222 protein-coding genes, 1 tRNA gene, 1 other RNA gene, 5 pseudogenes and 1 riboswitch (2 of these 230 cut by a window edge) are annotated in these 222,587 nt (G+C 68.2%); of the genes and pseudogenes, 117 read left to right on the top strand and 112 right to left on the bottom strand.

Features of this window, described 5'->3' with window-relative positions; all coding sequences use genetic code 11:
- Positions 1-177, top strand: partial view of a class I adenylate-forming enzyme family protein gene (locus OQ968_RS15070; protein ID WP_324679144.1) — the 3' portion only. Its footprint begins 1,383 nt before the window's first position; only the last 177 of its 1,560 coding nucleotides appear in the window; the start codon falls outside the window, past its left edge; the stop codon is at positions 175-177.
- A 4-nt stretch (positions 178-181) separates the two neighbouring features.
- Here the strand turns inward: OQ968_RS15070 and OQ968_RS15065 are convergent, their stop codons facing one another.
- On the bottom strand, positions 182-571 hold the full coding sequence (locus tag OQ968_RS15065; protein WP_324679142.1) for a MauE/DoxX family redox-associated membrane protein: 390 nt from the start codon (positions 569-571) through the stop codon (positions 182-184).
- Between the two features lie 94 nt (positions 572-665).
- Between OQ968_RS15065 and OQ968_RS15060 the strand changes: the two genes are divergently transcribed.
- Positions 666-1,841, top strand: a complete 1,176-nt coding sequence (locus tag OQ968_RS15060) for a thiolase family protein (protein ID WP_324679140.1) — start codon at positions 666-668, stop codon at positions 1,839-1,841.
- 6 nt (positions 1,842-1,847) lie between these two features.
- Here OQ968_RS15060 and OQ968_RS15055 read toward each other — a convergent pair whose 3' ends face one another.
- Positions 1,848-2,351, bottom strand: a complete 504-nt coding sequence (locus tag OQ968_RS15055) for a hypothetical protein (protein ID WP_420715921.1) — start codon at positions 2,349-2,351, stop codon at positions 1,848-1,850.
- A 236-nt stretch (positions 2,352-2,587) separates the two neighbouring features.
- Between OQ968_RS15055 and OQ968_RS15050 the strand changes: the two genes are divergently transcribed.
- Complete coding sequence (locus OQ968_RS15050; RefSeq protein ID WP_324679138.1) at positions 2,588-3,316, top strand: 3'(2'),5'-bisphosphate nucleotidase CysQ; 729 nt, start codon at positions 2,588-2,590, stop codon at positions 3,314-3,316.
- Positions 3,317-3,322: 6 nt separating this feature from the next.
- On the top strand, positions 3,323-4,351 hold the full coding sequence (locus OQ968_RS15045; RefSeq protein WP_324679136.1) for an amidohydrolase family protein: 1,029 nt from the start codon (positions 3,323-3,325) through the stop codon (positions 4,349-4,351).
- Positions 4,352-4,356: 5 nt separating this feature from the next.
- On the opposite strand, the gene OQ968_RS15040 is transcribed toward OQ968_RS15045, so the two are convergent.
- Positions 4,357-5,262, bottom strand: a complete 906-nt coding sequence (locus OQ968_RS15040) for a haloalkane dehalogenase (RefSeq protein ID WP_324679134.1) — start codon at positions 5,260-5,262, stop codon at positions 4,357-4,359.
- Between the two features lie 114 nt (positions 5,263-5,376).
- On the opposite strand from OQ968_RS15040, the gene OQ968_RS15035 reads away from it, so the two are divergent.
- The gene (locus OQ968_RS15035; RefSeq protein WP_324679132.1) at positions 5,377-6,102 is read left to right on the top strand and encodes a DUF2652 domain-containing protein; all 726 of its coding nucleotides are present in this window, start codon (positions 5,377-5,379) and stop codon (positions 6,100-6,102) included.
- 57 nt (positions 6,103-6,159) lie between these two features.
- Here OQ968_RS15035 and OQ968_RS15030 read toward each other — a convergent pair whose 3' ends face one another.
- Entirely contained in the window at positions 6,160-7,311 is a 1,152-nt protein-coding gene (locus OQ968_RS15030; RefSeq protein WP_420715920.1) for a MalY/PatB family protein, read from the bottom strand.
- 66 nt (positions 7,312-7,377) lie between these two features.
- The gene (locus OQ968_RS15025) at positions 7,378-8,475 is read right to left on the bottom strand and encodes a dihydrodipicolinate reductase (RefSeq protein WP_324679128.1); all 1,098 of its coding nucleotides are present in this window, start codon (positions 8,473-8,475) and stop codon (positions 7,378-7,380) included.
- Between the two features lie 66 nt (positions 8,476-8,541).
- Between OQ968_RS15025 and OQ968_RS15020 the strand changes: the two genes are divergently transcribed.
- From OQ968_RS15020 to OQ968_RS15005, 4 genes are read left to right on the top strand one after another with little or no spacing between them, the layout of a single operon-like run.
- Complete coding sequence (locus OQ968_RS15020) at positions 8,542-9,507, top strand: LLM class flavin-dependent oxidoreductase (protein ID WP_324679126.1); 966 nt, start codon at positions 8,542-8,544, stop codon at positions 9,505-9,507.
- Positions 9,508-9,530: 23 nt separating this feature from the next.
- Positions 9,531-10,622: a dihydrodipicolinate reductase gene (locus tag OQ968_RS15015; RefSeq protein ID WP_324679124.1), complete on the top strand. Its 1,092-nt coding sequence runs from the start codon at positions 9,531-9,533 to the stop codon at positions 10,620-10,622.
- A 38-nt stretch (positions 10,623-10,660) separates the two neighbouring features.
- Entirely contained in the window at positions 10,661-11,653 is a 993-nt protein-coding gene (locus tag OQ968_RS15010) for an LLM class flavin-dependent oxidoreductase (RefSeq protein WP_324679121.1), read from the top strand.
- Entirely contained in the window at positions 11,650-12,840 is a 1,191-nt protein-coding gene (locus OQ968_RS15005) for a cytochrome P450 (RefSeq protein WP_324679119.1), read from the top strand. Before OQ968_RS15010 ends, OQ968_RS15005 begins: the two co-directional genes overlap by 4 nt.
- On the opposite strand, the gene OQ968_RS15000 is transcribed toward OQ968_RS15005, so the two are convergent.
- Positions 12,837-13,622, bottom strand: coding sequence for a spirocyclase AveC family protein (locus tag OQ968_RS15000; protein WP_324679117.1), 786 nt, complete (start codon positions 13,620-13,622; stop codon positions 12,837-12,839). The two genes, OQ968_RS15005 and OQ968_RS15000, sit on opposite strands and share 4 nt — an antisense overlap.
- Before the next feature lie 160 nt (positions 13,623-13,782).
- Here OQ968_RS15000 and OQ968_RS14995 point away from each other — a divergent pair, with 160 nt between their 5' ends.
- Positions 13,783-14,415 carry a helix-turn-helix domain-containing protein gene (locus tag OQ968_RS14995; RefSeq protein ID WP_324679115.1) on the top strand — a complete coding sequence of 211 codons (633 nt, stop codon included), beginning with the start codon at positions 13,783-13,785 and terminating at the stop codon, positions 14,413-14,415.
- A 34-nt stretch (positions 14,416-14,449) separates the two neighbouring features.
- Here OQ968_RS14995 and OQ968_RS14990 read toward each other — a convergent pair whose 3' ends face one another.
- From OQ968_RS14990 to OQ968_RS14955, 8 genes are all read right to left on the bottom strand, one after another.
- Positions 14,450-15,439 carry an alpha/beta hydrolase gene (locus tag OQ968_RS14990; protein ID WP_324679113.1) on the bottom strand — a complete coding sequence of 330 codons (990 nt, stop codon included), beginning with the start codon at positions 15,437-15,439 and terminating at the stop codon, positions 14,450-14,452.
- 105 nt (positions 15,440-15,544) lie between these two features.
- Positions 15,545-15,916, bottom strand: coding sequence for a DUF86 domain-containing protein (locus OQ968_RS14985; RefSeq protein WP_324679111.1), 372 nt, complete (start codon positions 15,914-15,916; stop codon positions 15,545-15,547).
- A complete protein-coding gene (locus OQ968_RS14980) occupies positions 15,916-16,368 on the bottom strand; it encodes a helix-turn-helix domain-containing protein (RefSeq protein ID WP_324679109.1) in 453 nt (150 codons plus the stop codon). The genes OQ968_RS14985 and OQ968_RS14980 overlap by 1 nt, the downstream gene beginning before the upstream one ends.
- 43 nt (positions 16,369-16,411) lie before the next feature.
- Positions 16,412-16,855 carry a lipoprotein LpqH gene (locus tag OQ968_RS14975; protein WP_324679248.1) on the bottom strand — a complete coding sequence of 148 codons (444 nt, stop codon included), beginning with the start codon at positions 16,853-16,855 and terminating at the stop codon, positions 16,412-16,414.
- 53 nt (positions 16,856-16,908) lie between these two features.
- On the bottom strand, positions 16,909-17,637 hold the full coding sequence (locus tag OQ968_RS14970; protein ID WP_324679106.1) for a hypothetical protein: 729 nt from the start codon (positions 17,635-17,637) through the stop codon (positions 16,909-16,911).
- Positions 17,634-18,506, bottom strand: coding sequence for a TIGR03619 family F420-dependent LLM class oxidoreductase (locus OQ968_RS14965; RefSeq protein ID WP_324679104.1), 873 nt, complete (start codon positions 18,504-18,506; stop codon positions 17,634-17,636). Before OQ968_RS14965 ends, OQ968_RS14970 begins: the two co-directional genes overlap by 4 nt.
- On the bottom strand, positions 18,503-19,285 hold the full coding sequence (locus OQ968_RS14960) for an SDR family oxidoreductase (RefSeq protein ID WP_324679101.1): 783 nt from the start codon (positions 19,283-19,285) through the stop codon (positions 18,503-18,505). The genes OQ968_RS14965 and OQ968_RS14960 overlap by 4 nt, the downstream gene beginning before the upstream one ends.
- Positions 19,286-19,321: 36 nt before the next feature.
- A complete protein-coding gene (locus OQ968_RS14955; protein ID WP_324679099.1) occupies positions 19,322-20,119 on the bottom strand; it encodes an alpha/beta hydrolase in 798 nt (265 codons plus the stop codon).
- Between the two features lie 49 nt (positions 20,120-20,168).
- Here OQ968_RS14955 and OQ968_RS14950 point away from each other — a divergent pair, with 49 nt between their 5' ends.
- Positions 20,169-21,053 (top strand): hypothetical protein, encoded by an 885-nt coding sequence (locus tag OQ968_RS14950; RefSeq protein WP_324679097.1) that lies wholly within the window; start codon positions 20,169-20,171, stop codon positions 21,051-21,053.
- Positions 21,054-21,090: 37 nt separating this feature from the next.
- Here the strand turns inward: OQ968_RS14950 and OQ968_RS14945 are convergent, their stop codons facing one another.
- The gene (locus OQ968_RS14945) at positions 21,091-22,275 is read right to left on the bottom strand and encodes an FAD-binding domain (RefSeq protein ID WP_324679095.1); all 1,185 of its coding nucleotides are present in this window, start codon (positions 22,273-22,275) and stop codon (positions 21,091-21,093) included.
- Between the two features lie 240 nt (positions 22,276-22,515).
- Complete coding sequence (locus OQ968_RS14940; protein ID WP_324679246.1) at positions 22,516-23,370, bottom strand: sulfurtransferase; 855 nt, start codon at positions 23,368-23,370, stop codon at positions 22,516-22,518.
- 199 nt (positions 23,371-23,569) lie between these two features.
- Between OQ968_RS14940 and OQ968_RS14935 the strand changes: the two genes are divergently transcribed.
- Together OQ968_RS14935 and OQ968_RS14930 are read left to right on the top strand one after the other, a co-directional pair.
- Positions 23,570-23,884 carry a hypothetical protein gene (locus OQ968_RS14935; protein WP_324679093.1) on the top strand — a complete coding sequence of 105 codons (315 nt, stop codon included), beginning with the start codon at positions 23,570-23,572 and terminating at the stop codon, positions 23,882-23,884.
- A gap of 37 nt (positions 23,885-23,921) precedes the next feature.
- The gene (locus OQ968_RS14930) at positions 23,922-24,353 is read left to right on the top strand and encodes a hypothetical protein (RefSeq protein ID WP_324679091.1); all 432 of its coding nucleotides are present in this window, start codon (positions 23,922-23,924) and stop codon (positions 24,351-24,353) included.
- Here OQ968_RS14930 and OQ968_RS14925 read toward each other — a convergent pair.
- On the bottom strand, positions 24,350-25,453 hold the full coding sequence (locus OQ968_RS14925; protein WP_324679089.1) for a glycosyltransferase: 1,104 nt from the start codon (positions 25,451-25,453) through the stop codon (positions 24,350-24,352). The genes OQ968_RS14930 and OQ968_RS14925 overlap by 4 nt on opposite strands.
- 95 nt (positions 25,454-25,548) lie before the next feature.
- On the bottom strand, positions 25,549-27,141 hold the full coding sequence (locus tag OQ968_RS14920; protein WP_324679087.1) for a Na+/H+ antiporter: 1,593 nt from the start codon (positions 27,139-27,141) through the stop codon (positions 25,549-25,551).
- A 55-nt stretch (positions 27,142-27,196) separates the two neighbouring features.
- Here OQ968_RS14920 and OQ968_RS14915 point away from each other — a divergent pair, with 55 nt between their 5' ends.
- From OQ968_RS14915 to OQ968_RS14890, 6 genes are read left to right on the top strand one after another with little or no spacing between them, the layout of a single operon-like run.
- Positions 27,197-28,108: an RNA polymerase sigma-70 factor gene (locus OQ968_RS14915; protein WP_324679085.1), complete on the top strand. Its 912-nt coding sequence runs from the start codon at positions 27,197-27,199 to the stop codon at positions 28,106-28,108.
- Between the two features lie 4 nt (positions 28,109-28,112).
- Complete coding sequence (locus tag OQ968_RS14910; protein WP_324679083.1) at positions 28,113-28,910, top strand: SDR family oxidoreductase; 798 nt, start codon at positions 28,113-28,115, stop codon at positions 28,908-28,910.
- Positions 28,911-28,951: 41 nt separating this feature from the next.
- Positions 28,952-29,440 (top strand): hypothetical protein, encoded by a 489-nt coding sequence (locus OQ968_RS14905; RefSeq protein ID WP_324679256.1) that lies wholly within the window; start codon positions 28,952-28,954, stop codon positions 29,438-29,440.
- Positions 29,325-29,759: a protease inhibitor I42 family protein gene (locus OQ968_RS14900; RefSeq protein ID WP_324679244.1), complete on the top strand. Its 435-nt coding sequence runs from the start codon at positions 29,325-29,327 to the stop codon at positions 29,757-29,759. Before OQ968_RS14905 ends, OQ968_RS14900 begins: the two co-directional genes overlap by 116 nt.
- Positions 29,760-29,785: 26 nt before the next feature.
- On the top strand, positions 29,786-30,265 hold the full coding sequence (locus tag OQ968_RS14895) for a hypothetical protein (RefSeq protein ID WP_324679081.1): 480 nt from the start codon (positions 29,786-29,788) through the stop codon (positions 30,263-30,265).
- Positions 30,266-30,314: 49 nt separating this feature from the next.
- On the top strand, positions 30,315-31,130 hold the full coding sequence (locus tag OQ968_RS14890; RefSeq protein ID WP_324679079.1) for a lysophospholipid acyltransferase family protein: 816 nt from the start codon (positions 30,315-30,317) through the stop codon (positions 31,128-31,130).
- Between the two features lie 13 nt (positions 31,131-31,143).
- Here the strand turns inward: OQ968_RS14890 and OQ968_RS14885 are convergent, their stop codons facing one another.
- The 3 genes from OQ968_RS14885 to OQ968_RS14870 all read right to left on the bottom strand — a co-directional run bounded on the left by OQ968_RS14885 (position 31,144) and on the right by OQ968_RS14870 (position 34,717).
- Complete coding sequence (locus OQ968_RS14885; RefSeq protein WP_324679077.1) at positions 31,144-32,286, bottom strand: PPE family protein; 1,143 nt, start codon at positions 32,284-32,286, stop codon at positions 31,144-31,146.
- Between the two features lie 28 nt (positions 32,287-32,314).
- Positions 32,315-33,157, bottom strand: coding sequence for a PPE family protein, SVP subgroup (locus OQ968_RS14880; protein ID WP_324679075.1), 843 nt, complete (start codon positions 33,155-33,157; stop codon positions 32,315-32,317).
- 285 nt (positions 33,158-33,442) lie between these two features.
- Entirely contained in the window at positions 33,443-34,717 is a 1,275-nt protein-coding gene (locus OQ968_RS14870) for an alpha/beta hydrolase (protein ID WP_324679073.1), read from the bottom strand.
- Positions 34,718-34,754: 37 nt separating this feature from the next.
- Here OQ968_RS14870 and OQ968_RS14865 point away from each other — a divergent pair, with 37 nt between their 5' ends.
- On the top strand, positions 34,755-35,399 hold the full coding sequence (locus tag OQ968_RS14865) for a TIGR03085 family metal-binding protein (protein WP_324679071.1): 645 nt from the start codon (positions 34,755-34,757) through the stop codon (positions 35,397-35,399).
- Positions 35,400-35,774: 375 nt separating this feature from the next.
- Positions 35,775-35,831 (top strand): annotated as a pseudogene (locus OQ968_RS24915) (hypothetical protein); the annotation flags it as partial.
- 24 nt (positions 35,832-35,855) lie between these two features.
- Here OQ968_RS24915 and OQ968_RS14860 read toward each other — a convergent pair.
- From OQ968_RS14860 to OQ968_RS14845, 4 genes are all read right to left on the bottom strand, one after another.
- Positions 35,856-36,059, bottom strand: a complete 204-nt coding sequence (locus tag OQ968_RS14860) for a hypothetical protein (protein ID WP_324679069.1) — start codon at positions 36,057-36,059, stop codon at positions 35,856-35,858.
- Positions 36,060-36,082: 23 nt separating this feature from the next.
- Entirely contained in the window at positions 36,083-37,462 is a 1,380-nt protein-coding gene (locus OQ968_RS14855) for an FAD-binding oxidoreductase (RefSeq protein WP_324679067.1), read from the bottom strand.
- Complete coding sequence (locus tag OQ968_RS14850) at positions 37,459-38,313, bottom strand: phytanoyl-CoA dioxygenase family protein (RefSeq protein ID WP_324679065.1); 855 nt, start codon at positions 38,311-38,313, stop codon at positions 37,459-37,461. The genes OQ968_RS14855 and OQ968_RS14850 overlap by 4 nt, the downstream gene beginning before the upstream one ends.
- Positions 38,314-38,383: 70 nt before the next feature.
- On the bottom strand, positions 38,384-38,683 hold the full coding sequence (locus OQ968_RS14845) for a type II toxin-antitoxin system VapC family toxin (RefSeq protein WP_324679063.1): 300 nt from the start codon (positions 38,681-38,683) through the stop codon (positions 38,384-38,386).
- Positions 38,684-38,956: 273 nt separating this feature from the next.
- Here OQ968_RS14845 and OQ968_RS14840 point away from each other — a divergent pair, with 273 nt between their 5' ends.
- The 3 genes from OQ968_RS14840 to OQ968_RS14830 all read left to right on the top strand — a co-directional run bounded on the left by OQ968_RS14840 (position 38,957) and on the right by OQ968_RS14830 (position 42,029).
- Positions 38,957-39,166, top strand: coding sequence for a helix-turn-helix domain-containing protein (locus OQ968_RS14840; protein WP_324679061.1), 210 nt, complete (start codon positions 38,957-38,959; stop codon positions 39,164-39,166).
- Positions 39,163-40,389, top strand: coding sequence for a type II toxin-antitoxin system HipA family toxin (locus OQ968_RS14835; RefSeq protein ID WP_324679059.1), 1,227 nt, complete (start codon positions 39,163-39,165; stop codon positions 40,387-40,389). Before OQ968_RS14840 ends, OQ968_RS14835 begins: the two co-directional genes overlap by 4 nt.
- A 191-nt stretch (positions 40,390-40,580) precedes the next feature.
- Positions 40,581-42,029 (top strand): serine/threonine-protein kinase, encoded by a 1,449-nt coding sequence (locus OQ968_RS14830; protein ID WP_324679057.1) that lies wholly within the window; start codon positions 40,581-40,583, stop codon positions 42,027-42,029.
- A 101-nt stretch (positions 42,030-42,130) separates the two neighbouring features.
- Here OQ968_RS14830 and OQ968_RS14825 read toward each other — a convergent pair whose 3' ends face one another.
- From OQ968_RS14825 to OQ968_RS14810, 4 genes are all read right to left on the bottom strand, one after another.
- Positions 42,131-42,520, bottom strand: coding sequence for a type II toxin-antitoxin system VapC family toxin (locus OQ968_RS14825; RefSeq protein ID WP_324679055.1), 390 nt, complete (start codon positions 42,518-42,520; stop codon positions 42,131-42,133).
- Entirely contained in the window at positions 42,517-42,744 is a 228-nt protein-coding gene (locus OQ968_RS14820) for a FitA-like ribbon-helix-helix domain-containing protein (protein WP_324679054.1), read from the bottom strand. Before OQ968_RS14820 ends, OQ968_RS14825 begins: the two co-directional genes overlap by 4 nt.
- Before the next feature lie 474 nt (positions 42,745-43,218).
- The gene (locus OQ968_RS14815; RefSeq protein WP_324679052.1) at positions 43,219-43,476 is read right to left on the bottom strand and encodes a hypothetical protein; all 258 of its coding nucleotides are present in this window, start codon (positions 43,474-43,476) and stop codon (positions 43,219-43,221) included.
- 39 nt (positions 43,477-43,515) lie between these two features.
- Entirely contained in the window at positions 43,516-43,656 is a 141-nt protein-coding gene (locus OQ968_RS14810; protein ID WP_324679050.1) for a hypothetical protein, read from the bottom strand.
- A 27-nt stretch (positions 43,657-43,683) separates the two neighbouring features.
- Here OQ968_RS14810 and OQ968_RS14805 point away from each other — a divergent pair, with 27 nt between their 5' ends.
- Positions 43,684-44,004 (top strand): FitA-like ribbon-helix-helix domain-containing protein, encoded by a 321-nt coding sequence (locus OQ968_RS14805; protein WP_324679048.1) that lies wholly within the window; start codon positions 43,684-43,686, stop codon positions 44,002-44,004.
- A gap of 138 nt (positions 44,005-44,142) precedes the next feature.
- Here the strand turns inward: OQ968_RS14805 and OQ968_RS14800 are convergent, their stop codons facing one another.
- Both OQ968_RS14800 and OQ968_RS14795 read right to left on the bottom strand, forming a co-directional pair.
- Entirely contained in the window at positions 44,143-44,676 is a 534-nt protein-coding gene (locus tag OQ968_RS14800) for an IS1096 element passenger TnpR family protein (protein ID WP_324679046.1), read from the bottom strand.
- A 31-nt stretch (positions 44,677-44,707) separates the two neighbouring features.
- Positions 44,708-45,976 (bottom strand): cytochrome P450, encoded by a 1,269-nt coding sequence (locus tag OQ968_RS14795; protein ID WP_324679044.1) that lies wholly within the window; start codon positions 45,974-45,976, stop codon positions 44,708-44,710.
- A gap of 87 nt (positions 45,977-46,063) precedes the next feature.
- On the opposite strand from OQ968_RS14795, the gene OQ968_RS14790 reads away from it, so the two are divergent.
- Positions 46,064-46,522 carry a VOC family protein gene (locus OQ968_RS14790; protein ID WP_324679042.1) on the top strand — a complete coding sequence of 153 codons (459 nt, stop codon included), beginning with the start codon at positions 46,064-46,066 and terminating at the stop codon, positions 46,520-46,522.
- A 261-nt stretch (positions 46,523-46,783) separates the two neighbouring features.
- On the opposite strand, the gene OQ968_RS14785 is transcribed toward OQ968_RS14790, so the two are convergent.
- From OQ968_RS14785 to OQ968_RS14775, 3 genes are read right to left on the bottom strand one after another with little or no spacing between them, the layout of a single operon-like run.
- Entirely contained in the window at positions 46,784-47,839 is a 1,056-nt protein-coding gene (locus OQ968_RS14785) for a PD-(D/E)XK nuclease family protein (protein WP_324679040.1), read from the bottom strand.
- A complete protein-coding gene (locus OQ968_RS14780; RefSeq protein ID WP_324679038.1) occupies positions 47,832-53,102 on the bottom strand; it encodes a DEAD/DEAH box helicase in 5,271 nt (1,756 codons plus the stop codon). The genes OQ968_RS14785 and OQ968_RS14780 overlap by 8 nt, the downstream gene beginning before the upstream one ends.
- A 10-nt stretch (positions 53,103-53,112) precedes the next feature.
- Positions 53,113-56,163: a hypothetical protein gene (locus OQ968_RS14775; RefSeq protein ID WP_324679036.1), complete on the bottom strand. Its 3,051-nt coding sequence runs from the start codon at positions 56,161-56,163 to the stop codon at positions 53,113-53,115.
- Between the two features lie 374 nt (positions 56,164-56,537).
- On the opposite strand from OQ968_RS14775, the gene OQ968_RS14770 reads away from it, so the two are divergent.
- The 8 genes from OQ968_RS14770 to OQ968_RS14735 all read left to right on the top strand — a co-directional run bounded on the left by OQ968_RS14770 (position 56,538) and on the right by OQ968_RS14735 (position 65,875).
- Entirely contained in the window at positions 56,538-57,476 is a 939-nt protein-coding gene (locus OQ968_RS14770; RefSeq protein WP_324679034.1) for an HNH endonuclease signature motif containing protein, read from the top strand.
- 102 nt (positions 57,477-57,578) lie between these two features.
- The gene (locus OQ968_RS14765) at positions 57,579-58,493 is read left to right on the top strand and encodes a GIY-YIG nuclease family protein (protein ID WP_324679032.1); all 915 of its coding nucleotides are present in this window, start codon (positions 57,579-57,581) and stop codon (positions 58,491-58,493) included.
- A 54-nt stretch (positions 58,494-58,547) separates the two neighbouring features.
- Positions 58,548-59,801, top strand: a complete 1,254-nt coding sequence (locus OQ968_RS14760) for a DNA cytosine methyltransferase (protein ID WP_324679030.1) — start codon at positions 58,548-58,550, stop codon at positions 59,799-59,801.
- Between the two features lie 100 nt (positions 59,802-59,901).
- Positions 59,902-60,360, top strand: a complete 459-nt coding sequence (locus OQ968_RS14755) for a very short patch repair endonuclease (RefSeq protein ID WP_324679242.1) — start codon at positions 59,902-59,904, stop codon at positions 60,358-60,360.
- A gap of 722 nt (positions 60,361-61,082) precedes the next feature.
- Positions 61,083-63,521 (top strand): AAA family ATPase, encoded by a 2,439-nt coding sequence (locus OQ968_RS14750; RefSeq protein ID WP_324679028.1) that lies wholly within the window; start codon positions 61,083-61,085, stop codon positions 63,519-63,521.
- Complete coding sequence (locus OQ968_RS14745; protein ID WP_324679026.1) at positions 63,518-63,940, top strand: hypothetical protein; 423 nt, start codon at positions 63,518-63,520, stop codon at positions 63,938-63,940. The genes OQ968_RS14750 and OQ968_RS14745 overlap by 4 nt, the downstream gene beginning before the upstream one ends.
- A gap of 99 nt (positions 63,941-64,039) precedes the next feature.
- Entirely contained in the window at positions 64,040-65,044 is a 1,005-nt protein-coding gene (locus OQ968_RS14740; RefSeq protein WP_324679024.1) for a metallophosphoesterase, read from the top strand.
- A gap of 237 nt (positions 65,045-65,281) precedes the next feature.
- Positions 65,282-65,875, top strand: coding sequence for a hypothetical protein (locus OQ968_RS14735; RefSeq protein WP_324679022.1), 594 nt, complete (start codon positions 65,282-65,284; stop codon positions 65,873-65,875).
- A 300-nt stretch (positions 65,876-66,175) separates the two neighbouring features.
- Here OQ968_RS14735 and OQ968_RS14730 read toward each other — a convergent pair whose 3' ends face one another.
- The 3 genes from OQ968_RS14730 to OQ968_RS14720 all read right to left on the bottom strand — a co-directional run bounded on the left by OQ968_RS14730 (position 66,176) and on the right by OQ968_RS14720 (position 68,425).
- Positions 66,176-66,790 (bottom strand): hypothetical protein, encoded by a 615-nt coding sequence (locus OQ968_RS14730; protein ID WP_324679020.1) that lies wholly within the window; start codon positions 66,788-66,790, stop codon positions 66,176-66,178.
- 12 nt (positions 66,791-66,802) lie between these two features.
- Positions 66,803-66,914, bottom strand: a riboswitch (SAM riboswitch).
- A gap of 204 nt (positions 66,915-67,118) precedes the next feature.
- On the bottom strand, positions 67,119-67,859 hold the full coding sequence (locus tag OQ968_RS14725) for an ATP-binding protein (RefSeq protein ID WP_324679018.1): 741 nt from the start codon (positions 67,857-67,859) through the stop codon (positions 67,119-67,121).
- A complete protein-coding gene (locus OQ968_RS14720) occupies positions 67,856-68,425 on the bottom strand; it encodes a hypothetical protein (RefSeq protein WP_324679016.1) in 570 nt (189 codons plus the stop codon). Before OQ968_RS14720 ends, OQ968_RS14725 begins: the two co-directional genes overlap by 4 nt.
- Before the next feature lie 277 nt (positions 68,426-68,702).
- Between OQ968_RS14720 and OQ968_RS14715 the strand changes: the two genes are divergently transcribed.
- Positions 68,703-68,975: a hypothetical protein gene (locus OQ968_RS14715; RefSeq protein WP_324679014.1), complete on the top strand. Its 273-nt coding sequence runs from the start codon at positions 68,703-68,705 to the stop codon at positions 68,973-68,975.
- A gap of 101 nt (positions 68,976-69,076) precedes the next feature.
- Here the strand turns inward: OQ968_RS14715 and OQ968_RS14710 are convergent, their stop codons facing one another.
- The 3 genes and pseudogenes from OQ968_RS14710 to OQ968_RS24905 all read right to left on the bottom strand — a co-directional run.
- Positions 69,077-70,240 carry an FIST signal transduction protein gene (locus OQ968_RS14710; protein WP_324679012.1) on the bottom strand — a complete coding sequence of 388 codons (1,164 nt, stop codon included), beginning with the start codon at positions 70,238-70,240 and terminating at the stop codon, positions 69,077-69,079.
- 30 nt (positions 70,241-70,270) lie between these two features.
- Positions 70,271-71,194 (bottom strand): N-acetylmuramic acid 6-phosphate etherase, encoded by a 924-nt coding sequence (murQ, locus tag OQ968_RS24910; RefSeq protein WP_420715919.1) that lies wholly within the window; start codon positions 71,192-71,194, stop codon positions 70,271-70,273.
- A gap of 66 nt (positions 71,195-71,260) precedes the next feature.
- Positions 71,261-71,989, bottom strand: a pseudogene (locus OQ968_RS24905) (BadF/BadG/BcrA/BcrD ATPase family protein); the annotation flags it as partial.
- Between the two features lie 207 nt (positions 71,990-72,196).
- Here OQ968_RS24905 and OQ968_RS14700 point away from each other — a divergent pair.
- Positions 72,197-73,072: an SMP-30/gluconolactonase/LRE family protein gene (locus tag OQ968_RS14700; protein ID WP_324679007.1), complete on the top strand. Its 876-nt coding sequence runs from the start codon at positions 72,197-72,199 to the stop codon at positions 73,070-73,072.
- On the opposite strand, the gene OQ968_RS14695 is transcribed toward OQ968_RS14700, so the two are convergent.
- Positions 73,069-73,908 (bottom strand): SDR family NAD(P)-dependent oxidoreductase, encoded by an 840-nt coding sequence (locus OQ968_RS14695; RefSeq protein WP_324679240.1) that lies wholly within the window; start codon positions 73,906-73,908, stop codon positions 73,069-73,071. The genes OQ968_RS14700 and OQ968_RS14695 overlap by 4 nt on opposite strands.
- A gap of 170 nt (positions 73,909-74,078) precedes the next feature.
- Between OQ968_RS14695 and OQ968_RS14690 the strand changes: the two genes are divergently transcribed.
- Genes OQ968_RS14690 through OQ968_RS14675 form a run of 4 tightly spaced genes read left to right on the top strand, consistent with a single transcriptional unit; the run spans position 74,079 to position 75,445 of the window.
- Positions 74,079-74,324 (top strand): type II toxin-antitoxin system VapB family antitoxin, encoded by a 246-nt coding sequence (locus tag OQ968_RS14690; protein WP_324679005.1) that lies wholly within the window; start codon positions 74,079-74,081, stop codon positions 74,322-74,324.
- Positions 74,321-74,761: a type II toxin-antitoxin system VapC family toxin gene (locus tag OQ968_RS14685; RefSeq protein WP_324679003.1), complete on the top strand. Its 441-nt coding sequence runs from the start codon at positions 74,321-74,323 to the stop codon at positions 74,759-74,761. Before OQ968_RS14690 ends, OQ968_RS14685 begins: the two co-directional genes overlap by 4 nt.
- Before the next feature lie 13 nt (positions 74,762-74,774).
- Positions 74,775-75,047 carry a type II toxin-antitoxin system prevent-host-death family antitoxin gene (locus tag OQ968_RS14680; protein WP_324679001.1) on the top strand — a complete coding sequence of 91 codons (273 nt, stop codon included), beginning with the start codon at positions 74,775-74,777 and terminating at the stop codon, positions 75,045-75,047.
- Complete coding sequence (locus OQ968_RS14675) at positions 75,047-75,445, top strand: type II toxin-antitoxin system VapC family toxin (RefSeq protein ID WP_324678999.1); 399 nt, start codon at positions 75,047-75,049, stop codon at positions 75,443-75,445. Before OQ968_RS14680 ends, OQ968_RS14675 begins: the two co-directional genes overlap by 1 nt.
- A 247-nt stretch (positions 75,446-75,692) precedes the next feature.
- Here OQ968_RS14675 and OQ968_RS14670 read toward each other — a convergent pair whose 3' ends face one another.
- Positions 75,693-77,246: a serine/threonine-protein kinase gene (locus OQ968_RS14670; RefSeq protein WP_324678997.1), complete on the bottom strand. Its 1,554-nt coding sequence runs from the start codon at positions 77,244-77,246 to the stop codon at positions 75,693-75,695.
- Between the two features lie 620 nt (positions 77,247-77,866).
- Between OQ968_RS14670 and OQ968_RS14665 the strand changes: the two genes are divergently transcribed.
- The 6 genes from OQ968_RS14665 (at position 77,867) to OQ968_RS14640 (ending at position 82,184) form a co-directional block, all read left to right on the top strand.
- A complete protein-coding gene (locus OQ968_RS14665) occupies positions 77,867-78,199 on the top strand; it encodes a type II toxin-antitoxin system RelE/ParE family toxin (protein WP_324678995.1) in 333 nt (110 codons plus the stop codon).
- The gene (locus OQ968_RS14660) at positions 78,192-78,539 is read left to right on the top strand and encodes a helix-turn-helix domain-containing protein (RefSeq protein WP_420715912.1); all 348 of its coding nucleotides are present in this window, start codon (positions 78,192-78,194) and stop codon (positions 78,537-78,539) included. Before OQ968_RS14665 ends, OQ968_RS14660 begins: the two co-directional genes overlap by 8 nt.
- Positions 78,540-78,650: 111 nt before the next feature.
- Complete coding sequence (locus tag OQ968_RS14655; protein WP_324678993.1) at positions 78,651-79,388, top strand: DUF3060 domain-containing protein; 738 nt, start codon at positions 78,651-78,653, stop codon at positions 79,386-79,388.
- Between the two features lie 53 nt (positions 79,389-79,441).
- Positions 79,442-80,950: an MFS transporter gene (locus OQ968_RS14650; protein WP_324678991.1), complete on the top strand. Its 1,509-nt coding sequence runs from the start codon at positions 79,442-79,444 to the stop codon at positions 80,948-80,950.
- A 49-nt stretch (positions 80,951-80,999) separates the two neighbouring features.
- On the top strand, positions 81,000-81,548 hold the full coding sequence (locus OQ968_RS14645) for a TetR/AcrR family transcriptional regulator (RefSeq protein ID WP_324679238.1): 549 nt from the start codon (positions 81,000-81,002) through the stop codon (positions 81,546-81,548).
- A gap of 177 nt (positions 81,549-81,725) precedes the next feature.
- Entirely contained in the window at positions 81,726-82,184 is a 459-nt protein-coding gene (locus tag OQ968_RS14640) for a DUF5994 family protein (protein ID WP_324678989.1), read from the top strand.
- Between the two features lies 1 nt (position 82,185).
- Here the strand turns inward: OQ968_RS14640 and OQ968_RS14635 are convergent, their stop codons facing one another.
- Positions 82,186-83,349, bottom strand: coding sequence for an acyl-CoA dehydrogenase (locus OQ968_RS14635; RefSeq protein WP_324678987.1), 1,164 nt, complete (start codon positions 83,347-83,349; stop codon positions 82,186-82,188).
- A gap of 53 nt (positions 83,350-83,402) precedes the next feature.
- Entirely contained in the window at positions 83,403-84,164 is a 762-nt protein-coding gene (locus OQ968_RS14630; RefSeq protein WP_324678984.1) for a cutinase family protein, read from the bottom strand.
- Positions 84,165-84,437: 273 nt separating this feature from the next.
- Here OQ968_RS14630 and OQ968_RS14625 point away from each other — a divergent pair, with 273 nt between their 5' ends.
- Positions 84,438-85,199: an Rv3717 family N-acetylmuramoyl-L-alanine amidase gene (locus OQ968_RS14625; RefSeq protein ID WP_324678982.1), complete on the top strand. Its 762-nt coding sequence runs from the start codon at positions 84,438-84,440 to the stop codon at positions 85,197-85,199.
- Between the two features lie 6 nt (positions 85,200-85,205).
- On the opposite strand, the gene OQ968_RS14620 is transcribed toward OQ968_RS14625, so the two are convergent.
- A complete protein-coding gene (locus OQ968_RS14620; protein ID WP_324678980.1) occupies positions 85,206-85,532 on the bottom strand; it encodes a DUF202 domain-containing protein in 327 nt (108 codons plus the stop codon).
- The gene (locus OQ968_RS14615) at positions 85,529-85,918 is read right to left on the bottom strand and encodes a YidH family protein (protein WP_324678978.1); all 390 of its coding nucleotides are present in this window, start codon (positions 85,916-85,918) and stop codon (positions 85,529-85,531) included. Before OQ968_RS14615 ends, OQ968_RS14620 begins: the two co-directional genes overlap by 4 nt.
- A 6-nt stretch (positions 85,919-85,924) precedes the next feature.
- On the opposite strand from OQ968_RS14615, the gene OQ968_RS14610 reads away from it, so the two are divergent.
- The 3 genes from OQ968_RS14610 (at position 85,925) to OQ968_RS14600 (ending at position 88,080) form a co-directional block, all read left to right on the top strand.
- Positions 85,925-86,638: a haloacid dehalogenase type II gene (locus OQ968_RS14610; protein WP_324678976.1), complete on the top strand. Its 714-nt coding sequence runs from the start codon at positions 85,925-85,927 to the stop codon at positions 86,636-86,638.
- 87 nt (positions 86,639-86,725) lie between these two features.
- Positions 86,726-87,385 (top strand): helix-turn-helix domain-containing protein, encoded by a 660-nt coding sequence (locus OQ968_RS14605; protein ID WP_324678974.1) that lies wholly within the window; start codon positions 86,726-86,728, stop codon positions 87,383-87,385.
- Entirely contained in the window at positions 87,379-88,080 is a 702-nt protein-coding gene (locus OQ968_RS14600) for an RES family NAD+ phosphorylase (RefSeq protein WP_324678971.1), read from the top strand. The genes OQ968_RS14605 and OQ968_RS14600 overlap by 7 nt, the downstream gene beginning before the upstream one ends.
- A 7-nt stretch (positions 88,081-88,087) precedes the next feature.
- On the opposite strand, the gene OQ968_RS14595 is transcribed toward OQ968_RS14600, so the two are convergent.
- From OQ968_RS14595 to OQ968_RS14580, 4 genes are all read right to left on the bottom strand, one after another.
- Positions 88,088-88,555 (bottom strand): hypothetical protein, encoded by a 468-nt coding sequence (locus tag OQ968_RS14595; RefSeq protein ID WP_324678969.1) that lies wholly within the window; start codon positions 88,553-88,555, stop codon positions 88,088-88,090.
- A gap of 9 nt (positions 88,556-88,564) precedes the next feature.
- Complete coding sequence (locus tag OQ968_RS14590) at positions 88,565-89,104, bottom strand: ester cyclase (protein WP_324678967.1); 540 nt, start codon at positions 89,102-89,104, stop codon at positions 88,565-88,567.
- A gap of 94 nt (positions 89,105-89,198) precedes the next feature.
- Positions 89,199-90,512: a cytochrome P450 gene (locus OQ968_RS14585; RefSeq protein ID WP_324678966.1), complete on the bottom strand. Its 1,314-nt coding sequence runs from the start codon at positions 90,510-90,512 to the stop codon at positions 89,199-89,201.
- 52 nt (positions 90,513-90,564) lie between these two features.
- Positions 90,565-90,912, bottom strand: a complete 348-nt coding sequence (locus OQ968_RS14580) for an MmpS family transport accessory protein (protein WP_324678964.1) — start codon at positions 90,910-90,912, stop codon at positions 90,565-90,567.
- 72 nt (positions 90,913-90,984) lie between these two features.
- Here OQ968_RS14580 and OQ968_RS14575 point away from each other — a divergent pair, with 72 nt between their 5' ends.
- On the top strand, positions 90,985-92,070 hold the full coding sequence (locus tag OQ968_RS14575; protein ID WP_324678962.1) for a dihydrodipicolinate reductase: 1,086 nt from the start codon (positions 90,985-90,987) through the stop codon (positions 92,068-92,070).
- An 8-nt stretch (positions 92,071-92,078) separates the two neighbouring features.
- Positions 92,079-93,062, top strand: a pseudogene (locus tag OQ968_RS14570) (Hsp70 family protein); the annotation flags it as partial.
- 10 nt (positions 93,063-93,072) lie between these two features.
- Here the strand turns inward: OQ968_RS14570 and OQ968_RS14565 are convergent.
- Both OQ968_RS14565 and OQ968_RS14560 read right to left on the bottom strand, forming a co-directional pair.
- Positions 93,073-93,423: a hypothetical protein gene (locus tag OQ968_RS14565; RefSeq protein ID WP_324678960.1), complete on the bottom strand. Its 351-nt coding sequence runs from the start codon at positions 93,421-93,423 to the stop codon at positions 93,073-93,075.
- A gap of 161 nt (positions 93,424-93,584) precedes the next feature.
- Positions 93,585-94,541: an SDR family oxidoreductase gene (locus tag OQ968_RS14560; protein ID WP_324678958.1), complete on the bottom strand. Its 957-nt coding sequence runs from the start codon at positions 94,539-94,541 to the stop codon at positions 93,585-93,587.
- 95 nt (positions 94,542-94,636) lie between these two features.
- Here OQ968_RS14560 and lnt point away from each other — a divergent pair, with 95 nt between their 5' ends.
- Together lnt and OQ968_RS14550 are read left to right on the top strand one after the other, a co-directional pair.
- Complete coding sequence (lnt, locus tag OQ968_RS14555) at positions 94,637-96,079, top strand: apolipoprotein N-acyltransferase (RefSeq protein WP_324679236.1); 1,443 nt, start codon at positions 94,637-94,639, stop codon at positions 96,077-96,079.
- Complete coding sequence (locus OQ968_RS14550) at positions 96,079-96,666, top strand: SHOCT domain-containing protein (protein WP_324678956.1); 588 nt, start codon at positions 96,079-96,081, stop codon at positions 96,664-96,666. The genes lnt and OQ968_RS14550 overlap by 1 nt, the downstream gene beginning before the upstream one ends.
- A gap of 1 nt (position 96,667) precedes the next feature.
- On the opposite strand, the gene OQ968_RS14545 is transcribed toward OQ968_RS14550, so the two are convergent.
- Positions 96,668-97,507, bottom strand: a complete 840-nt coding sequence (locus tag OQ968_RS14545; protein ID WP_324678954.1) for a TetR/AcrR family transcriptional regulator — start codon at positions 97,505-97,507, stop codon at positions 96,668-96,670.
- Positions 97,508-97,610: 103 nt separating this feature from the next.
- Here OQ968_RS14545 and OQ968_RS14540 point away from each other — a divergent pair, with 103 nt between their 5' ends.
- On the top strand, positions 97,611-98,177 hold the full coding sequence (locus OQ968_RS14540) for an isoprenylcysteine carboxylmethyltransferase family protein (RefSeq protein WP_324678952.1): 567 nt from the start codon (positions 97,611-97,613) through the stop codon (positions 98,175-98,177).
- A 76-nt stretch (positions 98,178-98,253) separates the two neighbouring features.
- On the opposite strand, the gene OQ968_RS14535 is transcribed toward OQ968_RS14540, so the two are convergent.
- Both OQ968_RS14535 and OQ968_RS14530 read right to left on the bottom strand, forming a co-directional pair.
- The gene (locus OQ968_RS14535; RefSeq protein ID WP_324678950.1) at positions 98,254-98,877 is read right to left on the bottom strand and encodes an MBL fold metallo-hydrolase; all 624 of its coding nucleotides are present in this window, start codon (positions 98,875-98,877) and stop codon (positions 98,254-98,256) included.
- On the bottom strand, positions 98,877-99,962 hold the full coding sequence (locus OQ968_RS14530) for an S-(hydroxymethyl)mycothiol dehydrogenase (RefSeq protein WP_324678948.1): 1,086 nt from the start codon (positions 99,960-99,962) through the stop codon (positions 98,877-98,879). The genes OQ968_RS14535 and OQ968_RS14530 overlap by 1 nt, the downstream gene beginning before the upstream one ends.
- 32 nt (positions 99,963-99,994) lie before the next feature.
- On the opposite strand from OQ968_RS14530, the gene OQ968_RS14525 reads away from it, so the two are divergent.
- The 3 genes from OQ968_RS14525 to OQ968_RS14515 all read left to right on the top strand — a co-directional run bounded on the left by OQ968_RS14525 (position 99,995) and on the right by OQ968_RS14515 (position 102,523).
- Positions 99,995-101,053 (top strand): class I SAM-dependent methyltransferase, encoded by a 1,059-nt coding sequence (locus tag OQ968_RS14525; RefSeq protein ID WP_324678946.1) that lies wholly within the window; start codon positions 99,995-99,997, stop codon positions 101,051-101,053.
- Entirely contained in the window at positions 101,053-101,877 is an 825-nt protein-coding gene (locus OQ968_RS14520; RefSeq protein ID WP_324678944.1) for a serine hydrolase domain-containing protein, read from the top strand. Before OQ968_RS14525 ends, OQ968_RS14520 begins: the two co-directional genes overlap by 1 nt.
- 133 nt (positions 101,878-102,010) lie before the next feature.
- Positions 102,011-102,523 carry a DUF3145 domain-containing protein gene (locus tag OQ968_RS14515; RefSeq protein ID WP_324678942.1) on the top strand — a complete coding sequence of 171 codons (513 nt, stop codon included), beginning with the start codon at positions 102,011-102,013 and terminating at the stop codon, positions 102,521-102,523.
- A gap of 77 nt (positions 102,524-102,600) precedes the next feature.
- Here OQ968_RS14515 and OQ968_RS14510 read toward each other — a convergent pair whose 3' ends face one another.
- The 3 genes from OQ968_RS14510 to OQ968_RS14500 form a co-directional block, all read right to left on the bottom strand.
- Positions 102,601-103,119 carry a hypothetical protein gene (locus tag OQ968_RS14510; RefSeq protein WP_324678941.1) on the bottom strand — a complete coding sequence of 173 codons (519 nt, stop codon included), beginning with the start codon at positions 103,117-103,119 and terminating at the stop codon, positions 102,601-102,603.
- Between the two features lie 84 nt (positions 103,120-103,203).
- Positions 103,204-104,124, bottom strand: a complete 921-nt coding sequence (locus tag OQ968_RS14505) for a diacylglycerol kinase (protein ID WP_324678938.1) — start codon at positions 104,122-104,124, stop codon at positions 103,204-103,206.
- Positions 104,121-105,701, bottom strand: coding sequence for an FAD-binding oxidoreductase (locus OQ968_RS14500; RefSeq protein WP_420715918.1), 1,581 nt, complete (start codon positions 105,699-105,701; stop codon positions 104,121-104,123). The genes OQ968_RS14505 and OQ968_RS14500 overlap by 4 nt, the downstream gene beginning before the upstream one ends.
- Before the next feature lie 47 nt (positions 105,702-105,748).
- On the opposite strand from OQ968_RS14500, the gene OQ968_RS14495 reads away from it, so the two are divergent.
- Positions 105,749-106,318 carry a TetR/AcrR family transcriptional regulator gene (locus OQ968_RS14495; RefSeq protein WP_324678934.1) on the top strand — a complete coding sequence of 190 codons (570 nt, stop codon included), beginning with the start codon at positions 105,749-105,751 and terminating at the stop codon, positions 106,316-106,318.
- A gap of 14 nt (positions 106,319-106,332) precedes the next feature.
- Positions 106,333-107,862: a glycerol-3-phosphate dehydrogenase/oxidase gene (locus OQ968_RS14490; RefSeq protein WP_324679234.1), complete on the top strand. Its 1,530-nt coding sequence runs from the start codon at positions 106,333-106,335 to the stop codon at positions 107,860-107,862.
- Here the strand turns inward: OQ968_RS14490 and OQ968_RS14485 are convergent.
- Positions 107,859-108,290 carry a nucleoside deaminase gene (locus OQ968_RS14485; protein ID WP_324679232.1) on the bottom strand — a complete coding sequence of 144 codons (432 nt, stop codon included), beginning with the start codon at positions 108,288-108,290 and terminating at the stop codon, positions 107,859-107,861. The two genes, OQ968_RS14490 and OQ968_RS14485, sit on opposite strands and share 4 nt — an antisense overlap.
- 88 nt (positions 108,291-108,378) lie before the next feature.
- On the opposite strand from OQ968_RS14485, the gene OQ968_RS14480 reads away from it, so the two are divergent.
- Both OQ968_RS14480 and OQ968_RS14475 read left to right on the top strand, forming a co-directional pair.
- Positions 108,379-109,950, top strand: coding sequence for an FAD-dependent monooxygenase (locus OQ968_RS14480; RefSeq protein WP_324678932.1), 1,572 nt, complete (start codon positions 108,379-108,381; stop codon positions 109,948-109,950).
- Positions 109,951-110,602: 652 nt separating this feature from the next.
- Positions 110,603-111,886 carry a PPE family protein gene (locus tag OQ968_RS14475; RefSeq protein WP_324678929.1) on the top strand — a complete coding sequence of 428 codons (1,284 nt, stop codon included), beginning with the start codon at positions 110,603-110,605 and terminating at the stop codon, positions 111,884-111,886.
- An 11-nt stretch (positions 111,887-111,897) separates the two neighbouring features.
- Here OQ968_RS14475 and OQ968_RS14470 read toward each other — a convergent pair whose 3' ends face one another.
- The 7 genes from OQ968_RS14470 to aceE all read right to left on the bottom strand — a co-directional run bounded on the left by OQ968_RS14470 (position 111,898) and on the right by aceE (position 121,581).
- The gene (locus OQ968_RS14470) at positions 111,898-113,319 is read right to left on the bottom strand and encodes an acyl-CoA carboxylase subunit beta (RefSeq protein WP_324678928.1); all 1,422 of its coding nucleotides are present in this window, start codon (positions 113,317-113,319) and stop codon (positions 111,898-111,900) included.
- 45 nt (positions 113,320-113,364) lie between these two features.
- Complete coding sequence (gene kasB / locus OQ968_RS14465) at positions 113,365-114,618, bottom strand: 3-oxoacyl-ACP synthase KasB (RefSeq protein WP_324678926.1); 1,254 nt, start codon at positions 114,616-114,618, stop codon at positions 113,365-113,367.
- Positions 114,619-114,645: 27 nt separating this feature from the next.
- Positions 114,646-115,896: a 3-oxoacyl-ACP synthase KasA gene (gene kasA / locus OQ968_RS14460; protein WP_324678924.1), complete on the bottom strand. Its 1,251-nt coding sequence runs from the start codon at positions 115,894-115,896 to the stop codon at positions 114,646-114,648.
- Positions 115,893-116,240, bottom strand: coding sequence for a meromycolate extension acyl carrier protein AcpM (gene acpM, locus OQ968_RS14455; protein WP_068108932.1), 348 nt, complete (start codon positions 116,238-116,240; stop codon positions 115,893-115,895). Before acpM ends, kasA begins: the two co-directional genes overlap by 4 nt.
- 77 nt (positions 116,241-116,317) lie before the next feature.
- Positions 116,318-117,226 carry an ACP S-malonyltransferase gene (locus OQ968_RS14450; RefSeq protein ID WP_324678920.1) on the bottom strand — a complete coding sequence of 303 codons (909 nt, stop codon included), beginning with the start codon at positions 117,224-117,226 and terminating at the stop codon, positions 116,318-116,320.
- Positions 117,227-117,366: 140 nt separating this feature from the next.
- Positions 117,367-118,692, bottom strand: coding sequence for a PucR family transcriptional regulator (locus OQ968_RS14445; protein ID WP_324678918.1), 1,326 nt, complete (start codon positions 118,690-118,692; stop codon positions 117,367-117,369).
- A gap of 99 nt (positions 118,693-118,791) precedes the next feature.
- Positions 118,792-121,581 (bottom strand): pyruvate dehydrogenase (acetyl-transferring), homodimeric type, encoded by a 2,790-nt coding sequence (aceE, locus tag OQ968_RS14440; protein WP_324678916.1) that lies wholly within the window; start codon positions 121,579-121,581, stop codon positions 118,792-118,794.
- 141 nt (positions 121,582-121,722) lie between these two features.
- On the opposite strand from aceE, the gene OQ968_RS14435 reads away from it, so the two are divergent.
- From OQ968_RS14435 to OQ968_RS14420, 4 genes are all read left to right on the top strand, one after another.
- Entirely contained in the window at positions 121,723-122,304 is a 582-nt protein-coding gene (locus OQ968_RS14435; RefSeq protein ID WP_324678914.1) for a hypothetical protein, read from the top strand.
- A 128-nt stretch (positions 122,305-122,432) separates the two neighbouring features.
- Positions 122,433-122,855, top strand: coding sequence for a DUF3052 domain-containing protein (locus tag OQ968_RS14430; protein WP_324678913.1), 423 nt, complete (start codon positions 122,433-122,435; stop codon positions 122,853-122,855).
- The gene (locus tag OQ968_RS14425; protein WP_324678911.1) at positions 122,855-123,316 is read left to right on the top strand and encodes a peroxiredoxin; all 462 of its coding nucleotides are present in this window, start codon (positions 122,855-122,857) and stop codon (positions 123,314-123,316) included. The genes OQ968_RS14430 and OQ968_RS14425 overlap by 1 nt, the downstream gene beginning before the upstream one ends.
- A 49-nt stretch (positions 123,317-123,365) precedes the next feature.
- Positions 123,366-123,437, top strand: a tRNA-Val gene (locus OQ968_RS14420).
- Positions 123,438-123,543: 106 nt separating this feature from the next.
- On the opposite strand, the gene OQ968_RS14415 is transcribed toward OQ968_RS14420, so the two are convergent.
- The gene (locus OQ968_RS14415) at positions 123,544-123,852 is read right to left on the bottom strand and encodes a hemophore-related protein (RefSeq protein WP_420715911.1); all 309 of its coding nucleotides are present in this window, start codon (positions 123,850-123,852) and stop codon (positions 123,544-123,546) included.
- Between the two features lie 284 nt (positions 123,853-124,136).
- Here OQ968_RS14415 and OQ968_RS14410 point away from each other — a divergent pair, with 284 nt between their 5' ends.
- Entirely contained in the window at positions 124,137-125,255 is a 1,119-nt protein-coding gene (locus tag OQ968_RS14410; protein ID WP_324678908.1) for an epoxide hydrolase, read from the top strand.
- A gap of 21 nt (positions 125,256-125,276) precedes the next feature.
- On the opposite strand, the gene OQ968_RS14405 is transcribed toward OQ968_RS14410, so the two are convergent.
- Entirely contained in the window at positions 125,277-126,092 is an 816-nt protein-coding gene (locus OQ968_RS14405; protein WP_324678906.1) for an oxygenase MpaB family protein, read from the bottom strand.
- A 52-nt stretch (positions 126,093-126,144) separates the two neighbouring features.
- Between OQ968_RS14405 and OQ968_RS14400 the strand changes: the two genes are divergently transcribed.
- Positions 126,145-127,089, top strand: coding sequence for a cobalamin biosynthesis protein (locus OQ968_RS14400; protein WP_324678904.1), 945 nt, complete (start codon positions 126,145-126,147; stop codon positions 127,087-127,089).
- Here the strand turns inward: OQ968_RS14400 and OQ968_RS14395 are convergent.
- From OQ968_RS14395 to OQ968_RS14385, 3 genes are read right to left on the bottom strand one after another with little or no spacing between them, the layout of a single operon-like run.
- The gene (locus OQ968_RS14395; protein ID WP_324678902.1) at positions 127,071-127,886 is read right to left on the bottom strand and encodes an SURF1 family protein; all 816 of its coding nucleotides are present in this window, start codon (positions 127,884-127,886) and stop codon (positions 127,071-127,073) included. The two genes, OQ968_RS14400 and OQ968_RS14395, sit on opposite strands and share 19 nt — an antisense overlap.
- On the bottom strand, positions 127,886-128,377 hold the full coding sequence (locus tag OQ968_RS14390; RefSeq protein WP_324678900.1) for a low molecular weight protein-tyrosine-phosphatase: 492 nt from the start codon (positions 128,375-128,377) through the stop codon (positions 127,886-127,888). The genes OQ968_RS14395 and OQ968_RS14390 overlap by 1 nt, the downstream gene beginning before the upstream one ends.
- Entirely contained in the window at positions 128,370-129,032 is a 663-nt protein-coding gene (locus OQ968_RS14385) for an HAD-IA family hydrolase (protein WP_324679230.1), read from the bottom strand. The genes OQ968_RS14390 and OQ968_RS14385 overlap by 8 nt, the downstream gene beginning before the upstream one ends.
- Positions 129,033-129,127: 95 nt before the next feature.
- Here OQ968_RS14385 and OQ968_RS14380 point away from each other — a divergent pair, with 95 nt between their 5' ends.
- The 7 genes from OQ968_RS14380 to OQ968_RS14350 are packed head-to-tail and all read left to right on the top strand — an operon-like array spanning position 129,128 to position 134,351.
- Positions 129,128-129,349: an antitoxin gene (locus tag OQ968_RS14380; protein WP_324678898.1), complete on the top strand. Its 222-nt coding sequence runs from the start codon at positions 129,128-129,130 to the stop codon at positions 129,347-129,349.
- Positions 129,346-129,729, top strand: a complete 384-nt coding sequence (locus tag OQ968_RS14375) for a type II toxin-antitoxin system VapC family toxin (protein ID WP_324678896.1) — start codon at positions 129,346-129,348, stop codon at positions 129,727-129,729. Before OQ968_RS14380 ends, OQ968_RS14375 begins: the two co-directional genes overlap by 4 nt.
- Positions 129,730-129,751: 22 nt before the next feature.
- Positions 129,752-130,783 (top strand): Rv2231c family pyridoxal phosphate-dependent protein CobC, encoded by a 1,032-nt coding sequence (gene cobC / locus OQ968_RS14370; RefSeq protein WP_324678894.1) that lies wholly within the window; start codon positions 129,752-129,754, stop codon positions 130,781-130,783.
- Positions 130,780-131,898, top strand: a complete 1,119-nt coding sequence (locus tag OQ968_RS14365; protein ID WP_324678891.1) for a Nif3-like dinuclear metal center hexameric protein — start codon at positions 130,780-130,782, stop codon at positions 131,896-131,898. The genes cobC and OQ968_RS14365 overlap by 4 nt, the downstream gene beginning before the upstream one ends.
- A 10-nt stretch (positions 131,899-131,908) precedes the next feature.
- Positions 131,909-132,646, top strand: coding sequence for a zinc ribbon domain-containing protein (locus OQ968_RS14360; RefSeq protein ID WP_324678889.1), 738 nt, complete (start codon positions 131,909-131,911; stop codon positions 132,644-132,646).
- Complete coding sequence (locus OQ968_RS14355) at positions 132,643-133,749, top strand: bifunctional RNase H/acid phosphatase (RefSeq protein WP_324678887.1); 1,107 nt, start codon at positions 132,643-132,645, stop codon at positions 133,747-133,749. The genes OQ968_RS14360 and OQ968_RS14355 overlap by 4 nt, the downstream gene beginning before the upstream one ends.
- 20 nt (positions 133,750-133,769) lie before the next feature.
- Complete coding sequence (locus OQ968_RS14350) at positions 133,770-134,351, top strand: TetR-like C-terminal domain-containing protein (RefSeq protein ID WP_324678885.1); 582 nt, start codon at positions 133,770-133,772, stop codon at positions 134,349-134,351.
- Between the two features lie 12 nt (positions 134,352-134,363).
- On the opposite strand, the gene OQ968_RS14345 is transcribed toward OQ968_RS14350, so the two are convergent.
- The 4 genes and pseudogenes from OQ968_RS14345 to OQ968_RS14330 all read right to left on the bottom strand — a co-directional run.
- Positions 134,364-135,581 (bottom strand): cytochrome P450, encoded by a 1,218-nt coding sequence (locus OQ968_RS14345; protein WP_324678883.1) that lies wholly within the window; start codon positions 135,579-135,581, stop codon positions 134,364-134,366.
- Positions 135,574-137,298: an N-acyl-D-amino-acid deacylase family protein gene (locus tag OQ968_RS14340; RefSeq protein WP_324678881.1), complete on the bottom strand. Its 1,725-nt coding sequence runs from the start codon at positions 137,296-137,298 to the stop codon at positions 135,574-135,576. Before OQ968_RS14340 ends, OQ968_RS14345 begins: the two co-directional genes overlap by 8 nt.
- Positions 137,292-138,479 (bottom strand): amidohydrolase family protein, encoded by a 1,188-nt coding sequence (locus OQ968_RS14335; RefSeq protein ID WP_324678879.1) that lies wholly within the window; start codon positions 138,477-138,479, stop codon positions 137,292-137,294. The genes OQ968_RS14340 and OQ968_RS14335 overlap by 7 nt, the downstream gene beginning before the upstream one ends.
- 287 nt (positions 138,480-138,766) lie before the next feature.
- A pseudogene (locus tag OQ968_RS14330) lies at positions 138,767-138,949 on the bottom strand (hypothetical protein); the annotation flags it as partial.
- A gap of 157 nt (positions 138,950-139,106) precedes the next feature.
- Between OQ968_RS14330 and OQ968_RS14325 the strand changes: the two are divergent.
- The 3 genes from OQ968_RS14325 to OQ968_RS14315 all read left to right on the top strand — a co-directional run bounded on the left by OQ968_RS14325 (position 139,107) and on the right by OQ968_RS14315 (position 143,256).
- A complete protein-coding gene (locus tag OQ968_RS14325; protein WP_324679228.1) occupies positions 139,107-142,280 on the top strand; it encodes an AAA family ATPase in 3,174 nt (1,057 codons plus the stop codon).
- A 69-nt stretch (positions 142,281-142,349) separates the two neighbouring features.
- The gene (locus OQ968_RS14320) at positions 142,350-142,607 is read left to right on the top strand and encodes a hypothetical protein (protein WP_324678875.1); all 258 of its coding nucleotides are present in this window, start codon (positions 142,350-142,352) and stop codon (positions 142,605-142,607) included.
- A 25-nt stretch (positions 142,608-142,632) separates the two neighbouring features.
- Positions 142,633-143,256, top strand: coding sequence for an FHA domain-containing protein (locus tag OQ968_RS14315; RefSeq protein ID WP_324678873.1), 624 nt, complete (start codon positions 142,633-142,635; stop codon positions 143,254-143,256).
- A gap of 3 nt (positions 143,257-143,259) precedes the next feature.
- Here OQ968_RS14315 and OQ968_RS14310 read toward each other — a convergent pair whose 3' ends face one another.
- On the bottom strand, positions 143,260-144,021 hold the full coding sequence (locus OQ968_RS14310; protein ID WP_324678870.1) for a sigma-70 family RNA polymerase sigma factor: 762 nt from the start codon (positions 144,019-144,021) through the stop codon (positions 143,260-143,262).
- Positions 144,022-144,216: 195 nt separating this feature from the next.
- On the opposite strand from OQ968_RS14310, the gene OQ968_RS14305 reads away from it, so the two are divergent.
- The 3 genes from OQ968_RS14305 to OQ968_RS14295 are packed head-to-tail and all read left to right on the top strand — an operon-like array spanning position 144,217 to position 147,661.
- Positions 144,217-146,829 (top strand): flavin-containing monooxygenase, encoded by a 2,613-nt coding sequence (locus tag OQ968_RS14305; protein WP_324678868.1) that lies wholly within the window; start codon positions 144,217-144,219, stop codon positions 146,827-146,829.
- A gap of 32 nt (positions 146,830-146,861) precedes the next feature.
- On the top strand, positions 146,862-147,422 hold the full coding sequence (locus OQ968_RS14300) for a nuclear transport factor 2 family protein (RefSeq protein ID WP_324678866.1): 561 nt from the start codon (positions 146,862-146,864) through the stop codon (positions 147,420-147,422).
- 38 nt (positions 147,423-147,460) lie between these two features.
- Entirely contained in the window at positions 147,461-147,661 is a 201-nt protein-coding gene (locus tag OQ968_RS14295; RefSeq protein WP_324678864.1) for a hypothetical protein, read from the top strand.
- 4 nt (positions 147,662-147,665) lie between these two features.
- Here the strand turns inward: OQ968_RS14295 and OQ968_RS14290 are convergent, their stop codons facing one another.
- The 3 genes from OQ968_RS14290 to OQ968_RS14280 all read right to left on the bottom strand — a co-directional run bounded on the left by OQ968_RS14290 (position 147,666) and on the right by OQ968_RS14280 (position 152,370).
- Complete coding sequence (locus OQ968_RS14290; RefSeq protein WP_324678862.1) at positions 147,666-149,186, bottom strand: molybdopterin-dependent oxidoreductase; 1,521 nt, start codon at positions 149,184-149,186, stop codon at positions 147,666-147,668.
- Positions 149,187-149,230: 44 nt separating this feature from the next.
- Complete coding sequence (locus tag OQ968_RS14285) at positions 149,231-150,802, bottom strand: LCP family protein (protein WP_324678859.1); 1,572 nt, start codon at positions 150,800-150,802, stop codon at positions 149,231-149,233.
- Positions 150,803-150,870: 68 nt separating this feature from the next.
- Entirely contained in the window at positions 150,871-152,370 is a 1,500-nt protein-coding gene (locus tag OQ968_RS14280) for an aldehyde dehydrogenase family protein (RefSeq protein ID WP_324678856.1), read from the bottom strand.
- A gap of 86 nt (positions 152,371-152,456) precedes the next feature.
- Between OQ968_RS14280 and OQ968_RS14275 the strand changes: the two genes are divergently transcribed.
- The gene (locus OQ968_RS14275; RefSeq protein WP_324678854.1) at positions 152,457-153,539 is read left to right on the top strand and encodes a Zn-dependent alcohol dehydrogenase; all 1,083 of its coding nucleotides are present in this window, start codon (positions 152,457-152,459) and stop codon (positions 153,537-153,539) included.
- Between the two features lie 3 nt (positions 153,540-153,542).
- Here OQ968_RS14275 and OQ968_RS14270 read toward each other — a convergent pair whose 3' ends face one another.
- Together OQ968_RS14270 and OQ968_RS14265 are read right to left on the bottom strand one after the other, a co-directional pair.
- Complete coding sequence (locus OQ968_RS14270) at positions 153,543-153,737, bottom strand: ferredoxin (protein ID WP_324678852.1); 195 nt, start codon at positions 153,735-153,737, stop codon at positions 153,543-153,545.
- Entirely contained in the window at positions 153,734-154,903 is a 1,170-nt protein-coding gene (locus tag OQ968_RS14265) for a cytochrome P450 (protein ID WP_324678850.1), read from the bottom strand. Before OQ968_RS14265 ends, OQ968_RS14270 begins: the two co-directional genes overlap by 4 nt.
- 111 nt (positions 154,904-155,014) lie before the next feature.
- Between OQ968_RS14265 and rnpB the strand changes: the two genes are divergently transcribed.
- Positions 155,015-155,427, top strand: an RNA gene (gene rnpB, locus OQ968_RS14260) — RNase P RNA component class A.
- Between the two features lie 79 nt (positions 155,428-155,506).
- Here the strand turns inward: rnpB and OQ968_RS14255 are convergent.
- Positions 155,507-157,039, bottom strand: coding sequence for a CYTH and CHAD domain-containing protein (locus OQ968_RS14255; protein ID WP_324678847.1), 1,533 nt, complete (start codon positions 157,037-157,039; stop codon positions 155,507-155,509).
- Between the two features lie 193 nt (positions 157,040-157,232).
- Here OQ968_RS14255 and OQ968_RS14250 point away from each other — a divergent pair, with 193 nt between their 5' ends.
- Together OQ968_RS14250 and OQ968_RS14245 are read left to right on the top strand one after the other, a co-directional pair.
- Positions 157,233-157,622, top strand: a complete 390-nt coding sequence (locus tag OQ968_RS14250) for a heme-binding protein (RefSeq protein WP_324679226.1) — start codon at positions 157,233-157,235, stop codon at positions 157,620-157,622.
- A gap of 16 nt (positions 157,623-157,638) precedes the next feature.
- Positions 157,639-157,941: a hypothetical protein gene (locus OQ968_RS14245; RefSeq protein ID WP_420715910.1), complete on the top strand. Its 303-nt coding sequence runs from the start codon at positions 157,639-157,641 to the stop codon at positions 157,939-157,941.
- A 63-nt stretch (positions 157,942-158,004) separates the two neighbouring features.
- Here OQ968_RS14245 and OQ968_RS14240 read toward each other — a convergent pair whose 3' ends face one another.
- Positions 158,005-159,195: a cellulase family glycosylhydrolase gene (locus OQ968_RS14240; protein WP_324679222.1), complete on the bottom strand. Its 1,191-nt coding sequence runs from the start codon at positions 159,193-159,195 to the stop codon at positions 158,005-158,007.
- Positions 159,196-159,366: 171 nt separating this feature from the next.
- Positions 159,367-160,212: a 3-methyl-2-oxobutanoate hydroxymethyltransferase gene (panB, locus tag OQ968_RS14235; RefSeq protein ID WP_324678845.1), complete on the bottom strand. Its 846-nt coding sequence runs from the start codon at positions 160,210-160,212 to the stop codon at positions 159,367-159,369.
- 219 nt (positions 160,213-160,431) lie between these two features.
- Here panB and OQ968_RS14230 point away from each other — a divergent pair, with 219 nt between their 5' ends.
- The 6 genes from OQ968_RS14230 (at position 160,432) to OQ968_RS14205 (ending at position 169,666) form a co-directional block, all read left to right on the top strand.
- The gene (locus OQ968_RS14230) at positions 160,432-161,997 is read left to right on the top strand and encodes an alpha/beta hydrolase (protein ID WP_324678843.1); all 1,566 of its coding nucleotides are present in this window, start codon (positions 160,432-160,434) and stop codon (positions 161,995-161,997) included.
- Positions 161,998-162,132: 135 nt separating this feature from the next.
- Positions 162,133-163,692, top strand: a complete 1,560-nt coding sequence (locus OQ968_RS14225; RefSeq protein WP_324678841.1) for an alpha/beta hydrolase — start codon at positions 162,133-162,135, stop codon at positions 163,690-163,692.
- A 69-nt stretch (positions 163,693-163,761) separates the two neighbouring features.
- Positions 163,762-165,102, top strand: a complete 1,341-nt coding sequence (glnA, locus tag OQ968_RS14220) for a type I glutamate--ammonia ligase (RefSeq protein ID WP_324678839.1) — start codon at positions 163,762-163,764, stop codon at positions 165,100-165,102.
- A 51-nt stretch (positions 165,103-165,153) separates the two neighbouring features.
- Complete coding sequence (locus tag OQ968_RS14215; protein ID WP_324678837.1) at positions 165,154-168,156, top strand: bifunctional [glutamine synthetase] adenylyltransferase/[glutamine synthetase]-adenylyl-L-tyrosine phosphorylase; 3,003 nt, start codon at positions 165,154-165,156, stop codon at positions 168,154-168,156.
- Positions 168,157-168,194: 38 nt separating this feature from the next.
- Positions 168,195-168,809 carry a PaaI family thioesterase gene (locus OQ968_RS14210; RefSeq protein WP_324679220.1) on the top strand — a complete coding sequence of 205 codons (615 nt, stop codon included), beginning with the start codon at positions 168,195-168,197 and terminating at the stop codon, positions 168,807-168,809.
- The gene (locus OQ968_RS14205; RefSeq protein WP_324679218.1) at positions 168,806-169,666 is read left to right on the top strand and encodes a TIGR03619 family F420-dependent LLM class oxidoreductase; all 861 of its coding nucleotides are present in this window, start codon (positions 168,806-168,808) and stop codon (positions 169,664-169,666) included. The genes OQ968_RS14210 and OQ968_RS14205 overlap by 4 nt, the downstream gene beginning before the upstream one ends.
- A gap of 17 nt (positions 169,667-169,683) precedes the next feature.
- Here the strand turns inward: OQ968_RS14205 and OQ968_RS14200 are convergent, their stop codons facing one another.
- The 4 genes from OQ968_RS14200 to glnA (OQ968_RS14185) form a co-directional block, all read right to left on the bottom strand.
- Entirely contained in the window at positions 169,684-170,019 is a 336-nt protein-coding gene (locus OQ968_RS14200; protein ID WP_324678835.1) for a DUF732 domain-containing protein, read from the bottom strand.
- Between the two features lie 206 nt (positions 170,020-170,225).
- Positions 170,226-170,753 (bottom strand): GNAT family N-acetyltransferase, encoded by a 528-nt coding sequence (locus OQ968_RS14195; protein ID WP_324678833.1) that lies wholly within the window; start codon positions 170,751-170,753, stop codon positions 170,226-170,228.
- A 12-nt stretch (positions 170,754-170,765) separates the two neighbouring features.
- Positions 170,766-171,041 (bottom strand): DUF1778 domain-containing protein, encoded by a 276-nt coding sequence (locus OQ968_RS14190; protein ID WP_324678831.1) that lies wholly within the window; start codon positions 171,039-171,041, stop codon positions 170,766-170,768.
- A gap of 57 nt (positions 171,042-171,098) precedes the next feature.
- Positions 171,099-172,535: a type I glutamate--ammonia ligase gene (gene glnA / locus OQ968_RS14185; RefSeq protein ID WP_324678829.1), complete on the bottom strand. Its 1,437-nt coding sequence runs from the start codon at positions 172,533-172,535 to the stop codon at positions 171,099-171,101.
- Positions 172,536-172,776: 241 nt separating this feature from the next.
- Between glnA (OQ968_RS14185) and OQ968_RS14180 the strand changes: the two genes are divergently transcribed.
- Positions 172,777-173,202, top strand: a complete 426-nt coding sequence (locus OQ968_RS14180) for an RDD family protein (RefSeq protein ID WP_324678827.1) — start codon at positions 172,777-172,779, stop codon at positions 173,200-173,202.
- A 22-nt stretch (positions 173,203-173,224) separates the two neighbouring features.
- Here the strand turns inward: OQ968_RS14180 and OQ968_RS14175 are convergent, their stop codons facing one another.
- From OQ968_RS14175 to sucB, 5 genes are read right to left on the bottom strand one after another with little or no spacing between them, the layout of a single operon-like run.
- Positions 173,225-173,977, bottom strand: coding sequence for a DUF4191 domain-containing protein (locus tag OQ968_RS14175; protein WP_324678825.1), 753 nt, complete (start codon positions 173,975-173,977; stop codon positions 173,225-173,227).
- 25 nt (positions 173,978-174,002) lie between these two features.
- Entirely contained in the window at positions 174,003-174,935 is a 933-nt protein-coding gene (lipA, locus tag OQ968_RS14170; protein ID WP_324678823.1) for a lipoyl synthase, read from the bottom strand.
- Positions 174,932-175,651 (bottom strand): lipoyl(octanoyl) transferase LipB, encoded by a 720-nt coding sequence (gene lipB / locus OQ968_RS14165; RefSeq protein ID WP_324679216.1) that lies wholly within the window; start codon positions 175,649-175,651, stop codon positions 174,932-174,934. Before lipB ends, lipA begins: the two co-directional genes overlap by 4 nt.
- Positions 175,652-175,711: 60 nt before the next feature.
- Positions 175,712-176,635 carry a TIGR01777 family oxidoreductase gene (locus tag OQ968_RS14160; RefSeq protein ID WP_324678821.1) on the bottom strand — a complete coding sequence of 308 codons (924 nt, stop codon included), beginning with the start codon at positions 176,633-176,635 and terminating at the stop codon, positions 175,712-175,714.
- A gap of 4 nt (positions 176,636-176,639) precedes the next feature.
- On the bottom strand, positions 176,640-178,415 hold the full coding sequence (sucB, locus tag OQ968_RS14155; RefSeq protein ID WP_324678820.1) for a 2-oxoglutarate dehydrogenase, E2 component, dihydrolipoamide succinyltransferase: 1,776 nt from the start codon (positions 178,413-178,415) through the stop codon (positions 176,640-176,642).
- 206 nt (positions 178,416-178,621) lie between these two features.
- Between sucB and OQ968_RS14150 the strand changes: the two genes are divergently transcribed.
- Complete coding sequence (locus OQ968_RS14150) at positions 178,622-180,397, top strand: SDR family oxidoreductase (protein WP_324678819.1); 1,776 nt, start codon at positions 178,622-178,624, stop codon at positions 180,395-180,397.
- Between the two features lie 3 nt (positions 180,398-180,400).
- Here the strand turns inward: OQ968_RS14150 and OQ968_RS14145 are convergent, their stop codons facing one another.
- The 3 genes from OQ968_RS14145 to OQ968_RS14135 all read right to left on the bottom strand — a co-directional run bounded on the left by OQ968_RS14145 (position 180,401) and on the right by OQ968_RS14135 (position 183,580).
- Positions 180,401-180,751: an aminopeptidase gene (locus OQ968_RS14145; protein WP_324678817.1), complete on the bottom strand. Its 351-nt coding sequence runs from the start codon at positions 180,749-180,751 to the stop codon at positions 180,401-180,403.
- Between the two features lie 169 nt (positions 180,752-180,920).
- Complete coding sequence (locus OQ968_RS14140) at positions 180,921-182,477, bottom strand: leucyl aminopeptidase (RefSeq protein WP_324678815.1); 1,557 nt, start codon at positions 182,475-182,477, stop codon at positions 180,921-180,923.
- 11 nt (positions 182,478-182,488) lie between these two features.
- The gene (locus OQ968_RS14135; protein WP_324678813.1) at positions 182,489-183,580 is read right to left on the bottom strand and encodes an adenylate/guanylate cyclase domain-containing protein; all 1,092 of its coding nucleotides are present in this window, start codon (positions 183,578-183,580) and stop codon (positions 182,489-182,491) included.
- Positions 183,581-183,625: 45 nt separating this feature from the next.
- Between OQ968_RS14135 and gcvT the strand changes: the two genes are divergently transcribed.
- Entirely contained in the window at positions 183,626-184,723 is a 1,098-nt protein-coding gene (gcvT, locus tag OQ968_RS14130) for a glycine cleavage system aminomethyltransferase GcvT (RefSeq protein WP_324678811.1), read from the top strand.
- A gap of 57 nt (positions 184,724-184,780) precedes the next feature.
- Positions 184,781-185,887 (top strand): branched-chain amino acid aminotransferase, encoded by a 1,107-nt coding sequence (locus OQ968_RS14125; protein ID WP_324678809.1) that lies wholly within the window; start codon positions 184,781-184,783, stop codon positions 185,885-185,887.
- A gap of 5 nt (positions 185,888-185,892) precedes the next feature.
- On the opposite strand, the gene OQ968_RS14120 is transcribed toward OQ968_RS14125, so the two are convergent.
- Genes OQ968_RS14120 through OQ968_RS14105 form a run of 4 tightly spaced genes read right to left on the bottom strand, consistent with a single transcriptional unit; the run spans position 185,893 to position 188,950 of the window.
- Entirely contained in the window at positions 185,893-186,633 is a 741-nt protein-coding gene (locus OQ968_RS14120; protein WP_324678807.1) for an adenosylcobinamide-GDP ribazoletransferase, read from the bottom strand.
- On the bottom strand, positions 186,630-187,685 hold the full coding sequence (gene cobT / locus OQ968_RS14115; RefSeq protein ID WP_420715917.1) for a nicotinate-nucleotide--dimethylbenzimidazole phosphoribosyltransferase: 1,056 nt from the start codon (positions 187,683-187,685) through the stop codon (positions 186,630-186,632). Before cobT ends, OQ968_RS14120 begins: the two co-directional genes overlap by 4 nt.
- Entirely contained in the window at positions 187,685-188,236 is a 552-nt protein-coding gene (locus tag OQ968_RS14110) for a bifunctional adenosylcobinamide kinase/adenosylcobinamide-phosphate guanylyltransferase (protein WP_324678803.1), read from the bottom strand. The genes cobT and OQ968_RS14110 overlap by 1 nt, the downstream gene beginning before the upstream one ends.
- Positions 188,237-188,263: 27 nt before the next feature.
- Positions 188,264-188,950, bottom strand: a complete 687-nt coding sequence (locus tag OQ968_RS14105) for a DUF3043 domain-containing protein (RefSeq protein ID WP_324678801.1) — start codon at positions 188,948-188,950, stop codon at positions 188,264-188,266.
- Between the two features lie 183 nt (positions 188,951-189,133).
- Here OQ968_RS14105 and OQ968_RS14100 point away from each other — a divergent pair, with 183 nt between their 5' ends.
- Positions 189,134-190,210 (top strand): glycerate kinase, encoded by a 1,077-nt coding sequence (locus tag OQ968_RS14100; protein WP_324679214.1) that lies wholly within the window; start codon positions 189,134-189,136, stop codon positions 190,208-190,210.
- 73 nt (positions 190,211-190,283) lie between these two features.
- Positions 190,284-190,640 carry an iron-sulfur cluster assembly accessory protein gene (locus OQ968_RS14095; protein ID WP_324678800.1) on the top strand — a complete coding sequence of 119 codons (357 nt, stop codon included), beginning with the start codon at positions 190,284-190,286 and terminating at the stop codon, positions 190,638-190,640.
- Between the two features lie 8 nt (positions 190,641-190,648).
- Here the strand turns inward: OQ968_RS14095 and OQ968_RS14090 are convergent, their stop codons facing one another.
- Positions 190,649-191,284, bottom strand: coding sequence for a hypothetical protein (locus OQ968_RS14090; RefSeq protein WP_324678798.1), 636 nt, complete (start codon positions 191,282-191,284; stop codon positions 190,649-190,651).
- Between the two features lie 182 nt (positions 191,285-191,466).
- Between OQ968_RS14090 and OQ968_RS14085 the strand changes: the two genes are divergently transcribed.
- Positions 191,467-192,441: a carbohydrate kinase family protein gene (locus OQ968_RS14085; protein ID WP_324678796.1), complete on the top strand. Its 975-nt coding sequence runs from the start codon at positions 191,467-191,469 to the stop codon at positions 192,439-192,441.
- A gap of 67 nt (positions 192,442-192,508) precedes the next feature.
- Here OQ968_RS14085 and asnB read toward each other — a convergent pair whose 3' ends face one another.
- Positions 192,509-194,452 (bottom strand): asparagine synthase (glutamine-hydrolyzing), encoded by a 1,944-nt coding sequence (asnB, locus tag OQ968_RS14080; RefSeq protein ID WP_324678794.1) that lies wholly within the window; start codon positions 194,450-194,452, stop codon positions 192,509-192,511.
- A gap of 132 nt (positions 194,453-194,584) precedes the next feature.
- Here asnB and OQ968_RS14075 point away from each other — a divergent pair, with 132 nt between their 5' ends.
- The 4 genes from OQ968_RS14075 to OQ968_RS14060 all read left to right on the top strand — a co-directional run bounded on the left by OQ968_RS14075 (position 194,585) and on the right by OQ968_RS14060 (position 197,811).
- Complete coding sequence (locus OQ968_RS14075; protein WP_324678792.1) at positions 194,585-195,646, top strand: cytochrome c oxidase subunit II; 1,062 nt, start codon at positions 194,585-194,587, stop codon at positions 195,644-195,646.
- Positions 195,647-195,659: 13 nt separating this feature from the next.
- A complete protein-coding gene (locus OQ968_RS14070; protein ID WP_324678790.1) occupies positions 195,660-196,079 on the top strand; it encodes a cytochrome c oxidase subunit 4 in 420 nt (139 codons plus the stop codon).
- A 182-nt stretch (positions 196,080-196,261) separates the two neighbouring features.
- Positions 196,262-197,188 (top strand): MmpS family transport accessory protein, encoded by a 927-nt coding sequence (locus OQ968_RS14065; protein ID WP_324678788.1) that lies wholly within the window; start codon positions 196,262-196,264, stop codon positions 197,186-197,188.
- Positions 197,188-197,811, top strand: a complete 624-nt coding sequence (locus OQ968_RS14060; protein WP_324678786.1) for a DUF2561 family protein — start codon at positions 197,188-197,190, stop codon at positions 197,809-197,811. Before OQ968_RS14065 ends, OQ968_RS14060 begins: the two co-directional genes overlap by 1 nt.
- A gap of 4 nt (positions 197,812-197,815) precedes the next feature.
- Here OQ968_RS14060 and OQ968_RS14055 read toward each other — a convergent pair whose 3' ends face one another.
- From OQ968_RS14055 to OQ968_RS14040, 4 genes are read right to left on the bottom strand one after another with little or no spacing between them, the layout of a single operon-like run.
- Positions 197,816-199,471 (bottom strand): cytochrome bc complex cytochrome b subunit, encoded by a 1,656-nt coding sequence (locus OQ968_RS14055; RefSeq protein WP_324678784.1) that lies wholly within the window; start codon positions 199,469-199,471, stop codon positions 197,816-197,818.
- Entirely contained in the window at positions 199,468-200,676 is a 1,209-nt protein-coding gene (locus OQ968_RS14050; RefSeq protein WP_324678783.1) for a ubiquinol-cytochrome c reductase iron-sulfur subunit, read from the bottom strand. The genes OQ968_RS14055 and OQ968_RS14050 overlap by 4 nt, the downstream gene beginning before the upstream one ends.
- Complete coding sequence (locus OQ968_RS14045; protein ID WP_420715909.1) at positions 200,673-201,530, bottom strand: c-type cytochrome; 858 nt, start codon at positions 201,528-201,530, stop codon at positions 200,673-200,675. Before OQ968_RS14045 ends, OQ968_RS14050 begins: the two co-directional genes overlap by 4 nt.
- Positions 201,531-201,577: 47 nt before the next feature.
- Positions 201,578-202,189, bottom strand: a complete 612-nt coding sequence (locus OQ968_RS14040; RefSeq protein ID WP_324678781.1) for a heme-copper oxidase subunit III — start codon at positions 202,187-202,189, stop codon at positions 201,578-201,580.
- A 114-nt stretch (positions 202,190-202,303) separates the two neighbouring features.
- On the opposite strand from OQ968_RS14040, the gene trpD reads away from it, so the two are divergent.
- Positions 202,304-203,398, top strand: a complete 1,095-nt coding sequence (trpD, locus tag OQ968_RS14035; RefSeq protein WP_324678779.1) for an anthranilate phosphoribosyltransferase — start codon at positions 202,304-202,306, stop codon at positions 203,396-203,398.
- Here trpD and OQ968_RS14030 read toward each other — a convergent pair.
- Positions 203,336-205,165 (bottom strand): annotated as a pseudogene (locus tag OQ968_RS14030) (DEDD exonuclease domain-containing protein); the annotation flags it as partial. The gene trpD and the pseudogene OQ968_RS14030 overlap by 63 nt on opposite strands.
- Positions 205,166-205,295: 130 nt before the next feature.
- Here OQ968_RS14030 and OQ968_RS14025 point away from each other — a divergent pair.
- The 4 genes from OQ968_RS14025 to pimB all read left to right on the top strand — a co-directional run bounded on the left by OQ968_RS14025 (position 205,296) and on the right by pimB (position 208,854).
- Positions 205,296-205,550 (top strand): hypothetical protein, encoded by a 255-nt coding sequence (locus tag OQ968_RS14025; protein WP_324678777.1) that lies wholly within the window; start codon positions 205,296-205,298, stop codon positions 205,548-205,550.
- 243 nt (positions 205,551-205,793) lie between these two features.
- A complete protein-coding gene (gene ripC / locus OQ968_RS14020) occupies positions 205,794-206,888 on the top strand; it encodes a peptidoglycan hydrolase RipC (RefSeq protein ID WP_324679210.1) in 1,095 nt (364 codons plus the stop codon).
- A 25-nt stretch (positions 206,889-206,913) separates the two neighbouring features.
- A complete protein-coding gene (locus OQ968_RS14015; protein ID WP_420715916.1) occupies positions 206,914-207,702 on the top strand; it encodes a hypothetical protein in 789 nt (262 codons plus the stop codon).
- 9 nt (positions 207,703-207,711) lie between these two features.
- Positions 207,712-208,854 (top strand): GDP-mannose-dependent alpha-(1-6)-phosphatidylinositol monomannoside mannosyltransferase, encoded by a 1,143-nt coding sequence (gene pimB, locus OQ968_RS14010; protein ID WP_324678775.1) that lies wholly within the window; start codon positions 207,712-207,714, stop codon positions 208,852-208,854.
- A 67-nt stretch (positions 208,855-208,921) separates the two neighbouring features.
- Here pimB and OQ968_RS14005 read toward each other — a convergent pair whose 3' ends face one another.
- Positions 208,922-210,724, bottom strand: a complete 1,803-nt coding sequence (locus OQ968_RS14005) for a long-chain fatty acid--CoA ligase (protein ID WP_324678773.1) — start codon at positions 210,722-210,724, stop codon at positions 208,922-208,924.
- 147 nt (positions 210,725-210,871) lie between these two features.
- On the opposite strand from OQ968_RS14005, the gene OQ968_RS14000 reads away from it, so the two are divergent.
- The 5 genes from OQ968_RS14000 to OQ968_RS13980 all read left to right on the top strand — a co-directional run bounded on the left by OQ968_RS14000 (position 210,872) and on the right by OQ968_RS13980 (position 214,243).
- Complete coding sequence (locus tag OQ968_RS14000) at positions 210,872-211,261, top strand: polyketide cyclase / dehydrase and lipid transport (protein WP_324678771.1); 390 nt, start codon at positions 210,872-210,874, stop codon at positions 211,259-211,261.
- Between the two features lie 60 nt (positions 211,262-211,321).
- Positions 211,322-211,759 carry an SRPBCC family protein gene (locus OQ968_RS13995; RefSeq protein WP_324678769.1) on the top strand — a complete coding sequence of 146 codons (438 nt, stop codon included), beginning with the start codon at positions 211,322-211,324 and terminating at the stop codon, positions 211,757-211,759.
- Positions 211,752-213,026 (top strand): ArsA family ATPase, encoded by a 1,275-nt coding sequence (locus tag OQ968_RS13990; protein WP_324679206.1) that lies wholly within the window; start codon positions 211,752-211,754, stop codon positions 213,024-213,026. Before OQ968_RS13995 ends, OQ968_RS13990 begins: the two co-directional genes overlap by 8 nt.
- The gene (locus OQ968_RS13985; protein WP_324678767.1) at positions 213,023-213,424 is read left to right on the top strand and encodes a hypothetical protein; all 402 of its coding nucleotides are present in this window, start codon (positions 213,023-213,025) and stop codon (positions 213,422-213,424) included. The genes OQ968_RS13990 and OQ968_RS13985 overlap by 4 nt, the downstream gene beginning before the upstream one ends.
- 87 nt (positions 213,425-213,511) lie before the next feature.
- Positions 213,512-214,243, top strand: a complete 732-nt coding sequence (locus OQ968_RS13980) for a lysophospholipid acyltransferase family protein (protein ID WP_324678765.1) — start codon at positions 213,512-213,514, stop codon at positions 214,241-214,243.
- A gap of 11 nt (positions 214,244-214,254) precedes the next feature.
- Here OQ968_RS13980 and OQ968_RS13975 read toward each other — a convergent pair whose 3' ends face one another.
- Entirely contained in the window at positions 214,255-215,562 is a 1,308-nt protein-coding gene (locus OQ968_RS13975; RefSeq protein WP_324678763.1) for a glycosyltransferase 87 family protein, read from the bottom strand.
- A gap of 113 nt (positions 215,563-215,675) precedes the next feature.
- Between OQ968_RS13975 and OQ968_RS13970 the strand changes: the two genes are divergently transcribed.
- The 4 genes from OQ968_RS13970 to OQ968_RS13955 all read left to right on the top strand — a co-directional run bounded on the left by OQ968_RS13970 (position 215,676) and on the right by OQ968_RS13955 (position 219,984).
- A complete protein-coding gene (locus OQ968_RS13970) occupies positions 215,676-216,542 on the top strand; it encodes a hypothetical protein (protein ID WP_420715915.1) in 867 nt (288 codons plus the stop codon).
- A 9-nt stretch (positions 216,543-216,551) separates the two neighbouring features.
- Positions 216,552-217,052 (top strand): polyadenylate-specific 3'-exoribonuclease AS, encoded by a 501-nt coding sequence (locus OQ968_RS13965; RefSeq protein ID WP_324678761.1) that lies wholly within the window; start codon positions 216,552-216,554, stop codon positions 217,050-217,052.
- A 34-nt stretch (positions 217,053-217,086) separates the two neighbouring features.
- The gene (locus OQ968_RS13960; RefSeq protein WP_324678759.1) at positions 217,087-218,472 is read left to right on the top strand and encodes a class II 3-deoxy-7-phosphoheptulonate synthase; all 1,386 of its coding nucleotides are present in this window, start codon (positions 217,087-217,089) and stop codon (positions 218,470-218,472) included.
- 426 nt (positions 218,473-218,898) lie between these two features.
- Positions 218,899-219,984 carry a methyltransferase gene (locus OQ968_RS13955; RefSeq protein WP_324678757.1) on the top strand — a complete coding sequence of 362 codons (1,086 nt, stop codon included), beginning with the start codon at positions 218,899-218,901 and terminating at the stop codon, positions 219,982-219,984.
- Between the two features lie 96 nt (positions 219,985-220,080).
- Here OQ968_RS13955 and OQ968_RS13950 read toward each other — a convergent pair whose 3' ends face one another.
- Together OQ968_RS13950 and OQ968_RS13945 are read right to left on the bottom strand one after the other, a co-directional pair.
- A complete protein-coding gene (locus OQ968_RS13950; protein ID WP_324678755.1) occupies positions 220,081-220,716 on the bottom strand; it encodes a TetR family transcriptional regulator in 636 nt (211 codons plus the stop codon).
- A 66-nt stretch (positions 220,717-220,782) separates the two neighbouring features.
- The gene (locus OQ968_RS13945) at positions 220,783-222,015 is read right to left on the bottom strand and encodes a protein kinase domain-containing protein (RefSeq protein ID WP_420715914.1); all 1,233 of its coding nucleotides are present in this window, start codon (positions 222,013-222,015) and stop codon (positions 220,783-220,785) included.
- 48 nt (positions 222,016-222,063) lie between these two features.
- Here OQ968_RS13945 and OQ968_RS13940 point away from each other — a divergent pair, with 48 nt between their 5' ends.
- Positions 222,064-222,468 (top strand): Rv2175c family DNA-binding protein, encoded by a 405-nt coding sequence (locus tag OQ968_RS13940; protein ID WP_324678751.1) that lies wholly within the window; start codon positions 222,064-222,066, stop codon positions 222,466-222,468.
- Here the strand turns inward: OQ968_RS13940 and OQ968_RS13935 are convergent.
- Positions 222,455-222,587: the 3' end of an alpha-(1->6)-mannopyranosyltransferase A gene (locus tag OQ968_RS13935; RefSeq protein ID WP_324678749.1), read on the bottom strand. 1,403 nt of this gene lie beyond the right edge of the window; the window shows 133 of its 1,536 coding nt (coding positions 1,404-1,536); its start codon lies off the right edge, out of view; it ends in the stop codon at positions 222,455-222,457. The genes OQ968_RS13940 and OQ968_RS13935 overlap by 14 nt on opposite strands.

Below are 222,587 nucleotides of genomic sequence, written 5' to 3'. Positions count from 1 at the left end.
GCCGTGGTGGTACCTGTGTCAACCGGCGGTGTGTCGCTGGAATCCCTTGTGCAGCACTGCCGTTCGCGTGGGCTGAGCCGTTACAAGCACCCTGAGCGGCTCGTGGTCGTCGATGCGCTGCCGCGCAACCAGTTCGGCAAGGTGATCAAGAAAGAGCTTCGCGACGCCTTCGGGTGAAACCTCAGCTGTTGCGCCGGATCTTCAGCACGGTCGTGATCATCGGGATCTGCAGCGGCAGCCGCGCCAGGGCGGCGATGCGCATCGGCCAGGGCTTGCCCCACCACAACCGGACCATGTTGACGTTGGCCGGGAAAACCGCGACGAACAGCAGGGCGGCCGCCAGCGCCGCGAAGCGCCGGGTGCGTCGCGGCAGCAGCAGCGCACCGATGGAGATCTCCGCGACGCCCGATGCGTAGGTGTACAGTCGCGCGTCTCCGGGCAGCTCGGCGGGGACGATCGTGTCAAACGGTTTGGGCGCGAGGAAGTGCACGGTGCCGACGCCCATCAGCATCGCGCCGACGCGGTACGCGGCCGTCTGGGTGGCGTCGCGCTGAGCTACGGGTGTGGTCATGGCTGTCAGCCTAAACTCAGGCCATTACTATTGCCCATACGGTATCTGATACGATTCGCCGCGTCCGACCGCCCACCGCAATGAGGTTGAAACCATGGCCACACCCGTCATCGTCGGCGCAGTCAGGACGGCGATCGGGCGCTCCTTCAAGGGGACGCTCGTCAACACGCCGCCCGAGACGCTGGTCACCACGGTGCTTCCCGAGATCGTGCGCAGATCCGGCGTCGACCCGTCCGCCATCGACGACATCATCTTCGCCGAATCACATTACGGCGGAGGCGATTTGGCGCGGTACGCCGCTGCCGCAACCGGCCTGGAGGACATTCCCGGCCAGGCCGTGAACCGGCACTGCGCGGGCAGCCTCACCGCCATCGGCAACGCCGCGGCCCAGATCGGCTCCGGGATGGAGCGCGTGCTGATCGCCGGTGGCGTGCAGTCACTGTCGATGACGCCGCTGATGAACCAGCGGATTCCCGGCCCGGAGCTGAAGTTCGAGGAGCGCTGGCTGCCGCCCACCCACGTCGAGACGCCGGACGCGCCCACCAAGGACATGTCGATCACGGTCGGCTGGAACACCGCGCAGGCCGTCGGCATCAGCCGCGAGGAAATGGACGCCTGGGCCGCCCGGTCGCATCAGCGCGCCATCGCGGCCATGGACGCGGGCAAGTTCGTCGACGAGATCGTGCCCCTGAAGATCACCCAGCCCGACGGTTCGGTGACCGGGTTCTCGGTCGACGAGCACCCCCGTCGCGACACCACCGTCGAGAAACTGGCCGCGCTCAAGGTCCTGCACCCCGAGATCGAGGGATTCTCCATCACGGCGGGAAACAGCAGCGGCACCAACGACGCCGCCGCGGCGGTCGCGCTCGTCGACCGCGACTACGCCAACGCCGAAAAGCTCGACGTGATGGGCACGGTCAGGGCGTGGGCCGCGGTGGGTGTGCCGCCCAAAGACACCGGCCTGGGCGCCGTGAAGGTGATCGGCAAGGTGCTGCAGCGGGCCGGGCTGTCGGTCAACGACGTGGCGCTATGGGAGATCAACGAGGCATTCGCCTCCGTGCCGATCGCGGCGTGCCGCGAGTACGGCATCGACGAGGAACTCGTCAACTTCTCCGGCAGCGGCTGCAGCCTCGGCCATCCCATCGCGGCCTCGGGCGCGCGCATGGTCACCACGCTGACCTACGAGTTGGCCCGCCGCGGCGGTGGCATCGGGGTCGCCGCCATGTGCGCGGGCGGCGGCCAGGGCGGTGCCGTCGTCGTCGAGGTGTGAGCGGCGTTAGTTGCAGAACGTGTAGCCGATGAATTGCGTGTCGCGGCCGTTGCCGACGGAGTAGTTCACGTAGTGCACCGCCGGCATCCCGTTGTACTGGGTGGTCATCTTCTGCGCGGTCGGCGGGGGGACACCCTTCGGGAAGGCCAGGATCATGTCGGCGAAGATCCTGAGCCCCACCTGGCAGATGGCGTCCGGGCGCGGCGGCTGCGGATTCCATGCGTGCACCACGACGGGATCCGTGAGCTGATAGCCGGTTGCGCAGTTGGGATCGCACATCTTGAAGACGGCGGTGCCCGTCCCGTCGGCGCCCTGCGGCCCCCACGAGCTCCAGGACATGTCCTGCAGCGCAACGGCTACGCTCGCGCATCCCAAGACATTGAGCTTCTTTGGGCGCTCGACGGGTTGAACCGACGGGTTGTAGCAGCCCGGAATGGCCAAGCTGGTCGGCGGCGCCGCCAGGGGCGTGGTCGGACGCGCGGCGCCGCCCTGGTGCTGGGTCAGCCTCACCGCGACGAAGCCGAGCGCGACGATCAGCAGGACGGCCAGGGCGACACCGATCACGGTCCGGCGCCCCCGCGGAATGCGCCGCAGCCGGCTCGATGAAGAGACGTTGCCGCTCACGTTCACCAGGTTATGGCAGAAACGGCAACGCCGGGGCGGCGACCGCCGCGACGATCCCGGCACGGTAAGTTTGGTCAGTCCTACCAACATTTTGAGGATGGCCATGATCTCCGGAGCAACCGATGAATGACCACGCACTGGCCGCGCGGCTGGCCACCGAGGCGGGCCGGCTGCTGCTCGGGGTGCGCGACGAGTTCGCCGACGCCGATGCGAGCGAGCGGAAAGCCGCGGGGGACAAGCGATCCCACGACTTCCTCATGGAAGCACTCGCCGGTGAGCGGCCCGACGACGCGGTGCTGTCCGAGGAGGGCGCCGACGACCCCGTGCGCCTGCGCTCGGAGCGGGTCTGGATTGTCGACCCGCTCGACGGCACGCGGGAGTTCTCCGAGCTCGGGCGCGACGACTGGGCGGTGCACGTCGCCCTCTGGCAGGGCGGTGAGCTCGTCGCCGGTGCGGTGGCGCTACCGGCGCAGGGCACCACCCTGGCCACACCCGACGTCGCCGCACCCCCCGCCGCGCCGGGCAGGCCGCGCATCGTGGTGTCTCGCACCCGGCCACCGGCGATCGCTCTGGCCGTTCGCGACGCCCTGGACGGCATCTTGGTCGAGATGGGTTCCGCCGGCGCCAAGGTGGCATCGATCGTGCAGGGATTGTCCGACGTGTACGTCCACGCCGGCGGCCAGTTCGAGTGGGACTCGGCCGCCCCGGTCGCGGTCGCCCGCGCCGCGGGATTGCACACGTCCCGCATCGACGGGTCGCCGCTGGCGTACAACCAGCCGGACCCCAAGCTGCCGGACCTCGTGGTCTGCCGTCCCGAGCTCGCCGCGGCCGTGCTCGCCGTCACCGGCTGAGGTCCGATGCGGATAGACACCCACCACCACGCCATCCCGTCCTTTTACCGAGACTCATTGCGCAAGGCCGGGATTGACGCGGCCGGCGGTCGCGACCTTCCACAGTGGAGCCCGGAAGCGTCGCTACAGACGATGGGGGAACTCGGTGTCGCGACCGCGATCCTGTCGGTGTCCACGCCGGGCACCACGTTCCTGCCGAACCCGGCCGACGCAGCCTCGCTCGCGCGCGACGTCAACGACTACCTCGCCGAACTCGTCAAGGCCCAACCCGGCCGGTTCGGATTCTTCGCCACCGTGCCGATGCCACACGTCGACGAGTCCGTCGCCGAGGCCGTCAGATCGCTCGACGAGCTGGGCGCCGACGGCGTGGTGCTGCTCGCCAACAGCGCGGGCAGCTACCTGGGCCAGGACGGCCAGGGGGAGCTGTTCGCCGCCCTCGACGCGCGCTCGGCCGTGGTCTTCGTCCATCCCGCAGAACTGCCCGGCCCAGCGGTGGACGGCGTCCCGCCGTTCGCGGCCGACTTCCTGCTCGACACCACCCGCGCGGCGTATCTGCTTGTCCGCAACGGGATTTGCCGCGGGCACCCGAACATCAAGTTCATCCTCAGCCATGCCGGCGGATTCGTGCCCTACGCCTCGCACCGAATGGCGGTCGCCATCATGGGCGACACCGGGCGCAGCGTGGCCGACACCCTCGACGACTTCGCGGGCTTCTACTTCGACACCGCGCTGTCCTCGAGCGCCGCGGCACTGCCGAGCCTGCTCGCCTTCGCCAAACCCGGACACGTCACGTTCGGCTCCGACTGGCCGTTCGCACCCGTCGCGGCGGGCAAGCTGTTCGCCGCCGGCCTGGAAACCTATCCCGGGCTCGACGCCGACGCCCGGACGGCGATCGAGCGCACCAACGCGTTGCGACTGTTCCCCCGGCTCGGGACGGCGCCGCCGCCAAGCGCCGGGTCGCCGCTCGACCGGGTGCGCCACACGCTGAGCAGGGCGGTCATGCGCGGCGTCGCGCGACTGATCAACGCGGGATAACGCGCTCAGCGCACCGCCTGCTGCCAGGACACAATCCGGTCCGCGAGTTCGGGGCCGCTGTCCTCCTGGATGAAATGGCCGGCATTGATGCGGGCGTGCGGCTGGCCCGCCGCGCCCGGTATGTGCTTGATCAGCGGGCGATCCGCGCGGCCGAGGATCGGGTCGCGATACCCGAAGATCGCCAGGCAGGGTTTGTCCCACTCGCCCAGGGCTTTCCACGCGGCAAGGTTGGCCGGAATCGCCGGGTCTCCCGGCGACGTCGGCACCAGCTGCGGGAACGCGCGGACCCCGGCCTGATAGGTCTTGTCGGGGAAGGGCGCGTCGTAGCCGGCCCGCACCTTGGGGGGAACCCTGCGCACGGTGCCGGCGGCCACCAGGAGACCCGCCGGCAGCACGGGGGAGTAGCGGGCGAAGGCCCGCCACACGTAGAAGGCGGGCGGGGCCGGCCGCTGGGCGGTGGGGAGAAATCCGTTGGCCACCACCAACCGCGATATCCGGTCACCCTGCTCGGCGGCGATGCGCAAACCGATCAACGCGCCCCAGTCCTGGACGAACAGCGTGACATCCCTCAGGTTGAGCCGCTCGATCCACGACGTCACCCACTCGACGTGCCGCAGGTAGGTGTAATCCTCGATCCGGCTGGGCTTGTCGGAGCGGCCGAAGCCGATCAGGTCGGGCGCGAGCACCCGGTTTCCGGCGTCGGCCAGCGGCGGAATCATCGTGCGGTACAGATAGCTCCAGGTGGGCTCGCCGTGCAGCAGCACGATCGGCGGGCCATCCGCCGGGCCCTCGTCGAGAAAGTGCATCCGCAGCGGCTGGGTGTCGCCGGCCGCCACATCGAGGTAATTCGCTACGAACGGATAGTCCTCCAGGTTTTCGAATCGGGAGTCCGGGGTTCGCAGCACATGCACATTCAGCTCCTCGCGGTGAGTGGCATCTCTGCAAGCCTCTCTCTCCGAACACCTCTTCGTCCAGTGCGAGATTTCTTTGAGGTGGGCACGGCCGGGCACTAGACTGCAAAATTCATGGCCATCCGGCGTGCCGTCCTGCTGATCGCCGACATCAGCGGATACACGGACTACATGCATTGGAACCGGACGCACCTGGCACACGCGCAGCAGACGGTGGCCGGCTTGCTGGAATCGGTCATCGACGCCGGCAAGGGGCTGAAGCTGGCGAAACTCGAGGGCGACGCGGCGTTCTTCTGGGAGCCGGACGGCAACGCCAAAGTGCTGGTGTGCGACCGGTTGTCACGGATGCGCCGGTCGTTCCTGGCGAAGCGGGAGCGCTTCAAAACGGACATCTCCTGCGAGTGCGCCAGCTGCGCACAGCTGGACAAACTGTCGCTGAAGTTCGTCGTCCACCAGGGCGAGGTGGCCGAGCAGCGGGTCAAACGCCACGTCGAGCTCGCCGGTGTGGACGTCATCCTGGTGCACAGGATGCTGAAAAACATGGTGCCCGTGGTCGAATACGTGCTGATGACCGATCCGGTCGCCGAGTGCCTCGACGAGCCGACGCGCGGCCTGTGCAAGCCGCTGATCCACGACTTCGAGGGCATCGGAGAGACGTCGACGTACTACATCGACCTGGCCACGTCCGAGGTCGTACCGGCCGCTCCGCCGCGCGGCTTCCTCGGCCGGCTGGGAAAGACGGCGAAGTTCGAACTGAACACGCTGCCGTTCCTGCTCGGTATCAAGAAGCCCGCCGAGGGTTTCCGAAACCTGGGCCGCGGCGAGGAGATTCCCGCGTAGCTCTCCGCCTTTCGTCGAGATCGACGCCGGCGCGAACTTTTGCGAGTGAGCTACACGCTAGCGTCGATCTCGCTGCCCGAGCGCCCGGCCCATCCGCGACACGGCCTCGGTCAGAATCGCTTGCGACGTAGCGAAGTTCAACCGCACGTGCCCGGTTCCGCCGGTCCCGAACACGTGGCCGGAACTCAGCGCGACCCGGGCGTGGTCAAGAAACCAGCGGGCGGGCCCGGCCAGGTCGGCGACCACCGCGAGGCCGTCGCCGACCTCTCCTTCGTCGAAGCCGAGCCGTCGGCAATCCAGCCACGCCAGGTAAGTGCCCTGCGGCCGTGGGTATTTCACCCCCGGTAAGTGTTCCTCGATGAGATCGCCCAGCACGGCCCGGTTATGGTCCAGGCCCGGCAGCAGCGCGTCGAGCCAGTCGCCGCCGGTCCTGAACGCCTCGGCGTGGGCGATGATGCCGAGGTGGCTGGGACCGTGGCTGACCTCCTCCGGCATCCGGCGCAGGTCCGCGGCTGCCTCTGGACCGGCGATGGCCAGGGCCGCCTTCAGCCCGGACAGGTTCCAGGCCTTCGAAGCCGACGTCAGGGCGAACGCGTTCTCGGCGCCGGGAACGCTCAGGTACGGGACGAACCGTGCGCCCGGCAGGATGACGGGCGCCCAAATCTCGTCCGACACCACCCGGACCCCGAACCGGCGGGCCAGTTCGGCAACGCCGCGCAGTTCGTCGAACGTGTGCACCGCCCCCGTCGGGTTGTGCGGATTGCACAACAGGTAGGCGACCCTGCCGCCCGACGCGCAGGCGTGCGCGAACGCTTCCTCCAAGGCGCCCAAATCGATTCGGCCGTCGGCGTTTAGCGGCGCCTCGACCACGCGGCGGCCGTCGTGCGAGACGAAGGCGTAGAACGGGGCGTACACCGGTGGGTTGACGACGACGGCGTCGTCGCGGTCGGTGATCAGACGCAGCGTCTCGACCGCACCGAGCATGACGTCGGGGACGATCCGCGTGCGGCTCACCGCCAGGCCTTCCCATTGCCAACGGCGCGAGGCGAATTCGCCGACCGCCTCGGCGAGCGTGTGACCGGCGGGGTAGCCGGTGTCGCCGTTGTCGATCGCCGTGCGCAGGGCGTCGGCCACCGTCGGCGCGAGCATGACGTCCATCTCCGCGACCCACAGCGGCAACACGTCGGCGGGATGCGCGCGCCATTTCATGCTGGTGCGCAGCCGCAGCCGTGGCAGCGTGAGCTCCTCGAGCGGATTAAACGTCACTCGGGCAGATTAAGCCATGGCGAACGCGTGCTTTGGAATCGTCAACGGCAGGTCGACCGAGCTCAGCAGCCCGGGTTCCGCGGCAACGACATACGGCACGGCGTTGACGACGCGCATCGCGGTGGCGACCATTGCGCCCGCGCCCGAGGTCATTCCGCCGACCCCCGCCTTGCGGGGATCCTTCAGCGTCGCCGCCATGGTGCAGTCGATGTCGGGGTCGCCGGTGATCATGACGCGGTAGGACAGGTCGCCGATGCCGGTCGGCCAGTCGGGGGCGACGTCGTGCGCGAGCCGGGTGACGTGCTCGATGACGATGGCTTCGCGGCCGTCGACCACCCCGATCGCCTTCATGCGCAGCGCGCCGCACGTCCCGACCTCGACGGTTCCCATCGCGACCTCGAGCGTGCGGTTCGTGACGGCGCGATCGAAACCCTCACGGACTTCCTGGATTTCGACGCCGAGCGCGTCCGCGATCAACCGGATCTGCCCCTGCCACTCGCCGGCGATGGCGCCCAGGTAGCCGATCCACGGCTGGTAGTCCAACGGACGCCCGAAACCCAGCGCGTCGCTCATGATGTCGGGAACCCCGTAGTCGTCGTAGAGGCCGATTTCGAACGAATGAATCTTCTCGATGGACGACGACTGCGTGGACAGCACCAACGGCAGATAGTCCGCGGCGAAGCCGGGCTCGATGCCCGACGCGTACAACGACACTCGGCCCTGCTTGGCCGCGGCCAGCAACTGGTCGCGCCACTCGGCCGGCTCGTAGGCGTGCGGATTGACCAGCCGGGTGGTGCTGGTGGTGACGACGTTGATACCGGATTCGAGCAGCCTGACGTAATCCGGGATGGCCAAGGCATCGCGTTCCGGGCCGCTGGCCGCGTAGATCACGCAGTCGGGTTTCAGGGCGATCAGCGCGTCCGCATCGTTGGTCGCGGCGAGGCCGATGGGCTCCCCGTTGGCGAGTTCGCCGGCGTCCTTGCCGACCTTCTCATCGGAGTGCACCCACACGCCGACCAGATCCAGGTCGGGGCGTCGGTGGATGGTGCGGATCGCGATCGACCCGATACCACCGGTCGCCCACACGACCACCCGCTGAGCCGCCATCCTGTTCCTCCTGTTAAGAGAGTGCGCACTATCCTAACGAACAAATCTTAGGTTACTCTGCGGGTAATGTTCACGCTCAGGTTCGACATGCGCGCGCCCGACTGGACCGGGCCGGCCGCCGACCTCTACGCCGCGGCGATCGACATGTGCGCGTGGGCGGAGACCCGGGGCGCGGTGCTCGCGGTCCTCTCCGAGCACCACTGCGCCGACGACGGGCATCTGCCCGCACCGCTCATGTTGGCGTCGGCCATCGCGGCCCGGACCCGCAACCTGGCGATATTGCTGGCCGCGGTTCCGATTCCGCTGTGGGATCCCGTCCGGCTCGCCGAGGAGATCAGCGTCCTGGACCTGATCAGCAAAGGACGGGTGTCCTACGCGTTCGGTGTGGGCCATCGGAGTGAGGAATACGAACACTTCGGCATCGACATGGCTACGCGCGGCCGGGTGGCCGACGAGATCCTGGACGTCCTGGGCCCGCTGCTGCGCGGCGAGCCCGTCGAATACCGCGGCCGCACGGTCCGCGTCACGCCGCCGTGCGGATCGGCCAACGGACCGATGATGCTGATCGCCGGCGGCAGCAAGTCCGCGGCCCGGCGCGCGGGCCGTCTCGGGCTCGGGTTCGTTTCCCAGACCGACCTGCCGGGCCTGAAGGAGTTCTACGAAGAACAGTGCCGCGCCCACGGGCACGAACCCGGAATCGTTCAGTTCCCCGAACCGGGCGCCCCGACAACGGTTTTCGTCGCCGACGACGTCGACGAGGCATGGAACACCCTGGGGCCGCACCTGTTGCACGACGCGGTGACGGCGGCGTCGTACCGGCCCCACGAAGACTCGGTGGCCAGCATCACCCGCGCCGACAGCGTGGCCGCGCTTCGAGCCGACGGCGGCCCCTATCGGATCTTCACCCCCGGCGAGGCGGCCGACTACGTGCGCGGCGGCCGCGTTCTCCCGCTGCACCCGCTCTGCGGCGGGGTACCACCCGACGTGGCGTGGCCGTATCTCGAACGCGCCGCGGCGGCCGTCCATGAGTAGACACGAGTAGAGAGGAACGCTCCATGCGCACCGTCGTGTGGTCGACCGGGGGAGTCGGGGCGATCGCGATCGATGCGATCAGCCGTCGACCGGACCTGGAACTCGTTGGGGTATGGGTCCATTCGCCCGACAAGGTCGGTAGGGACGCCGGCGAGCTGGCCGGCATCGAGCCGCTGGGCGTCGCGGCCACCGACGATGCTGACGCGTTGATCGGTCTGGCGCCCGACGCGGTGGTGTACGCCGCGAGCGGCCCCGAACGCGACGGCGCCGCCGTGCCCGACTATGTGCGGCTGCTGCAGGCGGGCATCAACGTCGTGTCGACGTCGTCGACGAGCCTGGTGCATCCGCCGTCGTATTTCGCCCCGGACTGGCGGGACCGGCTCGAAGCGGCGGCGAAATCCGGCGGCGCGTCGTTGTACGTCTCGGGCATCTTTCCGGGGTTCGCCTCCGATCAGCTCGCGCTGCTGATGACGACGCAGTCGAAGGGCATCCGCACCATCACGGCCAGCGAGGTCGCCCTCAACGATCATTACCCCGTGGCCGACGTGATGATGGACGGGCTGGGATTCGGGCGTCCCCTGGATTTCGAGCCGATGATGAAGACGCCGGGCTTCATCGAAATGGCTTGGAAGGCACCGATATGCCTGATCGCCGACGGCCTCGGGGCCGAGCTGGACGGGGTGCGCGGAACCTTCGACCGCGAGTTGACCCATCGCGACATCGAGGTGGCATTCGGCACCGTCAAGGCGGGCACCTGCGGCGCCGTGCGAACCCGGGCGGCGGGCGTGGTGAACGGCCGCGAGGCGATCGTCATCGAGCATGTCATCCGGATGGCCCGCGACGTCGCCCCCGACTGGCCGGCTTCGGACTGCGACGCGACCTATCGCGTCGACATCGAGGGCGACCCCGACATTCATTGCGTGCTGACGGTCGGGGCGGCCGAGGGGCACGGCGCGGGGCGCGCCGCCATGACGGCCACGGCGATGCGGGTGGTCAACGCGATTCCGTACGTGGTCGAGGCGCCGCCCGGGCTGCTCAGTTCGCTGGACATCCCGACGACGCTGCCGCGGCACGTATTTGATGGAACGTTGACGCCGATTGCGGGCCCGTCGTAGCGTACGGGGACAAAGATTAGGTCATCTAGGAGTCGCCCTTGTACACGTTGCGTTTCGACATGCGTGCCCCCGCGTGGGGGGCGCCGCCGGCGGCGCTGTACGCCGCGGTGCCCGAGATGTGTGCCTGGGCCGAGGAGCACGGTGGCCTCGCCGCCGTGCTGTGCGAGCACCACGGATCCGAGGACGGCTACCTGCCGTCGCCGTTGATCCTGGCGCCGGCCATCGCGGCGCGCACCCAACGCCTCGCGATGAACCTGATCCTGATCCTGCCGTTCTACGACGCGGTCCGGCTGGCCGAGGACATGGCGGTCCTCGACCTCGTCAGCGGGGGGCGGGTGTCCTACACCCTGGCCCTTGGGTACCGGCCCGAGGAGTTCGAGCACTTCGGCGTGGAAATGAGCAAGCGCGGCCGGATCGCCGACGAAAAGCTCGGCCTGTTGCGCCGGTTGCTCGCCGAAGAATTCGTTGACGACGACGGGCGTCGCATCACGGTGACACCCCGGCCGCTGACCGCGGGCGGCCCGCCGATGATGTGGGGAGGCGGAACGCTGGCCGCGGCCCGTCGGGCCGGCAGGTATGGCCTGGGCATGCTCGGCAACGCCAACGTCCCCGGCATGCAGGAGGCCTACGAGGAGGCCTGCCGCAAGCACGGTCACACGCCCGGCCCGACGATGTTCCCCAGCCGCGACACCCCCTCGGTCGTTTTCGTCGCCGACGACGTGGACCGGGCGTGGCAGGAGATCGGCGAGCACCTGCTGCACGACGTGCGGATGTATGCGTCATGGAATCCCGGGGACGAGACGACGGCCGGCTTCTCGCACGTGCAGACCGTCGACGAGCTGCGCGCCACGCCGTCGTCGCACGTGATTATCTCTGTGCCGGAAGCGATCTCGCGTGTCCGCGACGGCCAGATGCTCAACCTTTCGCCGCTGTGCGGCGGGCTGCCGCCCGAAGTGGCGTGGCCCTACCTCAAGCGGGTGGGCGAGGTCGTCTTGCCCGAGGCCCTGTCGGAGAGAAAGGCGTCGCTATGACCAGTGCGACCGACGTGTACTACGACCCGTTCGATTTCGCCATCGACGACGACCCGTACCCGATCTGGAAGAGGCTGCGCGACGAGGCCCCGCTGTATTACAACGAGAAGTACAACTTCTACGCGCTGAGCCGCTACGAGGACGTCTCCCGCGAGCTGATGAACTTCGACACCTTCCGGTCCGGGCGCGGCACCACCATGGACATCATCATGAGTGGCATCGAGGTCCCGCCCGGAATCATCCTGTTCGAGGATCCACCCATTCACGATCTGCATCGCCGTTTGCTCTCAAGGGTTTTCACGCCGCGGCGAATGGAGGCGATCGAGCCGCTGACCCGCGACTTCTGCGTTCGTGCGCTCGACCCGCTGGTGGGCACGGGCAGGTTCGACTTCATCGAGAATCTCGGCGCGATGGTGCCGATGCGCACGATCGGCTATCTGCTGGGCATCCCCGAGGACGGTCAGGAGTCGATCCGCGACCGCGGCGGCCGGCAACTCACGTTGAAAGAGGGCACGTTCCGGCCCGCGACGAAGGAGTTTTTCGAGCAGAGCTATCAGATGTTCGCCGACTACATCGATTGGCGGGTCGACCATCCCTCCGACGACCTGATGACGCAGTTGCTCAACGCCGAGGTCGAGGAGGACGGCGAGGTGCGGCGGCTGACGCGGATCGAGGTGCTGCAGTACACCAGCATGATCGCCGGTGCGGGCAACGAGACCACCACGCGCCTGATCGGATTCATCGGCCAACTGCTGGCCGAACACCCCGACCAGCGGCGGCAGATCGTGGCCGATCCGTCGCTGATCCCGATGGCCATCGAGGAGGTGTTGCGCTACGAGGCGCCGTCGCCGGTGCAGGCGCGCTATGTCGCCCGCGATGTCGAGTGTTGCGGCACAACGGTTCCCGAGGGTTCGGTCATGCTGTTGCTCAACGGGTCGGCCAACCGGGACGAACGCAGGTATCCCGAGGGTGAGAAGTTCGACATCCATCGCGGCGACACCCATCTCAGCTTCGGGCACGGGCTGCACTTCTGTCTCGGGTCGGCGCTGGCGCGCATGCAGGCTCGGGTCGCGCTCGAGGAGGTCATCAAGCGCTGGCCGGACTGGGAGGTCGACTACGCCAACGCCAGCAAGGCCCACACGTCGAGCGTGCGGGGATGGGCGAAGCTGCCCGTCTTCACGGGTTAACGAGGTTGGTTCGGTACGCCCGGGAACAACTGGCCCGTCGGCCCCGCGGTCACCCAGCCGCCCAGCTTGGTCACGAGGTGCGGCGCGAAAACGGCGCCGTAGAGAAGGTTTCCGATGACGACGACGGCGACGATCGACAGCACCGACGATTGCAGACGGGTCTTTGATTGCTTGTCGGCCCACGCCTCGACGACGTTTCGGCCCTCAGCGTCGGTGCGCCCCAGCAGATAGGTGAACACCATCATCTGTATGCCCATCGCGAGGGAGTCGTAGAGCGGGTATTGGTGCGGGGTCCCCTCGCGTATCGCGAGCCCCGGAATCACGCGGCCGTAGTAGAAGACACCGAGCTTGGCACCGAGGAACCCGTTGAAGAGCAGCGCCCAGCAGAAGCCCACGACGAGCCCGACGATCAGGAGCGTGGTTGGCCTGCGCCACTGAAACTTTGCGCTCAACCGGCGTCCGATCGCCGCGCCCGTCACGGCCGGCAGCACGAAGTAGGAGATGTAGCCGATCGGAACGAACAACGGCAATCCGCCCCACGTCATGTTCAGCGGCCACCACGACGGCATGCGGGGGATGGCGGGCGGGAACTGCGCGTACATGGCCCAGTCGTAGGGCGCTTCGATCCACGAGAACGAGATCGCCGAGATGCACAGCAGCAGAAGGGGATGCAGCCGGCGCCGGCGAAAGCTCAGATACACGCCGATCGCGGTGAAGGCGATGCCCCCGACGATGGCGAAGCCGCTGGCCGCCTGCATCACCGGCGTCATCTCGGTGTTCATCGCTCGTGACCTCGACGCGCCTCGGGATCGAAGCGAAGCACCAAGCCGAATATCAGGACGATCAGCCCGAACAGCGTGCCCAGCATGATGACAGCACCCACGTCCGCACCCCTTTCGCGACGGGTCGACCCTCAAGATAGTGCATGCTATCTTAAATGTCATGTCGCGAAGACCGCCCACGGCGACCCGCCGGCCTCGCGGGGCGCCGCGCAAACTGCTGCTCGATGCGGCCCGAGATCTCTTCGCGCGTCGGGACTATCGGGGCACCACCACGCGGGAAATCGCCCAGGCCGCGGGTGTGACCGAGCACTTGCTGTTCCGCCACTTCGGCTCGAAGGCGGCGCTGTTCCGGGAGGCCCTCGTCTTACCCTTCACCAGCTTCGTCGACGAGTTCGGCCGCGCGTGGCAGTCGGTCGTGCCCGAGGAGACCAAGGAGGAGGAGCTGGCGAGCCATTTCGTCGGGCAGCTCTACGACGTGTTCGTGGAACACCAGGGTCTGCTCCTGACGCTGATGGCATCGGAGTCCCTCAGCGACGAGGAGAAGGTCGACGCCGGTATCGATGACGTGCGGCGGGCCCTCACGGTGCTCGGCCAGATCAGTGCGGAGGGCATGCACTTGCGGGGGTTGCGCTCGGATCATCCTGACCTGCCGGCGCATTCGACGGTGGCGATGATTGCCGGCATGGCCGCGCTGCGTGCGACCTACTTCGGGGCCAGGCAGCCGTCGCGGGCGGTGATCGTCGAGGAGCTCGTCCAGGCGATCCTGCACGGCTTCCTGCACCGGAACGATTGAGGGGCCGGGAAATGAGGCGCCGGATTCGCCGCGGCTACGAGCCGCTTTGGTCCACCAGGACGGCGCAGTCGGGCTGGTTCCCGAGTGTCTGAAGCGCAATGTCCTCGCCTTGGGTGGTGAGGCGGACGATCTCGGCCAGCTGTCCGGGGGCGTCGCACTGCAGGTAGTGGTCGCCGCCCGGCACCACCCAGTAGCGGTTCCGGCCGGGCTTGTCCTTCAGATACGCCTGCCACACGTGGTTGGGCACGCGCAGCGGCGCGATGTTGTCGTGCAGGCCCCACACCACCGTGGTGTTGATCTCGCTGCTGGAAAGCGTCTCGAGCCAACCGGTTTCACCGGCCGCGCGCTCGTTCAGATACTGGATGGTGTCGGGCAGCACCCGGATTCCGTCATTGTGGGCAAAGCATTTCGCCAACGCGGCGATCTCCGGATCCTCCAGCGTGCGCCGCGGCATGAAGGTGCTGGCGCCCAGGCCGGCCGCGAGTAGCTCCGGCGTCGTGGCCGCCGCGGTGGCGCGCCCGGTGGCGGGGTCGAGCAGCGCGGTCTGGAACGCGGTCAGGTTCGACAGCGGCAGGTAGATGTTTGCGTTGGTCAGGATCAGGTCGACGGGCAGGGCCGGTGGATCGTGGGCCGCCAGCATCTGCAGCGCGATCATGCCGACGCTGCTTCCGCGATCGTGGGTGAGCATGCGGTATTGGCTGAGGTTCCACACCTGGGTGATCGCGTGGACGAGCAGGCGCGCGTCGTCGTACAACGAATAGACGTACGGCTCAGGAGGTTTGTCGGACAGCCCGTAGCCGGGAAAGTCCAGCAGGTACATGTCGAACTCGGAGCCCAGTTCACCGGATAGGGCGAAGTAGTCGATGCTGGACGTCGGAAAGCCGTGCACCAGCACCAGTGCCGGCGCCCCGGGTGTGCCGCAGCGGCGGCTGAACACCGTGACGTCCCGCGCGTCGTTGGCGGCGGTGGTCGACCGCCAACGAAGTTCGGTGCCGCCCTTTTGCCACTCCGCGAAGATGTCCAAGCTGCCAGCATCCCAGAGGAGATCGCGGTTGGACAACAGGCGTCACAAGAGTTTGGGAACCCTACTGAGACGCACGCGGTGTGAACCAGCTGTGCGACGAGGACATCAAGGGCAGCCCAGTATCTCCTCGACATAGCGCTTTAACTCCGCAGCCTGGGTGAGAGAGATCCAGACCTGGTTGTAGTCGAGGGCCCGGTACTTGTGATCGGTGATGATCCTTACGCCGATGATCTGTTGCCAAGGCTGAGCGGGATACTCTTCACGAAACTCGGAAGGCAGATGGGACGCGGTCTCGCCGATGCGGCCGAGAACGGCCTCTGCAGCCCGTTGCTGACGCCAGTTCGTCAACAAGCACTCCCGGCCGTCAGCCACCAATTCAGCTGCCTCCCCGCAGGATTCGCGTAGATCATCGAGTCGGTCAACGAGACGATCGCCATATTTGTCCACAAGGTAATCGCGGCCGGTGCGCGGCGGCATCAGACGGGCACCGCGTCTGCCGCGACTCGGTGACCGAACCGCCCCTGCAGGGCGCCCTCGCTGACGACTTCGACCGGCACGCCGAGCAGTTCGCGCAAATCATCCTGCAGGAGCGCAACATCACCCAGCGATGCACCGGGTCGAAACCTCACCACCAGGTCGATGTCACTATCGGGAGTGTCCGTTCCACGCGCGACCGAGCCGAACACCCTCGGGTTGTCTGCACCGTACCTGCGGACAAGGGCCCGGATCTCGTCGCGGTGCCTACGCACCAGTTCCGATGGGCGCACTCGTGTCGCCTCCTCGATCATGTCCAAGACTCGCGGGGTCACCTTCCGTGCTCCGCTTTCGTAGGCGGACAGGTGCGGTTGCGCGATGCCGGTGGCGTCGGCGAGTTGCGCCTGGGTCATGGCGGCCCGTTCACGAAGGGCCCGAATACGGTCGGCGCTCATGGAATTGAATATACCATCTGTGGTATGTCGGCGGATGCGGTGCTCACGGGCACGTCACGTGAATACCGAATGTCACCTGACGCGTGCCGCTTTGGCCGGGCGCGCTCCCTTGGCCCGCGCCGGTCACCGTGTAGCTCTTGCCCTCCTTGCTCGCCTGGACCTGGGTCGGCGACTGCACCGCCTGATAGGGCAGCTGGTATTGGCCGTTTCCCACCTTGAGCGAGATGGCGAAGCCGTCGACGCTCGGCGGGACCTCATCCGACACGGCCAGCGATATCGACGCCGAATCGTCGTACGCGGTGATGCGGGTGGTCAGGTCTCCCGACTCCGCAGGCGTCGCACTCGGTTTCGCCGCCGAGCTGTTGCACTCGACCTGGCCGTAGATCGTGTGCGTGTGCTGGTCCAGCATGACGGTAGTGGCGGAGGCGGCCGGGCTCGAGGTCGCTGGAGAAGCGGGTCGGCCGGTCTTCGTGGAACACGCCGACATGCCGGCGGCTAGGACGACGAGACCGACGGCGATTAGCCGTGCGACCGCCACGCTCACAACCACGCTTCCCAAGCGACCATGGTCCGCAGCGGCCCCGCGAATACCGGCCGCACGGCCGTCGATCGCCACCGCTCCTCGACCAGCGGGGCCAGCGCGCCCGTGACGGCGAGCGGGTCGTCGTCGAGGTACACGACGGTGATGTATTGGTGGTCCGTCCGCCAGCCGCGCGGAATCCGCCACGCGACGGTCGAACCGAACGTCCAGGCGCCCGCCGTGCCGGGCACGCCGAGCAGCGCCGGACAGTGTTCGGCGTGCAACCATTGCAACCACCCGTCGGGGCGGCCGTCGGTGGGTTCCTCGACGATCAGCAGGATCCCGCGGTGCGGCCGAAACGGCACGACCTCAGCGGAAACCAGTGCGCGCGGCGCGGATCGCCATTGCAGCAGGCGTAACCCCGCCACTTGCAGGGACGGCCGGGTGACTGGGAAGCGGCCGTTGTCGCGCAGCGCGCGACCGAGCGCGACGAAGTCGTCGAACGTTTCCTCCACGGGGTCGCCGACCAGATAGTGCACGGCGTTGCCGACCTCGCCGAGCGGCCCGTCGGCCGCCAGGCGGTGGTCGGGGTAGTCGCCGTCGGCGATCCAGCGCAGCCCGTGCACGATGCCCGGCAGTTGGTATTGCTCCGGCATGTGATCGAGCAGGTGCCAGCGCAGGTAGCCGCCGTCGTCGTCGGGTGGTGCCGCGCCGGTGAGGCTGAAAATGCCTGCCCTGACCCGGTTCACGTCACACCTGCGGGGGGATGCAACTCCGCGAGCGCGTGCAGCTGCTCGAGGTAGTGCCGCGGCGATGTGTGGGTGAACATGGCGCTGACGATGGTGGCGCCGTGCGCGGCGGCGTCGGCGAGGACGTCTCGGGTGCGGTCCGGCTCTCTGAGAGGGTCCAGGAGCGCCGCGGGCGGCAACACGACCTCGAACCCGGGCCGAAGTTCGAAGCGGCCCAACCAGTCTCGGACCTGCCGCGGGCTCACGTTGAACGGTGCCCAGCCGTCGGCGAGAGTCGCGGCCCGGCGCAGCGAGCGCAGCGTGCGCCCACCGATCCAGATGGGGACGCGCTCCTGGACGGCGCAGGGGTCGACGACCATGCCGCCGAACGAATAGAACTCGCCGTGGTAGGCCGGTTCGTCGACCGACAGCGAGGCGCGCAGCGCCCGCAGCGCGTCGTCGCCGCGCGGTCCGCGGCTCTCGAAGGGCGCCCCGATGAGGTCGAACTCCTCTTTGAGGCTGCCCACGCCGAGCCCGAGGATGAGCCGGCCGTTGCTGACCTTGTCCAGGGTTCCGTAGCGCTTGGCGATCTCGAGCGGATGGTGATAGCCGAGCACCAGCACGTGGGTGGCCAACCGGATTCGCCGGGTGCGCGCGGCCAGGTAGCCCAGGGTGGCCAGCGGATCCCAGTAGCGGGTGCCGCGGCGACCCCGTTCGGCCGCGGGCAGCGCGATGTGCTCGCTGCAGGTCAGGTGGTGGTAGCCGAGTTGATCTGCGGCCTCGGCGATCTGGGCCAGGCCCTCGATCGACCCGGTCTTCTCCCAGTCGCCGCTGGCCCCGGGCAGCATCGTCACGATCGGCGTTGCCACCGACAGCCTCACGGTGCTCATCCCTGCATGTATCCTCCGGCGTCGACGGGAATCGATTGTCCCGTGATGGTCCGGCTTTCGTCACCGGCCAGGAACAGCGCCAGGTTGGCGACGTCCTCGGGTGTGGAAATGTCTTGTAAGGCCACACCTTTGAGCGACCTGGCGCGCTGGGTTGCGATGTCGATGTCTTGCTCGTCGGCCGTGCGCTTGAGCCAGTTGCGCCACAGCTCCGTGTCGATGGCGCCCGGCACGATGCAGTTGCACCGGATTCCGTATGGACCCACTTCCAGCGCAACGGCTTTGGTGAACGCGCGAAGCGACGCTTTCGCGGCGACGTAGTGGGTCTTGCGGACCATGCCGGTGTAGCTTGCCGTCGAGGAGAAGTTCAGGATGACGCCGCGACGGCGCTGCAGCATCGACTGGTTGAGCACCTCGCGGGTGCACAGCATCGCCGCGGTGCTGTCGATGGCGATCGTGGCGTTCCAGTTTTCCAGCGTCTGCTCCCAGATCCAGCGGTCTTGTCCGGGCGCGGCGGCGTTGTTGCACAGGATGTCGACCTGACCGAACTCGTCGACCGCCCGCGCCACCATGGCGGCGACGTCACGCTCGTCGGTCACGTCGGCCCGCATCGCGACGGCACCGGCACCCGCGGCGTCCGCGGCCTGACGCACCAGTTCTTCGCGTCGCGCGGCGAGCAGGACCCGCGCGCCCTCGCGGACGAACAACGACCCCAACACCGGTCCCAGCCCGGTGCTTGCCCCGGTGATGATGGCGACTTTCCCGTCCAGCCGGCCCGTCATTGGGCAGAGCTTACCGAGCGGGCGGCCTTGCTCCCGTTACCGTGCCAGGTCACGTGTTTCGAGCCATTCGTGAATGCGCTCGGCCACGGCCTCCCAGCCGGGTTCGAGCATCATGTCGTGGCCCATCTTGGGAAAGAATTCCGCTTCCACGCGATACGCGCGCGCGGTCGCGCGGATTTCCCGCTGCGTGAAACAGCCGTCGTTCTCGGCGCCGATCACCAACAGCGGGGCGGTGATGCGATCGGGGCGCGGCAGGCCCAGCGCCAACATGTCCAGCACGTGTTTGCCCAGATACTCTTCCCCGAGCCGCGCGGTGTAGCGCACCAGGTCGGCATGCGGAGTCGAGTCCGAGAAGAAGGCCTCGCGGGCCAATTCGGGTGTTGCGCCGATGCTGCGGAGCGATTTGGTTTTCGCCAGCTCCGACGCGGTCAGCCACGGGTGGCGCCTGAACCTGCGCAGCAGGAATCCGGCGACCCCGGTCACGGGCGCGGGGGCGAGCAGCACGCCGGCCGGAGCGTCGTGCGATTCCAGGTACTTCTGCACCACGAAGCCACCCATGGAATGGCCGATCATCACCGGCCGTCGGGGCAGGCTCCCGGCGACCGAGTCGGCGTCGTCGACGAGATCCGCCATCGAACAGAACTGCATGCGCCGCGGGGCGGGGCTTTCGCCGTGGCCGCGAAGGCTGACGGCCAGCGACCGATGGCCCTTTTCCGCGAAGAAGCCGAGGAAGTGCTCGTCCCAGCACCAGGCGCCGTGCCAGGCGCCATGGACGAAGAGCAGTGGCGCCTTGCCGGATTCGCGGGACGGCCGCCTTTCGATCACCTCGAGCACGCCGCTGAGATTAGCCTTCGGCCACCGGCGGAGGAGCGGAAATTACAATGTGAGCGCCGCCGAGCCCGAGGGAGTGCCCACCGTGACGCCGGATTCACGCGAACAGCGCACGCTGGTGTTGGCCGCGTTCCCCGCGGAGGCCGACGCGGTGTTGTCCCACACCACGTTGGACCCCGACCCGGTGGTGGTCGCCGACCGGCGGCACTTCTATCTCGGGTCGGTCGGCGGCAAGAGGGTGATCGTGGCGATGACCGGCATCGGCATGGTGAACGCCACGGACACCACCGAGGCCGCCCTCGCCCGCCTGACCGATCGTTACACCATTGCGGCAGTGCTGTTTTCGGGGGTCGCCGGCGGCGCCGGGCGCACCAGCATCGCGGACGTCGCGGTGCCGGCGCGGTGGACGCTGGACGGCGGCGCGACGTTTCAACCGGTCGACCCCGGCATGCTGGCGACGGCCGAGAAGCTGTCCGTCGGATTGACGCACGTCAACCTGCAGCGCCAACCGCAGGTGGTCGTCGGCGGCGACGGGTGCAGCTTCGACAACAACAACGGCGTGGCGTTCCCGTGTATCCCCAACGGCGGCAGCGTGTTCGGCTGCCAACCCGGCAACGCGCCCGACCGGTCGCGTCTGCACACCGGCAACTTCTTCCAGGCGGCGGGGCCCTGGCTGAGGAAGGCGCTGCTGAGCAACCTGAGGATCAGATCGACGGCCGACCCGGCCTTCGACGCGACCGACATGGAGACCGCGGCCGCCCAGGCCGTCGCCGACGCACACGGCGTCCCGTTCCTGGGCATCCGCGGGATTTCGGACGGGCCCGGCGACCCACTTCACCTGCCGGGCTTTCCATTCCAGTTCTTCCACTACAAGACGATCGCGGCGGGCAACGCCGCCCGGGTGACCGAGGCGTTCCTAAAGAATTGGCGCATCTGAATCGCATGCCGCACCGGGTATTTCCGGGCGGCTGGCGCTACGCGGCATATTCGGGTAACGCGATGTCGTCGCGGAATTCACGCCCGACGGCCCAGTCGGCCACCAGCGGGATGTTCAACAGTTTGGACGCCTGATTGCGCGTCCACACCCCGAGCGACGTCTTCGGGGCGAACATTGAGGCGAATCCGCGCGCCGACCGCTGCCTGGCCTCAACGATCGGCCGCAGCCGGCGCTCATAGCGACGAAACGCTTCGCGGTGATCGACACCCGTGCGGCTGAGCTCGCCGGCCAGCACGTAGGCCTGCACCATCGCCAGACCAGCTCCCTCGCCCGCCAGCAGGGACACGGCGGCCGCGGCATCACCGATGAGCGCTACTCGACCGTTCGACCAGTGATCCATGACGATTTGGCTCGCGCGGTCGAAGTACACCTCGGAGGACGCGTCGAGATTGCGTAGGATCTCAGGGCATTCCCAGCCGGCGTGGCCGAACACTTGACGCAGTGTGGTCTTGATCTCCGATGAGTCCCGCGGGTCGGGGCCGCTCATGTGGTCGGTGGCAAAAACGAAGAGAAACAAGGTCTTTTCGTAACGCATCGCGAATCGCGCGATCATTCGCCCGGGCAAGCTGTACGCGAGATAGACGAGTTCGTCGCGCGGCTGATAGCCATCGGCTTCGAAAGCGGCCACTCGGTAGCCGAGGTCGGTCTCGAATCTAGACTCCGGGCCGAACACCAAACCGCGCACGGGCGAATGGATGCCGCCGGCGCCGATGACCAAGTCGAACAGTCGTGGCCGGCCGTGCTCGAGTGCGACCTCGACACCCGAGTCACCTTGTGTGATGGCCGAAACGCTTTCGCCGAACAGGGTCTCGACGTCGTCGCCGATCGCCCGGTAGATCATGGCCGCGAGATCACCGCGCGGCACGGTGACGAACCGGCCACCAACGTTCCGTCGGAACAGATCTGCCGAAAAGCCGCCCACCTTCCGCGAGTGCCGGTCCACGAGTCGCACGTCATGAACCACGTACCCCGCGTCGTGCAATTCGGCGGCGAGTCCCATGCGTTCGGCGACGGTATATCCGCCACCCCAGAAGTCGACGACATAACCGCCGGTGCGGAGCCGTGGCGCCTTTTCGATCAGCGTCGGCTCATGGCCGTAACGCCACAGCCAGTACGCGAGCGTTGGGCCGGCGATGCCAGCGCCGACAATGGCGACCTTCATGTGCGTACCTCTTCCGCAGCAGGGATCGTAATTACTATAGCACTATGCAATAGTTGCAGTAGGCAAATTTGTTCAGGCCTTGCAAGCTATCGGGACGGTGCGCGTGTATGACGACGACGAATGCGATGACGCAGTCGCATGGCTGACCTCGCTCCCGGCCGGCGGTGATGTGTCCGCCCGTGACATGGCCAAGGCCTACATCGGTGGAGTGGGCGCCGATCTTGGGCGCTTGCAAGCTGATTAAACGAGACCGCGGCTCACGGGGTGGCTCGGATCCGAGCACCACTCGGACCACGACCCGGGAAACAGGGCCGCCTCGCGGCCCGTCGCCGCGAGCGCCGCGATCGTGACGGTGGCGGTGACCCCCGAGCCGCAGTAGGCGCCCACCGGGCCGTCACGGTCGATGCCGCGGTCGGACAGCAGCCGGGCCAGTGCCTGGTCGCCGACGAACGTGCCGTCGGTGGCCAGCAGCGCCGTGCTCGGCAGGTTCTTGGCGCCGGGGATGTGCCCGGCGACGGGGTCGAGGGGTTCGACGTCGCCGCGAAAGCGTTCCGGCGCGCGGGCGTCGAGCAACGTCACACCGCCGGCCGCGGCCTGGTGGGCGGTCAGCGTGGGTCGGGCTCCGGCGTACAAATCACGTTGCGGCACAGCCACATTCCCCGGGTGCGGCTCGACCGGACCGGCCTCGAGAGCGTGTCCGGCGGAGCGCCACGCGGACAGGCCGCCGTCCAGGATCCGCACATTCGGCAGCCCCGCCGCCGTCAACACCCACCACGCGCGCGCGGAGCCGGCGCGATTCCAGTCGTCGTAGACCACGACCGACGAGTCTCGCCGGATTCCCCAGCGGCGCGCGGCGGTCTGCAGATCGCGCCCCGACGGTAGCGGGTGGCGGCCGCGGCCCGCGATCGTGTGATCGCTGAGTTCGTCCTCGAGCGAGACGTACACCGCGCCCGGGATGTGGCCCTCCAGGTAGGCCCGTCGCCCGTCGGGCTCGTCGAGCCGCCAACGCACGTCCAGCACGGTCAGCGGGTCGCCCGCCCGGATCAGGTCGGCCAACTCCGCCGCGGTGATCAGCACCCGGTTGCGCGCTTCCACCGTTCCAACCTCCTTCTCCCGGAAAAAGCGTAGCGTCACGCGAGTGGGTTATGTACGGGCATTCACCAGGTGCCTCGCGGTCGGCGTCGCGTTGGCTATATCGACAGCGGCCCCGGCCGGGGCAGCGCCAAACACCCAGTGCGCCTTGGTAACCCCCGTTCAAGAAGTGCACAGCGTATCCCAGCTTCCGCCCGAACTCGTGGAGATCCTGCCGCCCATCGCCGACATCGGCGCGCCGTTCAATGCGACCGACTCGGTCAGCGATCCAACGCTGCCGTTCCGCCGCCTGATTCGCGCCGGCCATCGCGGCACCGACTGGTTCGTCTGGTACGAGCACGGCGGCGTCGGCTATTCGTGGCAGGCGGTCGTCGCGCGGATCGTGCCCGGCAGCGCCGCACAGGTGTTGGCGAACGCGGGAACGATCTCGGACACGCTGTGCACACTCACCGATGGCGTCTTTGCCGGCCAGGTGCCGCCCTACCCACCCGGTTCGTGGGCCGTCGCCGATTTCTAACGACGGATCCGACCGCCAGACAACGGAGGTACGAGAAATGAGCGCATCACAGCAGTCGCAGATCCGGACCCGCATGTTCGCCCGCGTATTGGGGCCGTTCTTCACGATCGTCCCCACCACGGTCGCCGTGCGCGGCTCCTACATGCAGACCCTGTTCAACGAGTTCAAGGCAAATCCCATGTGGCCGTGGCTGTATGGCGCCATCCTGCTGATGTTCGGCTTGGTGATCATCGCGTTTCACCAGTATTGGCGCAGCCTGGCGGCGGTCATCGTGTCGGTGGTCGGCTGGTTTCTGGCCATCCGCGGCGTGTTGTTGCTGACCGTTCCCCGGGCCTACGACGCCGCCGGCAACGCCATCTACAGCTCGGGCGCGACCGTGGCGATCTGGGTGCTGTTCGGCTGCCTGGCCGCGGCCGGCCTGTACATGACCTACGTCGGCTGGAAGCCCGAACGGTCGACGGGCGGTTAGGTTCCCAGCGACGCCAGCATTCCCGCCGCGGCCCGCTGCCAGGTGAAGTCCTCCGCGCGGCGCCGAGCGGAGCTGCGCCGGTATGGCTCGGGGCGGTTGACGATCGCGCCGACGGCCCGCGCGATGGCGAAGGGGTCGTTGTCGGCCAGGGCGCCGCTGTCGGGGGTGACGATCTCGGTCAGCGCCGACGTGCGCGACACCACTGCGGGCGTTCCGCATGCCAGCGACTCCAGCGCGGCGAGGCCGAAGGTCTCGTGCGGGCCGGGCGCCAGCGTCACGTCGGCCGTGGCGAGCAGGCCCGCGACGGCGTGGCGGTCGTCGATGAAGCCGGTGAAGTCGATGGGCAGCCGGGCGGCCTGCCGTTGCAGCCGGGCCCGCAACGGGCCCTCGCCGGCGACGACCAACCGGGCATCGACGCCGGCGTGGCACAGGGCGCCCAGTGCGTCGATGCTGCGGTCGACCCGCTTTTCCACCGACAGCCGGCCGCAGTGCACCAGCAGGATCTGTTCAGGCGCGGCCCATCGCCGCCGCACCAGGTGTGAGTGCCGGCGCGGGTGGAAGGTGTGCAGGTCCACGCCCAGCGGCACGGTGACGGTGTTCGTGGCGCCGATCCGGTCGAATTCCTCGCGGGCGAAACCCGTGGTGCACACCACGGTGTCGTAATTGGCGGCGGTGCGCCGGTTGGCGAAGTCGGCGAACCTCTCCGCGGGCCGATGCGGAAGTATCTGCCCCACAAGGCGATCGAGGCGCTCATGGGAGATCATCACCGTGTTGGCGCCGTGTTCGCGGCCCCACGGCCCCAGTGACCGCAGCGTGAGCCGGTCGGAGACCTCCAACGCGTCGGGCTTCAGCGACTCCAACACTCGCTTGACCGGCCACGGCCGCACCGCCCGGTAGCCGCCCGTGAACGGAATCAGCCTGGCGGGCAACGTGATTCGTACGACGCCCGTCGGCAGCCGGATGCACTCGGCGCGCGCGCCGGGAACGATCAGGAACACCTCGTGCCCGGCGGCGCAGTATTCCGCGCCCAGGCGATCCACCGCGGTGCGAAGGCCGCCGGAGCGGGGGCCGTAGAAGTTGGCGACCTGTGCCACGCGCATACCGTGAGGACAGCCGCCGCGCGTGTGCGGGCAACGATGTGGAATCGACGCGCGCCTGAACAGTCCGTGAATTCCCACAAGCGGCTATACCTCGTCTATTCGGAGTCGGCGTCGCCGAGCAGTTGCACTTCCTCCAGGTCCATTTCGTTCTGCAACTCGCGCAGCACGATGTCGTCGATCAGGTTCTGGTTTCGCAGCGCGGTGATTTCCCGGCGCTTGTGCTCGAGCACACCCAGGCGCACCCGTCGTACCTTCTCCTTGCCCTTGAGCAGGCGGTGATTCGGTGAGCCGTCCTCGGTGGCCAGCACCAGCGCGGCCTTTTCCTCGTATTCCTTTTGCAGCCGTCGCCGAAGGTCGTCGCTGATGCCGACCTCGTCGGCCACCGTCGGCAGCGCGTCGAGCGCCGCCTGAGCGCCGCGCCTGCGGGCCAGTTGCAGTTCCTCCCCGTGGGCGACGTCTTCGGGCATCTTGGCCCAGCGCACCACGGCCGGTAGCGTGCTGCCCTGGACCAGGACCGTCACCAGGATGACGACAACGACGATGAAGATGAGCAGGCTGCGGTCGGGGAACGGCGCACCGCTGAGCGTGGTCGTCGGGACGGCCAGCGCCGCGGCCAGCGACACTGCCCCGCGGAATCCCGCCCACGCGGTGACGAAACGCTGCCGCCAGGGGATGCGACGTTCGCGCTGCGCTTGGCGACGGTCCAGGAGGCGGATCAGCGCGGTGGTGGCCTCCCCCCAGATGATGCGGGACACGATGACGACACCGGTGATGGCAAGCGCCAGATACAGCGCGTGGCGAAGCCCGCCCTCGACGCCGGAAATGCCGCGCAGCGCACCCGGGATCTGGACCCCGACGAACACCCACAGCGAGCCGTTGAGCAGGAAGGTCGCGGAGTCCCAGAACGCGTAGGACTGCAGCCGGGAACGGGCCCGGATCACCACCGGCCCGGAGTAGGCCAGCACCAGTGCCGACACCAGGACCGCGACCACGCCGCTGCACTCGAATGCCTGGGCCAGCAGGAACGCCGCGAACGGTGTCAGCAGGCTCAGGGCGCCTTCCTCTTGCGGGGCGTCCATGCGTTTGCGCGCGACGGTCGCCAATCCGCCGACGAGCAGCCCGGCGGCGATACCGCCGAGGTAGGACACCACGAACCGGGCGGCCACCTCCGGCGGGCTGATCGCCGAGCCGCCGATCGCGATGTGCACGCTCAGGACGAACAAGACCAGCGCGGTGCCGTCGTTGATCAGGCTCTCGGCCTTGAGCACAGTGAGCGACCGGCGCGGCAGCTTTCGCGCGAGGCCGGCCACCGCCGCCGCGTCGGTGGGGGACAGCACGGCGCCGAGGACGCCGGCGGCGTGGGAGTCCATGCCCAGCGCCCGCGCCGTCCACGACACCGCCGCCGCGGTGGCGATCACCAGGACGACGCTGAGGAAGACGATGATGCGCACGTTCGTGCGCATCTCGCGAAAGCTGGTGTTCAGGCCCTCCCAATAGAGGATCGCGGGCAGGAACAGCAACAGCACGATCTCGCCGTTGATGTGAAAGTGACCGAATTGCGGGATCAGACCCAGCAGGGCGCCCAGCAGGATGAGCAACACCGGGGGACCCACCCGATAGCGCCGGCCGATGACCGTCCCGACGATGACGGTGGACACCAGCGCGACGATCAGGACGAGGCCAAACACCAGCCCCATCCTGCCGGACCTGGCCGGTTTGCGCGTGACGGGGCAGGCTGGCAGTGTGACCGACCTCGTCGAGGATTTCGAGGCGCAGCGGCCGCGCCTGTTCTGGTTGGCGTACCGACTGCTGGGGTCGGCGAGCGAGGCGGAAGACGCGGTGCAGGACGCGTACCTGCGGCTGCACGGCGCCGACCAGGCGCTCATCGAATCGCTGCCGGCCTGGCTCACCAAGGCCGTCACGAACCTGTGCCTCAACCGGCTCACGTCGGCGCGCGCCCGACGGGAGGTCTACCCCGGGCCGTGGCTTCCGGAGCCGGTCCGCACCGACGACCGGACGCTCGGCCCGCTGGAAACCGCCGAGCAACGCGAGTCGGTGTCCATCGCGCTGCTGACCCTGTTGGAGCGGCTCAAACCCAACGAGCGGGCGGCGTTCGTGCTCCGAGAGGCGTTCGCGTACAGCCACTTCGAGGTCGCCGAGATCCTGCAGACGTCGGAGGCCAACGCCCGGCAGCTGTACCGGCGCGCGCGGCAACGACTGGGTGAGCCCCGCCGGCCGGCGCAGCGACCGGATCGGGCGCAGTGGCGGCGGCTGGTGGACCGGTTCTTCATCGCCGCCGGCGCCGGCGACGTGGCCGGACTCGTCGACATCCTGACCGCCGACGTGACGTCGACGGCCGACGGCGGCGGCAAGGTGGCGGCCGCGCGGCGCCCGATCTTCGGCCGCGACCGGATGGCGACGTACGCGGCGCGGGTGTTCAGCAGGAACCTGGCGGCGCCGCGGGTGCGGTTGGAGGTCGCCGAGGTCAACGGCGAGCCCGCGATGCTGGCCTTCGACGGCGACACGCTGTCCGGCGTCCTGTGCTTCGAGATCACCGACGAGCGGATCGCGGCCCTGCGGATCCTGGCCAATCCCGACAAGTTGAGGTTCCTCGCCGGGCAGCTGTCACATCCGGCCGACCTGCCCGGTTCATAAGGGTATGGCGAACCGAGTACTGGTCACCGGCGGCACCGGCACCGTCGGCCGCGTCGTCGTCGACAACCTGGTGGCCGCGGGCATCCCGGTCCGCGTCCTGAGCCGGGGACGACGGGTCCATCAGCGCGCCGACGTCGAGCACGTCGTCGGCGACGTGCGATCCGGTGACGGGCTCGAGGCGGCGATGGGCGGCGTCGACACGATCGTGCACTGCATCTATCCCACCGAGCGCCTGGTCGCCGCGGCGAAGCGGGCGGGCTCACCGCATCTGGTCTACGTGTCCATCGTCGGGATCGACCGCGTCCCGTTCGCCCTCTACCGCACCATGCTCGCCAACGAAAGCACGATCGCCGACTCGGGCCTGCCCTGGACGGTGCTGCGGGCCACCCAGTTTCACGACCTGATCGCCTTCGTGTTGCGCATGCTGGCGAAGCCGCCGGTGATGGCGCTGGCGTCGGGCCTGAGGTTCCAGCCGGTCGACGTGCGCGACGTGGGCGCCCGGTTGGCCGAGTTGGCGCTGGGCGAGCCGATGGGGCGGGCGCCGGATTTCGGCGGCCCGCAGGTGCGCGCGCTCGACGACCTCGCCCGCAGCTACCTGGCGACCGTCGGTAAGCGCCGGCCGATCGTCCCGATCCGGTTGCCCGGCAAGGTGTTTGGTGGGATACGGGCCGGCGGGCTGCTCACCCCGGAGCACGCCGACGGCAAGATCACCTTCGAGCAGTACCTCGGTGAACAAGTCGCCGCCGGCCAGCGGCCGTACAAAGACGCCATCCGCGCGTACCTGCCCCAGCGCCGGCGGTGAGCGTGCTTCGCGCGGGAGTGTGGTTTCTCACAGCCGTCGAAATGGCGGTCGGGCTGGTGGCGACGCTGGCGCCGCGGGCGTTCTACGACCACGTGCCCTGGGTGGACCTCGTCCCGCCGTTCTCGGAGCACCTGATGCGCGACTACGGCGCGATGAATCTCTCGCTCGCGCTCGTATTCGTCGCCGCCGCAATGACGATGGAGCGCCGCATGGTGCGCATCGCGCTGGGCGCGTACCTGTTGTTCGCCGTCCCGCACCTGATCTTTCACGTCACCCACCTGGAGGGGTTCACGACGGCGGCCGTGGCCGGGCAGACGATCACCCTCGCGGTGGCCGTGCTGCTGCCGGTTGCCCTGCTGGTCCTCACGGCGTGGCGACCCGGGCGACACCCCATAATGGACGCAAATGACCGTCGTGAAGATCAGGCTCTTGGTGACCGTCGCGATGCTCGTTACATCGACGTTGGTGGGCTGCAACTTCCAGTCCAGGAACCCGCCGACGAGCAAAACCCTCCAGGTCTCGATGGATGAGGTGCTGAGGCAGGGCGTCATCACGCAGAACGTCACCTTGTCCGTCGGCAACACGTTGACCCTGAAATTGGGCTCGAACTACACCACCCCGTACCGGTGGACGGCCGAGACGAAGATCGGCGACGCGAGCATCGTCAAGCAAACCAGTCACCAGTTTGTGCAACCGACCTCCGACGCGCTGGGGGCGCCGGGGACCGAGGTCTGGACGTTCACGGCGCTGAAGCCCGGCGTCACGACGATCACCACCTACTACACCAGCTTCGTGGGCGGCGACCCGACACCGAAGAGCACCTACAACGCGACGGTGACCGTGCGGTAGACGGCTCCTCGCGCTACGGTCTGGCTGTGATCGGCTTCCTTCGCAACTGGCCCCAGTTGAGCAACGTGCCGGCGGAACTCCGCGAACAGCTCGAGGCCGAGGGTCTGGTTTTCCTTGCCCCCCGGGTCGGCGTGAGCCGGCACTTCAGCGGCCATGTCCCGGGCGTGTTTTCGGCCGCGGGCGTGTCCCGCTACACGGGCGCGTTCGCCTTCAGCGCCGCGCGGATCGTCGCCACCTTTCCCGCGCGCGGCGACACCAACCTGCGGTCAATCGACTGCGCCTGGGACACCGACTCGGGACCGGCGACCGCGACCATCACCAACAAGGGCCTCGTGATCGATATCGAGCTGCACGGGGTGGACCGCGCGTGCAGCGGCAAGATGAAGCTGAATTACAAGAGGAAGATCCCCGACGAGGTGCTGCAACGGCTGCCGACGACGTCGCTGCGGTTTCGGGTCGACCCCGCCTTCGTGTATCGCGCGGCTGGCGTACGTCCCAAGGTTTAGGCGACCAAAGGCTCTATCGGCCGCCGCGGGGGCGGCTCAAAATCCGTGAATGAGCGACAACCATTCCGGCTCAGCCGACATCGACAAATGGGATCGCGCCCTGACGGAGCACGTCGTCGCGCTGACCCGCCCGATCGTCAAGCTCTATTTCCGTTCCGAGGTCCGGGGCCTGGACCTCATCCCGCCCGGCCCGTCCCTGGTGGTGTCCAACCATTCCGGCGGTCTCACGTCGTTCGACCTGTCCGTGTTCGCCGTCGGCTATTACGACAAGTTCGGCTACGAGCGTCCGCTCTATGCGCTCGGGTTCGACACGATATTCGGCGGACCGGCCAGCGAATTCCTCAACCGCACCGGGGTGATCCGCGCGACGCGCGAGAACGCGGCGAAGGCGTTGGCCTCCGGTGCCGTCGTATTGGTCTTCCCGGGCGGCGATTTCGACGTGTACCGGCCGAGCATGCGGGAGAACGTCATCAACTTCGGCGGCCGAACCGGCTACGTCACAACGGCCATCGAGGCCGGGGTGCCGATCGTCCCCGCGGTCTCCATCGGCGGGCAGGAAGGCCAGCTGTACCTGAGCCGCGGCACTTGGTTGTCGCGACTGCTGCGGCTCACCAACTTCGAACGCAAGCACTTCCGAACCAACATCCTGCCAATAACTTTCGGGTGGCCGTTCGGGCTGAGCGTCCTGGCGCCGGTCAACGTGCCGCTGCCCACCAAGATCGTCACCGAGGTGCTCAAGCCGATCGACACCGCCGCCTTCGGCCGCACGCCCGACGTCGAACACGTCGACGCGCTGGTGCGCGGGCTGATGCAGAAGGGGCTCGACGAGCTGGCCGCCAAGCGCCGCTTCCCGGTATTCGGTTGAAGGTTGAAGCCCCTTATACGACAACCGATTTCGGCATCACAGTGGGCTTGAACCCGTAGCGCGGCCCGGCGAACCCGACGCCCTTCCCGGCGGTGGCCATCGCCGGCATCCCTGCCGCCACCGTCGACACCGGGGCCGATTCTTCCGGTGCGACGGTCCAGCCGGAGCCCTCCAGCGCCGAGGCGCCCGAGTGCATCGCCGGGGCGGCCGCGGACCAACTGCCCGGCACCGACAGGCCGCCGACCGTCGACGCCCGGCCCACGCCGGCCAGCACCGGCGCCCCGCCGAAACCGGTTGAGGCCGGGGCCGCGCCGACCAGCGCCGGGGCGCCGATCGGGACCGCGCCGGGCCCGGCTCCCGCGGCGGCCGCCGCAGGCGTGAGGGTGTGGTTGAGCAACACCGAAGTCGGGATGGTGTTCATGACCCACCACGCGGTGGTGTTCACCGCGCCGTTGATCGTGTTCGACACCAGCGAGTTGCTCAGGATGCTGGGCGGGTCGGCCGCGAGCGGGGCGGCAAGCCCGGCAACGGTATTGGGCAAGTTGGAGATCGTCTGCGTCAGCCCCGCCTGGGTGGCGGTGGCGGCGCCGGCGCGGGCGACCGCCGCGGCCTGGCCCGCCTCCCCGGCCGGGTTGGCGGTCGGTGCCGGCGGGGTCATCGGGATCAATCTCCCGGCCGCCGCCGAGGAGGCTGCGTAGGCGTACATGGCGGCGGCGTCCTGGGCCCACATCTCGCCGTAGTGGGCCTCGGTGGCCATGATCGCCGGCGTGTTCACGCCCAGGAAGTTGGTCGCGACCAGGGCCGCCAGCTGAGCCCGGTTGGCGGCGATCGCCGGCGGGGGCACCGTCGCGGCAAAGGCCGCCTCGAAGGCGGCCGCGGAGGCCGTGGCCTGCGCGGCCGCATGCTGGGCCTGCGCGGCGGTGACGTTCAGCCACTCGATGTACGGCTGGACCGCGGCGGCCATCGTCGCCGACGCCGGGCCGATCCACTGCCCGCCGGTCAGCTCCGAGATCACCGACTCGTAGCCGGCGGCCGTCGCATTCAACTCGGCGGCCAGATTGCTCCACGCCGTCGCGGCGGCCATCATCGGCCCCGCACCCGCACCGGCGTACATGCGCGCGGAGTTGATCTCTGGGGGAAATGCTCCGAAATCCATTTCTCTGCCTCTCCTTTGAAGAAATCCGTTAGCCGACCGTCGGTCGTCCCATCACGGTGGGCTTGACGCCGTATCGCGGTGCGCCGTAGCCGCCGGCCTTTCCGGCCGTGGCCATCGACGGCATCGCGGCCGGCACGGTTGCCGGCGACGCGGTTTGCGCCGCCGGGGCGGTCCAGCCCGCGGTCGTCACGGCGGCGGGGCTGGCCGCCGCCGGGGCGGCGCCCGCGGCCCAGCTCGGCGGCACCGACAGCTGGCCGACCGAAGCCGCCTGGCCCAGGCCCGCGACCATCGGGACGCCGCCCGAACCCCCAAGGCCGGCCGGAGCGACGGCGCCCGTCGGGATTCCCACGGCCGCGTCGGGCACCAGCCCTCCTTCGGAGACGAGGCCGGCCCCCGGCTGGACGAGCAGGCCCCCGGCGGCCATGTTGAGCAGATTCGACGATGCCGAGGACCAGTTACCCGCCCCGATGTCGATGATGTCGGCCAAGGGGGTGGCCGGCGGGTCGGCGGCGGCGGGAGCGGCGGCGGGGGCGACGTTGGGGGCGGGACCCAGAGCGGAGATCGGTCCCTGCGCCGCGGTCGCGGCGGAGTTGGTGGACTCGGTGGCCGTGTACGAATTCGCGCTGGTCCCCAGGGTGTGAACGAACTGCTCGTGATTCGCCGTAGCCTGCGCGCTGATCGATTGGTAGAGGCTGCCGTACGCCGAGAAGATCGCAGCCTGCAGCGCCGATACCTCGTCGGCGGCGGCGGGAGCAACGCCCGTGGTGGGGGCTGCGCTGGCCGCGCTTTCGGCCGCCAGCGCCGAGCCGAGCGTTTGCAGCTTGCCCGCCGCGTAGAGCAACGCTTCGGGCTGTGTCGTCACGAAAGACATCGATGTCTCCTTTGTGTAAAAGCCGTGGCTTCTTGACGGTTGGAGGCCGCCACAACCTGGTTTGACCGCCCGGCGTTCGGCGAAACCGCGGAACGACCGAGGGCCGCGTGTATTAGCGCCGGCTCTCGATGCTGCGCTATGGCGAAACGTATGCCGCGGCGGTCGCTATCTGAGTCGTCGGCTGCGCGGCTGTGGGTTTGAGTGGGTGATGGTCCGGGCGGGCTCCTCGGCCACCTCACGAGCCCGCAATTTCAGCTCGACCAACCGTTACACGAAAGATCGAGGCTAGGCGACGTTGGCCTGGCGTTGCGTCGCATAGACCTCGGCCAGGAATTGCTCGACGGCGACCGCGGCGTGGGCCGCGCGGGCCGAGCCGAAGATGTCGAAAGCGTGTTGGGTGAACGGCAATTCGGCGTACACGACGGGCTGGTTGCTGACTTCGCGCAGCTTGGCGGTGAAGTCGCGCGCCTGCTCGACGAAGGCCAGCGAGTCGTTTTTGCCGTGCAGCACGAAAAACGGGGGAGCGTCGGGGTTCACGCGGTGGATCGGCGATGCGTCGGCGAACGTCTGCGGGTGCGTCGAGGGCTGTTGTTTGATGATCGACTTGATGAGCAGTGCCGGCATCATCGCGTGCATCGAGTCGTCGAGGCGGGTGAAATCGTAAATGCCGTAAAAGGGTACGGCCGCCTGAACCCGGGTGTCGGCATTCTCGAAACCCGGCTGAAACTGCGGGTCGTTCGGCGTCAGCGCGGCCAGCGACGACAGATGACCGCCCGCCGAACCGCCGGTGATGGCTATGAAGTCGGGGTCGCCGCCGTATTCGGCGATGTGCTCTTTGACCCACACGAGGGCGCGTTTGACGTCGACGATGTGGCTGGGCCAGGTGTTGCGCGGGCTGTGCCGGTAGTTGATCGCCACGCAGATCCAGCCGAGCTCGGCGAGGTGGCTCATCAACGGATGTGCTTGTCCGCGCTTGTTTCCCGTCGTCCAGGCGCCGCCGGGGATCTGGAAGAGCACCGGCGCCTTGCCGTTCAGGTCGAGGTCGGGCCGCCGCCAGATGTCGAGGAGATTGGCGCGGCCGAATTCGCCGTAGCTGATGTTGGCGTCGTGGGCGTAGTCGCGGTAGATCCGGAACATCCGCACGACTCCCGGTGCTTTGGCGTTGCCGGCGCCGTCGGGCCGGCGCCAGAGGCCCGCCGACTCGGTGCGGCGTCCCGGGCCCAGGCCCTCGTCCAGCGCCTTGGACAGCGGGACATTGGCCTTGTGGCCCGCGCGACTGAAGTTCAGCAAGCCCGCCGCCGAGACGGCGGCGACCAGCCACGCGATCGCCCGCACCGGCCCGGTCAGGCGGCGCTGCGTCAACGCCAGTCCGCCGAGCTGGCTGACCAGCGTCTGCAGCGGCAACTCCGTCACGATAAAACCGAACAGCCACGAGTACAGCGACATGTACCCCTTGCGCGCCAGGGGGCGATATGCGTTGAGGGTCGACGCTGCCGTCACCGCCGTGACCACCAGCGATCCGAGTTGCCGAACGATGTGGCTGATCTGAGCTCTCTGCATGCGGTCACCTTACGAGGTCGCCGTAGACTCCGGCTTCGTGACATCGGTTCCGCCGGATGCACAAGAGCGCCTCGAGTTGTGCGACTTCTTCGACGTGGTGGGTCCCACGGCTCCGACGCTGCTCGACGGCTGGACCGCGCACGATCTCGCCGCGCACGTGGTGTTGCGGGAGCACGACCTGGTTGCCGGCCCCTGCCTTGTTCTACCTGGTGCTTTCGGACGGTTCGCAGAGCGACGTCGAGCCGCGCTGGCCGGGCGCCGGGACTTCACGTGGCTGGTGGCGCGGATTCGGTCCGGGCCGCCGCCCGGGTTCTTCCGCCTCGGGTGGGTGCGCGCGATGGCGAACCTCAACGAGTTCTTCGTTCACCACGAGGACGTCCGCAGGGCGAATAGTCGAGGGCCGCGTGTTCTCGGGCCGGAGATGGACGCCGCCTTGTGGCGAAACGTATGCCGCGGCGGCCGCTATCTGAGCCGGCGACTGCGCGGCTGCGGGCTGGAGCTGTCGTGGGCCGGAACCGAGGAGCGGGTGATGGTTCGGACGGGCTCACCGACCGCGCGGCTCAGCGGGGCGCCGGGCGAATTGCTGCTATATCTCTTCGGGCGCCAGGCCGCGGCGCGGGTGGACGTGAGCGGACCACCTGAGGCCATCGCGGCCGTGCGTGGCGCGCACTTCGGCATGTGAGGCGGCGGCAGGGTTTTGCGTCACATCAGCCACACTGGTTTCTGGAAGAGGCGGCACACACTTTGTCCACCTCTCAGCGACTGTTCACTTGCCGAGCGTCCTCAAAATGCCGGCTTGGACGGCGTGTCGCCGTACATATGAGCGCGTTCGCGGGTCTAGAAAACGGCCGACTGCTCGATGATGTTGACCAGCACGCGCAGGCCGATCGCGAGGGCCCCTCGTCAAAACACCGCTTGGCATCTATAGGAGCATCAATTCGCGACGGCGGGTTGAGTTGTCGCGCTGAGGCGGGCATATCGTCATATCCCTAACTTCCTGTGACGTAAGGGATTCAAAGCCTGGCAGGAGCCCAACGGCTGGCGACATAATGGCGCCATGCCCAGTGTACGAATCAACGACGTCCCCGAAGACACTCACCGAGTTCTGCGGGAGCGAGCGGCGCGCGCCCACCAATCCCTACAGGAATACCTTCGAGGCCGTCTGATCGCCGATGCGGATCAACCCACCCTGGATGAGGTTCTGGACCGCATCGCCGCGCGCCGTGGTGGCCGTGTATCTTTTGAGGCTGCTATCGATCACGTTCGGGGAGAACGTGATCGTCGTTGATGCCAGCATATTGGCTGTGGCGCTGGCCGAGGCCCTGGGTGCCGTGCTGGTCACCGCTGATGCACGTCTTTCAGGTGCTAGCCGTCGCCGAAGAGGACGTCGGGATTGAGGATGCCCGCCGGGTCGAAGCTCTTTTTGATGCGGCGCATGAGGTCGACCTTGACGGGGTCTTCGAGTTCGAGGAAGTACGGGGTCTTGGCGCGGCCGAGGCCGTGTTCGCCGGAGATCGCGCCGCCCAATTCCATTGCCAGCGCGAAGATGTCGGTCATCAGCGTCTTCTTTTTCGACGGGTCCTTACAGATGATCGCCAGGTGCACGTTGCCGTCGCCGGCGTGCCCGCAGCCCGCCGCGGCCCCGCCGGCCGCCGCCGCCAGATCGCGCGCGGCCGATAGGAATTTCGGCATCGCCGAGCGCGGCACGACGGTGTCGATGATGTCGTCGGCGCCGATCGCCTTGGCCGTCCAGAACGCCTTCTCGCGCGCCTCGATCAGCTTGCGCGCCGAAACCCCTTCCAGCACATAGGCGTCGACGGCGCCCAGCTCGGCGACGAGCGAGCCGGCCCGCTCGACGTCCTCGTCGAGCCGGTGCGCCATCTGATTCTCAAGCGCCACAACGAGATACGCTTGGCAGCTGTCGCGGATCTGATCGGGGATGCCCAGCTCGAGGTTCTGCGTGTGGACGAGCGCGGCCATCGTCATGTTGTCGATGTACTCGAGGATGTAGGGCGCCAGCCCGCTGGCCAGGATGCGAGGAACCGCCGCCATGACCTGGTCGAAGTCGGCGAACGGCGCGAGCACGGTGGCGCTGTGGGCAAGGCGCGGATGAAGCTTGACGATCACCTCGGTGGCCAGGGCCAGGGTGCCCTCGGAGCCGACGATGAGCTGGGTCAGGTCGTAGCCGGTGGACACCTTGGCGATCTTGCCGCCGGTCCGGATGATCTCGCCGGTCGGCAGGACGGCCTGCAACCCGAGCACGTTGTGGCGGGCGATGCCGTACTTGACCGCGCGCATGCCCCCGGCGTTGGTGCCGACGTTGCCGCCGACGCTGGAGGACAGCTCGCCGGGATGAACCATGTAGCTCAGCCCGACGTCGCCGGTCGCGGCGTCCAGTTCGGTCAGCGTCACACCCGGTTGGACGACGGCGACCTGGTTCGTCGTGTCGACCTCGAGCACCGCGTTCATCCGCTCGAAGGAGATGACCAGCCCGCCCTCGCGCGGTATCGCGGCGCCCGACAGGCCGGTCCCGGATCCGCGGGCCGTCACCGGAATCCCTTGCTCCGTCGCGGTTTTCAGCAGCCGCGCGACCTCGTCGGCGGTGGCCGGCCTCGCAACATACGCGGGCCGCTGCGGCGCCGTTGTCAGCACCTCGTCGTGGAAATAGTCGTCGGGGATCGCGTCGCCGGTCAGCAGGTTGTGGGCGCCGACGATCTCCGCGAACCGCGCCGTCACGTCGCTCAAGGTTCGTCCAACAACCGCAGCGGGTGCAAGCCGTCGACGGCGCCGACGAACGGCGGGTGGATGCTGTAGCCGATCATGCGTCGAATGTCGTCGGAGACGGTCCGAGCGACGTCGCGCGGTATCGACAGCGTGAACGCCTCCATCGGCCGCAGCCACGGCTGGCAGTATTGGGCCGTGACGGCCAGCCGCGCGCGGGCGCTCGTGTTGGCGCCGCCGCCGTGCCAGAGGGTTCCCACGAAAAACACGCACGAGCCGGCGGGCATGACCACGGGCAGCGCGGGATCGTCCGGCCCGGGCGGACGCCGGCCCCAGCGATGACTGCCGGGGAAGAGCACCGTGGCGCCGTTGTCGGCGGTGAAGTCGTCGATCGCCCAGATCGTCGCCGCGGCCAGGGGTGCCCGCGGCCGCGGGATCGGGTAGAACCCGTCGTCGTGGTGGGGCAGCTGCGCGGACTCGCCGGGCTGAATGTTGATGGCCTGCAACGCCGAAAGCAGGTAGTTGGGCATCAGCAGCCGATCGAGCACCGCCAGCACCCGCGGATGATCGACGAGCCGGTCGCACACGCGCGTCCGGCTCAGCACGCTGTAGATGCGCTGGGTGCGACGTCCTTCGAATGCGTTGCGTCCGGTGGGCCCGAGCCAGGGGCCGACGGTGTCGCGGATCTGCCGGCAATCGTCCGGGCCGAGCAGGTTCTCCCAGATGACGTAGCCGTCGCGGTCGAGGGCGGCCATGTCGGCGTCGACGATCGCGGGGTCGACGGAGGCGCCGCTGCTCGGTGTCCATTTGTGCCGGCCCGCCAAGTCGCCCCGGAGGTCGTCCAGCGTGGTGACCGGCTCGTCATCGAGGCTCATACGCCGACCTTGAACCGATGTTGACCGCTGGTCAAGTGATTCGGCGCGGGACGGCGGCGTGCCCTGGGCCTCAGCGGACACCAATGATGGTCAACCTGTCGTGAATGCCCTTGAAGTCAGCATCGTTGCGGGTGATGAGCGGAAGATCCAGCGCGACGGCGGCCGCTGCAGTGAGCAGATCGAATCGGCGCGGCTTCGGGTCCCGGCCGACGGCTCGAACCGTGGCGCACAGCGCTCCGTAGATCCGCGCGGCGCGGGTATCGAACGGGATCGGGTCGAAGGTATTGGTGATCCAGTGATAGCGCTGCTCGCGGGCAGCGTTGAGGAGTGGATCGTCGGTGTGTAAGCCGTACGAGAGCTGGACATTCACGACCAGCGCTCCCGTTCCGTTGCGCCTCGATTTGGGTGCTCTGGGCGAGCAATAGCGATGCGGCCCGGCCGCTCGCTCCTGCGAGCAGTCCGCGGATGTCGTCCGCGGTGAGGGCTGAGCCGAACGCTGCCGCGCAATCTAAAGCATGAAAGATAAAGCATAGAGGCTTGACTTCCACCGCCTTGCCGCCGCATGCTGTTTATGCATGAGATTTCAAGCATAAGGAGCAACATGGCTGGCCCAAGGCGAAGCAAGCCACGACTTGACGCCGCTATGCCTGATATTGCACGCATAGGACGCGCATTCGCTGAGCGCCGGATCGCGTTGCGGCTCACCCAACAGACCCTCGCGGACCTCGCCGGCGTCTCTCGGTCCAGCGTTCAGGCGCTCGAGCGGGGGAGCGGCTCGGTCAAGTTTGGCTACGTCGTCGAGATCGCCGACACCTTGGGATTGCGGATCGTCCTGGGCACCGCGGACGAATGACGAGACCGCGCCGGCCCGACCTACGGACCATCGCCGAAGCCGATGTCTACATCGGCGAAAGCCTTGCCGCTCGACTCGTTCGCGAACGCGGGGACACCATCAGCTTCGACTACATCGATCACTCCCCGACGGGGGCCAGCATCCGCGACCGATCCGTATCGTGGTCGCTGCTGAGGTCCGCCGACTACCCGGTTGTCACCACCGGTGGTGCTGTTCCGCCGTTCTTCGCGGGGCTGCTTCCGGAAGGGGTCCGGCTCGGAGTCGTGACATCATCGACGAAGACCTCGGCCGACGATCACCTCACGTTGCTGCTTGCGATCGGCGCGGACACTGTCGGCAATGTCCGGGTGGTCCCGGCGGGAACCGATCCGGCTTCACCGCCGCCGATGTTCGAGCCCGAGCGTGACACCGACTTTCGCGCGGTCTTTGCGAAGTTGACCGGCTCCGTCGAGGCCGACCCCGTGGGTCTGGCAGGTGTGCAGCCCAAGGTGAGTGCCGCGATGTTTTCGGCACCGGCCCAAACCCGATCCGGCCCAGCGATATTGAAGCTCAATCCCGTTCAGTACCCGCTGATCGTCGAAAATGAGCACTTCTTTATGACGATGGCCGCCGCATGCGGATTGCGGGTCGCAGCCACATCGCTGCTGCATGACGCCGAGGGGCGCAGCGCTTTGCTGGTGACCCGATTCGATCGGGCAGGGTCGACGCGAATAGCGCAAGAGGACGCGTGCCAAGTCGCGGGTATCTACCCGGCTTCCAAGTACCGCATCAAAACCGAGACGGCCATCACGGCACTCGCCGACGCATGCGGTCGAGGCGGCGGGTCGAAGCCTGCGGCAATCCGGGAGTTGCTCAAAACCGTTGTGTTTTCGTGGCTTATCGGCAACGGCGACCTGCATGGCAAGAACCTGTCGATCTACAACCCAGATGGTATTTGGCAACCCACTCCCGCCTACGACCTGCTGTGTACCCAGCCCTACACCCGATGGCGGGATCCCATGGCTCTCAACCTTTACGGCCGCGCCAACCGGCTCACGCGCGCGGATTTCATCGGCGCCGGCGAACGCCTGGGTCTACGGCCGCGCGCCGTCACGAGGATGATTGACGCGATTGTCGTTGCTGCACAAGACTGGCCGGACAGATGCGGTGAAATCGGTTTCGATGACCGGCAAACCAAGATGCTCGCGCAGATGCTGCGTGCCAGAATTGACAGCCTCCGATAAAGCTCGCGGGGTCCATGGCGCCAGCGTCGCACAACGCCCGGGGCCGGGCGACGCTAGCCTGCCACGCGGAACCGGGGGCCTTGTCCGTCGGTGCCCCGAAGTGACGTCCACCACGGGCGCCGTCGGGTCATGTGAGCGCTCGATTCGGGCACACTGGGTGTCGCGAGCACGTCTGGCTGAAAGGAATTCCAATGTCGTCCCGTTTCGGGCCATACGAGCTGCGATCGCCGATCGGTGCCGGCGCGACGGGCAAGGTGTATCGGGCCTACGACACGGTTAAGGATCGGACGGTCGCGCTCAAGCTGCTGCGCGCCGAGTTATCCGCGGATCCGGGCTTCCAGCAACGCTTTTACCAACAGTGCCGGGCGGTGGCGCGAATACAGGAGCCCCACATCATCCCGGTGCACGACTTCGGCGAGATCGACGGGGTGCTGTTCCTCGACATGCACCTGGTCGACGGCGGCAGCCTGCGGGACCTGCTGCGCGAGCGGGGCGCGCTGGAGGCCTCGCGGGCGGCGTCGATCACGGCGCAGGTGGCGCGCGCGCTGGACGCCGCGCACGCCGGTGGGCTGTTGCACCTCGACGTCAAACCCGAAAACGTCCTGCTCACGCCCGACCACTTCGCCTACGTCGTCGACTGCGGCATCGCGCACGCCGCCGGCGACGACCGGATGTCGCGCACCTACATGGCGCCCGAGCGGTTCACCAGCGGATGGGTGGGGCCGCAGACCGACGTGTATTCGCTGGCGTGTGTGCTCTACGAGTGCCTCACCGGCCAGCCGCCGTTCGAGGGCGCGGGACCGCAGGAGCTGAAGCGCGCGCACCTGTTGTCCCCGGCACCGCGGCCCAGCATCATGCGCCGCGGCGTGGGCCGGGCCCTCGACGACGTCGTCGCGCAAGGCATGGCCAAGCAGCGTTCGGCGCGGTTCGCCTCCGCGGGGGAGCTCGCCCGCGCGGCCAGCGAGGCGGTGTCTTCGGCCTACGAGCCTGTTGCGGTGGGGGCCGGCGCGAGCCTGCCGCTGCGCACGCGGCCGTTTACGACGGTCTATCCGAACCCCGACGACACCGGCTGCAGCCCGTATCCGCCCCCGGATGCGCCGCCCGAGCGCCCGGCCCGCCCGTTGGTGATCGGTCGCGCGCCGCTGGTGTTGACCGCGGCGGCCTTGGTGGCGCTGATCGTCGGGCTGGTGTTGGCCGTGGCATCGGTCTTTGTCGGCAACCACCGCAACGGCTCGCCCCCGCCGCCGCGCACGGCGACGGCCGCGCCTCCGGCGCCACCGACGCCCGCCCCGAAGACGCAGTCGTTGTCTGCTCCCGTCAAGGGTGCCGACGGGTTAGGGTTCGTCGGCGAGACGGCGCGGTGCGACCCGGGCAATCCGCCGGCGGCCGTGGTGCGAACCGCCAAGTCACTCGCGGTGGTGTGCCAAAACCTCAGCGGCAGCTATTACTACCGGGGCGAGCGGATCCGCGACGGCGCCAACATCGAACTGTCCAACGCCGAGCGCGTCGGCGACGGGTTCGACGTCACCAACCCGGTCGACGGCACCCTGTACGAGGTGCGCCCGAACCGGCTCAGGATCATCAGCAACGGCCACGTCGATTCGTCGGAGCCGGTGCTGCAATACGCCACGGCGTCGTGATCACCAGGGGCGCAATGAGGGTGGCACAAGACTATCCGGACGCCCTGCTCACGCCAGAGTCGTTGAGTCTGCTTGTGTTTGACTTGCCAGCCTGATTCCGATCAAGCGACGAGCTCGATGTCGGCATTATGACCGTGGGATTGAGCCAGTCTCCCGTCGCAGGTGATAAGCCTCGCAGCGAGCCCCTCGGCGAGGGCGAGGTATACGCCGTCGGCAACGGTATGAGTGCTCCGCAGTTGGTAAGCACGTGCGACCAATGGCTTTATAGGCCAACGCCGAACCGGCATGCTTCGAAAGTCGGCGACAGCGACGAGTCCTTCGTGATCGCTGATCAGCCGGCGCACAACCGCTCGCCGTATCGCCCCGACGACCTCGACGTCGAAATGGGCGGGCGCATGCACCGTCTCGCCCTGCAAGCGTCCAGCCACCGTCGCGCCCGGCCGGGTCGCGAGAACGAGTTCTACAGCCGCTGAGGCATCCAACACGATCACTCGGACCGAGCTTCTTCTACCAGTTCAGCCGCGCTGACGCCGAGATCTCGCCGCGGCAACGCTGCGAGGCGATCGAGGAGGTCATCAAGGGCGGGTTCTTCAGCGATTTCACTCAGGCGGGCAAGCAGGAAATCGCTGAGGCTCATCCGGTGCGCCGCTGCCCGGATCTTCAGTTCGCGGACGAGTTCATCGGGCACATTTCGGATCTGAACCATTGAAGACATGCGTCGAGCATAGCTCACATGTTTATCGCATGCATACAGCTGGGCTTCGGTCGCCGGATTCCACCACGAGTCGAGCAGAAACCTGGCTACCGTTGCCGTCTCGCGACAGGCAACCCGAGGTCGGCTGCCCGAGCGGCAAGCTTGTCGTCGAACGTGGCGATTGGGGCATTATGCTGCTCCGCGCTGTAGAGCACGCAGCAGTCCGGCATCTTGAGCATGGTCGTAGCGCGCAGCTCACCAAGGCGGTGGGCCGCGCCGGCCGGAAGGTCTGGGTTCTCGATCTTGCAACTGTGCCAGCAGCCGGTGAAGCCGGTCGGCTTGCCCGGCCCGGGCGGCACCGACGTACACCCCGGCGAGGGTGATAACGCTGGCGGCGAATGATTCGGACGCGTGCCCGGTGAGCAGAGTGGTCGCGTCGGTGTGGTGAGCGTCGGCCGACTCGAAATGCCCAATCAAGACGCAAGTCCAGGATGATCACTCGGGCCAGTCCTCGCGGAGCTCCTTGAGGTAGTCAGCCCCGAAGACACCGGCCAATGCGCCGACTGCTTGCTGGCGTTTGCGAGCGGCTGCAGCGTGATCGTGCGCGAGGGCGTCCCGTCCCACGAGGATGAGTTGATGCAACAGGGTGCCCGGCTTGTCGGCGAGCTCGGGCCACGTGCGGCGGGCGATCTCCAGCGCGTTGCTGATGTCGCCGGTTTCTGTGATGGTGTGGCGCCGGTGGTGGGTCGGCATCTCCAAAGTGTTACACCAATTGTCTTGGTGTAACACCGACTAGTTCTGCGGGACGACCCCGTGGACGTCGATTGTGCCCTGGCGTTGATGGAATCGGCTTGCCCGCGCGAGCGTGTTCGCGTCGAGGGTGGCGTAGATGCCTGGCTGCCTGGGCGGCGTCGTGATCATGCGTGCTGTCACAAGCGGGATTGTGGGAGCATCGGCGGCGTGAAGCAGCTGCTGCTCCGAGTGCCCGAGGATCTTCACCGCCGGTTGGTCGCGCGTGCGGCGCGCGAGGGGCGCAGCCTGAACGCGATGGCGACCGAGATCCTGGGCGCGGCCGCCGACGCGGATAGCGGCGATCGACGAGCGCAACTGCGCGCTGCGGCGGCCGCGGCGGGCACGTTACGCCGCGTGAAGGCGCGACCGGTGAGTGCCGACCGACGGCGGCGGATCATCGAGTCGACGCGCGGCCTCGGTCCCCGGATCGACGAGTTGCTCGCGCAAGAGCGCGAGAATGAGCATCGCCGGCCAACGCTTGGTCTGTGAACGCGCCGGCACGAGGATGATCGACGCGATTCTGGCTGCGGCACAAGACTATCCGGACAGATGCGGGAAGGTGCCCTCGAAACCAAGCTACTGGCGCAAATGCTGCGCAGCAGAATCGACAGCTTGCGATAACTCGACCTAACCCGGCGGTCGCGATCCCCACCCTGGACGCAGCGGCGGCAGATCGCTAAGTCCGGGGTCGGGCGGTTCAGTGTTTTCGCCGTCGTCGTCGATCCAGCGGCGACCGTATTGGTCGGGAATCGTGCCCCACCCCCAATACGGAAGCGGGGATTGCGGCATGATCCCCAATTCGGACTCCGGATCGATCCGTTCCGGTGCCACCTCGCACAGATACGTCCAGCCGTCGCCGAAATCGAACTCGTAGACGAACTGCTCGCCCAGCGACAACGCCGACAACTTCATCTCGTCGCCGTCGAGGATTCCCATGTCAAAGTCGTCGTACTCGGGCTGGCCGATGACTCGGCCGTCGGCCAGCTCGAACTTGTAGAGGTGCGCGCGGTCCCAGCGGGCGAACGCGGTGTCGATCGCCTCGGCCAGCTGGCTGAACCTGTGCGACCGGGCCGCGGCAAAGACCCGGCCGGGCCGCGGCCAGAAATACTCGCCCCGTCCGCTGACCAGGTCCACCCGAATCGACAACCAGGTTCGCGCCACGGTTAGCCATGTTGCCCTGCCGGCCAAGCGATTACCACGGGCGCGACGTGCCGAGGCTGGTTCCTGGTGTGAAGGTGACGGGCAGCTTGCCCAGCCCGGTCATGCTGGGGTTGCTGGTGTATTCGTCGACGTTGTCGAGGTCGACCCGGTAGTCGGGCAGGCGGTCGAGCACCGCCCTGACCATCACCTCGGACATCAGGCGGGCCAGGTGCGAGCCGATGCAGCGATGCGGCCCGAGCCCAAAGGCCAGGTGGCGGTTGGGCATTCGATCCAGGACGACGTCGTCGGGCCGGTCGAATTCCTGCTCGTCGTGGTTGGCGGAGAGCCAGCTGATGATGACGCGGTCGTTCTTGCGGAGGTGTTGGCCGTTGAGCTCGACGTCTCTGGTGACCGTGCGGCTCAGTGACTTGTTGACCGAGAAGTAGCGCAGGAATTCGTCGGTGGCGGTGCGGTAGAGCTCCGGGTGGTCGATGAGTTGTCGCCTCAGGTCCGGGTGGGTGCCCAGGTGTTTGAGCGTGAGCGCGGTCTGGGAGGTGGTGGTGTCGACGCCGCCGCCGATGAGGTTCCAGATGATGTTGAGCAGCTGCTCGTCGGTGAGGCGCCGGCCGTCGAACTCGAACTGGATGAGGAAGCTGGTGAGGTCGTCTGTTGGTTTGGCTCTTCTCGCCGCCGCGTAGTCGAGAACGCCCTGCATCATGGCAGGGACTTTGGCGATGGCTTCCAGATACTCCGGGCTGTCTTGGGGGACGGCCATGACGGAGTGGAAGAGGTTGGCGTAGAGGTGCCAGTTGTCATACGGCAGGCCCATTAGCTTCATGGTGAGGATGGCCGGGACGGGGCTGGCGTAGTCGAGAACGAGGTCCATCTGGCCGTCGGCGATTTTTTGGTCGAGGAACCAGTGGGCCGATTGCTCCATGAACGGCTTCAGTTTTTCGACGGCGCCGGGCGAGAAGAACGGGGCCAGCGCGTGGCGTAGGGCCAGGTGGTACTCGCCGTCGACCTCGCCGATGCCCAGGGCCGGCTGGCCTTCCGGCCGCGGGACGCCCATCTCGCCCTGGTAGTCGACTCCGTCTTCGGAGTTGGGGTCGTATCTGTGGGAGAAGGTGTCGTCGTCTCGGGCCGTTTGGCTGACCGCATCGTAGCTGCTGAGGTACCAGAATCCGTCGTAGTTCTGGTTCCAGGCGACGGGGCATCGTTGTCTGAGGTCGGCGTTGATCCGCTGTTGGTTGAGGTTGAACTCGTCGGAGTGGTGGTCGAAGTCGACGACGGCTTTTGGGTCGACTTCGGGACGGGTTGTCATCTGAACAATCCTCCACCGCAACGAGAGCTGGGCTTTCTATATTATCTTTGTATTATTACGCCCCGGGCTCTGTCGAGAAAGGCCGTCATGGGTAGGCACCGAACGACTTTCAACCACGTCGGGCTGTGCGTGGCCGACCGCGAGAGGTCGCGTCGCTTCTACGAGGGCCTGCTCGGCTTCCGGTTCTGGTGGGAGATCGAACCGCCGGACGACCGCACCGCCCAGCTGGTCGGTCTGCCCGAGCCGCTCGGAGTGCACGCGACTTACCTGGTGCGGGACGGCTTGGTGCTCGAGCTGATCGATTTCTCGAAGCGTGAAGTTCACGCTGGCGCCGAGCGGGTGATGGACCACGTCGGGCTCACGCACATCTCGTTTTCGGTTTCCGATCCCCATGGCGTGTTGGCTCGGGTTGCGGAGTTCGGCGGAGCGGTGATCGACGGGACGGTGACCGAGGGGTCCGCGATGATCCGGGACCCGGACGGGCAGTTGCTGGAGTTGCTTTCGGAGGGGTGGCTGTCGGCGCTGCCGCCGCGACCGTCGGCCTGAGCTCACTTGACTTGGTTGTTTCGACGATCTCGATCGCCATTGGGGCAAGGGCTAGGGACTATCCATCCGCTCGAGCCCCGCCTCCCACTTCTGAGATTGTTTGCTGATTACTGGCGCTGATTTTGTCGCCGTCCGTGATGCTGCATCATGCGTGTGTCAAAGCGACGCGGTGCGCTATCCAGGCAGCGTTCTTGTGCTGACGTCGGATCGCCCCCAGAGGATGATGATATTGCAAACGCAGACTTGGTGATTCGGAACGCGTTAGGACCATTTGAAGGTTGTCGTGTTCCAGGCTGCCACTGCCGAGGAGCCCGATCCGACGTAGTCGGCCGCAGCCCAGGTCTCGCCGGCGGCGGGTAGAGGCTGAAACGGGAACCCCGTTGAAGCGAACTTCTGGCCGGTTCGCCAAAGCGGAAGTTGCACGACACCTTCCACATGCGCACCATGCTCCCGAACATCGGCCGATTCGACCGTGAACAGCACCGCGTGGGAGATCTCCCAGGTCTCGTCATACGCCTGGAAGAACGGCTGGCACGCAATGCGGAATGGACACCAGCCGCAGGCTTCGGTCGATGGTGATGCGAGGCTCTCGTCGAAGCTGTCAGCTGCAGAGTTGAATCGGTCGAGCATGTCGACCGCCCGTTCTACCAGGCGCTTGACTTCGTTCGGATCGACCGCAAAGGGGTACCGCTCACACCGTGACGTCTCGATCGCAGCGACAGCGGGCATCTCACCCAAATTGGCTTGTACTAGCGCACAGTAGATCAACAACTGGTCGCGCTGGTCTGATGACGGATTTGCTTGCGACAGACCAGTTTTCGTGTCGACAACCCAAATCTTCCCATTGACTCGCTCTACCAAATCAGGCTGGCCGGCCAGCGGGAGACTCGGATGATTAAGTTGAATTTCACGCCACGGTAGTGGTGGAAGGAAACCGTCTTTTGCCGCCGCCGTCCGGGCCACAGGCCCAGACTTAGAGCCGAGCCATGCCTTGCGGATGCGGGTCTTAGTTAAGGACCACCCTGGCCAGTTATCCGGTGACGGTGGGGTAGCCGGAGCCCACTCTGCAGCGAGCCTCGCCTGCGCGGTGGCAACTGCGGCATCCCATGTCGCTTCGAATCCCCTGGGGTCCCCGAACTGTCGCTTGACCGAATGAGCCACCGTGCCAAGTGCTCCCGCCGGGCTCCATCGGTCCAACGAGGACATCGCTGGGTCGCGTCTGAACCCCACCCGCCAGAAGCACTTGGTTAGTCCGCTCAGCGCGGTTGGGGTGATGCGGTCGATCAAGCGGGGGTGTGGCCGAGGCGGACTAAGCATTAAGTTGCGCCCAAACCGATAGCGGGTTGGTCCGAAATACACGGATGTCCTGTACATCCACGTGGCGGAAGCGATCCATGGCTTCGTCATACGCTTCTGACTGGTCATCAACAAATAGTGCCGGCTCAAGGCGCCATAAGGGATGGCACAGGACAACGCAGTTGTCGCCGCGCGTGACAATCGGCACCTGATTGATGCTGCCCGCCAAGGCGTCCATGGCTGCTGCGGCGGTCTTGATCCAAGGCTCATCCGCAGGCAACGACCGGCTTAGCGTCAATTGCTTGCCGTTCGCCAACTCCAGCATATCGAGGGCTAGGCGCCAGTCGAGCAATGAGTGCTGACGCGAATTGTAGTACGTGCGAAGGCAATCCGGGCAAGATGTGTCGCACCTCTCCCGGTGATCTGGGTCGTCCCACAGGGTGCGCCGGTCGATCAGGATGCTCTTCAACATCTGTTCGAAAAGGTCGGCCTGCCCCAATTCGGCAGCGTATCCGGCGCCGTTCGCGGCAGAATCGGCGAGGAACACCGCAGCGGCCACCTGGGCCTTGCTGTCGGGTGACTCAGTCCCGAACATGGGAAGACGCAAAGATGTTAAGCCGGAGAGTAATTCGAGCGGATCGAGGTCTAGGTGGACCTGTGCGCCGCAGGAGAGGACCTCAGCGAACGACGTGTAGGCTGCCTTCCCCGACGGTTGGTCGTATAGCGCGACGGCGCCGGTCTTCACGTCGAGGCGACTCGGAGTGATCTGCAGAGCGTCGGTTACTCGAATCTCGCCAACTGTCAGCAGCGGTGACACGTTGGCAAGTCCCGGCTCCCCAACGTATGTTCCGTCGGGTTGTGGAAGCAGTTTGTATCCCCTGGACATGTTGTCGTTGATGGACACCAACCTGCTCTGCTCGTAGAGATCGAGGTCGACGCGATCCAATTTCGCGTGTGAAGTGGGCAAGGCGGGCACCGTCAGCTCCGGGTTGCCGGCACCGCGTAAGACATCCAGTTCCTCATCGAAAGGCCTTGGCTTGTAGTCAGTTCGGAATCCGCGGGGCTCGTAGAGGGTGATCTGCTGCAGTGTGTCGTGGCAGGTACGGCATGTCGTGCTTTGCCCGAGCTCAGTGCGGCCGCATCGTTTGCATCTTCCTACGGGGTGGGGTGCGCCTAGCGGGTCTAGAGCCGCTATCACCTTGCCGTTGGGTCGATATGCGGCGAATCCGGCTACTCGATGGATCAATCCGTCCTTCACCACCTGCGCACCGGGCGCGAACGAGCTGATCGCCATCGACAGCGGCCGGTCGCTTACGACGTTGTTCAGGAAGGCGTTTCGGTTAGAAACCGGCGAATACCACAGGTTTCGGACACGAGTGGGGAATCCAAACATCGGTAATTTACCGTGCGCGGCAAGAGCTTTACTGAGCTCGGTGTCGGCTGATCCGGCTTCGAGTGCGACAATTTCATTGATCTCATCGACCAGTTTGCGCTTCAACCAGGCCCGAATATCGTCGGTTTTCGATTCTTCAAGCGGGGTGTGTGCGACGAGACGGCCGACGATCTGGTCGACTCGCGGCGAGGAGGCCAGCCATGACGCGACCTCGGAGCGATAGGTCGGCCACTCTTCGAGTTGCCCGAATGTGCCATGGCTGCTGTCCGGAGTCCAGTGAGGTCCGGACGCCAACGCCGAGAATGCCTCGTACAAGCACTCGCTTGTGGCAACACGCTTGATGATCCGGGTTCTGGTGAGGTCGAGGAATGGCTGCGGCGGGATGTCGCCGGTAATGCGGTCGGCGCGGTTGTAGTAGTACTCATCGTGGCTACGTTCCCGGCACATGGTGAGTGCGAAGCTCAGCGGTTGGCCGGCACGGCCGGCGCGTCCGACGCGCTGTTGATAGTTGAATCGCTGTGGCGGCATATTGGCCATCATCGTCGAGCGCAGTGAGCCGATGTCGACGCCAACCTCCATCGTCGTCGTCACGGACAGCACGTCAAGTTCGTCGGTGAGGTCGTTTTCGTTTTGTATGAACGCGCCCTTGAACCACCGTTGTCTATCTCGTTGCTCAGAAAGAGGTTTCGTCTGACCGGTCAGCTCCGCGATGGCAAGTCGACGCGGCGCTTGATGCGTCAGCCACGCGTAGTAGTCGATTTCGGATGCCTCAACGATCTTGACCTCTTTCAGTTCGCAGTGGAAACACTGCCGATTCGCGCAGACCCCGAGACTTGGATGCAGGTGCCCGAAATTACAACGGGTACAGCGCCACATCTTTCCCGTGCCACGTTGTAACACAAGGCTGGAATCGATCGAGGTTGTCTTGAGACGCCATCCGGATATTGCGCGGCCGACAGCTGGGTCGGCTACCAGATCGTCCAACTGGCGTTCCAGGGCCGCCTCAGTGAGCCGCAACTTGGTAGCGACGGATTGGAGGTACTTCTTGACCGGTGTTGGGGTTAAAGCTTCGGGATGGACGCCGCCCTTGGTGCTGTTCTCCGTCCGGCCCCACAGCCCTAGAATTCGCAGCACACTGGCCAGGAGCTGGGATTGTTGGGTTTCGTTAAGCGGGCCGACGACGGGTTTCCAGCCATCGACGTCAGCAAAGGCGATACCCACGTTCTCTAAGTCTCGCCGAGCCCGGTCGAAAGTTGTCTCGATAACGGACACCCGGAGAGCTGACCGTAATTTCTCCTGGCCCTGGGTGAGTGGCGACTCATCCCACAGGCCAGGTACGGGCGGCGCGAAGGCGCGATACCACGGTGTCTTTCCCCACAACTGGTCCTCCAGCTGTTGGTTGTACGGATTGGGGCCACCCGGGTTGGTTCCCAGCGACACCAGAATGTCGGTGACCTTGTTACACAGCTCGTTGAACGAAACGCTGGAGCTCTGCCCGAGTTTCTCGATCGCGTCGGCGAGGGCCTGTTCCTCGGAAGGATCTAGTGGGATTCCGGTCTTCTGTTTCATCCGAGCGACCACCGCTGTGCCAAGGCCCCTTTCCTGCGCAGTAGCCGGCGCGTTATTCATGATGGCATCGAGTGCTGCCAGCCCGTCCGGGCCCGCGTTGATCGCCTGACGTACGACCTGCCCAACCAGGCGTCGATGATGGTTAAGCGCAACGCCGGCTGCGGTACGGGCGGCATCGTCGCGGCTGTCGTTGAAGACAATCGTCTTTGCGTCGGCGATCGCCCGCCTTCCCGTTCTCCCGGCCGCCAGCGATCGGATGAGTTGCGACAGGTAAAGCTGTATTGAGGCGGCCGTACCAGCACCGTGTGATCGGATCGGGGAGAAGAGCTCTCCCTCACGGAAGTTGGTGACCCGACGGGAGATAAAGCCGCATGCCGGACACCGGTCCGGCAACGCGGGAATCCGATCTTCTGGCTTCTGGCCCGCAACTTTGAGGCTTACGCCCGTTGCGTTGCCGGGATTGGTGGATGGGTCGGCCGCTCCGATCGCCGGGTCCCACCTCGTGGTGGCGAATGCGAGTTTGAGGCTGCCGTCGTCCTTGGTCCAGTCGCGGGGCAGGTCTTTCGGCACCCCGGGCCGATACCAGAAGAAATCGGTGGCTGGGCGATGGAAGACCAGCTTGCCGCCCTGCTCTTCGGTCACTGGCCCAGGGGATAGGAGTATCTCATCGTAATCACTGTCGGTGGCAACGATGAAACCGCCCAGACTAATGTCACCACACTCATAGCAATACAACAGTTCAAGAACGCGGGAACCGCACGACGCACAGGCGCTAGGCGGGGTGTTGTACAGGCGGCCGATCTTTCGTTCTGGCGACGCTTCTGTCACCCCCGTGCACTCCGGGTTCGAACAGGCCCACAATCCGTGCGGCGTTCGCACGAACAGGTGCCCACGAAAAGAGATTAGCTCGATTGATGCCGAACTTGGATCTGAGTCCGCGAGCTGCTGAAGTAAGTTCGCGACTTCGGCTTGGCCGTCTGTGGAATCGGCAAAGAGCCGATTCGCGATGTCGTCGATAGCGGTGGCGCGCAACCGATGGTCGACGGGATCAATACACGCTGCGGCCAGTCGATGCGAGATTGTCACTGGGTCGTCACCGATCGGTACGGTCTCGGAGCGCAGAGGAATCTGCTGACCGGGTTGAATGGTGAAGGTTTCGGGCGCAACCCCGAAAAACTGCTCAAGATAGCGCCAACTGGCCTCGGATTCATCCAATGACGCCGACGTCGCGATGACCCGCAACTGCGGGCTGTCCGAGGATATCCCAAGCCGGCGGAACAGCGCCCGTAGGATCATCGCGACCTCACTGCCCGATGTGCCGCGATAGATGTGCAACTCATCTATTACCAACGTAAAGACGTGATTTGGGTCGGCCTTAAGCCACTCTGCGGTCTGCTCGAAGATCGTTTGCTCGAAATGCCGCATCATCATGGTGTTGAGCATCGAATAGTTGGTGACCATGATGTCGGGCGCGCGGTCGACCATATCCCAGCGGGTCATCATCTCTCCGGATTTCGGGTCAGGGAACTGACTCAGGTCGATATCGCGTCCCGCGTCACGGGACTTCTGCAACTCGTTGAACTGCCGTTGGTAAGAACGCAATTCAGCTGCGATGTCAGCTGCGGCCGCTTTTGACGGCTTGTTGTTGGAGCCCAAGGTGTTGCCGGTGTACCGACCGAACCAGATCGGGTTGCCGGGCATCAGCCCACGCAACTCGCGGACGGCGCGACGTAATCGGGTCATCTGGTCTTCGACCAGCGCGTTGGTCGGATACAGAATCAGTCCGCGGATCGCCGGCTCTCGGGTTTCTGGGTGGCGCATCGGGACAAAGTGTGGGCTATCTGAATCCCACCACCACTGGGCCTCATGTTGGGTGGGCCAGGTCCATGCCTCGGCAGCTAGGCGCAGCAGCAGCGGCAGCAGGAACGCCTCGGTCTTACCTGAACCGGTGCCGGATGTGACGACTACGTTACGCTCGGGGGAGTCGCCACTTTGGAAGTGATGGGCGATAGCCCGGGCCTGATGTTCGCGAAGCTTCAGGTCATCGGCCGCGATATTGGGAAACACGGCTTTCGCGACATCACGCGCGACGTGCTCCGAAATACCCACGCGGGCGGTAACATCCAACAGTCGTTCGGTACTGGCGTAAGGTATGACCGGCTCGAGCATGATCTGTCCGACCAATGCGCCAGGTTGCTCCAGCAGCGTGCGGCGCTCCCTCATCACCGACTCGTCGTTGAGCCAGAATGCGGTGTCGAAGTACCGGAGGAAGGCGTCACGTAAGCCGGCGGCGAGCGTGGCCGGGGTGATCTGGTGATCCACGATTCATCTCCTAGGTGGTGAATAAGGTGACCAGGAGGTCGGCGGCGTCTTGATCGACATCGGGGTACACTAGACCGGCGCGTCGGATTCCATTGAACGACAGCTGTTTTGGCTTTGAAAGCGCGCCCGACATCGCGGTGATTGCACGCCCGTACAGCCCCGGCAGGTCGGTGCCGAGAGGCACCAGGACAGCGCGCGTGTCGCTTTGGTAGCTCACCAGGGAAGAGCCAATCATGTTAGCGGCCAGGTGTTTAACCAGCGAAGGTGGAGCCAGTGCCGCCGTCGAGCGCTCCACGTCGCTCGCGCTCCGGAAGACGTAGAGCGTCTCGAATCCCCTTCGCAGCCGGTAGGCGCCGGGGGCGTAAGGATCCCCGGTCGGCACCCAACTGCCCGAGGAAACGTCGAACCGTTCGGCCGACTCGAACCCGGGCATGCCCGTACGGGGTAGTGCTGCGGCGACCTCAGACAGCCTCGGCAGAGCCCGTAACATCCGTATACCTGCGTCGTCGACGACGGTCACATCGCTGTCCTCGACGACCAAGTTGGCGGCGTCGTCCTGGCTGACCTCGGTGATGCAGTATTCGGTCGGCGCGTCAGCGCTGGGATGTTGGGTTAACTGGCCGCCGTAGCCGGCCGCCTCCTCGACGATGCTCTCAATGCCGTCCGGCGTCCAGAAGCCGGTGAAACGGTACTCGCCGTCCGCGGTCTCGGCCAGGCACGGCGGGGAGATCTCCCACCGGGTCGGGCGCCAACGTTCGTCGCGTTCGACTGCGATGTGGCCGAGCGTTTCGAGCGTCCGCCGGAAATTTTCGGCGAACAACGCAGTGCCTTCCAGTTGCAGCGCAATCTGATTCAAAGATGCGACAGGGCCGCCGCCCAGGTGTCTGAGGGCGTCCAGGGCCGCGTCCCAGTCAGCTTCGTTTTCGTCAGCCTTTGGTAGATCCCGTACTTCCACGGTGCTGATCGTGGACGAGCGTTGCCCAGCCGAGCGTGAGCCTGAGTTGCTGATCCAACCCGGGGAGCGTTTGACCAAACCGCAATAGCGGCAAGTGCCTTGAATGTATTTGGGTTGCCAACCGCCTAGGAACGGCGGATACACGAGGTAGTGCGCCCCGGTCACTACACAGGAACCAGGGTCGGGCGTGCCGATCTGAATCGGAACCCGCGCCACACTCGGCCGAGGCTCGCCCCAGCTGACCGCCCCAGCGGCATGCACGCTCGGGTCGACCCCCGACTCTTCGCCTGCCGCCACGAGACCGTCGACGACGGAGGCGCAATCCTCGCCGCAATGCTCGGACGCCGAGACTACGCCCATGGCATTGGTCAACGGATACACCAGGCGAGGGGCGTTGTGCCAGAGAACGTCCACATTGCGGCTCGACCGCAACTGAATGGAGGACTGTTGAACGGGATCCTTGCCGGTGCCGACGAACAGCGACAACCGGTAGTCTGCGTCCGTAAGGTTGAGCGCGTCGAGCGGCGCGACAATCGCACCCTCACCACTAACCCATTCGTGGATGACGTCGTCGGAGTCCGTACGGGTAATCGTCACGCGCACATGGGATTCGGTTTGCGCGATGGCTCGGACTTCCGGTGGGGCCAGCGTTGACCATTTCCGGATACGCGACGGGATGCGCAGCCCGCCGGCGATGGTGAGCTGGTTCTGGGCCAGCGGGAGCAGTTCGTTGACATCTGTACTCGGTGTGCTAAACAGCTGCACGTTCTTGAACAGCATCCAGCCGTCGGGGAGACCTTGGAGTGTTTCCACGATTTCGAAGCCGGGGCGTGCAGCCTGCTCCAACGCGCTACGCACTAGCTCCCGAGCGTTGATCTTCGCCTGGTTTTGCGCGTGCGTGCGCACGAGCAATAGCGAGTCGACACCCAGTTGGAGGCGCTCGGTCTCGAGGAAGGCCGACTGTAGCTCGTCATAGGTCAACGGGATAATCTGCTTTGGGAAGTGCTTATACTCCGGCCCAGCTTCGTCATCGGCGCGCCGAATCCGCACCACACCTTCGAGCATGGAAACAGTGTCGATGGCTTCGGTGTACGAGGTCCGCCAAAGGCCTGCCGTTCCCGGAGCGAGGTTGATCCGCAGCCACGACTGGTCGCTGGAAAGAATTTGCATTCTGCCGTCGGTGTCGGCGGGCAGTCGCAATCCGAGCGCGATCTCCAGCGACGATCCGCGGAATCCAGAACGCAGGTTGACCACGAGACTTGCGCGGGCGGTGAGGGCCGCCGCCTGGGCCTGGTCAGTGCTGCCATCGGGAAGCACGCCGTCCCAGTTGCTTAGCTCCACCGCTGCGATCGCGGCGATCCGCTCGTGGCTGGTCGGGCGTTGCCATAATTTGACAAGGTTGCCTGGGGCGCTCGAGCCCGGCTTCAGCCAGTCGTCGAGATAGCGGGTGAGGGCGTCGGGTGCGATCTGCATACCAGGGCTCAGGCCGTACTGCGCGAACATCGCAGGGAACTTGCGGCGGTCGCCCTCGCGGATGAGCGCCTGCGACATCGGTAGCCCGACGTAGCGGTGGGTGAGCGCATATGCGGTGGGCAGCCCGCGGTTCCCGTCCTGGTTGGCGAGCCAGGTGTTCAAGCACTGCCAGAAGAATTCGGCGTGTTTACGGTACTGGGTTTCGACTGATTTGTCGCCCACACGCACCCCGAGCCGACGGGCCAACCGTGGGTAGTAGGCATGCGCGGCCAACTTGTCCCCGGACTTGCCCATGTCCTCGGCGGCCAACGTGCTGACTGCCAGGAACGCCAGGCACGGTGGCGGCAACTCGATATCGTTGCGGCCCTTCCACGCCGATGTGCGGAACTCCAATAGGTGAAGATGCAGCTTGTCGTCGCAGTCAACCACTACCGCGCGCACGGCCTTGGCCAGCGCCTTATCCGGGTCCGGACCGGTGTGCCCGGCCTGGTCGGCGATTGCGGCGAGCTCGTCGGTTTCCAAGTCCATGTAGGCCGGCGCCGCCTCGTGGCCGAACGGGTATATCACGTCGGCGGTAGCGGCGTTCCACTTCAGGTACTCGTCCCATTGGGTGTTGGATGACGTGGGAATCACCCCTAACTCTGTGTCTGCTCTAGCTGCCTAGCAGGGACCCTCGGTCCAAGGTAGTGGTTTCTAGCCAGCTGCTAGGCGTAGTTTGCCGCAGAGGTAAGACATTGATTTCGTTCACCGTGACCACGCGATGGTGAGCGGACTCGCCCGTTGCTAATGGCGATCCTGTTACGACCGACGCCTTGTATCGGTGACCGGTCTGCCTACCGTAGCGCGGGTGCACGGACCGACAACGGGTTTCTGCTGCGCTGGCACAACCGGCACAGCCACAACGCGCCGCATTTCGAACATCCGGTTACAGCGTTCGGATACATCGTCTGTGTTATCAGGTATGAATGTCGTGCCGATGAACGTGGAACATCGAAGGAGCAGTGACGTTGAGCGAAAGAGCGTGGTTGGCGTTGTCTAAGGAAGGAGAGGCATACCGACGTTTGGTCGGAGGCGCAACCTATGACGACGATCCGGCGTCGCATTACAGCTGGGACAGCAGCGTTTCGAATCACGCCACGGTGAGGGCGGGCGACGTCATCGCGTTATGGGACCTCACTTCGTTGCTGGGCGTATCTGTGATTGAGTCCATCGACGTGTCAATCGGAACGAAATCGGCCGGGCGATGCCCAGACTGCAATCGGGCTTCATTCGAGGCCAGGAAGACGCTCGCCCCAAAGTACAGGTGCTACAGCTGCGGTTCACTCTTCGACGACCCCGTGCTCACTCCCGAGAAAGTGACGACGTACCGCAGTAACCACGCAGAGTCTTGGGTGGACTTGGAAGGGGTGCTTGACGCCGCAACCTTGAGGTCGCTTTGCGTGAGTCCGAGGTCACAGAATAGTTTTCGTCCGCTCAAGGTGGAAGCGTTTCGCCAAGCCATTGCGGCGAACGCGCCTAGCGATGTTCTACGCATACTCGACAACGTCGAAGAACAGGTCGCCGGGGGACATACAAAGCGGCTCGTCCGGGTGCGAGTCGGGCAAGCCGCATTCAGGGCAAAGTTGCTCGACCATTACGGGGACGTATGCGCGTTCACAGGCCCAGCGCCGAAGGCCGTCCTAGACGCGTGCCACCTGTACCGGTACGCCGACGTCGGAATCCACAAAGACCAGGGCGGCCTATTGCTGAGGAAGGACCTCCATCGCTTATTCGATCAGGGCCTGATCACAGTCGACTCCGAAGCTGTCCTGCATGTGGCCGAGAATGTACGCGACTACCCTGCTTACGCCGTCCTCCACGGAGCGCGGATGCGCGTCAAGCCAACCGCCAAGCAACGCGCTTGGTTGGAGGACCACTGGAAGCAGTGGCAAGACTCCGACGCATGAGCTAGTGGATGGCAGCGTGGGGTTAAGCGTGCCGACACGACGACGCAGGGACGCGAGTCCGATATACATGGAAATCGGAATACATGCGGCTAGCTTTGGAGCGTGGTTCCCGCTGAAACGTCAGACCCGCGTCCTGATGCCGACTTCAAGTTGTCGATCACTCGCGCGTTGGGTGATCAGCTCCGCTCCGAGTTGGATGCGTTAACGCCTGCTTTGTTGTCTAGCGACCAGCTTCGAAACCTGTGGCCCCGAGGCGGAGTGTACGTCCTCTTCCTCCGCGGAGTACGTATCTACGTTGGTAAGGCCAAAGATTCTCTACCCGACCGATTGACCCAACACATGAGGAAACTGTCTGGGCGAGTCGGGCCGTTCGGTGGAACCGTCACTTTTGTCTGCCTCTACGTTGAAGAAGACCTCGAAGCTTCCGCACCGGAGAAATTGCTGATCAAGCGGTACCAAGGTGAAGGTGGGCTTCCGTGGAACAACAACGGGTTCGGTAACAAAGACCCTGGCAGGAGACGCGACACCACTACGGTTAAGGAAAATCACTTCGACGCCCAATATCCAATCAACCTCGACTTGGCCGTCGCCCCTGGCGCGGCAGTCGCCGGCGACAGCAATATTCTCGTGTTCCTAACAGATCTAAAGAGGAAGCTTCCTTTTCTACTTCGCTTCGGCTCGGAAGGCCACGTAAAAGAACTTCGGGGAGCCGAACTGACGGTCCCTGCTGGCGAGTTGCCGGTGAGGCAGTGGATGAGGCGCGTTGTTGCGGCCCTTCCTACCGGCTGGCTAGCGACAGCGTTACCGGGTTACGTGATCCTGTACAAGGAGGAGGACCCTGATCGTTACGACAGTGCAATCGCGTACTGGCAGAAGGATGCCGACGGCTCGGTGCAGGAGCATCCCGGCCAGCGTCAGCAAGCGCCCCCAGGAGATATTGATGACGATGAGGATGAGTACGAGGAGAGTGACGTTCCCAGTGACCTGGCAACAGACCACCCGCCCGACCACAGCTGAGACACTTCCCTTGCGTTGCGGGTTTCTGTCGTAGCAGAGAGGTAACTTGATGCCGTGACGAACGGACCCGCGAAAACTCAGTCGCACAGTCGAGGAAGACGGCTAGCGGGTACAAGCATCGAACTGTTTACTGGTGGGGGTGGGCTTGCCCTCGCACTCCATGAGGCTGGATTTCAGCACCTTTACGTGAACGAGTTCGAACGTCGCGCCTGCAACACTCTCCGGGCGAACGGAGCTGTTGACGTTGCACCTCCTGGCAGCCGTGACACTGCTCTCCCCGTGGTTGCAGCGGCGCTCGGAGGCGCAAAATGGCCACTTCTGGAGTCGGATGTCCGCGAGCTGACATTCACCCAATGTGCCGCCAAGGTCGACGTGCTAGCGGGTGGTGTCCCGTGCCAGCCGTTTTCGCTCGGCGGAATGCACAGGGGCCACCGCGATGAGCGCAATCTTTGGCCAGAGTTCGAGCGAGTAGTTAGAGAGACACGCCCACGGGTTTTCCTTGGGGAGAACGTCAAGGGGCTAACTCGACCCTCCTTCGCGCCGTACTGGCATTACATACTCAGATCGCTTCGTGCGCCTTTTGAGTCACGTCGCGATGGTGAAAGCTGGGAGGACCACGACCGGCGCTTAGTGAAGATATTGCGAATGGACGGTGACCCCACTGAGCGGTATGACGTTGAGCCGTATCTGGTTAACGCAGCCGATTACGGCGTGCCGCAGATACGTTGGCGCGTATTCGTTGTAGGCATTCGACGTGACCAGGCTCTCGAATGGGAGTTCCCGCAAAAGACGCACAGCCGGTATGGATTGCATCATGCGCAGAAGGTCGGGATTTACTGGCGTGAGCATTCCCTCAAGGTGGACTCGTCACAGGCTATACCGTGCGGTGACAAGGAAGACGACCGGCAGCGGTGGCTGACGCTTCGCGACGCCATCGGGGATCTGCCAGAGCCGGTGGAGGGCTTGGAGACACAAGGATGGCTGCATCACAAGGGGCATCCAGGCGCTCGCATCTACGTGGGCCACACACCGAATGACTTAGACCGTCCGGCCAAGACGGTTAAAGCTGGAGTCCATGGCGTGCCAGGAGGCGAGAGCGTCTTGAGAAAGGACGATGGCGGCGTTCGTTACCTGACGGTGCGTGAAACAGCGAGGATCATGACGTTTCCCGACACATGGCAACTCCACGGCCCGAGAAGCGAACAAATGCGCCAACTGGGCAATGCGGTGCCCGTGCGGTTGGGCCGAATCGTCGCCGATTCCATTGCCCAGGCACTTGAAAATAGCGCGGAGCCACGCTCCGCATGACACCAGATGTCTAGGGCAGCTGCCTCTGATCATGTCGTACATTCACGAACCGGAAGTAAGTTCTGTCATCTTCGATCGGCACTAGGCTGAGGGTGTGCCGATGGAATCGTGGGCGTCGTCACCAGCCGTCCGTAACGTCATGCGTTCGAACCGGGGTCGCGACACCCGCCCTGAGATGGCGCTACGGCGTGCCCTGCACGCCGCCGGCCTGCGCTACCGGCTGAATGCAAGACCGATTCCCGACTCGCGAATGACGGTCGACGTGGTGTTCCCCCGTGCCCGCGTCGCCGTAGAGGTGCGCGGCTGCTTTTGGCACGCCTGCCCGAAGCATTACCGCCCGTCCCGGCGCAATGCGGACTTTTGGTCGGCGAAAATTGCCGGCAATGTCGCACGCGACGACGCCAAGAGGATTGCGCTCAGCGCCGCAGGCTGGACCCTCGTCGTTGTTTGGGAACACGACGAAGTCCCTGAGGCAGTTGAACGAGTGAAGGCGGCGATCGCCGACTCTGGACGTCTCAAAAGTACTGAACTGCAGTCGACACGTCTGGTCACTCACTGAAGCAATCCAGACAGCGGGTGGACATGAACAAATCATCGGCCAGCGCCCCTGACTTATCCCGTGCGTTGATCGGTGTCAAGGAGTCAGGAAATTGATCCCAGTTATTGAGACAGACCGAATTGACGTCCAATGAAATTGTGTAGCGTCTTTAGCAGCATTGCGCCCGCCTTGTATCTTCAGCGATCGATCAAAGAACTTCCGAGTCTCGCTGAGTTGGCGCCGGAGCTAGGTCTGACTCTGCACCCTTGGCGGCCGCCGACGAGCGCGATCCCTCTCATTGGCCTTCGAGTTGTGACTGTGGCGGCACTCGGCACAACGGCACCCGCTGTCATAGGCGACTTCTGTTCCGTGCTTCCCTAGTATCCGCCCTTCGGCGCGGACGCGGGCAAGGTAGGCGCGGCGTGAAGCGGCGTTCGCCATGCGACATCGGTCGCAACGACAACCCAGATTGTGGTATCCGTTCATCGTCCCGTGGCGGGGATCGTCGTCTGCCAGCAACACATCCGGATGGTAGGTCACCGTCGGGCTCGGCGATGTGGGAGTCTCGGCACCTGAATGTCGTCAGGCACATAGGTGAGCAATCAAGACCCTTGTTCGCGCCGCACAGTGCAAAAACTAACTTTCCGCAGGGATTGGCACCAAGTTCTTACCTTCGGGGTTAAAGAAATTCCTGTGGGACGTCGCCCGGAGCTCTTACCCTCTTCCCCGGAGGAGGAGACGTCATGGGGAACGACACCCTGAAGAACTACGTGCTGGCGCTCGCCGACGCCGACGAATCGCTGAGTGAGTCGGCACGGCTTGCGGTGCTGGCCGCGCTCGAGGATCCCGAAGTGCTCTCCGAAGCGCTCGGAGGTGCCGCGTCCACGCGCGTCGCCGATTCGCTCACCTCGGCCGACGAGGTCCCGGAGGAATCGGTTGGGGCGTATCTCGAATCGATCGCCGTATCCGGCTTCCGGGGTATAGGTCCGAAGGTTACGGTGCCGCTTCAGCCGGGACCGGGGTTGACGGTGATCGCCGGGCGTAACGGGTCCGGCAAGTCCACCCTGGCCGAAGCTCTAGAAGTGGCCCTCACCGGCGTCAACTCCCGATGGAAAGACAAGCCCATCGTGTGGTCGCAGACCTGGCGGAACCTCCATGCCGGCGAACCGGCGGAAATCCGGATAGGCCTCGCGGAAGAAGGCGCGGGCAGAACGATCATCGGGGTGGACTGGCCGGCGGGTGCTGAAGTACGGGTCGACGAGATGCAGTCCTGGGTGCAGCGGAAAGGTCAGAAGCGCGAGCCTGTTCACGTATTGGGGTGGGACGAGGCGCTGACGATGTACCGCCCTCTGCTCAGCTACGACGAGCTCAGCGGCATCCTCGAAGGCAAACCCAGCGAGTTCTATGACCAGCTCTACCGGCTGCTCGGCCTTGAACAACTCTCGGACGCCATCAACGTGCTGGACGCGGAGGTCAAAAGGCTCCGGCAACCCGGGGCCGACCTCAAGAAGGCGGCGGACGCGCTGAAGCCGGCGCTGGCCGCCCACGAAGATTCACGCGCCGCGGTCGCACTGGCTCAAGTCAAGAAGAACAAGCCCGACCTGGCCGCGGTGCGCCCCTTGATTACCGGAGGCCGGGCCGATGTCCCCACGGCGTGGGAACAAGCACGCCAGCTGATTGTGCCGAGTGGCGAGGAAGTCGACTCGAAATGTACGGCCTTACGATCAGCGGCGCAGGCCGAGCGGCGGGAAGCACAGCGTGTCGATGCGTTAGCGGCCGACCGCGCCCAATTGTTGGAGTCCGGCCTGGAGTTTCATGACCAGCACGGCGATCAGCGTTGCCCGGTCTGCGGTCAGGGCACCTTGGACCAAGATTGGGCGCTCGCGGCGCGTGCGGCCCTCGAGCGCGATCAGAGCGCCCTGCGCGACCTCACCGCGGCCCGCGCGGAGGTCCAGCAGGCTCGGTCGGCGGTGGTCACGATGCTTCGCTCGGTTGCTCGTGCGCCCCTGGCGGATGACGATCTGAGCACCTTGGTTGCGGCCCACGCTGCCTACGACCTCTTCGCCGAACTTCCGATGGGCGATGATCTTGCACTCGCCGATCACGTCGATACGACGCTGCCGGCGCTCCGAGCCGCATACGCGGAACTGATACAGGAAGCGTCGGATCTGGTGCAGGCACGAGAGGACGCGTGGAGTCCCGTGGCATCGGAGTTGGCGGCATGGCTGCATATGGCCGAAGCCGCCGCCGCGGTGTCCGACCAGCTTGCCGTCGCGAGTGAGGCGTTGAAGTGGCTGCAGACCAACGCCGGTCGGCTACGCAACGAACGGATCGCGCCGCTGGCCGAGAAGTCACGTGAGATCTGGGCGGCGCTGCGTCAGGCGAGCAACGTCGACCTGGGTGGGATCCGGCTGGAAGGACAGAAGACCAGCCGGCGGGTAGTGCTGCAGGCCGCCGTCGACGGATCGGAAACTGAGGCCTTCGGTGTGATGAGCCAGGGCGAGTTACAGGCACTGGCCCTTGCGATTTTCATCCCACGCGCGACGTCGCCGGAGAGCCCGTTCCGGTTCCTGGTGTTCGATGACCCGATCCAGGCGATGGATCCATCGAAGATTGACGGGTTCCTGGAGATCCTGACAGCGCTGGCCAAAGATCGGCAGGTGATTGTGTTCACCCACGACAACAGGTTGCCGGCAGCAATCCGCGGCTCTCGCGCGCCGGCACGGATCGTCGAGATGACACGCGCGTTGAACTCGGCGATCAGCATCGTGGAGTCGACGCGACCTTCTACGCGGTTGCTTGACGACGCATTTGCGATCGCGGCTGACGACGCGGTTCCCGAGGACATCAAGCGATCCGCAATCCCGGCATTGTGCCGCGAGGCTTTGGAGGCCACCGCGTGGGACGTTTACTCGTCGAAGGCGCTCGCGGACGGACAATCTCGCGAAGAAATCGAAAGGGCTTGGGAAGACGCTTCGAAAACGACCAAACGACTGGCGCTGGCACTGGCGGGTAGCGCCGACGACGATCTGGCGGTAGACAAGTGGAAGGCGGGCGGCTCGGCCCGCCGGGACACCCTGGTAGTGGTGAACAAGGGTGTCCATCAAGGAGTCTCGGACTATAAGGGCGCCGTAAACGATGCGCGTCTGGCGGTGGGCGACCTCATCAGAGGCGCTGCATGATTGGACGTGCCGCGCTGCTCGACTATGCCGATGACGTGCTCGATGGAACCATCACCCTTGGATCTCGCGCGGCACGGACGGCGGCGCTGTTGGCGCGCCTCGCTCTTGAGGACTGGCTGAACGAGGAGAGTGCATCGTGGTCGTCAGCCAGCGAGAAGTCACCGACGGTGAATTCGAAACTTGTTGTGCTGGGTAGGAACAGGGGAGCAGAGGTAGGGGAGCGGGTCAGGCGAGTGTGGCATTCGCTGAGCCGCGCAGTCCATCACCACGCCTATGAGTTGCAGCCATCGCCGGCGGAGGTGCGCCATCTGGCGGGGCAGGTGCGCACGTTCTGCAATATCAGTCCAGGTCGGTCACCAGCCAACACCACCGACGCTAAGGAGATCGAACATCAACGCGGAAAGCAAGAACCGGACTGACTGAGCCATAGTCGCGAATGCCGGCGTTCTTGTCGGTGCCTACTGGAATGATTGCAACCAAGGTCAACGGTCCATCAGCAAGACGACAGGAGGTCCTCGATGGCGGATGCCTCGGTGGAGGGTTACGACATCATCGGCGATGTCCACGGATGCGCCGGCCAGCTCGAAGCATTGCTCGTTGAACTTGGTTACCGGCCAGCTGACGGGACAGGGGAATACCGTCACCCTCGGCGCCAGGCCATCTTCGTGGGCGACCTCATCGACCGAGGAGACGAACAACTCCGCGTGTTGCACGTCGTCAAGCGCATGGTCGATGCGGGCAGCGCCCAAATCGTCATGGGTAATCACGAATTCAACGCGATCGCCTACCACACCGAGTGGCCGCACGGCAGCGGAAAGTACCTGCGCGCACACGATGACCCGGACAGCCCGTGGTCGGAGAAGAACACCAAACAACACCAGGCTTTCCTCGACCAAGTCACCGGCGACGATCGCCACCTCTACTTGGAGTGGTTCAAGACCATGCCGCTGTGGCTGGATCTCGGCGATCTACGCGTCGTACACGCATGCTGGCACGGCGATTCGATCGCGCTCATAGAGCAGCGGTGCGGTTCAAACATTCCGTTCACCGAGCCGGAGCATCTCGCAGCGGCCAGCACCGAGGAGGATCCGCTGTACCGTGCCGTCGAGACGCTGCTCAAGGGGCCGGAGATCAGCCTGGTTGACCACGGTCAGCCCAAGTACAAAGACAAGGACGGCATCCCGCGCGAAAACGCGCGAGTGAAATGGTGGAACAGTAGTGCTCGCACGCTACGCGACATCGCCGAAATGACAGGTAATTTCACCACTGTCTGCGGTGAGCCTTACCCGCGCCTCCCCGACTTGGAATTGCCCGAAGGCGCGCAGCCCTACGTCTACGTCGGACAGATCCCGGTGTTTTACGGCCACTATTGGCGGCAGGGCTCGCCCCGACACGGGCACGACTGGGCGGACTACACGGGGTGCGTGGATTTCAGTGCCGTCACGGGCGGGACACTGACCGCCTACCGCTGGTCCGGCGAAAAGCAGATCCGCCCTGACCATTACGTGCCGCGCGCTGACTGATGATGCCGATGTACAACGATTTCAAGTGGCCTTCGCCTGAACGGCTAGCCGCGCCCGCGCAGGGTGAGGTTCTCCGGCGGTACTACCTGGAGACCGCGGTGCGCTTCGATGGCGACTGTAGCGGAGTTAACCAACGCCGTGGCGGGCATAAGCATGACGGACGCGCCGAACGAGCGACGATGTCAGACCTGACCGATACCGTCGTAGTGGGTGGGCTGCACGATCGGAGGAACCAAGATGAGCGCAAACATCGTCTCCTACTGGGATTTCGATAACCAGCGTGACGCCCCGCTGACGTGTCCGTCTTGCGGCTGGATTGGGTCCGCTGAGGACCACATGGACATGCATAACGACCTGTTAGACGTCTCTTGCCCGAAATGCGGATGCATGATCCTCATCATTCTGTTTCCCACACTCGCCGAGACCCAGGCGGCCGCTGCCGCCGGCAATCAGCGCGCCGTGGCCCAATTGCCCGGCATCGAGGCGCAGGCAGAGTGGCGACGTCGTGCGAGCAACTCGATGTTGCGCGACGCCGCCGAGCTGCCCGACCTGGACGGTGATCGGCTGCTCATTCTCTGGGATCTCGAGACGGTCGACGACGAGAATTGGACGATTCTCCGACACGGCGAGCGGGAGATCTGGCGAGAGATCGCCTACTGGGAAGGCATCGAGCGCTTCGCCGAAGTCGTCGAGCTCTTGCGCGCCCGGTATGGCTCACGGCTGGTGGAGGTGTGTCCAACTCCGGCGAGCGAAGCCTACTTGTGGGGCGACAGGCACGGCGTAGACAAGATGATTGAGAGCATTAACGCCTCGCTATGCGATAACGACTGATAATGCGGCTGCACCGGTGTCGATCGACCTCGGAAACGCACTGAGCTCTTAGCTTTTGACAATGGCCGTCGATGTCGACAAGACGGAGCGCGAGGGAATGAGTGGGCGAGATCAACCGGACTCGGCGAGGCGCTGTTTGATCGTGCGTGGTCGGCGGTGAAGCCGGCCGATGATATCGCGACGCTGAACAACAAGCTTCCGAACGGGATCGCCTCGATTGCCGGTTCGGGTGTTTGGGGCCAGAACCTGCGCTCGCATCGGCTCGGGACTGGTTCACACAGGTCACCACGTTCGGCGACATTAACCTGGTCTGCCACCTCCGACCAAGTAGCCTGACTTCGGCGTCGGGCTAAACGGATCAACCCAACTCCGGAGACGTGCCAACTCAGCTGCAAAGGCGATCGCGGCGATCGAGCCGCTCTTCGTCGCCTCGAATGCGCGTTGGCCGCGCTCGCGGGCGGCCGCGTCGATGGCGTCGCCATCGACATCGATTTGCGCTGACATTCTGGCCTCCAGGACCGCTTTTCTAACGGGTTCGCTGCCGTCACCGCTCATGAACCCGCTGCGAGCGAGCACCGCGACCGAACTGGCGGGACCGCTGCCGCTGAGGCGTAGATCGCTCGGGTCGTTTAGATCCTCGAGATCTTGGAGCAGGTGCACTGTTTGAGCAGCCAGCCGGTTCGGTTCCTCCCGTTGGACTTGGATGGAATCGCCGTCCTCGTCACTCCACGACCGCGCACCTATAGAAAACCACAGGCGACCAGCAGCATCGCACCGGAACTCCACGAGTGGAGGTGACACCGCATACCTCCGTGAGATGGTGAAGACGTCCCGGGGATGCAACATCCCCGCGAGGTACGCCGCCACGAAGGTCTGGAATGATCGCCACTGGTTGTCCGAGGTGAACTCACTCATGACATGCCTTCCTATTCGCTCTTGCCGGCGCCAGTTGACGCGGGCCGCTTCGTCATCCGGGCCACCCACGAACGTGGGGTTGGCGCACCGTCTAGCCGGAGCTGCGCGACGGTGACTCGTGAAGCGTGTTCATCATAACGGGCGTCGCCGACAATCCTGGCGTCGAGACATCCACCATCGCTGTGGAATTTGAGCTGCTTTGCCGAGCAGGTCACGCCCAATCGGCACACTAATCGCTAGTGAGTCGGCAGCCGGCACGTCATGCCTCACGCGTTGAAACCGCAACCACTCTTCGAGAAGCGAAAACGACGAGACTAATGTCATTGCGCTACAGGTAGTGTCCCTGGGGCAGTTGAGCTTTGAAACGTCCAGATTGGACGGTTGCGATGAGGCCCGCTTGCGTGGCCAAACCGCTGGCGAGCACAGTGCGGCGCACGATCTCACGAATGTCCGCCCCGCTGATGTCGGTACTGAAATGGGCGGCAACGGTTCCTACGTCGATGCTCTCGCCACCGGGCACCCCCTGCAGGTAGGTGGACAGGATATGGGCGGCAGCCTCGCGGGTGGGGTAGCCGATCTCGATAATCGAATCAAACCGTGCCGTGCGGATAGAGGCAGCGTCCAGAGTGCTGACGTCATTGGTGGACGCCAACGTCAGGATCGGCGCCGATGGGTCGGTATCCATCACGGCCAGGAATTCCGACAACGCGCGTGTGTCGGCGCTCTTTCGGCGGTCGCCCACGATCAAGTCGAGGTCTTCCAACACGATCAAGGTCGGACCCAGCGTGCGGGCCTCCCTGTACACCCCCGCCAGAGCGGATTGCTCGGCGCGGGCGTCGACGGTGATAACAGTGAATGCACCCGCCAATTCGTTTGCGATCACCTGAGAAATCACGGTCTTGCCGACCCCGGGCGGGCCAGCCAACAGGACACCGCGCCGCACGCCCAAACCCAACCTCGTCATGAGCTCGCGGTGGGTGGTGACAGCGGCGACGTTTAGATCAATCTCCGACCAAACTGATCCTGGCACAATAACATTCGCGCGTGTAATGACAGGCAGCTCGCTCACTTCCAAAACCAGCCCGTTGTTTCAGTTGCGGTCAGCGCTCGCCCGCGGAACAGGTTCTTGGCACCCTCGGCATCGGCCATGATCGCCTCGATCACCGCCACGCCATGTGCCCGGTCTCCGGCGGAGGTGTAGACCTGCAGGCGGGCTCCGTCTCTGAAGTTGAACGCTTCGCTGAGCCGCACCACCAGCGGCGCCGGGGCAAGCTGCCCCGCGGCGAAGTAGGCAGATAGGGCAGAAGGCGGAGCCAGGTGTTGCTCGCCGATCTCGACGTGACCCCAGGTAGGTGGGTCGTCGTCATCGCCAGGGCCGATCTCGGGATCGAACCGGTCAATCGGCGCTGCGATCGCTAAACCCACGGTGACGTGCCCGATCGACGAGAGCTTCCGTGATTCACACACCAAATCTGAACCAGACCGACTCAGACTGGCCTGTAAGAACCCGCCCAATGTGGTTCGCGAGGTAACCGATCCGGCCAGGATCTGACCGGCCAACTCAACTGCGCGCCGCACATCCGGATGCTCGCCAGCCAAAGCGACGGCCACCGACGGCACTTCCAATTTGGACATGTCTGCAAGTCTGCCGCCACCCACCGACATTGCCGGATCCACAGAGACGCTTCCCAATGTCATTCCGCATCTTCAGCAGTGGAGTGCAGAAAACCAGCGGCGGCCCACCTACACCCTGTCTCCCGGGAGGCGTACTGGCAGAACCACCCTGACACCCAACCGGCGTCATTGACGAATTGTTACGTCGTATTCGTGCGAATCCAGTGGGCGCCGATTGGATACGCGACATCCATGCTCCGCGCTACGAAAGCCCTGACCGGGATCCTAGGATGGGATGATGAGTGCTGAAAAGGGCTGGATTGCAGAGCCGCAGCCTCCGCATATTCCCAAATATCGTTCGCGCGCCTCCTCTCGGGCCGACAAGATTGCGCGCTCGGGCGCTCTTGTCACCGAAGCCGACCTTCGTGCTCGACAACGTGCCCTGGACCAGACTTGGGCGGAGCAAGAAATCGAGAATGCCCGGTTACGCAAGATCGACCACGGCCATATCCCGCCACTGCGCATCACCGACCGCTACGCGACTGGTCGGCGGCACAAAGTAGCGCGCTAGGGCATCCCCTTCCCCACCTAATAGGTGAGGGAGGTTGGTGGTGTCGAGGTGCATTGTTACTCATCATGAGCAGGTCGAGCTGGCGGCCTTCTGGCGTCGGCTCATTCCGCGACTTCAATAAACAAAGCCATCGACGCGGTAAACCCGTGCAGCGCGTTGCGGCCCGCGATCGGGCCGATCTCTCCGGCGGCGAAGAAGCCGGCGAGCGGAATCCCGCCAAGCAGTTCCTCGATAGTCGACGCGTCGTGGTCGGCGACCCCGAACATCCGCCGGCCCCGCCCGTTGCAGGTGAACAACAACGCGCCCACTGGGCGGCCGGGCAGCTCGGCTGCCGCCCGCTCCACGGTCAGGTGCAGGTCCTTGTCGGCGCCCGCGGCGTCGCGGACCTGAAACTGCACGGTCGCGCCGACTTCGACGACCTCGCCGATCTCGATCGCCCCGGTCGTTTGGTCGGCGCCGAGCAGCCCGCGGATCAGGAAGTCGCCCTGACCCGGAGCCGCCAAATGCTCGTCGACGACAATCCCGACGTGCAGGCCGCGGCTGACCAGTTCCTGCTCGTCGCGCGACAGCCCCTCGACGATCTCGGTCAGGCGCTGCAGTGGCGGCCGGCCGCCCAACTCGGTGATCACCGTGCCGTCTTCGGCGCCGGTGACGATGTAGGGCTCGCCGATCGGCCGGCAGCCCTGCGACACGATCGGGACACCGTGCACGCCGGGCAGGCGCACCCCGACGAGGCCGGAGCTGAGCACACCGTGGTCGCGAAACAGCCGGGTCTCGCCCGGTCCCCGCCCGCCACTGACCACGCCGCCCAGCACCGTCGTTCCGGGAAGGTCGGTGTTGAGGTGCTCGACGAGCAGGCTCGACGGGAAGCTGTACGGGTCCGGCAGCAGCAGGTGCAGATCGTGCGCGGTCCGGTCGAACTGGTAACCGGTGATCAGCCCGCCTGAGTCGGTGCGGACGAACTCCAGCTGGAACGTCTCGGCGGCCAGGCCCGACGCCAGCCACACCGCCACCGCGGGCCCGTCCTCGATCTCGCGGCGGCCGGCGACGATCCCCTGGGCGATGCAACCGATCAGCGCGGGCGCCTCGACCGTCCGCTGCACCGCGTCGAGGATGTCCACCGCCTGCTCGGTGTGTGACCGCGATCCGAATAGCACGGCCAGCGTCGGCGCCTCACCCGCGAGCTCGTCGCGCGCGTGCGCTGCCGCCTCCACCGCGGCTTGCCGCGCGTCGGGCGCGGTGGAAACCCCCATTCCGATCCGCACCCTTCCATGATGCGCCGCCCCGACACATCCTCATGTCCCACCGAGCGCGTCGCGCACGCGTCCCCGCGCCCGGTCGAGCCGGACGGCGGCCTCGGCCGCGTCGACGCCCGCGAGCAGCGCGACGATCGCGGTCTTGGCGTGACCGCCCGCGGCGGCGAGCGCGGCGGTCGCGGCCTCCTCGTCGACCCCGGCGGCGTCGCGGACGATCCGCACCGCGCGCCGGCGCAGCTTGGCACTGGTCGCGCGCACGTCGACCATCCACGGCCCGTAGGCCTTGCCGAGTGCGATCATCACGCTCGTCGAGAGCGCGTTGAGCACAATTTTCTGGGCCGTGCCCGCGGTCAGCCGGGTGGAGCCGGCGAGCACCTCGGGCCCGGTCAGCAGCTCGATCACCACGTCGGCACGCGCCTCGCTGCCCGGGTTGTTGGCGATTGCCACGGTCAGCGCGCCCGTCGCGCGCGCGTGCTCGAGCGCCCCGAGCACGTACGGCGTGCGGCCCGACGCCGTGATCGCGACGAGCGCGTCGGCGGCGGTCAGGTCGGCGAGATCGGCGGGGTCGAACGCGTCCTCTGCGCCCTCGATCGCGTCGGTCAGCGCCGCCGGCCCGCCGGCGATCACGCCGCGCACGAGGTCGGTGCCGAACGTTGGCCCGCATTCGGCCGCGTCGAGCACGCCGAGCCGCCCGGGCGTCCCGGCGCCGGCGTAGATCAGGCGGCCGCCCCGCTCGAGCCGCGCGGCGATCGCCTCGGCCGCCGCCGCGATCCGCGGAACCGCCGCCACCACCGCGCCGTGCGCCTCGCCTTCGGCGGCGACGAGCAGCGCGACGACCTCGCCGATGGGCCACGCGTCGAGGTCGTCCAGGGCTGGCCGCACCGCCTCGGTGGCGAGCGCGTCGAGCCCTTGCGGCACAAGGGCTTTGGGGGCCTGCAGGCGGATCACGTGCGGCTCGTGCATTGCCGTTAGCCGCAGCGCGCCGTCGAGCGCGTCGCCGGCGGCCGGGACGAGGTCGAGCCGCTCGCGCAGCGCGTGGACCCCGTTCAAGAGTCCCGCCAGGCCGCCGACCATCGCCACCGGGCCATGCCCGGCGGCACGGGCGGTCGCGGCGAGTGCCTCGGCCGCGGCGCTGACGATCGCCAGCGCCGCGGCGTCGTCCTCCGCGGCCAGGACGTCGGGCGCGAAGGACGCGAGCGCTGCGGCACCGCTGACCTGCGCGGGCCAGGTCTCCGGCGCGCCGAAGCGGGCGCGGGCGGCGTCGAGCAGCGTGGTGTGCGGGCCGCGGCCGTCGTGGGCGCGCAGCGCCGCGCGCAGCCCGGCGGCGCCGATCCACTCGCCGCCGCCCTCGTCGCCAAGCCACGGGCCCCAGCCGTCGGCGGTCCGCAGCGCGCCGTCCGCGCCGATCGCGAGCGCCACGACGCCGGTGCCCGCGATCAGCACAACGCCCGGCTGCCCGTCCAGTGCACCCGCGTGCGCGATCACGGCATCGCTGGTCACCGCGACGCGCTCCACCCGCAGCGAGGCCAGCAGCGCATGGCCCAGCGCGCGCGCCACGTCCGGCGCCGCCAGCGCCCCGGCGGCGCCCACGATCACCTCGTCGACCGGGCCGAGCTCGCGCGCGACGGCCAGGATCGCCGCCTCCGCGGCCCGCACGCCGCCGGGCGTCGCGAGCCCCGGCGCACCCGCCCCCTGCGCCCTCCGGCCGCCCGCCGCGGCCCGGCAGGACGTCTTGCCGAGGTCGACGGCCAGGATCACCGCCCCAATATTTCATGAGAGGCGGCAAGTCTTAACCCATGTCTTGGCGGGTGATGGTTGAGTCGTTGGGCGCCGCCTCCGCTAGCCTGGCATCCGGCTGCGACGAGTCCACGAGGGGCATCGATGAGCGCAACGGGCGAGACCACCATCGAGGTGACGGGTTTGCGCCCGGTCGGGCGCGGCGTGGAGCGCCCGGGACACGTTCTGGTGGCCGGCGATGGCCGCGTCTTCGCCTCCGACAAGGCCTCGGCCGTCGCGGAACTCGTTGACGAGAACACCGTTCGCCGTGTGGGGCAGGCGGGCGGCGAGCCGAACGGGATCGCGCTCGACCGCGACGCCCATTTTCTGATCGCCAACTGGGGCCTGGGTGTGCTGCAGGATCTCGACCCGGCGACCGGCGCGATCACGGCGGTGCTGGACGGACAGCTCGACGGGCGTCCACTGCGATGGTTGAACTTCGTTCTGGTGGATTCCGTTGGGGCGCTGTGGTGTTCGGTGAGCACCATGGCAGACGATCTTATCGACACCATCGCGCGCAGCACCGCCGATGGGTTCATCTTTCGGGTTGCACCGGATCGCCAATCGGCGCGCGTGGTCGCCGACGCGGTGAGCTTCCCGAACTGCATGGCGCTGGATCGCGATGAGGACTATCTGTATGTGGTCCGCACGGTCGCCGCCGACATGGTGCGGTTTCCGATCCGGGGCGAAACACTCGGCCCGCCAGAGCGATTCGGTCCGCCGCTGGGCGGCCGGCGCCCCGACGAGTTCGGCCCCGACCACGGCCGGTTACTGGCCGACCCGCAGGTGGGCCGTCGGTGGGGGATGGCCGACGGCTGCGCGTTCGACGCCGATGGAAACCTTTGGGTCACACTCGTTTTGGCGAGCAGGATCGTGGCGATCGGCCCGGATGGCCGGGTGACGGTGGTGGTTGAGGATATTGACGGTGCGGTGGTGAGCGGCCCGACCAGCATCGCCTGGGGCGGGCCGGACATGCGCGACATCTACATCGGCTCGATCACGATCCCATATGTGCTCAAGGGGAGAAGCTCAGTGCCGGGCCTGCCGATGGTGCACCAGCGCTAGCCGCCCGAAGGCCCGGGTCTCATGAAATCGGGTATCGCGTCCTCCGTGTTGGGCTTGATCATCGATTCCGGCAGCCCCCACAGCTGCCGAATGGTGGCGCCGCCGTCGACCACAAGGGTCTGACCGGTGATGCGGGCCGCCAGCTCAGAGGACAGGAACAACGCGGCGTTGGCGACGTCATGCGCGCGGGGCGCCGCCAGCGGATTAATTCCGTTGACGGCGTACTCGTTTGGCGGTTGGTCCTCGTTGCCGGAGCCCACGTTGCCCGGCGCGACCGCGTTGGCGCGAATGCCGTAGCGCCCCAGTTCGTCTGCGAAGGTCTTGACGAGCGAGATGACGCCGGCCTTGGCGGCGCCGTAGGCGGCATGGTAGGTCGCCGCCGCGATGCCGTCGACCGAGGCGATCGCGACCAAGGATCCACCGCTGCGCTGGGCGATCATGTGCTTAGCCACGGCCTGGAAGAGGTAGAACACCTGGGTGAGGTTGTAATGGATTGCCGCGTCCCACAATTGGGTGGTGAAGTCCTCGACCTTCGACCACGTCGCGCCGCCGATGATGTCGACGCAGACGTCGACACCGCCCAAAGCCGCGACGGCTTCGTCGATCGCCCGACCGACCTGCGCCGGGTCGGTCATGTCGGCGACGATCGGGACGGCGTGACCGCCCCTGTCGACGATCTCAGCGACGACGCGATTGGCGCGCTGCCCGTCGATATCGATACAGGCCACCGAGGCGCCCGCCTCGGCCAGGGCCAGCGACGTGAACCAGCCATGGCCCGCGCGCTCCGGGATGTAGCCCGCACCCGACACGACGGCGCGCTTGCCGGACAGTCCCATATCGATCACGGCCGACCTCCCTTGCGCCCCAACCCGTCAGCGACCGCTACCGTACGCCGTCCGCAGCTCAGCGCGGATCGGGAACCGGAGCGCGCTGACGGGCATCCCACCAATACGCTGCCGGAACGACTTTTCGACTGGTACCATGATCCAGGTAGAAAGGTACCATCATGGCTTTGAACATCAAGAATGCCGCGGTCCACGAAGCGGTCAAGCAGATCGCGAAAATCACGGGTGAGTCCCAGGCTCAGGTTGTGGCGACCTCGGTGAGTGAGCGTCTGGCGAGGCTGCAACGGGACGATCTCGCGGCCCGACTCCTGGCCATCGGCCACAGGACGGCGAGCCGGATGAGCCCCGAGGCCAAGCGGCTCGACCACGCGGCTCTGCTCTACGACGAGCGGGGGCTCCCGGCGTGATCGCGGACACGTCGGCAATCATCGCGATACTTGCCGAGGAGGACGACGCGGCGGTCTACGGCCGGGCCATCGCCGGCGCCGACGTCCGAAGACTTTCCGCGGCAAGCTATCTCGAATGCGGGATCATCCTCGACGCCCAGCGGGATCCCATCATCAGCAGAGCCCTGGACGAACTCATCGAGGAAGCGGAGTTCGTGGTCGAGCCGGTGACCGAGCGTCAGGCCCGCCTGGCCCGCGAGGCCTACGCGGATTTTGGCAAAGGCAGCGGCCACCCGGCCGGTTTGAACTTTGGTGATTGCCTCTCCTACGCGCTCGCACTCGACCTACGCGAGCCGCTGCTTTGGAAAGGCGACGACTTTGGGCATACGGGTGTTCGATCCGCGCTCGAGGATGGGTCGGACGCAAGAGGGCTGCGGCGTGGTACTACAAATTCGTAGTACACTGGTTCGCATGTCTGAGGTGCCGGTGCGTGAGCTGAATCAAAATACCGCCGGAGTTCTCGCACGGGTCAAGCGCGGCGAGCAGATCGACATCACCGAACGCGGAGCCGTCGTGGCTCGCCTGGTCCCGGCCCAGGAAAATCCCCTAGCCGAAATGATCAGCGCGGGAAAGCTCCACCCCGCCACCCTCAGCGGACCGGCGCCACGCCCGTCCGGACCGATCAAGACCGACCAGGAGGCCGGTCAACGGCTTCGCGAGCTGCGCGACACTGAGCGCTATTGATGCTTTATCTCGACACGTCGGCCCTGATCAAACTGATACGGCGTGAACCCGAAAGCGATGACCTCGCTGACTGGCTCGACGCGCACATACCCGCGCCATGGGTGTCATCGACGCTGATCGAGGTTGAACTCCCTCGCGCCCTGCGGCGAATGGAGCCCTCGTTGCTCGCCGATGTGCCCGCGATCCTGGCTCGAGTAGCGCGCTACGAAGTCGACGAGGTCGTCCGTGCCGCCGCCGCGGCTTATCCGGACGCCACGCTGCGGTCGCTTGACGCGATCCATCTCGCGACCGGAGACGCGGTGTTCGGCACCCGGTTGACCGCGTTCGTCGCCTACGACGAACGCCTCCTCACCGCCGCCGCGGCGGCCGGTCTGCCGACCGCTGCCCCGGGCCGCTGACAGACGGACCGATGACCCCGACTTTTCGCGCAGGGGTGGGCGTAAGTTGTTGCGCGACCGACTAATAGGTGAACTTTGTTTGTGCTATCGCCGGTGATAGCGGAAACAAAATCGCCTTATGACCGGCTCACGGTACGGACGTGGCTCATGTGATCGGTCGCGTTCACCGCGACCCAACGTCTCACAAATCCGCGGTCGCGAAGGTGGGACCCGCGGTCGGGGAGGTGCTGATGGCGCCGTCATCAAATCAGTTGTAGGCCGTGCTTCCCTCGACGGGATGGGTTGTGCTGACGATCTTGGCGATGCAATGGTCGCGATCAAATCCTTGGCTCCTGCACCACGCCAGCGCTCCCGCAGGGTCCCGAGAAGTAATGCCGACAACGGTCACCCAGAAGTCGTTGCCAGAGAACGTCGACCAGTCTCCGGACCAAAGTAGCCTTACGCCTGGGTAGCGCTGCCTGAGCTGGAGGTGCTCTCGCAGCGTCATCGCGTTGTCCCACACAACGCCGTTGTCGACGACGCCGGGACGCTTGGAGCTGAGTTGTGGAATCCAGCGATCCGCGAGTTGGGCACTTATGAACGGCCGGTCATCATTCGCGATCTGCCGCAGCTGCTGCACCGGATCTTGGGGTGCGGGGGCTGGCGTGGGGGCTTGGGCCGGCTGCGTCCCTGCGGAAGATTCCGTGTAATAGGTGGTTACCGGGCTGGAGTAGGGGACGAGGGACGACGTAGCGGGCTCCGAGCTGTCGGAGTTTCGGTTTACGAGAAGAGCGATGACCACGCCGCCCAACACCAGCGCCACTGTGATCCCGATAGCGGTCACGGCTATTAGCTGCCTTGAAGTACCTTCCCGGGAGCCCGCCGCGGCCATCGGACCCGTTGCGGGATAGGGATATTGGGCATTGAACGGCGGGTAACTAGGTGGGCCATTGACCCGTTGGGGAGCAAGCATCGTATCTGGGAGGGGCGGGACAGGCCGCTCGGTTGACAGCGCGCGTTTTGCGGCGCGTCCCAGCGCCCCGGCACTGCCGTATCGGTCGTTGGGGTCTTTGGCCATACCGCGCGCGATGACATCGTCAAACGACGCGGGAACGCGTGGGTTCACGGCACTGGGCCGCGGAGGCGGCGACGATATGTGCGAGCCGATGACCTGCCCTGCGCTGTGAACCGGAAATGGTTTGGCGCCCGTCAGCGCTTCATAGAGCACGCAGGCCAGCGAGTAGACGTCGACAGCCGGCGTCGCTTCCCCGTCACCGAACCGCTCGGGGGCCATGTAATCGAAGCTTCCAACTTGATAACCCGCCATCGTCAGGTGCGTGTCGCCCTTTGCCTCGGCGATACCAAAGTCCACCAGATATGCGAAATCGTCCGGCGTGACAATGATGTTCTGTGGCTTCACATCTCGGTGGATCAGCCCTTGGGCGTGGGCGGCATCCAATGCCGCCGCGATCTGCCGGACGATGTCGACCGCGCGCTGCGGGTCGAGGGCGCTTCTTTTGAGAAGGTCATGCAGCGTCTCGCCCCGAACCAGCCGCATGTCGATATAGAGAATGTTGTCGATTTCGCCCCAATCGTGGATCGGGATCACATGCGGTTCCTGGAGAACCGCCGCGGCACGCGACTCGCGCAAGAAGCGAGCGCGAAACGTTTCGTCCTGGGCGTATTGATCGGTGAGGAGCTTCAGCGCGACGATCCGGCCCTTGTCCGTGTCGTAGGCCTCGTAGACCTCGCCCATACCGCCCTTGCCGAGCAGCCGTCTGATTTGGTACTTGCCAAACGTCCCGCCGACGAGTGACCTCATCGAACCCTCCCAGTTCGTTGCTGCGGTCAGTATCGGTCGAAGCCGTCGCCTTATGCAGGCGTTTGCTCAAGACGCTTTGTATTTAACTGACGGATGCGAGCTGTGAAACATCATTTGCCCAGGTGGCAGTGGCTTGCGCCCGTCCGCCAGCGCGGACCAGGTCGATGCCGCGGTGTCGCAGATTCTGACGGATGTTGGTCCGCGGTTTAACACCCCTAGTCGCGAATCATATTGTGTGTCAGGAGAGTTCGTCATGAGTGGGGCAGGCCCCGTGCAACGGACCGATACGTGAGTTCTCTTTGTGCTATCGCCGGTGATAGCACAAGCAAAAATCGCGTAATGGGCGGCTCACGGTACTCACGTGGCTCATGCAATTACTGGTAGTGGCGATCGCCGCGTTGGGGCATGCGGGTGTCCGCGCTGCACGGATGAGTCCGAACAGTACGCATCCGTCCCGGTGCAGCCGTGATTCCCTGTCGGTGGCCGGTGCTTGGATACGGCCGTGGTTGTCGAGTTGTGGTGCGGACGCTTCGCGCGCAACGACGTCGTCGGCATCCGGTGTTGGGTTCGTGGATCCGCTCCGGGATCTCGCCTGACATCTATATTGGTTCTGATATAAGATGGGCATCGATCTGAAGCCCATCAGATGGCTTGGCACAACTCGCGACGACATCCGCGAGCAGCGTCCGGCCATCCGGGACGAGCTCGGCCAGCAGCTGCTTCGAGTGCAGATGGGGCTGATGCCCAACAACTACAAACCGATGACCGCCGTGGGCCTCGGCACATACGAGATGCGAGTGCGGGACGCTGACGGGATTGCGCGGCTGATGTACGTCACGAAGTTCGACGACACGATTTGCGTCCTCCACGTGTTCACGAAGAAGGCGCGGAGGACACCGAAGACCGACATTGATCTCGCCAAGAAGCGCTATCGAGAGGCAAGAGATGGCTGACAGCGTGTTCTACGATCTCGCTGAAACCCCAGAGGAGGCAGCGAATCTCACCGCGCGTGGCCTGCTCATGATCGCCATCGAGCAGCGAATCAGGGAAGAGGGTTGGACCCAGACCGAAGCCGCGGCGCGACTTCACGTGACCCAGCCCCGAGTTTCGGATCTCCTGAACGGAAAGATCAGCAAGTTCAGCCTTGACGCCCTGGTCAACATGCTCGCGCCAGTCGGCCTGACGTTCGATGTTCGACCTGTCGAACGTCCGCCGGTGCGGGCGGCCAAGAAGGGCAATGGGCATTCCACAAGGGCCAGGTCGAGCAGGCGCAAGGCGCTCAGCAGGCACTGACCATTGGTACGGTTGTGGTCGGCCCGGTGGGCCGTCCAGATCCGTTGCGCGACAACCCGGTGATCTCGATGTTTTCGTCCCGCTGACTGATGCGTGTGGCACATTTGGCAAATGCAAGACGACGATCCCGAAAAGCGGATCCGCGAATTGGAACGCGGGCTTGCCGACACAACGCGGCCCGCCCCCGGAGCGCCGTACACGGGTAGCGCCCCACCGCCGCCGGATTCGTCGTACTACTACCCGAGCCCCACGCCGCCGCGACGCACGGGCCCGTCGTTCCGCATCCTCATGCTGGTGGTGCTGTTCGTGTCGATCGGCGCAGCCGTTATGGCGATCGTGGGAAGTTTGGCCGCGAACAACCGACCGACCGCCGGGCCCGGTCCCCGGGCGACGCCCAGCAACCGTCCCACCGCGGTGCCCCAAGGGGGTGAGATCAGGGTCGGCGGCAACATGGAGACGAAGACGATCGCCTGCAACGACGGCACCCTGACGCTCTACGGCTACGGCAGCACGTATTCCGTCACCGGCCACTGCGTCAGCCTGACGGCGGGCGGTTACAACAACAACATCACCGTCGACAACGTCGACACCCTCGAGGCGACCGGGTACGGCAACACGGTCACCGACCGGGCGTGCAACAAGTGCAAGCTCACGCTGTCCAGCTACGGGCTCGTCGTCAACGTCACCGGCCACGCCGCCAGCCTCACCATCACCAGTTACGACAACAAGGTCATCATCGACAGCGCCGACGCCATCAACGTCTCCGGCTACAACAACGACGTCACCTATCACTCGGGCAAGCCGAAGATCGCCGACTCGGGCTACTCCAATACCATCCACCAGGGTTGAGGACGCGCGAGCACAGGCTTGCGATCACGCCGGGGCGGGTAATGGGGGTAGCGATGAGCGACAGCGTGCAGACCGGAACCATCACCACCCAGGTGCCCGCGCGGCTGGACCGGCTGCCCTGGTCGCGATTCCACTGGCGCGTCGTCGTCGGGCTGGGCGGCGTGTGGATCCTGGACGGGCTCGAGGTCACGATGGTCGGCAACGTGTCGGCCCGCCTCACCGAAAAGGGCAGCGGCATCGCGCTCGACCCCGCGCAGATCGGCGTCGCCGCCGCCATCTACATCACCGGGGCATGCCTGGGCGCGCTGTTCTTCGGCCACCTGACCGACCGCTTCGGGCGGCGCAACCTGTTCGTGCTGACCCTCGTCGTCTACCTCACCGCCACCGTCGCGACCGCGTTCGCCTTCGCGCCCTGGTACTTCTTCGTCGCGCGCTTCTTCACCGGTGCCGGCATCGGCGGCGAATACGCGGCCATCAACTCGGCGATCGACGAGCTGATCCCCGCCCGGGTGCGCGGCCGTGTGGACCTGATCATCAACGGCACCTACTGGCTGGGCTCTGCGGCGGGCGCGGCCGGTGCGCTGGTCCTGCTGAACACGTCGAACTTCCCGGCTAACGTCGGCTGGCGGCTCGCCTTCGGCATCGGCGCCATCTTCGGCATCTTCGTCCTGCTGGTGCGGCGCAACGTTCCCGAAAGCCCGCGGTGGCTGTTCATCCACGGCCGCGACCAGGAGGCCGAACGAGTCGTCGGCGAGATCGAGGCAGAAGTTCAACAACACACCGGCGAACCGCTGCCCGAGCCGCAGGGACGCCCGCTAACCGTCCGCCAGCGCGAGACGATTTCGTTCGTCGAGATCGCCCGGGTGGCCTTCAAGCTCTACCCGCGCCGCGCGTTCCTCGGGCTGGCCCTGTTCATCGGGCAGGCCTTCCTCTATAACGGCGTGACCTTCAACCTGGGCACGCTGCTGAGCGGGTTCTACGGCGTCGCGTCCGGGACGGTGCCGATCTTCTTCATCCTGTGGGCGCTGAGCAACTTCCTCGGCCCGCTGCTGCTGGGGCACCTCTTCGACACCGTCGGCCGCAAGACGATGATCACGCTGTCCTACGTCGGCTCGGCGGCCGTGGCCGTCGTCCTCGGGGTGCTGTTCGTGACCGAGACCGGCGGCGCGTGGACCTTCATCGCGGTGCTTGCCGTCGCGTTCTTCCTGGCATCGGCGGGCGCGAGCGCGGCCTACCTGACGGTCAGCGAGATCTTCCCGATGGAAACCCGGGCGCTGGCCATCGCGTTCTTCTACGCGGTCGGCACCGCGATCGGCGGCATCACCGGGCCGCTGCTGTTCGGCCAGCTGATCAACTCCGGAGAGCGCGGCCAGGTGGTGTGGTCCTTCCTGATCGGGGCGATCGTGATGGCGGCGGCCGGCCTGGTCGAGCTGTGGCTGGGCGTCGCGGCGGAGCGACGCCCGCTCGAAGAGCTGGCGCTGCCGCTGACCGTGGCCGACGCCGAGCAGCAGGACGGTGAGCAGCAGGACGCTGAGCAGCAGGACGGCCCAACCCACCCGTAACCTTCACGGTGTGGCTGCACGGAAAACGGGGAAACCCCCGTCGACCCGCCTGTCGGTCCAGGACTGGCTGCAGGCCGGCTACGCGTTGCTCGCCGAGCAGGGGGTGCGCGCGCTCAAGGTCGAACGGCTTTGCCAGCAGCTCGGCGTCACCCGCGGCAGCTTCTACTGGCACTTCGAGGACATGGACGGCTACCGGGCCGCGCTCGTCGAATCCTGGAACACGTTTCTGGAACGCGACCGCCAATCGCTGGCCGAGCTCGACGCCCTGCCGCCGCGGGAACGGCTGTCCCGCATGATGATTGCGTTGGTCAGTCCGCAGCATTGGATGCTGGAGCGCGCGATGCGCGAATGGGCGCGCTCGGACCCCGTCGCCGCCGCCAACATCCGCGCGGCCGACCGGCGGCTGGTGAACTCGGTCGCAAAGGCCTACGCCGACTACGGCTTCAATCCCGACGACGCCCGGCTGCGCGCGGAGTTGACCTTCGCGGCCGGAATCGGGCTGCTGCACATCGCCGGTTCGGCCGAGCAGGCGCAGTCGGTTGCGCAACGCGAGCGGTTCCTCGACCTCATGCTCGCCGATCCGGCGGACGGTCGCTGACGCTGGTGGCGTAGCGTCGAAGGTGAGCCGTTTCGTTGTCAGCGGTGGTCTGCCGTCGTCCGGGCGGATGACACCCACGGGCAATGTGATTCCTCCGTCGCCCCGCGCCTGCGGGGCTGTCGATGCCGACCGTGAAGGAACATCCCGTGGATCGTCCAGATAAGTGGCGGCACTGAGGTGACGTATCCGATCAGGGCCCGGCGCCGGGCCAACCCCATCCGGCTTTCGGTGGCGTCCGATCTGGGCCGCGACATCGACGGCGCATGGTGGCCGTGGGCGGACCGCATCACCAACGAATTGCCCAACCTCGTCGCGGTCCTGACCCCGTTGCTCGGCGAGATCGTCTCGATCAACGTCAACTGGCCGCCGCTGCAACGGCCGCCCGATTTCAACTGTCAAGGGTGGGAGCAAAAGCGCCAGCACGTGATGACGGTCAACGGCGCCGACGCGTGCGCCAACCTGTTGATCGTCCCGTACGGGACGTATAGCGGGCTCGCCCTGATGGTGATGCGCCGCGCGGCGGACCTGCCCATCGAACCCGGCGACCGCAACAAGCCCGCGTTCCTGACCGCGGGCCTGATCCTGCATGCCGCCCAGTTGCAGCAGTCGCGGAGAAAGCTCGCCGACCCGACGTAGATCAGATCATCGCGATCGGCGAGATGTGCGCGCCAATCGCCAACGCCCCGGCCAACTCTCGGCCGACGTCGTAGTCGAAGACGACGTGGCCGGCCGCGATGTCGACGTCGCGCTTGGCGCGCTGCAACGGGTTATCCAGGAAGTGGGCGCTGGCCCCGGAGGCCTCCATGAGATCGGCGATGACGGACCGGGATTCGTGCACGGTGTAGGCCGCGGCCAGCCGCGCGTGGGCGCGCGTCGATCGCCGGACCCGTTCGCCGCTTTCGACGATGCGCTCGATCTCCGCGGCGGTGTCGGCGACGAGCGCCCGCAGCGCGCGCAGCCGCACGTTGGCGTCCGCGAGCCTGATCTGGGCGGCGGGCTGATCCTTTTGCGCGACTCCGCTGTACGCCAGCACCCGGCTCCCGAGCCGTTCGGCGAACAGCCCGGCCACCCGTTCGGCGGCCCCGAGGATCGGCATCGCCGCCGTCAGCGCGAGGGCCGGGACCAGCGGCCAGCGGTAGGTCGCCGCGCCGTGAAACCGCGCGCCCGGCGCCGTCCCGCCGTAGATGTCGGAGACCGCGGCGATGCGATGCTCGGGCACGAAGATGTCGGTGGCGACGAGGTCGTGGGAACCGGTGCCCCGCATGCCCGCGGTGTGCCACACGTCGGCGACGTCGATCTCGCCGGCGGGCATCACGACGAGCGCCGGGATGATGCCGTCCGGCCGCTCGAGCAGCGCCCCGACGATCACCCAATCCGCGTCCATCGCGCCGGTCGCCCACGACCACCTGCCCGTCAGGCGCACCCCGCCGTCGACGGCGCTGCCGCGGCCGGTCGGGGCCAGGGGAGCCGGCGCCAGGACCGGTCCCGAGGCGAACACCTCCTCCTGCAGCCGCGGCTCGAACAGCGACAGCATCCAGTTGTGCAGCGCATAGAAACCCAGGGTCCATGCGCTCGACGCGCAGCCGTGCGCCATCCGCCGAATCGGTTCCAGCAGTTCGGGAAACGACGCCTGCATCCCGCCGAAGCGGGCCGGGAGCAGCAGCCGAATCAGGTCGGTCCGCTTGAACTCGGCGACGGTCTCCGACGGCAGGCGGCGCAGCCGCTCGGCCTCGTCGGCGCGCTCGGCCAGCCGCGCGACGAATTCGTCGGTGATGCCGTGCAGCGGACGGCCGTCGGACATGCCGTCGACCGTAACATACTATTTTGTACGGTCAGCGCGGGCTGACGTGGGGTTTAGCCTCCGAACCCGCTGCGCGGGGCGCCCACCACACTCGCGGGCCCGCCGGAGGCTCCGTTGACACGGCCGGCGGCGAACGCCGCTCCCTGGTCGACGATGCTGCCGTCGTTGGCGTACACGTCGTGCGCGGCGAAGTTCATGCCGTCAGAGCACACCGGGTCTTCGGGGGCGCAGACCTTGATGGTCTTGGACGCATAGGTGGGGCCGATGACGACGGGCGGCTCGCCGAGGAAGTTCATCGCCCGCACGTTCGGCATGCCGAACAACACGACGGCGGCGACGTGGTTGGCGACGTCGGGCGACAGCGGCTTCGGCACGGTCGCCGGGTCGACGCCGTCGGGCACCGCCGCGGAGGTGACGAAGCCCATCACGGCCGCTCCCTGGGAGTAGCCGCTGAGCACCATTTTGGTGTTCGGGCAGGTTGCCGCCGTGGACTGGACGTGGGTGCCGGCGTCTCGAATGCCGTCGAGGCCGGTCTCCCATTCCTGGCTGGCGGGGTAGTTGACGGGGTAGACGGCCATCGACTTCGGGGCGATGCGCCCGCGCAGATCGTCGACGAATGCCTGTCCGGTGGGGCCCACGCCGGGGTCCTCACCGGTTCCCCGCGCGAACAACACCTCCACGTCCGGGCACGCCTGGGCGGAAGCGATTGGGGCAGGGGCAGACACCACGGAACCGCTGAGGCCCGCGGCGGCGAGTAGTGCTGGAGCAACGAAGCGAGTGATGTTACCGGCGATCATGCCGCAATATTTGCCCATTCCAGCGTCCCCCAAACCTAAGAATTTCCAGAGCAGTTCATAATTATTCCCTCATAAATCCGAGTTGCTTCGCAAGCCGCGCGGCGTGTCCCGCTCGCGGGGTCCGCGGACCGTCAGGTTTGCTGCGGCCCATGGCCAAACCCGTTGCCGGCCATCGATGTCGGTGGGGCCGAGTACGTTCCGGGCATGAGCAAGTCCAGGGCGAGCCCGGGCGGTGATCAGGTGAGGTGGCTCAGCCGTGGGCGATCGCCGCCCGATTGTTAGCATCGCGCGATGGGCGAACCGCGAGCCGTGTCCCGGCGTGACCTGTTGAGGTACGCCGGCGTCGCGCCGGTAGCGCTCGGTGTCGCGACGCTGGGCGCCCCGGCCGCGACGGCGGGCCTCTCCGGTTCGGCCGTCTTCCTCGACCCGGGCCACAACGCGGTCAACGACGCGTCGACCACCCGGCAAGTGCCCAATGGCCGCGGCGGCACCAAGCAGTGCAACACATCGGGTGCCGCGACCGACGACGGCTACCCGGAGCACGCGTTCACCTGGGACGTGGTCCAGCTGATCAGTGCTTCACTCAGCCAGCTGGGCGTGCGCGTCCAGTTGTCGCGGGCCAACGACAGCTCCGCCGGACCGTGCGTCGACGAACGCGCCGCGCTGGCCAACGCGATGCGCCCGGATGCGATCGTCAGCATCCACGCCGACGGCGGTCCCGCGTCGGGCAGCGGATTCCACGTGAACTACTCCAGCCCGCCGTTGAACGCCGCTCAATCCGGGCCCGCGGTGCAGCTGGCCCACACCATGCGCGACGCGCTGGTGCAGGCGGGCCTGCAGCCCGCCAACTACATCGGTTCCGACGGGCTGTACGGCCGGCCCGACCTCGCCGGCCTGAACCTGGCCGAATACCCGGCGATCCTCGTCGAGCTCGGCAACATGAAGAACGCGGGCGAGGCCGTCCGGATGGAAAGCGCGGACGGCCGCGCGAATTATGCCGCCGCCGTCGTCCAGGGGATCGCCGCGTACCTGAGCGCGAAGCCCACCGGCTGACGGGTGTTACACCAGCTGGGTCACCGCCGTCACGGCGATGACCACCAGCACGGCGCCCCCGACGACGTAGACCGGCGCCCGGGCGGTGAGGCGCTCCGGGAACGGCCGGCGCCCCAGGATTCGCTGGCGTCGCAACGTGATCAGGAAGCTGGCCAGTGCCGCGGCGCCGGCCAGGGCGGCCGGGATAACCTCCGTCGGCTCTTTGGTGCCGTGCCAATCCTTGATCGTCAGGAGCACCCCGTTGACCAGAAACGCGAACGACGTCCGGGTCCACGCCAGGATGGTCCGTTCGGCCGGCAGGGTGCTCGGCCCGGGAACACCGGGCCGGGTCAACCCGCGACCGCCTTGAGGATGACCAGGCCCAGCGCGACGATCCCGACCAGGCTGAGGCCGATCGCCAGGAAGACCGGGGAGGGGTGACGCGGCAGCGGGTCGCCGCGGCGCATCGCGCGGTCTGCCTGCCGCCAGCGCACCAGCCCCATCACGCTGGTGATGGTTGCCAGTAGCGCGAGACCCACACCCAGCAGGCGGCGCGACCCGGGGATCGCCAGCTCCGGAACGAGTTGCACCAGTGCGACGGCCGCCGCGAGCAGGCCGAGCGCGGTGCGCTGCCAGGCCAAAAACGTGCGCTCGTTGGCGAAGGTGAACCGGTAGTCGGGCTCGCCGGTGCCGGAAGTGCCCTGTTCGCCGGCGGCGGGGTTGTCGGCCACGAGGCACATCGTTGCATGATGAGGCCCGTGGTAAAGGCTTTGTTGTTCGACGTGCAGGGCACGGCGACGGATTTTCATTCCACCGTCTGCGGCGAGGCCCGGCGGATCAGCGCCGGCCGGCACCCGGGCGTCGATTGGGCCGACGTGGTGCGGCGTTGGCGCGCAGGCTACTTCGCCGGGTTGGAGGCCTTGTCGGGTGGCCGCGGCGGATGGGTTTCGGTGCACACGGTGTACCGCGACGCGTTGGACACCGTCCTGGCCGAGTGTGGCATCACCGGGTTTTCGGACGCCGAGCGCGACGAGCTCACGCTGGCCTGGCAGCGGCTGGCGCCGTGGCCGGATGTGGTGCCGGGGCTGACGCGGCTGCGGCGCGCGTTCACGTTGGCCACCCTGTCGAACGCCGACGTGTCGGCGGTGATCAACATGTCCAAGCGCGCCGGGTTGCCCTGGGACGCCATCTTTGCCGCCGAGATGGCCGGGGTATTCAAGCCCGACCCCGCGATCTATCGCATGGCCGCGACCTATCTGGGCCTGGAACCCGCGGACATCATGATGGTGGCGAGCCACAAGTACGACATCCGCGCGGCGGCCCGGCTCGGTTTTCGCACCGCGTTCGTGGCGCGGCCTTTCGAGTTCGGGGCCGACGGCGAGGCCGACGTCGCCTACTCCGACGAGTTCGACGTCAACGCTTCGGATTTCGTCGACCTCGCCGAGCGGCTGGGCTGCTAGGGCGCTGGTGCGCCGTCATTGCACTACCTTCATAACCTGCGTATCCTGCATACACAGGTATGGTCGCCATGGAAGGAGATGGTTCGAGTGGCCGAGTACATTGTGCTCGTGCCTGCGGATGCCACCAGCCCTGACCAGGTGGAACAGGCCTTGCGCGACCACGGCTTGGCCGCCACCGTTGTCGAACCGGAGACGCCCCTGCCCTCCGAAAAAGGGTTGCGTGCCATGGTGGAGGCGCTGGTGAACGAGGCCGACGAGTCCCAAATTGCGCGGCTGACGGCCGCGGCGACGGCGGAGCCCAACGATGGTCTCGACGAACGGTTCTGGGGCCCCGCTCCCGACTCTGTGACCGCTGTCAGCGCTGTCGTCGCTGATCTCCATGACCAGTTTTCACAACGGCGCCGACTTGCCGCGGACAGCATAAGCAGAGAAGAGGCTGCCGAGCTGCTCGGAATCGCTGCCCAGAGCGTCACGTCGAAGTTGGTGTCGGGAAAGCTGATCGGCATCAAGGTCGGTCGCGAATGGCGTTTGCCTCGTTGGCAATTCGATCCAGACAACACCTCCGGCGTGTTGCCGGACCTGGATGCACTTCAAGCCGCGTTTCCCGGAGGGCCGGTGGGCCTCTCCAATTGGATCACGCGGGCACAGCCAGACTTTGACGGACGAACACCGCGCGAGGAGATGATCATTCACGGCAGCGCGCCGGTGATCACAGCAGCGCGAGCGCTGACCGCGGCGGGATGGTAAGGCAGCTTTCCTCTCCGAAACGGCCCCTTCCCGCCGCCGACCACGTCTGGTCATGGACGCCGGACCCCGGTGCCGACAGCTGGCAATGGTGTCGGGTTTACCACCGCAGCGGCCACACGCCCGACGGCATCACGTTTCGCCGATATGGCCCGCTTTATCGGTTCGACCACCATTACGCCGCGGACCCGCCGGCCACAGACCCGGACGATCGGCGAATCCTCTACGTTGGTGAAGACTTGGCTACCTCGGCGTGCGAAGTCTTCGGCGCCACCGGTGTCGCGGCCATCTGCCCCAACTATCGCGTCTGCATCGTCGCACCGACAACACAACTAGCGATGTTCGACCTCACCGGTAAGGGTGCGGCAATGGCGATCGGCGCCTTGCCCGCGCTGGCCGACGGCAACGAAAAGCGGTCGTTGACGCAGGAGTGGGCACGCGCCATCTATGAGGACCAACCGGCAGGGCCGAAGATCGTCGGCATCCGCTACCGCTCGGGCTACAACGGCGGCAACGCGTTGGCACTCTGGGACTGCGATCGGGACATCGAAGTGCTCCGTGGTGCCCACGAGCTTCAAGACTTCAGGCTCAACGATCCGCGAATCCTCGGCCGCTTCCAAAAAGAAATGACCGAGCGCCGCATCAACGTCACAACGATTCCGGAAAGCGCCTGCAGGATTTGCAGTCGCACACCGTGATGCCGCGTCAGCGATGCGCTGAATGGGTGAGGGGCTGACCGTTGGCGGCCTGCAGCAGGCAGATGACGGTGCTCGGGGTGGGCGTGGCGCCGGTTCGGTCTTGGTTCGAGTCGATGAGGTAGGTGATCGAAAAGGCGCTGCCGTCAACGGGTTGCCCGGTGTAGGGGGCGAAACCGGCCGCGCAGTCTTTGCCGGCGATGTTGGCGATCGCGGCGTTGACGGCCAGCGGAGCTCGCAGGAACACTTCGGCCAAATGCGCTGTCGCGCAATCCACCACGGTGACCGTCACGCGGCTCAGGTCGGCCGGCGGCAGGTCCGCCAGGCAGTCACCGACCTGCAGGTCGATCCACTTCTCGGTGCGCGAGTCGGGCGGCGCCGGGGCGGCCACGGCGGTGACGGCGCTGATCGTGGCGCAGGCGCCCAGCAATGCGCTAGCGGCCAGGCCGCAGAGCGCGTGCAGGCTAGGCGTCCGCATCGCCGCAGTTTACGCGGAAGTCAGCTCCGGGTCCGGCTTTCCGGACGACATCGACAGCAGGCCGCGGGCGCAGCGCGCGGCCAGTAGCCAGTTCGACGGCCTCTTCATGTTCAGCCCGCCCAGCAGCTGCTTGATCATCGTCAGCGTGTCGAAGTAAATGCGTTCGCACACAAGCGTTTCCGTGTCGTCGAACACGAAGTAGGCCGTCATGCGGACCCGGAACCGGCTGCCGGTGGGCGGGACCTTGCCCAGGTAACCGCGGTGCGTGCCCTTCAGCCAGAACTCGACGATCACCGCGTCGGCGCTGTGCCGCAGCGCGATGATCTCGTGGTCCTGGTCGGGGAACGCGGTGCGGGTGTAGTTGTAGTAGCCGCGCACCGCCTCGTCGCCGTCGTGCACGACCATCTGCGGGATCAGCTCGTAGCGCGGGTGCGGGAACGTCGACAGCACGTTGTCCCAGGCCTGGCGGACCTCGTCGTGGAAGTGGTCGAGCACGAGTTTCTGCCGGGCGGCCAGCACCTCGGGCGCGGGAAACGCGGGAATGCTCACACCGGTGAGCCTATGGCGCGACGAGCAGACGCAAAAGCCCGCGACACGCCGTGCGGAAGGGGGCTTTTGCGTCTGCTCGCGAGGGGGCGCGGGATTACCCGGCCGGCGGAGTCCAGGCGACCGGCAGCGTCTTGATGCCGTGAATGAACTGCGACAGCAGGCGCGCCGGTTCCTCCGTCGCGACGATGTCGGGTATCTCGCGGCGCAACTCGTCGAAGAGGACCCGGATCTCGCGGCGGGCCAGGTTGGCGCCGAGGCAGAAGTGGGCGCCGCCGCCGCCGAAGCCGAGATGTGGGTTGGGGTCGCGCGCCACGTCGAATGTCCACGGGTTGGCGAACTTTGACTCGTCCCGGTTGGCCGAGTTGTACCACAGCGCGACCTTGTCGCCGGCCGCCATCTTGGTGCCGCTCAGCTCGAAGTCGCGGGTCAGCGTGCGCCGCATGTAGACCACCGGCGACGCCCACCGCACGATCTCCTCGACGGCGGTGGGCGCCAGGCCGTCGAAGTCCGCCCACCACTTCTCCCGCTCCTCGGGATAGCGGGACAGCGCCAACAGGCCGTGGCTGATCGCGTTGCGCGTCGTTTCGTTGCCGGCCACCACCAGCAGGATGAAGAACGACGCGATCTCGGACGACGTCAGCCGCTCGCCGTCGACCTCGGCCTCGACCAGGCTGCTCGTCAGGTCGTGGTGGTCGTGGTTGACCCGGCGATCCTCCGCCAACGCGCTGGCGTAGGCGCCGATCTCCATCGAAACCTTGATGAACTCCTCGGGATCGGTCGTCAGGTCGGGGTCGCCGACACCCAAAATCACGTTGGTCCAATGGAATACGCGCTGATGGTCCTCCTCGGGAATGCCCATCATGTCGCAGATGATCTGCAGCGGCAGCGGCCCGGCGAGCTCGCTCACCAGATCGGCTTCGCCGTCGGGATGGTTGGCGATCAGCGAGGTGACCAGCCGGTGCGCCCGCTCCCGCACCGAGGCCTCGATGCGGGCCACCACCTTCGGGGTGAACGCCCGGCTGACGATCGAACGCAGCCGCTGATGCCGCGGGTCGTCGAGGACGATCATCGAGCCGAAGTACTCGGCCACCTCCGGGTTCTGGTCGTTGATCGTGATGCCGGGCGCGGAGCTGAAGATGTCGGGATGCCGGCTGGCGAAGTGGACGTCGTCGAGCTTGGTGAGCGCCCAATACCCCTCGCCCGCCGGGAATCCGGGCAGTTCGATCGCGGGCCAGAACGAGATCGGGGCCTCCCGGCGCAGGGTGGCGAAGGTGCCGTCGCGAACGTCGTCGTCGAGGGCCCAGAAGTCGAGCGACTCGAGGTGAATGTCGGCAAGCGGAATGTCCGGCGGTGGCGTCCCGTTCTGTCGCGCCGCCAAGCCCTTTTTGACACCGGTGTTCAGGCTCACCTAGGCCCTCCTTCGCCGTTGAAGAGGTGACACTGGCGAGCCTAGCCCGTCGTCAGTGCGTACAGATGGTTCTGGCGGGCGCGCCCGTCGTCGCCGTCGCATGGGTGACCTCGGTGCCGTTCAGCAGGATCCTGCAGATCAGGGGTGCCGGACCCTGTGCACTGATGACGAACACCTGCCCGCCGAACGCGGTGAACTGCGTCGACCACGGCAGCGGCGCATTCAGCTGGTGCAGCTGGCCCGCGTCGGTTTGGTAGTAGATGTTCTCGGCGACGGCGGGGCCGCTCACCTCGTAGCGGACCTGAGGATTCTGGGGGATGGCGTTGGCCACGCCACACGCGTTGGCGATCCCGATCCCGATCGCGAACGCGACCGCGGGCCCGCTGAGATGCTTCGTCATGGATGTCATCGTGTCACCACCCACATCGCCCGGTCTAGGGTGAACCGGGGGCGGTGACCAGGAAGGTGAGCGATGTCGGAGCGCGGCTCGAAGCGAATAGTTGTTTGGGGCACGGGCTTCGTGGGAAAAATGGTCCTCGCAGAGGTCGTCAAGCACCCGCTGTTCGAGTTGGTGGGCGTCGGCGTCAGCAACCCGGACAAGGTCGGCCGCGACGTCGGCGAGATCTGCGGGCTGCCCGAAAAGGTCGGCATCCTCGCCACCGACGATGTCGACGCCCTGATCGCGCTCAAACCCGACGCGCTGGTGCACTACGGCCCAACGGCGATGCACGCCAAGGACAACATCTCGCTGATCACCCGGTTCCTGCGGGCCGGCATCGACGTGTGCTCGACGGCGATGACGCCGTGGGTCTGGCCCACGATGCACCTCAACCCGCCGAACTGGATCGCTCCCATCACCGAGGCCTGCGAGCTGGGCGAGTCGTCCTGCTTCACCACCGGCATCGACCCCGGATTCGCCAACGATCTGTTCCCCATGACGCTGATGGGCCTGTGCTCCGAGGTGCGCCGGGTGCGGGCCTCGGAGCTGCTGGACTACACCAACTACGAGGGCGACTACGAGGTCGAGATGGGCATCGGCCGCGAGCCCGAATACAGCCCGATGCTGGAAGACTCCAACATGCTGATCTTCGCGTGGGGCGCGACGGTCCCGATGATCGCGCACGCCGCCGGCATCATGCTCGACGAGATCACCACCACCTGGGACAAGTGGGTGACACCGACCGAACGCAACACCATCAAGGGTGTCATCAAGCCCGGCCACGTCGCGGCCGTCCGGTTCACCATCAACGGGGTCTACCGGGGCGAGACGCGCATCCAGCTCGAACACGTCAACCGCATCGGGCCCGACGCCGCGCCCGACTGGCCGACCGGGCACGACAACGACGTCTACCGCGTCGACATCGAGGGGACCCCGAGCATCTTCCAGGAGACCGCGTTCCGGTTCACCGACGGCTCGGGCCGCGACGCGGCGACGGCCGGATGCCTGGCGACCGGGATGCGTGCGCTGAATGCCGTCCCGGCGGTCAACGACCTGCGGCCGGGCTGGGTCACCCCGCTGGACCTTCCGCTGATCGCGGGCGCGGGGAACATCCGGTGATCGGATAGATGTCCGAAGGAGCCGGCCCCGCGCTGGGTTTGTCGGTCGGCGCCACCAACCTGGCGGCCGTCATCGCCGACAACGGCCTCACCCGCAGGCCCGTCCTGACGCTGTATCGCCGGCGCCCGCCCGAGGTCGGCGTCCCGTCGGAGAACCCGGAGCTGAGCGAGCGGGGCCTGGTGATCACCGACTTTATAGCCCGGGTCGGCGACCCGGCCCCGATCGTGGCGGCCGATGGCTCGACGCATCGCAGCGAGGCGCTGGCCGCCGACGGGTTGCGCGCGCTCGCCTACGCCGCCACCGGCGGGCGCACCCTGCCCGACAGCGCCGCGGTGGCGCATCCCGCCCACTGGGGGTCTCGGCCGGTGGAGGCGCTGGGCTCCGCGCTGAGCCGGGTGGCCGAGTGGGCGAGCCGGCCGCCGACGATGGTCCCCGACGCCGCGGCAGCCCTGTTCGCCGTGCGGGCCAACCCGGGGATACCGGCACGCGGGACGGTCGCGGTGTGCGATTTTGGGGGCACCGGGACCAGCGTGACGCTGATGGACGCCGCTTCTGGCCACCCGCTGGCCGCGACGGTGCGCCATCGCGACTTCTCCGGCGAGCTGATCGACCAGGCGATGCTGACCGCCGCCATGGCCAACTTTCCGGACGGGTCGACGATCGGCGCGCTGAGCCGGCTGCGCGCGGCCTGCCGGAGCGCCAAGGAGCAACTCTCGTCGGGCACCGTGATTGCGCTGAGCGACGACGTCCGCCTCACCCGCGACGAGCTCGACGACGCGATCCGCGACCCACTGAACGACTTTGTGGCGCTGCTTGATGAGGTGTTGGCGGACAACAAGATTCGCGATCTGGTCGCGGTGGTTTCGGTGGGCGGCGGCGCGAACATGCCGTCGGTCACCACCACGCTGTCTGGGCGCCTGCGGGTCCCCGTCGTCACGACGCCGCGCCCGCAACTGACCGCGGCCGTCGGGGCCGCGCTATGGGCCGCGCGGGGCGGCTAGCTCAGCGGTTAGCTGAGCCCTTTTCGCCCTTGTTCTCTTCTCTCGCGGCTTCCTTGAGCTCCTCGTTCCAGGCCTTGTCCTTGTCGATCTGCTCTTGCTTGGTGTCGTCGCTCCCGGTCTGGCCTCCGCCGGCTTCCGCGTCGGCTTTGGGGTTGCCTGCGTCGTCGAGCCAGTCGTTGACCGCCGTGCCCGAGACCGTTCCGCCGGTACCCGGCAGTACCAGGGTTGGCCGGTCCTCGTAGGCCGTCATCATGTCGGCGGCCTGCTTCTTGTCTTTCTCGTCGGGCTCCGGCTTCTCGGTTACCCGCTGACCGCCTTCTTGATCAGCGCCTTTGTCGTCCTGCACGCTCATTCGGCTTCCCCCTTCCGAGTCGCAGTCTCGACCGTCCCTTTCGGTGGGGGTTACCCGCCGCGGCGCTGTGCCGAAACTCTCGGCGGCCCGATTTTTCCGGCGTGACCAGCGCCGGAGCCGCGCTCCGGCGAAAAGTGCTGTGGCAGTTGTCAGTTCGGCTGTCAGTTCGGCTTGGGGTAACTGACGCCGGTGAGTTGTTCGGAAATCTCCCACAGTCGTCGGCTGTCGTCGTCGTTTTTCGCGTTGGCGGGCACCTTGGCCGGCGCCACGCCGCCGCCGGCCAGCTCGTAGAAGCCGCGGGGCCCGTAGAACGCGCCGCCCTCGGCGTGCGGCGCGGCCGCCGCGTACAGGGCGGGCAGGATCCCCTCGTCGATCTCCTGCCACAGGAACGGCGTGAAACGCCACGACAGCTTGTACAACCGCTCCATCAGCGCCGGCTTTTCGCGGCCATGCGACGGGCCGGCGATCTGCAGATTGGTCTTGGTCAGGCCGGGGTGGGCGGCGTTGGACACGATGCCCCAGCCGCCCGCGCGGCTGCGCTTGTCCAGCTCGCGGGCGAACATCAACACCGCCAGCTTCGACTGCCCGTAGGCCGGCATCGCCGAGTACGACTTTTCGAACTGCAGGTCGTCGAAGTGGATCTTGCCGCTTTGCCGGGCCGCGAGGCTGCTCAGCGAGACGACGCGGGGTTTTTGGGCGGCGCGCAGCAGCGGCAACACGTGGCCGGTCAACGCGAAGTGCCCGAGATGGTTGCTGCCGAACTGCAATTCGAATCCGTCCTCGGTGGTGTCGCGTTCCGGCGGCGTCATCACCCCGGCGTTGTTGATCAGGATGTCAATCGGGCGGCCCTCGGCGTTGAGTTGTTCGCCCAACGCCGCGACCGAGGCCAGCGACGACAGGTCGAGCGGTTTGATGGTCAATTTGGCGTCAGGAACCGTGGCGCGGATTTCTTCGATCGCCTTTTCCCCCTTGGCGCGGTTGCGGATCGCCATGACGACGTCGGCGCCGGCCGCGGACAGTCGCTTGGCCAGCCCGAACCCCAGGCCGCTGTTGGCCCCGGTGACGATCGCCAGCTTCCCCGACAGGTCCGGCACGGTGGCGACGAGATCGTTGGCCATGCGTATCCCTCCTTGCTCTTCTTTGTCATGAGCCCGGTCCTAGTGTGCTCCTTGTGTCGCCGTGCCGACAGCGCGTTCGCGGCTGGGCCGCCGCGGTGGTCGCCGGTGCGTTGCCCGCGCTCGCTTTTCCCGCGCCGTCGTGGTGGTGGCTGGCCTGGTTGGGCGTGGTCCCACTGCTGTTGGTAGTGCGGGCGGCGCCGACGCCGTTTCAGGGGGCCGTGCGGGCCGGGTGTGGTCTTGGCGGGTTCGTGCTCGTCAACCAGTACTGGCTGGCGACCAGCATCGGCCCGCTGCTGGTGCCGCTGGCCTTGGGGCTCGGCGCGTTGTGGGCGCCGTGGGGGTGGTTGGCGCATCGGCTGCTGTCGGCGCCCGTCTCCACCGGCCGCCTGGTTGCGGCGGTGGCCGTGCTGCCCAGCGCATGGGTGGCGGCCGAGGCGCTGCGGTCGGTGCCCTGGCTGGGTGGCCCGTGGGCGTCGCTGGGCGCGTCGCAGTCCAGCCAGCCCGTCACGCTGGCGTCGGCGTCGCTGGGCGGGGTGTGGCTGACGAGTTTCCTTCTGGCTGCTTGCAATACCGCCATTGCCGGCATGATCGTGCACCCCTTGGCATTGGGCCGGCTCGCCTTGTCGGCCACCGCGCTGGCGTGTGCGGCGCTGGGCCCGGCGTGGTACCTGCTGGGGCCCGCGCCGACCGGCGGCCCGACGCTGCGGGTGGCCTTGGTGCAGCCCGGCGAGATCGCCGACTCCGGGGCCCGGCTGGCGGCCAGCGAGGCGCTGACGGCTGCTCTCGTCGGCCAGCGACTCGACCTGGTGGTCTGGGGCGAGAGCAGCGTGGGACAAGACCTCGCCAGCCATCCCGAGGTGCTGGCCCGGCTCGCCGAGCTGTCCCGGCGGGTGGGCGCGGATCTGTTGGTCAATGTCGATGCGCCCGCCCCGGGCGGGGGGATCTCCAAGTCCGCGGTGCTGATCGGAGACCGCGGAATGCTGGGCAGCTACCGGAAGACCCGGCTGGTGCCGTTCGGCGAATACGTCCCGCTGCGACCGCTTTTCGGCTGGATCACTCGGCACAGCAAGGCCGCCGGCGAGGACCGGCAGCGGGGGACCGGACCGGTGGTGCTGCCCGTCGGAGCGGTGCTCATCGGGCCGTTGGTCAGCTACGAGGCGACCTTCTCCGACCTGGCCCGGCGCGAGGCGCAGCTGGGTGCCGGGCTGCTGGTGTATCAGAGCTCCACCTCGTCGTTCCAGGGCAGCTGGGCGCAGTCGCAGCTGGCCGCCCAGCCCGCGGTGCACGCCGTCGAGGTCGGCCGCCCGGCCGTGCACGCCGGATTGTCCGGGGACAGTTCGGCGTTCGACTCGCGGGGCCGCCGGCTGGCGTGGTGCCCGTCGGGCTTCCGGGGTGTGACGATCGTCGGCGTTCCGCTGGAGTCGACTGCCACGCCGTATCAACGGCTGGGCGACTGGGTGCCGGTGGCGGCGTTCGTGATCGTGGGGGTTGCGATCATTCGCTGGCACCGCGCGCCCTCCGGTGACACACTGCCTTGATGAGCAGCAGGCGGCTGGCAAAGGTTTCGCTGGCCGGCGCGATCGCGATGATGGTCGTGGCGGTTGTCGGCTTCATCGTCTCGCTGATGCTCAACGCCTTCGTCCTGGACAAGTACAACGCCTACGGCGAGGTCGCGATCCCCGGGTCGGGCAGCCTGTACCTGCCCGCCGGTGAGGTCACCATCAGCCTGCACACCGTGGTGATCGGCCGCCCCAACGGGGGCGGCCTGCCGGTGCCGCCGCTGGGGGTCACGATCTCACCGCCCGACGGCGTGGCCCAGCCGGCGGTCACCGAAAGCATCGGCAGCACAACGACTGTCAACAACGACGCGCATGTGCGGGTGTGGGTGGCTCAGGTCCCCGCGGCCGGCACCTACAACATCACCACCGACGGCAAGGTCAACGGATACATCGACCCGCGACTTGCCTTCGGCCACAAGAGCTCCTACGGCTTCCTGGTGTGGGTGTTCGTGGCCGTGTTCGTTGTGGGCCTGGTCGATTCGATCTTGTCCGGCCTGTGGCTGGCCCGCACCCGGCGCAAGGCCGCGGCGGCATACGTGACGGGGCACGAGCCCACGGTGCTGTGAGCTAGCCTCGCCGCGAGCGAGCATGTCTGGACGGCGACACGCCGGTACGGCTGGCATTTTGCGCACGCTCGCGAGAGTCTGGACTCGCTTGCATCCCAACGGCATTGAGGAACATGCTCGTGAATGCCGCACACACCTGTTCCGGATCGGGCATCTCCCAATCGGGCTGCCCGATGGCGGGCCGCATCAACACGTGGGCCATCAGAGGCCCGGTCAGTTGCTGCATCAACAGGGGGATCGGGATGTCGCGGATCGCACCCGCGGCCACCTGCCGCCGTAGCCATCCTCCGACCGTGACCACCGCCTGAGGAAAGTAGTCGGCAAAGACCTTGGCGGCGGCTCCATGCGGGCTCGCCAGCAGGTCGGCCAGCATCGCGGGGGCCACCCGCGGTTCGCGGGTCAGACCGACCGTCATCACCTCGTAAAAGCTCGCCACCGTGTCCTCGATGCGCGCGGTTTCGTCGGAAAACAGAACGGCTAGATCGCTCAGCGGACTGTAGCGCTGGTAAATCGCCGCGAACAATCGGTCGCGGGTGCCGAATATGCTCTGCAGGCTGGCCGTTGAGCAATGCGCGGACTCGGCAACGGATTCCAGCGTCACCGACGCGAGCCCGCGATCGCTGATCAACCGAGCCCCGGCTTCAATGGCGCGTTCGCGCACCGGCCGCCCACCGGGATCGACGCCGGCGTTGCGCACCGCCTCATCCAACGCCCGCCGAGATCCCCCGATCCTGCGCAGCAGCGTGCTGCGCGAGATTCCGGCCGACTCGGCGAGGGTGTCCACCGGCACCTCGGCCACCGGCCGGCCGCACCGCTCCGCCGCGCGGATCGCGGCGTCCACCAAGGCTGGCGGCACCCCGAATTCATTGCCTGTTGACATCTTACTAGGCATAAGACCTACTATAGTGTCAAGGTGTGGGCCCCGGAGAGGAAATGCGACCAAGATGCCCGGATATCTCGCCGCGTCAACGCTCGTGGTCTTGCTTGCCATAGTGATGACGAGAGTCATCCTGCTGCGCAGAACCGGCACGCAGGCAATGCATTTCGGGAACATCGACAAGACGGACTTTCTGATTCCGCCGGTAGCGCTGTTCTACTTCTACACGGTCTTCGCCGCCGCCTTCGACTGGCCGATCGTTAGCAGGCAGCGGTTCTTCCATTCGAACGCCGCGGCATGGGCAGGGGTTGCGCTATGCCTCGGCGGATTGGTGGTCCTGATGGCCAGCCTGGTCTCGTTCGGCCGCAGCTTCCGCGTCGGCATCGACGTTGACCACCCCGACGAATTGGTCACGACGGGCATCTTTTCGGTGAGCCGCAACCCGATCTACGTCGGCGGTGCGCTGATCTTGATCGGTGAGTTCCTGGCTTTTCCCAACTGGATACCCTTGGCCTACCTCGCCGGTGGGCTCGCGCTGTTTCACCGCCAGGTCCTGCGTGAGGAGGAGTTCATGCGCAACCATTACGGCCAGGAATACCTTCGATACTGCGAGCGCGTGAGGCGATATTTGTAAGCGCCGCGAGCGCGCCCATTTGTACAGCGACACGCCGGTACGGCTGGCATTTTGGGGACGCTCGCGAGAAAGAAGACTAGTGGCCGCGGGCCACCCATTCCTCGTAGTGGACGATCTCGTCGCCGACGGTGGTGCTGTCGCCGTGGCCGGTGTGCACGACGGTCTCGCCGGGCAGCTTGCCGAGCCGCTCGGAGATCGACTGCAGGATCGTCGGGAAGTCGGAGAACGACCGGCCCGTTGCGCCCGGCCCACCGGAGAACAGGGTGTCGCCGCTGAACACCACGCCGAGCTCGGGGGCGTACCAGCACACCGATCCGGGGGAGTGGCCCGGGGTGTGCAGCGCCCGCAATTCGGTGCCGGCCACGCTCAACGTGTCACCGTCGGCGACGGTGCGAAAGCCCTTGTCCGGGTGGGTTATTCGCCACAGCACCTCGTCGCCCGGATGCAGCAGCACCGGTGCGTCCAGCGCCGCGCCGAGCTGTGGGGCCACCGTGACGTGATCGTTGTGGCCGTGCGTGCACACCACCGCGACCACATTGCGGCCACCCACGGCCTTGATGATGGGCGCCGTGTCGTGGGCGGCGTCGAACACCACGACGTCGGAGTCGTCGCCGACGAGCCAGATGTTGTTGTCGACTTCCCAACTGCCACCGTCGAGTTCGAAGGTTCCGTGGGTCACCACGCGATCGATGCGAGCCACTACAACACCACCACCGAACGCAGCACCTTGCCCTGGTGCATCTTGTGGAACGCCTCCTCGACGTCGCCCAGGCCGATGCGCTCGGAAACGAACTGCTCCAACGGAAGCCGGCCCTGCAGGTAGAGGTCGATCAGGGCGGGAAAGTCGCGCTCGGGCAGGCAGTCGCCATACCACGACGACTTCAGCGACCCGCCGTGGGAGAAGAAGTCCACCAGCGGCATGTCCAGCCGCATGTCGGGCGTGGGCACACCGACCAGCACCACGGTTCCGGCGAGGTCGCGGGCGTAGAAGGCTTGCTTCCATGTCTCGGGCCGGCCGACGGCGTCGATCACCACGTTGGCGCCGAAGCCGTCGGTGAGGTCCTGGATGGTCTTGACGACGTCGAGCTCGCGGGCGTTGACGGTGTGGGTGGCGCCGAACTTGCGCGCCCAGTCCAGCTTGGCGTTGTCGGTGTCGACGGCGATGATCCGCCGGGCACCGACCAGCGCGGCTCCCGCGATCGCGGCGTCGCCCACGCCGCCGCAGCCGATCACCGCGACGGTGTCGTTGCGGTCGACCGCCCCGGTGTTGATCGCGGCGCCGATCCCGGCCATCACCCCGCAGCCCAGCAGGCCCGCGACGGCCGGGTCGGCGGCGGGGTCGACCTTGGTGCATTGCCCGGCGGCCACCAGCGTCTTGTCCGCGAACGCGCCGATGCCCAGCGCCGGGGTGAGCTCGGTGCCGTCGGTCAGCGTCATCTTCTGCTCGGCGTTGAAGGTGTCGAAGCACAATTGCGGCCGGCCGCGCTTGCACGCCCGGCACTGGCCGCACACCGCGCGCCAGTTCAGGATCACGAAGTCGCCCGGCTGCACCGCGGTCACGCCAGCCCCGACCGCCTCGACCGTGCCGGCGGCCTCGTGCCCGAGCAGGAACGGGTACTCGTCGTTGATGCCGCCCTCGCGGTAAGTCAGGTCGGTGTGGCAGACCCCGCACGCGGTGATGTCGACGACGGCCTCGCCGGGTCCGGGGTCCGGCACGACGATGTCCACCAGCTCGACGGGTTCGCCCTTCTTGCGTGAAATCACTCCGCGCACTGTCTGACTCATGCGCTCCAACCTACGGTGTACCGTCGCTGACCATGACGGCGACCGAAACGGCTGAGGAATTCGCCGGACGAATGGCCGCGGCCATCGACGGCGCCAGCCTCACGATCCTGCTGAGCATCGGGCATCAAACCGGCCTGCTCGACACCATGGCCGGGCTACCGCCCGCCTCCAGCGCACAGATCGCCGAGGCCGCCGGCCTCAACGAACGCTACGTGCGGGAGTGGCTGGCCGGCATGACCACCGGGCACGTCGTCGACTACGACGCCGGCGCCGGCACCTATTCGCTGCCCGCCCACCGCGCGGGCGTGTTGACCCGGGCCGCCGGGCCGGACAACCTCGCGTTGGTGGCCCTGTTCGTCCCGCAACTGGGCGGGGTCGAGCAGAAGATCATCGGCTGCTTCCGAAACGGCGGCGGGTTGCCGTACAGCGAATTTCCGCGCTTCCACGCGCTGATGGCCGAGATGAGCGCCGCGGTGTTCGACGCGTCCCTCGTCGACGTCGTGTTGCCGTTGGTCGACGGCCTGCCCGAGCGCCTGCGGGCCGGGGCCGACGTCGCCGACTTCGGCTGCGGCAGCGGCCACGCGATCAACGTGATGGCACAGGCGTTTCCGGCCAGCCGGTTCACCGGCGTCGACTTTTCCGAGGAGGCCATCGCCGTCGGCGCCCAGGAGGCGGCGCGGCTCGGCCTGGACAACGCGACCTTCGAGAGCCACAACCTGCCCGAGCTGGACAAGGCCGGCACCTATGACGTCATCACCGCGTTCGACGCCATCCACGACCAGGCCCAGCCGGGGCGGGTGCTGGAAAACATCCATCGGGCGCTGCGGCCCGGCGGCGTGTTCCTGATGGCCGACATCAGGGCGTCGAGCCGGCTCGAGGACAACGTCGGCGTCCCGATGAGCACCTACCTCTACACGACCTCGCTGATGCACTGCATGACGGTGTCGCTGGCCGCCGACGGGGCCGGGCTGGGCGCGGCCTGGGGCACGCAGCTGGCCACCTCGATGCTCGCCGACGCCGGCTTCGGTGACGTGCGGGTGGCCGAGATCGAGTCGGACCCGCTGAACAACTACTACATCGCCAGGAAGTGATGGCGGAATCCCTGAAGGCCCTCGCCGACTGGCCGGTCCCGGCCGCCTCCGCGGCGGTGATCGGACCCGACGGGATTCTGGCCACGCACGGCGACACCACGCAGGTGTTCGTGCTGGCGTCGGTCACCAAACCGGTGGTCGCCCGGGCGGTGCACGTCGCGATCGAGGAGGGCGTCGTCGACTTGGACGCCCCGGCCGGCCCGCCGGGTTCCACGGTCCGCCACCTGTTGGCGCACGCGTCGGGCCTGGCGATGCTCAACGATCACGTGCTGGCCAAGCCCGGCACCCGGCGGATCTATTCCAACTACGGCTTCGCCGTGCTGGCCGAGACGGTGCAGCGGGAGTCGGGGATCGAGTTCGGCCGCTACCTGACCGAGGCGGTGTGCGAACCGCTGGGGATGGGGACCACCCGGCTGGACGGCGGCGCCGCGGCCGCGGGGTTCGGGGCGACGTCCACGGTCGCGGACCTGGCCGGCTTCGCCGGCGACCTGCTGCGCCCGGCCACGGTGTCGGCGCAAATGCACGCCGAGGCGACGACGGTGCAATTTCCCGGCCTGAACGGTGTGCTGCCCGGGTACGGGGTGCAGCGGCCCAACGATTGGGGGCTGGGCTTCGAGATCAGGGACGCGAAATCGCCGCACTGGACGGGCGGGCGAAACTCGGCGCGAACGTACGGCCATTTCGGCCAGGCGGGCGGCTTCATCTGGGCGGATCCCGACGCGGGGCTCGCGCTGGTGGCCCTCACGGACCGCGATTTCGGCGATTGGGCGCTGGATTTGTGGCCGGCGATCTCCGACGCGGTGATCGCCGAATACACCGATTAGGCATCGAAGACTAGCGCAACACGGGTATCACAAGGCACAATAGACACGCAGGACACAAAAACATCAGCATTTCTGCCCGCGGATCCGCAGGTCGTTGGGGAAGACGTCCCTCGCGGAACCGAAGGAGCAGGAAATGCGTGCGTCGAATCAATTCGCCGACGTGACGGCTGGCGTGGTGTATATCCACGCCTCGCCCGCGGCGGTCTGCCCGCATGTCGAGTGGGCGCTGTCGTCGACCCTGCAGTCCAAGGCCAACCTGAAGTGGACCCCGCAGCCGGCGATGCCCGGCCAGCTGCGCGCGGTCACCAACTGGGTCGGTCCGGTGGGCACCGGCGCCCGATTGGCGAACGCGTTGCGCTCCTGGTCGGTGCTGCGGTTCGAGGTCACCGAGGACCCCAGCCCCGGGGTCGACGGCCAGCGATTCAGCCACACTCCGCAGCTCGGCCTGTGGAGCGGGTCGATGAGCGCCAACGGCGACATCATGGTCGGGGAGATGCGGCTGCGGGCACTGATGGCGCAGGGCGCCGACAGCCTGGCCGCCGAGCTGGACTCGGTGCTGGGCACGGCCTGGGACGAGGCGCTCGAGGTGTACCGCGACGGCGGCGACGCCGGAGAGGTGACCTGGCTCAGCCGGGGCGTCGGCTAGCTGTTGGTTGCGCGAGCAGACGCAAAAGCCCCCAAAAACGCCTGTTTTTGGGGGCTTTTGCGTCTGCTCGGCGGCGGTTAGACAACCGGCGGGCTTACCGGGGTCGCGGACACCGGCATCTCGAGGGTGCCCGCGCACGCGCCGCGGACGATGTCGATGTGAAACACGCCGGTCAGGGTGCCGTCGGGGCCGGGCGTCAGGGCGGTGATGGACCTCGCCGGGTCGTGTTCCACACCGCCGCCGAGCATCGGGCAATCCCAGGTCCGGTTGATCTGCTGCACCCACTGAGACCCGTTCCAGGCGAATTGGATCGATCGCTGCTCATACGGGCTCTTGGGTGCCGGGGGGTTGTTGACCGTGGCGACGCAGACGCCCGTCGAGCAGCTCGACGTGAACGAGTAGCTGGCCCGCTGGGAGGTTTCGGGCTGGCGGGCGGCCACGCTGGTGCCGGTCTTCTGGTTGGCGGCGAAGGTCAGCAGGTAGGGCCCGTTCAGGGGCGAGGCCTGAACCGCCAGCGCCGCGGGGGAAAGCCATACCGAGCAGCCCAACGCGGCGGCGCCCACGGCGATCAGTGCGGTCTTGCGGTGTCCCGACATCTTTCCCCCGTCCGGCGCCCCCCGTTGCGGCGCGTACGCCAAGATGTCGCGTTCGGTGCCCGATTCGTTACACCGCCGTGACTCTCAGCGGGCGGGGCGAAGGATCTGCAGCGCGGCCGGCACCGCCGAGATCTCCGCGGGCAGCGGGCTGGCGAAGTCGCCGTCGGCGTACACGTTGATGCCGGGGCACTCGACGTGGACCGACTTCGCGCGCGCCGTGCTCACCTCGTCGAGGTCGACATGGGTGCCCTTCATGACGGTGGGGAACAGGCGCAACAGCTTGGTCCGGGATGCCGAGTGCGCCATGGTGATGTCGAGCAGGCCGTCGGTGGGGTCGGCGCGTGGGCAGATCAGCAGCCCACCGCCGTAGCTGCGGGTGTTGCCGAACGCCGCGAGCGTGATGTCGGCGTCGATCTCTTTCGTGCCATCGAGCACCAGCCGGAACGGCAGCATTCGCAGCTGCGAAAGCTCGGCGAGCATCGCGATGTAGTAGCGCAGCCGCCCGTGCGGCCAGCTCATCCGGTTGGCGCGATCGGTCACCAGCGAATCGAATCCGGCCGCCGCCACGGTGCCGAACCACTTCGCGGATTTTTCAGGGCCGTCGGCCCACTGAATCCGGCCCAGGTCGATGGTTTGCGTCCAGCCGTCGGCGACGACGTCGGCGGCGGCCTCGGGATCCTTTGTCGGGATGGCGAATTCGCGGGCGTGGTCGTTGCCGGTGCCCGCCGGAATGATGCCCAGCGGAACGTCGGTGCCGGCCAACACCTGCAGCGCGTTGGAGACGACGCCGTCGCCGCCGGTGACCATGACCGCGTCGGTGCCCCGTTCGAGTTCGGCGGCGACGAGGTGGCGCGCGTCTTGCGCGTCGTCGCCGATGATCTCGGTGACCTGCACGCCCCGGTCGTGCAGCCGGGCGATGGCGCGCTGCGCCGCGCGTATCGCGGCGCCGTGACCCGACACCGGATTGGTCAGCGCGGTCACCTTGCCGACCTCGCGCTTGGTCACGGAATCAGCTTGCCGGGGTTGAGGATTCCGGCCGGATCCAATGTCGCCTTGACCGCCCGCAGCACCTGCACGCCGAGATCGCCCACCTCGTCGCGCATCCACGGGCGGTGGTCGGTGCCGACCGCGTGGTGGTGGGTGATGGTCGCGCCGTTGGCCATCATCGCGTCCGACGCCGCGGTCTTGGCCTTCTGCCACTGCTCGATCGGGTTGCCGCGTTGCCCCGCGACCACGGTGAAGTACAGCGAGGCGCCGGTGGGGTAGACGTGCGAGATGTGGCACATCACCAGCGCCGGTGTGCCGGTTTCGGCCAGCGCGCCGGTGAGCGCCTCGGTGACGGCGGCCTTGAGCGCGGGGATGTTGGACCAATCGGTCGCGGTCTCGAGCGTCTCGCACAACGCGCCCGCCGACAGCAGCGAATCGCGCAGGTACGGCGCGGCGAACCGGCCGCGTTCCCACGCCCGCGCGGGCGCCTCGCCCAGCGATGTGCCGCCGTGGGTCGCCAGCAACGCGCGGGTCTCGGCGTGCCGGCTTTCGACGTGCTCCGCGGTGCCCTCGAAGACGGTGATGCCCAGGCAGCCGCCGGTGATCTGGTTCTCGCCGATCGACTCGGTGGTGGCGAGGTTGACCCCCGTCTCCGCCTCGTCGGAGAGCCGAATGACGGTGGGGCCGGTGGCATTCTGGGTGACCGCGCGCAGGGCCGCGGCTCCGGTCGCGAAATCGGGGAACGACCACGCCTCGTAGCGCACGGCCTCGGGCGTGCGGTGCACGCGCAGCCGCACCTGGGTGATGACGCCGAGGGTGCCCTCCGAGCCGATCAGCAGTTGACGGAGGTCGGGACCCGCGGCCGACTCCGGTGCGCGGCCCAGCTCCAGCGTGCCGACGGGCGTGATCACCCGCAGCCCGCGAACCATGTCGTTGAACCGGCCGTAGCCCGCCGAGTCCTGGCCGGACGATCGGGTGGCCGCGAAGCCGCCGATGGTGGCGTACTCGAAGCTCTGCGGGAAATGCCCGAGCGAGAAGCCGCGTTCGCCGAGCAGGCGTTCGGCGGCCGGGCCGGTGACGCCGGCGCCGAACACGGCCTGGCCGGAGATCTCGTCGAGGGAGACGAGCCGGTCGAAGCGGCGCAAGTCGAGTGACACCACCGCGTTGAAGCCGTCGCGGGTGGGGTTCACACCGCCGGTGACGCTGGTGCCGCCGCCGAACGGGACGACGGCGATGCGCTGCTCCGAGCAGTAGCGCAGGATCGCGGCGACGGCGTCTTCGTCGCCGGGCAGCAGGATCGCGTCGGGAGCGTCCTGGACGCCGGTGGCCTTGCGCCGCAGCAGGTCGATGGTGGACTTGCCGCCGGCGTGCAGCAGCCGGTCGCGGTCGGCGGTGCGGCAGTAGCCGGCGCCGACGATCGCGGCCAGGGCGTCGCGATCCTTTTCGGACAGGGCGGACGGGCGCAGCTTGACGTCATCGGCCTCGGGTTCGGCCTGGGCCGAGTCTTCCAGTCCCACAGCCTGTTTCAGCAGCGCGCGGATTCCCTCGGAAAGCGGCTTGGCCGCGGCGGGATCTCCCCACGCGTTCCATTTCATCGGCGGGAGGAGTTCCTCGGGTTGCGTCATGCGTTACAGTATTACACATGCTGTCAATCAGTAATGCTCCCGCGGATACCGGGGAACGGATCCTCGCGGCGGCCGCCAGTTGCGTGGTCGATTTCGGGGTGGACCGGGTGACCCTGGCCGAGATTGCCCGCCGCGCGGGGGTGAGCCGGCCGACCGTGTACCGCCGGTGGCCGGACACCCGGTCGATCGTCGCGGCCCTTTTGACCCGCCACATCACCGACGTGATGCGCGACGCGCCGCTGCTCGGCGACGACCGTGAATCCCTTGTGCGACAGATCGTTACGGTGGCCAACCTGCTGCGCCGCGACGAGCTGGTGATGTCGGTGATGCATTCGGAGCTGGCGCCGATCTACATCACCGAACGCCTCGGGTCGAGCCAGCAGATGCTGATCGACGCCCTTGCCGACCGGTTGCGGGTCGCCCAGCGCCACGGCAGCGTCCGCGCCGGCGACCCGCTGCAGATGGCCACGATGGTGCTGCTGATCGCCCAGTCGACCATCCAGTCGGAGCGCATCGTGCGGCCGATCCTCGACGCCGACGCGCTGACCGCCGAGCTCACCTACTCGCTGAACGGATACCTGTCGTGACGGCCCCGAGCGCCCTGAACGCCCTGAACGCCGCGCGTCGCGCCGCCGACCTGAGCGCCCTCGCCGACGGCGAGCCGCTGGACGTCCTGGTGATCGGCGGCGGCATCACCGGAGCCGGGATCGCCCTGGACGCCGCCGCGCGGGGCCTGCGGGTGGCGCTGGTGGAAAAGCACGACCTGGCGTTCGGCACCAGCCGCTGGAGCTCCAAGCTCGTGCACGGTGGCCTGCGGTACCTGGCGACGGGCAACGTCGGGATCGCGCGGCGCAGCGCCATCGAGCGCGGAATCCTGATGACGCGCAACGCCCCTCACCTCGTGCGCGCGATGCCGCAGCTGGTTCCGTTGCTGCCGTCGATGAGCCGTTCGAAACGGGCCCTGGTGCGCGCGGGATTCCTCGCCGGCGATGCGCTGCGGATGCTCACGGGCACGCCGTCGTCGGTGTTGCCCCGCTCCGGGCGGGTCTCGGCCGACCGCGTGGTGCAGATGGCCCCGACGGTCCGGCGCGACGGCCTGGACGGCGGCCTGCTCGCCTACGACGGGCAATTGATCGACGACGCCCGACTGGTCACCGCGGTCGCGCGCACCGCCGCGCAGCACGGGGCCCGAATCCTCACCTACGTCGCGGCATCCGAGGCCATCGGCGGCTCGGCGCGGCTGACCGACCAACGCAGCGGCGAGTCGTTCGACGTGTCGGCCCGCGCCGTCATCAACGCCGCCGGGGTGTGGGCGGGTGAGATCGACGCATCGTTGCGGTTGCGGCCGAGCCGCGGGACGCACCTGGTGTTCGACGCTCCTGCGTTCGGCAATCCGGCTGCGGCGCTGACGATTCCGATTCCCAGCGAGCTCAACCGCTTCGTGTTCGCCATGCCCGAGCAGCTGGGCCGCGTGTACCTCGGGTTGACTGACGAGGACGCGCCCGGCCCGATTCCCGATGTGCCACAACCGTCTTCGGGGGAGATCACCTTCCTGTTGGACACGGTGAACACCGCGCTGGGCAGCGCGCTGCGAGAGAGCGATGTCGTCGGCGCCTACGCGGGCTTGCGGCCGCTGATCGACACCGGGGAGGGCCGCACCGCCGACGTCTCGCGCGAGCACGCCGTCGTCGAATCATCCTCGGGCGTCATCAGCGTGATCGGCGGGAAGCTGACCGAATACCGTTACATGGCAGAGGATGTGCTGGATCGTGCGGTCGAACTTCGACGGCTGCACGCCGGGCAATGCCGAACGCGCGACCTGCCGCTGGTCGGCGCGCCGGCCAACCCGGGTTCGACGGTGCCGCCCATGGCCGGCCTGCCCGAGTCGCTGGTCCTGCGGTACGGGGCCGAGGCGGCGAACGTCATCGCCGCGTCGACGTGCGAGCGGCCCGGCGACCCGGTTGCCGACGGGATCGACGTGACCCGCGCGGAGTTCGAATACGCGGTGACCCACGAGGGCGCCCTGAGCGTCGACGACATCCTCGACCGGCGGACCCGCATCGGCCTGGTGCCGCGCGACCGCGAGCGGGTGGTGTCCGTGGCCGAGGAGTTTCTGGCCCGCCTCGGCTAGGGCGGCCGACCGATGTCCTCGCGCCACAGGTCGGGGTGCTCGGCGACGAAGGCCGACATCAGCGCCACGCAGCGCGGGTCGTCGAGCACTGTGACGCTCACCCCGTTTTCGGCCAGCCATTCGTGCCCGCCGCTGAACGTTCGGGATTCGCCGACCAGCAGCGAGCCGATGCCGAACTGCCGCACCAGGCCGCTGCAATACCAGCACGGCGACAGCGTGGTCACCATGACCGTGGACCGGTAGTCCAGCTGCCTGCCGGCCGCGCGGAACGCGTCGACCTCGGCGTGCAGCGACGGATCCCCTTGTTGCACACGGCGATTGCGGCCCCGCCCGAGCAAGACCCCGTCGGCGGTGAACAGCGCCGCCCCGATCGGGATGCCGCCCTCCGCGAGCCCGGCGCGCGCCTCCTCGAACGCGACGTCCATCATCGCCGAGGGACTGCGACCGCTGCTCACCCAGCAATCTTGCACCACCCCACATTGTGATAGCTAGTCGCAAATGGTACTGTCTATCAGTATGCAGATCCGCGTTCCGGTCCTCATCGTCGGCGCCGGCGCCGGCGGGCTGGCCACGTCGGCGCTGCTGGCCAAGCACGGCGTTCGTTCGCTGCTGATCGAAAGGCGCCGCGAGGCCTTCATCTACCCGAAGGCCCGCAACCTGAGCTTCCGCAGCCTGGAGATCCTGCGCGCCCTGGGTCTGAGCGACGAGGTCCACGCCGTCGCCGAAGGCGTGTCCGCGATGGTCGTCAAGCCGACGCTGAACAGCCCCGACGAAGCACCGGCCATTGACATCGACGGCATCTTCGCGCCCTTCGCCGGGCTGAGCCCCGAACCGGCCGCGCAATACTGCCCGCAGAGCAGGCTGGAGCCGATGCTGCTGGCCGAAACGCGGCGGCAGGGTAACGAGGTTCGCTACGGGACGGAGCTGGTGTCGTTCCAGCAGGACGACACCGGGGTGACAGCGGTTGTGCGCGAACGGGATTCGGGGCGGACCGAGAGCGTGCGCGCCGACTATCTGGTCGCCGCCGACGGTGTGCACAGCCCGACCCGGGACCGGCTCGGCGTGAGCACCTCGGGATACGGTGCGTTGCCGATCTTCGTCATCTTCGTCTACTTCAAGGCGCCGTGGCGAAAGTTCGTCCCGGACCTGAACGACGGGGATGGCGTGCAAGTCAAAAACGCCGACGTGGAGGGGATCTTCCTGGTGGCCGAGGGCGACCTCGGCATGTTCATCACGACGTACTTGCCGCGCGAGGGCGAATCGGCGGAGCAATTCACACCCGAGCGCTGCGCCGAACTGCTCACCCGTGCCTTCGGCGAGCGGATCGACACGCAGGTCATCGAAGTCGCCTCGTGGCAACCCTACGAACTGGTGGCCGACCAATTCCGGTGCGGGCGAGTCTTTCTCGTCGGCGACGCCGCCCACACCATGCCGCCGTTCAAAGCCGGCGGCGCCAATACCGCCAGCCAGAGCGCGGACAACCTGGCGTGGAAGCTCGCCGCCGTCCTGAACGGCCAGGCCCGGCCCGCGCTCCTGGGCACCTACCACGCCGAGCGGCATCCGGTCGGGCGCTTCAACGCACACCAGTCGCTCACCGGGCCATCCATTGCGCTGCTCAGGCTGGACGACGACCGACCGCAATTGGCGCCGGAGGAAGAGGCGCCGATGTTCGCATTGTTGGCCGGCTACCAATACCGCTCGGCCGCCGTGGTTTCCGGCGAACCCCCGCCCGCGGATCCGGACGCCGTGTCGCTGGTGGAGGAGTTGCGCGGTCAGCCCGGCACCCGCGTTCCGCACGTGTGGATCCGGGAGGGCGTTTCGACGCTCGATCTGCTGGGACCCGGATTCACCGTGCTCACCGGCGACGAGCGATGGCGCTCGGCCGTCGCTTCGGCCGCTGCCGCCCTGGACATCCCGGTCACCGCCCATCGCATCGACGACGAAGCCTGGGCCGCGGCCACCGGACTCGCGCCCGAAGGCGCGCTTCTGATCCGCCCGGACGCCTTCGTCGGCTGGCGCGCCGAGCGACTGCCCAGCGACTCCGAAGGCGAACTCCGCCACGCGCTTTCGGCGATCCTGGGCCGCTGACGCTCGCCGGAAAAGGCGCCGGCGATCGCGGGCCATCCCCGCTGCTACAGTCGTAAGTACTGTGAATTTCGGGGGCTCTGGCGAACATTCACGACGGTTACGCTGCCGGTCGGCCACAACCGTCGTTGCTGTGCTGTCTCTTTTCGCTGCTGTTCTCGGCTGCTGGGCTTTGCACACTGACGTCGCAAATGATGCAGCGCAGTCGATGTCCGCAACGTCACAGGGCGTCCTGGATCCCGACCCGGTGCATTCCCGTGACGTCTCCGCCCGGGTGAGTCGGCGGGACCTGGGGACCACGTGGGACGACAAGGCAGCAAAGAGCACGGGATTCAAACACCATCGCGCAACGACCTGGTCGGTGTCCGAGCCCCGTTGGTCCTGGTCGCCACCCTCGATCGAGTGGGTGGCCGGGGTGCACCGCAGGGACGACGCACGCTCGCGCGCACCCGCGACTGTCCTTGCCGGGCAGGATCTTTTGACCAAACTCTGCGTGGCCCGTCGCTGATCGGTCGCGCCCGATTCTAACGCTGCGCTGCGGAGAGACGTCCCCAGCGCTCATCTAGTTCGCTCTTGCGGAATCAACGCTGCTTCGTTGGCGTGCGACTGCCGTCTGCTCACGAACAGCAAAGCTCAACCAGGCAAAGGAAATACGATGGATTTTGGGGCATTGCCACCCGAGATCAACTCCACTCGGATGTACATGGGTCCGGGAACGGCGTCACTGCTGGCCGCTTCCGCCGCATGGGACACACTGGCCGGCGAACTGCACATCGCCGCAGGCGGTTATCAGTCGGTGATCGCAAGCCTGACCCAAGAGTGGGCGGGCCCGTCGTCGGTGTCGATGGCCGCCGCCGTCGCGCCCTACCTGATGTGGATGAGGGCGACCGCCACCCAATGTGAGGCGGCGGCCAGCCAGGCGGCGGCGGCCGCGGCAACTTATGAAACCGCCCACGCGATGACGGTGCCACCGCCAGCGGTCGCGGCCAACCGGGTTCGGTTGGCGGCCTTGGTTGCGACCAACATCCTGGGCCAGAACACGCCCGCGATCATGGCCAACGAGGCGGAATACGCCGAGATGTGGGCCCAAGACACCACGGCGATGTACGAGTACGCGGCGGGTTCGGCCGCCTCCTCGACGCTGACGGCCTTCACGCCGCCACCGCGGACGACCAACCCGAGTGGGCTTGGCGTCGGGGCCAGCGCCGGCGCGCACGCTCAGAGGGCGTCGACGCAACTCATGTCCGTCGTGCCGCAGGCGTTGCACGGGCTGACAACCCCGGGGTCGTCCACCGCGGGAACGATCGCCGCATCGGGAGCGTCCTCGGCGGCCTCGGCCCCAATCACCGCGCTTTCCAGCCTCACCGGCGTGTCGGGCAACGGGGCGTTGAAGGGCATCGGTAAGAGCGCCGGCGCGCTCGAAGGCGCCGCGACCGGCCTGACCGGCCTGAACGAAGGCGAACTGGGCTTGGTCGAGGACAGCGCGGGCCTCGGCATGGACGCGGTCGGTTTGGTGGGCTTGGACGGCGGTGGCGTCGGTCTGGACTTGCTCGGCGTGGGCCTCGACTTCACGGGCGCCGACGAGCTGACCCAGTCGGGAGGCTTAGGAGGCTTGGGCGGCTTGGGGCACCTGGGCGGGCTGGGACCGTTGGGTGGTTTCGGCGGCGCCGCACCGTCCGCGAGCCTGGGCCGAGCGGCGTCGCTCGGGACGCTGTCGGTACCGCCGAGTTGGGGCAACGCGCTGTCGGTGCCCGCGGCGGCGCCATTGCTCGACGCCAAAGCCATGCCGGTTGGCTCGGGCGGCGCGCTGCCGGCGGCGCCGAGCGCGACCGTGTCCAAGTTCCCGCTGGGCGGCATGATCGGGCGCCAGACCGAGGGAGCTGTTCAGCGAATTGGGTTCCGCGCCTCGGTGATTCCGCATTCGCCCGGGGCCGGGTAGCCCCCGATGAACTACAGCGGGATGTTCTTGTGACGGCCGCGGCGCGCCGGCGCCTGGGCCAGCGCCTCGGTGAGCTTGCTGCGGGTGTGCGCCGGGTCGATCTTCTCGTCGACCACGCCGATCTCGATGGCACTGTCGACGCCACCGGCGATGCGCTCGTGCTCTGCGGCCAGCTGGTCGTGCAGCGCCTCGCGCTCGTCGTCCGGCGCGGCGGCCAGCTTCTTCTTGTGCAGGATGCCGACGGCGGCCTTGGCGCCCATCACCGCGACCTCCGCGTCCGGCCACGCGAACACCTTGGTGGCGTTCAGCGACCGGGAGTTCATCGCAATGTAGGCCCCGCCGTACGTCTTTCGGGTGACCAGCGTGACGCGCGGAACGGTGCACTCCCCGAACGCGTGCAGCAGCTTGGCGCCGCGGCGCACCACGCCGCCCCACTCCTGGTCGACACCGGGCAGATAGCCCGGAACGTCGACGACCACCACCAGCGGAATGCCGAAGGCGTCGCAGAGGCGCACGAAACGCGCTGCCTTCTCGGCGCTTTCGGAGTTCAGGCAGCCGCCGAGGCGCAGCGGGTTGTTGGCCAGCACACCGACCGTGCGGCCGGACAGCCGGCCCAGCCCGATCACCATCGACGGCGCCCAGTTGGCCTGGAACTCGTCGAACGGCGTCTCGTCGTCCAGGATCGCGGTCACGATCGGGCGCACGTCGTAGGCCCGCCGTGACGACTCGGGCAGCAACGCGTGGATGTCGGTGTCACCGGCCTCGGCCTTATTCCGGTCGAAATGCCCTTGCTGGCAGAACAATCCGACCAGTCGGCGACCCCGCTCGTAGGCGTCGAGCTCGTCGTCGGCGACGATGTGGCACACGCCGGACTTCTTGTGGTGGGTCTCCGGGCCGCCGAGCGCGGCCATGTCGACGTCCTCGCCGGTGACGCTGCGCACAACGTCGGGCCCAGTGACGAACACCCGGCTCTCCGGGGCCATCACGACGACATCGGTCAGCGCCGGCCCGTAGGCAGCGCCGCCAGCGGCGAACCCGACGACCACCGAGATCTGCGGGACATAGCCCGACGCCCGGATCATCGCCTCGAACACCAGGCCCACCGCGTGCAGCGCCTTGACGCCCTCGGCCAGCCGGGCGCCGCCGGAATGCCAGATGCCCACGATCGGGCTCTGCTCCTCGATGGCGGTGTCGTAGGCGTTGACGATGTGCGTGCAGCCCTCGATGCCCATCGCGCCGCCCATCACGGTTCCGTCCGTGCAGAACGCGATCGTGCGCACGCCGTTCACGGTGCCCGCGGCGGCAAGCACACCCGAGCGGTCACGCTCGTGCAGCAGCTCGATGCTGCCGTCGTCGAAGAAATTGCTCAGACGCAACAACGGGTCGCGGGGGTCGAGCGACTCGCCAACCGCCTCGGGGGCCATGAGTGTCATCGCGGGTCTCCTGTTTCCGGTGATGCTGGCGGTCGATGCCGCTGTTTAGTACCGCCCGAAGGCGATTGCCACGTTGTGGCCGCCGAATCCGAACGAGTTGTTGACCGCATACCGGAAATCACCGTGCCGCGGCTTGCCCGCCACCACGTCCAAATCGATTTCCGGATCAAGGTTTTCAAGGTTCAGGGTCGGCGGGACCAGCTGATCCCGCAACGCCATGACGGTCAGGATCGACTCCACCGCGCCGACCGCACCCACCGAGTGGCCGAGGGCGGACTTGGGCGCGTACACCGCCGGCTTGTTGCTGCCGAGGGCGAGGTTGATGGCCTTGCTCTCGGCCAGGTCGCCGACCTGGGTGCCGGTGGCGTGGGCGTTGACGTGGTCGATGTCGCCGGGGGTGAGGCCCGCCAGTTGGATCGCCCGGGTCATCGCGTGCCCCGCGCGTTCACCGTTGGGGTCCGGCGCCACCATGTGGAAGCCGTCCGAGGTGACGCTGGCCCCCATGATCCGGGCAAGGATGTTGGCGCCGCGCGCTTTTGCGTGCTCCTCGGTCTCGATCACCATCAGCGCGCCGGCCTCGCCGAACACGAAACCGTCGCGGTCCCGGTCGAACGGGCGACAGGCGCCGGCGGGGTCGTCGTTTTTGGTCGACATCACGATGCGCATCGCGGCGAACGCCGCGATCGGCACCGCCTCGATTCTGGTCTCGACGCCACCGCAAACCGCGATGTCCGCCTCACCCAGCACGATCTGCTGCCAGGCACGCGCGATGCCTTCATTACCGGACGCGCACGCCGAAACCGGCGTCATCACACCGGCTTTGGCGTGCAATTCCAGTCCGACCGCGGCGGCCGCACCGTTGGGCATGTACTTCTGCACACCCAGCGGCGAGACCGCCTTCATCCCGCGGGCACGCATGTCGTCGTAGCTGAAGACCATCTCCTCGGACGAGCCCAGGCCCGTGCCGATGGAAACGGCCAACCGGTTGGTGTCGACTTCGGGTGAACCGGCGTTCTCCCACACCCGGCGGCCCAAGATGGTGGACATCCGCTGCAGATAGCCCGTCCGGCGCAGCTCGATGCGAGTCAGCTGGCTGTCGAACTCTTCCACGAGATGCCCACCGATGCGGACCGGCAGGTCGAACTCCTCGACGAACGGGTCGTCGAGGGTGCGGATCCCACTTTGGCTGTCTAGCAACAGCTTCCAGGTGGTTTCCGCGTCGGGTGCCAGGGCGGTCGTCATGGCAATGCCGGTGACGACCACGTTGGGGAAAGCTTTCCCCGTAACCAGCTCTGTCATGGGTGTGGCGAACGTTCCTTTCGTGCCTCAGTAGCGCCCGAAGGCGAGCGCGACGTTATGCCCGCCAAACCCGAATGAGTTGTTGATCGCGTACTCGTAGTCGCCGTGGCGGGGTTCGCCTGCGACGACGTCCAGATCGATTTCGGGATCGGGAGTTTCGTAGTTGAGGGTGGGCGGGATGACGCCGTCCCGCAGGGTCAGCACCGTGAGCACCGACTCCAGCGCCCCGACTGCGCCGATCGAGTGTCCCAGTGCGGATTTGGGTGCATACACCGCGGCGTGCTCGCAACCGGCGACCCGGAGCGCATTGGCCTCGGCCGTGTCGCCGATCGGTGTCGCGGTTCCGTGTGCGTTGACGTGGTCGACGTCCTTGGGGGACAAGCCCGCCAACTCCAGCGCCCGTGTCATCGCCCGGCCGGCACGCACGCCGTCCGGCGCGGGCGCCACCATGTGGAAGGCGTCCGAGGTGATACCGGCGCCGAGCAACCGGGCCAGCGGCTTGGCGCCGCGGGCCTTGGCGTGCTCCTCGGTCTCGATGACCATGAGCGCCCCGGCCTCACCGAACACGAAGCCGTCGCGGTCCTTGTCGAACGGCCGCGACGCGCGCTCGGGCTCGTCGTTGCGGGTCGACATGGCCCGCATCATGGAGAACGCCGCGATGGGCAGCGCCTCGATCGGACCCTCCACACCGCCGCAGACGGCGATGTCGGCATCACCCATGACGATCTGACGCCACGCGTGGGCAATCGCCTCCGAGCCCGACGAGCAGGCCGACACCGGGGTCATCACCCCGGCGCGTGCCCCCAGCTGCAGCCCGACGGTCGCCGCGGCGCCGTTGGGCATGATCATCTGAACGGCGAGCGGCGACACCTTGCGGGGGCCGCCCTCGTTCATCAAGTCGTAGCTCTCCACGATCCGCTCGGCGCCACCCAGACCGGTGCCGACCACGACCGTGAACCGGTCGGGATCGACCTCTGGGTTGCCCGCGGACTCCCACAGCTGACCGGACAGCAACTTGCTCATCCGCTGCACGTAGGACATGCGGCGCATGTCGAGTCGGCCCATGTGGTTGTCGACGGGCTCCTTGAGGTGTCCGCCGATCTTGACGGGCAGGTCCCACTTCGTGATGAACTCGTCCTCGAGGACGTGGATGCCGGATTCGCCGGCCAACAAGCCCTTCCACGTGCTCTCGATGTCCGGCGCGATCGATGTCGTCGCCGTGACGGCGGTTACCACGACGCTGGGGTAACCGCCATTGGCAGTGGAAGGCTTGGTCACTTGCTGTCCGCTTCCATTCTCGCCTTGACGTTGGCGACGGCCTCGGGGTTCTCGGACTCGATCTTGGCGCGCAGCGCCGCGGCGGCCTCGGGGTCCTCTTCCTCGAGCTTCTGGATGTAGGCGACGACGTCACCGACGGTGCGGAGACCGGCGAGGTCCTCGTCGGGGATCTTGACGCCGTACTTGTCCTCGGTCTGAACGGCGATCTCGACCATCGACAGCGAGTCGATGTCCAGGTCGTCGACGAACGACTTCTCCGGGGTGACCTCGGAGGGCTCGATACCGGTGACCTCTTCGATGATCTCCGCAATACCGGCGATGATTTCTTCCTGAGTGACGGCCACAGCCTTGCTTCCCTTCGTAATGTGTTGTGTGTAAATCGAACTGACGTGCTTTTTGGTTGTACTGGCCGAGCTGGCGTCTAGAGGTTGGCCAACTCGTCCAGGTCTGCGGGTGACTTGACGGCGTGTGCCGGAACCCCCCGAAGTTCGCGCTTGGCGATGCCGGTGAGGGTGCCCGCAGGGGGGAACTCCACGATCGCCGTGACATTGAGCTCACGAAGCGTGTCGGTGCACAGGTCCCAGCGCACCGGCTGGGTCAGCTGGGCAACCAGCGCGTCCATCGCCGCGGCCGCCGAGGCTACCGGCTTTCCGTCGCGGTTGGACAACAGCGTGGCGGTGGGCTCGGCGGTCGTGATGGACGCCGCCGCGGCGGCGTAGGCGTCGAGGGCCGAGGCCATGTACTTGGTGTGGAACGCCCCGGCCACGCCCAGCGCGCGCACCCGGGCCCTGGCCGGCGGGTCCTCGGCCAGCTTGTCCAACGCGGCCAGCGAGCCGGCGGCCACGATCTGGCCGGGCGCGTTGCGGTTGGCCGGGAACAGGTCGAGCTGCTCGAGCCGGGCCAGCACCTCGGCCTCGTCGCCGCCGAGCACCGCGGACATGCCCGTCGGCTCGATGGCGCAGGCCTTGGCCATCTCGGCGCCGCGGGTGGCGGCCAGCGCGACGGCGTCGTCGGCACCCAGCACACCGGCGATCGCGTAGGCCGCGATCTCGCCGACGGAGTGGCCGGCCACGACCAATTCCTCGCCGGCCGGCAGGCCGCGCTTGGTCAGCTCCTGGTGGGCCAGCAGCGTGGCCGCGACGACCAATGGCTGCGTGACGGCGGTGTCGGTGATCTCTTGGGTCGAGGCGGTGGTGCCCAGCCGAACCAGGTCCAGACCGCTGGCCTTCGACCACAGGGCGAGTTGGTCAGCCGCGCCCGACAGCTCCAGCCACGGCGACAGCATTCCCTCGGTCTGCGAGCCCTGTCCGGGCGCAAGAAACGCAATCACGTGTCTAAGAGAACACTGTGGAAACGGTTTTGGCGGGTGTAACAGATCATGAACCTCGTCTTAGGTTTTTGTATACACCCTACAAAACGGCCTTGTAAGCTACATGTTTGATACCGGGCCGCGATCTGTTGGCTGGATCACTATCGCCCCGACGCCGCCGCGGCACCCCCTCTGACCGGCAGGGGAACGGGCGTGATCGTGCTGCTGGCAACGGCAGAGGGAGTCGTCGGGTAGTTGAGCTGACCCACCGTCGCCGCCACACGCAGCACATACGCATCACGGGGCTGAGTGGGATCGCGCCCGGTGAAGTCGGTGATCCGCTTGAGGCGGTAGCGGACCGTGTTTGGATGAACGAACAACTTGCGCGCGCAAGCCTCAATCGCGCCGCCAGAATCTAAGAAGGCTTCAAGGGTCTCGACGAGGGTCGGTCCGGCGTCGGCCAGGGGACCCATCACGTCGGTGTGCAACGCCACGATCGCCGACGCATCGCCCATCAGGGCGCGTTCGGGCAGCAGTTCGCGGGCCAGCACCGGCCGGGGCGCCCCGCTCCAGCCGGCGACGGCGTTCATCCCCGATATCGCCTCGCTGGCGCTGTGATAGGCGGCCGTCAGCATCGGCGCGGTGGGTCCGATGACCACCGGGCCGTCGGAGAAGGCCTCCAACAGGTCGCCGAGGAACTTGTCGGTCGGCGACAGGTGGCCGGACACGATCGCCACCAGCCAGGTGCCATGCACGTCGGTGAGCGCCGCGCGGGCGTGCCGCAGGGCGACGTCGCGGACGAGCTGGCTGGCCCGCTCGCTGTCGCCCTGGCCGTTGGCGTCGTCGCGCCCGGGCGCCGGGGTCCCGACCACCACCGTCGCCGGGGCGGTGGTGTCCCAGTTCAACGCGGCCGCGCGGGACAGCAGCTCCGGACCGGTGTCGCCGCGCACCACCGCGTCGACGACGCTGGCCTCCATTCGGCTGTCCCAGGTGCCGCGCGCCTCGGCCGCGTCCGCGTACGAGCTGGCGGCGGTGAAGGCCAGGTCGCGGCTGTACTTCAAGATGCCCACCGTCAGCGCGGTCAGCTGCTCTTCGGAGCGGGCCACCAGGGGCACGACCTCCTCGAAGAACTCCATGGTCACCCGCACCATGTCCACGCTGTGGCGCAGCGCGATCCGGCGGGCAAGGTCCTGGGGCACCAGCTCGAAGGCCTGCGCGGTGTAGCTCACGTTGCTGTGCGGGTCCTGCATCCACTCGACGAAGTTGTTGATGGCTGTTTGCACCACCAGGGCCACGCTGGCCCGCTGCGACGCCTCCAGATCGGCGAAGAACGGCAGGCGCTCCTGCATGACCGACACCGCCTCGGTCGCCAGCCGGCCCGAGTACTGCTTCAACCGGCGCAGCAGGGAATCGGGGACGGTGTCCAGCATTTCCAAGGGCGACCTTGGCTGCTTGGCGAACGGGCCGGCGAAGGGGTTGTCATTCACCCCTAAAACCTACGTCAGATTTCTGGAACTTTCCGCCAAAGCCGCGCCCGGGCCTCGGGGGTGTCTTAGTCGCGGCGGCCAAACCGGGCGCGGCGAGCGTCAGGCCACGCCGGGATCGGACGTCTGCTCCGGGGCGGCCTGCACGTCGTCGATCTTGTACTGGCGGGCGGCCGCGACCGGCACCGACGGGTCGATCTCGCCGTCGCGGGCCAGCGCCTCCAGCACCGCGACCACCTGGGATTCGGCGTCGGTGTTGAAGAAGCGCCGCGCGGCGGGCCGGGTGTCGGAGAAGCCGAACCCGTCGGTGCCCAGCGTGACGTAGGTGCCGGGCACCCACGGCCGGATCTGCTCGGGCACCGCGCGCATCCAGTCCGACACCGCCACCACCGGGCCGCCGGCATCGGCGAGGGCCGCGGTCACGTACGGGGTGCCGGCCGGCTGGTCCGGGTGGCGCAGCCGGGCCCGCTCGACGGCGACGCCGTCGCGGTTGAGCTCGCCCCAGCTGGTCACCGACCACACATCGGCGGCGACGTCCCACTCGGCGGCCAGCATCTCCGCCGCCCGCAGCGCCGACGGCATGGCCACCCCGGACGCCAGGAGCTGCGCCTTGTTCGCGCGCTGTTCCGTGGCGGCGCGGTAGCGGTAGATGCCGCGCAGCAGGCCCTCGGGGTCGAAGTTCTCCGGCTCCGGCGGCTGCACGTAGGGCTCGTTGTAGATGGTGATGTAGAAGTACACGTTCTCCGGGTTCGGGCCGAACATCCGCGCCAGCCCGCTTTCCACGATGTAGGCGATCTCGTAGGCGAAGGCCGGGTCGTAGGCGACCACCGCCGGGTTGCTGGCCGCCAGCAACAGCGAGTGGCCGTCGGCGTGCTGAAGGCCCTCGCCGGTCAGCGTGGTGCGTCCGGCGGTTGCCCCGAGCAGGAAGCCGCGGGCCATCTGGTCGGCCGCGGCCCACAGGCCGTCGCCGGTGCGCTGGAACCCGAACATCGAATAGAAGATGTAGATCGGGATCATCGGCTCGTTGTGCGTGGCGTACGAGGTGCCGACGGCGGCGAACGACGCGGCGGATCCGGCCTCGTTGATGCCCTCGTGCAGGATGTGGCCGGCTTCACTTTCCTTGTACGCCAACATCAATTCGGCGTCGACGGACGTGTAGAGCTGGCCGTTGCGGTTGTAGATCTTCAGGTTCGGGAACCACGAGTCCATGCCGAAGGTGCGTGCCTCGTCGGGGATGATCGGCACGATGCGGGGCCCAATCTCCTTGTCGCGCAACAGTTCCTTGAAGGTGCGCACGGTGGCCATGGTGGTGGCCACCTCCTGTTGACCCGAGCCCTTCTTCAGGGCCTTGTAGATGTCGCGGCTCGGCAGCGTCAGCGCCTTGGCCTTGGTGCGCCGCTCGGGCACGAAGCCGCCCAGCGCGCGGCGCCGGTCGAGCAGGTAGCGGATCTCGGGGGCCTCCGGGCCCGGGTGGTAGTACGGGGGCAGGTACGGGTCCTCCTCGAGCTGGGCGTCGCTGATCGGGATCCGGATGGCGTCGCGGAACCACTTGAGGTCTTCCAGCGCAAGCTTTTTCATCTGGTGCGTGGCGTTGCGGCCCTGGAAGTGCGCGCCCAGCGAGTAGCCCTTGATGGTCTTCGCCAGGATCACGGTGGGCTGGCCCTTGTGGTCGACGGCGGCCCGGTAGGCGGCGTAGACCTTGCGGTAGTCGTGCCCGCCGCGCTTGAGGTTCCAGATCTCGGAATCGGTCATGTGCTCGACGAGCGCCTTGGTGCGTGGATCGCGGCCGAAGAAATGCTGGCGCACGTAGCCGCCGTCGTTGGCCTTGTAGGTCTGATAGTCGCCGTCGGGCGTGGTGTTCATCAGGTTCACCAGCGCGCCGTCCTTGTCGGCGTGCAACAGGGCGTCCCACTCGCGGCCCCACACCACCTTGATGACGTTCCAGCCCGCGCCCCGGAAGAACGACTCCAGCTCCTGGATGATCTTGCCGTTGCCGCGCACCGGGCCGTCCAGGCGCTGCAGGTTGCAGTTGATGACGAAGGTCAGGTTGTCCAGCCCCTCGAGCGCGCCGACGTGCAGCAGGCCGCGGCTCTCCGGCTCGTCCATCTCGCCGTCGCCGAGGAAGCACCACACGTGCTGGTCGGAGGTGTCCTTGATGCCCCGGTCGTGCAGGTAGTGGTTGAACCGGGCCTGGTAGATCGCGTTCATCGGGCCCAGGCCCATCGACACCGTCGGGAACTCCCAGAAGTCGGGCATCAGCCGCGGGTGCGGGTAGGAGGGCAGGCCGCCGCCGGGATGGCTGTGCTCCTGCCGGAAGCCGTCCAGCTGGTCGGCGGTGAGCCGGCCCTCCAGGAAGGCGCGGGCGTAGATGCCCGGCGAGGCGTGGCCCTGGATGAACACCTGGTCCCCGCCGCCGGGGTGCGACTTGCCGCGGAAGAAGTGGTTGAACCCGACCTCGTAGAGCGCCGCCGAGGAGGCGTAGGTGGAGATGTGCCCGCCAACGCCGACGCCCGGGCGCTGCGCGCGGTGCACCATGATCGCCGCGTTCCACCTGATCCAGGCCCGATACCGGCGCTCGACGTCCTCGTCGCCGGGGAACCACGGTTCGAGTTCGGTGGGGATGGTGTTGACGTAGTCGGTGGAGGTCAGCGCGGGGATCGCGACCCGCTGCTCACCGGCGCGTTCCAGCAGGCGCAGCATCAGATACCGGGCGCGGGCCGGCCCGGAGCGTTCGAGCATCTCGTCGAACGATTCGAGCCACTCGCCGGTCTCCTCGGGGTCGATGTCGGGCAGATACGACGCGACGCCCTCGCGGATCACCCGCACCCGATCGGATTCGGTTGGGCTGCTTGAGTTTTGGGCCAGATCGTGGCGCACGAACTCGGTGGTCAACTTCCGCTCCTCGGTTGGCGGGTCATCTGCTTGGGTTTTCGCCTTCTATCGTGCCTTCTATCGTGCCGCACCGGCGTTCCGGGCGGGTAGCCGCGGTGTGCCGCAGGCGGCCGGAACCGCCACCCGGTAACGTCAGAAACCGTGCTCATCGGATGGCGTGCGGTCCTTGCGGGGAAAGCCGCAAAGCGAGGCGCTTTGGCTCTCGGCTGTGTCGCGATGGTGGTGATGGGCATCGTGGGGTGTACCACCGTCACCAACGGCACCGCGACGCCCGACACGAAGGTGGCCCCGGCCTACCGGCAGTCGGTGTCCGCGTCGGTGTCCGCCTCGGCCGCGACGTCGAGCATCCGGGAGACGCAGCGGCAACAATCCTTGACCACCAGGGCGGTTCGCAACTCGTGTGACACGCTGGCCACCACCAGCAGCGCCGCCATCGACAAGGTGAACGCCTTCGTCGGGGCGTTCAACGCGGGCCGCAACACCGGCCCCACCGAGGGACCGGCCATCGACGCGCTCAACGAGAGCGCCAACAACGTCGCCAACAGCTTCAGCGATGCGCTGTCGACGCAGATGAAGGACGCGTTCAACGCCTACATCGACGCCGCCCACGCGGTCGCGAACGCCATCGGCACCCACGCGCCGACGGGCGAGTTCAACAGGCGGGTCAACCAGCTCAACGACGCCAAGACGAAGGCGCTCAAACTCTGCCTGGCATCGTTCTGAGCCGGTTCTGAGCCGGTTCCGACTCGGTTCCGAGCCGCCAGAGGTATGGACCGGGTTCCGGCTGTGCGACGATAATCCCCATCGCAAGGCGCGCCCGCCTGGCGCGCACGGTTGAAGGAGGCTCCACGGTGGTCGCGGCGGATCACGCCCCGAGCTACGCTCGCAAGCTGGGCATCCAACGGGACCAAGTCGTTCAGGAGTGGGGCTGGGACGAAGACACCGACGACGACATTCGCGCCGCCGTCGAGGAAGCCTGCGGCAGTGAGCTGCTCGACGAAGACACCGACGAGGTGGTCGACGTCGTTCTGCTGTGGTGGCGGGACGGGGACGGCGATCTGGTGGACGTGCTGATGGACGCGATCGGTCCGCTGGCCGAGGACGGCGTGATCTGGGTATTGACGCCCAAGACCGGCAAGCCCGGCCACGTGCTGCCCGCCGAGATCGCCGAGGCGGCCCCCACCGCCGGGCTAATGCCGACCTCGTCGGTCAACCTCGGCGACTGGAGCGCCAGCCAGCTGGTTCAGCCGAAGTCGCGGGCCGGGAAGCGTTGATGCTGCCGGTCGGGACCACCGCCCCGGACTTCACATTGCGTGACCAAAATCAGCAGCGCGTCACCCTGAGTGCCTACCGCGGCGCCAAGAATGTCCTGCTGGTGTTCTTCCCGCTGGCATTCACCGGGATCTGCCAGGGCGAACTCGACCAGCTGCGCGACCAGCTGCCCGTGTTCGAGAACGACGACAGCGCGGTGCTGGCGATCTCGGTCGGTCCGCCGCCCACGCACAAGATCTGGTCCCTCGAGAGCGGGTTCACCTTTCCGGTGCTGTCGGATTTCTGGCCGCACGGTGAGGTCAGCCAGGCCTACGGCGTGTTCAACGACGAGGCCGGATACTCCAATCGCGGCACCTTCGTTGTCGATAGGTCGGGCGTCATTCGGTTCGCCGAGATGAAGCAGCCCGGCGAGGCCCGCGACCAGACGCTGTGGACCGACGCGCTGGCGGCGCTGCGCGCCTGAACGTTTTGGCTGCTTAGGCTGTGGACGTGTAGCCTGCCCGGCGGGCATGGGGCGCGTAGCTCAGTGGTAGAGCTCTGGTTTTACACACCAGCGGTCGGCGGTTCGATACCGTCCGCGCCCACTGGGGTTTGCGGGCTTCGCGAGCGTAATTGCACTGCGACTTTCGGCCCAGCTTTTCGCAGTGTGGTTACGCTTGCAGACTCAGCTGTGGCGTGTCGCCCGGCCGCTCAGAAGTTATGGCAGGTGTCGAACGTGCGTTGGAGGACTCCGATGTACGGCCGACTGTGTGGATTGTTCACGATCTGCTGGGCCGTCTGCCGGCGTTGGCTGAGCGACCCGGCGAGGAACTGGCGCAAACTGGCCTGCGCATCCGGTGAGGCGTTCAACGCCGCGGCGATGATCGGGTCTTGCGCGTTCAGCGCCGCCACCAACTGGTCATAGGTGCAGGTTGTGTTGACGGCCGGATCGAGATCGATGTCGGCGGAAGCGATCCCGGCCCCGGCGGCCAACGACAGCGTCAGGCCGCCAACCGCCACGGCAAGTCTGGTCAACCACCGTTTGTTCATTCGCGGACTCCTTCCCCAACACGCCAACTTTAATGCAAAGGTGCAGGTCAAGTCGATGTTATGCAAGGGGCGGACGACGCCGCGGTGCGGGCGCGCATCCGCGAGCGTCCCCATATGTACGTCGAAACGACGGTATTCGCGGCATTTTGGGGACCCTCGCGGCACAAAAGAGAGCCGCCGGCCGCGTGGACGACTGGAGCCAGGCCGCGCCCACCGGGGTTCGCGCTGCCGACGGTGAATGGTGAGATGAACGGGTGAAGCCGTTTCGCATCGACGTGTCCGATGACGTTCTCGACGATCTGCGCTCGCGGTTGGCGCGCACCCGTTGGCCCGAAGCCGAGTGCGTGGACGACTGGAGCCAGGGCATCCCGTTGGCCTACACCCGCGAGCTCGCCGACTACTGGGCCAACGAATACGACTGGCGGTCGCGGGAGGCCGCGCTCAACCGCTTCGACCAGTTCGTCACCGAGATCGACGGATTGGACATTCATTTCGTCCACCAACGCTCCCCGCATGAGGATGCCTTCCCGCTGGTGATCACGCACGGCTGGCCGGGCTCAATTGTGGAGTTCCACAAGGTGATTGAGCCGCTGACCAACCCGGCGTCGGGACGCGCCGAGGACGCCTTTCACGTCGTCTGCCCGTCGCTTCCGGGGTACGGGTTTTCGGGCAAGCCCACCCGCACCGGGTGGGGCGTGGAGAGGATCGCCGAGGCGTGGGAGACGCTGATGGGCCGCCTCGGCTACGACCGCTACGGCGCCCAGGGCGGCGACTGGGGCGCGGCCGTCACCACCCAGCTGGGCCGAAACCGCGGCCGCTGCGCGGCCATTCACCTGAACATGGCGATCGGCGCGCCCACCAAGGAGGCGCTGAGCAATCCCACCGAGGAGGAGAAGGCGGCCATGGCCCAGCTGGCCGAGCACCGCAAGTGGGGCACCGGCTATTCCAAGCAGCAGTCCACCCGGCCGCAGACGCTGGGCTACGGGCTGGTCGATTCGCCCGCGGGACAGCTGGCGTGGATCGTCGAAAAGTTCTGGGCCTGGTCGGATTGCGACGGACATCCCGAGAAGGCGTTCAGCCGCGACGAGCTGCTCGACAACGTGATGGTGTACTGGGTGACCGCAACCGCCGCCTCCTCGGCGCGCCTGTATTGGGAGAGCTTCCGGGTCTGGGGGCAGATGGAGCGCGTCGAATTGCCCACGGGCGTAGCGGCTTTCCCCAAAGAGCTGCTGAAGGCGCCGCGGAGCTGGTGCGAGCCGGCCTACAACATCACCCACTGGACCGACATGCCGCGCGGGGGGCACTTCGCCGCGTTCGAGCAGCCCGAGCTGTTCGTCGAGGACCTGCGGGCGTTTTTCGCGACGGTGCGCTGAGGCGCCCGCATGGCGCGACACCTACACGATGCGCCAACCGCGTCGCGCGCGAAATCGCATGTCCCACAGGTAGAGCTGATAGCCGAAGATCCACGCCCGGTGCGGGATCAACCTGTCGGCCAGCCGCAGCGCGGCCAGGAGCCATTCGAACCGGCGCTGCTGATTTTCCGACCAGTCCAGCTTCATCATCGCCCGGAACTCGGGGGCCAAAAACCCCGTCGTCGCAAACAAATTGAGCCGCCCGGCCAGCGCTCGCAACGGCAAGGGCAGGAAGGCCATCGAGGCCACCCCGCGCAGGTGCTCGCGCACCGGCGGGTCGATGTGCAGCTCGTCGAGCGAGCGCTTCCAGTACTCGTCGAAGGCGACCCGGTCCGGCGGCCACATCCGCTCGGGCACCTGCAGCGTGGTCCCCAGCCGCTTGGCGTCGCGATAGACGGCGTCCGCGGTGGCGTCGTCGAGCGGGCCGTGCAGGAACTCGTGCTGGTCGACGAAGTAGCGGTACAGGCACGCCGCCACCCACAGCTGCAACTTGGGGTCGAACGCGTTGTAGGACACCGGGCTGGACGACGTGGACCGCACCTGCCGGTGCGCGATGTCCACGGCGCCGCGAATCAGCGCCCGGTCGGACTCCGTGCCGATGGTCGCCACCGCCAGGTAGGTGCCCGTGGTGCGGGCCCGTTTGAACGGATGCTTGTAGACGTTGCCGCTGTCCACCGGGCTTTCCAGCACGCCATAACCGACGCCCGGCAACGACAACTGCATGATCACGTTCGCGGCCGGTAACAACACCGCGGCCGGGTTCAGCAGGTCGGCAATCCGGGTTGCGTGCCGCTTCATCGCGAAACTCGCCTCATGTAATCGAGTACACCACGTGTGAGACGCTGCGGGAATGTTCGCGACCCGGGCCCGCGCCGCCGGCGTGCTGGCCGGCTACCTGGCCGACCTCGCGCTGGGCGACCCGGCGCGGGGGCATCCGGTCGCGCTGTTCGGCCGGGCCGCCGCCGCGCTGGAGCGGGTCACCTACCGCGACACCAAGGCCGCCGGCGCGGTCCACGTGGGCCTGGTCGTCGGCGCCGTGGGCCTGCTCGGTGCGGCGGTGCAATCGGCCGCCGCCCGCCGGGGCCCGCCCTGGTCGATCGCCGCGACCGCCGCGGCCACCTGGATCTGTCTGGGCGGAACGTCGTTGGCGCACACCGGGGTGGCGATGTCGCGGCTGCTGGAACGCGGCGACATCGAGGGGGCGCGACGGCTGCTGCCGTCGCTGTGCGGGCGCGACCCGGATCGGCTGGACGGCCCGGGCCTGACGCGCGCGGCCCTGGAGTCGGTCGCGGAGAACACGTCCGACGCCCAGGTGACGCCGCTGCTGTGGGCGGCGGCCGGCGGCGCGCCCGCGGTGCTGGCATACCGCGCCATCAACACCCTGGATTCGATGATCGGTTATCGCTCGCCGCGGTACATCCGATTCGGTTGGGCCGCAGCGCGATTGGACGACGTGGCCAACTACGCGGGCGCCCGCGCGACGGCGGGGCTGGTGGCGTTGTGCGCACCGCTGGTCAGCGGGTCGGCGTCGGGCGCGCTGCGGGCCTGGCGCGCCGACGCGTCGCGTCATCCCAGCCCCAACGCCGGCGTCGTCGAGGCGGCCTTCGCCGGGGCGCTGCGCGTGCGGCTCGGCGGCCCCACCCAGTACCGCCACGAGCTGCAGATCCGCCCCACCCTGGGCGACGGCCCGCAGCCCACGGTGGCCGACCTGCGCCGCGCGGTCGCGCTGTCACGGGCGGTGCAGGCAGTCGCGGCGCTGCTCGTCGCCGCGTCCGTTTACCGCCGCCGCCCGTAGCGGTCGGCGAGTTTCTCCTCGACCGTCATCGGGCTCTCCGAAGCCTCGGCGACCGACGCCCTTTCCCGGCGGCGGGCACGGATTTCCGAGTACGCGAAGTAGCCCAGCCCGATCGGGGCCAGGATGCCGAACAGAATCCACTGGATGCCGTAGGACAGGAACGGCCCGGCGTCCAGGCGCGGGACGCCGATCACGCCGAGCCCGCCGGGCTGGTTTTCCACCAACTGCAGATAGGAGCCGGCCAGCGGGATCTTGGTCAGCGCCGAAACCTGCCCGGTGTTGATCGAATACACCTGCTGGAAACCGTCTCTGGTGAACGGGTCCTTGCCCGGCACGAGCGGCTCCGAATCCCGCAGCCGCGCCGTCAGGGTCACGGTCCCGGCGGGCGGCGGCGGGATCGGCGGCAGATGCGAACCCTCCTCGGGTCGCACATAGCCCCGGTCGACCAGGACGGTGGGCCCATCGTCGACGACGAACGGGACCAGCACCTCGAACGCCTGCTCTGCGTCGACGACCCGCAACCGGGCCAGCACAGCGACGTCGGTGTAGTGACCGGTCGCCGTCACCCTGCGCCATTGCGCATCCGGGGCCGACGAATCCTGGTGCGGCAACAGGGTTTTCAGTGGGACGGGCGCGGTGTTGAGGGAGTACTCGATTTGGTGGTTTTCCCGCGAGGTGCGGGTGTTCTTTCCCAGCTGCCACGGCGCGAGCACCATGAAGCACAGGTAGGTGAAGGCGATGACCACCAGGGCCAGCACGATCCAGCCCGGCCGCAGCAGAAATGCCAAGCGCCGCATCAACCGTGCCCGTTCTGCGCCAGTTGCTCGTCGACCCACTCGTGCAGGCCGGGCAGGGCGGATTCGATGACGGCGAAGACCTCTTCGAAGTCGGCGTGGTCGCCGTAGTAGGGATCCTCGACGTCGGGCACGTACGCGCCCGAGCGCGGGTCGAACGAGCGCAGCATCCGTATCCGGCTCTCGTCGACCCCGAGCTGCTGCAGCATCCACACGTGGTTGCGACCGAGGGCCACCACCAGGTCGGCCGTCAGGTGGTCGGTGTCCAGTTGCGCGGCGCGGTGGTCGGTGGAATAGCCGTGCGCGCGCAGCACCCGGGCGGCCCGCTCGTCGGCGCAGCTGCCGACGTGCCAGTCGCCGGTGCCGGCGCTGGTCACCCGCACCGCGTCGCCCAGGCCTCGCCGCCGCAGCTGCTCGGCGAACATCTTCTCGGCCATCGGCGAGCGGCAGATGTTGCCGGTGCAGACAAACGTGACGTGCAGCGGTTTAGACACCCAGCGCCCTCCGCAGGTCGGCGACGGTGGCGGCGTGCGTCACCCGGCCGTCGGGCGCGCCGTTGTGGTCCGCGAAGTCGTCCCGGCCGTAGCCCCAGCCGACCACCACGGCCTCGATCCCGTGCGCGGCCGCCCCGTCCACGTCGTGGCTGCGGTCGCCGACCATGAGCACCCTCTCGGGCAGCGGCCGCAGCTGGGCCAGCGCGTGCGCGAGCACCTCCTCCTTGGTCTTGCGGGATCCGTCGGGACTCGCGCCGGCGACGACGTCGAAATACCGGTCGAGATCGAAGTGGGCGAGGATGCGCCGTGCCGTCGGCTCCAGCTTGGAGGTGGCCACCGCGAGCCGGACGCCGGCGGCGCGCAGGTCGGCCAGCAGGGTGGCGATCCCGTCGAACAGCGTGTTCATCGCCCAGCCTCGGGCGCCGTACTCGGCCCTGAACGCCGCGATCGCCGCGTCGGCGTGCTCGCCGAGCCCCATCGCGCGGAACGTGTCGTCCATCGGCGGGCCGACGATCCTTGCGGCCAGGTCACCCTCGGGCACCGCGACCCCGACGTGGCCGAGCGCGTGCAGGAAGCTGGCGACGATCCCCTCGGCGGAGTCGGTGAGGGTGCCGTCGAGATCGAAGATCACCAGCTGGGGTGCAGCCGACATCATGTCTGTCACGCTCCCATTGTCGGTGATCGGACGACAGCCCACTCGACGCTCGCGCGGTGTTCGCTAGTTGCTAGCAGTCTGCTAGCATAGCGATCGTGAAGACCCTGTACCTGCGCAACGTGCCCGACGACGTCGTGGAGCGACTGGAGCGCCTCGCGAAACGCGACAGGACCTCGGTGTCGGCGGTCGCGGTGCGTGAGCTGGCCGAGGCCTCTCGCCGTGCCGACAACCCCGCCCTTCTCGGGGAGCTTCCCGACGTTGGTGTCGACGCCGCGGAGCTGGTTGCGGACATCGACGCCGAGCGCGCGCGTCGATGATTGTGGTCGACGCCTCGGCGGCGTTGGCGGCGCTGCTCAACGATGGACCGGCTCGGCACCTGATCGGCACCGAGCGGCTACACACCCCGCACCTCATCGATTCGGAAATCGCGAGCGCGTTGCGCAGGCAAGTTCGCAGGAGTCGGCTGAGCGCGGCCAAGGGGTGGGATGTCCTTCGAACATGGCGTCGGTTGGCCGTGACTCGCTATCCCGCCCACGGCCTCTTCGAGCGCATGTGGGAAATCCGCGAGAACTTCTCGGCATACGACGCGACCTATGTCGCCCTGGCGGAAGCCCTCGACTGTGCGCTAGTCACGGCGGACGCACGGTTGGGCCACGCCGGTCAAGCGCGATGCGCGATCACCGTCGTGCCCGGATAGCGGGCGCACTAGTGTTTCACTGATGGCGAGTCTGGATCCGAGCCCGCCTGCCGCGGGTCGCTACCACGGCGATCAGGCCGTCGCGCCGGGAATGCTGGATTTCGCCGTCAACGTCCGACACGCGCAACCACCGGAATGGCTGATGCGGCGGCTGGCCGCGCGGCTGCCGGACCTGGCGCGCTACCCCGGAATCGAGGACCGGCATCGCGCGCAGGACGCCGTCGCCGAACGCCATGGCCGGGCCCGCGACGAGGTGCTGCCCCTGGCCGGGGCGGCGGAGGGGTTCGCGCTGCTGCCCAACCTGGACCCGGCGCGGGCGGTGGTGGTGGCGCCGTCGTTCACCGAGCCGGCGGTGGCACTCGCCGCGGCCGGGGTGCCGGTGCACCAAGTGGTGCTCGAGCCGCCTTTCGGGTTGGACGGTGCCCTGGTGCCCGACGATGCCGACCTGGTGGTGGTGGGCAACCCGACGAATCCCACCTCGGTGCTGCACGGCCGCGAACAGCTGCTGGCATTGCGCCGGCCCGGGCGGATCCTGGTGGTCGACGAGGCGTTCGCCGATTCGGTTCCCGGCGAGCCGGAGTCGTTGGCCGGCTTCTCGTTGCCCGATGTGGTGGTGCTGCGCAGCCTGACCAAGTCCTGGGCGCTGGCCGGGTTGCGGGTGGGATACGCCCTCGGCCCGCCGGAGGTGTTGGCGCGGTTGACCGCCCGGCGGGCGCACTGGCCGGTGGGCACGCTGCAGCTGGACGCCATCGCGGCCTGTTGCGCCGCCGAAGCCGTCGCCGACGGGGCGGCCGACGCGGTGCGGCTGGCGCGGCTGCGAGCGCAGATGGTGGCCGGCCTGAGTTCGGTGGGCGCCGAGGTGGTCGACGGCCGGGCCCCGTTCGTGCTGTTCCGCCGGCCGGATGCGGATCTGATACGAAAGCATCTGCGCGACAAAGGGATTGCGATACGACGCTGTGACACCTTCGTCGGCCTGGGCGAGCAATATTTGCGGGCGGCGGTGCGCCCCGAGTGGCCGCGACTGGTCGAGACGATCGACGAGGTGCGCTCGTGAGCGTGCGGCTTGCCGACGTCATCGAGGTGCTGGACGAGGCCTACCCACCGCGGCTGGCCCAGCCGTGGGATTCGGTCGGCCTGGTGTGCGGTGACCCCGGCGACGTGCTGGGCTCGGTGACCGTCGCCGTCGACGCCACCCCGGGCGTCGTCGACGAGGTTCCCGACGGCGGCCTGCTGCTGGCCCATCACCCGCTGCTGCTGCGCGGGGTGGACACCGTCGCGGCCAGCACCCCGAAGGGCGCGCTGGTGCACCGGCTGATCCGCAGCGGCCGTTCGCTGTTCACCGCGCACACCAATGCCGACTCGGCGTCACCGGGTGTGTCCGACGCGTTGGCCCACGCCCTGGGACTGAGCGTCGACGGCGTGCTCGAGCCGCTGTCCGCGGCGGCCGACCTGGACAAGTGGGTCATCTACGTGCCGCGCGAGAACGCGGAGGCGGTGCGGGCGGCCGTGTTCGACGCCGGCGCCGGCCACATCGGCGACTACTCGCAGTGCAGCTGGAGCGTCAGCGGCATCGGGCAGTTCCTGCCGCACGACGGGGCGAACCCCGCCGTCGGCAGCGTCGGCACCGTCGAGCGGGTGGAGGAGGACCGGTTCGAGGTCGTCGCGCCCGCGAGCGCCCGCGCCGCCGTCTTGGCGGCAATGCGGGCCGCCCATCCCTACGAGGAGCCCGCCTTCGACATCTTCGCGCTGGTGCCCCCGCCCGGCGACGCCGGGCTAGGCCGCATCGGCTCGCTGCCGCAGCCGGAATCGTTGCGCGCCTTCGTCTCCCGCGTCGGGGCCGCGCTGCCGCGGACATCCTGGGGCGTGCGCGCCGCGGGCGACCCCGACATGCCGGTGTCGCGGGTCGCCGTGTGCGGCGGCGCCGGGGACTCGCTGCTGGCCGCCGCGGCAGGCGCGGACGTCCAGGCCTACGTCACGGCCGATCTGCGGCACCATCCGGCCGACGAGCATCGCCGGGCCTCGGGCGTGGCCCTGATCGACGTCGCGCACTGGGCCAGCGAGTTCCCCTGGTGCAACCAGGCCGCCGACCTGCTGCGGTCGCGTTTCGGAGCGGCGCTGCCGGTGCGGGTGAGCACGCTGCGCACCGACCCGTGGAACCTCGGCGACTAGGGGGGAGATCATGAAAGCTGAAGTGGCGCAGCAACAGTCGCTACTCGAGCTGTCGAAGCTGGACGCCGAGCTGTCCCGCATCGCACACCGCGCCGCCCACCTGCCGCAGCGGGAGGCATATGCGCGGCTGCAGTCCGAGCACACCGCGGCCAGCGACCGGCTCGCGACGATGCGAATCGCGGTGGAGGACTTGGACGCCCAGGTCTCGCGATTCGAGTCCGAGATCGATGCCGTGTGCCGGCGCGAAGACCGCGACCGGGAATTGCTCAAGTCGGGTGCGGCCGACGCCAAGCAGTTGACGGATCTGCAGCACGAGCTGGAGACGCTGGTGCGACGCCAGACCAGCCTCGAGGATTCGCTGCTGGAGGTGATGGAGCGCCGCGAGGAGTTGCAGACCCAGTTGGCCGCCGAGCAGCGCGCGATCGAGGCGCTGCAGGCCGACCTGGTCAGCGCCCAGCAGGAACTCGATGCCGCGCTGGCCGAACTCGACGAGGCCCGCCACGAACATTCGTCGCGCCGCGACGCATTGACCGCGGCCCTGGACCCCGACCTGTCGGCGCTGTACGAGCGACAGCGCGCCAGGGGAGGGGCGGGCGCCGGGCCGCTGCTGGGGCACCGGTGCGGCGCCTGCCGGATCGAGATCGGCCGCGGGGAGCTGTCCCGCATCTCGGCCGCCGCCGAAGACGAACTGGTGCGCTGCCCCGAATGCGGTGCGATCCTGTTGCGGGTCAAGGGATTCGAGCGGTGAAGGTTGTCATCGAGGCCGACGGCGGGTCGCGCGGCAACCCCGGACCCGCCGGATACGGCGCGGTGGTGCGCACCGAGGACCGCTCGGCCGTGCTCGCCGAGACCAAGCAGGCCATCGGCCACGCGACCAACAACGTCGCCGAATATCGTGGCCTGATAGCCGGTTTGGACGACGCCCTGAAACTGGGCGCGACGGAGGCCGAGGTCTTCCTGGATTCCAAGCTGTTGGTGGAGCAGATGTCCGGGCGGTGGAAGGTCAAACACCCCGACCTCGTCGCGCTGCACGCCGAGGCCCGACGGCTGGCGTCGCGGTTCCAGCGGATCAGCTACGCGTGGGTTCCGCGTGCGAGCAACTCGCACGCGGACCGGTTGGCCAACGAGGCCATGGACGCCGCGGCCGGCATCGAAGAGGAGGAACCGGTGCCGGTTGCCGACGAGCCCGCGAAAGCCGCCGCCCACGCCCCAACGGCGCCCGGCTGGACCGGGGCGCGCGGCAAGCCGACCCGGCTGCTGTTGCTGCGGCACGGGCAGACCGAGTTGTCGGTGGAACGCCGCTACTCGGGCCGCGGCAACCCGGCGCTCACCGAGGTGGGGCGCCGACAGGCCGACGCCGCGGCCCGGTACATGGCGCACCGCGGCGGGATCGCCGCGGTGCTGTCCTCGCCGCTGCAACGCGCCTACGACACCGCGGCGATCGCCGCCAAGGCGCTGGGCCTGGACGTCACCGTCGACGACGACTTGATCGAGACCGACTTCGGGTCCTGGGAGGGGCTGACGTTCGCCGAGGCCTCCCAACACGATCCGGAGCTGCACCGCCGCTGGTTGCGGGACACCAGCACCACCCCGCCGGGCGGCGAGAGCTTCGACGGCGTGCTGGACCGCGTGCTTCGGGTGCGGGACCGGATCGTCGCCGCGCACCAGGGCACGACGGTGCTGGTGGTGTCGCACGTGACACCGATCAAGATGCTGCTGCGCCTCGCGCTGGACGCCGGGCCGGGTGTGCTGTATCGGCTGCACCTCGACCTGGCGTCGTTGAGCATCGCCGAATTCTATTCCGACGGCGCATCTTCAGTGCGGTTGGTCAACCAGACCGCGTATTTATAATCGGTGCAAGGAGGGCATCGATGCAGCCGGCGCAACGACTCCAGGAGACCATTCCCGCCGACGTCCGGGCGCGGGTGATGCCGGCGGTGCTCGACGAACTGGTCCGTTGGGGTGTCGAGCGGTTCAGCATCGAGGCCCTGGCGGAGCGCCACCGGCTCGACGCGGCGATGGTCTACAAGTACTGGGGCGATCGCCGGCATCTCATTGTCGATGCGGCCCTCACCGACGTCGAGAACATCAGCTGGGAGACCGATACCGGCTCGCTGCGCGGGGACCTACTGGCTTTGGCCCGCACGGTGGCCGATCGGATCAACGCCGAGATCGGCCGAACCTTGTTGCGGGCCTTGGTCATGGACGGCCGCGGGTATCACGACGAAGAAACCCGGATGAGGTTCTGGCGGGTGTATTTCGCCGCCGTGCGCGCGGTCGTGGATCGGGCCAGGGAGCGCGGCGAAGTGCGCGATGGCGTGAACACGCTGGCCGCCGTGCAGATTGTCCTGGCCCCGCTGAACATTCGCGCCCTTTACACCGACGCGCCCATCGACGACGGCTACTGCGTGGCCGTCGCCGACATGGCGTGGCATGCGCTCGTCCGCAGATAACGTCAGATAACGTCACGCCGGAGTGAACTCGACGGGCAGCCGCGCCGGCGACCGGAACGCCACCCCCACCACATGCGGCGCCGGGGCGCCCGCATCCAGCCGCAGGTCCGGCAGCCGATCCAGCAGCGCGTTGATCGCCACCGCCGCCTCCATCCGCGCCAGATGCATGCCCAGGCAGAGGTGGGGGCCGCCGCCGAACGTCAGGTGCGCGATGTTGCGGCGGGTGGGATCGAAGCGGTCCGGGTCCGGGTAGCGCGTCGGGTCCCGGTTGGCGGCCGCGACGCTGACATTGACGTTCGTTCCGGCCGGAATCGCGACCCCGCCGACCTCGCAGTCGCGGGCCGCCCGTCGCACCACCGTGGTGATCGGCGGCTCCCAGCGCAACGCCTCCTCGAAGGCGCCGCGCAGCATGCCGCGATCGGCCCGCAGCGCATCCATCAGGGCTGGCTGCGTGAGCAGCGCGACCAGCAGGTTGCCCGAGGCGCGGTAGGTCGTCTCGACGCCGGCGGGCAGGATCAGCAGCAGGAACGCGAAGATCTCGTCGTCGCTCAGGCGCGCGCCGTCGATCTCCGACTCCGCCAGCGTGCTGATCAGGTCGTCTCGCGGGCGCCGCCGCCGCTCGGCGAGGATCTCGGCGAGGTAGGCCTTCAGGGTGGCGGAGGCCGCGAGGCCGCGCTCCCAGTCGTAGACCACGTTGAGCAACTCGATCGACAGCCGCTGGAAGCGCAGGTAGTCCTGGCGCGGCAGGCCCATGATCCGCGCGATGACCTGCACCGGAAACGCGAAGGTGAATTCGCGGGCCAGCTCGGCCCGGCCGCGGGGCGCGAACCGGTCGATCAGCTCGTGGACCACGACCTCCACCAGCTCGCTGCGCCACCGCTCCAGCAGCGCAGTGCGGAACGACGGCGACACCAGGGCGCGGCTGGCGCGATGCTCGGCCCCCTCGAGTTCGAGCAGGGTGCGGCCCATGACCGGGCCCATGATCTGGTCGTAAATCGACGACGAGAAGGTGTCGGGATGGGTGAGCACCGTCTGGCACTCGTCGTAGCCGAGCACCGTCACCCCGAGGTCGCCGACCTGCTGGGAGCTGGTCTCCGCGAACGGGTTTCCCAGCATCACCCGGTGCCGCTCGCGGGCGTCGCGCAGCCGCTCGTGCACGTTTTCGACCTGCATGAGCAGCCCGGTCTGCAGTTCGACCGGGTCGAATTCGTCGAGCGCGGGGTCAGCCATGGGCCGGTACCGTCTCGGTGTCGCGCCCGGACCGCAGCACGGTGCCGGGCAGGGCGCCGGTGGCGACGCCGTCGTGACACACCTCGATGCCACCGACCCACACCGAGGTGATCCCGTGGGCGTCGGCGACCAGGCGGGGCGCGCCCGACGGCAGGTCATAGCGGGTGCGCTCGGGCCCGTGGTCGATGGTCGCGGGGTCGAACAACACCAGGTCGGCATGCCAGCCGGGCGTGATCCGGCCGCGCCCGGTCAGCCCGTAGAACCGGGCGGGCACGTCGGTGATCAACCGGACGGCCTCCTCGAGCGTCACCACCCCGTGTTTGCGGACGCCGCGGCCCAGCAGCGACGTCGTGTAGATCGCGCCGCACATCATGTCGAGGTGGGCCCCGGCGTCCGAACCGCCGATCACCGCGCCCGGGTGACGCCACACCTGCGCGCGGGCCCGCCAGTCGGCCGGGTCGTCGCCGGTCAGCGGGGGAGACAGGCCGGTGCGCAGCTCGTCGGCGATCACGATGTCGCACAGCGTGTCGAATGGCTCGCCGCCGCGGGCGGCGGCCACCTCGCCGACGCTGCGCCCCGTCGCGTCGGCATTCTCGGGCGCGAACGTCTCGACGATGAGCAGCCGATCCCACTGCGCCAGCCCGCGCAGCATGCCCGCCTCCTTCGACGAGGCGCCCTCGGCCAGGCGGCGGCGGGTCGGCGGGTCGGCAAGCGCGGCAAGCCTTTCCGGCACCGGCAGGTGCATGGTGTCGCGCCAGCCCGGCAGCCCGTCGAGCACGAAGCCGGACAGGAACGAGAGCCGGATCTTCATCGCCTGCGGCAGCGTCAGCGCCACCACCCGGCCGCCGCGCCGGGCGGCGATTTCGAACGCGCGCAGCTGTTTTTCGTGCCCCGCCGGATTCGCCGCCGAGACGCCGAGCAGGTTCCAGTTCAGCGGCCGGTCGGCGGCCACCGACATGTCGGTGAGCAGCGCGATGTCGTCGTCGGTGAACCCCGACAGGCAGCCGGGGATGATCGCCTCGAGCGTGGTGCCCGGATGGTCGCGCAGGCCGCCCGCGAGCTTGACCAGCTCGTCTCGCGAGGCGCTGCGCGACGGCACCGGCTGGCCGGCGCCGTCGTTGTGGGTCGGCGACTGCGAGGTCGAAAGCCCGAGCGCCCCGGCGTCCAGCGCGTCGTGCAGCGCCGCGACCATCTTTTCGATCTGGGCCGGTGTGGCCTCGCCGCCGACGGCGTCGTCGCCCATGGCGGCCAGCCGCAGCGCCGAGTGACCGACCAGGAAGCCGGCATTGACGGCGGTGCGGCCGTCGAGGCGGCCGAGCCAGTCGCCGAATGACGCCCATTCCCAGTCGAGTCCGGCGCGCAGCGCGTCCAGCGGCATCCCCTCCACCCGCGCGAGCATCCGGGTGAGGTAGTCGTGCTGGTCGGGCGCAGTGGGTGCCAGCGTGAAACCGCAGTTGCCGCCGAAGACCGTCGTGACCCCGTGCTGGATCGACGGGCTCGCGGTGGGGTCCCAGAACAGCTGCGCATCGTAGTGGGTGTGCAAGTCGACGAAGCCCGGCGCGAGTGTCTGCCCTTGGGCGTCAACGGTTTTCGCCGCCGCGTCATCGACCTCGCCCACGGCGGCGATGCGTCCGTTGCTGACGCCGACGTCGCCGCGGCGGGCGGGTGCGCCGGTGCCGTCGACGATCTGGGCGTCGCGAATGAGCAGATCTAACATGCGAGCCACTCCTCGTCGGGTAGCGGATGGCGGAACAGCTGCGCCGCGTTGCGGTGGGTGATCCGGGCCGCGTCGTCCGCCGACAGCCCGGCGACGTTGCGCGCCACGACTTCTTGGGTGTCGGGCCAGGTCGAGTCGGCGTGCGGGTAGTCGCTCTCGACGAGGATGCGGTCGGTGCCGATCGCGTCCAGCGCGCCGAACGCGTGCGGGTCGTCGATCGAGCAGAACCAGAAGTTGCGCCGCAGTACCTCGCTGGGCAGCAGGTCGCCCTTCCACGCCCCGCCCTCGTGGCCCGAAGCCGAGTGCGCCAGAACATAATCCGCGCGGTCGCCCAGCATGGCCGCCCAGCCCAGGCCGCCCTCGGCCAGGGTGAAGCTCAGCCCTGGAAACCGCACCGGGATGCCCGACCACAGCATGTCCGCGCAGGCGACCAGGCCGTTGACCGGGAACAGCGTGGTGATGGTCTCGAACGGGGTGTCCGGGGCCGGGATCGGCGCCCACTGCGCCGAACCCGTGTGCAGGCACACGACGGTGCCGGTCTCCTCGCAGGCGGCGAAGAACGGATCCCACACGCCGCTGTGCAGGCTGGGCAGGGCGCACTGGGCGGGTAGCTCGGGGAAGCTGACCGCCTTGAAGCCACGGGCGGCGTTGCGGCGTACCTCCTCGGGCGCCAGCTGCGGGTCGGCCAGCCACGGCAGCTGCAGCGGGATGATCCGCTCCGGGTAGCTGCCGGCCCACACCTCGAGGTGCCAGTCGTTCCAGGCCCGCAGCGTCGCCAGCCCCAGCTCCAGGTCGTCGCTCTTCCAGAACACGGTTCCCGCGAACCCGGCGATCAGCGACGGGAAGTTCAACGACGCCCAGATGCCGGCGAGGTCCATGTCGGCGATGCGGGCGTCGATATCCCAACAGCCGCGGCGCATCTCGTCGAAGCGGGCGGCCTCCATGCTCCATTCCTCGTGCGGCCGCCCGATCACCGCGTTCAGCCCGATGTTCGGGTACTCCCGGCCCTCATAGCGCCACACCTGGCGCCCGTCGTCGGTCTCCACGACTTTCGGCGCGCGGTCGGCCAGCGCGGCGGGGAGCCGGGCGACGAACATGTCCGGTGGCTCGATGACGTGATCGTCGACCGAGATCACCACGTGCTGTCGCCGCCGGGGATCGGGATCTGGCAGCAGCGCCATAGGTGAAGCTAACGACGGCGGTTGGCGCGTGTCAATGCTATCTATGCAATTTATATAAAGATCGCGCTGGATAGGCCGAATGCGCTTGCCGCACAACCCGAGTCACACCTGCCACTTCTCTCACCGGAGCCGAGGCATAGGCGTTTTGTCCACCTCAGCGCGACAACACCGACGCGCAGCCGCGTACTGGGCCTTTTGCCACCGCGGTGGGCCTGTCGCTCGTAGGCGGACAAACCCATGGTCTCCCTTCGGGCCGTGGCGTGTGTGGCGGATGTTGTCCAGGCCAGCTAACTCAGTCGCTCGATGCCCGGCGGGTCCAGGTATCCGCGTTCGGTCTCTCCGAGCATCTGCTCGATGTCAGGGCTGGGGAATTCATGACGCACGGCGGTGCGGACGGCGCGCAGCTTGGTTTCGAGGTCGCCGCCTGGTTCCGGCTTGCGGGCTTTGCGCAGGGTGCGACGCAGCCAACCGCAGAGGGTCATCCGACGTCGAGGAGGACCTGCAGGCGCTTACTCATGAAATGAATATAAGCAACTCAGAGGACAGTGAGGCGGCGGAATGACGGACATCGTTGACCAGCGGTGACACGATATTGACGTGGACACCAACGGCGACGGTCTTGGCGCACTGACTGCGACGAGCCCTTCGTGCGGGTCGTGTGGCGCAGGGTTGAGCGCGACAGCCAAGTTCTGTAGCGAGTGCGGTGCGCCGGTGGCATACGACACTCGATCCGCGGAGTACAAGCAGGTGACGGTGCTGTTTGCAGACGTCGTCCATTCGATGGACATCGCGGCTGCTGTGGGACCCGAGCGGCTCCGCGAGATCATGGCCGAGCTCGCTGACAGCTGTGCGGCCGTGGTGCGGCGTTACGGAGGCACGGTCGACAAGTTCACCGGTGACGGGATCATGGCCGTGTTCGGTGCGCCAGTGGCGTTGGAGGATCACGCTATTCGAGCCTGCATGGCCGCGCTGGGCGTTCAGGAGCAGGCTAAGCGGCTCGCGGCCGAGGTCCACGATTGCGACGGCTTGGACCTTTGGCTGCGCGTGGGCCTGAACTCCGGTCAAGTGATCGCGGGTGAGATCGGTTCGGGGTCTTTCGGGTACACCGCGATTGGTGAGCAGGTCGGTATGGCCCAGCGGATGGAGTCGGTTGCCCCACCGGGTGGGGTGATGCTGAGCGCATCAACAGCGCGACTGGTTGATGCTGCAGCAGCTTTGGGCGAGCCGGAGACAGTGCACATCAAGGGTGCCGACGAGCCGGTGCCGGCGCGGCGGCTGTTTGGGATAAACGAACGACGTCGCGACGTCGGTCGTAATGAGTCGACGCTGGTCGGTCGGCGCTGGGAGATGTCCGCCGTCGAGGGTCTGTTGGACCGTGCCGTCGAGGGCCACGGCGCGGTGGTTGGCGTGGTGGGGCCGCCCGGCATCGGCAAGAGCCGTCTCGTCGACGAGACGATTGCGATCGCGCGCAGCCGCGGCATCGAGGTGTTCTCGACATTCGGTGAGTCCCATGCCAGCGATGTGCCGTTTCATGTCGTGGCGCGGCTGTTGCGCGACGCCGCCCGAATATCCGATCTGGACGACGAGACGGCGCGGGCACAGGTGCGCACACAGCTGCCTGACGCCACCGATGAGGATTTGGCGCTGCTTGACGACCTGCTTGGGATTCGGGACCCAGTGGTGCCGCTGCCGAGCATCGATCCCGACGCGCGGCGGCGACGGTTGACCGCGCTGATCAACTCCGTGTCGCTGGCCCGCGCCGAGCCCGTCCTATACGTCATCGAGGATGCGCACTGGATCGACGAGGTCAGCGAGTCGATGCTTTCCGAGTTCCTCACCGTTATCCCGCAAACGCCGTCGATGGTGTTGATCACCTACCGCCCGCAATACCGGGGCGCGCTCGCCAATGTGCCGGGAGCGCAGGCAATTTCGCTGGCACCCTTGAATGACGGAGAAACCGCGGCGCTGCTGGATGAGTTGCTGGGCACCGACCCGTCGGTGGCCGCAATTGGTGCGCTCATCGCCGGACGGGCTGCAGGAAACCCCTTTTTCGCGCAGGAGATGGTCCGCGAACTGGCTGAGCGCGGCGTGCTCGAAGGCGACCGGCACAGCTACGTCTGCCGGAAAGACGCGACCGAGGTCACCGTGCCGGCCACGCTGCAGGCGGCCGTCGCCGCCCGTGTCGACCGCCTCCAGCCTGCCGCCAAGAAGACATTGAACGCCGCGGCAGTAATCGGTTCACGCTTTACCACCGAACTTCTCGCCGCGGTAGGCGATGCCCCTGCTCTCGACGAACTCTTCAAGGCCGAGCTGATCGATCAAGTCCGTTTCACACCCAGCCCGGAGTTCGCCTTCCGGCATCCGTTGATCCGCACCGTGGCCTACGAAGCACAACTGCAATCCGATCGTGCCCGGTTACATCGGCGGCTCGCCGCCGTGATCGAAGCGCGAGATCCGCAACTGGTGGACCAGAACGCGGCATTGATCGCCGGACATCTCGAGGCCGCCGGTGATCTGGACGCCGCCTTCGCCTGGCACATGCGCGCGGCATCGTGGGCGACCAACCGTGAAATCTCTGCGGCCCGACTGAGCTTGGAGCGTGCCATAAAGATCGCGGACGCATTGCCCGCCGGTGGCCCGCAGCGGGCCGCCATGCGCATCGCTCCTCGCACCATGTTGTGCGGAATCGCCTGGCGAGTCCATGTGGACGTCGCCGGTGCCCGCTTTGATGAATTGCGGGAGTTGTGTGCAGCCGCCGGCGACAAGGCGTCACTGGCAATCGCAATGGCGGGGCTGGTGATGGATCACGCGTATCAGGGGCGGCTGCATGAGGCGTCTCAGCTGGCATCGGAGGCGATGACCCTGATCGAGTCGGTGGGCGATCCGACCTTGACGGTAGGGCTGTCCTTCGCGGCCATCTACGCCAAGATTGAGAACGCTGAGTGGACTGACGTGCAGCGGTTGTCACAAAGGGTTATCGACCTGGCCGACGACGATCCGTCCAAAGGCAACTTCATCTTCGGGTCACCCTTAGCGTCCGCCCTGACGTCGCGGGCTCTTGCCCGGTTTTGCCTGGGTCATCCGGGATGGCATGACGACGTGCGGCACGCCTTGGCCATGGCACGAAGCGCCGACCCCATGTCCTACGCCACGGTTGTCACGTATGTCTACTTCCCGGGAATACCGAATGGCATAGTGAGGCCCGATGATTCCGCAGTGCGCGAGATCGAGGATGCCCTGCGGATAGCCGAACGATCCGGTGATGACCTCGCGTTGGCCGAGGCCCGGCTGACGCTGGGCGTTGCGCTGGTGCATCGGCAAACGGCTGCCGAGCATGACCGCGGTCAGCAGCTCCTGGCGAAGGTCAGCGACCAGTTCGTCCGCGGCGGACACAACCTGTGCGACCTACCGATGGTCAGCGTGTATTTAGCGAGGGAGAGGGCTCGCCGGGGAGATCGCGACGACGCAATCGCGATGATGCGCGCTGCCGTCGACCCTCTGTTCCGGGAGGGACGGCTGCTCGCATGGGGACTTACGGCGACGGCTGTTCTGGTGGAGACGTTGCTCGATCACGGATCCGACGATGACATGGTCGAAGCCGAGGCCGCGATCGACCGCGTGGCACGCACCCACGCGGGCGGCTGGGTGGCGGCCGACCTCCTTCTATTGCGGATGCGCGCACTGCTGGCTCGGGCACGGGGCGAAAACGCCGGCTATCGCGACTTTCGGGACCGGTACCGCGATATGGCGACATCGCTCGGTTTCGACGTGCACATCGAGTGGGCCGAGGCGATGCCGTGACCACGTTCGGTCTCACATCGGGTTGCGGTCGGGAATACTTTGCTGCAATCGAGGGACGAGCAGAGAGGGATGCCAGCGATGGTCGTGACACGTGCCGAGGCAGCGCAGTACGTCAAGGACGCCGGAGGCTTGAAGCTTGTCGTTTTCGGTGCCGACGGGCACGAAATCGCCGCGATGTTCGTGCAAGGGTCCGTGACATACGACCAGGAGGAAGCGAGGTTCCTTGCGTTGGCCGACGACGGCCACACCGTGGGGGAGCTGTTCGTGGATGAAACGGTCGTTTACGACGAGAGCACGGATTCTTTTGTCATCCGAGTCGCGGGATAGTTACCGCGGGCTGGGAGGGGCCAAGGTGCCGTCACATTTGGAAGTGTGGAAACCGTCGGGACGGGAGCTTGTCGCGCTCAGCGGTGAGCGAGTGACCGTCGGCAAGGCCCCGACCAATGCCGTGTCGCTCGAACACGACACGACCGTGTCACGCGTCCACGCTGTCCTGGAGAACTTCGGGCAGGCCTGGTCGGTGCGGGATCTGGGCAGCCGCAACGGGACCTATGTCAACGGCGAAAGGATCGTGGCGGAGCGGATACTGCGGTCTGGAGACGAATTGCGGCTCGGCAGCTCACGATTGGTCTTCTGGATGACGAGCGACACCGGCGACGCATCCTTCGATCAAGAAACCGAAACCGGCAGGAACATCCTGCGACCGCCCCGCATGACCCCGCGTGAGCTCGATGTCCTCAAGGCTTTGTGCCGCCCCTTTGTCTCCGATGACCCATTTCCCGAGCCCGCATCGGTTCGCCGGATCGCCGAGGACCTGTTCGTCACGGAGGCCGCCGTCAAGCAACATCTGCAACACCTCTACGACAAGTTCGGCATCAACACGGAGGGAGATCGCCGAGTTCGGCTGGCCAACGCGGCCATCCGGCTCGGGGCCGTCAACCGCTCCATGCTGCGCGACCGCCGTTCGCAACATTGAGCGTTAGGAAACCTTGTCGAGCACCCCGCCACCGAGCATGGCGACGGCGTTGAGGACGCTGCGGCGGTAGTCGTCGCACGTGGAGCACGACTCGATATGGCGCGCAACGCGTTTCCGTATCAGGACGGTGAACTGCTCGTCCCAGCCGGAGAGGTCCGCGGCGAGCTGCGGGCACCCGTGCTGGGCTGCGTGTCGCGCCACCAACAGCGCGCCCAATGAGCGTGCGACGGTGTCGCGCAGCCGTTGCAGCAGCTTCTTGGTGGAGTCGTAGCTCATGCCCAGGGTGTCCGCGAGCTCGGCTGCGGTCATGCCCTTCCGGTAGGAGAGCTCCAGCACATCGCGGTCGCGGTCGGACAATCCGTCCGCCGCCTGGGCGATCAATCGGGCGAGTTCGTTCTGCGCCGTCAGCGTGAACGGACCCGGGCCGGCCGCCGGGTTGTCGGGCAGCTCGTCGAAGGCGCGCTCGCGGCGGCGTTCGGACAGGACACGCAGCGCGGCGCGCCGTGCGATGGCATACAGCCACGGCCGCAGCCTGTCCGCGTTGCGCAGCTTCGGCAGCTCCGCCGACGCGATGCAGAAGACATCTTGCACGCAGTCGGAGGCCGCGTGGCGGTCGCGCAGGATGCCCACGCAATAGGCGTGCAGCGGGCCGGAATAGCGGTTGTAGATGCCGGCCAGCGCCGCGCGATCGCCGGCCGCCGCGGCGCGGGCGAGGTCGGCGTCGCTGACGGTGCGGCTCTTCTGCAGTGTGGCGGTGAAAGTCATGACTCAAATGCTCGGGCATGGAAGACGCCCTGGTAATCACCCGGAAAGCCAGATTTCGCTCACCCAAGGGAAGGATTTCCTATCCATTTGGCAAGTGCCGCCACATCGGCTCCTTGAGCGGCAACCTCGGTCGCGGCCGGCGTCGAGTATTGCGGTACTCGTGACAGCCGGTGGTCGTGGCGTGATGATCGGATGATGACCGACACAGCCAGGACAGCCAGGACCGACCGGCCGGCGCCGGACGTCGACGTCGTCGTGGTGGGCGCGGGTATCGCGGGCCTGTACCTCGCCTACCGGCTGAGCCGCGACGGGTACCGATTCCGGGTGTTCGAGGCGGCCGACGACCTGGGCGGCACGTGGTATTGGAACCGGTACCCGGGCGCCCGCGTCGATGTGCCCAGCATCGACTACATGTACAGCTTCGACCCCGACTGGCGGCGCGACTGGCAGTGGTCGGAGAAGTACGCCACCCAGCCCGAGATCCTGCGCTACCTGAACCACGTCGCCGATAAGCACGACCTGCGGCGCCACATCACCTTCTCGACGCGCGTCCGGCGGGCGGGCTGGGACGACGACGCGTCGCTGTGGCGGGTGACCACCGAGGGCGGCGACGAGATCACCGCGCGCTTCGCGGTGATGGCCACGGGCTGTCTGTCCATGCCCAAGCCGGCCGAGGTCGACGGGCTCGAGCGATTCGCCGGTGAGGTCTACTACACCAGCCGCTGGCCGCGCGAGCCGGTCGACTTCACCGGCAGGCGGGTGGCGGTGATCGGCACGGGTTCGTCTGGCGTGCAATCGATTCCGGTCATCGCGCAGCAGGCGCGCCAGCTGGTGGTGTTCCAGCGCACGCCGAATTTCTCGATCCCGGCGCGCAACGGCCCGATGCCGCCCGAGAAGCTGGCGCAGGCGTCAAATGAGGCGGAATATCGGGCGAGGGCGAAGGTTTCGCCCGCCGGCATCCCGATGGAGCGCAGCATCACCCCGACGCTGTCCGTGTCGGCGACCGAGCGACAACAACGCTACGAGCGCGCTTGGGAAGCCGGCCTGCTGTTTGAGGCCATCAATGTCTTCGCCGACGTGTTGAGCAACCCCGCGGCCAACCACGAGTACGCCGAGTTCGTCCGGAACAAGATCCGCTCCATCGTCGACGATCCGCAGACCGCGGCCGATCTGTGCCCGACCGATCATCCCCTCGGAACGAAACGGCCGTGCCTGGACAGCAACTACTACGCCACCTACAACCTGCCGCACGTGCGGCTGGTCAACGTCCGGAAACATCCGATCCGGCGGGTCACGGAAACGGGCATCGACACCGCCGATGAGTCGTTCGCGCTGGACGCGATCGTCTTCGCCACCGGTTTCGACGCGGTGACGGGCGCGATCACGGCCGTCGACTTCACGGGCCGTAATGGCCTGGCGCTGAAGGACAAATGGGCGAACGGGCCGCAGACCTACCTCGGGCTGACGGCGGTCGGCTTTCCGAACCTGTTTTTCATCACCGGTCCCGGCAGTCCCTCGGTGCTGTCGAATATGACCGTCTCGATCGAACAGCACGTGGACTGGGTGCTGGACTGCCTCGATCACCTGGGCGCGGGCGGCTTCGACGTCATCGAGCCCACCGAGACGGCCGAAGCCGGGTGGACACAACACGTCAACGACTGCGCCGACATCACCCTCTACCCGGCCGCGAACTCCTGGTACATGGGCGCCAACGTGCCGGGCAAGCCACGCGTTTTCCTGCCCTACTGCGCGGGCTTCGACTTCTACCGCGCCGGCTGCGACGAGGTGGTCGCGCGCGATTACCTGGGCTTCACGCTGTCCGGTCCCGACGGCTCGCGTTGCAACGACGGGGTGGTGCGCCGGCTGCAACCCGACGTCGAGATGGTCCTCAACGAGGTGGCGGCGCTGGATCTGCCGCCGATGGAGTCGATGGCCGCGCCGGACGCCCGAGCCTTCTACGCGCAGATGTCGGCGACGCGGCCGCCGGGACCGGACGTCGGCGAGATCGTCGACGGTGTGTTCCCCGGGGCCACAGGGGATCTGGCGTACCGGCTTTACCGGCCGCCGACCCCGGGCCCGCACCCGATCGTCGTATATTTCCATGGCGGCGGCTACGTTCTGGGCGACGCCGCCGCGGACGATCCGCTGTGCCGGGACCTTTGCGTGCGAAGCGACGCGGTCGTCGTCTCGGCCGATTACCGGCACGCGCCCGAGCACCGATTCCCCGCGGCGGTCGACGACGCCATGGCCGCGGTGCGATGGGTAGCCGACAACACCGAGGCGCTGGGCGGCCGGCCGGGACAGCTCGCGGTGTGTGGCTGGAGCGCGGGCGGCGGGCTCGCCGCGGTGGTGTGCCGGCTGGCGCGGGACGCGGGCGGACCGAACATCCTCGGTCAGGCGTTGTTGACGCCGATGATGGGTGGCGACATGACGGGCGGGTCCTTCGCCGAGAACGCCGACGGCTACGGGCTCACGACGCCGCTGCTCCGGTGGTTCTGCGACCACTACATCGACGAGGCGCATCGAGGCGATCCCCGCTTCGCGCCCCCACACGCCGACCTGTCCGGGCTGCCGCCGGCGATCGTGGTGACCGCCGAGTTCGATCCCCTGCGCGACGACGGCGAGGCCTACGCCGCCGCGCTCGACGCGGCGGGCGTCCCGACGGAACATGTCCGTGCCCGCGGCCACACGCACCAGTCGCTGGCGATGGTGGACGTGGTCATCTCGGGCGCACCGATAAGAGCCCGGATGGCGGACGCGCTGCGCCGGTTCTTTGTTGCGGTGCGCACGCCCGAACCCGCCTCCTGACAAGTCAGCTCGTATCCGCCGGAAGGACGCTCATGACAGACCTCATCGATCCGACGAAGACGTTCCGGCTCCTCGAGGAGCGGATCGCGAAGACCACCAACCCACGGCATCTCCTGATGCTCGAGCGGCTGCTCGACCACGCCAAGGGGGAGGCCACGCTGGACCTCGATCGTGTGATGTCGACGCTGGCCCCGAACCCGCGCTACGTGGCGTGGGGAGCGCCCGAGGACATGAGTCCTGTTGGGCGCGAGGCGGTCCGGAACTTCTACGAGGGCACGATCGTCAAGGGCGGCCAGTGGTGCCTGGAGTTCGAGATGGACCGAATCGTCGTCGACGACGATACGGTCGTCACCGAAGGCTATTTCCGCTCCCTGTACTACGGCGCCGACGCCGCGTCGCGGGGCTTTCCCGTCGACGATCAGGACGGCTTCCATCTGCTGACGCTGCGCATGCTGATCGTCTGGCCGTTCGATGCCGAGGGCCTCATCATCGGCGAGGAAACCTACAGCGCCGTGACCACGCCCGACTTCCTGCGGAAGGTCGACGCGGCCGAGGTCCCGGCGAAGTTCCGCGACTTCGTCGGCGCGCGCTGACATCGCGGCGTCGGGTGCCCAGCGCCTAGGATCCCCCTATGAAGAGGACTTTCGTCGCCACGCTCGGGTTCGGGGTGATCATCGCGCTGTTCGGGCTGATCTGGGCGCTGCAGGGATTCGGGGTGCTTGGTGGTAGCCCGATGAGCAACACCACGACCTGGTCGATCATCGGCCCGATCACCGCGCTGATCGGCGTCGCGATCGCGGTATTCAGTTGGCGGAAACTCGCGTCGAAATAAAACGTCAGGCCCGCACCACGGTGAAGTCCACTGTGTGCCAGCCGGTGGCGCCGTCGGGGACGGGACCAACCTGATCCGCGGTCTGGACGGCTCCGCTGTTGTCGGTGGCGCGCACGGTGATGGTGTGCCTCCCAGGGTTTTTCGCCTGCCAGGGGAATCTCCACAACCGCCACGTGTCGTTGGAATAGCTCGCGCCCTGTTCGCCGGGCTGCCACGCGCCGTCGTCGATGCGGACCTCCACGGACCGCACGCCACGATTCTGTGCCCACGCCACGCCGCCGAACACGACGGGCCCCAGCGGCACCTTCTGACCACGTTTGGGCACGTCGATGCGCGACTCGGTCTTGATCGGCGCGCGCGGCGCCCAGCCCTGCCGCGTCCAGTACGCCTGTGCCCTGTCGAAGCGGGTCAGCTCCATGTCGACGACCCACTTGGTGGCCGACACGTAGCCGTAGAGCCCGGGTACCACTAGCCTGGCCGGGTAGCCATGCTCGATCGGCAGCGGCTCACCGTTGAGGCCGACGGCCAGCAGCGCGTTGCGGCCGTCGGTGAGCGCCTGCACCGGCGTGCCGGCGGTGAACCCGTCGCTCGACGTCGAGAGCACCATATCGGCGTCGGTGTGCACACCGGCCGCGGCCAGCAGGTCGGCCACCCGGTAGCCCGTCCAGACGCCCGTCGAAATCAGGTCGCCCCCAACGGGATTCGACACACAGGTCAACGTCGTCACGGTTTCGACGACGTCGAAGCGGGCAAGGTCGTCGAAGCTGTAGGTGGTTTCGTGGTCCACCATGCCGTGGATGCGCAGCCGCCAGTCGCGGCGGCTGAGTTGGGGAACCACGAGCGCGGTGTCCACCCGGTAGAAGTCCGCGCTTGCCGTGACAAAGCTCGGCAGCGCAACGCCTTTCGGCTGCACATCGTCGGGTATCGGTGGGGCCGGTAGGCGCGCTCGGGGAAGGGTGAGGCTGTTGCGGTCGCCGGCCACCGAATGCACCAACCGCGTGATGACCGCACCCGCGACGCCGCTCACCACGCCGAACCCGAGCAACCCCAACACGACCAACCTTCGTCGGCCGGCGTCCGGCTCGTCGCGGTCGGCGCCGTCGGCCCCGCGGGTCAGCAAGCGAAGCGTCGCCACGCCGCAGGCCGTGCCGGCGACGGTCGGGACGGAGTCGAGTGCCGTCGCACCCGGCCGAGACAGCACGGCGATGCATCCGAGCACGCCCGCCGCGCCGATCACGACGCTGCCGAGCGGGCGGTGCCGAGTCTCGAGGGTCCCGGCGATCGCGGCGATCGTCGCGATCGCCACCAGCACGGCCACGGCCACGAAGAGTTTGTCCGAGGAGCCCAGGGTCTGAATCGCCCACTCCTTGACGGGCCCCGGCGTCAGGTCGACGGCCACCGAGCCGATCGCGGTGCGCGCGTGGGCGCGTGCACCGAACGGGATGCCCACCAGTTCCGCAACCCCGAGCGCGACGGACGCGGCGGCGACCCCGGCGAGCATTCGCTCGTTGGACGGGACGGCCATCGACCCACTGTACTCGCGTCACCCGCGTTGTCTTGGCGGGCTTGCTATTTCACGCAGGGGATGCCGTCGGCGGTCATGCGGGTGAGGTCGGTGGGCGTCGGCCCCTGGGTGCCGGTCCCGGTGGCCGGCACGGTGGTAACCGGTGCCGTGGCGGTGGTGGTCGGCGATGTCGGAGTGCGGTTGAGACTGTCGAACCTGGAGAAATCGGTCCCGACGGTCAGTTGGACCCTGTTGCGGGCGACGCCGCCGGATTCGGTGGCGGTCATGCCGAATTGGTCGGCGAGCTCGGTTGCCGCCGCCCTCGCGCCCGGCCCGTAGGCGATGGTGCTCGTCTGGCTGGTCGAGTCGGCGGTGCTGACCTGACCCTCGCTGAACTGTCCTGTCGCCAAGGAGGTTTCGAGCTCGGCGGCCTTGCCCTGCCTGCCCGAGGCGTTGACCACGTCGAGCGTCACGCTGTCTGTGCTGCCCTCGGTCGTCGTCGGCGTGGCCGGCGAATCGGTGGTCACCAGGTTCTGCACGATGGAGCGGATGGCGGACGGGTCGACGTAATTGACGTAGGCGCCGTCCGAGGTTTCGCCGAAGCCGGTGACCGGGAGCGTGTAGAGCGCGACCGGCCTGTCGGCGAATGCCGAAGCGTTACGGACGAACTCGTCCAGGTCGAGACCGGCGTCGACGGCGATGTTTTGCTTGGCGACGTTCAGCAGGGCGCGCAGCCGGGATAGGTCCGACAGGACCCCGCCGCGGCGCAGCGCGACGACCACCGAGGCGATGAACGCCTGCTGGCGGCGGCTGCGGTCGAGGTCGGTGAACATCGCGTCGTCGGCGTCGCGGCGTTGCCGCACGAACGCCATCGCCTGGGTCGCGCTGATCTGCTGGACGCCCCGGTGAAAGTCCGCGCCCGAGTAGTAGCGATCCGAGGTGTCCTCGTAGAGGCACACGGTGATCGGTTCGACCACGCGCGCAATCTGAAAGAACCCGGCCAGCGTGACCTCGACGAAGTGGTCGATCGGGATTTGCAGCAGACGCTTGACCGTGCCGATCTCGGCTCGGCGGCCCGCCTCGCGCGCCGTCTGTTCCTTCGCCGTCGCGGCGTCAACGTCGGGATGGTCGGATGCCGGCACCGAGTCGCGGCTGTCCAGCACGCGCTGGTAGGCGAGGCTGTAGGCCTCCTTGATCTTGCCGCGGCAATCCGAGGTCGGGCATCCGGCCAGGTCGACGTAGTCGTCGCGGGGTATCGAGATCGCCGTGGCCGGGGCGCCGCCGGCGGGCACGTGCAACACGATCAGCGCGTCGGCGTCGCCGTCGCCGGAATCCTCGCCGCCCGCGTGCAGCGCGTTGTAGATGTCGGGCGGCAGCGGCCGTCCGTGCTGGTCCCGACGGCTGTCCAGCCCCATGATCAGGATGTTCTGGTCGCTTCCGGGCGACGCGGGTTCACCGGCCAACGCGTCGGATTTGGTGATGCCCGCCGATGCGCTGCGATAGGTGATCCAGCCGATGGCGACGACGGCGACGACCACCGCGGCCGTCAGCGCGGCGAGCGCCTTGGCGCCGACCGTAAACGAACGGTTGCCGTCCCGGCGCCGTCGTCGCGTCCGCGCCGGTGAGCGTTCTGTCATGACCGGGGGAGAATAGCCAGGTCGCGGCGGCTCAAACCCGCGTTTGGCGAGGTGGGGCGGTGGTGCCGTCAGCCCGGCGCGGGGTGCCGGACGAAGGCCCGTGGCTGGGTGAACGCCCGGATCCCCTCGACGCCGAGTTCGCGCCCGATGCCGGACTGGCCGCAGCCGCCGAACGGCAGGCGCGGGTCCTGGGCGGCCAGGCCGTGGCAGTTGACGCTGACCGTGCCCGCCACCAGCTGCCCGGTGACCCGGTCGGCGAGCGCGTCGTCCCTCGTCCACACCGACGCGGTGAGGCCGAATTCCGTTGCGTTGGCGGCGGTTACGGCGTCGTCGATGGTGTCGTAGCCGAAGATCGGCAGCACCGGGCCGAACTGCTCCTCGGTGGCCAGCTTCGAGTCCTGGGGCAGGTCGGTGACGACGGTCGGCAGCACGAAGTATCCGCCCGCGTCGGCGTCGGCGTCGCGGATCCGTCCCCCGGTGCGCACCGTCGCGCCCCGCGCCTCGGCGTCGGCGAGCAGCGCGGTGACCCGGTTGCGCCCGGCGGCGGTGTGCAGCGGCCCCAGCGTCACCTTGTCGGCGAGGCCGTCGCCGACGACCTCCCGCTCGCAGCGCGCCAGCACCGCCTCGGCCAGCTCGCCAACCCGTCCGGCGGGCGCATACAGCCGCTTGATCGCCATGCACACCTGGCCGCCGGTGGTGTAGGTCGCCGTCACCAGCCGCTCTACCAGCTCGTCGCTGACCGGGATGTCGGGCGCGATGATCGCGGCGTCGTTGCCGCCGAGCTCGAGCAGCACCGGGGTGAGCCGCCGGGCGGCCGCTGCCATGACCGCGCGACCGGTGGCGACGCCGCCGGTCAGCGAGATGAGGTCGATGCCGGGGTGGGTGACCAGCGCCTGGGCGAGCTCGCTGCCCGGGCCCGCGAGCACGTTGACCACGCCCGGCGGCAGCGCCTCGGCCAGCGCCCCGGCGAGCTGCAGCGCCGCCAGCGGACAGGTCGGCGGGACCTTGATGACGGCGGTGTTGCCCGCCGTCAGCGCCGACGCCAGCTTCGTCATCGTCAGCGCGAGCGGCCAGTTGAACGGAAGCACCAGCGCGGCCACGCCGAACGGCTCCCGGTGCAGCCGTGGGTATTTCGACTGCGGGTCGATCTGCTCGGGCGCGAGCGCGGCCTCGGCCATCGACCCGATGAGCCCGGCGAGGCTTGGCCCGGTGTCGATCTCGAAATTCGCCTCGGACAGCACCTTGCCGTGCTCGCGGGTGTACAGCCGCGCGCCGTCGCGTGCGGCCAACCGTTCGGCGGCGGTGGTCGCCGCGGCGGCGAAGGCGGCGATCCGCTCGGTGACGCCGAGCGCCCGCCATCCGGGCGCGGCCTCCCGCGCTGCCGCCACGGCGGCGTCGAGCTGGGCCCTGTTGGCGGCGGGTGCGTGGCCGACGATCTCGGCCGGCCGCGCCGGGTTGTGGACGGGGTAGGTGCCCGCCGCGCCCGGCTGCGGCCGACCGCCGATCGTCAGCACCGCCTCATCGGCGGCGGCCTGGGTTTCGCGCGCGATCGTCGTTGATCCCGTCATCCCTGTCTCCCTTGACCTGGTGCGGTTGTCCCGCCATCGTAGGTCGCTATGACGCCGATCACACTTTTCCCTCCCACGGGGGCCGGATGAAGGCCGTCGTGCTGCGCGAGGTCGGCCGGCCCACGGCGGTGGAGGAGCTCGAGCTGCGGCCGGTCGGCCGGCACGAGGTGCGGGTGCAACTTCGCGCCAGCGGCGTGTGCCACAGCGACCTGTCGCTGCGCGACGGGTCGATACCGACGCTGCTGCCGTCGACGCTCGGGCATGAGGGCGCCGGGGTCGTCGCGGAGGTCGGCGCCGACGTCAGCACCGTGCGCCCGGGTGACCACGTGGTGCTGACGTGGAACGTGCCCTGCCGGTCCTGTCCGCATTGCCTGCGCGGCGAGGCCCAGCTGTGCGCGCACGGCTACGACCACGCCTACGGCGATCCGTACGCCGAAAGCGGCGGCGGGCCCGTGTGGCCCGGGATGGGTGTTGGGTCGCTGGCCGAGCAGACGCTGCTGCCGGCGGCCGCGGTGGTGCCGGTGGACGAGTCGCTGCCGTTCGACCTTGCCGCGCTGCTGGGCTGCGGCGTCACCACCGGGGTCGGCGCGGTGATGCGCACCGCGGGGGTGCGCCCGGGCGAGAGTGTGCTCGTAATCGGTTGCGGCGGTGTGGGTTTGGCCGCGATCCAGGGGGCGCGGCTGGCCGGCGCGGGGCGGATCATCGCCGCCGACCGGGTCGCCGGCCAGCTTCCCGCGGCCGTGGCCAACGGCGCGACCGACACCGTCGACGCCGGCGAGGCCGACCTCGTCGCCGCGGTGAAAGACCTCACCGGGGGAGCCGGGGTCGACCACGGCATCGAGGTGGTGGGCAAGCCCGCCACGATGCGCGCGGCATACGAGGCCACCCGCCGCGGTGGCAAGGTCACGTTGGTGGGCGCCGCCGGGATCACGGAGGAGGTGACGTTTCCCGCACTGTCCTTGATGGCCGACGGCAAGGCGATCCAGGGCAGCGTCTATGGTGCCAGCCACCCGGCGCGCGACATCCCGGTGCTCGCCGAGCTGGCCCGACGCGGCCGGCTCGACCTCGAAGCGCTGGTGACGCGGCGGATCGGCATCGAGGACGTCGAGGCGGCGTTCACCGACATGACCGCCGGGCACGGGGCGCGCAGCGTCGTCTGCTTCGCGTAATCCCTAGCGGGACAGGGTGATTGCCTGCTCCGGGCAGTTCTGCTCGCCGATGGCGGCCTGCGCCTCGAGTTCGCCCGAGACCTCCTCGGCGAGCACGACGCAGTGACCCACCTCGTCGGCGTCGTACACGTCGGGCGCCAGGGTGTAGCAGCGGCCATGCCCGGTGCAGCGTTCGGGGTCGACGGACACGCGGGTCATGAGACCGGGAACACCAAAGGCAGCGACTCCACCGACCGCAGCGCGGCGGTGTACGTCAGCTGCGCGCCGGGCTTGATCTCGTAATCCGGGATGCGCCGGTGGAATTCGCGCAGCGCCACCCGCAGCTCCATGCGGGCCAAATGCGATCCGAGGCAGCGATGCGGCCCGCCGCCGAATGCGCGGTGGCGGTTGGGGCTGCGGTTGAAGTCGACCAGCTCCGGGTCGGGGAACTCGGCCGGATCCGTGTTGGCCGCGCCCAGTAACGGGCTGACCCGTTCGCCCTTGCTGATCGGGCAACCGCCCACCTCGGTGTCCTGCACGCAGACCCGGGCGACTCCGGGAACCGGTGTCTCCCAGCGCAACAACTCCTCGATGGCGCTGGGCAGGATGTCGGGCTGCTCGACGAGCTGGCGCCGGTGTTCGGGATGGCGCGCCAGGTAGACGAAGAAGCAGTCCAGCGAGTCGGTCACCGTGTCCAGCCCCGCGATCAGGAACAGGAAGCAGATGTCGAGCAACTCCTCGCGCGACAGCGGCTGACCCTCGATTCTCGCCGCAATCATCGCCGACAGCACGTCGTCGCGAGGGCTAGCGATGTGGTCGTCGATGGCGCGCTCGAAGTAGTCGTAGATCTGCTGCGCCGTGGGCGCCGAGGTCTCGTGGCGGCGGTCGAAGCCGGAGTCGCCCTCGGGGCGGATGATGCCGTCCTTCCACACCAGGAACTGGTCGAGGTCCTGAAGCGGCAGGCCGAGCAATTGCAGGAAGACGGTGCAGGGCAGGGGAACCGCGAACTCCTCGTGGAAGTCGCACTCGCCGCGGCCGGCGAAGCGGTCGATCATCTCGTTGACCAGCTCGGTGACCCGCGGTTCCCGTCGGGCCATCTCCCGCGGGGTGAACAGCGGATCGAGGATGCGGCGGTACTTCGCGTGCTCGGGCGGGTCGATCTGCAGGGGGATCATCGGTCGCACGTTGCCCAGATCGACCGCGTCCATGTTCGACGAAAACAGCTCGGTGTGCTTGAGTGCCATCTCGATGTCGGCCAGCCGGCTGAGCACGACCGCCTGCGGCGACCGGAACACCGGGGTCGATTCCCGCAGCGCCTTGTACATCGGCTGTGGCTCCGCGAGACCCATCACCGTCTGGTCGACGAACCCTTTGGTTTCTGTCATGCGGTCAGCGTGACACCAACATCACTAATTAGGCAATGATTGAATAATTGGGTAATGATCAAACGCCGCTGGCCAGCGGATTCCGCAGCGGGTACCGTGGATCGTCGCGGACGAGTTGGCCGGGCGGCCGCGGCTCGGGCCGGTCTGAGACCGGGTCGAGTCGAGGAAAGTCCGGACTTCACAGAGCAGGGTGATTGCTAACGGCAATCCGAGGTGACTCGCGGGAAAGTGCCACAGAAAACAGACCGCCACCCTCGCGGTGGTAAGGGTGAAACGGTGCGGTAAGAGCGCACCAGCATTCCGGGTGACCGGGATGGCTCGGCAAACCCCACCCGAAGCAAGGCCAAGAAGGCCGCACGAAAGTGCGGCCGCGCAGGCGTCCGAGGGTTGCTCGCCCGAGCCTGCGGGTAGGCCGCTCGAGGCACCCGGTGACGGTGTGTCCAGATGGATGGTCGCCGCCCCGCCGCCGCTGCTCAAGCCGCAGCGGCGGGGAACAGAATCCGGCTTACAGGCCAACTCGTCCGCCCCTTGCCGAGCAGACGCGAAAGCACCCGACACGCCGGGCGTGCGGGTGCTTTCGCGTCTGCTCGCCGGCCGATGGGCTCAGTCCCGGGCCTTGCGCACCGCCTTGGCGAGTCTGCGTAGTGCGTCGTCGAGCTGCTGTCGGCAGCTCTCCGCCAGATCGGCCTCCAGCTGATACAGCAGGCCGTAGGTGAAGGTGTCCTCGCCGGCGACGTGCGCGGCGTGCGCCTGGTGGTCCAGGTGCTCGCGACTGACCACGCTGTCCTGGTGATCACCGAGCAGCGTCTGGATGGCCTTGGCCTGCCTCGACACCTCGTCGGCGCCGGTGGCGGCCGCGAGGTAGCGAAGTCGCTTGGCGCGCTTGCGGATCCGGTGCAGCGCCTCGTCGCGATGGTGCTCGTACTCCTGGTCGGTCTGGTCGACCTGGTCCAGTTTGGCGGCGGCGTTCGCCGCCTTGCGGACCTTCTTGTAGGCGCCGTCGATGGTTACCGCGGGTGGCCGCTCGCCGGCCTCGGGAACCGGGATCTCGGCCACCACCGCATCGAGGGCGTCGAGCAGGCGGAAGTATCGCTGCGAGCGCATCGCGATCAACGACCGGCGCCGCCCCGTCTGGTAGCGCCGCTGGGCGCCCTCCACCAGACGCTCCCAAACCGGCCCGCGCACCAGTTCCGGTGCCAGCCGGCTCAGCGCCTGCTCGTAGCGCTGCCCGAGCACCTCGGCGTCGCGCGCCACGCCCAGAACGGTTGCCAGCTCGCGCAATTCGTCCAGGATCCAGGCGCCGTCGGACAACCCGAACGCATCCTGCGACTCCCGCAGCAGGCTGCGGATCTTGCGGGTGGTCACCCGCATCTGGTGCACGGCGTCGTCGACGTCGGCGCGCACCGCGCGGTCCCATGTCAACAGCTCGTCGACCTGCTCGGCCACCGCGCGGTGCACCGGGTCCTGGGGCCGGGTGCCGTTGGCCGGCACATCGAGCACGCGTGCCAGCTTCGAGCCGTGACCGGCCGGTGCGGCGCCCGCGTCGAGCAACCGATTGCTCAACCGGCTCAACAACGCGGTGTCGGCGGTGCCGTTTCCGGTGACGAGTTCGAGTTCCCACTCGCGCCACTCCTGTTCGGCCGGGGCCGAGCCGGCGCCCGCGGCGCCACCCGACCAGGCGCTGACGTGGTCGTTGCTGAACTCGGCCAGCGCGGTGCCGTCGGCGCCGTACAGCAACTGGGTTTCCCGCTCGGTGCTGATGCGCGCGACCGGCTCGACCCGCCGGTCCCGAACGATCGCCAGCACGACGTCGAGCAGCTCGCTCGGCACGGTGTCTTCGGCGCCGGAAGTGCCCAGCGGCGCCCGGATCTCGGTGCGGGCGTCGGGTCCGGCCGGCAGCTTCAGGTGCCACCCCGCGTCGTGGCCGCCGGTGCGGCGTCGCAGCGTGATCCCGTGCCGCGCCAGGTCGTGCGACGGCGTGTCGAAGTACACGGCGTCCAGGGATTGAGTCGGAGACTTCTCGACGTGAGCCACGGCCGCGATGCCCTCGAACGACGGTGACACCGTGGAGTCGACGACGTCGAACTTGCGCTCAACCTCCAGATAGCGGGAGGTGTTTTGCGCTTCTGCAGGCATTCTCGGCTCCGTCGGGGCGCGGTGGTGTGGTCGATGGCCGTCGGCGGTCGCGGACGGGCACACACAGATTGCCACACCGCGTAACCGGTTGGCGTCGATCACCCGTGGCGGTTGTCAATATCTGCTTAGCTTGAGCCGGGTGACGACCGCCGTCGGGCGCGGTCGGTTTGATCAGTGAAAGAAGGAGCCGATGATGTTCCTCTCAGACGTCATTGCACGCCGGGCGGTGCTCGGCGCGATCGGCGCCGGCGCCGTTGCCGGCACGCTGTTGTGCGCCAGCGCGGGGACCGCCGCCGCGGACACTGCGCCCCGGCCGCCCAACTGCACGGCCGCGGACGTCGCCGGGGTCGCGGCCGGTGTCGCGACGGCCCTGTCGACCTACCTGTTCACCCACCCGGACGTGAACGGCTTCTACACCGGCCTGCAGGACCGGCCCAAGGACCAGATCGGCAACGACGTGCAGAACTACTTCGGCGCCAACCCGCAAGAGGAAGCCGACCTGGAGAACATCCGGCAGCCGCTGACCGACATCAGGCAGCGTTGCCAGTGGACTCCACTAATGGGTCAGGGCGCCACACCCTGAGCGAAAGGGGATTGCGATGAAGCTATGGGCGCGGTCTTGGACCGCCGCGGGGATAACGGTGTTGGCCCTGACATCTATTCCCGAGATGTATGCCGTCGTGCAGCCGTCCGGGGTGGCCCACGCCGACGTCTGCGCGAGCGTCGGCAGGCGCATCTCGGTCAGCGGCTGCACCAACGTCGCCGACACGGTCAACACCTATGTGCCGCCGCCGGCCGACTATGCGCCGCTGCCGCAGGACATTCCGCCGCCGCCACCCCCGCCGCCGGTCAGCGTCTGCGTGGGAGCCGGCCGGCGAATCCATGTCAGCGGGTGCACGTAAGCGGCTATCAGTCTGGGGATGGCATCCATGGGAGCCGTATTGCGCTCCCGCGCTCGAGCAGCCCTAAGTGTTGAGGTGCATCGCCAGGCCGTTCAGTTGGCGAATCGTTTGGATTTCTTCGTCCTGAAACGGCCGTCCATCGGGTTGAAGCAGATCGTGAAACCAGACATCCGGAACCGCCGTGTACGGGTGGTCCCACGAGTCCCAGGGGAGGTAGGTCTGAGTCTTCCCCGCGACGAGTCCCCAATTGATTGCACCAACCTTGTAGCGCTTGGCAATTGGCAGGATCTGCGCAACGGTGCTGCCCAGGGGCCGCGCCAGGTACTCGGTGCAGAGGATCGGTCGGTCCCCTGAGGCGAGATCGTCGATGCGCTTCTCGAAGTCCGCCGGTTCGCCGTAGGAGTGGAAGGTGAGCACGTCGGAGTTGTCGAGCTGAATGCGGCTGATGGCGCTGGTGCTTCCTGCGTCCGGCCACTCGCCCTGCCACACGGCGCTCGTCAGCGGTTGAACGGGATCGACCGAACGTGCCCACGCGAACACCTGCGGAAGCAGATCCGCGACCAGCTGCGCCTTGTCCGGCCTCTCGACGGACGCATAGTGGCGGGAGGGATTGTCGGGCTCGTTCCACAGGTCCCACCCCAAAACCCGGTCGTCATTGCGGAATTGGGTCAGCACCCCCGTCACATAGGCGCGCAGCGTGCCGAGGTAGGCGCGGTCGCCGAGGCGCTCGGCGCCCGGACTTTGCACCCAGCCCGAGTTATGGACGCCGGGCGTCGGGGCGCGCTGCGGGCCAGCTTTCGGGAAGGGGTCCCAGCAGGAGTCGAGCAAGACGAAGAGCGGTTTGATGCCGTGGTCGGCCGCGATGGCGACGAACTGGGCCAGTCGGGCTTGGAACCCACGCTGATCCTCGGCCCAGAGCTGGTCGTGCAGAAACACCCGCACGGTGTTGAATCCGGCGGACCGGGCCCAGCCCAACTCGAGATAGATGCGCAGTGGGTTGAAGGTGTCACGCTGGAACATCTCTAGCTGGTTGACGGCGTTCGACGTGACGTAGTTAGCGCCGACGAGCCAACCTTGCGCTCGATACCAGTGGTCGGCGCGGTCGGTTGACCAACGGCTGGACTCCGGCGGGTCGAGGGGCGGTCGCGCACCGGCGCGAGGCGCTCGCGCGATGGCGGTGCCTCCTGCCAGAAGCAGCGGCAACTTCAACACCGCCCGGCGGCTTACGAAGCCACCACCAGTGCTGGTGACGATGTGTTGAACCCCCGCCCACGGAGTAGCGATTGTATATAGAAGGATCGTACCAGTTGTCACACAACAGTTTTCAGCGAATCTGTGGTGCGATCGCGTTCGCCAGCCGCTGACCAATTCCCGGGACGGGCCCCAGCGGTAGTGCGGTATGGGTGGGAAACAGCGCGCGAACGCTCAGAAGCAGTGTTCGTCGGCCGGGAACACCCCGCCGGCCACTTCTTCCGCGTATTGCGTTGCGGCGCGGCGTAATTCAGCGCCCACGTCGGCGAACCGCTTGACGAAGCGGGCGGTCTTGCCGCCGCTCATGCCGGCCATGTCCTGCCACACCAGCACCTGCGCGTCGCAGTTGGGGCCGGCGCCGATCCCGACCGTCGGAATGGTCAGCTTGCCGGTGATCTGGGTGGCCAACTCCGCGGGAACCATCTCCATCACGACCGAGAACGCCCCGGCCTCGGCGACGGCGATGGCATCCGCGATGGTCTGTTCGGCGGCGTCGCCGCGGCCCTGCACCCGGAACCCGCCGAAGCCGTTGACGCTTTGCGGCGTGAAGCCGATGTGCGCCATCACCGGGATGCCGGCCGCGGTCAGGCAGGCGATCTGCTCGGTCACCCGCTCGCCGCCCTCGAGCTTGACGGCGTGCGCGCCGCCCTCCTTCATGAACCGGGTGGCGGCGGCCAGGGCGGCGGTGGGTCCGGCTTCGTAGCTGCCGAACGGCAGGTCGGCGACGACCAGGGCGTGTGGCGCGCCGCGGACCACGCCGCGCACCAGCGGGATGAGCTCGTCGATCGAGACGGGCACCGTGGTGTCGTAGCCGTACACCACGTTGGCGGCCGAGTCGCCGACCAGCAGCACGGGGATGCCGGCCTCGTCGAAGATGCGGGCGGTCGAATAGTCGTAGGCCGTGAGCATGGCCCACTTGTGGCCTTCGGCCTTCATTTTCTGCAGGTGGTGGGTGCGAATCTTGGTGCGCGGTTTGGCGTGCGCGGACGAATCGGCGCCGTAGATATTTTGATCAGACATCATTGTCCCTGGTAGTGGTCTGGTCGATCCTCGTGGCCCTGGCGGGTCCCCGGGTTCGTCTGACCCTGGTGATTCTGCCATCCCGGCCGCGCAATTGCACCGCCGGTGTGACACATGCCATTGGCGCCCTGGCCGACAATCGGTTTGCTGTCGCCGGGCAGCCGGCCGCCGTCGGCCGCCGAGCGGGCACCCGGCTCTGCTCTGGCAGCATATGTTGGCATGGGGTTGTTTCGCCGCGACGGGATCGCGCGCTCGCTGCTGATCTGGACGGCGATTGCTGCCGTGGCGCTCGTGCTCGCCGGGTGCGTCCGCGTTGTGGGTGGGCGTCCGGTCATGGCCGGACCGAAGCTGGGCCAGCCGATCGAGTGGACGCCGTGCCGCTCCTCCAACCCGAAGGCGAAGATCCCCGCCGGCGCGCTGTGCGGCAAGCTGGCCGTGCCGGTCGACTACAACGCTCCCAACGGTCCCGACGGCGACGTCGCGACCCTGGCGCTGATTCGCTTCCCCGCAACGGGGGACAAGCTCGCCTCGTTGGTGATCAACCCCGGCGGCCCCGGCGAGTCGGGTATCGAGGCCGCGCTGGGCCTCGTCCAGACGCTGCCGAAGCGGGTGCGCGAGCGGTTCGACCTGATCGGGTTCGACCCGCGCGGGGTGGCGTCGTCGCGGCCGGCGCTGTGGTGCAACTCGGACGCCGACAACGACCGGCTGCGGACGGAACCCAACGTCGACTACAGCCCGGCGGGCGTCGCGCACATCGAGGACGAGACCAAGCAGTTCGTCGGCCGCTGCGTCGACAAGATGGGCAAGAACTTTCTGGCGAATGTCGGCACCGTCAACGTCGCAAAGGACCTCGACGCCATCCGCAAGGCGGTGGGCGACGACAAGCTGACCTACCTCGGATATTCGTACGGCACCCGGATCGGCTCGGCCTACGCGGAGGCCTTCCCGCAGAACGTGCGGGCGATGATCCTCGACGGCGCCGTCGACCCCAACGCCGACCAGGTGGAGGCGGATCTGCGTCAGGCCAAGGGATTCCAGGACGCGTTCAACTCCTACGCCGCGGAGTGCGCCAAGCAGCCCAACTGCCCGCTGGGCACCGACCCGGCCAAGGCCGTCGACGTCTACCACAGTCTGGTCGACCCGATGGTCGACCCGAACAACCCGATGATCGGCAGGCCGGTGCCCACCAACGACCCGCGCGGGCTCAGCTACAGCGACGCCATCGTGGGCACCATCATGGCGCTGTACTCGCCGACCCTGTGGCACCACCTGACCGACGGCCTGAGCGAGCTGGTCGACCACCACGGGGACACCCTGCTCGCCCTGGCCGACATGTACATGCGCCGCGACCAGCACGGCCATTACACCAATGCCACCGACGCGCGGGTGGCGATCAATTGCGTTGACCAGCCGCCGATTACGGACCGGGCCAAGGTGATCGACGAGGACCGGCGCTCCCGGGAGATCGCCCCGTTCATGAGCTACGGCAAGTTCACCGGCGACGCACCGCTGGGAACCTGCGCGTTCTGGCCGGTGCCGCCCACCACCAAGCCGCATGCCGTCTCCGCGCCGGGCCTGGCGCCAACCGTCGTGGTGTCGACGACCCACGATCCGGCGACGCCGTACAAGGCGGGGGTCGATCTGGCCAGTCAGCTGCGCGGCTCGCTGCTGACCTACGACGGCACCCAGCACACCGTCGTCTTCCAGGGGGACAGCTGCGTCGACGACTACGTGACGGCGTATCTGATCGGAGGCACCACGCCGCCCAGCGGCGCAAAGTGTTGACGCCCCGGGGCGTCGCCGAACGTGCAGTGGTGGTGAGATTTCGGCGGATTTTCGCCGTGAGTGCACGTTCGGCGAGGGCGCCTGAGATCAAGGCGTGACCGTTTCGCGCCTCCACGGGTATTCGTGGATGCAACGATGACAGCCATGTCGCGCCGCAGACCGTTGAGCTCGGCGCTGTTGTCGTTGGGGCTGCTGGTCGCGGGCCAATCCCCGGTGGCCGGCGCGACGCCCGAACCGGGCGCGGGCCAGACGCCGAGCCCGGCCCCGCCGCCGGTCGCCGCGCCGCCGCAGAGCTGGGGCGGCTGCGGCCCGTTCGACATCGACGCCAGCGACATCCCCACCGCCAAGTGCACCACGGTGTCCGTCCCGGTCGACTACAACAATCCCGGTGGGGCGCAAGCGAAGCTGGCCGTGATCCGGGTGCCCGCGACCGGCCAGCGGATCGGGTCGCTGCTGATCAACCCGGGCGGACCGGGGGCGTCCGCCGTCGACATGGTCGCCGCGATGGCGTCCGACCTGCAGGGCACCGACATCACCCGCCACTTCGACCTGGTGGGGTTTGACCCTCGAGGGGTGGGTCACTCGACCCCGGCGCTGCGGTGTCGCACCGACTCCGAGTTCGACGCCTTCCGCACCGAGCCGATGGTCGACTACAGCCCGGCCGGCGTGGCGCACATCGAGCAGCTCTACCGGCAGTTGGCCCAGCAGTGCGTCAACCGGATGGGCACCGGGTTCCTGGCCAACATCGGCACCGCGTCGGTGGCCCGCGACATGGACCTGGTCCGCCAGGCGTTGGGGGACAACCAGATCAACTACCTCGGCTACAGCTACGGCACCGAGATCGGCACCGCGTACCTCGAGAAGTTCGGTGACCACGTGCGGACGATGGTGCTCGACGGCGCGATCGACCCGACCGTCGGCCCGGTCCAGGAGAACATCAACCAAATGGCGGGATTCCAAACCGCTTTCAACGACTACGCCGCCGACTGCGCCCGCTCGAAAGCCTGCCCGCTGGGCACCGACCCGACCCAATTCGTCAACCGCTACCACGCGCTGGTGGACCCGCTGGTCGCCAGGCCCGCCCGCACGTCGGACCCGCGCGGCCTGAGCTACGCCGACGCGACCACCGGCACCATCAACGCGCTCTACACCCCGCAGCACTGGAAGTACCTGACCAGTGGCCTGCTCGGGCTGCAGCGCGGCACCGATCCCGGCGACCTGCTGGCGCTCGCCGACGATTACGAAGGCCGTGACAAAAACGGCCACTACGACAACGACCAGGACGTGTTCAACGCGGTCCGGTGCGTCGACGCGCCGACGCCGACCGACGCGGCGAGCTGGGTGGCCGCCGACCAACAGATCCGCCAGGCCGCGCCGTTCCTGAGCTACGGGCAGTTCACCGGGAACGCCCCGCGCGACCTGTGCGCGCTGTGGCCGGTGCCCCCCACGTCGGCGCCGCACAGCGCGGCGCCGGTCACCCCGGGCAAGGCCGTCGTCGTATCCACCACCCACGACCCCGCCACGCCGTATCAGGCCGGGGTGAATCTGGCCCGCCAGCTGGGCGCCCCGTTGATCACCTATGACGGAACCCAGCACACCGCGGTGTTCAACGGTGACCAGTGCGTCGACACGGCGGTGACGCGCTATTTCGTCGCGGGGACGCCGCCGCCCGCGGCCCTGCGGTGCCAGTCCTGAGCGGTCCGCAACGGTTCTGAGCGGCCATCGGTAACACAGAATTAACAGCCGTTGCCTAGGGTTCGGGGTATGGATCGCCAGAAGGAATTCGTCCTCCGCACCCTCGAGGAACGGGACATCCGCTTCGTGCGGCTCTGGTTCACCGATGTGCTCGGCTTCCTGAAGTCGGTCGCCATCGCCCCGGCCGAGCTCGAGGGCGCCTTCGAGGAGGGCATCGGCTTCGACGGATCGTCGATCGAGGGCTTCTCGCGCGTTTCGGAATCCGACACCGTCGCCAACCCGGATCCGTCGAGCTTCCAGGTGCTGCCCTGGGCCACATCGTCCGGCCATCACCACTCGGCGCGGATGTTCTGCGACATCACCATGCCGGACGGCTCGCCGTCGTGGGCGGACCCGCGGCACGTGCTGCGGCGGCAGCTGCAGAAGGCCAACGACCTGGGCTTTTCCTGCTACGTGCATCCCGAGATCGAATTCTTCCTGCTGGAGCCCGGCCCCAACGACGGGTCGCGGCCCATTCCCGTCGACAACGCCGGCTACTTCGACCAGGCGGTGCACGATTCCGCGTCGAACTTCCGCCGGGAAGCCATCGACGCCCTCGAGTTCATGGGCATCTCCGTGGAGTTCAGCCACCACGAAGGGGCGCCCGGCCAGCAGGAGATCGACCTGCGCTTCGCCGACGCGCTGTCGATGGCCGACAACGTCATGACCTTCCGCTACGTGATCAAGGAGGTCGCGATCGAGAACGGCGCGCGGGCGTCGTTCATGCCCAAGCCGTTCGCCGAACACCCCGGCTCGGCCATGCACACCCACATGAGCCTGTTCGAGGGCGACGTCAACGCCTTCCACAGCGCCGACGATCCGCTGCAGCTGTCGGATGTGGGCAAGTCGTTCATCGCCGGCATCCTGGAGCACGCCTCCGAGATCAGCGCGGTCACCAACCAATGGGTCAACTCCTACAAGCGACTGGTGCAGGGCGGCGAGGCGCCCACCGCCGCGTCGTGGGGGGCGGCCAACCGGTCGGCCCTGGTGCGGGTGCCGATGTACACGCCGCACAAGACGTCGTCGCGACGGGTCGAGGTGCGCAGCCCCGACTCGGCGTGCAACCCGTACCTGACCTTCGCCGTGCTGCTGGCCGCCGGGCTGCGCGGGGTGGAGAAGGGCTACGTGCTGGGGCCGCAGGCCGAGGACAACGTGTGGGACCTCACCGCCGAAGAACGCCGCGCCATGGGTTATCGCGAGCTGCCGACCAGCCTGGACAGCGCGCTTCGCTGCATGGAGGCCTCCGAGCTGGTCGCGGAAGCGTTGGGGGAGCACGTGTTTGACTTCTTCCTGCGCAACAAGCGCACGGAGTGGGCGAACTACCGCAGCCATGTCACGCCCTACGAGCTGAGCACCTACCTGTCGCTCTGACGCGCGCAGCCCGCGGGCCGGTCCGACGGGTCGGCGCGTTGCGCTACCGTCTTGATCGTGACCAAACCCGCGACGCAGCGCCCCCGGCTGCCCAGCGTCGGCCGGCTCGGGTTGGTCGATCCCTCGGCGGGTGAGCGGCTGGAGCGGCTGGGCTGGTATGAGCGCGACGACCAGGCCTACATCGACCGGTTGTGGGCGTTGTCGCGCGCGCCCGACCCCGACGCCGTGCTGCGGGCGCTGATTCGGCTGTCGGAGAACTCCGAGGCCGATTGGGACGAGCTCAACGCCGGGTTGCTCCGAGAGCGTCCCCTGCGCGGGCGCCTGTTCGCCGTTCTGGGCTCGTCGCTGGCCCTCGGGGATCACCTGGCCGCCCATCCACAGTCCTGGAAGCTGCTGCGGGGCAAGGCCAAACTGCCCAATCGCGACGAGTTGCGGCAGGCGTTCACCGAGTGCGTCGAAGAGGCGCTGGGCGAGCCGGGTTCGGGGCCCGGTTCGGTGGTTTCGCGGTTGCGCACCTGCTACCGCGACCAGCTGCTGCTGCTGGCCGCGCTCGACGTGGCCGCGACGGTCGAAGACGAGCCGGTGCTGCCGTTCCCCGTTGTCGGCGCGCAGCTGGCCGACCTTGCGGACGCCGCGCTGGCGGCCGCGCTGCGGGTGGCCGAGGCGACCGTGTGCGGTGACCGCACGCCACCGCGGCTGGCGGTCATCGCGATGGGCAAATGCGGTGCCCGCGAACTGAACTACGTCAGCGACGTCGACGTCATCTTCGTCGCCGAGCGCGCCGACACGATCAGCACCCGGGTGGCCGGCGAGATGATGCGGGTCGCCGGTGATGCGTTTTTCACGGTGGACGCCGGTCTGCGGCCCGAGGGTCGCAGCGGTGAACTGGTCCGCACCCTCGAGTCGCACGTCGCGTACTACCAGCGCTGGGCGAAGACCTGGGAGTTCCAGGCGCTGCTGAAGGCCCGGGCGGCCGCGGGCGACGCCGAACTGGGCGAGGCCTACCTGACCGCGCTGATGCCCATGGTCTGGGCCGCCTGCGAGCGCGAGGATTTCGTCGTCGAGGTCCAGGCAATGCGGCGCCGGGTGGAGGAGCTGGTGCCGTCCGATGTGCGGGGCCGCGAGCTCAAGCTCGGCAGCGGCGGGCTGCGCGACGTCGAGTTCGCCGTGCAGCTGCTGCAGCTGGTGCACGGCCGCAACGACGAGTCGTTGCGGGTGGCCTCCACGGTGGACGCGCTGGCCGCGTTGGGCGAGGGCGCCTACGTCGGGCGCGAGGACTCCGCGAACCTGACGGCCTCGTATGAGTTTCTCCGGCTGCTCGAGCACCGGCTGCAGCTGCAACGGCTCAAGCGCACCCATCTGCTGCCCGAGGCCGACGACGAGGAGGCGGTGCGCTGGCTGGCGCGCGCGGCGCACATCCGCCCCGACGGCCGCCACGACGCGGCGGGCGTGCTGCGCGAGGAGCTCAAGCACCAGAACCTGCGGGTGTCGCAGCTGCACGCCAAGCTCTTCTACCAACCGCTGCTCGAGTCGATCGGCCCGGCCGGCCTGGAGATCGCCCACGGCATGACACCGGAGGCCGCCGAGCGGCAGCTGGCCGCGCTGGGCTACGAGGGGCCGCAGACCGCGCTCAAGCACATGTCCGCGTTGGTCAACCAGAGCGGCCGGCGCGGCCGGGTGCAGTCGGTGCTGCTGCCGCGGCTGCTGAACTGGATGTCGTATGCCCCCGATCCCGACGGCGGGCTGCTGGCCTACCGGCGGCTGTCCGAGGCGCTGGCCGCCGAAACCTGGTACCTGTCCACGCTGCGGGACCAGCCCGCGGTGGCCCGCCGGCTCATGCATGTGCTGGGGACCTCCGCGTACGTGCCGGACCTGCTGATGCGCGCGCCCCGGGTGATCGAGGATTACAGCGACGGGCCGCTCGGCCCGAAGCTGCTCGAGACCGACGCCGACGCGGTGGCCCGAGCCTTGGTCGCCTCCGCCGCCCGCCACCCCGACCCGGTGCGGGCGATCGCCGCCGCGCGCTCGCTGCGCCGTCGGGAGCTGGCCCGCATCGGCTCCGCCGACCTGCTCGGCCTGCTCGATGTCACCGACGTGTGCAAGGCGCTCACCTCGGTATGGGTGGCCGTGCTGCAGGCCGCCTTGGACGCGCTGATCCGGGCCAACATGCCCGACGACGGTCGGGGAGAAGCGCCGGCGGCCATCGCCGTCATCGGCATGGGGCGGCTGGGCGGCGCCGAGCTGGGTTACGGCTCGGACGCCGACGTGATGTTCGTCTGCGAGCCGGCCGCCGGCGTCGAGGACTCCGACGCGGTGAAATGGGCCACGTCGATCGCCGAGCAGGTTCGGGCGCTGCTGGGGACGCCCAGCGTCGACCCGCCGCTGGACGTCGACGCCAACCTGCGGCCCGAGGGCCGCAACGGCCCGCTGGTCCGCACCCTGGGGTCGTATGCCGCCTACTACGAGCAGTGGGCGCAGCCGTGGGAGATCCAGGCCCTGCTGCGCGCGCACGCGGTCGCCGGCGACGCGGACCTGGGCCGACGATTCCTGCTGATGGCCGACCAGACGCGCTATCCGTCCGACGGTGTGTCGGCCGAGGCGGTGCGCGAGATCCGCCGCATCAAGGCCCGGGTGGACTCCGAGCGGTTGCCGCGCGGCGCCGACCCCAACACGCACACCAAGCTGGGGCGCGGGGGACTGGCCGACATCGAATGGACCGTGCAGCTGCTGCAGCTGCAGCACGCGCACGAGGTGCCGGCCCTGCACAACACCTCGACGCTGGAATCGCTGGGCGCGGCCGCCGCGGCCGACCTGATTTCGGAGGAGGACGCGGAGCTGCTGCGGCACGCCTGGCTGACCGCCACCCGGGCCCGCAACGCGCTGGTGCTGGTCCGCGGCAAGCCCACCGACCAGCTGCCGGGACCCGGGCGTCAGCTCAACGCGGTCGCGGTCGCGGCGGGCTGGGGGACGGACGACGGCAGCGAGTTCCTGGACAACTATCTGCGGGTGACCAGGCGCGCAAAGGCGGTCGTACGCAAGGTGTTCGGCAGTTGAGTTCGGACACCGGCGCGTTCAATGGCAACTTCGACGCCATGTTCGAGGTGCTCAGCACGGCGGAGGCGGATCGAGTGACGGCGCTGTACGCGCCCCTGGCCGACGCGGTGCGCGAGCTCGTCGACGCCACCATCCGCACCGAGGCCGACGACGACGTCGTCGCCGACGCGCGAACGGTGATCGAGGCGGTCACCCGGTCGCTGCGACACCGGACCCGCCCGGTCGGCGTGAGCTATCGGGTCGGCGACAGACCCCTGCCGCTGGGCAACGCCGCGGTCGGCGTGTGCAACCCGATCGCTCCGCCGATCGTCGTCCGCCACGAGGGCCACGGGCGCTGCAGTAGCGAGTTCGAACTCGGGTCCGCCTACGAGGGTCCGCCCGGCCGGGTGCACGGCGGGGTCAGCGCGCTGGTGCTCGACCACATGCTCGGCGAGGCGGCCAGCGAGGGATTGTCCAAGGCGCGTTTCACCGGAACCATCACCGTGCGCTACCTGCGCGGCACCCCGCTGGGCCCGCTGCGCTGCGACGCGTGGATCGAAGGCAGCGAGGGGGTCAAAGTCTTTGCGCGCGGCACCATTTCGGATGCCGACGGGGTGACGGTGGAGGCGGAGGGCATCTTCATCGAGCCGGCATGGGCGCGGGAATCCGGATGAAGTTCTACATCAGCAGCGCCTTCCTGAACACCCGGGAGATCGTCGAGATCGCCAGGGCCGCGGACGAACTCGGCTACGACGGCATCGGGATCCCCGACCACGTCGTCAACCTGGAGACCCTGGAGACGCCGTACCCGTACACCAGGGACGGGCAGCGGCGCTGGCAGCCCTTCACCGACTGGCCCGATCCCTGGGTTCTCGTCGGCGCGCTGGCCCAGGTCACCAACCGGCTGCGATTCGTCACCACGGTGTACATCCCCGCGATGCGCAATCCGTACTCGGCAGCGAAAGCCATTGGCACCGCGGCGGTTTTGGCGTCGGGCCGGGTGGAGCTCGGCATCGGCGTCGGCTGGTGCCGCGAGGAGTTCGCGCTGATGGGTGAGCAGTTCGCCGCGCGCGGCAAACGCACCGACGAGATCATCGATCTGATGCGCGCGCTGTGGCAGCCGGGCTGGACGCAGTTTGAGGGCGAGTTCTACCCGACGCCGCGGCTGGAGATGCAGCCGACGCCGCCGCCGATACCGGTCTATGTCGGCGGGCTCAGCGAGGCCGCGTTGCGCCGCGCCGCCCGCAACGACGGCTGGATCGGCGACCTGATCAAGACCGATCGCGCCATCGAGGCGGTGGGCCGGCTGCGCGAACTGCGGCTCGAAAACGGCTTGTCGATGGACGATTTCACCGTCCTGACGCCGCTGACCGACGCCTTCACCACCGCGGACTACCGGCGCGTCGCCGATGCCGGCATCACCGGCATCATCACCATGCCGTGGATGTTCTACGCCGGGCCGGACGCCACGCTTGCCGACAAGATCGACGGAATGCAGCGCTTCCGCAAGGACTTGGCGCTGGACGGTTAATCGCGCGCCGTCCGCAGTTAATTCGGCGAGGCTTTAGGCAGGTACTTCGGGCAGTACGCCTGCGTCGCCGCGCCCACAAGGAAGCCGGAATCGTGGGCACTTAACTTGGTTCCCTGTTGCACATCGGCAACGGTTTGGTCGGCCGTGAGTCCGCTGGCCCAGTCCTCACAAACCAAATGCCCGAGTCTGATGACGCCTTGGTCCGAGAGGTTGGGAAAGCTGATCCCCTGCGAATTCAGGGCCTGCAGGAAGGCGTCATCCATTGGATCGGCATTGGCAATCGGGGCGGCGGTGACAACGATGCCCGCCACAGCGGCCGCGACCGAGCAGAGCAACCGTGCCGTGTGTTTCATTGTTGGCTCCTCAATTGTGTGTGGACGGGCCGCCAATTAATGGCTCGTCTAATCGACACTGTGGCATATGTGGCGCGTCCGCGTTAAACGTTCGGAAAAGATTGATTCCTGCTCAGCCGCACCGGTTTAAGTCTCGGCACGAATCCCTTGAGAATTCACCAACGCGCACGTTGCAGAATTGTCCGTCGGCACGACAATCATCTGCTTCATTGCGTTTCGGGTAGGTCTGCGAGAGTGCGTTCGATATCAGCGGTCAGCAGATAGAGGTCGAGATTATCGGCATCATCTGGATCGAAAGGGGTGAATCCGAACCGCACCCACCACTTGAACGCCTTCGGGTTCAACCCATTGACGACGACGGCCCGGCACGCGGCGATGTGGTTGATCTCGACCGCCTTTTCCAACACGTGCGCCACCAAGGCCGTGCCTAGGCCGTGGCCGGCCACCCGGCGATCGACGGCCAACCGGCCGATCAACAACGCGGGGACGCGCCGGGGTGCTCCCTTGGCCAGCTCGTCGGGCGCGGATGAGTAATCAACACTGGTCATCGAGAGGCACACGTATGCCATCACGGCGCCGCGGTCGTCGACGACCACCCATGTCGCGGCGGTGTTACCCCGGCGGTTCTGCCCGGCGTAGCGCCGCAACCATTCGTTCAGCGATGAGTCGCCGCAGTCGAACGCGTCGCGCCGGTGCTTGTCGGTGTCCAGCAGACACGGCCGATAGAACTGCACCAGCGGCGGCGATCAGTCCAGCCAGCGAAACTTCTGCGGCCGTCCCAGGGCAGTCGTCAGTGTGTGATTGACGTGCGCCGGGCGCGACAGCGCCGCAGCGAACGCGGCCGCGGCCTGGGGGGCCAACCGGATCGTCTCCCGCTCGGCAAGAACCTGTTCGGCACGCGTCTGGGCGGCCTGCAACACAAACGCCGACACACTCAGATGCATCTCAGCGGCCGCATCCTCCAGGCGCCGCTTCGCCGCGGCGTCAATGCGCACCTGTAACCGGTCATCACGCACACTCATGTACTCACAATGGCAGTACATATCGACGCTGTCAAGCGAGCGCCTTCGGCGGAAGGCTCACACGTCGTAGTAGAGCGCGAACTCGTATGGGTGCGGCCGGATGTTGACCGGGTCGATCTCGTTCTCCCGCTTGAAGCTGATCCACGTCTCGATCAGGTCGGGCGTGAAAACGCCTCCCTCGGTGAGGTATTCGTGGTCGGCCTCGAGACGGTCGATCACCGCGTCCAGCTGGGTCGGCGCCTGCGGGATGTTGGCGGCCTCTTCCGGCGGCAGCTCGTAGAGGTCCTTGTCGACCGGCGCCTGCGGCTCGATCTTGTTCTTGATGCCGTCCAGGCCTGCCATCAGCATCGCCGAGAACGCCAGGTACGGGTTGCCCGACGAGTCCGGGCAGCGGAACTCCAGCCGCTTGGCCTTCGGGTTGCTGCCGGTGATCGGGATGCGCACGCAGGCCGAGCGGTTGCGCTGGCTGTAGACCAGGTTGATCGGGGCCTCGTAGCCGGGAACCAGCCGCTTGTAGGAGTTCACCGTCGGGTTGGTGAACGCCAGCAGCGACGGCGCGTGGTGCAGCAGGCCGCCGATGTAGTGGCGGGCCGTGTCCGACAGGCCGGCGTACCCGGTCTCGTCGTACATCAGCGGGCTGCCGTCCTTCCACAGCGACTGGTGGGTGTGCATGCCGGAGCCGTTGTCGCCGAACAGCGGCTTGGGCATGAACGTGACGGTCTTGCCGTTCTGCCACGCGGTGTTCTTGACGATGTACTTGTACAGCTGCATGTCGTCGGCGGCGTGCAGCAGGGTGTTGAACTGGTAGTTGATCTCGGCCTGGCCGCCGGAGCCCACCTCGTGGTGGCCCTTCTCCAGGATGAAGCCGGCGTTGATCAGGTTGGTCAGCATCTTGTCGCGCAGGTCGACGTAGTGGTCGTTGGGCGCGACCGGGAAGTACCCGCCCTTGTGGCGGACCTTGTAGCCGCGGTTGGGGCCGCCGTCGGCCTCGGCGTCGGCGCCGGTGTTCCACCACCCGGAGATCGCGTCCACCTCGTAGAACGAGCCGTTGGCCCGCGAGTCGAAGCTCACCGAGTCGAAGATGTAGAACTCGGCCTCGGCGCCGAAGTACGCGGTGTCGGCGACGCCGGTGCTGATCAGGTAGTTCTCGGCCTTGCGGGCGATGTTGCGGGGGTCGCGCGAGTACGGCTCGAGGGTGAACGGGTCGTGCACGAAGAAGTTCAGGTTCAGCGTCTTGGCCTCGCGGAACGGGTCGACGATGGCGGTACCCGGATCGGGGATCAGTAGCATGTCGGACTCGTGGATCGACTGGAACCCGCGAATCGACGAGCCGTCAAAGGCCACGCCCTCCTCGAACAGTTTCTCGTCGAACGCCGACACCGGAATCGTGAAGTGCTGCATGAGACCGGGCAGGTCACAGAACCGCACGTCGATGTACTCGACCTTCTCGTCCTTGGCGAGTTTGAAGACGTCGTCGGGCGTCTTGTCCGTCACTGAATGCTCCTTTACCTTGGTAATCCGCGGCCTGACGCTATGGAGACGATGTTGCCCGCCTGTCAACCGCGTGTTGCGCGGAGGTTACGTGACCACGCGTCCCACGACAGAGAGCGGAGCACCGGTCGGGTTCTATTGTGGGGCCCATGGATCGCAAGATCGTAACTGGTCCCGCGCGGAAGCGCAGCGGGCCGCCCCCGGTTTGTGCCGGGCCGCACCCGCACAGCAAACGGACCGCCCGATGACGACGGGGTCGCCGGGATCGCGCCCCGCCTATCCGGGCGAGACGCTCGGGTTGCCCGAAAGCGGGCCGGGATCGCTGGCGCCGATGGGACGGCGGATGGTGGCGCTGCTCATCGACTGGCTGATCTCCTACGGCCTGGCCGCGCTGGCGCTGGGATTCGGCGCCATCTCCAAGGAGATGTTGGCGACCGCGGTGCTGGTCATCTGGTTGGTGCTCGGCGTGGTGGCCGTCCGCCTGTTCGGCTTCACCCCGGGCCAATTGGTGCTGGGCCTGGGCGTGGTGGCGCTCGACGGGCGGCTGGGCCTGGGCCGGCTTGCGGTGCGCGGGCTGCTGGTCGGGCTGGTGATCCCGCCGTTGTTCACCGACTGGGACGGGCGCGGGTTGCAAGATCGGCTGACCGGCACGGCGGTGGTGCGGCGCTGAATCCGGCGACGGGTACTGACGGCTACTTGCGGCGCACGGTGCGCTGCACGCCGCGCATCTTGGCGGCGTTGGGCACCGGCCCCTTCGGCATGACGGCGGCGCCGGCCCGCGACCCCAGCGCGCTCAGCCGCGACTCCAGGGTGTCCATCTGCTTGACGGTGATGTTGGCCGGAAGGCGGGTGAGGTGGCGCTCCAGCTTGCCCAGCGGAACCTCGCCCTCGCCGGTGCCGACGATGATGTCGTAGATCGGCACGTCGCCGACCAGCCGCGCGGTGCGCTTCTTCTCCTGGGCCACCAGCGGTTTGACCCGCGCCGGCGCGCCCTCGCCGACCAGGATGACGCCGGGCCGGCCAAGCACCCGGTGCACGGCGTCGAAGTGGCCCGTCGCCGCCACGCCCGGGGTGACCCGCCACTTGCCGCGCAGGTTGTCCAGCACCCACGCCGCGGCGCCGGCCTGGCCCTCGGCCTTCCGGTAGATCGAGCGCTGGGCCCGGCGGCTGAAGATGATGAACGTCACCAGGCCGCCCAGCACCACGCCGAGCAGGATCAACGAGATCATGGTGAACCCGCCGACCAGCACGCCCGCCGCCACCGAGGCGCCGACGATCAGCACGAACGCGCCGATCATGTACGGCAGCAGGCGCTTGTCCTCCTGGCGCTGAATGTTGAACGCCTGCCACAACTGGGCGCGGCGCTCCCGCGCGGCGGCCTTGCGCTCGGCGGCCGCCTGCGTCCTGGCGGCCTTGTTCTCGGCGGCGGTGCGGGGTTTAGCCATAATCACCAAGGATACGTAGGCGGCACTATGGTGCCGCGGCGCGGCTGCGTACCGCCTGCTCGTAGAGCCGCCCCGCCCGGTACGACGAGCGCACCAGCGGCCCGGCCAGCACCCCGGCGAATCCCAGCCCTTCGGCATGCCGCGCGAACTCGACGAACTCCTCGGGCGGCACCCAGCGTTCGACCGGGTGATGGCGCGCCGACGGGCGCAGATATTGGGTGATGGTGACGATGTCGCAGCCGGCCGCGCGCAGGTCGGCCAGCGCGGTGCGCACCTCGTCGGGGGTTTCGCCCAGCCCGAGGATCAGGTTGCTCTTGGTGACCAGGCCGGCGTCGCGCGCCGCGGTGAGCACGTCCAGGCTGCGCCGGTAGGTGAACGCGGGGCGAATCCGTTTGAAGATGCGGGGCACGGTCTCGACGTTGTGCGCCAACACTTCTGGGCGCGGCTCGAACACCTCGGCCAGCCGGGAGGGCTCGCCGTTGAAGTCGGGGATCAACAGCTCGACGCCGGTCGACGGGTTGAGCTGTTTGATGGCGCGCACGGTCTCGGCGTACAGCCAGGTGCCGCCGTCGGGCAGATCGTCGCGCGCGACGCCGGTGACGGTGGCATAGCGCAGCCCCATGGTGTGCACGCTCTCGGCGACCCGCCGCGGCTCGTCGCGGTCCAGCGGGGCGGGCTTTCCGGTGTCGATCTGGCAGAAGTCGCACCGGCGGGTGCACTGATCGCCGCCGATCAGGAAGGTGGCCTCGCGGTCCTCCCAGCATTCGAAGATGTTGGGGCAGCCGGCCTCCTCGCAGACCGTGTGCAGGCCCTCGCGCCGGACCAGGCTCTTCAGCTCGGTGTACTCCGGTCCCATCCGGGCCCGGGTCTTGATCCACGGCGGCTTGCGCTCGATCGGGGTCTGCGCGTTGCGCACTTCGAGGCGCAGCAGCTTGCGGCCTTCGGGCGCGATACTCACTGTGTCGATGCTACGCGGGCGGGGGTGGGTTGCCAGGTAAGGGCGAGGCGCCCGTCCAGCGCGTGGCAGACGGCCTCGGCGACCGGGGCGCGGACATCGTCGACGGTGATCGTGCGCCCGAGTTCGGCGGACAACGACGTCACCCCGGCATCGCTGATGCCGCACGGCACGATGGCGTTGAACGCATCCAGGTCGCAGTCGCAATTGAGCGCGAACCCGTGCAGCGTGGTCGAGCGCGCCACCCGGACCCCGATCGCGGCGACCTTGCGCGCCGGCCGGCCGGCGCGGGCGGGCACCCACACCCCGGACCGGCCCTCGACCCGGACCGTGTCCAGACCCAGGTTGCCGCACACCATGATCAGCGATTCCTCAAGGCGCCGAACGTAATTGACCACGTCGAGCGGTTCGGCCAGCCCGATGATCGGGTAGCCGACCAGCTGCCCGGGGCCGTGCCAGGTGATCTTGCCGCCGCGGTCGGTGTCGATCACGGGGGTGTCTTGGAAGTCTTGGCCGGGTCGTTCGTGCGGCTCGGTGCGCCGCCCGGCGGTGTACACCGCGGGGTGCTCCAGTAGCAGCAGCGTGTCGGGACCGCCGGCGACCCTGGCGTCGGCCAGGTCGCGCTGCAGCTGCCAGGCGGTGCGGTAGTCGACCGTCCCCAGCTGGCGGACGTCGATCGCGGTCGGCTGGGATCGCCCATAAGACCGGATGGAATCCATCACGCTCGTGACGGTACTCGGGCCCGGTCGGCTTTGCGACGCGGCCGCCCGGTGGTCGGGTCAGTCCCGCTCACGCCGGGCGGTGGCGTAGTCGAGCGCTTCGCCGATGGTGTTGTGGTGGAACTGGAAACCGGCCCGCTCCAGCGCCGACGGGATGGCGCGCTGACCGATCAGCAGGCCTTCGTCGGCGAATTCGCCGAGCGCGGCCCGCACGGCGAATCCGGGCAGCAGCAACGGCGTTGGGCGGTTGAGCGCGCGGCCGAATGCGGCGGTGAATTCGGCGTTGGTGACCGGTGCCGGCCCGGTCATGTTCACCGGGCCGGAAAGCGACGGGTTGGACAGCGCGAACAGCAGCGCGCGCACCTCGTCCTCGAGGCTGATCCACGACATGTATTGGCGGCCGCTACCCAGCCGGGCGCCGAGGCCGGCCCGAAACAACGGCCGCAGCCGGCGCAGCGCACCGCCCGCGCGGGCCAGCACCAGGCCGGTGCGCGCCAACACAACCCGGACGCCGCCGTATTGGGCGGGCAGCGTGGCCGCTTCCCAGTCTTCGCACAGCTGGGCCAGGAAACCCCTTCCGGCACGGTCGTTTTCGTCGACAACCCGGTCCCTGGTATCGCCGTAGAAACCCACCGCGCTGGCATTGATCAGGGTTTCGACGCCGGCGTCGACGACCGCGTTGGCCAGCACCTCGGTGGGCGCGATCCGGCTGTCGCGCAGGCTCTGCTTGAAAGCGCCCGACCACCGGCGCTGACCGATGTTGACGCCGCACAGGTTGACGACGGCGTCGACGTCGGTCAGCGCGTCGACGTCGAACTCACCGCTTTCCGGATTCCAGTGCAGCTCATCGGAATTCGACGGTGTGCGGCGCACGATGCGCAGCACCGTGTGATCGGCGGCGCGCAGCGCCGCGGTCAGGGCGGAGCCGATCAGGCCGGACGAACCCGCTATCGCGATGACGGCGTTGTGACCAGCCCGAGGCACGTTCTCACAACCCGAGATCGGCCTCGAACGCGCCCTCTTCGAGCCGGTGTTTGATCGTGGTGAGGAAGCGTCCCGCGTCGGCCCCGTCGATCAGCCGGTGGTCATACGTTAGCGGGAGATAGCACACCGAACGCACCCCGATGGACTCGTTGCCGAACTCGTCGACGATCACCCGTGGCCGCTTGACGATGGCGCCGGTGCCCAGCATGGCGGCCTGCGGCGGGACCAGGATCGGGGTGTCGAACAGCGCGCCCTGGCTGCCGATGTTGGTGATGGTGAAGGTGCCACCGGACAGCTCGTCGGGTTTGAGGTCCCCCGAGCGGGCGCGGGCGGCGATGTCGGCGATCGCCCGGGCCAGCCCGGCCAGCGACAGGTCGCCGGCGTTGTGGATCACGGGGGAGAGCAGGCCCTGCTCGGTGTCGACGGCGAAGCCGAGGTGCTCGGCGTCGTAGTAGGTGATCTCCTTGGTGTCCTCGTTGTAGCTGGCGTTGATGTTGGGATGGATCTTCAGCGCGTCGATCACGGCCTTGGCGATGAACGGCAGGAAGGTCAGGTTCACGCCCTCGCGCTCGGCGAACGCGGTTTTGGCCCTGGCCCGCAGCCCGACGATCTTGGTCATGTCGACCTCGTGGGTTTGCGTGAGTTGCGCCGTGGCCTGCAACGATTCGCGGGTCTTGGCCGCGGTCAGCTGGCGGATCCGGCTGGCCTTCTGCGTGGTGCCGCGCAGGTGCGCCAGCGCGGGGGCCGCTGTGGGCGCGGGGGCGCTCGGTGCGGCGGGCGCGGCGGCGGCCGGGGCGCTCGGGGCTGGGGCCTTCTTCGCCTCTTCTTTCTTCTGGGCCGCGGCTAGCACGTCCTGCTTGCGGATGCGCCCGCCCACGCCGGTGCCCTTCACCTCGGCGAGGTCGATGTTGTTCTCGGCGGCCAGTTTTCGCACCAGCGGGGTCACGTAGGGGGCGCCGTCGGTTCCGGTCTGCGCGGCCGGCTCGGCGGCGGGTTCGGGGGCGGGTTGGGGCTGCGGTGCCGGGGCCGGTTTGGCGGCGGGCTCGGGCTTGGGTTCGGGTTTCGGTTCGGGTTTCGGCTCGGGCTTGGGTTCGGCCTGGGGCGCCGGGGCGGGAGCGGGAGCCGACGGCGCGTGGGCGTCGGCCCCGACGCCGACCCGGGCCAACTCGCCGCCGACCGGGACCGTGGCGTCCTCGTCGGCGGTGATGCTGACCAACACGCCGGCCACCGGCGACGGGATCTCGGTGTCCACCTTGTCGGTGGACACCTCCACCAGCGGTTCGTCCACCTGGACCGAATCGCCGACCTTCTTCAGCCAGCGGGTCACGGTGCCCTCGGTGACCGACTCGCCCAGCTCGGGCATCAACACCGGCGTCGCATCACCGGATCCGGACGCCGACGCCGCCGGCTGGGCCGCCGCCGGCTCGGGCTTGGGTTCCGGCCGGGCCTCGGGCTCCGGTTGGGCCTGCGGCTCCGGCTCCGGCTGGGCCTGCGGCTCCGGCTGGGCCGTCGGGGCCGGTTGGCCCCCCGATGGCGCCTCCGCGGCGTCGCCGATGACGGCCAGCTCGCCGCCGACCTCGACGGTGTCGTCCTCCTGGGCGATGATCTTGGTCAGCACGCCGGCGGCCGGCGACGGTATTTCGGTATCGACCTTGTCCGTCGAGACCTCGACGAGCGGCTCGTCGAGTTCGACCGTGTCGCCTTCCTGCTTGAGCCAGCGCGTGACCGTCCCCTCGGTGACGCTCTCACCGAGTGCCGGCATCTGCACGGAGAAGACCATCTGTGTTGACTCCTCGATCGGTTGTCGGCGCAGGTCGACATCTGGCTTACCACACCGCGGTGTACCTGGCGGCCAAGCCGAGTCGATCTCAGAACTATCCTGCCAGTGCGCCCGCACGGGCACGCATCCAGGGCGGACCGCTTGCTACGGTGTGGCGATCCAGTCTGAGCGACAGTGCAGAGCAAATGCGGGTGGGCGGAGGTCCGATGCCGGCGATTCAACAGGTACCCGAGCGGTTCGTCGACAGCGGGGACGGCGTCCGCATCGCCGTCTACGAGGAGGGCAACCCCGACGGCCCGCCCGTCGTGCTGGTGCACGGCTTTCCCGACTCGCACGTGCTGTGGGACGGCGTCGTCCCGCTGCTGGCCGAGCGGTTCCGCATCATCCGCTACGACAACCGCGGCGTCGGGTTCTCCTCGGCGCCCAAGCCGGTGTCGGCGTACACCATGGAGCGGTTCGCCGATGACTTCGCCGCGGTGACCGGCGAGCTGAGCCCCGGCGGGCCGGTGCACGTGCTGGCCCACGACTGGGGCTCGGTCGGGGTGTGGGAGTACCTGAAGCGGCCCGGCGCCGGCGACCGGGTCGCCTCGTTCACCTCGGTGTCGGGTCCGAGCCAGGAGCAACTGGTCAACTACATCTTCACCGGCCTGCGGCGGCCCTGGCGGCCGCGGACGTTCGCCCGCGCCGTCAGCCAGGCGTTGCGGTTCAGCTACATGGCGTTCTTCTCGATACCGGTGCTGGCGCCGTTGTTCCTTCGGCTGGCGCTGTCGGTCCCGGCGCTGCGGCGCAACGCCGTCGACAACATTCCCGACGAGCTGATCCACCACTCCGACAACCTGGCCCGCGACGCCGCCCAATCGGTTAAAACCTACCCCGCCAACTACTTTCGCTCGTTCTCGCGGAAGCAGCAGGTCCACGTCGTCGACGTGCCGGTGCAGCTGATCGTCAACACCAAGGACCGCTACGTGCGGCCCTACGGGTACGACGAGACCGCGCGCTGGGTGCCGCGGCTGTGGCGGCGCGACATCAAGGCCGGCCACTTTTCGCCGATGTCGCACCCGCGGGTGATGGCCGACGCGGTGCGCGACTTCGCCGACCTGATCGAGGGCAAGCAGCCAAGCCGCGCGCTGCTGCGCGCTCAGATCGGGCGTCCGCGCGAGTGCTTCGGCGACATGCTGGTGTCGGTCACCGGCGCCGGCAGCGGCATCGGCCGCGAGACCGCCTTCGCCTTCGCGCGGGAGGGCGCCGAGGTGGTGGTCAGCGACATCGACGAGGCCGCCGTCAAGGACACCGCCGAGCAGATCGCCTCGTGGGGCGGTGTCGCCCACCCCTATGTGCTCGACGTGTCCGACGCCGACGCGGTCGAGGCGTTCGCCGCCCGGGTCAGCGCCGAGCACGGCGTTCCCGACATCGTGGTCAACAACGCCGGCATCGGGCAGGCGGGGAACTTCCTGGACACCCCGGCCGAGCAGTTCGACCGGGTCCTGGACGTCAACCTCGGGGGCGTGGTGAACGGCTGCCGGTCGTTCGGGCGGCGCCTGGTCGAGCGCGGCACCGGCGGGCACATCGTCAACGTGTCGTCGATGGCCGCCTACGCGCCGCTGCAGTCGCTGAACGCCTACTGCACGTCCAAGGCCGCGACCTACATGTTCTCCGACTGCCTGCGGGCCGAGCTGGACGCCGCCGGCGTCGGGCTGACCACGATCTGCCCCGGGGTGATCGACACCAACATCATCAACACCACCCGCTTCGACGCGCCCGCCGGAAAGCAGGAGGAACACGTCGACGGCCGGCGGGGCCAGCTCGGAAAGATGTTCGCGTTGCGCCACTACGGGCCGGACAAGGTCGCCAAGGCGATCCTGTCGTCGGTCAAGAAGAACAAGCCGATTCGCCCGGTGGCGCCGGAAGCCTATGCGCTCTACGGGGTTTCGCGGCTGCTGCCGCAGGCGCTGCGCAGCACCGCCCGGATGAAGGTGATCTAACCGCTAGCCCGCCGGCCCGGTCGCCGTTCCGGTGCCGCGCCGTGCCAGCAGCGCGCCGCCGATCCCGAGAACCCCGATCACGGCCAGCGGGATGGCCCACATTTGCCGTCCGTGCACCGACGAGTTGCATTGAGCCACAAAGTCGGTATGCGGGAGGACCTGGTTGAGTATGGGGATGTTGGCCCCGGTCTTTTCGTTGGCGTTGCGCGCCGCGGAAGAGTCCGGGGCGATCGCGTTGCCGCAGGAAACGGAATTGCCACTGCCGTCCGATACCGACACCGGCACCAGCAGCCCGATGACGCCGGCCAACAACAGCACGGCGCCCACCGCCAAGATCAATCGTCGCGCAGTCACAACTCCGCCTCCTGTCGAATGCCGACCCTTTGGAGAGTTATCCGCTGCGTCGCACGGCTAAACAGCTACCCAGCGGACATCCCCTTGCCGAGCGTCCTCAAAATGCCGGCTCGGACGGCGCGCCGGCGTACATATGAGCGCGCTCGCGGATCTAGAAGTCGACCCGCCGTCAGCCCTTTTCACAGATGTCCTCGAGCACCGCAAACATCGTCCGGGTCGGAACGCCGGTGGCGCCCTTGGGCGTGTACCCCCACGGGCTGCCGGTGTTGTAGGCCGGGCCGGCCACGTCGATGTGCGCCCAATCCACCCCGTCGGCGACGAACTCGCGGAGGAAGACCCCGGCCACCAGCATGCCGGCGAAGCGCTGATTGCTGATGTTGGCGAGGTCGGCCACGGTGGACTTCAAGTCCTCTTTGAGCTCGTCGGGCAGCGGCATCGGCCAGCCGTTCTCGCCGACCCGCTGCGAGATCGCGGCGACCCGGTCGCGGAACCCGTCGCTGCCCATCACCCCGGGTATGCGGGCGCCCAGCGCCACGGTCTGCGCCCCGGTGAGCGTGGAGGTCTCGATCAGATAGTCCGGCTTGTCCTCGCACGCCCGGGCGATGGCGTCGGCCAGGATGAGCCGGCCCTCGGCGTCGGTGTTGAGGACCTCGACGGTGGTCCCGCCGTACTGCGTCAGCACGTCGCCGGGGCGCTGGGCGGTGCCCGACGGCATGTTCTCGGCCATCGGCACCGTGGCGTTCACGTCGATCGGCAGCTTCAGCTGCGCGGCCAGCGCGATGGTCGCGATGACCGCGGCCGCCCCGCCCATGTCCGAGGTCATGTAGTGCATCGACGCGGCCGGCTTGATCGAGATGCCGCCGGTGTCGAAGGTGACGCCCTTGCCGACCAGCGCCACCTTCTTGGCCTGCTTCGGCTTCTTCGCCAGCTTCGAGCCCCGGTGGATCAGCCGCACCAGCCGAGGCGGGCGCGACGAGCCCTGGCCGACGCCGATCACCCCGCCGTAGCCCCCGTTGCGCAGCGCCTTGTCGTCGAGCACCTCGACCTCCAGGCCCGCGGACTCACCCAAAGCCCTTGCGCGCTTGGCGAATTCGTCGGGGAAGAGGTGGCTCGGCGGGGTGTTGACCAGGTCGCGTGCGGTGGCGACCGCGGTCGCGACCGCCGCGGCGTGCGCGCATTCCCGCTTGGCGTCCTTGGCCTCCTTTGCGGCGGCCAGCACGGTGATCCGAAGCAGCCCTTTGTCTTTCGGGGCGGTCTTGTCGGTGCGGAACGCCGAGAACCGGTAGCTGCCCAGGATCAGCCCTTCCACGACGGCGGAGCGGACGTCCTCGCCGGGCAGCCCGGCCAGCGTCGTGATCACCGCCTCGGCCCCGCCCAGCGACCGCGCCGCCACGCCGGCCGCGCGACGGACCGTGTCGGCCGGCCACTCGGATCGCGACTTGCCCAGGCCGATCGCCAGCACGCTGGCCACTGGCAGCGACGGCACCACGAGCCGGTGCACCTTTTCGCTGCCGCCGGTGGCCTGCAGCGCCCGCAGGCCGGCCTCGATCTCGGCGACCGCCGCGGCGGGCAGGAACGGCTCGGCCGCGGTGACGACGGCGCCCGGCCGGTCCTCGTCGCCGGTCGAGACGACGGGCACCACCAACACCGACGAATCCGCGCCGCGCTTCGGCAGCGAGGTGGCGACGTCGACGGACGGGGATTGGTAAGCCGGTTGGTTGGTCACGGGCAACCACCCTAGTCACTGCGCAGATCGAAGGCGGTGACCGGCGCGTCAAAGCCCTTGAGCGTCAGCGGACCGTGCGGGACGGCGGGCCAGTCCGGCAACTCGTCGTGCAGCGCCGAATCGGCGAGTATCTGCCCCGGCGCCGCGGCCGCCACCAGCCGCGCCGCCAGGTTGACCGGGCTGCCGAAGTAGTCCCCGTTGATGGCCAGCACGCTGCCGTACGCCAGGCCGGCTCGAACCTGCACACCCTCCTGCCGGGCCCGCGGATGCTCGACGAGGTCGGCCGCCGCCCTGGCGAGCTGCCCGGGCGACGCGCTCACCCACATCACCTCGTCGCCGATGAACTTCACCACCCGGCCGCCGTCGGCATGCACCACGTCGGTGACGGTCCCGGCGAACTCGTTGAGCAGCAGCGACAACTGGGCGGGCGTGAGCGCCTGGGTGAGCACGGTGAAGCCGGACAGATCCGCAAAACCGATGCCGCACACCACACTTGCCGAGCTGTCGCGCAGGACGCCCTCGAAGTGGGTGCGGGCGCCGGTTAGGTGATGGCGGTGAACGACGTCGATCAGCTCCCCGATCCGGGGGACGAACTCCGCGACCGCGCGGTAGGCCTGCGCCGTGGCGAGCTCGTCGTGAGTGTGGGTCATCTGGATGTCCGGCATCCCGACGCGGATCACCGTCGACTCGGCCTCCGCGAGTCGGGCCATCGTGGCGCCGAGGACCCGCAGTATCCCGTTCGCGCCGTCCTCACCCACCACCGTCTTCAGGGCGGCCCAGGTCGCCAGCGCATCGACGTCGGCCTGGCTCAGCGCGGGAACGTCGGGCCCGGCGACGGTCAGGCCGAGCAAACCCCAGGCGTGGGCGACCTCGTCGGGTGACACGCCGAGCCGCTCGGCCGCGGTCGCCATCGTGTAGACCGGGCGCCCCGACCATTGCAGGACGTCCCCGGCCAGCCCGAACAGTCGGCCGCGCTGTTCGGCCTCCACCATCTCCTCGACCGTGAAACCGAGTTCGTTCAGATACTTGATCAGGTCGGCCCGCTCGCGCGGGTTGGCGATGCCGGCGGCCTCGAGCGCGTCGAAGTCCAGGTGATCGGACACCTGCCCAAGTGTGCCAGCAATACCGCTCGGTTAGGGTGAGACGCCGTGACCGACCACCTGCAGCACGGACCGCTGGAAGAGCGCCATCGCGAGCTCGGCGCGACCTTCGCCGAGTTCGGCGGCTGGCTGATGCCGGTGTCGTATGCCGGGACCGTCAGCGAACACAACGCCACCCGCAACGCCGTCGGCCTGTTCGACGTCAGCCACCTCGGCAAGGCGTTGGTGCGCGGTCCGGGCGCGGCGCGGTTCGTCAACTCGGCGCTCACCAACGACCTGGGCCGCATCGGCCCGGGCAAGGCGCAATACACGTTGTGCTGCACCGAATCCGGCGGCGTCATCGACGACCTGATCGCCTACTACGTCGACGACGACGAGATCTTTCTGGTGCCCAACGCCGCCAACACCGCCGCGGTCGTCGAGGCGCTGCAGGCGGCCGCGCCCGCGGGCCTGACGATCAGCAACGAGCATCGCTCGTATGCGGTGCTGGCGGTGCAGGGGCCGCGATCGACGGACGTGCTCGGCGAGTTGGGACTGCCGAACGACATGGATTACATGGCCTACGCCGACGCTTCGTTCTCCGGGGTGCCGGTGCGCGTCTGCCGCACCGGCTACACCGGCGAACACGGATACGAGCTGCTGCCGGGCTGGGAGTCCGCGGCGGTGGTGTTCGACGCGCTGGTGACGGCGGTGTCGAACGCGGGCGGCCAGCCGGCCGGCCTGGGCGCCCGCGACACGCTGCGCACCGAGATGGGCTATCCCCTGCACGGGCACGAACTTTCGCTCGACATCTCGCCGCTGCAGGCCCGCTGCGGCTGGGCGATCGGCTGGAAGAAGGACGCGTTCTTCGGCCGCGACGCGCTGCTCGCCGAAAAGGAGGCCGGGCCGCGACGGCTGCTGCGGGGCCTGCGAATGGTGGGCCGCGGCGTGCTGCGTCCCGGGCTGACGGTGCTGGCCGGAGACGCCCCCGTCGGGATCACCACGTCGGGAACGTTTTCCCCGACGTTGCAGGCCGGCATCGCGCTCGCGCTGATCGACACCGACGCGGGCGTCGAGGACGGCCAGCTCGTCACCGTCGACGTCCGCGGCCGCCCCGCCGAGTGCGAAGTCGTGCGTCCGCCCTTCGTCGCCGTGAAAACTCGTTAGGCGCCACCGGTTTCCCGTGGCAAAAACCCGTTCGCACCCGGATATACAATCAGCGCCATGACCAGCGGCCCAGGCGAGTTCACGGTTACCCGCGCGGCCAACCCGGCGACCGACGCCGAACGCGAGGCGATCCTGGCCGACCCGGGCTTCGGCAAATACTTCACCGACCACATGGTCTCGATCGACTACGCCGAGGACCGCGGCTGGCACAACGCACGGGTCATCCCGTACGGCCCGATTCAGCTGGACCCGTCCGCGATCGTGCTGCACTACGCGCAGGAGGTGTTCGAGGGGCTCAAGGCCTACCGTTGGGCCGACGGCTCGATCGTGTCGTTTCGCGCCGACGCCAACGCCGCCAGGATGCGTTCGTCGGCGCGGCGGCTCGCCATTCCCGAGCTGCCCGGCGAGCTGTTCATCGAATCCCTGTGCCAGCTCATCGCCGTCGACAGCGCGTGGGTGCCCCGCGCCGGCGGCGAGGAGGCGCTGTATCTGCGCCCGTTCATCTTCGCGACGGAGCCGGGGCTGGGGGTGCGGCCGGCCAAGCAGTACCGCTACCTGCTGATCGCGTCGCCGGCCGGCGCCTATTTCAAGGGCGGCATCACCCCGGTCAGCGTCTGGGTGTCGACCGAATACGTGCGGGCCTGCCCGGGCGGCACCGGCGCGGCCAAGTTCGGCGGCAACTACGCCGCGTCGCTGCTGGCTCAGGCCCAGGCCGCCGAAAACGGTTGCGACCAAGTGGTGTGGCTGGACGCCGTGGAGCGTCGCTTCATCGAAGAGATGGGCGGGATGAACCTGTTCTTCGTGCTCGGCAGCGCCGGGTCGGCGCGGCTGGTCACGCCCGAGTTGTCCGGCTCGCTGTTGCCCGGGATCACGCGGGATTCGTTGCTGCAGTTGGCAATCGACGCCGGATTCGCCGTCGAGGAACGCAAGATCGACATCGACGAGTGGCAGAAGAAGGCCGCCGCGGGGGAGATCACCGAGGTGTTCGCCTGCGGCACCGCGGCCGTCATCACCCCGGTCTCGCGGGTGAAGTACGGCGACACCGAGTTCACCATCGCCGACGGCCAGCCCGGCGAGGTGACGATGGCGCTGCGCGACACGCTGACCGGCATCCAGCGTGGCACCTTCGCCGACACCCACGCCTGGATGTCGCGGCTCGGCTGACCGCCTTATACCCGGACCAGTCCGGCCAGCGCGACGGCGGCGACCGTCGTCGTCAACTCGATGGCCGCGCCCAGCACATCGCCGGTGATGCCACCGAAGCGGCGCACGCAGTGCGCCACCAGCGCCGCGCCGCAGCACACCGCCAGCAGCACCGCGACCGGCCCCTGCCACGGCCGCGGACCCGCCGCCAGCGAAGCGGCCAGCAGCACGGCGAGCCAGGCCGCCACCACCGGCGCGGGCTGGGTGCCGGCGACCCGGACGCCCAGCGCGCTGCCCTCGGCCGCCGGCACCGACCGGCGACAGGCCAGCACCGCCACGACCCGTCCGGCGGCCACGGCCACCACGATCGCGACCGGGCCGAGCGCCGAAAAGGCGAAGCCCTGCAACGTGACCACCAGCACCACGGCCGCCACGCCGAACGGTCCGGTCGACCCGTCGCGCATCACCGCCAGCGCGCGCGGCGGCGGACCGTAACAGCCCAGGCCGTCGGCCGTGTCGGCGACCCCGTCGATGTGCAGGCCGCGGGTGGCGAGCAGCAGCGCCGCCACCGCGAGCAGGCCGGGCAGCGGGCTGGCCGGGCCGAACGCGTGCACGCCGGCCCACGCGACCCCCGCGGCCAATGCGCCCAGCGCGGCGCCGACCACCGGCAGCGCGGTCATGGCGCCGCGGCCCATCGGGACCGCCCCCGCGCGCGGCGCCGGGGCCACCGTGCCGAACGCGAAAGCCGTTGCCAGCGAACGCATCACGATGGGGGAGCACCGCCGGGCTCCGAGACGCCGGCGTCGGTGAACGTCGCCATCGACGACAGCGCGGCCACCGCGCAACGCAGCACCGGCAGCGCCGCCGCGGCGCCGGTTCCCTCGCCCAGCCGCATGCGCAGGTCCAGGATCGGGTCCAGCTCGAGGGCCGCCAGGGCCAGCGCGTGGCCCGGCTCGGTGGACCGGTGACCGGCCTGCCACCACTGCCTGGCGCCCGGCGCCAGGCGCTCGGCGACCAGCGCGGCGGCCGTCACCGCGATCCCGTCGAGCAGCAGCGGCGTGCGCCGCACCGCGGCCTGCGCGCAAAAGCCCGCCATCGCGGCCAGGTCAGCGCCGCCGCAGCAGCGCAACAGTCCGACCGGGTCGGGCAGCACCAGCCGCGCGCGAAACAGGGCGTCGCGGACCGCGGCGGCCTTGCGCGACCAGCCGGCGTCGTCGATGCCGGTCCCGAAGCCCACCACCGCGACCGGTTCGGCGTTGGTCAGCGCCGCCACCAAAACCGCTGCCGCAGTGGTGTTTCCGATTCCCATGTCGCCCGCGATCAGCAGGTCGGCGCCGGCGTCGACCTCCTCGTCGGCGATGCCGCGGCCGGCCGCGAGCGCCCGGCCGGTCTCCTCGTCGGTCAACGCGTCCTCGACGGCGATGTCGCCGCTGCCGCGGCGCACCTTGTGGGCGCCGATCCGCTCCGAGGCCGGCGGGGCGTCCACCGCCAGGTCCGCGACCCGCACCGTCGCGTCGGCGACGTCGGCGAGCACGTTGATCGCCGCCCCGCCGGCATCGATGTTGGCGACCATCTGCGCGGTCACCTCCCGCGGGTAGGCCGACACCCCCGAGCGGGCGACGCCGTGGTCCCCGGCGAACACCACCACCCGGGCCCGCTCGAACTGCCGGGGCGGGCAGCGCCCCTGGCACGACGCGACCCACACCGACAGGTCCTCGAGCCGGCCCAGCGCGCCCCGCGGCTTGGTCAGCGTGTCCTGACGGGCGCGCGCGGCGGCCGCGGCGGCGGTGTCGGGCGGCGAAATCGGCGTGAATTCCATCACGTTCCCGACGGTTTGATCGGCTTGATCGGTACCGCCTGCCCGGCCACCACCAGGACCACCCGATCGCACAGCGCGGCGACGCGCTGGTTGAGGCCGCCCAGCTCGTCGGCGAATAAGCGTCCCGACGCGGTGGCCGGCACAACGGTCAGCCCGACCTCCGGGCTGACCAGGACCAGCGTGCCGCCGAACGCGCCGACGGCGGCGACTAGGGCCTCGACGGTTTCGCGGACCGCCGCCGACCCGTTCTCCCACGCCCGGTGGCGGTCCAGCGCGCCGGTCAGCCAGGCGCCGAGGTCGTCGACCAGCGTCGGGGTTTCGGGGCAGTGCCGCAATTGCGTTGTGATGTCGTCGGTTTCGACCGTCGACCAGTGCGCGGGCCGGCGGTCGCGGTGCCGGCGGATCCGCTGCGCCCACGCCCCGTCGCCCTCGCCGGCCGGGCCGGGGGCCAGGTAGCGCACCGGCTGCCCGGGCGCCAGCGACGCGGCGATGGCTTCCTCCGCCCACCGGGACTTGCCCGACCTGATCCCGCCGAGCACCAGGGTGCGCACCGGGGTCAGACGGCTTTCAGGCGAGGCTCAACCGACACTGGCGCCGTGCTTGACTTGGGGCCGGGGCGTCCGCATCCGGCGCATCTGGGAGGCCCGGCTGGCGGCGTAAAGACCCAGCTTCCAACGGCTTTCGGTGTTGCTCGGGAACTTCTCGTCGACGAGCCTGTTGACCTTGCGGCCCAGGATCAACCCGTCGATGCTCATGAGGGCCATCACGACCAGCATCGCCGGCGACATGTACAGCTGCAGCTGCGGGACACCGAACATGATGAACAGCAGCGTCAGCGTGGACGGCATGAACAGGCCGAGCAGGTTGCGCCGGGAATCCACCACGTCGCGCACGTAGCGGCGCACTGGCCCCTGGTCGCGCGGCAGCAGGTAGGCCTCCTCGCCGGCCATCATGCGCTCCCGGCGCTCCGCCATCCGGGCCCGGCTGGCGGCCCGTTCGGTCCGGCGTTCCTCGCGGCTGAGCTTCGGGCCGGCCAGCGACTTGCGCCGGGCGCGCGCCTCGGCGGCGGTCATCGGCGCCGGCGCGACGGGGCCCTTGGTGCGCCGCGCCTCGTTGCGCTTGGGCGTGGGCCGGCCCTTGGGACCGGTCTTGCGCGATCCCGGCGATGCCGCGTCGGCCGGACCGTCCAGGTCGGGTGCAGCCGGCGCCGTCGTACCCCCGTCGGGGTCCTCGTCATGGGTTTTCTTGCGGCCCAGCAGCTTCACAGTCGCCAGGTTACTTCGCGGGCCGTCCGCGCCGAAACGGCCCCGTGCGGCGCCGACATTCGTCATGCTCCAGCAGGGCGGTACACCTACTCTTACTCTGATGAACGGCTACCTGTGATGGACGACGGCTCGATGGCCTCGGATGACGCTGGCCTGTCGCCCGGCCGTCTCCAGCTGCCGGCCATGCTGGTCCTGGTTGCCCCTGATTGCTACGGAGACAGCCTCACGGCCGTCGAGGCCGCCGCCGCCATCGCGACGGGCTGGACCCGGTCGCGGCCCCGCGATCGATTCATCGTGGCGCCCCAGTCCGACGGCGGCCCGGGTTTCGTCGAGGTGCTGGCCGGCCGGCTGGGCGAGAAGCGCCGGCTGCGGGTGTCCGGCCCGCTGGACTCCGCGGTGGACGCCGAGTGGGTGTTCGATCGCGACTCGGCGACCGCGTACCTGGAATCCGCGCAGGCGTGCGGCCTGGCGTTGCTGGGCGGTCCGCCCACCCCGGAGACCGCGATGGCGGCCCACAGCAGGGGAGTCGGGCAGCTCATCGCCGAGGCCCTGCGCGCCGGGGCGAAGCGGATCGTGGTCGGGCTGGGCGGCAGCGCGTCCACCGACGGCGGCCAGGGGCTCATCGCGGAGCTCGGCGGCCTGCAAGCCGCCCGGCGGCAGCTGGCCGACGTCGAGCTGATCGCCGCGTCGGACACCGAATACCCGCTGCTGGGGCCGTGGGGAGCGGCCAGGATGTTCGGGGCGCAGAAGGGCGCGGACACCGCGACGGTCGCGGCGCTCGAGGTCCGCCTCGAGGCGTGGGCCCTGGAACTGGAAGCGGCGGCCGGACGGGATGTGAGCTCCGAGCCGGGCGCGGGCGCCGCCGGCGGCATCGGCGCCGCGCTGCTCGCGCTCGGCGGCCGCAGCGAGTCCGGCGCGGAGATCGTCGCCGGGCACACCAACCTCGCCGACGACCTCGAGACCGCCGAGCTCATCGTCACCGGTGAGGGCCGGTTCGACGAGCAATCCCTACACGGAAAGGTGGTCGGCTGGCTGGCCGACAAGGCCCGTCCGCTGGGCATTCCCGTGGTCGTGCTGGCGGGCCAGGTGGATCTGGACAAATCCACGGTGCGATCGGCGGGCATGATGGCCGCCCTGTCCATCGCCGACCACGCCGGATCGGTGCGGCTGGCGCTCGCCGACGCGGCCAATCAGCTGATGGGTTTGGCGTCGGTGGTGGCCGAGCGACTCGGGAATAGCGGTCCCGCAAGGTACCGTTGAGGGAGTGGGTTTCCCCAGGCGGTTCACCAGTCGCGGGTGACTCACCCAAACCATGAGGCATGTAGGAGAAGCAATGACGGTGCAGAACGAGTCGAGCGCCAAGACGCACGGCGTGATCCTGACCGAGGCCGCCGCCGCCAAGGCGAAGTCCCTGCTGGATCAGGAGGGACGCGATGACCTGGCGCTGCGTATCGCGGTCCAGCCGGGCGGGTGCGCTGGGCTGCGCTACAACCTCTTCTTTGACGACCGCACCCTGGACGGCGACCTCACCGCCGAATTCGGCGGCGTGACCTTGACCGTGGACCGGATGAGCGCGCCCTACGTGGAGGGCGCGTCGATCGACTTCGTGGACACCATCGAGAAGCAGGGCTTCACCATCGACAACCCCAACGCCACCGGTTCGTGCGCGTGCGGGGACTCGTTCAACTAGCGGTTCGACTAGTACGAGCCGCCGGTTCGAAGCACATACGAGCACACCAGGGTGTCGCCGCGCTGAAACAGCAGCTGCGCGACCCCCTGCACGTCGCCGCGCATCGGGCCGCCGGTCGCGGGTGAGACCCGCATCGTGAACAGCGCCTGAGCCTGATACTGCGACAGGTACACGATCTTGTCGATCGAGGTCACCTCGACGTTGGAGAACTGCTTGCGGAACGCGTCGCTGCTCAGCTTGGCCAGCGCCTGGTCGGAACGCTTGTCGCGCACCGCGTCGTACAGCCCGCACAGCGCGTTGCGGACGATGTTGTCGGTGTCGCGGCGCTCGAGGGCGTCGAGATAGCCCTGAATCGCCGACTTGGCCGACGCTTCGGAGAACGCGGCACCGGTGTTGGCCCCATTGGTGCGGACCCCGTAGACGATCGCCACCGTCATCGCGGCGACCAGCGCGACGGCCAGCAAAACGCCGATGACCAGCCGCCGCTTCGACCGCCGCTTCGGGTACCCCGGGGGCGGCACCTGGCCGGGATAGGCGGCCGACGACGACGGCGGCTCGTGCGGGAACTCGACCGTCCGGGACTCGGCGTAGGGCGCGGGTCCGTCGGCGCCGACAGCGTGGTTCGGCGGGTGCGGACCGCCCATGTGGTTCTCCTACGGTGGTAGACGGGACACGAACGGATAGCGCCCGAGCATTCGGGTCCCGGCGACTTGAGTGAGTTCCCTTGGCAGGCTAGCGCACGGCCGCGCGCGCCGACCGCGGACGCAACGACGGTCGATACGCCTGAGTAAGCTAGGCAACCTTACTAACGGAGGGTGGAGATTTCGTGACGATCGCGGTGACCGGTTCGATTGCGACCGACAACTTGATGCGTTTTCCCGGCCGGTTTTCCGAGCACCTGCTGGCCGATCACCTGCAGAAGGTTTCGCTCAGCTTCCTCGTCGACGACCTGGTGATTCATCGCGGCGGGGTGGCAGGCAACATCGCCTTCGCCATTGGGGTGCTGGGCGGTGACGTCGCGCTGGTCGGCGCGGCCGGCGACGACTTCGGCGACTACCGCGAATGGCTCGAGCGCCACGGGGTCAACTGCGAGAACGTGCTGATCTCCGAGTCGGCGCACACGGCGCGGTTCACCTGCACCACCGACCTCGACATGGCCCAGATCGCGTCGTTCTACCCCGGCGCCATGTCGGAGGCCCGCAACATCAAGCTCGCCGACGTGGTGTCCTCGGTGGGCAAGCCGGACCTGGTCGTCATCGGGGCCAACGACCCCGACGCCATGGTGGTGCACACCGAGGAGTGCAGGAAGCTCGGCCTGGCGTTCGCGGCGGACCCGTCCCAGCAGCTGCCCCGCCTGTCCGGGGAGGACATCGGCAAGCTGGTCGACGGGGCGGCGTACCTGTTCACCAACGACTACGAGTGGGAGCTGCTGCTCAACAAGACCGGCTGGTCGGAATCCGACGTGCAGGGCAAGGTCGGCCTGCGGGTGACCACGCTGGGCGCCAAGGGCGTGGACATCGTGGACCGCGACGGCACCACCACCCACGTCGACGTCGTGCCCGAGACGGCCCAGGTCGACCCGACCGGCGTCGGCGACGCGTTCCGGGCCGGGTTCCTCACCGGCCGCACCGCCGGCCTGAGCATCGAGCGGTCGGCGCAGCTGGGCTCGCTGGTCGCCGTGCTGGTGCTGGAATCGACCGGAACCCAGGAGTGGGCCTGGGACCACGAGGTCGCGAAGAGCCGGCTGGCCGGCGCCTACGGCGAGGACGCGGCCACCGAGATCGCCGCGGTGCTCGCCTAGGTCCGCCGAGCAGACGCAAAAGCCCCGCACGCCTCGGCGTGTCGGAGGCTTTTGCGTCCGCTCGGCGTTACAGCTGCACCGGGTACGCCGGCTCGCTGATCTCGGGCACCACACTGTGCTCGACGAAGATCGCGTGCCAGAGCATGAAGATCAGCACCGTCCACAGCCGGCGGCTGTGGTCGCTGCCGCCGCTTCGGTGCTCGTCGAGCATCCGGCGCACGGCGGTGAGGTCGATCAGGTAATCGGCCTGCGACGCGGCCACCATCGCATAGGCCCACTCCAGCAGCTCGCCGGCGCGCAGCCAGTGCCGGATCGGGACCGGGAACCCGAGCTTGGGCCGGTGCAGCACATGGGCCGGGACGATCGGCTCCAGGGCCCGCCGCAACGCGTACTTGGTCGTGGTCCGGGTGATTTTCGCCTCCACCGGCAGCCGGGACGCGACGGCGAACACCTCGCGATCCAGGAACGGCACCCGCAGCTCCAGCGAGTTGGCCATCGTCATCTTGTCGGCCTTGACCAGGATGTCGCCGCGCAGCCAGGTGAACAGGTCGATGTGCTGCATGCGGGCCACCGCGTCCCAGCCGCGCGATTCGGCGTACACCGACGCCGTCACGTCGGTGTGGGTCCAGTCGTCGCGGAACCCGGGCAGCACGTCGCGCAGCTGCGCATCGGAGAAACTGCGGGCGTTGCCGTAGTAGCGCTCCTCGAGCGTCAGCGACCCGCGGTGCAGCAGGCTCTTGCCGCGCATGCCCTCCGGCAGCGGCCGCGACACCTTGCCCATCGACCGCCGCAGCGGCCGCGGCAGATACTCGAAGGGCTTCAGCGACAACGGTTCCCGATAGATCGTGTAGCCGCCGAACAGCTCGTCGGCGCCCTCGCCGGAGAGCACCACCTTGACGTGCTTGCGGGCCTCGCGGGCGACAAAGAACAGCGGCACCAGCGCCGGGTCGGCGACGGGCTCGTCGAGGTACCAGACGATCTCGGGCAGGGCCGCGACGAACTCGTCCGGGCTGACGACCTTGGCGACGTGCCGGGCGCCGATCGCCTCGGCCGAGGCCACGGCGACGTCGATCTCGGAGAATCCCTCGCGCTCGAAACCGGTGGTGAAGGTGATGAGCCGGGGGTTGTGCCGGATGGCCAGCGCCGCGATCGCGGTGGAGTCGATGCCGCCGGACAGGAAGGCGCCGACCGTCACGTCGGCGCGCATGTGCTTGGCCACCGAGTCCTCGAGCACCGCGGTGATCTCGTCGTAGCGGGCCTGCTCGGTGTCGCGGGTGACGGGCACCGCGGCGAACCGCGGCACGAAGTAGCGGGTGACCTCCGGCGCCGACCCGGGGCGGATCCTGGCGTAGCAGCCCGACTCGAGGCGGCGCACCCCGCGGTGCAGCGTCTCGGGCTCCGGCACGTACTGCAGCACCGTGTAGTGCTGCACCGCGCGGCGGTCGATCCCGGTGTCGAAGCCCACCAGCTCGGCCAGCTCCAGCAGGCACTTCTTCTCGCTGGCCACCGCGGTACCGCCCGAGCCGGTGGCCATGAACAGCGGTTTGATGCCGAAAGGGTCACGCGCACAGAACAATTCGCGGGTGACGGTGTCCCACAACGCGAAGGCGAACATGCCGCGCAGCCGCGTCAAGACGTCGGTGCCCCAGTGGTGGAAGCCGGCGACGATGGGCTCGCCGTCACCGTCGGTGGCGAAGACGGCGCCGTGCCGGGCCGCCAGTTCCTCGCGCAGCTCCAGGTAGTTGTAGATCTCGCCGTTGAACACCAGCACGTAGCGGTCCGGCGCCTCCGGCGGGCCCCAGCGCAGCGGCTGATGCGAGTGCGCGATGTCGATGATCGACAACCGGTTGAACCCGAACACGACGGATCCGTCGGCGCCCGGGTCGGCCCAGGTGCCCGGCTCATCGGGCCCGCGGTGGCGCATCAACCGCAAGGCGTCGGAGACGGCGCCGTCGGCGCGCGCGGCGTCGGCGCTGCCCTGGTGGGCGAGGAAGGCCAGCAGACCACACACGGCGCCCCAGTATGCCGCACCCGGGCGGTGCCCGCGGTGCCGCACCGACTGGCCGGCCGGGGTTTCGTCGCCGCGCCGAGGGGCGTGGTCTACGCTGCGTAGTATTCGATATCCGAGCAGGAGGGCGCCAACGTGACACCTCGCGAGCAGGCCCGTTCGCAACGTCTGTCGCAGCGCAGGTTCTCCGGCGTTCGGCGGCTGGCGCTGGCCGTGACGCTGGGCGTGCTGGCGATGAGTCTGAGCGGGTGCAGCTGGTCGGGAGTGCTGGCCATGGGCTGGCCGGAGGGCATCACCCCGCAGGCCCACCTCAACCGGGAGCTGTGGATCGGCGCGGTGATCGCCTCGCTGGTCGTCGGCGTCATCGTGTGGGGCCTGATCTTCTGGACCGCCGCCTTCCACCGCAAGAAGGCGACCGACACCGAGCTGCCCCGCCAATTCGGCTACAACATGCCGCTGGAGCTGGTCCTCACCGTGACGCCGTTCCTGATCATCTCGGTGCTGTTCTATTTCACGGTCGTGGTCCAGGAGAAGATGCTGCACCTGGCCAAGGACCCCGAGGTCGTGATCGACGTCACCTCCTTCCAGTGGAACTGGAAGTTCGGGTACCAGCGCGTCAACTTCCACGACGGCACCCTGACCTACGAGGGCCTCGACGAGGCCAAGAAGAAGGCCATGGTGTCCAAGCCCGAGGGCAAGGACAAGCACGGCGAGGAGCTCGTCGGCCCGGTGCGCGGCCTCAACACCGAGGACCGCACCTACCTGAACTTCGACCGGGTCGAAACCCTGGGAACCAGCACCGAGATCCCGGTGCTGGTGCTGCCCGCCGGCAAGCGCATCGAGTTCCAGCTGGCCTCGGCCGACGTCGTGCACGCGTTCTGGGTGCCCGAATTCTTGTTCAAGCGCGACGTGATGCCCAACCCCGTGGCGAACAACTCCGTCAACGTGTTCCAGGTCGAAGAGATCACCAAGACCGGGGCGTTCGTCGGGCACTGCGCCGAGATGTGCGGCACGTATCACTCGATGATGAACTTCGAGGTGCGCGTGGTCCAACCCAACGATTTCAAGGCCTACCTGCAGCAACGGATCGATGGAAAGAGCAACGCCCAGGCGTTGCAGGCGATCAACCAGTCGCCGGTGGCGGTGACCACCCACCCGTTCGAAACCCGCCGCGGCGAGATGACGGCAAGCCAGTAGGTTAGGACACTCAATGCACATCGAAGCGAGGCTGTTCGAGTTCGTCGCCGCGTTCTTCTTCGTCACCGCGGTGCTGTACGGGGTGCTGACCGCGCTGTTCGCCACCGGCGGCGAGGAATGGGCGGGAACCACCGCGCTGGCGCTGACCGGCGGACTGGCGTTGATCGTGGCCACCTTCTTCCGCTTCGTCGCGCGCCGCCTCGACACCCGGCCCGAGGACTACGAGGGCGCCGAGATCAGCGACGGCGCAGGGGAATTGGGGTTCTTCGCCCCGCACAGCTGGTGGCCGATCCTGGTCGCGCTGGCCGGCTCGGTGGCCGCGGTCGGCATCGCGCTGTGGCTGCCCTGGCTGATCGTCGCCGGCGTGGTGTTCATCCTCGCCACGGCGGCGGGCCTGGTGTTCGAGTACTACCTCGGTCCGGAGAAGCACTGATTTGCGACCCGAAGGTCACAATCCGGGCATCAGTTGACCAGTGGTCCCGTCGCTAAACTTATTTGCCCCAGTCGGTTCGGTAGGGTTTGCCCAGGCACAATGACAATTTCCCGAGCGCGCGCGCAACGGCTTGACCGCGGAGCCCCGCGCGCCGGTGAGGCAGTTGGACAGGGCAGGCAGACATGAACGGGCCGAAACCCCCGGGACGGGAACCTGAAGAAGACGAATCCGCCGCCGAGCTCGGCCACGAACCCGATCCCGGCAGCGCGCCCGGCGACGGATTGGAGCACCCGGGTGAGGCCGGGGAGCCGGGGGTCGACGACAGCGCCGAGTTGGCGGCGGCCAACGACACCGGCCTGACGGACGCGTACTCGCGGGCCTACTCCGCGCCGGAGTCCGAGCACTTCATGAGCGGCCCCTATGTGCCGGCCGACATGGTGCTCTACGACTACGACGGTTACCAAGAGCCGTCCCACCACGACGACGAACACGGCGCCCCGCGCTGGCCGTGGATCGTGGGCGTCGCCGCCATCGTCGCCGCGATCGCCCTGGTGGTCTCGGTGTCGCTGCTGGTCGCGCGCACCGACACCAACAAGCTCGCCAACCCCGCCACCAGCACGTCGACGCCCACGTCGCCCCCTTGGAATGAGGGCACCACCACCACGCCGCCCCCGCCGCCGCCGACCACCCCACCGCCGCCGCCCCCGACAGCTACGGAGACACAGACCGTGACGGTGACGCCCGCCCCGCCGCCCCCGCCGCCCGCGCCGGCGCCGGCCCCGCCGCCGGCCACCTCGACGGCGGCCGCCCCTCCGCCGCCACCGAGCACGCCGGCCGGGCCGCGGCAGGTCACCTACTCGGTGACCGGCACGAAAGCGCCCGGCGACATCATCTCGGTGACCTACGTCGACGCCTCCGGCCGCCGCCGCACGCAGCACAACGTGTACATCCCGTGGTCGATGACGGTCACGCCGATCTCGCAATCCGACGTCGGCTCGGTCGAGGCGTCCAGCCTTTTCCGGGTCAGCCGGCTCAATTGCTCGATCACCACGAGCGACGGAACGGTGCTTTCGTCGAACACCAACGACGCCCCGCAGACGAGCTGCTGATGGTCAGCAGGTATTACGCATACCGGCGTGGGTCGGACACCATTCCGCCCGACGTCATCGACCGTATCCTGGTGGGGGCGTGCGCGGCGATCTGGCTGGTGTTGCTGGGCGTCAGCGTGGCCGCCGCCGTCGCGCTGGCCGACCTGGGCCGGGGCTTTCACAAGGCGGCCGCGGGCAGCTCGCACACCACGTGGGTGCTGTACGCCGTCATCGTCGTCTCGGCGCTGATCATCGCCGGCGCGATCCCGGTGCTGTTGCGGGCCCGGCGCATGGCCCAGAGCGATCCGGGCGTCCGGTCGGCGGCCGCCCCGGGCCGAACCCCGCCGCGGCCGGGCGCCCCCATAGCGCGCACCCTCGGGGCCCGCGCGGTGCGGGCCGGGGAGCCGGCCGCCGAATGGTCCGGTGAGGCGGTGGACCGGGTTTGGTTGCGCGGCACCGTCATTCTGACGGGCACGATGGGCGCCGCGCTGATCGCCGTCGCGGCGGCGACCTACCTGATGGCCGTCGGGCACGACGGCGCGTCGTGGTTCGGCTACGTGCTGGCCGGGCTCGTCACCGCGGGAATGCCGGTCGTCGAATGGCTACACGTGCGCCAACTGCGGACCCTGATCGCCGAGCGCTAGCTTTCTAGTGCTCGCCTTCCTCGCCGTTGGAACCGACGGTGCTGTCCTGGTGCTCGCGTAGCGCGGTCAGGGCGCGTCGCTCGGCCGCGTGCGACGCCTCGCGCAGCGCCGCATCCTCGGACGGCGGATCGGCGAACAAGAAGCTGCCGTGACCCGGCGTCCCGCCCGAGCCCAGCCGGTTCATCTTGTTGGGCACGGGCGCGCCCTGGTACTCCAGGGGGATCGGGTGGCCGTGGTCGTCGACCGGGCCGAGCGGCTGGTGCAGCTCGATGTAGGCGCCGTGCGGCAGCCGCTTGATGATGCCGGTTTCGACGCCGTGCTCGAGCACCGCGCGGTCGCTGCGCTGCAACCCGATGCACCACCGATAGGTGATGAAGAAGATGAACGGCGGCAGGATCACCATCCCGATGCGCCCGATCCACGTCGTCGCGTTCAGCGAGATGTGGAACTTGAACGCGATGATGTCGTTCATCGCCGCCAGGGTCAGCACCATGTAGAAGGAGATCGCCATCGCGCCGATAGAGGTGCGCACCGGGACGTCTCGCGGCCGCTGCAGCAGGTTGTGGTGCGCATAGTCACCCGTGAACCGCTTTTCCAGGAACGGGTAGATGATCAGCAGGATGAACACCGCGCCCATGATCAGCGCCACCCAGACCACGGCTGGAATGGTGTGGTGCCAGAAGTAGAACTCCCACGGCGGCCAGATACGGGCCAGGCCCTCCGTCCACATCATGTAGAAGTCCGGCTGCGAGCCGGCCGACACCTGAGATGGCTTGTAGGGGCCCAGGTTCCAGATCGGGTTGATCTGCAGCAGCCCACCCATCAGGCCCAGCACGCCGACGATGGCGGCGAAAAACGCGCCGGACTTGACCGCGAACACCGGCATCACCCGCACGCCGATGACGTTGTGCTCGGTGCGGCCCGGGCCGGGGAACTGGGTGTGCTTCTGGAACCACACCAGCGCCAGGTGTAATCCGATGAGCGCCAGGATGATTCCGGGGAACAGCAGGATGTGGATGGCGTACAGCCGCGGGATCAGGATGTCGCCGGGGAAGTCCCCGCCGAACAGCGCCCAGTGCAGCCAGGTCCCGATCACCGGCATGCCCAGCGTGATCGACGAGAGCGCGGCCCGCAGCCCGATACCGGACAGCAGGTCGTCGGGCAGCGAGTAGCCGAAGTAGCCCTCGAACATCGAAAGGATCAGCAGCAGCGAACCGATCACCCAGTTCGCCTCGCGCGGGCGCCGGAACGCCCCGGTGAAGAAGATCCGCGCCAGGTGCACCATGATCGCCGCGGAGAACATCAACGCGGCCCAGTGGTGGATCTGCCGGACGAACAGGCCGCCGCGGACTTCGAAGGAGATGTTCAGCGCCGTCTCGTAGGCGCGCGACATCTCCACACCCCGAAGTGGTTGGTAGACACCGTTGTAGGTGACCTCGGTCATGGACGGATCGAAGAACAGCGTCAGGTACACGCCGGTGAGCAGCAGCACGATGAAGCTGTAGAGCGCGATCTCGCCGAGCAGGAACGACCAGTGCGTCGGGAACACCTTGTTGAGCTGCCTGCGCACCGCCGCCGAGGGGTGATAGCGGGTGTCGATGTCCTCGCCCTGCTTGGCCAGGACGTCACCGATCTTCGGGGGGCTCAGTTTGGGACTCATGTCGTCGTCCTCTCCCAAAATGCCGGTCCGACGGGCTCGATGAAGTCGCCGTTGGCGACCAGATACCCGTTGGTGTCGATGGTGATCGGCAGTTGTGCCAACGCACGGGCGGCCGGGCCGAAGATCGGCTTGGCGAAATGCAGTGCGTCGAACTGCGATTGGTGACACGGGCACAAGATCCGGTAGGACTGCTGCTCGTACAGCGACGACGGGCAACCCAGGTGCGAGCAGACCTTGGTGAAGGCGAAGAACTCGCCGAAGTTGAAGCTCTCCTGGCCCTGGCGTTTGACCACGCGCGGCAGGTCGCTGGGCCGAATCCGGATGAGCATCACCGGATTACGCACACCCATCTTGATCGCGGTCAGCTTCTCGTGCGATTCCGCGGTGGTGCCGTCGCCGTCGGACTCCCGCCACGGGAACACGGTCTCCATCGCGCCGGCGTCCATGTCCTCCGGGCGCATCTTGACGAACGGCGCGCCGTTGTGCGAGCCGGTCGCGCGCGCCAGGTAGATGGTCTCGCCGTGGTAGCGCGGGGTCCAGCCCGACGTCCACAGCACGGCCTTCTTGCCGTCCGCGGTGGGCACCACCGGCTTCCACGGGTTCTTGATCAGCCCGCCGAGGAACGCCACCAGGGTGGAAAGGCCGAACGCGCCCAGGCCCATGCCCAGCGACAGCCCGATCAGCTTGCGGCGCCCGATCGTCGAGCCCTCGTAGGCGTCGGCCAGGTTCGCCACCACCGTCTTGCGGTCGATCTCGCGGGACGCGCCGTCGTGGCGTTCCTGGATCGAAATCTCTTCGGGGATAAACCTTTTCTGGAACAGGATGGCGCCGATGGCGATCGCCAGGATGGACAGCCCGAAGGTCAGGCCGTACAGCGGCGTGGTCAGCGAGTACCAGAAGCTTCCGGCGGCCTCGCGGGGCTTGTACTCCCACGGCCAGAACAAGAAGATCAGCAGCAACGCCAGGCCGAAGAAGCCGCCCAGCACGAGCCACAGGGCCACGCCGCGCTCGGCGCGCTTCTCCGCCCTGGTGCCCTCGACCGGCCAGCGCGGCTCCTTGTAGACCGTCTCGACGCCGTCGAGCTTGCCGCCCAGCGCGACCAGTTCGTTTTGCGGCATCGCGACCAGCGCGGCCTCGTTGGGCTCCTGGGCCGCGCCGCCTTTGTCGGTGTCCGAGCCCTTGGGGATGTTCGAGCCGTCGCTCATGATCGCGCCCCAATCCACAGTGCCAGCCCGATGGCGGCGACCATCCCGATGATCCACATCGCCATGCCCTCGGGCGCCGGTCCGAACCCACCGAGGCCGTAGCCGCCGGGCTGGCGCTCCTCGGCGACGGTCCGCACGTAGCCGATGATGTCCTTCTTGGCCTCGAAGGAAAGCTGGCGGTCGGAGAACTTCGGCATGTTCTGCGGGCCGGTCAGCATCGCGTCGAGGATCTGCTGCTCGTTGGCGGGCCCCAGGTCGGGCGCGAACTTACCGGACGACAGCGCCCCGCCCTTCCCGGTGAAGTTGTGGCACGAGGCGCAGTTGAGCCGGAACAGGTCGCCGCCGCGGCCCAGGTCGGTCCCGCGCAGCGAGGACATCGCCACGCTGCCGTCGGGGTTGCGCGTCACGGTGGGGCCGCCGCCGTTGGCCTGCACGTAGGCGCCGATGGCGTCGATCTGCGCCTCGTCGAAGATCGGGTCCTTGCGCGGCGCCTGGGCCTCGCCGCGCATGGCGGGCATCCGGCCGGTGGACACCTGGAAGTAGACGGCGGCCTCGCCGACGCCGATCAGGCTGGGCCCGTGGTCCGGCACGCCCTGCAGGTTGGCGCCGTGGCAGGACACGCACGAGGTGTCGAAAAGCTGTTTGCCCGTGCGCAACAGCGCCGAGGACGACTCGTCGGCGACGGCCACCTGCGGGCGGGGGGTCAGCACCGCGGCCAGGCCGCCGGCGACGGTCAGCGCGATCAGCAGCAGCAGGCCGCCCGACAAGCGGCGGCGCAGCCGCCGGCGCGCGCGATCGTTCCGCTGACCCCGGGGCTTGCCGCCACCGGGTCGGGTAGACCTCAGTTTCTTCAACCGAGCACTCCTGTCATTCCTCTTTGAAAGCCGTTAGGGCGCCGCCTTCATCGGATGAAATAGATCACGGTGAACAGCGCGATCCACACGATGTCGACGAAATGCCAGTAGTAGGAGACGACGATGCTGGCCGTCGCCTGCGCCGGGGTGAACTTGGTCATCGCGGTGCGGGCCAGCAGGAAGATGAAGGCGATCAGCCCGCCGGTGACGTGTAGCCCGTGGAAGCCGGTGGCCAGGTAGAACACGCTGCCGTAGGCGCTGCTCGGGATGGTCGTGCCGTGGGTCATCAGGTGGTAGTACTCGTAGGCCTGGCCGAGCACGAAGAACAGGCCCATCAGGAAGGTGATCACGTACCAGCGGCGCAGCCCGAAGACGTCGCCGCGCTCGGCCGCGAACACCCCCATCTGGCAGGTGAACGACGACGCGATCAGGACCAGCGTCACCGGGACGGCCTGGTACAGATTCAGTTCGGTCGGCGGCGGCGGCCAGCTCCCGCCGGCCTGGGCGCGGGCCGTGAAGTAGAACGCGAACAGCCCAGCAAAGAACATCAGCTCGCTGGAAAGCCACACTATGGTGCCAACACTGACCATGTTGGGGCGATTCAGCGAATGCACCCGTGACGTGATCGCAGTACCCGAGGTCCCCACAGCGCTGGTCACATCCGCAAGTATGACGCTTTGTAGTTGTCGAACTCTACCCGGGTCTGAAATTTCGCCGATCGGCGTTTCGCGCGCAGGTTGGGAGGTGCTCGGCAGTCGTGGGACCATCGGCGCGTGGCTCTGTCATCCGAGGCGTCGTCCGGGGCTCCCTCGCCCGCCGGGTCGGCGCCGTCGTGGCCGCAGGTGCTTGCCCGTTTGACGGACCGGCGGGAACTGGCCCGCGGTCAGGCCGCCTGGGCGATGGACCAGATCATGACGGGCAACGCCAGGCCGGCCCAGATCGCCGCCTTCGCCGTGGCGATGAAGATGAAGGTCCCCACCTCGGCCGAGGTCAGCGAGCTGGCCGACGTCATGCTGAGCCACGCGCGGCGGATGCCCGCCGACGCGATCCGTGACGACACCGTCGACATCGTCGGGACCGGCGGCGACGGCGTCAACACCGTCAACCTGTCCACCATGGCGGCCATCGTGGTCGCGGCCGCGGGCGTCCCCGTGGTCAAGCACGGCAACCGGGCGGCGTCGTCGCTGTCCGGTGGCGCCGACACGCTCGAGGCGCTCGGGGTGCGCATCGACCTCGGGCCCGAGCAGGTCGCGCGCAGCCTCGCCGAAGTCGGGATCGGGTTCTGCTTCGCGCCGGTGTTCCATCCGTCCTACCGGCACGCGTCCGCGGTGCGTCGCGAGATCGGGGTGCCGACGGTGTTCAATCTCCTTGGGCCCCTTACCAATCCGGCGTGGCCGCGGGCCGGGTTGATCGGCTGCGCGTTCGCCGACCTGGCCGAGGTGATGGCCGGGGTGTTCGCCGCGCGTCGCTCCAGCGTCCTGGTGGTGCACGGCGACGACGGGCTCGACGAGTTGACCACCACGACGACGAGCACGATCTGGCGGGTGCAGGCGGGCACGGTGGATCGGCTGACCTTCGATCCCGCCGGATTCGGTTTCGCCCGCGCCGAACTCGACGAGCTGCTGGGCGGCGACGCGCAGGCCAACGCGGCGGAGGTGCGCGCGGTGCTGGCCGGCGCCAAGGGACCGGTCCGCGACGCCGTCGTGCTCAACGCGGCGGGCGCGATCGTCGCCCACGCCGGGCTATCCAGCCGCGCTGAATGGTTGCCGGCGTGGGAGGACGGGCTGAGCCGCGCCGCCGCCGCCATCGACTCCGGTGCCGCCGAACAACTGCTCGCGCGATGGGTGCGGTTCGGCCAGCAGGTCTGAGCCGGCCGTCTGTTCGTAGGCCAGCCGCGCCGAGCGCGCCGCCGCCGCCCACGCCGCCCAGGGGCCGGCCGACCGCAGCGGCGAGGCCCAGCCGTCGTCGCCGACCACCCGGACGATGCGGACCCCGGGGGTCGCCAGCCAGCGCGCGATGAGGGCGGCCTCCTCGACCGGCGCGCCGCCCAGCGGGGCCGGCGCTCGCAGGATCGCCTGTGCGCCGGCCGAAATGGCGTCGACCACCGGCATCGGCGGCACCCCCCGCGTGGCGGCGCCGGCGGCGGCGAGTTGGCCGTGGCGGACGACGGCGAGGTGATAGCCGCCGTTGCCGTCCGGGGCGGCGGCGACCAGCTCGGGCAGCGCGGCCAGGGCGCGCAGCCGCTGGCCGCGCCACAGGGCTTCGACGGCGGTGGCGGCGCGGTCGCGCAGTCGCGCGGCGCTCTCGTAGTGGCGACGCTCGGCGAGCGCGGTGACCTGACCCACGGCCGCGTGCAGCGCGTCGTTGTCCTGGCCGTCGATCAGGTCCGCGGCGCGGGCCACGGCCGCCGCGTATTGGGTGGCCGTCGCGTCGCGGGCGGCCGGACACGGCGACACCTCGCGCTCGGGACAGGCCGGCCCGTGCAGCGCGCCGCGCGCCAGCCGCGCGGTGCAGGTTCGGATCCCGGTGAACCGCGCGAGCAGCCAGGCGGTCTCGGCGGCGTCGGCGCGGGAGCGAAACGGGCCGACGGCACGGTCGTGACGCGGCGAGCGCACCACCGACAGGCGCGGAAACGCCTCGTCGGTCAGCACGACCCACCACCAGCGGTGCGGGAACCGCGACCGGCGGTTGAACGGCGGGGCGTGCGCGGCCAGCAGCCGCAGCTCGCGCACGCCGGCCTCCAGCGCGTGCGCGCACTCGACGTGGTCGACCGCGGCGGCCAGCGTGACCATCTCCTTCATCCGGCCGCGGGGGTCGGCGCCGGTGAAGTACTGGCTCACCCGGCGGCGCAGGTCGACGGCGGTGCCGACGTAGAGCACCTCGCCGGCCGGCCCGCGGAACACGTACACGCCGGGCCGATGCGGCAGGTCATCGGCGAGCGCCCGCTTGCGGCGCTGGGCCGGCGTCACGCCGGGCAGATACGAGCGCAGGTCGGCATAGGTGTGCACGCCCTGGTTGCCCACCCGCTCGATCAGGGCGTGCAGCACGTCGACGGTGGCGCGGGCGTCGTCGAGGGCGCGGTGGGTGGGCTGCGTCGCGACGGCGAACAGCCCGGCGAGGGACGCCAGGCGCACGCTGGGGGCTTCCTCGCGGCTCAGCACCCGGCGGGCCAGCCGCACCGTGCACAGCACTTGCGGTCGCGGCCAAGGGATTTCGCAGCGCTGGGCGGCGGCCCGGAGGAATCCGATGTCGAAGCCGGCGTTGTGAGCGACCCACACCGCCCCGTTGTCCGAGCCGGCGAACTCGAAAAACATCGGCAGCACGGCGTCGATGGTCGGGGCGTCGCACACCATCGCCGTGGTGATGCCGGTGAGCCGCACGATCTGCGGCGGGATGGCGCGCTGCGGGTCGACCAGGGTGGCGAACTCCCCGAGCACCACGCCGCCGCGGACCTTGACCGCACCGATCTCGGTGATGGCGTCGGCCGGCGTTCCGTCGCCGCCGCGGGTGCGCCCGCCGGTGGTCTCCAGGTCCACCACGACGAAGGTGGTCTCGTGCAACGGGGTTTCTTCGCGGGCCCGCCAGGCCGATTCCAGGTCGGCGAAACTCAGCTGAGTCGCACCCGTCACGCCCATGGCGGCGACGTTAAGCACGCCCACCGACACCGCGGCGTTCCCACGCCGCGCCGCGCCCGCGAAAGATGTCGGTGGCCGCGGTTAGCGTTCGGGTAGCCCGACCGGAGCGCGAGCGAGAGGACCCATCCCGATGGCACACAACAGCGGACCCGACAGCAACGGCGTCGCGACGCCCGGGCGGGGCGAACCGGTGGTGATCGACTGCGACGACTGCGCGGTGCGCGGCCCGGGGTGCCGCGATTGCGTGGTCAGCGTGCTACTCGGGGTGCCGGAGACTTTGTTGCAGGACGAACGCGCCGCGCTCGAAGTGCTCGCCGAAGTCGGACTGGCGCCCCGATTGCGGCTGGTGCCGATTCACCGCGATCGCGGTTCCGGCGTCGCGTAAATGCCCTGTGCGCCAAAACCCCCGGAGGGTAGCGGCGCATCGGTTCTCGTTCACAAAGAATTGACAGAATTCTTTCCAATTTCTTAACGACCCGGTTTAGACAAACACCTATATCGTTTCGTAACCTGTTTGAGACCTAAACCAGCTCGACCGCGATGTGTCGATGGCCGTTTAAGGAAGCAAATCTTGAGTTTCGGCTCTGAGTATCCGATTGCGCGTGCCCTCACACGTTCGGTCGTCGCGATGCTGGCGGGCCTCACGGTTTTTGCAGGCGCTCTCGCCGCGAGCGCCGCGGCCGATCCGGCCGACGACGCGATGGCAAAACTCAACGAGCTGTCCCGTCAGGCCGAGCAGACCACCGAGGCGATGCACAGTGCGCGGCTCGACCTCAACGAGAAGCTGGCGGCCCAGCGGGCGGCGGAGAAGAAGCACGCCGACGATCAGGCCGCGGTGGACGCGGCCAAGGCCAAGCTGGCCACCTTCCAGACCGCGGTCAACAAGCTCGCCGCCGCGACGTACATGGGCGGCCGGGTCAGCGGCATGGAGGCCATGCTGACCGCGGGGTCGCCGCAGGGCCTGATCGACAAGATGGCCGTGCAGCGGCTGATGGCGACCCAGATGCGCACGCAGATGGCGGGTTACCGGGCCGCCGGGGAACAGGCCGCCAAGGCCGAGCAGGCATCCGCCAAGTCGGCCGCCGCCGCCAAGAGCGCGGCCGAGCAGGCGGCCGCGGTGCGGGCCAGCCTGCAGTCCAAGCAGAGCCAGCTGCAGGTGCAGATCGCCGTCGTCAAGTCGCAGTACATGCAGTTGTCACCGGACCAGCGGACCGCGCTCGCCGACCCCGGGCCGGTTCCGGCGGCGGCGCCGGCGCCCGGTGCGCCGGCGCCGGACGCGTTGCCGCCCGGTGCTCCACCGCCGGGCGGCCAGGCACCGGGTGTGGCCCCGCCGCCCTTCGGACTGCCCGGACCGCAGCCCGGCGGCGTGGGCGGCGGTGACCGCGCGACCGTCGTACAGGCGGCGTTGACGCAGGTCGGAACGCCCTATGTGTGGGGCGGCGCGGGACCCGGCGGGTTCGACTGCTCCGGGTTGGTGATGTGGGCGTTCCAGCAGGCCGGCATCTCGCTGCCGCATTCCAGCCAGGCGCAGGCTCAGGGCGGTCAGCCGGTGGCGCTGTCGGACCTGCAGCCCGGCGACGTGGTGACCTTCTATAACGATGCGTCACATAGCGGCCTCTACGTCGGCGACGGCATGGTGATCCATTCCTCCACCTACGGCCAGCCGGTGCGGGTGGTGCCGATGAACGCCGCAGGCCCGGTCCACGACGCCCGTCGCTACTGAACGCCGGCGCCGGGCCGCGAGAATTCTGCTGGGCACCGTCCTCGTCGCTGAGCTGATCGCGGGCACGGCGCTGCCCGCCGCCCCCGCCGAGGACCCCAGCGCGGCGCCCCTGGTCGTCCGCGACCGCGCGGTCTACCTGCTCGGCGGTGGTCCGGCCACCGATCGGCTGCTGTCGCGCATCGCGTCGAACATCGGCGCCGCCGTCGACCGGGTGGAGGCCTTCTGGGGCGTCGACTGGCCGCGCGACATCTCGGTGCTTGCCACCGTTTCCGACGACGAGTTCCGCGCCGCCGCGGGCGGCGGGCCGGCCCCGCAGTGGGCCGATATCGCGGCGGTGACGGTCGTCGACCGCGTCGACCCCGAGCACCGGGTGGCGATCGGCCAGCGGATCGTGTTCGCGCCGGGCGCGGCCGGCATGACCGAACCGGCGCTGCGAATAGTGTTGAGCCACGAGCTTTTTCACTACGCGGCGCGCGTCGACACCGCGCCCGACGCGCCGCGCTGGCTGACCGAAGGGGTCGCCGACTTCGTCGCCCGGCCGATCGACCCGGTGCCCCCCGGCGCGCGGTCCGTGGTGACCCTGCCGTCGGACGCCGACCTGGACACACCCGGGCCGCAGCGCTCGTCGGGATACGACCGAGCCTGGTGGTTCGCCCGCTTCGTCGCCGACGCCTACGGGGCCGCCAAGCTGCGGGCGTTCTATCTGGCCGCGTGCGGGGTCGGGCACGCCGACCTGCCGACCGCGATGCGCGACGTCCTCGGCACCGACTCGGCCAGGCTGCTCGCCCGCTGGAAAGAATGGATGGTCGGCTAGCCTGACGCAGTGAGCCGGGTCCTGCTGGTAACCAACGACTTTCCGCCCCGACGCGGCGGCATCCAGTCCTACCTGGGGGAGTTCGTCGGCCGGCTCGTTGACGCGGGCTCGCATGCGGTGACGGTGTACGCGCCGCAATGGAAGGGCGCCGACGCGTTCGACGACGCCGCCGCCGCTGCCGGTTATCGGGTGGTGCGCCACCCGGGCACCCTGATGCTGCCCGGCCCGACGGTCGACGCCCGGATGCGCCGGCTGATCGGCGAGCACGGCATCGACACGGTGTGGTTCGGCGCGGCCGCGCCGCTGGCCCTGCTGGCGCCGCGGGCCCGGCAGGCGGGGGCGAAGCGGATCGTGGCCAGCACGCACGGCCACGAGGTGGGCTGGTCGATGCTCCCGGTCGCCCGATCGGTGCTGCGGCGCATCGGCGACGGCACCGACGTGGTGACCTTCGTCAGCCGCTACACCCGCGGCAGGTTCGCGTCGGCCTTCGGGCCCGGGGCGTCGTTGGAATACCTGCCGCCGGGGGTGGACACCGACCGGTTCCATCCCGATCCGGCCGCCCGCGCCGAGCTGCGGCGGCGCTACCGGCTGGGCGATCGGCCGATCATTGTGTGCGTGTCCCGCCTGGTGCCGCGCAAAGGCCAGGACATGCTGATCAGGGCGTTGCCGTCGATCCGGCGGCGCGTCGACGGGGCCGCGCTGCTGATCGTCGGCGGCGGGCCGTACCTGGAGGCGCTGCAGAAGCAGGCCCTCGCGTGCGGTGTGGCCGACCACGTGACCTTCACCGGTGGCGTGCCGACCGCCGAGCTGGCCGCCCACCACGCGGTGGCCGACGTGTTCGCGATGCCGTGCCGCACCCGCGGCGCGGGCATGGACGTCGAGGGCCTGGGCATCGTGTTCTTGGAGGCCTCGGCGACCGGCGTGCCGGTGGTCGCCGGACGGTCTGGCGGGGCGCCAGAAGCCGTGCGGCACAACAAGACCGGGCTGGTGGTCGACGGCCGCTCGGTGGACGAGGTCGTCGGCGCCGTCACCGCGTTGCTCACCGATCGCGATCGGGCCGCCGCGATGGGCGCCGCGGGGCGCGAGTGGGTGACGTCGCAATGGCGCTGGGACACGCTGGCCGCCCGGCTGGCCGTTCTGTTGCGCGGCTAAGGACGGCGAGCAGACGTAAAAGACCCCAAAACCGCATGGTTTTGGGGGCTTTTACGTCTGCTCGCCATCAGTCCTTGGTGTAGATCGCCTCGATGTCGGAGGCGAACTTCTCGGCCACCACGTTGCGCTTGACCTTCATCGTCGGCGTCAGCTCGCCGCTGTCCTCGGTGAAGTCGACCGGCAGGATGCGGAACTTGCGGATCGACTCGGCATGCGACACCGACAGGTTGGCCTTCTTGACGGCCGCGTCCACCTCGGCGACCAGGTCCGGGTCGCTGGCCAGGTCGCCCACCGAGGCGCCCGCCGGCTTGCTGTTGCGTTCCTTCCAGCCGCCGAACGACTCGGGGTCGATGGTGATCAGCGCGCCGATGAACGGCTTGGCATCCCCGACGACCATGGCCTGGCTGATCAGCGGGTGCGCCCGCAGCTGGTCCTCGAGCACCGCGGGGGCGACGTTCTTCCCGCCCGCGGTGACGATGATCTCCTTCTTGCGGCCGGTGATCGTCAGGAAGCCGTCGTCGTCGATGGCGCCGAGATCGCCGGTCTTGAACCAGCCGTTGGCGAACGCCTCCTCGGTGGCCTGCTCGTTGCGCCAGTACCCGCCGAACACCACGCCGCCGCGCACCAACAGCTCCTTGTCCTCGGCGATGCGCAAACTGTTGCCGGGCACCAGCTTTCCCACGGTCCCGATCTTCAGCGCCTCGATCTGGTTGACCGTGATGGCCGCGCTGGTCTCGGTCAGGCCGTAGCCCTCGTAGATGGTCAGGCCGACGCCGCGGTAGAAGTGGCCCAGCCGCGCGCCCAGCGGTGCGCCACCGGAGACGGCGGCGCGGCAGTCGCCGCCGAGTGCAGCGCGCAGCTTGTGGTAGACCAGCCGGTCGAACACGGCGTGCTTGGCCCGCAGCAGCGGCCCCGGCCGGCCGTCGTCGTGAGCCTGGCTCCAGTCGACCGCGGTCTGCGCCGCCCGCTTGAAGATCCAGCCCTTGCCGTCGTTGACGGCGTTCTGCTCGGCGGTGTTGTAGACCTTCTCGAACACGCGCGGAACCGACACCACCACAGTCGGTTTGAACACCCCGAACATCGGCAGCAGGTTCTTGATGTCGCTGGTGAATCCGACGGTGACCTTGCTGGCGAACGCCGACAGGGTCAGCGCCCGGGCCAGCACGTGGGCCAGCGGCAGGAAAACCAGCAGCCGTTGCCCCTTCGTCAGCAGCGTGGGCAGGCACTCCTGGGTGCCGCGGATCTCGTGCAGCAGGTTGGAGTGGGTGAGCTGGCAGCCCTTGGGCCGTCCGGTGGTGCCCGAGGTGTAGATCAGCGTCGCCGGGTGCTCGGCGCGCAGCGCCTCGAGCCGGGCGGTCAGCTCGGCCGGGTCGACCGACGCGCCGGCCTCGACAAGCTGGTCGAGCGCCCTGGGGCCCGATCCGTCGATGTGCAGCACCCGGCGCAGCGCCGGCAACTCGCCGGTGAGCTCGGTGACGATCGCCGCGTGCTCGTCAGTTTGGGCGAAGGCCAGCACCGCCTCGGAATTCTGCAGCACCCAGCGCACCTGCTCGGCCGACGACGTCTCGTAGATCGGCACGGTGACGGCGCCCACCGACAGAATCGCCAGGTCGAGGATGGCCCACTCGTAGCAGGTGGCGGAAAAGATCGACACCCGGTCACCGGCCTGCACCCCCAGCGAGATCAAACCCAGTGCGGCGGAACGAATCTGGTCGGCGGCCTCGGCGCACGTGACGTCGGTCCAGACGCCGTCGATCAGGCGTTGGTAGATGGCGAAGTCGGGGTCGTCGCGCTCGTGCTCGAAGACCGCCGCCGCGACGTTGTCGCGCTCGCCGACGGAAAAGCGGGCGGGGACGCTGTACTCACGCACTCTTGACCTCGTTTGACCTAGTGACGTTGCCGGGGCGGCCTGCTGTCGACCAGCCTAATCCGACCATTCGCCCAGCACCGCGACGGTCCGGCGGCCCGCCGTGAGGTCGTCGATCGGCGCCCGCGCCCGGTGTGTGAAGCTGGGGCGGTGCACAGCATCCAGATCGCCGACCAGACGTTCGTCGCCGCCGACGGCGCGCGGGTCGGCGCCGCGGTCTCCGATCGGTCGAAGTGGCGCCGCTGGTGGCCCGACCTGCGGCTGCAGGTCGTCGAGGAGCGCGGCGAAAAGGGTATCCGCTGGGCGGTGACCGGCGCGTTGACCGGCACCATGGAGATCTGGCTCGAGCCCTGCCTGGATGGCGTGGTGCTGCACTACTTCCTGCACGCCGAGCCGACCGGCGTCGCCGCCTGGCAGCTGGCCAAGCTGAACCTGGCGAAAATGACGCACCGCCGGAGGGTGGCCGGCAAGAAAATGGCGTTCGAGGTCAAGGCGACACTGGAACGGTCGCGTCCGGTCGGGGTTTCTCCGGTAGTTTAGCCGGGTCAGGTTTTCGCACGGGCCGGTCGACCCGACTGCGACAGAGAGGGCAGCAGCCAGGTGGCGGAGAAGACGACGCAAACCATCCACATCGAAGCCGACCCCGACACGGTGCTGGAGGTGATCGCCGACATCGATTCCTACCCCGAATGGATCTCGGAGTACAAGGAAGCCGAGGTGCAGCAAAGGGGCGCCGACGGCTACCCGAAGGTCGCGCGATTCGTGATGGACGCTGGCGTCATCAAGGACACCATGGTCATGTCCTACGAGTGGCCGGCCGACCGCCGGTCGCTGAGCTGGACCCTGGTCTCCAGCTCGCTGTTGCGTTCCCTTGAAGGCTCATATCGCTTGGCGCCCAAGGGTTCTGGTACCGATGTCACCTACGAGCTCTCGGTGGATCTTGCCATCCCGATGATCGGGTTGCTCAAGCGCAAGGCCGAGCGCAGGCTGACCGACCACGCGTTGAAGGATCTCAAGAAACGAGTCGAGGCTGAGTGAGTCTGCGCAGCCCCGCCCGGCCCGGATCAGCCTCTTCGTAGGGAAGGGCGGGGTGGGGAAATCCACCCTGGCATGTGCCACCGCGGTCTGCGATGCGAGCGAGGGCCAGCGGGTGCTGGTGGTGTCCACCGACCAGGCGCACTCCCTGGGCGACGTGCTGGGTGTGCCGGTGCCGCCGTGCGGCCGCGACGATCCGGTGCGGGTGTTCGCCGATCTCGAAACCGATGACGCCGGGGCCGGCGGCGGCTTTCTCGACGCGCTGGCCCTGGACACGCTGGCGCTCCTCGAGTCGCGCTGGCACGACGTCGTCGCCGCGCTGGATCGGCGGTTCCCCGACTCCGAGCTGAGCACCATTGCCCCCGAAGAACTCTCGGCGCTGCCCGGCATCCAGGAGGTGCTCGGCCTGCACGCCGTCGGCGAGCTCGCGGCGTCCGGGCGGTGGGACCGCGTCGTCGTCGACTGCGCCTCGACGGCGGACGCGCTGCGCATGCTGACGTTGCCCGCCACCTTCGCGCTGTATGTGGAGCGCGCGTGGCCGCGCCATCGCCGGCTGTCCATCGCCGCCGACGACGCCAGGTCGGCCGCGGTGGTGGAACTGCTGGAGCGCATCAGCGCCAGCGTCGACGCGCTCGGCGCGCTGCTGACCGACGGCGAGCTGGTCGGCGCGCACCTGGTGCTGACGCCCGAACGGGTGGTCGCGGCCGAGGCGGCCCGGACGCTGGGTTCGCTGGCGCTGATGGGTGTCCGCGTCGAGGAGCTGATCGTCAATCAGGTCCTGACCGAGGACGAGTCCTACGAGTACCGCAACCTGCCCGACCACCCGGCCTTCTACTGGTACGGCGAACGCATCTCCGAACAGCGTGCCGTGCTCGGCGAACTCGACGCCACCATCGGCGACGTGGCCCTGGTGCTGACCCCGCACCTGTCGGGGGAACCCATCGGCCCCAAGGCGCTGGCCGGGCTGCTCGACGGAGCCCGGCGCCGGCGTGGGGCGCCGCCGCCCGGGCCCCTGCGCCCTATTGTTGACCTGGAATCCGGGTCGGGACTTGGGTCGATATACCGCATGCGGCTAGCGTTACCCCAGCTCGATCCCGGCGCGCTGGCGCTGGGGCGGGTCGACGACGACCTGATCATCAGCGCCGGCGGGCTGCGGCGCAGGGTTCGGCTGGCGTCGGTGCTGCGGCGGTGCACGGTGCTGGACGCACATCTGCGGGGCAGTGAGCTGACAGTTCGTTTTCGACCAGATCCGGAGGTGTGGCCTAAGTGAGTGGGGCTCACCCCGACCTCGGTCCCGAGTTGCGCAAGCTCGCCCAGGCGATCCTGGACGGGATCGACCCGGCGGTGCGGGCCGCGGCCGCGTTGACGGCCGGCGCCGGCGTCGGCACCGGCAAGTGCCAGCAGGTGTGGTGCCCGGTGTGCGCGCTGGCCGCGTTGGCCACCGGCGATCAGCACCCGCTGCTCACCGTCGTCGCCGACCACAGCATCGCCCTGCTCGAGGTGATCCGCGCCATCGTCGACGACATCGACCGGTCCGCCGAACCGACGCCGCCACCGGACGGCCCACCCGGCGGCGGCGTCCCGACCGAGCCGAACGGCGGGGCCGCCCCCGCCGATGCCGCGGCGAGGACGCGTTACCAGCCGATCCCGGTCACCGTCGAGGAGTGATCCCTCGCAGCGAAGGTTGGTTCCTTGCGCTGCGGGTCGGTACAGTTGGCGCCAACACCATCATCGAGTCGGGCGAGAGGGAGGGCCATGTGGTACTGGCTGTTCAAGTACGTCCTCCTGGGCCCGTTGCTGACGGTCCTCGGTCGGCCGAAAGTCGAAGGCCTGGAACACGTTCCGAGTTCGGGGCCGGCGATCCTGGCCAGTAACCACCTGGCGGTGATGGACAGCTTCTTCCTGCCGCTGGTGGTGCGCCGCCGCATCACCTTCCTGGCAAAGTCCGAATATTTCACCGGCACCGGACTCAAGGGCTGGTTCAGCCGCTGGTTCTTCACCGCCGTCGGGCAGGTCCCCATCGACCGCTCCAGCGCCGACGCCGCGCAGGCCGCGCTCAACACCGCCGAGCAGGTGCTGGCCCAGGGCAAGCTGCTGGGCATGTACCCCGAGGGCACCCGCTCGCCCGACGGGCGGCTGTACAAGGGCAAGACCGGGCTCGCCCGGCTGGCGCTGCACACCGGGGTCCCGGTGATCCCGGTGGCGATGATCGGCACCAACGTCGTCAACCCGCCCGGCTCCTCGATGCTGCGCTTCGGGCGGGTCACCGTGCGCTTCGGCAAGCCGATGGACTTCTCCCGATTCGAGGGGCTGGCCGGCAACCGCTTCATCGAGCGGGCCGTCACCGACGAGGTGATCTACGAGCTGATGGGGCTGTCCGGCCAGGAGTACGTCGACATCTACGCGGCCAGCCTCAAGGAACACGGCTCCAACGGTCAGGGCTCGGCCGCCGACGCGGCCCGGATCCCCGAGACCGCCGTCGGGTAGCGCCCGGCAAGTCAGCCGACGGCCGTGGCCGGCGCCAGCGGCGTCGCCGCCGGGTGCTGCGTCCCCACCCGGGCGGTGACGGCGAGTCCCGCGGTGACGATGACCGCCAGCGCCCACCACACGTAGGACGTCCCGACGAGCTGGCGCCACCAGTTCGCGGTCGTCTCGTGGTGCTTGGGAAGCAGGTCGATCGGCGTCCACCTCATCACCGCCACCCCGGTCAGGCTGACCGCCGCCAGCGCGACGCTGCGGCGTCGCCACGCCAGCACCCCGGTCACCAGCACCGCCGGCAGCGCCCAGACCCAGTGGTGCGACCACGACACCGGCGAAACCACCAGGCCGAACAGGGCGACGCAGACCAGCGCCAGCGCCGGCTCCCCGGCCCGCAGCACCCGCCGCATCGCCCAAATGGTCAGCGCCAGCACGACCAGGCAGGCGGCCACCCACAGCGGGAAGCGTTCGTGCTCACCGAGCCCCAGCCGGGCCAGCGCGCCCGCGATGTTCTGGTCGGTGTTCAGCGCCGTCTCACCGATCCGGTCGGTGTGGTGCACGGTGTGGGTCCAGTACTCCCACGAGTCGCTCCAGGCCAACACGAAACCCAGCAGCGTCGCGCCCACGAAAGACGCCATCGCCGCCCATGCCGCGCGGTTGTCGCGGCGCAGCACGAAGTAGAGCAGAAACACCGCCGGGGTGAGCTTCAGCGCCATCCCCAGGCCCAGCAGCAGCCCGCGGGGCCAGGGCGTGCGGCGCGGCAGGCAGTCGGCGAGCACCAGCGTCATCAGCACGACGTTGATCTGGCCGAAGGCGAAGTTCGAGGTGATCGGTTCCAGCCAGATCGTCGCCGCGGCCGCGATGAGCACGGCCAGCCACAACCGGCGCAGCCAGGCCGGCCCGGGCAGCACCCTGGAGGTGCTCCACACGCCGAGGCTGGTCAGCACGATCGTCGTGGAGGCGACCAGCAGCGCGGAGGTCAGCACCGTGATCGCGACGCTCGCGGCCGGCATGTGCAGCCAGGAGAACGGGCAGAACACGATGGCGGCCAGCGGGGGATAGGTGAACGGCAGGTTCAGCCCGATGGGTGTGTGAAACAGCACGTCGCCGCGGTACAGCGGGCGCCCGTCCAGCCAGGCCTGTCCGCCCATCTGATAGATGTCGATGTCGATGCGGTAGGGCGTGTGCCCGAACAGGCGGCCACCCACGTAGTACAGCGCCGCGGCGGCCAGTAGCCAGAGCAGGCACCACAGCAACACCCGCCCGGGGCTCTGTTTGCTTTGGAGTTTGCCTTGCAAGCCCACGCCGGGCGCCCGCCATCTACTCATGTCGCAGAACAGCGTAATCGGTGTCGGCGCCGCGACGTGCCACAGCGCGGCTCCAACCCTGCCCGACGGTGCAGGCGTACGTTTCTAGAGTGCTCCACTGGTTCGTGTTCGGGCTGACCCATTGGTTCGCCCATGACATCCACGAGGGTGGCCGGCTGCCGCTGCTGTGCTGCCTGGTGGCCTTCATCCTTACGTTTTTCGTGGCGCGAACGTTCGTCCGCATCATCCGCCACCGCGCCGAGGCGGGTCTGCCGACGCGCTGGTGGCAACCGCGCAACGTCCACATCGGGGGAGTGCACATCCACCACGTGACATTCGGAGTCGTCATGGTGTTGGTTTCCGGGCTGACGCTGGTGACCCTGTCCATAGACGGGCACGAACCCGAGTTCGTCTTGGCGGCAACCTTTTTCGGGATCGGCGCCGCACTGGTCCTCGACGAGTACGCGTTGATCCTGCACCTGTCCGACGTCTACTGGTCCGAAGACGGCCGCACGTCGGTGGACGCGGTGTTCGCCGCGGTGGCGGTGGCAGGGCTGTTGATCATGGGTCTGCACCCGCTGATGTTCTTTCTGCCGATCTGGCACGGCGCCGAAACTGGATCGGTGGTGCTGCGGGCCGCGGTAGGCACCGCGATGGCCTTGACGTTGCCGCTGGCCGTGGTGGTGGTGCTCAAGGGCAAGGTGTGGACCGGCCTGCTCGGGATGTTCATCGTCGTCCTGCTGGTCATCGGCGCGGTCCGGTTGTCGCGCCCGCACGCCCCGTGGGCCCGGTGGCGCTACACCACCCAGCCGGACAAGATGCGGCGCGCGCTGCAGCGGGAACGCCGGCTGCGCCGCCCGGTGGTGCGGGTCAAGCTGTGGGTGCAGTGCGCGATCGCGGGCACGCCCGGCCTGCCCGACGAACGCGCCGTCGACGCCCAGCTCGACCACGACGTCCACCCGGCGCCGGCGCCCACCGGGCCCATCCTGATCGGTAGATAGCCTTTCGGGGTGCGGTACTTCTACGACACCGAGTTCATCGAGGACGGCCGCACCATCGAGCTGATCTCGATCGGGGTGGTCGCCGAGGATGGCCGCGAGTACTACGCCGTGTCCACCGAGTTCGACCCCGAGCGCGCGGGCAGCTGGGTGCGCGCCAACGTGCTGCCCAAGCTGCCGCCCCCGGCCTCGCCGTTGTGGCGCTCGCGCAAGCAGATTCGCTTGGACCTGGAGGAGTTCTTCGGCGTGTCCGGCGCCGGCGCCGAGCCGATCGAGCTGTGGGCCTGGGTGGGCGCCTACGACCACGTCGCCCTGTGCCAGTTGTGGGGCCCGATGCCGGGCCTGCCGAAGGCGTTGCCCCGCTTCACCCGGGAGCTGCGGCAGCTGTGGGAGGACCGCGGGTGCCCGCCGATGCCGCCGCGCCCGCGCGAGGCGCACGACGCCCTGGTCGACGCCCGCGACCAGCTGCGCCGATTCCGGCTGATCACCTCCGGGGATGGGTGTTCGCCCTGATCAGGCGTTAGCCGTCCCCGGTTACCATGGACCGATGAACTGGACCGTCGACATCCCGATCGAGCAGCTGCCGCCGCTGCCGCCGCTGCCGCCTGACCTGCGCGCCCGCCTGGACGCCGCACTGGCCAAGCCGGCCGCTCAGCAGCCCAGCTGGCCCGCCGACCGGGCCGAGGCGATGCGCACGGTTCTGGAGAGCGTGCCGCCGGTGACGGTGCCGTCCGAGATCGTCCGGCTGCAGGAGCAGCTGGCCCAGGTCGCGCGGGGCGAGGCGTTCCTGCTGCAGGGCGGCGACTGCGCGGAGACGTTCGTCGACAACACCGAGCCCCACATCCGCGGCAATGTCCGCGCCCTGCTGCAGATGGCCGTGGTGCTGACCTACGGCGCCAGCCTGCCCGTGGTGAAGGTGGCGCGCATCGCGGGACAGTACGCCAAGCCGCGGTCCGCCGACATCGACGCGCTGGGCCTGCGGTCCTACCGCGGCGACATGATCAACGGCTTCGCCCCGGATGCCGCGGCGCGCGAACACGATCCGTCGCGCCTGGTGCGCGCCTACGCCAACGCCAGCGCGGCGATGAACCTGGTGCGAGCGCTGACCTCGTCGGGGCTGGCGTCGCTGCACCTGGTGCACGACTGGAACCGCGAATTCGTCCGGACCTCGCCGGCCGGGGCGCGCTATGAGGCGCTGGCCACCGAGATCGACCGCGGTTTGCGGTTCATGAGCGCCTGCGGGGTGGCCGACCGCAACCTGCAAACCGCCGAAATCTATTCCAGCCATGAGGCTTTGGTGCTCGACTACGAGCGCGCCATGTTGCGCCTTTCGGACGTCGAAGGAACGCCGCAACTGTACGACCTGTCGGCGCACACCGTGTGGATCGGCGAGCGGACCCGTCAGCTCGACGGCGCGCACGTCGCGTTCGCCGAGGTGATCGCGAACCCGATCGGCGTCAAGATGGGCCCGACGATGACCCCGGAGCTGGCCGTCGAGTACGTCGAGCGGCTCGACCCGCACAACAGGCCGGGCCGGCTGACGCTGGTGAGCAGGCTGGGCAACAACAAGGTGCGCGACCTGCTGCCGCCGATCGTGGAGAAGGTGCAGGCCACCGGTCATCAGGTGATCTGGCAGTGCGACCCGATGCACGGCAACACCCACGAGTCGTCGAACGGGTACAAGACGCGGCACTTCGACCGCATCGTCGACGAGGTGCAGGGCTTCTTCGAGGTGCACCGGGCGCTGGGCACCCATCCGGGCGGCATCCACGTCGAGATCACCGGCGAGGACGTCACCGAGTGTTTGGGTGGCGCGCAAGACATTTCGGACCTGGACTTGGCGGGTCGCTACGAGACGGCGTGCGACCCGCGGCTGAACACCCAGCAGTCGCTGGAGCTGGCCTTCCTGGTCGCCGAGATGCTCCGCGACTGACCTTTTTGCCCGCGAGCGTGCACCGTTGTACGCCACGCGCGGCGTGCCGCTGTACAGACATGCACGCTCGCGCAAAGGGGTAAGCGCTACAGCTTTACCCCGCCGCAACCCCGAGGGGCGGCCCGACAGCGGCCCCACCGGCCAAGCATCCGCTCGCTGTTGCCGCGGCAAATGCGAGCATCGCCGCGATGACCAACTTCGTGACTAAACGTGACATGACGACTCCGTTCATCTGGTCCCTGCCAGCACTCTAGGCAGAGCGTCAGCGTATTTCAATGACTATTGAAATATTGCCGGTTTGCGCGCATAGTTCCTATGCGGACAGATCGATCGGTCGTCGCGCTTCGTCCTGTCCGAGCACCTGAGAGAACTCAAGCCACGGAACGCTCGTCCATCGTGGCGAAGGTGAACGAGAAAGGTAGTTACGTGGCATCTAAGGTTCCGCCGGTCAGGGTCGCGCGTGCCGTCGAACGTGCACGCCAGCACCTGTCGCGTTTGCGGCAACGCTCGGCTCCGCCCGCGGCGGTGATGCTGGAATTGATCCTGAACGCGTGGGTGGCTCAGGCGATCACGTCCGCGGCGGATCTTGGCGTGGCAGACGCCCTGGCGGATGGCCCATTGTTCGGCGAGCAGCTGGCAGACCGGGTCGGCGCCGACGCCGACGCTCTGCGGCGACTCATGCGCGCATTGATCGGCATCGGGATTTTCACCCAGCGCGGCGACGGGCGCTACGCACTTACCCCGCTCGCGTCGACGCTGCGCACCGACGCGCCAGTGTCGATGGCCGGCATGGCGCGGTGGGTCGGGTCGCCACAGCATCGCGAGCACTGGAGCCACCTGACGGAGGCGATCCGGACCGGGCGTCCGGTGCTCCCGAGGCTTCGCGGCAAACCGGCCTTCGAGTACCTGGTCGAGGAAGCGGAGCTGGGTGGGATTTTCAACTCCGCCATGACCAATCTGTCCGAGTTCGCGACCTTGCCCTTGACCGCGGCCTACGACTTCAGTGCCTTCGGCACGATCGTCGATGTCGGTGGCGGACACGGTCGGCTGTTGGCGGCGATCCTGCAGACGGCTCCGAATTCGCGCGGCGTGCTGTTCGATCTTCCGGAGGTCGTGGCGGACGCCCCGGAGTTGCTTCGCAAATACGGTGTCGGGGACCGCGTCCGAATCGAGGAGGGCTCGTTCTTCGATTCCGCGCCCGAGGGCGGCGACGCGTATGTGCTCAAGAACGTCATCCACGACTGGTCCGAGGAGGACGCGGTCCGCATCCTGAAGAATGTCCGCACCGCGGCCCGCCCCGGCACGCGACTGTTGCTCTGCGAGTTCGTCATTCCCGACCACGACCGCGACTTCCACGGCAAGTGGGTGGACATCGAGATGCTGGTCGTCGCCGGCGCGCGCGAACGCACCGCGGACGAGTACGGCCGGCTGTTCGACCAAACCGGTTTCCGGTTGAACCGCGTCGTCGACACCGTGTCGCCGCTCAGCATCGTTGAGGCGACCGCGGTGTAGCCGAGGCTGGGCGGAGTGGAGCGCTAGGGCGAGTGGCGAGATCTCGGCACGGCCGAAATACCCTGCCCTCCTGCGTATTTCGGTGCCTTGGCAGGGTTACTGCGATGGAAGGTCCAGCCCCAGCTCGTCGGCGGGGCCGGTTAAGAAGTGGTGCACCACGGGTCCCACTAACCTGACCACCTCTTCGACCCCGAGCGACGACAGAGGCGGCACACGCATGATGTATCGCAACATCGCGGTGCCGACGAGGTTGGTCGCTGCCAGCATCGCGCGCAGTCGCGCTTCAGCGCCACCGCCCAAAGCGGTTGACACCGCGGTGAGCAGATAGTCGTGCAGAAAACCGCGAAACGCCTCGTTGGCATCGCGATTGGACGTGGCCGATTGCACCATTGAGGTCATGCTCGCGGCAGAATCGGGTTGCTCCCAGATACCGAGGTAGGCCCGCACCACGCGGCAGCCCAAGTCGTCGTCCTTATCGGCGAGCTCGGTCGTCAGCAGGTCAGACGGCAGCACCAACTTCATCGATTCGCGAAACAATGCCGCCTTCGAGCCGAAGAGATAGATGACCATCGACGGATCTACTCGCGCATCCTCGGCAATCGCTCGCAGCGTCGTCTTGTCATAGCCGTCCACGGCGAACTGCCGCTTTGCCGCGCTGAGCACCGCGTCGCGCGATACCGGCTCGCCTTGGCGTCGGCCTCGCCGCTTCGTCATTTCCCCAGGTGACGGCATGTGCGAACCATATCATTTCAATGTGTGTTGAAAAGGTCATTCTGGGGACAGTGCATTCGTCACGAATCACAGTAGGCCGGTCAGGTTGCTGCCGATCGTCCACGCCGCGGTCGCGACCAGCCCGGTGAGCGCGAGCACCACCGCCACCCAGACCAGCACCATGCGCCGGGCGTGCTGACGCTCCAGCGCGAACTCGCCGATCGCGATGCCGGCGAATTCGCCTGCGGCGGGCTCGTATTCGTATTCGTCGGCCTCCGGCCGGGCCGGGGGTTCGGGCTGGGGCCAGTCGCCGGGGTCACGGGTCAGCTGGCGGGTGGGGTGGCGACGCTCGGTCCTGCGGCTCTGCTGCGCCGCCGCCGACCGGTGCTGCGCGGAGTTGCGCGGGGCCGGCACCCGGAAGTCGGGCAGGCCCAATTCGTCGGCGATCGCGTCGACGTCGGCGGCCATCTCGATCGCGTCGGCGTAGCGGTCGGCGGGGTCGCGCGCGGTCGCGCGCGCCACCAGCTCGTCGAATTGCCGTGGCACACCGTCGATCGCGGCGCCGGCCCGCGGCACGTCGGAATCCAGCCGCTGGTAGGCGATCGACAGGGGCGAGTCGCCGGTGAACGGTGTGCGCCCGGTCAGCAGCTCGTAGGTGAGGATGCCGAGCGCGTAGACGTCGCTGCGCGGGCTGCTGCTGCCGTTGCGCACCTGCTCGGGGGACAGGTAGGCCGCGGTGCCCAGAATGACGCTGGCGGAAGTGATTCCGGCGGCGGCGACGGCGCGCACCAGCCCGAAATCGGCGATCTTGACGTCGCCGTCGTCGGAGATCAGGACGTTCTCGGGCTTGACGTCGCGGTGCACCAGTCCGGCCAGGTGCGCGGCGGCCAGCCCACCGAGCACCGGGCGCAGCACGGCCACCACGGCGTGCGGCGGCATCGGGCCGCGCTCGGCCAGCAGCTCGCGCAGCGTGCCGCCCTCGATGAGCTCCATGACCAGAAACGGGTGCCGGGCGTCCAAGCCCTGGTCGTAGACCGCGACCAGGCCGGGATTCTTCAGGCGGGCGACGGTGCGGGCCTCGAGCTGGAAGCGGGTCAGGAATTGCGCGTCGCCGGCGTAGCGGGAGTCCATCACCTTCAGCGCCACGGGGCGGTCGAGCCGGGTGTCGAGTCCGCGATAGACCGTCGAGGTGCCGCCGCTGGCGATCTTGGTCTGGACCAGGTAGCGGCCGTCCAGCAATGTGCTTTCCAACGGGTCGCCCGCCGCGGCTCCGGTCACGGGGCCATCGTAGGGGCGGCGCCGAGATTGGCGGTGGAACATTGGGTTCAACGCGCACACGCTGTCGCACGGCGGGCCTACACTTGCGCCGTGGGCAGTTTTCCGGCCGGCGACGATGTCCTAGATCCCGACGAGCCAACCTACGACCTGCCGCGGGTCGCCGAGTTGCTCGGGGTGCCGGTGAGCAAGGTGCAACAGCAGCTACGGGAGGGTCACCTGGTCGCGGTGAAGCGCGGCGGGGGCGTGGTGGTGCCGCAGGTGTTCTTCACCAATTCCGGTGAGGTGGTCAAGAGCCTGCCGGGGTTGCTGACGATCCTGCACGACGGCGGCTATCACGAGACCGAGATCGTGCGCTGGCTGTTCACCCCCGACCCGTCGCTGACGGTCACGCGCGACGGCACCCGCGACGCCATCAACAACGCCCGCCCCGTCGACGCGCTGCACGCGCATCAGGCGCGCGAAGTGGTGCGCCGGGCGCAGGCTATGGCGTACTGAGCGGCTGATCGACCGGCCCGGGCGCCCGGTGCAGCGTCTGCCAGGCGACCAGCGCGCACGCCAGGGCCAGGAAAACGTGCAGCCACGAATACATGCCGTGCGACCCGTCGGGCTTGAAG

The sequence above is a fragment of the Mycobacterium sp. 663a-19 genome, from assembly GCF_035616495.1.
Taxonomy (GTDB): Bacteria; Actinomycetota; Actinomycetes; order Mycobacteriales; family Mycobacteriaceae; genus Mycobacterium.
The sequence above is the reverse complement of the archived record's forward strand: the minus strand, read 5'-3'. Positions and strand labels throughout refer to the sequence as shown.

What these genes read in the sequence shown, in the direction of transcription:
- OQ968_RS14385 (WP_324679230.1), bottom strand. Translation starts at nt 129,032, where the DNA reads ATGATGTCGGCTGCACCCCAGCTGGTGATCTTCGATCTCGACGGCACC.
- OQ968_RS14190 (WP_324678831.1), bottom strand. Translation starts at nt 171,041, where the DNA reads ATGAGTGTGCGTGATGACCGGTTACAGGTGCGCATTGACGCCGCGGCG.
- OQ968_RS14880 (WP_324679075.1), bottom strand. Translation starts at nt 33,157, where the DNA reads ATGTCTTTCGTGACGACACAGCCCGAAGCGTTGCTCTACGCGGCGGGC.
- OQ968_RS14600 (WP_324678971.1), top strand. Translation starts at nt 87,379, where the DNA reads ATGGTAAGGCAGCTTTCCTCTCCGAAACGGCCCCTTCCCGCCGCCGAC.
- panB (WP_324678845.1), bottom strand. Translation starts at nt 160,212, where the DNA reads ATGTCTGATCAAAATATCTACGGCGCCGATTCGTCCGCGCACGCCAAA.
- OQ968_RS13960 (WP_324678759.1), top strand. Translation starts at nt 217,087, where the DNA reads ATGAACTGGACCGTCGACATCCCGATCGAGCAGCTGCCGCCGCTGCCG.
- OQ968_RS14350 (WP_324678885.1), top strand. Translation starts at nt 133,770, where the DNA reads ATGCAGCCGGCGCAACGACTCCAGGAGACCATTCCCGCCGACGTCCGG.
- OQ968_RS14070 (WP_324678790.1), top strand. Translation starts at nt 195,660, where the DNA reads ATGCACATCGAAGCGAGGCTGTTCGAGTTCGTCGCCGCGTTCTTCTTC.
- OQ968_RS14930 (WP_324679091.1), top strand. Translation starts at nt 23,922, where the DNA reads ATGAGCGCATCACAGCAGTCGCAGATCCGGACCCGCATGTTCGCCCGC.
- OQ968_RS14025 (WP_324678777.1), top strand. Translation starts at nt 205,296, where the DNA reads ATGGCACACAACAGCGGACCCGACAGCAACGGCGTCGCGACGCCCGGG.
- OQ968_RS14510 (WP_324678941.1), bottom strand. Translation starts at nt 103,119, where the DNA reads ATGTCGGGACACCGCAAGACCGCACTGATCGCCGTGGGCGCCGCCGCG.
- OQ968_RS14715 (WP_324679014.1), top strand. Translation starts at nt 68,703, where the DNA reads ATGAGTGCTGAAAAGGGCTGGATTGCAGAGCCGCAGCCTCCGCATATT.
- OQ968_RS14630 (WP_324678984.1), bottom strand. Translation starts at nt 84,164, where the DNA reads ATGGGCAAATATTGCGGCATGATCGCCGGTAACATCACTCGCTTCGTT.
- OQ968_RS13950 (WP_324678755.1), bottom strand. Translation starts at nt 220,716, where the DNA reads ATGCCGTCACCTGGGGAAATGACGAAGCGGCGAGGCCGACGCCAAGGC.
- OQ968_RS14525 (WP_324678946.1), top strand. Translation starts at nt 99,995, where the DNA reads ATGACGGCGACCGAAACGGCTGAGGAATTCGCCGGACGAATGGCCGCG.
- OQ968_RS14735 (WP_324679022.1), top strand. Translation starts at nt 65,282, where the DNA reads ATGAGCGCAAACATCGTCTCCTACTGGGATTTCGATAACCAGCGTGAC.
- OQ968_RS14745 (WP_324679026.1), top strand. Translation starts at nt 63,518, where the DNA reads ATGATTGGACGTGCCGCGCTGCTCGACTATGCCGATGACGTGCTCGAT.
- OQ968_RS14090 (WP_324678798.1), bottom strand. Translation starts at nt 191,284, where the DNA reads ATGGGCGGTCCGCACCCGCCGAACCACGCTGTCGGCGCCGACGGACCC.
- OQ968_RS14635 (WP_324678987.1), bottom strand. Translation starts at nt 83,349, where the DNA reads ATGTCCGACGGCCGTCCGCTGCACGGCATCACCGACGAATTCGTCGCG.
- OQ968_RS14650 (WP_324678991.1), top strand. Translation starts at nt 79,442, where the DNA reads ATGAGCGACAGCGTGCAGACCGGAACCATCACCACCCAGGTGCCCGCG.
- OQ968_RS14255 (WP_324678847.1), bottom strand. Translation starts at nt 157,039, where the DNA reads ATGCCTGCAGAAGCGCAAAACACCTCCCGCTATCTGGAGGTTGAGCGC.
- OQ968_RS14660 (WP_420715912.1), top strand. Translation starts at nt 78,192, where the DNA reads ATGGCTGACAGCGTGTTCTACGATCTCGCTGAAACCCCAGAGGAGGCA.
- OQ968_RS14670 (WP_324678997.1), bottom strand. Translation starts at nt 77,246, where the DNA reads ATGAGGTCACTCGTCGGCGGGACGTTTGGCAAGTACCAAATCAGACGG.
- OQ968_RS14375 (WP_324678896.1), top strand. Translation starts at nt 129,346, where the DNA reads ATGATTGTGGTCGACGCCTCGGCGGCGTTGGCGGCGCTGCTCAACGAT.
- OQ968_RS14060 (WP_324678786.1), top strand. Translation starts at nt 197,188, where the DNA reads ATGGTCAGCAGGTATTACGCATACCGGCGTGGGTCGGACACCATTCCG.
- OQ968_RS14655 (WP_324678993.1), top strand. Translation starts at nt 78,651, where the DNA reads ATGCAAGACGACGATCCCGAAAAGCGGATCCGCGAATTGGAACGCGGG.
- kasB (WP_324678926.1), bottom strand. Translation starts at nt 114,618, where the DNA reads ATGACAGAGCTGGTTACGGGGAAAGCTTTCCCCAACGTGGTCGTCACC.
- OQ968_RS14475 (WP_324678929.1), top strand. Translation starts at nt 110,603, where the DNA reads ATGGATTTTGGGGCATTGCCACCCGAGATCAACTCCACTCGGATGTAC.
- OQ968_RS14975 (WP_324679248.1), bottom strand. Translation starts at nt 16,855, where the DNA reads ATGTCGGCGTGTTCCACGAAGACCGGCCGACCCGCTTCTCCAGCGACC.
- OQ968_RS14910 (WP_324679083.1), top strand. Translation starts at nt 28,113, where the DNA reads ATGGCGAACCGAGTACTGGTCACCGGCGGCACCGGCACCGTCGGCCGC.
- OQ968_RS14335 (WP_324678879.1), bottom strand. Translation starts at nt 138,479, where the DNA reads ATGGCGCTGCTGCCAGATCCCGATCCCCGGCGGCGACAGCACGTGGTG.
- OQ968_RS14960 (WP_324679101.1), bottom strand. Translation starts at nt 19,285, where the DNA reads ATGACGGGCCGGCTGGACGGGAAAGTCGCCATCATCACCGGGGCAAGC.
- OQ968_RS14595 (WP_324678969.1), bottom strand. Translation starts at nt 88,555, where the DNA reads ATGCGGACGCCTAGCCTGCACGCGCTCTGCGGCCTGGCCGCTAGCGCA.
- OQ968_RS14610 (WP_324678976.1), top strand. Translation starts at nt 85,925, where the DNA reads ATGATGAGGCCCGTGGTAAAGGCTTTGTTGTTCGACGTGCAGGGCACG.
- OQ968_RS14425 (WP_324678911.1), top strand. Translation starts at nt 122,855, where the DNA reads ATGCTGCCGGTCGGGACCACCGCCCCGGACTTCACATTGCGTGACCAA.
- OQ968_RS14480 (WP_324678932.1), top strand. Translation starts at nt 108,379, where the DNA reads ATGCAGATCCGCGTTCCGGTCCTCATCGTCGGCGCCGGCGCCGGCGGG.
- OQ968_RS14785 (WP_324679040.1), bottom strand. Translation starts at nt 47,839, where the DNA reads ATGCTTAGTCCGCCTCGGCCACACCCCCGCTTGATCGACCGCATCACC.
- OQ968_RS14530 (WP_324678948.1), bottom strand. Translation starts at nt 99,962, where the DNA reads ATGAGTCAGACAGTGCGCGGAGTGATTTCACGCAAGAAGGGCGAACCC.
- OQ968_RS14200 (WP_324678835.1), bottom strand. Translation starts at nt 170,019, where the DNA reads ATGAAACACACGGCACGGTTGCTCTGCTCGGTCGCGGCCGCTGTGGCG.
- OQ968_RS14945 (WP_324679095.1), bottom strand. Translation starts at nt 22,275, where the DNA reads ATGAAGGTCGCCATTGTCGGCGCTGGCATCGCCGGCCCAACGCTCGCG.
- ripC (WP_324679210.1), top strand. Translation starts at nt 205,794, where the DNA reads ATGCTGGCGGGCCTCACGGTTTTTGCAGGCGCTCTCGCCGCGAGCGCC.
- OQ968_RS14750 (WP_324679028.1), top strand. Translation starts at nt 61,083, where the DNA reads ATGGGGAACGACACCCTGAAGAACTACGTGCTGGCGCTCGCCGACGCC.
- OQ968_RS14305 (WP_324678868.1), top strand. Translation starts at nt 144,217, where the DNA reads ATGACCGACACAGCCAGGACAGCCAGGACCGACCGGCCGGCGCCGGAC.
- OQ968_RS14400 (WP_324678904.1), top strand. Translation starts at nt 126,145, where the DNA reads ATGTTCGCGACCCGGGCCCGCGCCGCCGGCGTGCTGGCCGGCTACCTG.
- OQ968_RS15005 (WP_324679119.1), top strand. Translation starts at nt 11,650, where the DNA reads ATGACCAGTGCGACCGACGTGTACTACGACCCGTTCGATTTCGCCATC.
- OQ968_RS14835 (WP_324679059.1), top strand. Translation starts at nt 39,163, where the DNA reads ATGACGAGACCGCGCCGGCCCGACCTACGGACCATCGCCGAAGCCGAT.
- OQ968_RS14695 (WP_324679240.1), bottom strand. Translation starts at nt 73,908, where the DNA reads ATGGGACTGTCCGGCAAGCGCGCCGTCGTGTCGGGTGCGGGCTACATC.
- OQ968_RS14300 (WP_324678866.1), top strand. Translation starts at nt 146,862, where the DNA reads ATGACAGACCTCATCGATCCGACGAAGACGTTCCGGCTCCTCGAGGAG.
- OQ968_RS14850 (WP_324679065.1), bottom strand. Translation starts at nt 38,313, where the DNA reads ATGAGCCTCGATGACGAGCCGGTCACCACGCTGGACGACCTCCGGGGC.
- OQ968_RS14290 (WP_324678862.1), bottom strand. Translation starts at nt 149,186, where the DNA reads ATGGCCGTCCCGTCCAACGAGCGAATGCTCGCCGGGGTCGCCGCCGCG.
- cobC (WP_324678894.1), top strand. Translation starts at nt 129,752, where the DNA reads ATGGCGAGTCTGGATCCGAGCCCGCCTGCCGCGGGTCGCTACCACGGC.
- OQ968_RS15065 (WP_324679142.1), bottom strand. Translation starts at nt 571, where the DNA reads ATGACCACACCCGTAGCTCAGCGCGACGCCACCCAGACGGCCGCGTAC.
- OQ968_RS14965 (WP_324679104.1), bottom strand. Translation starts at nt 18,506, where the DNA reads ATGAGCACCGTGAGGCTGTCGGTGGCAACGCCGATCGTGACGATGCTG.
- OQ968_RS14225 (WP_324678841.1), top strand. Translation starts at nt 162,133, where the DNA reads ATGACAGCCATGTCGCGCCGCAGACCGTTGAGCTCGGCGCTGTTGTCG.
- OQ968_RS14790 (WP_324679042.1), top strand. Translation starts at nt 46,064, where the DNA reads ATGGGTAGGCACCGAACGACTTTCAACCACGTCGGGCTGTGCGTGGCC.
- OQ968_RS14550 (WP_324678956.1), top strand. Translation starts at nt 96,079, where the DNA reads ATGAGCAGCAGGCGGCTGGCAAAGGTTTCGCTGGCCGGCGCGATCGCG.
- OQ968_RS14245 (WP_420715910.1), top strand. Translation starts at nt 157,639, where the DNA reads ATGAAGCTATGGGCGCGGTCTTGGACCGCCGCGGGGATAACGGTGTTG.
- OQ968_RS14690 (WP_324679005.1), top strand. Translation starts at nt 74,079, where the DNA reads ATGGCTTTGAACATCAAGAATGCCGCGGTCCACGAAGCGGTCAAGCAG.
- OQ968_RS14125 (WP_324678809.1), top strand. Translation starts at nt 184,781, where the DNA reads ATGACCAGCGGCCCAGGCGAGTTCACGGTTACCCGCGCGGCCAACCCG.
- OQ968_RS14345 (WP_324678883.1), bottom strand. Translation starts at nt 135,581, where the DNA reads ATGGCTGACCCCGCGCTCGACGAATTCGACCCGGTCGAACTGCAGACC.
- OQ968_RS14890 (WP_324679079.1), top strand. Translation starts at nt 30,315, where the DNA reads ATGAGCGACAACCATTCCGGCTCAGCCGACATCGACAAATGGGATCGC.
- OQ968_RS14150 (WP_324678819.1), top strand. Translation starts at nt 178,622, where the DNA reads ATGCCGGCGATTCAACAGGTACCCGAGCGGTTCGTCGACAGCGGGGAC.
- OQ968_RS14310 (WP_324678870.1), bottom strand. Translation starts at nt 144,021, where the DNA reads ATGACTTTCACCGCCACACTGCAGAAGAGCCGCACCGTCAGCGACGCC.
- OQ968_RS13980 (WP_324678765.1), top strand. Translation starts at nt 213,512, where the DNA reads ATGTGGTACTGGCTGTTCAAGTACGTCCTCCTGGGCCCGTTGCTGACG.
- OQ968_RS14320 (WP_324678875.1), top strand. Translation starts at nt 142,350, where the DNA reads ATGCCAGCGATGGTCGTGACACGTGCCGAGGCAGCGCAGTACGTCAAG.
- OQ968_RS14885 (WP_324679077.1), bottom strand. Translation starts at nt 32,286, where the DNA reads ATGGATTTCGGAGCATTTCCCCCAGAGATCAACTCCGCGCGCATGTAC.
- sucB (WP_324678820.1), bottom strand. Translation starts at nt 178,415, where the DNA reads ATGGTCTTCTCCGTGCAGATGCCGGCACTCGGTGAGAGCGTCACCGAG.
- OQ968_RS14395 (WP_324678902.1), bottom strand. Translation starts at nt 127,886, where the DNA reads ATGCGGCGCTTGGCATTTCTGCTGCGGCCGGGCTGGATCGTGCTGGCC.
- OQ968_RS14675 (WP_324678999.1), top strand. Translation starts at nt 75,047, where the DNA reads ATGCTTTATCTCGACACGTCGGCCCTGATCAAACTGATACGGCGTGAA.
- OQ968_RS14625 (WP_324678982.1), top strand. Translation starts at nt 84,438, where the DNA reads ATGGGCGAACCGCGAGCCGTGTCCCGGCGTGACCTGTTGAGGTACGCC.
- lipB (WP_324679216.1), bottom strand. Translation starts at nt 175,651, where the DNA reads ATGGATTCCATCCGGTCTTATGGGCGATCCCAGCCGACCGCGATCGAC.
- OQ968_RS15060 (WP_324679140.1), top strand. Translation starts at nt 666, where the DNA reads ATGGCCACACCCGTCATCGTCGGCGCAGTCAGGACGGCGATCGGGCGC.
- OQ968_RS14565 (WP_324678960.1), bottom strand. Translation starts at nt 93,423, where the DNA reads ATGAGCGTGCAGGACGACAAAGGCGCTGATCAAGAAGGCGGTCAGCGG.
- OQ968_RS15035 (WP_324679132.1), top strand. Translation starts at nt 5,377, where the DNA reads ATGGCCATCCGGCGTGCCGTCCTGCTGATCGCCGACATCAGCGGATAC.
- OQ968_RS14580 (WP_324678964.1), bottom strand. Translation starts at nt 90,912, where the DNA reads ATGACGAAGCATCTCAGCGGGCCCGCGGTCGCGTTCGCGATCGGGATC.
- OQ968_RS14485 (WP_324679232.1), bottom strand. Translation starts at nt 108,290, where the DNA reads ATGATGGACGTCGCGTTCGAGGAGGCGCGCGCCGGGCTCGCGGAGGGC.
- OQ968_RS14265 (WP_324678850.1), bottom strand. Translation starts at nt 154,903, where the DNA reads ATGACAGAAACCAAAGGGTTCGTCGACCAGACGGTGATGGGTCTCGCG.
- OQ968_RS14830 (WP_324679057.1), top strand. Translation starts at nt 40,581, where the DNA reads ATGTCGTCCCGTTTCGGGCCATACGAGCTGCGATCGCCGATCGGTGCC.
- OQ968_RS14065 (WP_324678788.1), top strand. Translation starts at nt 196,262, where the DNA reads ATGAACGGGCCGAAACCCCCGGGACGGGAACCTGAAGAAGACGAATCC.
- OQ968_RS14520 (WP_324678944.1), top strand. Translation starts at nt 101,053, where the DNA reads ATGGCGGAATCCCTGAAGGCCCTCGCCGACTGGCCGGTCCCGGCCGCC.
- OQ968_RS14870 (WP_324679073.1), bottom strand. Translation starts at nt 34,717, where the DNA reads ATGCAGAGAGCTCAGATCAGCCACATCGTTCGGCAACTCGGATCGCTG.
- OQ968_RS14925 (WP_324679089.1), bottom strand. Translation starts at nt 25,453, where the DNA reads ATGCGCGTGGCACAGGTCGCCAACTTCTACGGCCCCCGCTCCGGCGGC.
- OQ968_RS14405 (WP_324678906.1), bottom strand. Translation starts at nt 126,092, where the DNA reads ATGAAGCGGCACGCAACCCGGATTGCCGACCTGCTGAACCCGGCCGCG.
- OQ968_RS14050 (WP_324678783.1), bottom strand. Translation starts at nt 200,676, where the DNA reads ATGAGCGACGGCTCGAACATCCCCAAGGGCTCGGACACCGACAAAGGC.
- OQ968_RS14980 (WP_324679109.1), bottom strand. Translation starts at nt 16,368, where the DNA reads ATGAGCGCCGACCGTATTCGGGCCCTTCGTGAACGGGCCGCCATGACC.
- OQ968_RS14275 (WP_324678854.1), top strand. Translation starts at nt 152,457, where the DNA reads ATGAAGGCCGTCGTGCTGCGCGAGGTCGGCCGGCCCACGGCGGTGGAG.
- OQ968_RS14250 (WP_324679226.1), top strand. Translation starts at nt 157,233, where the DNA reads ATGTTCCTCTCAGACGTCATTGCACGCCGGGCGGTGCTCGGCGCGATC.
- OQ968_RS14730 (WP_324679020.1), bottom strand. Translation starts at nt 66,790, where the DNA reads ATGAGTGAGTTCACCTCGGACAACCAGTGGCGATCATTCCAGACCTTC.
- OQ968_RS14995 (WP_324679115.1), top strand. Translation starts at nt 13,783, where the DNA reads ATGTCGCGAAGACCGCCCACGGCGACCCGCCGGCCTCGCGGGGCGCCG.
- murQ (WP_420715919.1), bottom strand. Translation starts at nt 71,194, where the DNA reads ATGCACGAGCCGCACGTGATCCGCCTGCAGGCCCCCAAAGCCCTTGTG.
- OQ968_RS14740 (WP_324679024.1), top strand. Translation starts at nt 64,040, where the DNA reads ATGGCGGATGCCTCGGTGGAGGGTTACGACATCATCGGCGATGTCCAC.
- OQ968_RS14270 (WP_324678852.1), bottom strand. Translation starts at nt 153,737, where the DNA reads ATGACCCGCGTGTCCGTCGACCCCGAACGCTGCACCGGGCATGGCCGC.
- OQ968_RS14295 (WP_324678864.1), top strand. Translation starts at nt 147,461, where the DNA reads ATGAAGAGGACTTTCGTCGCCACGCTCGGGTTCGGGGTGATCATCGCG.
- OQ968_RS14680 (WP_324679001.1), top strand. Translation starts at nt 74,775, where the DNA reads ATGTCTGAGGTGCCGGTGCGTGAGCTGAATCAAAATACCGCCGGAGTT.
- OQ968_RS15050 (WP_324679138.1), top strand. Translation starts at nt 2,588, where the DNA reads ATGAATGACCACGCACTGGCCGCGCGGCTGGCCACCGAGGCGGGCCGG.
- OQ968_RS14205 (WP_324679218.1), top strand. Translation starts at nt 168,806, where the DNA reads ATGAAGTTCTACATCAGCAGCGCCTTCCTGAACACCCGGGAGATCGTC.
- OQ968_RS14100 (WP_324679214.1), top strand. Translation starts at nt 189,134, where the DNA reads ATGCTGGTCCTGGTTGCCCCTGATTGCTACGGAGACAGCCTCACGGCC.
- OQ968_RS14815 (WP_324679052.1), bottom strand. Translation starts at nt 43,476, where the DNA reads ATGCCGACCCACCACCGGCGCCACACCATCACAGAAACCGGCGACATC.
- OQ968_RS14560 (WP_324678958.1), bottom strand. Translation starts at nt 94,541, where the DNA reads ATGGCCAACGATCTCGTCGCCACCGTGCCGGACCTGTCGGGGAAGCTG.
- OQ968_RS13975 (WP_324678763.1), bottom strand. Translation starts at nt 215,562, where the DNA reads ATGAGTAGATGGCGGGCGCCCGGCGTGGGCTTGCAAGGCAAACTCCAA.
- OQ968_RS14095 (WP_324678800.1), top strand. Translation starts at nt 190,284, where the DNA reads ATGACGGTGCAGAACGAGTCGAGCGCCAAGACGCACGGCGTGATCCTG.
- OQ968_RS14840 (WP_324679061.1), top strand. Translation starts at nt 38,957, where the DNA reads ATGCCTGATATTGCACGCATAGGACGCGCATTCGCTGAGCGCCGGATC.
- OQ968_RS15045 (WP_324679136.1), top strand. Translation starts at nt 3,323, where the DNA reads ATGCGGATAGACACCCACCACCACGCCATCCCGTCCTTTTACCGAGAC.
- OQ968_RS14575 (WP_324678962.1), top strand. Translation starts at nt 90,985, where the DNA reads ATGTCGGAGCGCGGCTCGAAGCGAATAGTTGTTTGGGGCACGGGCTTC.
- OQ968_RS14615 (WP_324678978.1), bottom strand. Translation starts at nt 85,918, where the DNA reads ATGTGCCTCGTGGCCGACAACCCCGCCGCCGGCGAACAGGGCACTTCC.
- OQ968_RS14175 (WP_324678825.1), bottom strand. Translation starts at nt 173,977, where the DNA reads ATGGCTAAACCCCGCACCGCCGCCGAGAACAAGGCCGCCAGGACGCAG.
- OQ968_RS14795 (WP_324679044.1), bottom strand. Translation starts at nt 45,976, where the DNA reads ATGACAACCCGTCCCGAAGTCGACCCAAAAGCCGTCGTCGACTTCGAC.
- OQ968_RS15020 (WP_324679126.1), top strand. Translation starts at nt 8,542, where the DNA reads ATGTTCACGCTCAGGTTCGACATGCGCGCGCCCGACTGGACCGGGCCG.
- OQ968_RS14515 (WP_324678942.1), top strand. Translation starts at nt 102,011, where the DNA reads ATGCGTGCGTCGAATCAATTCGCCGACGTGACGGCTGGCGTGGTGTAT.
- OQ968_RS14820 (WP_324679054.1), bottom strand. Translation starts at nt 42,744, where the DNA reads ATGTCTTCAATGGTTCAGATCCGAAATGTGCCCGATGAACTCGTCCGC.
- OQ968_RS14905 (WP_324679256.1), top strand. Translation starts at nt 28,952, where the DNA reads ATGGCGGTCGGGCTGGTGGCGACGCTGGCGCCGCGGGCGTTCTACGAC.
- OQ968_RS14720 (WP_324679016.1), bottom strand. Translation starts at nt 68,425, where the DNA reads ATGTCCAAATTGGAAGTGCCGTCGGTGGCCGTCGCTTTGGCTGGCGAG.
- OQ968_RS14360 (WP_324678889.1), top strand. Translation starts at nt 131,909, where the DNA reads ATGAAAGCTGAAGTGGCGCAGCAACAGTCGCTACTCGAGCTGTCGAAG.
- OQ968_RS14665 (WP_324678995.1), top strand. Translation starts at nt 77,867, where the DNA reads ATGGGCATCGATCTGAAGCCCATCAGATGGCTTGGCACAACTCGCGAC.
- OQ968_RS14210 (WP_324679220.1), top strand. Translation starts at nt 168,195, where the DNA reads ATGTTCGAGGTGCTCAGCACGGCGGAGGCGGATCGAGTGACGGCGCTG.
- OQ968_RS14755 (WP_324679242.1), top strand. Translation starts at nt 59,902, where the DNA reads ATGGAATCGTGGGCGTCGTCACCAGCCGTCCGTAACGTCATGCGTTCG.
- OQ968_RS15000 (WP_324679117.1), bottom strand. Translation starts at nt 13,622, where the DNA reads ATGAACACCGAGATGACGCCGGTGATGCAGGCGGCCAGCGGCTTCGCC.
- glnA (WP_324678839.1), top strand. Translation starts at nt 163,762, where the DNA reads ATGGATCGCCAGAAGGAATTCGTCCTCCGCACCCTCGAGGAACGGGAC.
- OQ968_RS14180 (WP_324678827.1), top strand. Translation starts at nt 172,777, where the DNA reads ATGACGACGGGGTCGCCGGGATCGCGCCCCGCCTATCCGGGCGAGACG.
- OQ968_RS14500 (WP_420715918.1), bottom strand. Translation starts at nt 105,701, where the DNA reads ATGAAATGGAACGCGTGGGGAGATCCCGCCGCGGCCAAGCCGCTTTCC.
- OQ968_RS15025 (WP_324679128.1), bottom strand. Translation starts at nt 8,475, where the DNA reads ATGGCGGCTCAGCGGGTGGTCGTGTGGGCGACCGGTGGTATCGGGTCG.
- OQ968_RS14280 (WP_324678856.1), bottom strand. Translation starts at nt 152,370, where the DNA reads ATGACGGGATCAACGACGATCGCGCGCGAAACCCAGGCCGCCGCCGAT.
- OQ968_RS15015 (WP_324679124.1), top strand. Translation starts at nt 9,531, where the DNA reads ATGCGCACCGTCGTGTGGTCGACCGGGGGAGTCGGGGCGATCGCGATC.
- OQ968_RS14285 (WP_324678859.1), bottom strand. Translation starts at nt 150,802, where the DNA reads ATGACAGAACGCTCACCGGCGCGGACGCGACGACGGCGCCGGGACGGC.
- OQ968_RS15030 (WP_420715920.1), bottom strand. Translation starts at nt 7,311, where the DNA reads ATGAAATGGCGCGCGCATCCCGCCGACGTGTTGCCGCTGTGGGTCGCG.
- OQ968_RS14055 (WP_324678784.1), bottom strand. Translation starts at nt 199,471, where the DNA reads ATGAGTCCCAAACTGAGCCCCCCGAAGATCGGTGACGTCCTGGCCAAG.
- OQ968_RS13945 (WP_420715914.1), bottom strand. Translation starts at nt 222,015, where the DNA reads ATGTTCCACCGCCAATCTCGGCGCCGCCCCTACGATGGCCCCGTGACC.
- cobT (WP_420715917.1), bottom strand. Translation starts at nt 187,685, where the DNA reads ATGGAATTCACGCCGATTTCGCCGCCCGACACCGCCGCCGCGGCCGCC.
- OQ968_RS14230 (WP_324678843.1), top strand. Translation starts at nt 160,432, where the DNA reads ATGGGGTTGTTTCGCCGCGACGGGATCGCGCGCTCGCTGCTGATCTGG.
- OQ968_RS14340 (WP_324678881.1), bottom strand. Translation starts at nt 137,298, where the DNA reads ATGTTAGATCTGCTCATTCGCGACGCCCAGATCGTCGACGGCACCGGC.
- OQ968_RS14540 (WP_324678952.1), top strand. Translation starts at nt 97,611, where the DNA reads ATGCCCGGATATCTCGCCGCGTCAACGCTCGTGGTCTTGCTTGCCATA.
- OQ968_RS14470 (WP_324678928.1), bottom strand. Translation starts at nt 113,319, where the DNA reads ATGACACTCATGGCCCCCGAGGCGGTTGGCGAGTCGCTCGACCCCCGC.
- OQ968_RS14985 (WP_324679111.1), bottom strand. Translation starts at nt 15,916, where the DNA reads ATGCCGCCGCGCACCGGCCGCGATTACCTTGTGGACAAATATGGCGAT.
- OQ968_RS14495 (WP_324678934.1), top strand. Translation starts at nt 105,749, where the DNA reads ATGCTGTCAATCAGTAATGCTCCCGCGGATACCGGGGAACGGATCCTC.